Origin of the sequence: Candidatus Galacturonatibacter soehngenii, assembly GCF_008830185.1 — a bacterium.
Taxonomy (GTDB): Bacteria; Bacillota; Clostridia; order Lachnospirales; family Lachnospiraceae; genus Lachnotalea; species Lachnotalea soehngenii.
Genome location: NZ_WAGX01000005.1, coordinates 1,153,430 through 1,384,115 on the forward strand (window position 1 = coordinate 1,153,430; position 230,686 = coordinate 1,384,115).

The following is a 230,686-nucleotide window of genomic DNA, read 5'->3' on the forward strand; positions in this document are numbered from 1 at the left end:
TGTTTTACGCTTTATTGGATTTTAGGGATGTAATTGAATGAATTTGGATTTTAGAAACATCTGTTTTTAACTCCTCTGCAATTGCAACTGAAATTGCTGCAATTATTTTTTGTTTTTCTACTTTATCTACACCGATTACACTTGTTTGTTCTTGCTTTTTTGGTAAAACATCTTTTACCAGAATCTGCATAATCTTTCCCATAACTATAATCATTACAATCAGTATGATTAAACTAATAAAAACAGTTCCCATCCCCATAAATACTACTTGTAAACTTCCTATTTCCTGCACTCTTTATGTTCTCCTCTCGTTTTCTAATAACCTTGGAGTAGATTAATAAAATTGTTGATTTTATGTATTGCAATTCATAATACAAAACGTGTGCATCAACACTTACGACTGTTTATAATTTAAAAAGGTCTCTTTACAACTAGCTGCTGCAAAAAGACCTATTTTATATTACAACTTAATCTTGATATTTGCTCATATCAACTTTAGCCAATTCGCTGCGTTTGATTCCTAAAGCAATCCAATCTTTTTCTTCTTGTCCTAATGGAAGAACTGGTTTACGCATTAATCCAGATGAGAAGATTCCTCGTTGTACTAATGTTTCTTTCAAGCGAGCATGAGCCTCGCCAGAAGGCTGTCCTCCACCATAAATAGCTTGTGATATATGATATATGCGATCTGACCATTCTTGTGCTTCTTTTAATGTATGTTTGTCTGGGTTAGCAAACACTTCACGCGCTGGGCAAATTATTTCAGGAACACATCCAGCAAAACCAATTAACGCTCCGTCCATACCTGGGAACCAGCTTACACATAGTGTTTCATCATGGCAGGTGATAAGTGAGATATCTGGGCATTCCTGACGAAGTAGACGTACGTCATGTTCGTAAATAGAAGTAACACGTGTTCCCATCTTAATACATTTTACATGATCAATTTCTTTACACATCTTAATCAATGTTTCTACTGGATAAAAGGCTTTGCTAGTTGCAGGATATAAGTGAATAATGATATCAATATCCGCACCTTCTGCTACTTCTTTTACATATTGATAAGGAGCATCTTCGTGCATTCCAAAACGTAACCACATGTGTGGAGGCATAAGAAGAATTCCATCTGCTCCTGCTTCTTTGGCTTCTTTTGCCATTTCAATACTTTCGATTGTATTTTCACAGTTGATCCCTGAAATAATTGTCATTACATCGCCGCATTCTTCTGCACAGATTTCAATCACTCTCTTACGTTCTGCTCTACTTAATCCAGTAATCTCACCTGTATGTCCGTTGCAAACCAATCCATCCATACCTTTACCGTAGAAGCTTTTAATCCAACGTAAATATGCGCGAAACTCTTTTTCGTTAATGGAATAATCATCATTAAATGGAACTGAAACTGCTGGAAATATCGTTTTAAAATTTTTAACTTTAGCCATAATATGTTCTCCTTTTTTGTATGCGAAATATGTTTTATTGTTTTAGTTATCTGTGAGGCTTTGCGCATCGCTCTCACTATTTCCAAATACAAACGTTTGTATATTTTGTATTTTTGTTATATCATACAAAAAAAATCGAGTCAACCATCTGAAACCCTTCTGCAATATTTTGCATATATTACTATTTTTCTGCATTTTTGCTTCTTTATTTAGTAATATTGTATATTTTAGTAGCAGATTGACGTACACACTATACTATATGAAAACCTTTTTTTATGTCGTTTCTCGTTCTACCAAAGACGCCTCTAGTACTACATGCTGCAAGGCTGGCCCATTGGGTGAATTTGACTCAATCTCATCAATAATCATTTTTGCCGCCTTTTCTCCCATTTCTTTTGAAGGAACTTCCATTGAGGTCATTGTTGTCTCCAACATGCCTCCAATCGAATGCCCTGTAAGACTGATTACTTTTACTTTATTTGGAACGGGAATGTTTTTATCCTTCAAAGCTCTAATCACACCTATTCCTTGCACATCCACTGCGGTCATGATACTGTCAATGTTTGGATTATGCTCAAGTAACTGCAAGACTCCATCATATCCATCTTTATAAAAATTCTCTTTTGAAATTCTAGATTCTGTCACTAATTCCTGACATCCACATTCTCTGATTGCTTTTCGATACCCCTTATATCTATCCTGATATGGGATAATATCCAATGCTCCATTTACGAAGCCAATATTACGACACCCTTTTTGATAGAGGAATTTAACAGCTTCATATGCACATGAATAGTAATCACTCACTACACTACTAAATAATTTATCTTGTTTTCTTACTATTTGAACAACAGAAATACCACTTGTCTTAATGTCTCTAAGAAGTCTTGCATTTTGTCCAGTGGATGCAATTAATATTCCGTCTACAAGTCCATTTCGAAGTCTGTTTAGACACTCTTGCTCGACAATTGGATTATCCTTTGTATTGCAAATCATAATACTATATCCTTGTTTTCGTGCCTGAATTTCAATTCCTTGTACAACTTCTCCAAATATCGACAAGTTAATACTTGGCATAACTACCCCTATGCTATGCCTTTTTCCCTGACGCAAACCTTTTGCCAGTAAATTGGGTTTATAACTTAGCTGCTCCACTGCCTTATAAATCTTTTTCTTTGTTTCTGGATGTACGTAAGATGTATTATTTAACGCTCTTGATACGGTACTCACATCCACATTTGCGAGTTTTGCAACGTCTTTTAAAGTAGCCACCTTTTCTCCTCCTATATGCAATCGTTTGTCTATTTTATTTATATCATATTCCTTGTTTAAATACAAAACGTTTCATTTAGATTTTTTACGCTATATTTTATATATTTTAGACAAAACATGCAATTTATTGCAGTTATTATTGTATATATTGACACGTTGTTTGTTGAAATGCTATAACCATATTAGTATTTCATACCAAAAGTTTACGTACGTGCACAGTTATGTAAAACCATTAAATCTTAAGGAGGATTATGCATACATGTCTAATTTAGAAAATGCTAAAGCAATTGCCCAGGAAACTTTTGATGAGGAATCATTTGACGAAAGTAAAGTAAAGAAGCTCCCTATAGGACAGCTTCTAAAGCGTGTAGGACCTGGATTAATTCTCACTGGTGTAGTAATTGGCCCAGGTGCCGTTACGACTGCAGCTATGTTGGGGGCTAAATATGGATATCAATTAATCTGGCTTTATCTGCCAATTATGTTTATGGGAATCGTTTATATGATGACTACCTACCGAATTACCTTGTTAACTGGTATGCCAACCATACATGCAATCGAACATTACTATGGCAAATTTGCAGCGCGGTTTGTAAGCTTAGCAACATTTATATCCTGCTTTTTCTTTACCCTTGGTAATATATCGGGTAGCGGTGCTGGAGCAAGTTTAATTTTTAATGTGGATTGGAAAATCGGAGCATTGATTATGATTGCAATCCTGACCTATTGTTATTTTTCAAAAGGTGTATATAACAAGGTCGAAAAGGGAATTACGTTATGTATCCTAGGAATGATTATTGCCTTCTACTTTACTTTATTTGGTACTGGTGGACCAAATGTAGCTGAACTTGGAAAGGGATTTGTTCACTGGACATTTCCAGCAGGAAGTGTCGTTTCCGCATTGGGATTTATGAGTACGCATGCATCTGTAACAACGGGAGTATATGGTACTTATCTTGGAAAAGAAAAACAATGGAAAAAAGAAGATATGCTTAATGGAGTTATGCTTACAGATGCCATTGTCCACATACTTGGCGTAATCTTAATCTCTATAGCAATTATGGTTGTTGGTGCAATTGTGCTAAATCCTACAGGAACCACTATCACAGCACCAGCACAATTGGCCGAAATGTTAGCTCCTACTCTTGGTGTAGCAGCCAGACCAATCATGGGAATTGCACTTTTAGCAGCTGGTTTTTCTTCGTTACTAGGAAACACACAAAGAGCGGTCGTACTCTTAAATGCAGGATTTAATCGTCCTACTTCACTGGAACATAAGAGTATCAAGTGGGGAGCATTGATTGTTATTCTCATTGCAGCACCAATCTGCTTTATATACGGTGGTTCTCCAACTCAATTAATTTTTATTGCAAACGTACTTACTGGTGTATCCACCCCAATTGCAGGATTTTTTATTTGTCGTATGATTTGCAGAAAAGATGTAAATCAAGGGCTAAAACAACCTCGTGTATTACAGGCCTGCATGATAATTTGCTACATATTCTGCGTTATTTTGACTTCTGTCTCTTTGTATAACACAATATCAAAGGTATTATAAAAGATAATACAATGAAATAGACCTATCATTTCTAGCTAAAAAAGGGGATGTTCACTTTCGTTTTCCCTTCAGAACCTACGTGAACATCCCCTTTTATTTAAATCTTAAATTTCTCAATTAAACTTCTTAATTCTTCTGCTATTGTAGCCAAACCTTCTCCTGATCTTGCAATTTCTTCAATCGTGGCTGCTTGTTCTTCCATAGCAGCGGAGGCTTCCTGGGTACCCGCCGCATTTTCTTCAGAAATTGCAGCTAAATTTTGAGTCAGTTCTATTACTTTACTTTTATTACTCGTCATTAGCTTTGAAGAATGATTTAGTGTATCTATTTTGCTTTTAATTATGTCTATAGCCTCTGCAATACCTTCAAATTTTTCTTCGGTTGCTTCTACGCTTTGTGTTTGTTCATTTACAATCTGCTTTGATTCTTGCATTATCGCAACAGCATTTTGCGAGTTTTCTTTTAATTCACTGATTACTTTTTTAATGTCTTTTGTAAATTCATTCGATTGGTCAGCTAACTTTCGTATTTCATCTGCAACTACTGCAAAGCCTTTACCAACATCACCTGCTCTTGCAGCTTCAATTGCAGCATTTAAGGATAAGAGATTTGTCTGATCTGCTATTCCTTGTATCATTGAGCTTGCATTATCAATTTTTTCTGCGCTCTCGTTATTGCTTAGAATAATTTGATAGACATTATTTGAAGCATCATTATTTTTCTTCGTATTATTGATCAAATCTTCAATAATAGAGAAACCTTCTTCTTTTTGTTTTTCAATCTGAACAGTAGCAGAATTCAATTCCTCTAGGTACTGAAAATCTTGTTCCAATAATTTGCCCATTTCCTCTACATTAATAGCAGTCATTTCGGTGTCTTTTGCCTGGTCTCCAGCTCCCTTTGCAATCTCTTCAATGGTTGTTGCTATTTCTTCTGATGCGGTTGATGCTTGTAAGGAGGTAGCTGTTAACTCTTCTGATGAAGCTGCTACTTGTTCTGCGGCTTGTGATGTATTAAAAATAAAATTAGCTACATTATCCCTCATGACCTTGAGCGCTCGCACCATATCACCAATTTCGTCTTTTCCATTGATATATTTTTCTACATCAGAATTAGCTTCTGCTGAAAAATCCAACTTTGCAAATTCTTGAACTTTCTTTGTCACTGCTATTATCGGTTTGGTTATGCTTCCTGCAACATAGCTTAAAATAAGAGAAGCAACGAATAATATAACAACTGTTGAAACTGCAACACTGCTTATTATCTTTCTTGCCCCAGACTCTAGTTCGTATTTTGACATAAACGAAGCTAAAATCCACTCCGTTCCTTCAACTTTATACGGATTTACAATATATTTAGCATTGTTAACCGTAACGGTAAAAGGGGTTAATTCTTCACCAAGAAGTTTATTCAATCCTTCGATTTCAATCTCATCGATTTTTTTAAAGTTATTGTTCGCATTACTGCCGTCTGCCATAATTAGACCGTTATTATGTATAATCATGGAATAACCTGTTTCACCAGTTTTCATACCACTAAGCATACTACTAATTTCAGCCTGTTGAACATCGATTCCAAGTGCACCTATGATATTACCGTTTTTATCTGTAATGGTACGTGCATTGCTTGTAAGCAACTGTGATTTGTACTCATACGGTTCTGTCCTTATGATGCTGCCTTTCTCCTCTAATGCCTGATTAAACCAAGGTCTTTTGGTTGGATCAAACCCTGCCATTGTAGTCTCTTCAGGCCATTGTATATATCCACCATCTTTCGTTCCTAAGTATACATAGCTAGTACCTTCGTGACTAGTTGCATATTGCTCAAAAACCTTATAGATTTCTTGTTCTATTCCTTCATTTTTAGAAGGATTCATTGATGTTTCCTGGGTAGTATTCTTGTATGTAGTGATACTACTGTCAGCCTGCATAATTACTGGATTTGTAGCCAACATATCAATATTCTTATCTATTTGCTCGTAAAAAATATTAATTGCTTGAGATACAATCTTCATTTGTTCCGTGGAATTGCTATAATAATCTTCATAGGATTTTGTATTAAAAATATAAATTACAATACTGCTCAAAGAAAACATAGTTATCAAAAGTACAATCATTGTAGAAATTAATATCTTTCCCTTTATTCCAGCAAGTCTTTTTCTCATAAAATTAATTCCTTTCTTTTCAGATAGTTTTTTGAATACTTCGCTTCCCCCTATATTTTATTGTAGTTATCCCTCTTTAAATTTTGTCTTTTCTTATCTAGTTATACATTTTTTCCCAAGCGACCTCCATTTTTTACACACTACTAATTTTTGACAGCTTGTATTCATAAGCACTATTAATTGGTAAATATTATTATATCTCATAAATTGACAAATTTCTATATGTCCATATATAGTATTTTCTACCAAATTTATTGATCGTTTTTTGGTCATAAAAGCAGATTGGTACTACAATGATTCTTATTTTCATTGCGTTACCAATCTGCTTTTATACACAGTATTCTATGCCAACTTACATCTTCGATAACCAAGCACAAAGATTAAAAGTGCAACTATCATATTAAGTAACAATATTCCAATGGTATCCACGTGAATTGAAATTGTTCCAATTCCCTTTAGCCAATCATTTAGCTGCTGCGAAAATGTAAACCTTGATACTTTAGCAACTCCTTCATTAAACATAGCAATCATTGGTAGAAAGGAAAAAATCAGCATAACAATTACAGTCACAGACGTTGCGGACATCTGATTCTTACTTAAGGTTCCAATTCCAGCGCCGATTAGAATCGAAATCAAAATTCCAAGTGCCATAATACTAAGAAATAAAACAAACTCAATCCCTCTATATTGTCCAACTACTGCAAAAATTACACTTCCTAGCATACAAATCAAAAAGATATAAGAGCCTACCCCAAGTAAATATTCACTTGCCTTTACATTTGACATAAGAAGCACTCGTAGTGTATTCTTTTCTTTTTCCTCTGCTAGAATGGAGGCCGTACTCGTTAAAGGTGACATTCCAATATACATCGTTGCAAAAAGGATAACAAAATAGTTTCTTGGCATATCCTCAATACGAATCGAGTTTTGCATAATTGTGGCTATCACGGGAAACATGATAAACTGTATCAAAACTTCTTTATTTTTTAAGGTATCTTTTAGCTGCTTCCTAAAAATAGCGGCTACTTTTTTCATGTTCATCTGTATCAAGCCCCCTTCCTGTAAGCTCCATAAAAACAGTTTCCAAATTGGGTTCTGTGGAATGAATGCTTTCAATCTCATTGTTACTTAAAAAGTCTGCTACTCGCATCGCCGAAGATGCCTGATTCATTAATTCGATTTGTTCACCTGACTTTGTTAAAATGATAAGTTTATTCTGGTGGTTGTATCGTCTGCATAGCTCGTATGGATTTCCAAGCTCTATAATTTCACCCTTATTAAGAAGTGCTACATTATCGCATAGCTTTGTTGCCTCCTCCATATTATGAGTGGTAAGAAATACGGTTGTGCCTTTATTCTTTTCCTCCATAACAAGAGAATGAAGGGATGAGGCTATGACAGGATCAAGCCCACTTGTTGGTTCATCCAGAAATAAAATTTTGGGCTTATGCATGAGGGCTCTTGCAAATACCAAACGTTGTTTCATTCCTTTAGAAAGTTTATTGACGCATTTTTTTGCCGCGTCGTCTAACCCTACTTTTTGAAGAACGATATTTATTTCGGATTTATCAATTCCATAAATTCGAGCAAATAAAAGCAAATTGTCATAGCAGGTAAGACGTTCGTACAATCCTGTATTATCAAGTACCATACCTATTTGACTCATACACTCTTGCTCAATACGTTCCTTTTCTTTACCAAATAGTGAAACAACTCCACTTGTTGGCTTTAACTGTCCCGTTAGTATTTTTATTAAGGTAGTTTTTCCTGCCCCAGAAGGACCCAAAAGTCCAAAAATCTCACCTTTTGCAATGCTTAGGTTGATGTTATCTAATACCTTGGTGTTTTGAAAATGCATGGTAATATCTTTTGTATGAATCTGTAAATTATGATTCATTTTGTTCTTCCTCCTTCCACTGCCTTTTTAGACGTTCCAGCCCTTCGGAAAGCTTTTGATTTTCCATTTTTGTTTTAATAATCGATAAATAGGTGCTCATGCCAAAACATATTAAAAAACACAAAATAAACATCGCCCACGGCTGCCACATACCAATTGGAAACCATTGGAACTTAATAATAAACAATATTACTGTAATAAAAACGAATAGCACCATGCAAATACTTTTTAATTTAACAGGTATAAATTTAATGATATTCTCATTTCCTATTGTTGCTTGTAGGACTTCTATAATGACTACTAAAAATAAAAGTTGTGCCATAACTTCACTCGTAACTCCCTTACTTCCAAGAGCCAAAAAAGAGGAGTATTCTTTTGCACTTTCTCCAAATAAAATTGCAAAGCACAACATGCATACCATGGTAAATCCATAAATAATTAATACATGCCCCATAAAGTCAAGGAGCGTTTTTCTTCTTTCCATTTACTTAACCCCCAGTCTTTCTTTGATATAGTCTGCGTACTGCCTTGATATCATTAACTGTTCTCCATTGCTCATAGTCGCCCGAAGCTTTCGATCGATTTCTGCCTTCAAGGATATAATTTGCTTAAAATTAATGATACAAGATTTGTTAGCTCGAAAAAAATCCACCTTAGAAAGCTGTTCCTCTAATTCATACAGGTGCAGATATGTCTCATATACACTATCTTTTGTATATATGAATACTTTTTTATCAACCGTATCAATATAAAGTACTTTTGATACATCAAGCAAATACGTTTCGCCTTCCTTGATTCCCGTTAATTGCATATCAAGCATACGTAGCATTGCTATCATTTTTTCTATTTCTGGCGTTAAATGTTTACAGGTAATCGATACTTCAGTATCTGTGGCCTCAGATGCTGTCTTTATCGTAATTTTCACATTCTCACCCTTTCTGTTTTCTATATCTAAACTATAGCAAAGGATTGCTTATGCCACAAGTAACATATCGCTTGTTGCCATATATCGTACCTAAGTTGCCAAATAGATTATATAAAAAAGGAAAGCCAGATCCCTTATAATTAGGTATCTGGCTTTCCTTTTTACTCCCATCCTTTGCATACATCAATCCAGGATGTATAGCCTGAGTAGTCCTCAAGCTCTTGTATCGTAAGTTCAATCGCACTGTTACTGCTTCCACAAGCTGGAAAGACCGTTTCAAATCGCTTTAATGATTCGTCAAGATATATGGTTACACCTTCATTTACACCAAAAGGACATACGCCACCTACTTTGTGACCGATTTTTTCTTCTACCTCATCTGCAGTTAGCATCTTTGCTTTTGCACTAAATTGTGCTTTATATTTTGCATTATCTACCTTTGCATCTCCTGCTGCTACAATCAATATTGCTTGTCCATCCACCTGAAAGGATAAGGTCTTAGCAATCCTTTCTGGGTTACATCCAAGTGCCTTTGCTGCTAGTTCTACCGTTGCACTAGAAACATCAAATTCTTGTATTCTATCCTCTATCTTGTATTTTTTTAAATATTCTCTTACTCTTTCAATTGCCATAATAACCAAATAACCTCCAATTTATTTCTTTGTATAAGTACCTGTTACTCTTAGTACTTTCAACATAACTTTCCAAACATTATAACATTCTCTGACAAAATTACAAGTTTTCAAAACTACTCTAACCTATATAAGCATAGGAGCTTCTTCTTTTAACAAGAAAGAAACTCCTATCTAAAATTCATCTTCATTAATTTCCTTTTATGTTATTTGTAAACATGATGTCTTCCTTTTGGCACAATAAAAGGAGATCCTGATACTGGATCTTCAATTACTTTACATGACAATCCAAAAACCTCGTGCATCAAACTTTCTGTAATAACCTCATAAGGCTCTCCTTGTGAAATTAAATTTCCCTTTTTTACTGCAAAAATATAATCTGCGTAGCGGGCAGATAAATTAATATCATGAAGAACCATGACAATGGTGGTTCCTCTTTTTCGATTCAAATCAGTTAGTAAATCAAGTATTTCAACTTGATATGTAATGTCAAGGTAAGTAGTTGGCTCATCTAATAGCAAGATATCCGTTTGTTGTGCTAATGCCATTGCAATCCAAACTCTTTGCCTTTGACCCCCTGATAGTTCATCTACACTACGATTCGCAAGCTCTGTGATTCCCATAATGGAAAGTGCTTCTTCCACTGCTTCATAATCTTTTTTATCCATTCCCTTTAAAAAGCTTTGATAAGGAAAGCGTCCTCTTGATACCAAATCAGAGACTGTAATGCCTTCTGGTACTACTGGTGATTGGGGTAAAAGCCCCAATTCTTTTGCAAGTTGTTTGGGTGCAATCTCTCTGATTTTCTTACCATCTAATATCACTTCACCAGAGACTGGCTTAATTAATCTTGCTAATGTCTTTAATAGTGTTGATTTCCCACATGCATTTGCACCAATTATTACACTGATTTTGTTTTGTGGAATGGAAACATCCATATTATTTACAATGATTTTATTATCATATCCTGCGACCAGATTACTGGCACCAAAATTAGATCTTTGATTCATGCTGCTCCTCCAGTTTTATTCATACGTATCAATAAGTAAAGAAGATAGGGTGCTCCAAGTATTCCTGTTATGATTCCTACAGGGAAATTCGTATCAAAGGCATATTGTCCTATGATATCTGCCAAAAGAACCAATACAGAACCAGTTAGACCCGCTGGAAGAATGGTAGCAATTCCTTTCCCCGCAAGCCAACCAGCAATTGGACCTGCTAAGAAAGCAACAAACGAAATCGGGCCAGTTACTGCAGTGGCTACCGCAATTAGAAATACCGCGCATAAAACCAGTAATATTCTTGTTCGATCCGTTCTTAATCCCAGTGTAATAGCAGAATGTTCTCCTAATTCAAGAATTTTTAACTTTCTTCCTAGTAGAACTAGCAAACCACCAAAGAACAAAACAGTAAAGCAAAGTGCTGGTATTGATTTCATCTGAATTCCATTTAGACTACCATTTAGCCATCTAAGTGCTGCTGGTACATCGTAATGATTTGCTCTTAGAAGCAAATAAGAAATCACTGCATTTAACATTGCCTGTAGTCCAATGCCTATCAGGATTAATCTTCCTCCTGAAAAGCTACCGCCTCTGCTTAGTATATAGATAAGAGAAGATACTAAAAGACCACTGATTACAGCTGCAATTGATACAGCACTACCGCTTACTTGAAATACCAGAATACAAAACACAGCTGCAACACTAGAACCAGATGTAATCCCAATAATATCAGGGCTTGCAAGTGGATTGCGAAGCATCGTCTGAAAGGTACATCCCGCCATACCAAAGGCCATACCAGCTAAAAGTCCTGCAAGCATTCTCGGTAGTCTTAAGGTCATAATTGCAAAGGTAGCACCCTTTATTTCTTCTCCAGCTAATACTCTAAGAATAATAGATAAAGGATATTTGGTATTTCCCAGATAAAGAATCATTCCAGCAAGAATTAATGCTATAAGCGCAAGACACATGGAAACGAATAAAAACCTATATTTTCTTTTTACAAATCCTAATTCTACATCATTTATTTTCTCTGTTATCATAGTGAACGTACCTTTACTCTCATTGCGATAAATACTAGTACTGGCGCTCCTAAAAAGGCCGTAACAATACCAGCTTCTAACTCTCCAGGTGCTCCAAGAAGTCTACCAAAAACATCCGATAAAGTTAATAGTACGGCTCCACCCACAGCAGACATTGGAATTATAAGTCTCATATCAGCTCCACAAATAAGTCTTACCGTATGTGGAATCATCAGCCCCACAAATCCAATGGGACCTGCTATTGCAGTAACTGCACCACAAAGCAAAACACCTGCAAAAGCTCCTACCAAGCGAATTAAGCCAGTTCTTACACCTAATCCAGTAGCCACATCATCTCCAAGTGCCATAGCATTTAGCGCAGATGACGTTAAAAGAGCGAGTAAAATACCAACGATAATGAATGGAATTACAAGTAAAATCCCCTTCCAAGTAGCACCGCTCACACTTCCAACCTGCCAAAAGCGAAAATCTTGCATTGCCTGTGATCGTGGGAGTACGATTGCACTTACAATAGACGTTAAAGCGGCACTTGTTGCTGTACCTGCTAATGCAAGTTTAATCGGAGTTGCTCCTCCTGATCCCATAGAACCAATGCGATATACAAAGAAAGCCGTAAGCGCTGCTCCCAACAAAGCAAACCAAATATATTCTTTTGCAGTACTAATGTTAAAAAAAGCAATTCCACTTACGACAAATAAAGAAGCCCCTGTATTGACCCCAAGTATACTGGGGTCGGCAACAGGGTTTCTTGTAATCGCCTGCATCAGTGCTCCTGAAACTCCTAGTGAAGCTCCTGCTATGATACTAAATACAGTTCGTGGAATACGTTCATAAACAACTTTTGCCTCAAAGGAAGTTCGATCACCACTAAATAGTGTATGTAGTACGCTATTGATTCCAATATTCCTTGATCCAAATGCTAAAGATGCAATCACACAAAGGAGTAATCCTAAAGCACTAATACCAAGTAATGTTACTATTTGCTTCTTTCTCATTGTACTTTATCTGCCGCCTCTTTATATATACTTAAGAATTCATCAATGGTTGCAGGGATTGAAAGTGCACTTGGTGTCGCTGCTGCTGCTAATGCTGAGTTATCTTCGATTAAAGCAACAGAACCTCTTTGTACTGCTGGAATACTTCCGATTAATTCATCTGCCTGCATCGCTTTTAATAACTCTTCGTTTCCGTAGGCAACTATAATATCTACATCTTTTAATACATCCGCATTTTCCGCACTTAGTTCTAGCGCAAAGCTTCCTGCACCTTCCATCATTGCTTTTACACTTTCTGGAACTACCATTCCAAGATCTTCTAGGTAAGCAGCTCGTGGGTCCGTTGGAAGATACACATAGAATTTTCCAAGATCCGTTGGACTAAAATAAAAGAATGCCGCACTTTTACCTGCAATCTGTGGGTAGGCTGTTACTTTTTCAGCAATTAACGCTTCAAGCTCTGCTACCAACTCTTCACCTTCTGTTTTCATACCCATACCAGTAGCATCAAGAATAATCTGATCACGCCAATAAGTCTGCCATGCTACCGTTGGATAAGCAACAACTGGAGCAATTTGACTTAATAAATCATATTCTTCCTGTGTAACACCAGAATAAGCTGCTAAAATAACATCTGGTTGTGCATCACTTATTGCCTCAAAGTCTAGTCCATCTGAATCTGCAAAAAGAACTGGATTTTGTTCTCCTAATTTATCAAAAGCCTCTTTTGTCCATGGTAATAGTTTCTCTCCTTCTGCTACTCCATAGTTTGCTTCTGAAACCCCTACAGGTACAACCCCAAGCGCTAATGCAACATCTTGGTTCCCCCAAGAAATCGTTACTATATTTTCTGGCTTTTCATTGATGATTGTCTCACCAAAAGCATGAGTGATAGTAATTGGATAAGATACTGCTGTAGCACTCTCATCACTAGACTCCTTCATCTCTTTCGATGCTTCTTCATCTGCTTCCTTTGTATCAGCTTTACTAGTTTCCTCTTGTTGTGTTGAGCTTGTTGTTGTATTATTACCGCATGCGGCTAGCATACTTGTTGCTACCAGTAATGTTAATAGGCCTGAACCAAATTTTCTTAATTTCATAATAATTCTCCTTCCGAACAGCAAGTGGGCACTTACAGTAGTTATATAAAAATAGCCCTAGTTAGAACTCTCTAACCATGGCTATTATACTTGTTACTTTTAAACTTGTCAACCAAAACTATACAATTTATTCAAATAGTGAATTTCACTTCACTCTCGCATACATCGGCTAATTCTCATTGAATTAAAAAGTCTGATACTAAAATAAATGAACAAATCTTTTCTTGCAAATTAGCTTATTCAGCTGGTGGCTTGTGGAGTCTTCTAAGTTACTGGTGTGCGAAGGGTTGCATTGAGACACCAACTGAATTAGCGAATACAATCTTGTCTTAATCCCTTACTCATGTAATTCTAAGGGAAGTCCATCTGGGTCAAAGAAAAAAGTCATTTTCTTATTTGTAACTTCGTCCAAACGGATTGGTTCTGTCTCAATTCCAAGTGCATTCAATTCCTTCACTGTTTCGTTTATATCTTCCACATAAAAGGCTAAATGGCGAAGTCCGTAAGCTTCTGGATAACTTGGTCTTTTGGGGTTGTTGTTACCAGAAAAGAGTTCTAGTTCACAGCCCTCTAGTTCTAAATCTAGCTTATAGTCATTTCTTTCTTTTCTATATGTTTCTCTGATTACGCGAAATCCAAGTAAGTCAACATAAAAATGTTTTGATTTCTCGTAGTCTGACACAATAATGGCAACGTGATGTATTTTTTTTAGATTCATAATAATGCCTCCTCTCCCTCTCATTATGATACTTTCTCAAAAAAACAGGAATCTTTTGAAGATTCCTCCCACTTTAAACCTACTTAAAAATGCAATGTTTAAAGATGAAGCAAACTCATTTAGACTCCTGTTTTATTGATTACAATCAATACAGATTATTTATTCCTTCTCATATAAGAACTGTTCTGGTAATGATACTTTAAAGTCCTTTGCTAAGTCTCTGAAATTCTGTGGCTGAATGGTTTGTAATTTATGTGGAGACATGGATAACATTTTCACTAAAATTTCTGCTGATTTTTCAACTGTGTGCATAAGACCAAAGGTAAGATCAAAGTCTGCGCCAGAGCAAAACATACCATGATGTGCCCAGATAGCAACATCATACTTCTCCATTAACTGGGCTGTTTTAATCGCAATTGCTCTGCCTCCTGGTACCATCCATCCAATAACACCTACGCCTCCTGGAAATACTACTGGGCATTCGGTCGCCATTTCCCAAAGCTCTCTTGTAAATACTTCATCATTTAGAGGTAATACAAATGTCAATGCAATGATATTTGTTGTATGTGCATGATAAATTACGCGATGTTCACCATTTGTCACTCTCTTTTTTACTTCATGGTTCATTAAGTGAGTCGGAAGTTCACTTGTTGGTGTACCTCCTTCTACCAATCCCCATCTAATTCTATAGTTAACACCCTTTTCATCTATTTCAATGATGGCAATACATGCCTCAGGATCAACAATAATATTTCTAAAATACTTTCCACTTCCAGTTACTAAAAAATATTCTCCAGCAAGTCCTGGAACCTCTGCACCAATCTCTAACCATTCACCTGGGCAGTTCAACCTAGGCTGTATGGATTGCACCTCATCTGGTTTTAAACGATAACTTAAGTTTCCTCCGTTTCGTTCATGCCATCCTAGTTGATATCCATCATCTGCCATCTTAATAAATCCTTTTACGAATTTTGATTCTAGAATTCTCATACGATCTGCCTCCTTTCTCTTTCTTTTATTTTATCACATAAAACAAGATAAAAGGAAGGTGTAAAAGTACTGATTTCTATAGCAAATTAGTACTTTTTAAAGATTAATTGCACAAAATTTTATTTTATACATTGTTTTATAGATTCCAATCCCACCCGACTTACAAATTGATGAAATAGTTCCTCTTCGTTTCGATTATCAAGGTAAAAAAGTATCAGTCTTTCAATCGCTAAATGAACTTCACTTGCTTTTATACGACAATCCAAGTTTTCTGCGAATTTTCCATCACCATATAGCGTACCACCAATCCACATAGTAAACGCATCTACAAGACCTTCGTCTGTCTTAATCTTTGCTCCTTGCAAGCTGATATCTGCTATTTGCTTTTGTCCACATGAATTTGGGCAACCTGTTATGTGAATTCTGATAGGAGTTTCTAACTTTATTTTATCATTTAAGTAGGTTATTATCTCTCGTGCTCGATTCTTTGTTTCCACAATCGCCAAATTACAAAATTCCTTACCAGTACAAGCAACCGTATGGCCAAGAAAGGAGTCTGGATGAGGTGACAAACGTTTAAAAACCTCGTGTTCTAGCACTTGTGAAAGATTTGAATCATCTATCCCAGTAAGGATAAGATTTTGGGTTAACGTGGTTCTTATGCTACCATCGCCATATTCTTCACTGATATTAGCAAGCGCAAACAGTTCATCTGCTGTTACTTCGCCAAATGGAACATTTAGCCCAATGTAATTTTTCTTACCTTGCTTTTGAGCATGCACCCCATGGTAATAAGATGCATTCCAATCAACCATTTCATCTTCACCACGTTCATTTATTACGTCAACATATTCTAATAATTTATTCTGAAATTTTTGAGCGCCCCAGTCTTTTATTAAGAATTTAAGCCTTGCATGGGTTCTTTTTTCTCGATATCCGTAATCTCTAAATATGGTACATGCTGCCCTCGCAACTGATAATACTTCTTCTGGTTTCACGAATAAGTCAAGCTTTTGTGCTAGCATTGGAGCTGCCGATAAGCCTCCGCCTACCCATACATGAAATCCAATTGTTCTTTTTCCATCTATTTCTTTTGTTGCTGGTGTAAATGCCAAATCATTGATTTGAGCATGCCCTGCATTGTGTATGCTAGAAGAAATTGATATTTTAAATTTCCTTGGTAGATTCGAAAAATCTTTATTCAGCACAAAAAATTCATTCACTTGGTGTACCAAAGAAGTGGTATCTAATAGTTCCTCTTTGTCTACTCCTGTGATAGGGTTTCCTACAATGGTTCTTGGGCAATCACCACATGCTTCAACGCTACTTAAGGAACAAGAAGCAAGTCTTTCAAATATACTTGGAATATTTTCAACTTGAATCCAGTGAAATTGAATTGCACCTCTGGTTGTAATATTGGCAACTCCACGTCCAAAATCCTTTGCAATTCCTGCTAAAACCTTAAGCTGCTGCTTTGTAATGATTCCAGAATTAATACGAACCCTCATCATAAAATATCCATCTCTAGGCTTTTGCTCATACACTCCTGCCCATTTAAAACGATTCATATCATCAGGTGTAATGGAAGAATACCCTTCTTTTGAATATTTATCGATAATGGTTTGAATGACATCCAAACCATCTTTTTCAAGCTTGATATATTCCACTTCATTTAACTTATCATTATCAGACCATATTGCTTTGTAAGACATGATATCTCCTCATTCCTTTTTTATTTTCTATTGTTACTCTATCAATATACAAGAATCCTACCATTCTTTTCCACCAGTATAACATATACCTTTTTCAAGGAACAAGTAATAATTTCTGATAACAAGAGCAATTCATTCTATGAGTATGAACTTATCAGCCTTATTTATTTAAATATCTAAAGTCACGACTTACACCATCGTTAAAATATAAAAGTGAATCAAACGCAGATATCTTTAGTCTTCCTTCTTCATTTAAATATTCATTTGCTATTAATCTACCTTTGATAACTGCCAAAATATTTGTGATACCTGTGTAGTTTTTACTTTCTAATACATCTGTAAGTGTACACTCAAGTGAAACAGGACACTCTTTTATTATAGGTGCATTTACTACTTCCGATGCAACAGTGGTTAGATTCAAATGTTCAAACTTCTTACAGGTTTCACCTGTGTTTTTGCCACAAAATTCAATTTCATTTAATAACGTTTGATCTGGTATGTTAATTACAAAATCCGACACCTCTTTTATCTGTTTAATTGCATACCCTTTACTACTAAACCCTAGTGCTACCATATCTTTTAATGTATAGGAGGAGGATAACGTAGTGACATTTGCATTTCCATTTTCATCATAATAACTGATTAGGATGACTGGGAATCCATAATACATTTTTTCATAATTTACTCTTATTTTTTCCATAACAATAAATACCCTTTCTTAATTGATTATCTGTTTTATCATTTCTTTTCAATTAAAGCAAAAAAAGAATAGCAGGAATGTTGCGTATGCAACATACCTAGTATTCTTTTCTTAGTTTAATGGCTTCAAAATTCGAAACATATCCTTATCATAATCAATCAGCCCTTCTTGTTTCATTTGTTTTAACTCTCTAGTTAATGCACTTCTGTCTGCACATAAAAATTCGGCCATCTTGATTCTTCCCATATCGATTGAAAAATATTGACTTTTCTTTTTCTCTCCTTGAATCACTAAAAAAGCTACTATTTTTTCTCTTAATGTCTTTTTTGATATCACTTCAATTTTCTGCATTAATTGTATGTTCTTCTTAGCTATTAACGATACCAGATTCTCAATCAGACGATAATGAACCTCACATTCCTCCTTACAAGAATGTAGCACTTTTTGATAAGGCAAATATAATACCTTGGTATCTGCTCCAGCCACGAATGATACCGTTGATTGAATCATTTGTCCACACGCAAATGTCTCTCCAAACAATTCTTTTGGTTTTACATTTACTAGTGTTGTTTTATTCCCAAAAAGATCCTCTTTAATCATTAAAACATTACCTTCTAAAACAACTCCTATGCAGTCTACATGTTCTTCAAATAGAATCATAAATTCATTTTTTTGATATTTTTTTATATAAGCGCGAAAGCACTCTAACATAGAAATAATTTGTTTTTTTTCGATCCCCTGAAATAACTCCACCTCTTTATACGTATTTAGGTAGTCCTTAATATTTTCTTGCATTTTCATCACCTGTTAAAAGTATAGCACAGGTGTAATAATCTTTACATTATTTATTTTTTACAAGGAATTGGCTTTTTAGGGCATCTTGGCTTTACTGCACCTGCTTTTACAATTGCGTGCTCGTCACATGCGTCAAGGCATACACCACACTGGCTACACTCTTCTTGTTCAATTACATGAATGAATTTTTTCTTTCCAAGAATTGCATCCTCTTCGCACTCATCTGCACATTCCATACAGCCCGTACATAAATCTGGTAATATATGAAATGTCACATACTTTGCACAAACTCCAGCCTTGCAACTTTTCTTTGTAATATGTTCCTCAATCTCATTTCGAAAATAAGAAATGGCTCTACTTACTACCTTTGCAATTGTTACACCTATTTCGCATAAAGACTGTTCTTTCATTCTATCACAAAGCTCAATTAGTAAATCAAGGTCTGCTTGTTTTCCTTTTTTCAACGTGATATCCGTTAGAATCATACAAATCTGTGTAATACCCTCATGTCCAAATACACATCTTCCACAGCTTTCACGACTAAAACGCTCTGCTGTTTTTAACAGAAAATGCAATACGCAATTGGTTTCGTCTAAAATCTCAATATAATCGGTTGTCAAAAGAATTTCCTCATCCAATTTACTCTCATCTATTAACAGTCCCATTGGATGACCAAAATACATCCCTTTAAACTTTTCTTTGCTCTTGCATGCATCTAGAATTTTTCTTGGAGTTATTTGTTTTGTAAACTCGAAAACTCCACTTATGTTTGCATTTCCTGTAATAAAGACTTTCTTCGTTTGTTCCCCAAGTAGTTCTTCAACAGATACAACTTGTTTTGCTTTCTCTAATTCATTTGCCTCATATGGTATGGCTTTTTCTCCCTCTACTACTTTTAAAAGTGCAGAATGATTGCCGTATGTAAACCCAAAGTCTTGCTTTGCTCTAATTAAAGTAACTTTAGATGATACTTTAATATCTGACAGACTATTAGGAACAATCAAGTAACACGTTTCTTTTTCATTTTCTTGTAGTAAGGATAAGATTTGTTCTTGCTTTTCTTTTAAAAGTAAGAGAGAAACGGGAGCTTCTTCATAAATTGGCACTGCGTTACAAACTAATATTTCCTTCATCTTTTCTCTCCTCCTAATATTCATTCCAAAGTTTTGGTCTTGACAGATTTAATCGTAAATCACATTGTAGACAACGACTAGCTTCACAGGAAGACTCCAAGCAGGTAAATGGTTTTTCTACTGTCGCAAAGCTTTTGACTCTTTCCTTTGCTTCCAATAATTCAGGATATAAGCGTTTTAACTCTCCAAATCCTTCCTGTCGTCCAATCAATGGGTTAGGCGTTTCCTTATCTAATAATTCCTCACTAATATCGCCGTTTCCTCCAAGGTAGAGATCCATCTCCTCTGCCGCTTGTCTTCCTGCTGCAATGGCTGCGATTACCGATTTGGTTCCAGTCACAACATCTCCAGCCGCAAAAACTCCTGTGACGTTTGTTTGAAGACAGTTATCGACCTTAATATAAGGTCCATGCGTTAATTCCACACCAAACTCTTTTGTTCCTTTTGGTCTTTGTCCAACGGCAAAGATAACCGTATCCACTGGTACAATTTCCTTCGTACCTTCTACCAATTCAATGACTGCTTTTTTATTTTCATCAAAATAGAATTTATCAACTTGTTGAAGCTCAACACCCTCTACCTTTTTTTCACCTGTAATACGAAGGAAGGAATGTGCAGAATGTAAAATGACTCCTTCTTCTTTTCCTTCTTCCATTTCATCTTGAGTCGCCGTCATCGTTTGTTCGTTTTCTAGGCAGGCAATGTGCACCTCTTTTGCTCCCAGACGTAGAGCTGTTCTTGCGCAATCATAGGCTACATTTCCACCACCAAGTACCATGACCTTTTCACCAAGATTTTGCTCCTGATTCATACGTGCATTTTTTAAGAAGGTCGCATTCACCATAACACCTTCTAGTTCACTGCCTTCTATCGTAAGTATGCTACCTTCATGTGTCCCAGTCGATAATAATACACTGTCATAGCCTTGTAAAAGTAAGTCCTTTGGTACTTTGACACTGGTATTGGTCAATAGTTTAATGCCGACTTCTAATATATCGTCAATCTCACGATCTAGTACTTCATCTGGTAAACGGTACGACGGGATTCCATACCGACATTGCCCTCCAGCTTTTTCATTTTCCTCTAGAATCGTTACTTCATGTCCTTTTTTTGCCAAATAATAGGCAGCTGTTAAACCAGCTGGTCCAGCTCCCACAATGGCAACTTTTTTCCCAGTTGGCGCTTCTATGTTTCTTTTTTCCTTCCAGTCTTGTGAGTGATTTGTAGCCGCCGCCCTTTTTAACTTACAAATAGATAGGGGCTTTCCAAGTTCATTTCTCTTACAAGCATCTTCACAAATGTGATTGCAGATACACCCAAGAGTCTCTGGAAAAGGTAGTTTTTCTCGAATGACTGCAGTTGCTTTTTCATAATTTTCATCCTTAATATATCTTAAGTATCTTGGTATATCTGTGTGAGCTGGACAGGCGGTTTTACAAGGAACCAAATTTTCTGCGTAGGACATTTCTTCTTTCATCATTCCTAGCGCGTCCATAATGGAGCCTGTTGGGCATACTTCAATGCAAGCACCGCAAAACTTACATCCTGCCTCCTTTAATGATACATTTCCATCTGTTCCAATCCGCACTCCATCTTTTGTCTTTTGAAAATCCAATACCTTAACGCCTCGTAACTCTCTACAGGCACGTACACAACGACCGCAGCGTATACATCTTGTAAATAAGTGCATAATTAATGGATTGCTCTCATCCGTTGCTACCGTTCTTGTTTTCTTTTTCCAACGCTGCGGACTCACTCCCATATATTGGTACAAAGACTGTAATTCGCACTTTCCATATTTGGGGCATCCCGTACAATCGGCTGGATGTGTGGCAAGAATTAACTCCATTGCAGTTTTTCTTGTTTGATTCGCTTTGTCTCCATTGATGGTAACAACCATTCCTTCTTTCGCCATTGTTTTACAGGAAGGAACTGCTTGTTCTATTCCCTCAATTTCCACACAGCAAAGACGACATCCTCCCACTGCTTCTAAGTCTGGATGCTTACACAGATGTGGAATATACATTCCCGCATTGAGTGCTGCATCAAGAACCGACATACCTTCTATTGCTTCCACTTCTTTTTGATCTATCGTAATCTTCATTCGTTCCTCCATATGGTTAGGGAAGGACTGTAATGAACCTTATTTTACTGTTCATTACAGCCCTATCTTTATTCCTAAATTAAAATTCTACTGCCTCTTCTGCCGCATTCTCACCAGCAATTCTTCCACTGTTTAGACAAAATCCCATTGTATTTCCAGATAGGATAAAAGGATAGCTATCTCCAAAAATGTTACAAGCGTCCGTTCCAACACAGTAAAGTCCAGGTATCACTTTTGCCTCATCATTAAGCACCTGCGTTTTGTGATTAATTAACACGCCTCCCAAAGAACCATACGCTCCTACATTTTGTCTACAGCAATAAAATGGACCTTTTTCAATTGGCTGCATGTACGCTCTGTCTTTTTCAAAAATTTCATCAAATCCAGCATCGCACATATCATTGTATTCTTCTATTTGCTTTACCAATCCCTCTACATCAATTCCTGCTTTTTCTGCCAATTCTTCAATGGTATCTGCCTGACAAATTGGTTCATACCCATCCTTTATATCCTTTTCCCATTGTTCATCAAAATGGTCAAAAAGGTCATGTGGATGCACATGTGATATAATATCAGAACCTTTTTTCTTATATTTTTTCAATAACTTACTATCAAAAATGGAATAAGCAACACAACCTGGTTGTGCGGTAATTGCATTTCCTGTAAATGTAGTATTTGCAATCTGATCTTCAGGCATGAAACGCTGTCCGTTTCGGTTTACCCAAAGACAAGGCTGGCGAAATGCACCATCTAATATAAAGTGATTCATATTATCTGGAAGCTGGTACATCAATTCCATGGTACACTCAGTACGCCCTGCTCCTGCTTCCCATGCCATATTAATTCCATCACCCTTCATTCCAGGGATTGCAAAATTAAAAATAGTTTTCCCAAACTCATATCCCGTTTGTTCTTGAATCATCTTTGGATTATCTCCAAAGCCACCCGTTGCAAGAATAACCACTTTTGCTCTGGCTTCAATTTCTTCTCCGTCTTTATCTTTAGCAAGCACACCCACTACTGCATTATTCTCAACAATTAACTTAGTTACTGGAGTTTCCATTAAAAATTCTACTCCAAGCTCTCTTGCTTTCTCCGTCATTTTCTTAGTCATAGCAGTTGCACATCGAGGTCCTGGTGCTCCACCACCTTCTGGCTTTACTACATGCCAAGTAAATTCACCATCTGAATACGCTCTAGTTGCCTCTGGTGCACTAAAAGCTCTTTGTACCCCCATAAATTCTACTCCCATGTCCATCAACCACTCAATGGTATCTCCTGATTTAAAGTAATAATCGCGAACCATGCGTGCATCTACTCTATAATGCGTATAGTACATGTGTTTTCGAAATGCCTCTCCTGGCGTCAACGAAACCATATGCTCTTTTTGAATTGGAGAACCAACTCCCAATGGCCCCATACCCATGTTTGCAGCTCCACCTGTTGTGTTTGACTTCTCAAAACAAATAACTTGAGCCCCATTTTCTGCTGCTGCTATACTTGCTGCAAGTCCAGAAAGACCAGCCGCTACCACAATAACATCTGTTGATAGATTTTTCATTTGAAATACCTCCATTTAATTCGTTAAATTATTAACGTCCTTCTATGTATGATTATACGATTCTATGCTCTACGCGTCCAATATCAAAAAGCTGTGTCAGTTATAACCAAAAGTTATTAATTATTTAAATTGACTTAAATTGAATATTTTTATATTTTACAAGCTTCTCATTTACTATCTCACGGTTTACTGGATTCTGAAAAAAGCCTCCTTGTGTATGTGCAATCTCTTCCAAATGCTTTGCTCTTCCTTCTACCGTCGTACGATCTCGGCATAATCCATCTTCTTGAATTACAAATTTCCATTTTTTATCTTGAGTTTGTTCCAAGTTTCCACCAGCTCCACAAACTTGACATTCCACTGGAAAGTAAAGCCCATCCCACTGAACTTCACCAAGAACTAACGCATTGGAATGACAATTTGGACACCACCCCATATCCTCATCACCCAGCCACTTTCTATCCTTAGGAGCCGTTTTTACTGCCGTCATGATATTTTTCCCAACTTTTCGTGCTCTTTCAAGCATCTCATCATGAAGCAAACATTGTGCTGGTGCTGGTACTCTTGTAGCCAAATACATATCAATTACTTGCATATCTGTTGTAAACATAGCAGCCTGCATAGATTCCAATGCCATTGACTGCCATGATCTAGTAGAGCCCCCAACCGCGATGAGTGCGCTTACTCTATCCTTGTGTTCAATTGCTTTGATTGTCTCTAAAAATGCTGTCTCATAGCTTAAACTTCTTTGTGCGAACTTAGCAAACGTGGAACATGACATCAAATCATATGTCGGAGAAGAAAATATGACCGCATCGCAATCTAACATAACTTCCATAATTTTTTTCTTATCATCTTTTTTATCCAGTACACACCCAACGTTCTTTCCCTGTGACATTCCAATCGTACAAGCGGTACAACCAGTACAATCTAAGATATTGTAATCTCTTAAATTAATCATGGTCACATCTGCTCCTGATTCCTGACAGACCAAAAGAGCCTCTTTTAATAAAATCTCACTATTACTGTTTGCACGCCCTGCGCTTATTCCCATTACTTTTACTGACATACCATTTTCTCCTTTTCTTTTTCCCTTAAATTTAGTACAATAGTCGAAAGAACAATTTATGAAAAATGCACAAATAATTCTTTCATAAAAACCCAAATATAGCTTTTTTTCTGTATTGTTAAAATAATAACATTCGTATTGTAGGAAAGCATCCGTTAATCATCGTATCTTTTGTGATATTTATCATGTTTTTTCCTACATTTGTAGCATCGATAATAAGGAGACCTTATGGCATATCTCGAACACATTATTCAAAGGCTTGAAACAACCTTTCATATACAGGTACACGGAAACAGCACGCGCCATCTTCGTATTGAAAATGTCCAGTTTCTTGTAGCAGAAGATGAAAATTCGATTCATTTTCAGCCTGAAACACTCTACATTGGAAATTATCAAGAATTTCATTCCACAAAACAAAATGGATGCATTTTACTTTTAAACAGTTGTATGGATAGCCAAGCTGAAAATGGGCTTTATATTTATCAAGATCTCAATCCTTTTGCTGTCTGTAATTGTATTCAAGAGGAATTGTTTCAAAGTCATAAAGCTAATTTAAAAAAAGATGAAATGCTTCATGTCCTACAAGCTGGTTATGGATTACAAAGCCTTTTGGATACCGCTAGAACCTTTCTTAACAATCCAATTACTCTTTGCACGACAAGTTTTTTCGTGCTTGCCTCTAGTCCTAAGCAATTTCAAGATGATAAATTTGACGTGTATAACAACAAATTTTATTTAGAAAACAACTTTATTCAAAATATGAAAGAGCAAAAAATATTGGATCACATTTTTGCTTCCTCCGCGCCAATCTATGCTACCTTTGAGGATTCAAAGAATATGGAATATTTATTTTGCAGTATCCATATTAAGCACGCAGCTGTTGGATATCTTTGTCTTAGCTGCGCCATCCGTCCTTTTCGAAAGGAGGATTCCACCTTTTTGACAGAATTATCAAAAATGATTTCCATTGAGATGCAAAAAGATGACTTTTACACTGAAAAATCAGGGCTAAAATACGAATATTTTTTGACTGATTTGATGGAACAAAATATTACAAACCTTGATTTTGCAACAAAGCGTCTGGCTCAACTTGGACATACCCTCTACCAATATTTTTGGGTGATTGGATTTTCATTTGACAGTCTTAGTGCCAGCTATATGAATCCTAATTACTACATTGATCAGCTACTTGGTATTTTTAGAAATAGTATGGTGTTTTTTTATAAAGGTAACCTTATATTATTACTGTCAAGTAAGTATAGGAATCCATACGAGAAAGTTAATACACAAAAGCTCTCTCATTTTCTACAACTAAATCAAATGAATATTGCCCTTAGTTTTCGTTATGAAAATCTTTTGGATACCCATGTTTATTACAAACAGGTATGCTTTTTACTAAAAAAGGATTGTTGTAACACAATATCTTTGTTTCGCAACTATGAAGATAATTATATGTTTCACCTATTTGAAGGTGTGCAAAACACAATGAATCTAAAGAGTATCGTTCACCCTGATATTTATTTTTTACAAAAATACGACCAAGAAAACCACACGGAATATATTACTACTTTACAAGCGTACTTTTTGAATAGCCGAAATGCTTTGAGTGCCTCCAATTATTTACATATACACAAAAGTACTTTTTTCTATCGAATAGGAAAAATCAAAGACTTAACAGGGTTTGATTTAGAAAATGAAACCATATTGTTTGCATATGAGTTTTCGTTTTACTTGCTTTCTTACCTTAAGAATACCAATGAATAATAACTCTCTTAGAAAGGAGATTATATGTATCGAATTACATTTCAACAAATACATTATTTTCTTGCAATTGCAAAAACATTGAATTTTACTGCCGCTTCCAAAACATTATACATATCACAGCCAGCTTTAAGTAAGCAAATTATTGTGTTAGAAAACGAGCTTGGGTTTCCTTTATTAAAGCGAAACAAAAGAAATGTCGAACTGACTTTAGAGGGCGAGTCGTTGTATCGAGATTGGTCTACGCTTGAAAATATGATGAGATCCTCTATCTATAATGCGAAGCTATTAAAACGAAAAACGGTAGGGAAATTATCCATTGGCTGTACCGATACGTTTTCACTCGACGAAACGTTATCACAGCTTATCTATAACTATCAAAATAACTATCCTAATATTGATATCGATTTAGGAAGCTACGGATTTCGTACATTAAGAGAACGTTTTAATAACAATGATTTGGATGTCGTGTTCGTGCCAGAATTTGAAATGGAACATTATAAAGATGTAAATCGACTCCCCTTTCAAAAGGTAGAACTTTGTATTGCAATATCCGTTTCGAATCCGCTAAGCAATAAAAAACATCTTGCAATCGAAGATTTAAAGGACCAACCCCTAATCACGATTTCTCCAAAGGAGTCTTTAACTGGAGTGAATAAGATAAAAGATTATTGTAGAAGCTATGGTTTTGAGGCAAACATTGTGAAGTATGTTTCGAATTTAAATTCTCTTCTTTTGGGAGTAAAAAACGGTATCGGTATCACTATTTGTGACAATAAAATAAAAGATGATAAAATAAAAACCTATAATTTAGAACACCAGCCAAATGATTCAAATATTTATGTATTATGGAAATCTTCTGTGGAACATGCAGAATTAGAGTTATTTTTAAATGAAATGAAAGATATGCTAGAAATAGTGGAGGATGGATTTTGTATTTAAGTATCATAGAGTGTGAGTCATACCCACACTCTATTTTTTTAACTTTTATAATGCTATTATTATGTATTCTTTATTCTTTGATAACGATGTTGTGCGGTGTCTTTTTTTACCATATTGCGATACAATACGCTAATTAGTAAACCTGCTATGGATAACGCTCCTGCTGCTAAAAAAGATTGTTTGTAACTTTGATTCATCACGTATAATTTGCCCATAGTCATTGGACCAAAGATTCCCGCCAATGCAAAGCCAATAAACATGTAGCCATAATTTACACTGTTATATTTTGCTCCAAATTGATCGGCTGTAAATCCTGGAAATATTCCCATAAAGGAACCAAAACAAATACCAATGATTGCGATTGCAACATAAAATAAAACAATGTTTCCTTCTCCCGCTAATAACAAGCAAATAAAACCAAAAAAGGATAAGACAAATGATAACGTAAGCGTATTAATGCGACCGATTTTATCCGAAAGATATCCAGCCCCTACACGACCTCCTGCATTAAATAACGCTAATATCGAAATGGCGGTGGTTGCGGCAGATGCTGACAAGCCAATCATGTTTTGTGCAATTGGGGAAACCTGAGAAATACACATCAATCCCCCAAATGCACCACATACCAGCATTAGAATCATGCAATAAAAAACTGGACTTTTTAACATCTCTTTCCAGTCCTTATCCATTTGTTTTTGTATTTCCTTCTTATCATTAATCTGCATATCATGAGGTATATAATTTTCTGGGCATTTCTCAATAAAAAATGAGCCTATACTGATAAGAACCAAAAATACAATTCCAAGAATAAAAAATGCATTCGTAACCCCCTGTGATTCAATTAACTGATTCGCTATTGGGGGTACCATCACCGAACTAAGTCCATAGGTAGCCGTTGTCAATCCACCTATTAGACCTCGCTTATCAGGAAAGAACTTGACTGAGTTTGTAATGGTACAGCCATACACCATTCCCATTCCAAGTCCGTCTAAAATTCCATAGCTAAATACCAAGTAAGTGACACTATTTGCAAAGGCTGATAATATCATTCCTCCTCCAAACAACAATCCACCGATTAGCACTACTACTTTTGTACCTAAACGCTCATTTAGCCAACCACCTGAAATCATGGTTATTGGCCCTACCGCGTTTGCTACTGTAAATACAATTGCCATACTTGCACTTGTTAAGGCTTGACCATTTGTTTGATTTAAGTATTCTGCCATTGGATTAGCAAATACACTCCATGCATATAAAGAGCCAATGCATAGATTAATCAAACAGCTAAAGCACAATACCAACCATCTTGTTATGTTTAGATTTTTTTCTCGTGGCATTTCATGTCCTCTTTCTCTTTTTATCGTTATCTATTTCTAAAAGTTGACTGGCTACCACTTTTTGAAATTTGTCAACTCCTGCTCCAACATACCACACCCCAACTATCATTGCTCCTGCTATTTCAAAGGGAAGACTACCAATCGTTTGTATTCCAATGGGAGCCATAATGGTTAGTCCGATTGCCCATCCACAAAGCCATGCTGGAAGAAAAATATACTTTGGTACAAGACTTGCAAGGATTACAGCCAATCCTCCAAGGATAAATAATGTAATAAATAATTCAACGTCTGGATTCAGATTGATACAATCCATCAAAAATAATGCGATAACAGCCCATAGATCACCTAATAAAAATCCAATGGAAATAGAAAGTCCATCTCTTACTTTATTGCCGTTTGCAACATACACACCTGCGCAAATTAAGGCAACTGCACCTGTGGTAATTCCCATATACGGTGATACTACCGCCCAAATTGGTGGAAGAAGCGCAATTCCAAATGCCAGTGATAGCACATTAATCCATTTTTCCTTATTTAGACTCATAATTTCCTCCTAAAAATCCTTGAAACACAGGAATTCCAGTATATTTCTTTGCCTTCTCCATTCCCTCCATGACTCGTATTGCACCACTTACCATTGCCTCCATCTCAAATTCACCAGGATATGCTGTAATAGCAGCAATAAATTCACAGCCTTTTGTAATCATCTCTACCAAGGCTTTATTATAAACCATGCCACCTCCAAGTAAGATACCATCTACTTTGCCTTGCAGTACGCATGCCATGGAACCAATTGTTTTTATAATCTGGTATATCATAGCTTCCCATATCAATTTTGCATAAGGCTCTCCTGCCTTGGCTCTTTTGCTAATCTCTAATGCATCCGAAGTACCTAAATGATCAACAAGTCCCCCATTTTTTGTGCATTTTGCAAGCATTTCTTTTTCCGAATATTTACCTGAATAGCATAGACGTATCAAAGGAGCCGCAGGAATAGCCCCTGCTCTGGTAGGCGCCATTGGTCCTTCTCCTTCCACGATGTCAATCCCATCAATCATTCTTCCCTTTTTGTGTGCTGCAACAGAAATACCGCCTCCAATATGACATATGATAAAGTTACATTCTTCATATGTCTTTCCTATGCTCTTAGCATGGCGAATTGCCGTCTCTTTTTGATTTAAAGAGTGAAGATGGCTCGCTCTGGTGATTTCTTTGATTCCTGTTACTCTTGCAATTTCTTCATACTCGTCAACGTCTGGTGGATTTACTACGAAGCATTTTCCACCGTATTCTTTCTTAAATTCATGTGCAAGCTGGCTACCCAACTGCGCTGGATGTGCAACATTATTTGCTCCTATCTTCGCATGCTCTAACAGTAATTCATCTACTTCATAGGTTCCGCCCTCTAAAGGCAGCAATCCGCCTCCTCTGCCGACAAAAGCATCCACACCCTCTAAGCGGATGCTATTTTCCTTTAATAGGTTTAAGATAGTGTCTTTTCGGTATGGCAGTTGCTCAGAAATCGTTTGAAACTGTGCCAGACGACTTGCATCATGAGAGACGTTGGCGGTATAAACTACATTTTCATTTTCAAATAATGAAATCTTGGTTGAAGTTGATCCAGGATTGATTGCAAAAACTTTATATACCTTCATTTGATTTACCTCCTTGTGCACGAACAGCAGATATTGCAATATTTCCCACTAATTCGGATACTGGTGCACTACGAGAGCAATCGCAAACCACTTTTTTAAATCCTTGCAAAACAGGCCCATAAGCATCGGCATGTGCAAACTGCTGTAATAGCTTTACTCCAATATTTCCCACATTCAAATCTGGCCAGATGATGATATTTGCCTTTCCTGCCACACCACTTTCTCTTGTTACCTTTTTAGCTGCTACCATAGGGCAAATCGCTGCATCTAGCTGGAATTCTCCATCAATCTTTAGGTCAGGTCTTAACTGATTGGCGATTTCTTTTGCATTTCTTACCTTGTCAATTAGTTCATGCTCTGCACTTCCAGTCGTTGAAAAAGATACCAAAGCACAACGAGGCTCCCATCCTAACAAAGTACTTGTCGTATCACAAGCAGATATGGCAATCCCTGCTAAGTCTTGTGCCGATGGATTGGCACAAACTGCACTATCACCAATGACTAACAGTTCTCCCTCACTGCCTTTATAACCTGGAATATTCGCAATACCAACACTCGATACCGTAGTTACGCCTTCTTGTAATCCAACCACCATTTGTCCCGCCATAATAACATCACCTGTTGTATGTGACAGCCCTGCAAACGTAGCGTCTACTTGATCAATTGCTTCTAACATAAGAGCAACATATAAAGAATCTTTTGCCTTTCTTTTCATAGACTTTTCACTGTAAATTGGATTTTTAAGTACATACTCTTTAATTAATTCCTCTACTTTATCCTCCTCTTCACAGTTCCATATCAAAAGCCCTGAAATATCAATATTGTATTTACTTGCACTTTCCAAAATAGTACTCTTAGCACCAACAAGCAACGGTTTACAAATTCCCTTTTCCATTGCTTCTTTAGCAGCTAGCAATATTTTTTCTTCTTCTATTTCAGAAAAAGCAACCGTTACTTGTCTACTTCTTGCTTTTTCATAAATGTAATCCATAATATTCATGATGCAACCTACTTTCCTTTTTTAAAAAGGGCCATTGCTTTTGCAACAGCCCTTCCACTTTTTGTCTGTGTTTAACGGTATATATAATCTCCAGCCTGATACTTTGGTGGAATTACTGGTATTTGGAGGAAGGATTCATATTCTCCTCCTGTGTGGATGATATGATTTCCTTTGTTGTCTGTCTCCCATGATAATGGTTCAAACCATCCCTCACGAATATATCTTCCCGCAATCTGTATTCTTATTTTTTGTCCTTTGTGCCAAATTTTACTGGAAGGTACAATTGCTATTTGTACTGGTACAATTTCACCCTTACTTAGTTTTTCTTCCTTTTTGTGTGATTGAACAGGCTCAAAATCTGTTGATAGCTTTTCATCTAACTCCCTGTGAGAAACTCTCATTTTTCCCCATGTACCAGGATGAGGTTCCCCTAATATGTATGTTGGCAACCAGTTTCCATTTTCATCTGTTTTTTGTATGTTTACAAATAAATCCATATCATCATGTCCATCTGCTTCTACATACAAACAAAGCTTCATATAACCTGTGATTTCTGTATCTTCATCAAATTGCATATCAAAAGTTACTTCCCCTTCGTTGGCATCATAGCTCACCTTTGAATGGTCTTTGACTGGTGTATATTGCATGGTCTTATTTTTTGCATCCAGATAAAGCTTTTTGTACTGTGTCCTAGCTAAAGGAAATTCTTTTTCAGGACGGTTTGTCTGGTAATCACAATCAAATGCATCCATTACTTCAATGCGATACCTTGGAGTCATTTCCCAGCCATTATTGATATTTCTAAGATAACGGTCAAAAAATCGTTTCAAATCCTCGATGTTATTTGGGTTATACATATCTGGCCATTCCTGTTCTCTATGCGCTCTCATCCATTTTCTAGTAGAACGAATTTTTCGAAATGCATTAAAAGAACCTCTTAAATGAAAGTGGCTATAAGAAGCACATGCATAGGTTGGCACTTTAATCTTTTTAAAGTCTGGTATTTTATCTTCCCAGTATGCATTCATCAAAGGGTATTTTCTCCCCATTGCAACCTGATCGTCAATTTTATTTGGTCCAGTCAAAGAAGCTACAATAAATTCATTGAAGGTTAAGGCTGGAATACCTCCTTCATATATTGATTCACGATAGATATCTGTCGTTGCTTCCCATGGTGCAATACAAGCTAAGTGAGGAGGCTGCTGTGCGGCAATACGAAATTGTGTCATTGCAACACAAGAATTACCTCCCATACCCACTCTTCCGTTGCACCAGTGCTGGGTTGCTACCCATTCAATGAAATCATATCCATCTTTTGCATCCTGTGTACCAAACATATTAATATCACCTTCGGAATGCCCTGTTCCTCTTGGGTCTACATTGGCAATTGCATATCCATGACGACACCAATAGCCTGGATCTGGCGATTCGAATTTAGACATGGTGGAAATGGTTCCTGGTGGTACTCCCATTACCTGCCACTCACTCATACCATCTCCTGGACGCTTTCCATAATAGCTCCAAGATACGATACAAGGAATATTTGTTTCTTTTTCTGGACGATAAATATCTACATAGATTTTTGTTCCATCTCTTAAGACAACAGGAACATCTTGTTCACATAAAATACCATCTTCATTGACATAAGTTCGCTGGTTAAACTTGGCACAAAATCCATGAGCGGTTGCTGCAATTCCTTCAAGCTTTGATAAATCAAGCCCTTCCTCTGGATCTACTGGAACTCTGGCTTGGCGATAAAGTGTTTCAATTTCTTCATTTTGAAACACTTCTTTTTTCGTAAATAACTCTGGTTGTTTCATTTGCCTTTCTCCTTCTTTTTTATTTAGCCCTCTACAAGCTCTACGATATAATCAGCCGCTGCTGCTATGGTCACTTTTCTTTTAAAATCCATAAACGGAATCTCCACATCAAATTCATCCTCTAGCGCAGTTGTAAGCTGAGAATAATTTACCGATTTCATTTTTAGTTCTTCAAATGTAGTTTCTTCTTTGTATTCTCCTGCTCCTAAAATCACAGTTAATCTTTCCTTAATCATTTCTATTGCTTCTTCTCTTAATTCCATGATTACTCCTATCCGCCTTTTGGCTTACTATTTTTTCTTGTACTTTGTATGATTAGTATATATAATATAGTTATTAAATTCATTGGGTTTACCCACAAAGTAGCCTTTGTTTAACACCCAATGTTTGTGCGAACGCACAATAACTTTATACTACTTAACGTTCAAAATTATAGAATGGAGTAAAAAAACCATGGAACTATTTGCAGTAAAAGAATATTTAAAGACAGGCAACATACAAACCTATGGAAATCAAGATGCAACCATTGATGTTCGTATGGTTAAGTTACTGACGAAAGAGCAAAATAGATTTCATAAACATATCATTTATTTAGGTTCCACCCAATTTCTACCTGCTCCAAACTCTGCCTTAGATTCCACGATACTTTGCTATGGGCAAGAGGTGGATTGGAGTTTATACCAAGGCTCAAAGCTTAGAATCCTCTATACAAAAAACGAATTTGACTGTGTCAAGATGTTTAATGACATTTCAGATAAATTACAAGACATACAAAAAATCAATGCAGCCCTTCACATTCTAATTAACGCATTCTTTACGGAACGAGGTCTTCAATATCTAGTAGACGTTGCGTATGAAGTATTTGGTAACCCTGTCTATGTAGTGGATACAAGGCATAAATATATTGCTATGTCTTCTGGTATCATTGCAGATACTTCTTTTGCCTCGGAAGAAAATAAGATTGGTTATATCAATAAAGAAGGGATTGAATACCTAAAGAAAAACAAAATTGATGAAAAGATTCGAGAACAAAATGCTCCCATTTACTTTATTAATCCTTTGCATAACAAAGGTATGCTTGTTGACGCCATCACAATTAATCAAATCGAAGTAGGACATGTGATGCTGTACGAACAAGACAGACCTTTTGGAGAATTTGACAGTATACTTTTGCATCGAACCAGTCGAATTATCTCTATGGAATTACAAAAGAATAGTTTTATTACAGATAATAAAGGATTTATGTACTCCTATTTTTTAGCAGATCTTTTAGACAACCCAATTAGTAATTACTCAACGGTCTGCAAACGTCTTGAAACGATTGGCTATGATTTGAAGCAAGATCAATATATTCTTGTAATTCCACCTCATAGTTATAGAGATACGACTACCAAATTGGATATCATCGTAGAACAGTTACGTTTCATCCTGCCAAATAGTATCTATGTTATCTATGAAAATTGTATTGTGTTTTTAATCAGTCGAAATCGAAAAGACGGGATTACAGACTACGAGTTTAAGCGGCTGTCTGAGTTCTTAGAGACCAATAAATTAATTGCTGGAATGAGTAATTTTTTTGAGGATTTAAGAGATGCCAAACGTTTTTATAAACAGGCTCTTAAATCCATTGAGCTTAGTAAAAAAATGAATCGTAACATTACGATACACTTTTATTCTGACTATTATTTATATCATATTTTTGAAATGTGCGAAAGAGAAGAAGAAATCCGATTCTTTCTTCATCCTGGAATGATGAAGCTTCTTCAATATGATAAGCTTCATAACACAGACTTCTTACATACGTTACACGAATATCTAGAATCCCCTGGACAGCCATCCCAAATTGCCAAGCGCCTTCATATACATAAAAACACATTGTTGTATCGCATGGACAAAATTAGGAATATTATGGACTGTAAAATAGATACTGGTGAAGAATTTATGTCCTTTAATCTTTCTTATCGAATTATGGAATATTTGAATTTGATTTAAAAACCACGCGGAATGAAAGTAACTACTTTCTTTCCGCGTGGTAAACGAACTAATTGCCGCTATCTTTTATTCAAAGTCCACACTTCTTCCCGTTTTAGCAGATTCTCTTACTGCTTCCATAAGCCTTAGGACTCTTCTTACTTCTTCAATTGTAACAATGAAATCCTCTTTACCATTCATTGCTTTTATAAAGTTATCAAAATACATACTGTGTTGCACATTCACATCTGGTAACTCTTCCACAATAATTCTTCCTTCTGGAGGTGGACCAAAGGATCTTGTTGGGCCTGCTGCAGTCATAGTTGTTTTACCAGGAACATTTTCTAGTAATTGTGAGGTTCTTACAATCTGTCCCACTGGCTCAAAACCATCCACATACATACTACCCTTGTTGCCACCAATAAACCAGTGTTTTTCAAACCACTTTTCTTTATTGGTAAGAAAATATGTTCCTAATTCGATTTCAGCAGTGATGTTATGCTCGAATTTTAATATGATTTTAAAATAATCATCTACATTCTCGTTAATTACATTGCGTAAATCAGCATAAACTGTCTTAATCTTTCCTTTAACCATCCAAAGCATCTGGTCTATTAGATGAACTCCCCAATCATAAAGCATACCTCCGCCAAACTCTGGATATATATGCCAATCATGCATATTACCATTAAATCCATATAGTTTTGACTGAATGGTAAATACATCTCCTACCATTTGTTTATCGTATACTTCTTTTGATATTCGAAAGTCCTTATCCCATCTTCTTTGTTGATGAACACTAAAGTTAACACCGCATTCTTTTACTACCTCTATCATTTCGTCAAATTCTTTTACTGACATAGCGGCTGGTTTTTCGCAAAGAATATGTTTACCTGCACGTGCTGCCTTGATGACTGCTTCTTTATGTACATGATTGGAGATGGATACCAATACCGTGTTTACATTTTCATCTGCAAATAAATCATCCATATCCGTGTACTTCACAATGTCTTTTGGTGCATCTGCAAGCTTAGTAGGGTCATTGTCACAAATTGCAACTACTTTTGCGCCTTCTAAACCTTTTATCATATCCGTATGAATATGCCCCATAAAACCATATCCTAAAACTCCAAATTGTATTTGCATTTTATTCCTCCTATTCTCTATGATATATGAACCTTTCTAACCTTTGTTCCACCAAACGGAACAGGAATGTATGCAACGCGAATCATAGTAGTAAGAGATACTTCATGCTCGCCTTTTGAAAGTCCACCCTCTTTTAGAACTCTGACATGCCCTTGCACACCGTATTCCCATTTATATGTGGTTACCGTTTCTAATTCCTCCAACGTAAAATACGTTTCACCATCTGGACTAAAACGAATAGCCTCTCTTTCAATTTCTTGGTTGTCTACTTTTACTTTAATATCATGAACCATAGAACAAGGAATGCCCCTGTAATAGGTAATAAGTGTTTCTAATTCAAACCCTACTATTTTGTCGCCTTCTTGCACATTTTTACAAGAACCTTCTGTAAATACATAATTATCAAACATGTTAGCTCCTCCTTCCTACAGTGCCTCAATATATTTTTTAAGCATATTTTGATGTGCAGTTACGTTTTCTTTATCACGAATGACTTCATTTGCAAGTGCAAATCGGTTCCCTTCATATTCCGTTGCAATATAACCTTCATAACCAACTTTATCTAGATATTTTATTAGTTCATCAAATGGTATGGAGTATTCAACACCTTCTTTTGTCATTTCATAGATTTTTCCATGAAAATGTTTAATATATGGTAGATATTCATCCAGTATTGAAAACTCACTCATTTCATAACCATCACAAAACAATGCATATTCAAACTCATCTTGTGTTTCAATCATAGCCTGTAAATCATCTGGGAAGTGTTTTCCTTGTTTTCTTGCTTCCATAAAGTAATGTTTTGGATCTACTCCAGAGGCAAAAATATTATCTACATAATCAATAATCTCTTGTTTTACTCCCAATTCTCTAAAAAACGCTGACGATACTCTAGGATGTCTTCTACAAAAAATACCTGTGTCTACTGTTAGACCTACATAAGGAGAATTTAACTTTTTCATTGCTTCAATAAATGCCTGTGTTAATGGCTGGTCAAAACTCATACCTGCATGAATCTCAAGTGTCATAACTACGTCATTTTCAATTGCATAGGGAAGTGCTGGTTCAATGATAGAAGCTCTTGTATTGGATACAAGACGAATCATCTTAAATCCTAATCTATGTGCCAGCTTAATTTCTTTGATTAACAAGTCAAGTGCTTCCTTGTCTGTTAATTCTCTGTTTTTATACAAGCAGGTGTTAATAAACACATCATTACATACCAAAACTGGTTTGTATTTTTCAACCAATAAATCCCACTCTTTTAAAGTTTCTTCTGATGGTTCTGGTGTACCCTTCATCATCTGATCACTAATAAATTCAAGTCCCGCTCCTAAATCATTTAGATATTTAAAAATATCTTCCAGACTCATTTTTCCTCTTGCATATTGATCTTGTAAGCTATACATACTTACTGCTCTTTTAATTTTACTCATATTACTAGCTCCTTTCACAAACATCTGATAGAGTCATTCTATCAATTTCCTGTTGTTTTCTCGCTTTTATTTTTAACCCATCTTAGAACTTTTTTTAATGAAATAGCTGTTTTACATTCTTGTATTTTAGTCAAAGCAAAAATCATACATTACTATTTATTCAAGTAATTTTGGTATGGTTCTTTTAATTCTTTTAAATTTGGTATTTGACCAGGGCCTACTGCTCTTGTTTTTATTTCAGTGGAGTGCTCTAGTTTTCCATCCCAATTTAATCTAGAACGTTTTTTTTCTTCTTCAGTAAAGGTTGCTTTTATTTTTCCATCTACTACATCTATTTCTCCAAGTATTCCACACACAGGGCATTCCACGTGGGTTCTATCTTTAGATACCGTTAGCATGTCACAATGACAGACAGGACACACTCCCTCTTCTTCTCCACGCCATTTGGTGCGCTCCTCATTTGTTTCTGCTGCTAGTGCAGCCGCAATGTTTTGTCCCATTAATTTGGCACGAAGCATTTCTTCTTCATTTCCAAGTACATGTTCATGTGCCATAGCACCATAATATTCATGCATATCAACTACATCGATTCCCATTGACATGGTAAATTCATACATGGTAGGTAGCATAAAGGATAGCCAATTCTTAGTCATGGCTCCTCCTACAGATAATAAAGCTCCAACACGTGGTTTAAAGCTTCTTTCATCTGGCAACTGCGTAATGGCTTTCCCTGCTTTTATCCCTTCTTCATAGGTTGCTTTTCGAAATGTAATATCATGAGAAGGTCCAATGCGATCACATACCGTTTTAAATCTACCTGTTGGGGAAAGTACATAGGTTGGTGAACCTACAATCACTGCATCACATTCCATTAATGCCTCATCAATGATATGAAAATCATCTTTTAAATGGCAATCACCCTTTCCTCTTCCCGTTGTCATGCCCACTACACAAGCAATACAACCCGTACATGCTTTAATATCCAAATCATCTGCGCGTATAAACTCAACTTCATTTCCAGCCTTTTCACATTCCATCAAGGCGGTCTTAATCATTACGTCTGTGTTACCCATTTTTCTTCCAAATGAAATACCTAATACTTTTTTACTCATTTCTTCTCCTTTTCTGAAAAAAAAGAAGCGAAAGATATCAATACCTTCGCCCCTCGATTTTATGATTTCATCATATTATCTTGACTGTTGTTTACTCTATTTACTTACATGTAACTATTATAATCTTTTTTCATATTTCATCATTTTTATTTTTAACTTATTAATAGCACATTTTTACACTATTACAATATTCCTTCTTCCTAATCTATCATTTAGGCAAAAATTAAGAGTTTTTTTTTGCTTTTCTCTACTCAAATCATGGCTAACTAATTATTTTACCTTTGTTGAAACAACCTTTTTTACCTTAGCTTGTTTTTGATACGTATCGTAACCAATTGCTAGTAGAAGGATAATTCCTTTTACAACGTACTGAACGTATATTCCAAGTCCAATTAACTGCATACCATTGGATAAGACACCTAAGATTAGCGTACCAATAATTACCCCTTTTACTTCTCCTTCTCCACCAATAAAGCTGATACCTCCAAGTACGCAGGCTGTGATTGCATTAAATTCTGTACCAGGTCCCATGGTTGAATTGGCTGATCCAGCTCGAGACACCATTACAATACTTGCAAGAGCACCTAATGCACCGCATATAATAAATACAATCAATTTAATATTTTTAACGCTTACACCTGCAAGTCTTGCTGCTTCTGGATTTCCACCTGATGCAAATATGTATCGACCAAAATAGGTTCTTTTTGCCACAAAATCTACGATAAGTGCTACCACTACTACAATAATTACTGGAACTGGTATTGGTCCTATATAGCCTTGTCCAATGAATTTAAAGCTACTATCCAAATCATAAATTGCTTTAGAACCCGATATTAAGAAAGAAATTCCCTGAAACATAGTCATGGTTGCTAACGTAACAATCATAGGGTGAATCTTTAACAAATTTGCGACAAATCCATTAAAAGCACCAAGTATCGCACCAATCAAAAGTGCAAGGATGATAACTAACGGCAGTGGCAAGTTCATCCACTTTAAAAATGCACCCGTGCAAACGGCTACCACAGACATCAATTGCCCAATGGATAAATCGGTTCCACCGCTAATCATAACCAACGAAACACCAATGGATGCTATGATTAGATAAGCATTTTGTTTTACGATATTTAATAGATTTGATACCGTTAAAAAGTTGGCTGATAAAACTGCAAACAACAAGCATAACCCGATTAAAATAAGTAATAATACATTTTTCTTAAATATTTTTTGAACCTTTGCTGTATTCATAATTTTCCTCCTAGTTAATTGAAGCTAATTCTAATATTTGATTTTGTGTAAACTCTTCTTTACTAAGTTCTCCTGAAATCTTACCTTCACATAAAACAATCACTCGGTCAGACATTCCAATTAGCTCTTCCATATCTGAGCTAATCATAATAATAGACTTTCCTTGTTCTACCAGTTCAGACATTAAGGTATAGATTTCGTGTCTTGCTCCAACATCAATACCCCTTGTTGGTTCATCAAAAATAATAATACCTGAATTGCCAGCTAACACTTTTGCCAAAACTACTTTTTGCTGGTTGCCGCCACTAAGATTTCCAACTTTTTGTAATATGGACGGTGTCTTAATGTTTAAACGTTTCGAATAATGTTTGGCCTGCTCTTCTACTTTTTTATCATTTACGATAAATTTTTTCGACAATGCCTTAATATTGGAAATTGCAATATTCCATTCAATGGTCATATTCAAAAAGCAGCCTTGCCATTTTCTATCTTCTGGAATCAATCCAATCCCCTTAGAAATTGCATCTTTTGGAGACTTAATATCTACTTTTTCACCATTTATGAAAACTTCTCCACCAAACTTTTTATCAGCTCCAAATATCGCTCTCATAAGCTCTGTTCTTCCAGCACCAACTAAGCCTGAAAAACCAAGAATTTCTCCTTTATGAAGTTGAAAGGATACATTCTCATTTTTAAATCCATAGATATTTTTTACATCAAGAACAACTTCTTCTTTTACACAGTCTCTCTTTGGATATGTTTCTGTTAGTTCTCTTCCTACCATTAGGGCAATCAAAGATTTACGATCGGTTTCTGATGTATTTACTGTCTTTACATAGGTTCCATCTCTCATAATGGTTACTCTATCTGTAATGGTAAATAATTCTTCCATACGATGCGATATAAATATAATTGTAACATTCTTTTTCTTTAATGTACGTATAATATCATATAAATGCTCCACTTCTGCCATCGTTAACTGGGCTGTTGGCTCATCCATAATAATTATTTTAGCTTCCTTTGAAATTGCCTTGGCAATCTCTACTAACTGTTGATGGGCTGGCGTTAAATCTCGAACCAAAGCTTTTGGATCAATATTAATATGATAGGGCATAAAAATATCATTTGTAATCCTTTCCATCTCCCTATAATTTACCAATCCTTTACTCTTTGCGCCAAGACAAATATTTTCTGCTACGGTTAAGGAATTGATTAAGTTGTATTCTTGATAAATAACCTCAATTCCATGTCCCCTTGATATCTTTGGATTCATTTTATGATAAGTTTCATTGTCTATCTGAATCGTTCCCTCATCATTTTCTATGGCTCCAGATATTACTTTAATTAAAGTTGATTTGCCTGCACCATTTTCGCCAAGTAGCGCATGTACTTCTCCTCTGGAAAAATCTATTGATACATCATCTAATGCAACAACACCAGGATAACGCTTTGTAATGTTTTTCAATGATAATACGATGTCTTCCATTTCCATCCTCCTATTAAAATGCAAAAACGTTTTCTTATGAATACGATTATATAGCGATGCAGATGCCATAACAATGTCGTTGCCTTTTAAATAAGTGTAAAATTTTTTGATTTTTCATTTTGTACACAAAAATGGTGGCATCATTCTTGATACCACCATTTACTTAGTATTTTAACTATACTTGACTATTCCAATATCTCCCCATTGGACTTAATTACCTGCTTATACCAATAAAAAGATTTCTTAGGCATTCTTTTTAAACTTCCTTTTCCTTCATTATCGACATCCACATGAATAAATCCATATCTCTTTTCCATACTTCCAGTTGACAAAGCAATTAAATCAATTGCACTCCATGGAAGGTATCCTATCACATTGACTCCATCCATTTTAGCCTCTTTTAATTCCTTAATATGCTGGCTTAGATAATCAATACGATAATCATCCTTAATGGAGCCATCTTCTTCTACCACATCTATGGCTCCTAATCCATTTTCTACAATCATAATTGGTTTTTGGTAACGATCAAATACCTTATTTAGTACCCAACGAAGCCCCAAAGGATCAATTTGCCAGCCCCATTCACTTGCTTGTAAATACGGATTTTTTAATCCTTGAATTAAATTGCCCTCTGTTTTTTCAACATCTGTTTGTGCTGCAATGCAATTGGTCATATAGTAGCTGCAAGAATAGAAATCTACTGTTCCATTTTTTATGATTTCTTCATCTTCTCTTTGCATCTCTACATCGATATTATTCTCTTTCATATAACGTATTGCAAATCCTGGATACTCGCCACGAACCATGACATCACCGCAAAACATATTTTTCATCTGGTCTTCATGTTTTGCAGTCCACACATCAATTGGCTTACACGTTAATGGGTAATTGGCCATATATGCAATCATACAACCTACCTGATAGCTTTTATCTATCTTATGTGCTAATTGTACTGCTTTTGCACTTGCCACAAATTGATGGTGCAATGCTTGAAAACGAATTTGTTCAGTATTTTTTTCGGAATGAATGGAACTATAAATTCCTCCAGCTGTCATAATTCCAAATGGAACGAGCAAGCAATTTATTTCATTAAACGTAATCCAATATTTTACTTTGCTTTTGTATCTAGTAAATAACACCTTACAGTAACGTAAGTAATGATCAATCATTTCACGATTGGACCAACCACCTTTTAAAGCAAATGAAAATGGAGGTTCATAATGAGAAATGGTTACTACTGGCTCTATATTATATTTGATTAATTCATCTATCACTGCATCATAAAATTCTAATCCCTTAACATTTGGCTTATCCTCATATCCATTTGGAAATATCCTCGTCCATGCAATGGACATACGATAAGCCTTAAGTCCCATCTGATGAAACATTTGAATGTCTTCTTTATAATGATGGTAAAAATCACTGGCAACATGAGATGGATAATAACGTTCAGGATATATTTGGGGCGTTTCCTCACGCATGGCTCCATTTACTCCCTTTGCTAATACATCTGCTACGCTGATACCTTTTCCATCTTCATTCCAAGCACCCTCTACCTGGTTTGCCGCAGTCGATGCTCCCCACAGGAAGTCACTTTCAAATACTTTTTTATTCCACATCTAAAATATCCTCATTCATTATCACTTCTTTTTTATGCAAAACCTCTATCTTAGTAAATTTATTTGTATTTGTAACAATAACAGGAGTTGTTACATCATATCCTAATTCGGTCAGTTTATCGATATCAAATTTAATCAAAGGATCACCCTTTTTAATAGCCTTACCATTTTCAACAAAGCTTTCAAAGTACTGCCCGTTAAGCTTTACTGTATCAAGTCCTACATGAATTAATAGTTCCACTCCATCTTCTCTTCTTAACCCAATTGCATGCTTTGTTTCAAATATGGTATCCACTTGGCCATCAAATGGAGCTAAGATTTCACCCTTTGTTGGAATAATTGCAAACCCTTTTCCTAGTGTCTCAGAAGCAAACGCTTGATCGTTTACTTGTGAAAGTGGAATCACGCTACCCTCTGCTGGTGAAGCAATAGACTTTTCTTTTGCACTTGTAACATCTTTAAATCCAAGAAGCCAAGCAATCGCAAACGTAATTGCAAAGGTTACTGGCACCATGATAATAGCTCCTATTAATGAATTTCCATCTCCACCTGCAAAAATTGGTAAGGATAACACACTTGGGCTTACAAAGGCGTATGCAGTAACACCAAGGATACCTGCTATACATCCAGAAACCAACGAACCTAACATCACTGCTACAAAAGGGCGCTTCATTCTTAGATTAACACCATATAAGGCTGGCTCTGTAATACCAAGCAAAGCAGATACCGTTGCAGATAACGCGGTACCTTTTAACTCTTTGTTTTTTGTTTTCCATGCTACAAAGCCAGCGGCACCACCCTCTGCAATATTTGCAACCAAACCACTTGTTATTAATATTGCATCAAAACCCTGCGTTGCAAACATTGTTATGATAAGTGGAATTAATGCATTGTGCATACCTGTTAAAACTAAGAGTGGGAAAACTGCTGCATTTAATCCTACTGCAATCCAACCCCATTGATTCATAACATCAACAAAATTAGCAAAATAAACACCTAAAAATGAGCCCATTGGTCCAATAACAGAAAGCATAATTGGCGCAGTTATTAACACATTTAACATCGGTCTTAAAAAGATTTTAAGGATATTAGGACTAAATTTGTTTGCAAATTTATCCACGTATTTCATCAACCATACTGTAATAATAACTGGTAATGCCTGTGCACTATAGTTAACGATTTGTATTGGTATATTTAAAAAGCTAGTCGTATTTACACCATCAATTGCAAGTGCGGCAAAATTAGGATGAAGCAAAATAGCCGCTAATACCATTGCTGAAAAAGGGTCTGTTTCAAGTTTTTTTGCTGCTGTATATGCAACAAAGATTGGTAGAAAATAAAATACAGTATCACCAAAAATAGTTAATAGCGCATATGTAGACGATGTAGCTTCTAGAATATGTGCATTGAGTAAAAGAGCACATAATACTTTAATCATACCACAGCCTGCAATTACAGGAATAATTGGTGTAAAACAACTGATAAAAACATCTAATACTTTACCAGGTATTTGTTTTGGTTTTATTGTCTTTTTTTCCTGTTTAAGGGAAGCTTGCGAATCTATTATACCTGCCTGCTTTACAACTTCTTCATAAACTTGTGAAACCTGATTACCAATTACTACCTGATATTGTCCAGATGCAAACATGGAGCTTAATACGCCACTTGTTTTTTCTACTTCTCCATTCTTTACTTTTTTGTCATCCATTAGTGAAAAACGTAGTCGGGTATAGCAATGAGAAACTTGTTTTATGTTTTCCTTACCACCAATGTGTTTTAGTATTTCACTTGCTAATTTAGAATAATTCATAATTTTACTCCTTATCTACAAAACAGTTTTTGCTTACCACCATATTATAAAAAATTCATATCTCGGATTCGCTTTATTAATTAATGAATCCATTGTGAATTATTAATGATTTTTTATTCTATTTTAAAAAGACGACATTCTAAATTAATTTTTAATCATTAATTTATAACATCGTCTTTCATCCTTCTTTAATATTGGTATATAATATGAATATGCTTTATTTCATTTGGTTCTAATTGATATTCCAATAAAAGAGTACCATCTGTCACCTGTGCATGGTGAACTCGAATACTAGGAGCTGCCATACTCTTTAAATATTCTACTTCACTTAATCCAATATTGATTTCTTCCGTATCCGTCATCTGAATCCATGTATCTTGTACACTTCCAGCGTTTTGATGAATGGATCTTTCTTTAATGTAATAGTTTCCATTATCAACATTATTTAACTGGAATTGGAGAATTAATTTATTATTATCTTCAAACAATTCATCGTAGCTCGTAGATAATATTTCTTTCTCTTGGCTTGTATAATATTTGTAGTTTAATTTTTTGCAATTATGACACACAATGGAATAATTCTTTGTATCCGTTGCAGTTACTAAAAAATGTTCCTCTTTTTTTAATAAATACTTTCCTAATCTGTTTAGAAAGTAATATGCATAAAATGCTGGCTTTTTTATTCCTTGCTTCGTAAGCATACCCGATAGGCCACTTACTACACTATGATTGTTTTTACTATCAATCATAATATCCAGTGGATTACTATAACACAATACATTTGCTTCATCAAAACAACTAAGTATATTTTTTACGACAACCGCTCCTTTATAACAAGAGTCATTCATCCTATCATTTTGCATTAATGACTCCTTCCATTCCGTAAAATAAATATTTTCAAAATCAACTCCTTGACTTTTCATAATACTTTTTGCTAAAGCATATTGATTATTTAGGTATTGATGATTGGATACGCGGTGTAGCATTATTTTTTCATCTACTTTTCCATATCGATATGGATATGCAGATAAGGTAAGTGTATCGTATGAAATTTTACTTTTCTTCATTCTCTCTAAGTAACGTTGTAAATTATCGCCTTCGTAGCTTAGGAAAATACCTGGCCCCATTAAATTTTTACGGATTTTATATTTGTTGATAATTGCGGATATCTTCTTATATTCCTCAAAATAAAGAATTGCCTTTTCCTCTTCAAAATCACTATCATAAAATAATTCAAATCTCCAATTTTGTACATTCGTAATGCTATAGCGATTGGCAAAATGGGAAAGTAGTTTATCTAAGTATGCATGAAAATCTTCATTAAAACGTATATTTCTGTAATTAATTACAATGTGAAGTTTGAAATTTTTTTCAAGCAGAAAGTCAAAGACTCTCTCAATTTTGAAGTAGTCAAATTTTATATTTTTATCAAAATCAATGGTATTATCAAGAACAATTTTTGCATATTCAAACCCTAATTCATTTTTAAGTATTGCAATTTGACTTTGTACGTCGCTTTTCGATAAGAAATCAGCATCTCCAACATCAATCATTTCTTTCCAAAAAGTTTTATATGCTTGTTTTTGCCATACATCAATTTCTATTAAAGTTATGTTACTTCCAAGCTCTTCTTCATTATTTCCTTCGTTTTCCCTTAATAAACTTTGTACCTCTTTATCTATCTTTTTTGAATCGCTATCCAAATATAGAGTGTCTTTTTTATATTGATTACGATAAACCATTGGTTTTATTTTATAATTTTCATAGAACACTCTAGAAAAGGATGCAACGTTTGGAAACCCATTGTCTAATGCTACTTTTAATATTGTCTGATTTGTATTTTTCAAATCTTTTATCGCAGCTTTTAATCGAATTTGATTCAAATATTTTAAGAAGGTAGTCCCAGTTTTTTCTCTAAAATACTTTGCCAAATATTGTGGGGTTAGATAAAACTCTTTTGCTAAATCATTTAATGTAATGTTTTGCTGATAATGAATTTCAATATATTCAAGGATATCTGTTACTCTCTTTTCGCTTGCATCTTTATCTAATAGCTGTAATTCATTTCGTTTTATCTGAAATTCGTTTAATAAAAAGATTACGATTTCATAATAAATTTTATTTAAGTATACCTCTTTATAATCTTGCTCTATGAAATGTTCATTTAAAAATTTAATAATAAGCTTTCTTAGATTTTCGTAGTTATTATTAATCTCAACTACAGAATTGCATAGAAAATAAAAATTTCTAGAATTTAGCAATCGGCATAAACTGCCATATCTAATGTATAGCTTAACATAAAGTGCGTGATTGGTTCTTCGAATTTGATGTTTGTTCATTGTATTAATCATAAGGACATCTTCCGCTTGAAGCTGATATGTTTTATCCACAACTTCAACCTCCATCTCACCCTTTAGAAGATAAATTAATTCAATGTCTTGGTGAATCTGAAAGCCTTGTGATTCTTCTCTTGCAAATTCATAATACAGTATGGATTGATTCAAATTTTGCATAAACTCCCTCCAACGCCTAAAGTAAGTAGTACCCATTGAATTTATTTATTATACCATAACTACAATAGGGTGGTATCCGTTGATACCACCACAATGATAAATGATACGATATTATATTTTTGTCTGATTGAATCCACTTACCTTAAACTCTCCATCTTGATAGATAAGTGTGGATATCCCAGAATTAAGAATTTCAATTGCAGGGCTAATGGTTGCGTCCATTTTTGTAAAGATATTCCTTATGACATTACCATGTGTAACAACTAAAATGTTAGAATTCTTTGCATTATCATTTGAACCAATGATATGCGCAAGCCCTCTATCTAGTCGCTCCCATAGTTCTTCATAATTTTCTGCCTCATGAAAAGGATCTGCTTGCTTAATAAGGTTCATGAATTCCTCTAAGCTAAGTCCTTCAAACATTTTGTCTATACTTTTATTAGCAGCTTTGGCAAACGTTTGATAGGCATCACTTTGTAGTGCTCCCTCAAAATATCCAAAAAAAGACTCTCTAAATTCCATTTTAGGTTGTATTTTGATATGTGATGCGTAATTATTTTCTTTTACTATAATTTTGGCTGTTTGAATGGTTCTTCCTAAATCACTTGAGTAAACAGCATCAAATCTTAAATCAGAAAGAATTTCTCCCGTTTTTTTGGCTACTACCTCACCTTCTTTTGTTAGAGGCGTATCTGCCCATCCTTGCATTCTTTTATATTTATTTAGATATGTTTCTCCATGACGTATAAAATATATTGTAATTCTTTTCTTATCCATACAGGCTCCCCTATTCTTCATACTTAATAATTACGTTACCAAACATGCCCGTTGGATTTTGTGGCTCAAACATCTTTGCTAAGAATAAATCCGAGAATTTACTTTGCTCTCTCTCTAGCGTTGTTGAAACCTCAATTACTAGTTTGTTTGTTTTGTTTTCTATTACATTTTTTAATGGTATCAGAAAAGGTGGCGTTAACTGATTGGCAATGCATTCATCATTTATAATAATTTTAACCGCCTCATGAGCATGTTCGATAAATAGATAACCTTTACTGAAACCTTTTATAGGTATTACTTTTTCATAACGAATGACACCTGAAAAATCTGGCTCTATTCTAGAAAATGGTACAAGTGCGTCCATCCTTGTTTTTTTCGTTAATTGCGGATATTCGATTGCTCTACCATAAGTTAGATTCCAATCTTGACTTATATCAAGTTCTTTACTTAGGCTTTCATACCTTTGCTGCTGTGGTAGATACGTTTCGATTGGCTCATCCTTTCTACCTGAAATAAGTAATAAGCTTCCATACACTGGTAAATCTAGCATAAACGTAGTAAAATCTCCATCCTGGAAAGAATCTAATAAATATGTCTTTTGATTCAATACATCACAAACAAAATAAGTCTTTTGCCCTCGAATCGAAACCTTTTTAGAAATAGTCTTATGTGATGATTCATTATGAAAAAAGAAAATATCCGTATCCCTCTTCTTATAATGATAGTATTTTAAGTCTAAACAATTACCATCCATTTTAATCTCATATGCATCCAAATCTCTTAATGTAATTGCTAAGTTAGATAAGGAGGATTTTACATAATTTTCATCAAACTCATGCGCGATAATCGTGTTATTTGATAAGACTTTTAAAGGATAATCCTCTACAAATATTACTTTTTCTCTACCTACTTTTTCAGCAAAATCGATTAATTTGTCGGTTACAAATTCGCAATAAGGCACGATTAAATAGCTAAATTCTAGTTGATTGATTATAAATCCATCTTCTCTGGCACTAGCGTCTTGTTCCAGCATATCCATACTAACAAATAAAAATTCGATTTGGTTTTGTGTTAATACTTTTGCTACTTTTTCAATGGACATATACTCGCCCATCCATTCACTTTCAGCATGATATAAAATTCCTACTTGTATGACTGGTTTTCCTTCACTAAGTAGTCCACACATTTGTCTTGCGTAATTCATTAGCTTACCAAAATACGGGAATAATGGATTGTTTCCTCTTCCATAAAAATGAGGTGGACAATCTACATCAGGATAATCGCTCATAGAAAAGGCATGCGGAACCAAAAAATTAATACCATTGATTAATAGAAAATCCAAAATCCATTTCATGTCTCTTATACCAAGTTCCCAACCATAAGCACCATATAGTTCACACATGGTTCTACCTTTTTTGATTGGGTCTAATGCCGCCGAAGATGCCCCCAACTTCGCTAGACAATAATGAAAGAATTCTCCATCTGACCTTGAAATATTACTTCTTTTATAATTAGCTCCACCCATAATGATTTGACAACCAATGGTATCAATACCTGCCATATGTTGCCCCGCCATGGCCCTAAAATAATGACCACATCCGCATCCCAAACGACTGTGCATTCCACTATCTTCAATTACATGTCCGATGTATTCTACATTTCTTTCCTCACACCATTTTCCAAGCTGTCTAGAAAAATTCTTTTCGTATAGTTTGGTAATTAACTCCATATATACTTTACGAAATAGAACCGTTTTTGTGTTTTGATAAGTAGAACTCCACAAGAACGGTAAGTACATCTTCCATTCCTTTTCATATTCCTCATCAAGTAATTTTTCTAGTTCACTACACCATGGTAAGGGCATGTCCTTATGCCCAATTCGTTCATCCTTTTCATATCCTGATGTATTACCATATCCAGGCTCATCAGAGAAAAATCCCATAAAGGTTGTACCAAACTCCTCCTTATAATGTTGATAGTGAGGTTCATATACTGCTTCTATCAAAGTCTTTACAGATTCAGCATCAATAATGTTAATATAATCGGGATTTCCTCCGTTTGCTTTATTCGCAATGCATTCATATGTTACAAACACACGCCAATCACCTTGTGGAAAACAGTAGGTTAGTGTATTTTCATTACATTGACTGGTTAAATCAATACCTTTTGTTTCATCGACTTTATCCTCTTCGATTAAAGGATAGGCAACTACTGAAACTAATCGGTTGTTTTTTTCTTGCAACGTGATATCTGAAGTAACCCTTTGGGACCACCCTCTAAGTGGTTTTAGCATATGACTTAAATTCAAAGTGACCTCAGCTGATTTTCCCCAAACATCCACCATATTATAATTTATGTATTTCTTTCTTCTTTCTGGATATTTCTGAGCAATCAGGCCATTTGCATAACCAGTCGGAAAATGAGCATCATCCAGAAGCCAAACTTTCATATTACACTTTTTAGCACTGTATATAATAAAATCCATGTCCCTCCACCAACCTTCACCCAAAAAGTCAGGATGAGGTCTTGATTCTACACATACGGCATTGATATTGCTTTCTTTGATTTTTTGGAGCTCTTCTTCTATTCTTTGATGACTCTCTCCCTTGATCCAAAGAAACGGTGCAATCGATTCATTTGTTTTACTAATATATTGATTCTGTAATGTTTCCCAATTCATAGGCTACTCCATTTCATTCTTTTCTTTTATTTCTATTTAGTCTCTTGCTATTTCACTATCTGTTTTACTAAGACATGTATTTTTTGTTCCAATGAATGCTGTCAGAACAAATGCTAATATAAGAGAAACCATACAAGATATTACAACACCCCAAAATGCAGTATCAAGTCCTGTCTGAGGATTGATCATACCTGGTAATACAAATATACCTGCGCCTCCTGGTACAAACTGTTTGGCCCCAAACGCTGCTGCAACAAAGCCACCAATTGCACTAGCTCCTAATGCAATAAAAAACGGTTTTTTTGCTGGCACATTGATACCATATATAGCTGGCTCTGATACTCCAAGAATACCTGCCACACCTGCTGCAATACCAATTGATTTATATTTTTTATTTTTTGATTTAAGTCCTGCTGCAACTGCTGCTCCTACTTGACCAAAAACAGTACATGCAAGTGTTGCCATAACTGGACAATAGCCAAGCGTTGTAACATTTTGAATAAAAAGCGGAACAAGTCCCCATTGTATGCCCGCAAGAATAGCTAATTGCCAAATTCCTCCCATAACAAAACCTGTCAGAACTGGTGAGGCACCATAAATCGTATTGACAATGAATGCTACACCATTACCTAATGCCGTAACCACAGGACCTACCACTAAAAATCCGAGTGATCCAGCTACTATAATTGTAAACATCGGTACAAAAATCACTTGCATAACATCTGGTAAAATCTTTTTAAATAATTTTTCTAATTTAACTGCCAAAAAAGATATAAAGATAATTGGAAGAACACTTTGTGTATAGTTCATTAATTTTAATGGTAACCCAAATAAAGTAAATGCAGTACCTTCTGAAACTGCTGTTAGTATGGTTGGGTAAATCAACGCACAACCAAGGCCAGCAGAAATAATAGGATTACCTCCAAACTTTTTGCCTGCATTATACCCAATAATAATTGGGAAAAAGTAAAAAACCGAATCTCCTAGTGCATATAATGTAATGTAAGTACCGCTTGTTGCCTGAAGTAACCCAAATTGAACAAATACTGCAAGAAATCCTTTTAAAGCACCTCCTCCTGCAATTAAGCCAATAGCTGGAATAAAAATTCCTGCAATGGTATCTAGCAGTCTTCCCCCTAGACTAGCCTTTTTCTTCTCTTTGGAATCTTGTTTTCTGGTTTCTTCATCAACGACCATGTCTTGCTCTTTTAAACCAGTTATTTTAATTACTTCATCATAAACTTTACCAACACTTTGACCAATAATAATTTGATATTCTTCTTCTTTTACAACAACACCTAAAACACCCTCTAATTTTTTAATTCCCTCTACCTTGATTAGTGCATCATCTTTTACTCTAATTCTAAGTCTGGTCATACAGTGCGAAGCAACCTTAATATTGTCAACTCCTCCTGCTTGAGTAATAATTTCCCCTGCCAAAACATCTTTTTTCATATTCACTTATCCTTTCTTGAAAAATACATTAATAGAATATCTCAGCGAATTCGCCTTTTGCTATGGTGCAAGAGTATTATATCGAAATTATGCGCTTATCACTTTTCACAACTTGTAATATCATATCTAAAAATTGCAAAAAAGCTTTGCAAGATAAAATAACGCAAAATCTATACTATTAAATATTGCATTGTAAATTCTATAACATGTTATTTTTCAAAAATTTGAATGAATCTCATTTCATGCGGTAATAACTCGACATCAAGCTGAAGCTTGTTCCCATTTACGGTCTTTTTATTAATACTCATATGTGGTACACATGTCTGCTTTAAATAAATGATATCTTCTGGTCCTAATTCCTGTTCACTTCCTAATTCAATCCATTTATCCAAGATGCTTCCATGCTTTTCATTTACCACTCGTTGTTTGATCAAATACTGCTTGTCATTGATAAGATTGTTTAATATAATTTTAATTTGAATGGATTTACTGTCTTTAAATAAAGTATTCAATTCTCTGGCTTCATAGGAATCCTCTTCTTTTAAAAAGTAATTTAATCCAAACTCCACATGATTGAAACATAGAATCTGAAAGCTTTGAAACTCATTTGTGGTTACAATATAGTTTGCTCCCTTTTCTATAACCTTCTTTCCTAATTTTTTTAAAAACCAAAATGCGAAAAAGGAAGGCTTGCATATTCCGTTTTTTGTTAATATTCCTGAACTTCCATTTAATATTTTTCTAGAGTCATAATAAACATTTAATAAATCAGAGCCATACCAAAACCCCATAGCATTTACTCTTTCATTTACGGCAAATATATTTTTCAAAATAAAGGTTGCTCTGGAACAGCTATCTTGAATATAATTTCGATTCGCAAGGCTATTGCTCCATTCTGTAATAAAAAACTTCGATTTAAAATTAAATTTATTTAGAATATCTGTTATTAATTGTGTTTGATCAATTAAAAAATTAGGGTTTGTCATCCTCTTTTTGTATACTTCATCTTCCTCTTTATATTCCACATAGGGAAACGATATGGACGTAAAAATATCTGGCTGATACTTTGAATGTAAAAAAGAGCCTATATATTGTTCCATTAATTTTAAATCAGTCATGGGCATCATTCCAGGTCCTGCAACTTTTGCGTTTGAAATATGCTTCTTAACAGACTCATAACCTGCTTCCCAAACACCAGTAGCGCTATACTTTTCCGTCTTATAATAGGGCCTTTTGGGCAAAAAGAAGGTGAATTCAAACACCCAATTTTCCACAATCTCAACCCCATATCTTTTTACAATATGTGATAGGAATTTATTTAACATCACATTCCACTCATCACTACTTTCAAAGGATACACATTCCACTGTTTTATACAAATTGGATTGTCTATTAACTACAGCTGTATCAATACGATTTCCCATATCTAAAAACAGCTTCATTTTATTTTGAACAAAGAAATCTAGAACAGCGTCCATACGATCAAAGTTTATTTCCTCATAAGGGGATTTTTCCATTAGCATAAAACGTTTTGAAAACAGATTCCAAACTCTGATATATTCAAAATCTAAATGCTCTTTTATATACAATATTTGTTCTTGTATCTGTGCTTCACAAACAATAGCGGCTGATCCAATGTTTATTATTTTATTTTCCCACGTATTAAAATCCGTAGAGATATTCATACTTACATTTATTTTTTGTGCCACTTCCGATTCATATTCTTTTGCATAGGAACTTTTTTCAGTCAATAAACTTTTGAGAACCTCTTTACTTTGTATTACGATTTCTTCTGCTTTTTTTCCTTTTCTCTTATTTTTATATTCAGTCGGAGTGATTCCAAAGGACTCTCGAAATATTTTATTTAATGCTGATGGATTCGAAAACCCATTATCAATGGCAATTCTTGTGATTGCCTTATCTGAATACAATAGATCCTCCACTGCATATTGTAAGCGTATTTTTTTCACATAATCAACAAAGGATTCGCCTGTTTTTTTCGTAAAAAAACGCGATAAGGAAGAACTTGATATGTATAGTTTTTCTGCAATTTCAGATAAACTAATAGAATGCATATAATTAATATCAACATAATTTAGAATAAATTCTAATCGATATTCATTTTCTTTATATGTCTGTGGAGATGTTGTATTCATTTCTATCGTAAAATGTCTAACAAGATAATCTAGCAGCTTTAGCTGTAAGCTATATTGTTTAATCACTTGTTCTTCTCCAAAATCCAAATAGTGAAATAACATTTCCCTTAAAATCTTACGCAAGCCTTCATAATCAGAATTATATTCGATGGTTGTATTACACCAAAAAAGAAAAAATTCCTTTTGAATTAATTCAGCTATAAAATGATAAGTAAAGTACACTCTATATATGATTGCATCCTGATTTGCATGAATAAAATGTTTTTTGTTCGTATTAATTAAAAACAAATCATCCTTTCTAAGTTTGTAAGCTTCCCCTGCCTGAAAAACGGTTACCTCTCCATCCAATATAAATAGTAGTTCCAAATCTCTATGAAAGTGTTCCTCTTCCTGCTGACCAGATACAACGGCTGCTTTTACTCCAATAAAGTTCTTTAATCTTTCTCTCATCGATACTCTTCTTTCTAACAAGCTTTTATTTGCGTTTTTGTTTTTCTTATCCAAAGAAGGGAGCTATCATCTTTATATGATAGTTCCCTTTATTATTACTATTTTATTTGATTCTTCTAATCTCTTTTAGGCATATTATCAGGCGTAATTAATTCTGTCTCACCTAAGTACTCTGGTTTCACCTGATCTACTTCTCCTCTAAGAATTAATTTACATGGTACCCAAAGGTCTGTCCACATGGCCTCATAATCTCCTAAAGATACAGCCCCTCTTACAATACTAGCATTTGTTTTTGAAGCACCAATATTAGCCAATACTTCGCCACTAATATCAGAACCAAAGGTTGCTTTATCTTCTACTGTTAAGCCACTAGACATAATATAGGCATTTACACCATTTGACATGCCTGAGTTGTAACAAAGGATAAGCTTAGTATCTGGATTTGTCTGAAACAGGTTTTCTGCTGCCTGTTGTGCGGCATCCAACGTATTACTTTCTGGTTCCATATATGTAACTTTACATTTTGCATTCTTTGCAATTTCTTCTTTGATTCCTTCGGATCTCTCTGCTGCTTCTGGTGTTCCAGAATAACCAAAAATTACGGTTTCAACTGTGCCGTCTTGTGCATCTGCAAATGTTTTGTCAATCCAATCAGATCCAAGTGTTGCGATTGCACTACCGATTTCTTTTTCACTAGCAGAACCTACATATGTTGTTTCTCCACCCTCAATTTTTGTTGTAAATGCAACTATTTCAGTCCCTGATTCGATTGCCTTTTTTCCAACATCTTGAAGTCCTGTCGGATCAACTGCCATTACAAGAACCATTTTTGCCCCCATTGTAACAAAGTTTTCAATTTGCTCAATTTGAGTAGTTGCATCTCCATCTGCAGAAGCAACCTGACATTCATACCCCTCTGACTCAAATTTCTCTTTTACCATATTGGCCAATCCCTGCATAAAGTCATTTCCAGTATAGGAAATTGCAAATCCAACTAATTCTTTTTCAACCCCTGAACTAATTTCATTGCTGGAAGCCTCTGTTTCTTTTTTTGAGTCCTTCGTACTACATCCTGCAACCATCATCACTACCATCGTTACACAAAGGAATACTCTTAACATTTTGTTTTTCATACCTTTTCTCCTTTTATATGAATTTGTATACATATTATAGGTTTTATCTTCTTTCATAACAATGAGAGTATCTTTTGAAAAAGTGCAAATTTTTTCACTTATTTATATTTAACTCGATAAATCTGTCTTCATTTGTAATTATGATTCTATCACAGATTGGCTTTAAATCTGTTAGATAGGGAGAAGTAATAATTACACTACATCCTTGCTTTGCTAATTTTTCTATCGCATTATATATAATATTTTGCATTAATATATCTGCATTTGAACATGGTTCAATAAAAACAATAATCTGAGGTTTGAAAAGAACCCAACGAGTGAATAAGATACTTTTTCGAATGTAAGTGTCAAAGACTTTTACCTTCTTATACTTATCTTTTTCTGGTACTCCAAGTTCCTCCATATATTCTTTGCATAAAAATTTCAAAACAGAATAGTCATTTAAAAAATGATACTTACTTGTTTTTTTCATTACAGGTAAAAACAAATTATCCATAAAGCTCATATTATCAACTAAATTAACATGTGTCATACTTCTTGGTACATAACCAATATTATGTTTGATTGCATAATCAATATCTCTTGGAATATACAATTCTTCATTATAGTACAAATGGCCACGTTTTATTTCACACTCACCAACTAATGAAAGAGCAATTTCTTTATTTGCTTTATTCTCCAAATCATAGAAGCCAATCACTTCGCCTTTATGAATCTTTAGATTAACATTCTTAGCATTATCCCCGCAATAAAAGTTCTTAAACTCAAGTCGACATTCCTCTTTTTTGTGAGTAGATCTTTGTACCACTTTTGGGATATCATTTCCAAGAAGAAGTTGTGTTGCCAGATCCGAACGGTAATCTTCTTGATAAAAGGTGCGTACATTCATTCCACGACGCATAATTACCACTTTGTCTGATATATTTATAATAAAGTTTTCATTATGACTTTCATAAAGAATTGATATGTTATTATTTTTTAATTTCATAAGTAATTTTATCATCAACATAATTTCGTGATGACCATAAAATTGAAATATATCATCAATAATAATTAATTTTGCTTCATTTTCTACAGCTCTTAGTAATGCAACAACATGTCTTTGAAATTGGCTTAGCTCGTCCACTAGCATATTAGGCTTAATATCAGGGGCGTATTCACTTAGTAAAAGTTTGGTTCTATAGATAATATTTCTATGTTGAATAAAAAAACCTCTTTTTTTCGTTCTTGATAATACAAAAATATTTTCAGCAACTGTCATTTTTTCAACGAGTGTGCTTTTATGCCCAATGCATGCTAATCTTGGATCTGGATGAAAGGCTTTTCCTGCTTCAAATACCTTCCTATCCCATATTGTTCTACCAGAATTTAATACTACACTACCGTTAAAGTAATTCAACAGCAACGTTTTCCCTGCTCCTGACAAACCAATTAAATTAACAATCTCTCCTTCATTTACACTAAGATGAAAGTTGTCTAAAAGAAATGGTGGAGAATCACCTGCATATATATTTTCCATTCTTAGAATTTCTTTTTTCATTCACTTATTCCACCCTAATTCGCTTCCATCAATACCTTTGGAATTGTAATCTCAACCTCAGTTCCAACCATCCAAGTACTTGATATATTGATTCCATATTCCTTACCAAATAAAAGTTTTAAGCGATTATTTACATTTTCTAAGGCAATTCCATTTTGTTTTTTCTTTTTACTATAATTAAGAACAATTGCATGTTTTTTCAGACTCTGATTTATCTGCGTCAATGTTTCTTCATTCATTCCTATTCCATCGTCAGCAACACTCACAATCAAACGTTCCTCTGTCGTAACAATATGCAAGTCAATCGTTCCTTGTCCGATTTTACCCTCAATGCCATGAAAAATAGCATTCTCTACAATTGGTTGTAACGTCATTTTTGGAATCATACAATTCTTATACTCTTTTGAATCATCGTGCACATAGATATGAAACGAAAATTTGTCCGCAAAACGATATTGTTGAATTTTAATATAGTTATATACGTTATCAATTTCTTCTGATAGTGGAACTTTATCATTATCCTTTCCAATATTATAGCGAAAATATTTGGCCAGTGCTTCCGTCATATCTGCAATTTTATAATTATCATCGATGAGCGCTTGGCCTCGCACTACTTCCAAAGTGTTATACAAAAAATGAGGATTAATCTGACTTTGTAATTGTGCATACTCTGATTCTTGACGCAATACAATTTCTGCATGTTCCCTTTCTATGCTGCTTTTATACTTATCCAAAATACGAGTTAGACTATCTGTTAAAGAATCCTTATCCAACTTGTAATCAAATGACTCATCATTTAACGTTTCAATTGTATCTTCAAGTACTCGAATCGGTTTTATGACATACTGCAAAAATAACAGCGAGAGAACACCTAAAAAAATACATCCAAGCACTAATAGTATGGTATATCCACTTTGTGTTAACTTTTCATTTACAAAACAAATAGATAACACTACATTACTTACACTTACCGCGATGAGTCCAGCAAATGAAATTTTACTAAACAAAATTACTCTTCTTTGAAATCCACTGTACTTTTTCTTCATTCGTACCTCTTTTTACATATATAACTTTCTGTATACAGACGGCTTTAGGCCAACTACTTTTACAAATATTTTACTAAAATATCTAGAATCCGAATACCCCGTTTGCTCTGCAATTTGTAGGATACTGTCATTGGTTGTTTTTAATAATTCCTTTGCCTTCTCCATTCTTAAAGATATGAGATAGTCTGTAAAGCTGATTCCTAATTCCTTTTTGAAAATAGTACTTAAATAAGATGGACTTAAATTGGTAGCTTCTGCTACCTCCTCAAGCATAAGCTGCTTTTGATAATTCTCTTGAATATATTGTTTGGCAAGTCGAACTGGTAGCTGGCTCTTGTTTTTTTTATCTTGTATTAATAACTCAATACATTCTGAAACTATTTTTCGGCACTCACGATTTAGCGCTTCTTCTTTCAGGCACATATCCATGGCAACTTCAAATTCTTCTTGAATTTTCTCTATTATCCTTTCATCTGCGTTTATTTTGATTAACGCTTCTATAATTTGTTTTTCTATCATTTCACATAAATCAAATACAGAGACTGGTGAGTAAAAAGGAGTTTGCCTCAAAAGAATTGTTTTTTCTTCAATATATGAATGCAACGCTGGAAAATCCATAATTTCTACTAAATTTATAATTTTATTACTTTCTTTAAAAAAATTCTTTAATTCAACTTTGTTATATGTCAAATCCTCATTATAAATGATTCTGTTTACTCCCTTTTTGATGCGGCATTTTACTGCTTCTGTCGCGCCTTTTACAGTCAGTTTAACGCTTGAAATATTGTATACGATTTCACCTACTCCAATGGTAATTGTAAATAGATGAAATTTATTCATTTCATACATTAATTGATCTAGAATACGGTTGTACATATCTTGTACTTTTTTCTTATCGGAAATATCAAAATTGATAACGGATACAATTCCACTTTTCATGGTGCTGTTGATATACTCATAACCACTCGTTTTTAAAATTCCATCTATTACATCTTCAACAATTGAAAGTAACCCCTTTAGTTCACCGATTCCTTGAATCGGAAAATCTACCTTTGCAAATATTGCCTGAAAACAACTATCATTAAAATTATAATGATATTCCTCCTTTAATTCACGCTCATTTAGAACTTGACCATCAAAATTCATAATACTTGTGAGAAAATGCTTCTTCATTGTTTTCCTGCTTGTATATATCTCATCTTTTAACTGTTTTTGAGCATCTGCTTTTTGCTTAAACAATTCTAACTTGTTAATAATTCTAACTAATGATTTTTCTAATTCAGTCTTGTTAATTGGTTTTAATAGGTAATGCTCTACTCCCATACTAAGTGCACGGTGTGCATATTCGAAATATTTATAGCCACTAATAATAATAAATTCTGGTTTTTTTGAGAGTTCAAGTGATTTTTGCACTAGCACAAGCCCGTCATATCCAGGCATTCTAATATCACTAATTACAATATCAGGTTGGTGCTTTTCTATACTCTCAAAAGCATCCACAGAGTTATGTACCACATTAATCACTTCTAGATCCAAGGATTCCCAGTCAATTAATTTCTTTATCAACATACATACATTCACTTCATCATCTGCTATTAGTACTCGATACAAGGTATTACTCCTTCCATTTCTATTTATTATAGTATAGCACATATATTAACCCATTTTTCCTAATTTATAAAAAGGAGAAGTAAAAACTTCCCCTTTTTATATAAGCTTATTTACAACACTTTATATTACAAATTGTTTTAGATATCTTTGACTTAAAAGCAAGGATTTTTGTACGCTCTCATCATTACCTTCAAATGCTTTGTCTTCGACTTCTATGCATGTATTACCTGTATACTTAATATCTGTTAATGCAGAAACATATTTTCCCCAATCTACATCACCAAGCCCTGGTAATTTTGGTGACATATACTGTAGAGGTGTTCCCATAATCCCAACATCCGCTAGCTTATCTTGATATACCTTGATGTCTTTATAATGTACATGAAAAATTTTGTCACGAAATTCATAAATTGGTTTGATATAATCTATCTGCTGCCATACAAAATGAGATGGATCATAGTTTATACCAAAGTATTCACTATCTAATATCTCAAAGACTTTTCTCCAGTTTGCAGGTGTTGTCATGATATTTTGACCACCTGGCCATTCATCCTCTGTAAATAACATTGGACAGTTCTCAATCGCGATTCTTACCTTTTGTTCTTTCGCATGATCTACTATGGAAGGCCAAATCTCTTTTACTAGCTCCAAATTTTCTGAAACGGTTTTCTTAGGATCACGTCCTACAAATGTTGTAACCATGTTAATGCCAAGTTTTGCTGAAGCATCAATTAGCTTATGCAAATGCTCGATATAAACCGCTCTTTTTTCTAAATCTGGATCCATTGTGTTTGGATAATACGCCAAGGAAGATATTTCTACGTTTTTGTCTTTACAATATTTTTTTATATACGCTACTTTTTCATCATCTAAATTCGAGACATCAATATGACTTACTCCCGCATATCTTCTTTCTGCCTTCCCTTTTGGCCAACATGCTACTTCTACACATTCAAAGCCATGTTTTGACGCAAAATCAATCATTTCTTCAAATGTATAACTATCTAATATTGCACTAACAAATCCTAGTTTCATTTAAACCTCCTAAAAAATAATCTCTTTACCACTTTGAGCAGACTTATAGATTGCATCTAAAATCTTTGTTACTATAAATGCTTGCTCTGGTTTTACAACTGGTTGTGTATCATTTATAATGGCTTCTAACCATTGTGTACATTCAACATCCTCTTCCTTATCTGATTTTCCTTCAAAAAATGCAATCGTTCCACCAGGTGAAAGGGTTTCTTCTGTCAATTTACCGTATGATGTTTTATTAAAGATTAGTTCATGACCCTCTTGGCTCATTCCGCCAGTCACTTCTGCACCTGCTTTTGTTCCGCATAAAGTAGTACAAGCTTCTCTTGATTCTTTCATATTAATTGCCCATGAAGATTCTAAGAAAATGGTTGCTCCATTTGACATTTTTATATATCCAAAAGCAGAATCTTCTACCTCATATGTCTTTGGATCCCAGGCTCCAAACATATTTCCTTTTGTTGCCTCTTCTAAATGTCCTAACTTTTCAAATACAGATCCAGTTACAGATACTGGTTCATAGTTATCCATCATCCATAATGTGATATCGAGTGCATGCGTTCCAATATCAATCAGTGGGCCTCCTCCTTGTTTTGACTTATCAGGGAATACACCCCAAGTAGGAACCGCTCTTCTTCTTATCGCATGTGCCTTTGCAAAATAAATCTCACCAAGTTCTCCAGCTTCACATGCTTCATGAAGTGTTAAGATTTCTGGACGGAATCTATTTTGATACCCAATCGTAAATTTTTTACCTGATTTTTTCCAAGCATCCATCATAGCCTGTGCTGCCTCGGTATTATGTGCCATAGGTTTTTCACACATAACATGTTTACCAGCTTCAAATGCCGCTACTGTAATTGGACTATGTGAAACATTTGGAGTCAATACATGTACCAAATCAATTGTTTTATCTTTTAATAATTCGTTATAATCTTCGTATACCTTTGCACCCTCAACACCATATTTTTCTGCTGCCTTTTTGGCTCTTTCGATATCAACATCACAAAAAGCCACCAACTCTACTTTATCTTCTTGTCTGGATAATGCTGGTAAATGTTTTTGATTTGCAATTCCACCACATCCAATAATTCCTACTTTTATTTTGCTCATCTTGTATACCTCCTACTTTTCCTATATCATCATGTATCTAAATTATATAATTAGAGGATACCTTCTAGCGTTCATTTTTTTATTCAGAACTTCTTTTTCTTTTTGCCTTATCTTTAGGTTTTTGCTTTTTTTAAAAAACAAGAGCAAAAAAGATGTGTTCTTTTTTGCTCTTTAATCATATAAGTATTTTATTTTTATATATTGAATTTCTTGTGCCATAAGCTTTGTTTCTAAATTTAGTTTTCCATCTGTCACTTTACATGTTTTCATAAAGATTCGTGGTGTACAGATACGATTGAAGTATTCAATCTCATTCTTAGTCAAGTTCTTGCTATACTCCATTTTTTTCCACTCATCTTGAACACTTCCAAATTCATTGTTCACAGAGTAAATGATAATCTGATAGTCTCCATTCTTAATTCCTGCAATCTGATAATCTAACTTTAAGTCTTTACAATCTTCAAAGTACTGGAATTGTTTGGATATCATAATTTCATCTTCATTTTTTAAATAATATTTATAATTCAAATGGCGATAATTATGACATGCAATCGCATAATTATTATGTCCTTTATCAGTGATTATACTGTTTTCATCTACTCCAAGCAAATAGTTTCCCATATGTTTCATGAAATCAAATGCATAAAAAGCTGGCTTTTTAATTCCATCTTTACTTAGAAGACCACACGCTCCATTTAACAAAATTTGACTATCATAAAATTCTGCAAAAATATCAGATCCAATCCAATATCCTAGAATATCAACTTGGTCTATATTGTCAATCATACTCTTCATGTTATAAGAGCCTTTAAAGCAACTATCATTGAGTGAATTTCTATTTGAAATGGTTGAGTTCCATTCTGAAACATGGATTTCAATATCTCTAAATTTTGTCTGACTTATTATTTCTTTTGCCATTTTCAGTTGATTCTTAACAAAATCTCGATCCGTTGAGATTTTGACGTAATTTTGTCCTTCTTCGCTACCAACAATATAGGGATAGCAGTATAACGACACAAAATCAGGCTTACACGATTTTTCTTCCCAAAATTTAAGCAGATTCGATAAATTCTTGCTTCCAAATTGGATGCCAATTCCTGGTCCGCCTACTTTTATATTGGGAGAAATCTTCTTTAAGGCTTTGTATGTAAATTCAAAAAGTTCAAAAAAACTGGCATCTTCATGCTCTATCGTCCATCTTTCATCGTTCCACTGTTCAAAGTACCACTGTTCCATCTCTTCTATACCATAGCGATTGGCTATGTGAGCTGCAAAGCTATTTAAAAATCGATTTAAACTATGATTATCATCAAACTTTAATTCTGTCTGTTTAATCACCATAGGTCGTTCTACATTACGATATAATTTTTGAGGTTTATGACCAAGTTCAATATATGGATATAACTCATTTTCGACAAGAAAGTCCAATATTTTATCAAGCTTTCCAAAATTATAATTTCCCTCGTCACTATTCTCATTTAAATAAAGCTCATCCCCATATATATTCCAAAAACGAACATAACGAAATCCTAATTTCTCCTTTAATATCAAGACGTGCTTTTGTATATCATAACGTAATAGATCACTTGCTTCTCCTATATTAATCATTTTATTCCATGGCTTGTTTAGCTTTCTATTTTGGTTGGCATTAACAATTAAGGTACGTTGTAGGAAATCTGATTTCGTACTTACACCAGAATAATTATTCTCCATAAAGGAATTTAATTTTTCTGCAATATATTCATTTTTTTTCTTTTCTATAATAATCTTTTCTTTTTTTCTCTGAGGCTTTTTTTGTAGACGATACTCAGAAGGTGATATTTCATATACTTTTTTAAAAGCAGCATTAAAGGATGCGGTGTTTGCAAATCCATTTTCCATCGCAATATACATAATCGTTTTATCTGTATAAAGTAAATCTTCCATAGCATGAAAGAGTCGTATTTCGTTCACGTAGTCAATAAAGTTTTGACCAAATTTCTTTTTAATATATTTGGAAAGATAGGGTACTGATAGATACATTTTCTGTGACAAATCATTTAAGCTAATTGGACGATTATAATTTTCATAAATATAATTATGAATTTGGGTAACGCGCTCCTCTTCTAAATCTTTTTCTTGTTGAAAACGTTGATCATCGCTTTTCACCATAAAATTACTTAGCAGAACATGAATCATTTGATAGTACAAACTCCACATATAGATCTTGGTTTGGTCACTTTCTTCAAAATACTGGCTAAATATCTGCTTAATAATATCCCTAAGCGTATCATATCCTTTATTTTTATCTATCTTAGAATTACACCAAAATAAAATCTGCGAATGATGAATCAAATCACTTAGTTGCTTATAATTAATATGAAAGCACCCAAGGAGTACTTCTTCTTTTCCCCAGAAAGAATGTTTTTTATTTGAGTTTATGATAATCAAATCATCTGCTTTTAATTCATACTCCTCTGTTTCAACCTGTAAAGTAATCTCTCCCTCAAGAACATAAATCAGTTCAATATCTTGATGAAAATGAATGGATTGCTGTTTTTCAAGTTGAAACTGATATTTTACAATGGAACCATCACTCTTTTTTTCCATGTATTCCTCCACAGATTAACTTTGTTTTTTAACATTCATAATCAATACAAGCACGACTTTCTCTTACACTGGTTATAAACTTACCAAATTCCACATGCTTTGGATGAACTTGATAGGCATTTAACCCTTCTATATCCTCAAAATCGCAAATAAGTGCCAAATCACAATTACTTTCTGGTGCACCTTCTGCATTTGTAACAACTTTAAATTTTTTAATACTTGGAATTTCGGCTTCAAAATTCTTTAGTTTTTCCTTTGCTGTCTCCAAATTCTGTTTTTTGTTTTCTTCTTTTAAGGTAAACATTACTATGTGTTTTATCATTGCTTTCATCCTTTCATTTACTCGTTTGTATTTTAAATTTAGCTTGATCTATAATTTCAATTCCCATACTTTCATCTGTTAGTTTAACATCTGATGATTTATCTTTTTGAAAGATGAGTACGCCATTTTCAACCAAAAATACATAAGAATATAGTCCATCCTCTGTTGTCATCGTTGCAATATTTTCTTTTAAATCATATGTTCCATTGGATAAATAACTACTCAAGATATCATATGAAAACGTGAAATGATTTCCTTCTATCATAATAGTGGGTACATTAATTTGATTCGAATCTGACTGTTCCAAAACATAAGTCCCTTCTTTTATTATACTTGTTTCTTTATTGGTAGAACAAGCTAATAACTGTAATGGTAATAAAAGTAGAATAAAAACAAGCAATATTTTTTTCATAATATTCCCCTTTTCGTCTTTTCATTTAAAAGCGAATAAGCATCTAGAGTTTTTCTGAAACTTTTAAAAAAATGACGAATCTTTCGCCATTTATTTACCAAATCATTATACTACAATACTGAAATGGAGACAAGATTAAGCTACCTTTGTAATTATATTCTACTTCTTAAGTATTCTTTTTAAATTTTTAACATCTAACAACAAATTCACAGTCTCAAAATTTCCTTTATAAAACACAGCCCAGTTATTGAAAACACAAGGTAATTCCTTGGCTTTTTGCAACGTGTTAACTTCAATTAGAGATAGGGGTATCTGATTTGATTCACAATGTTGTTTTATAATTTCAATATTTTGATAAATATAAGGGCACTGCATATCAAAATATATTGTAAGCTCTTTGCTTTCAATCTTTTGACTTTTCGCCCTTTGTAAAAATTTTGGCGTTGTTCCATCAAATGAAAGCGCAAGCAAATCATACCCATTATCAGTGGTATCAACCACTTTAAAACCAAACTTTTTTGCAAAGGATTGATCCGTAAGCCATGCCTTCTGTTTTTTTGCACCAAGCATACAAATGCCTGATTTGCCCTTTTCCTTAGCATCCGCAATACAATACTCCATCAGAGACTTCCCGTAGCCTTTTCCTTTATAACTACCCAAAACCCATAAACAATAAATGTAATAATAGTTTTCACCCGTAATAGGAACCCAAGCATATTCAAGAGGCGCATATTCAATAAAAACGGTCGCCTTTGCATTTAACTTTCGAAAGACATGTCCTTCTTTTAATCTCTCCAAAAGCCATTGTCTTTTTGCGTTAATGCCTTGATGAGGCTTTTTACTACGGATAATACAGCATAAATGTTCATCCCAAAGATTATCTGTTGTTATGTTTATAAAATCATCACTCATATTAATCTCCCCTTTGATTTATATCACATTATTTGTACTAAAATAGTTATTATGGACCTTTGATTACGAGCAAGAAAATCGTAGTGTAGAGGAGAAAGTAGAAAAAGCAATGGCAAAAATTTATTTGTGATTGATGATTCTTAAAAAACGTTCCACATATTGTTTATCCAAATCACACGCATCTTGATATGTGTCATCGCTTTCTTTTATTACTCCCAATCGCATTAAGGATGTGTCAAAGTCCTCTAATTCTAGATAGGAATCCTTATAACGTTTTATTTCTTGATTTATATTTGGTACAGCAAAAACAAGTTTTTTATTATCTACATATATACTGTAAGAAAAATTTCCTAGCTTTTGATGCTCTAAAGCAGTAAACCGCTTTGAGCCAAATTCTGCCTTTACCTTATCCACATCTTCATATGAATATGTAATTCCAAATGGACAGATGGGTGAATAGTGTATGATGGTATTTTCTGTAACAAAATTCACACTTGTAAAGCTACAATATAAGCAAATAACCCAAACAAGAGCTGTCCATTTCTTATACTTCATAACGAATGAATATCCAATTTGAAAATCGACTTTCGATGTCTCACTTATTCTTCGGATTTTTAAGGCAATCCACATAAATAACCACATAAATGGTAAAACAATACTAAAAATAAAAGGTAATGCCATGATTGGATCCATTTCACAAAATAGCCACTGTTTTGGTGCCAAAAGACGTTGTTGTAAAGTAGTTAATCCCACAAAAACAGCAAGTACTGCTATGATAGTTGCTATAAGTACTGGAATCATATGCAATTTTAAATAATTTTTCTTTTTCACTCTGTATTTTTGATGTTTTCTTTTTTCAACCTCTTTTAGCTGCATGTTCCTTCTCCTGCATATGTATCTAGTTTTTGCATTATTTCAGTTCTTGCGTTATTTTCATTTTTCCATTTTCACACTCCACGATAGCATATGCCCCATTTACCAATTGCATCTGAGGTGGAATGTGCCCAATATCACAACCAAATAAAATAGGAATATCCAAATCTTGAAATGCTAGACGAAGCGCATCTCCTATTGTAAAATCTTGCTGAGGCGCATATCCACGTGGTCTTCCAAGCAAAATACCATTGCAATGTTTAAACCAATTGTTTTCACGCATCTGCCATAAAGCACGATAAATCTGGGTCGCATTCATTTCACAGCTTTCCAGGGTCCAAATGAACCCATCTGCTTGATAGTTATTCTGAAATAAATTCAGATTCGCATATTTTGTCCCAATCAAGGGACATAGCACGTCCATACAACCGCCGATGATTCTTCCTGAAAATGTAATGGGTTCCTCACATCCCAAAGCAATAATTCTTGTCTTCTTGTCAAGGCAGTACACCTGAGATGTCTCATCACCGAAATTTACAAAATCCCCAAAATAATCGGAGCTTATTTGTACCGATTTTTCCTTAGATAAAATATCAAATAAAAACAAATCAGAGGAGTGAATCTCCTTAAATCCCATACTCATAAAGTTAGACCCATGTAGCGTAGCAATATTGCATTGTAAGGTAAGTGGAAATAACAACGTTGTTATATCCGAATACCCGCATACCCATTTTGGCTCTAATCTTTTTAGCAATTCAAAGTCAAGATGCACAAGCATATCCATTAAAAATTCGCCTCCATAAGGTGGAATAATTGCCCTAACTTCTTCCTTTGTATAAAGCTCCATGAACTCTTTTGCTCTTGTCTTTGCATCTGCACTTACCATCTTTTCATCATGTCTTACCGAATCCGTAACAATTACTTGATAGCCTAGCCCTGTAACATTTGCAATTGCATGATCTAAAACTTTATGTAGATAAGGTGCGACCCCTGATGATGGTGCACATACCCCAATGGTATCACCTTTCTTTAATAACTTTGGATAATTCATAGGTACTCCCTCCTTCACTCAAATACATCCCTCTTTTTAATCCTATCTCCCACAGCATTTTTTATATTTTTTCCCACTTCCACATGGACAAGGATCATTCGGATATATTTTTTTTGAATTGCAATCTATCGTACCACCTATCCCATTTGGCATACCAAATACTGGTATTGATGTTGTATTGGAATCCAAATCAACCTTGAATTTCCCTTTTCGTATACCAGAAAAAATATTATTATTCTCTGCCATCTCATTAGGAGTATATCCTCTATTGACAATCGTCCTAGTGTTGTTCCAAACATTACTTAAAATATCTACAAATTTTTGTGTCTCTTTCTCATTCTTAAAAGATATATCTACTTCACTTAAAATATCAAAAATATCACAAAGCTCACATCCCATACTAATCTCTTGTTGAATAAGCGTACTAAGAATTTCTGCATCCATTGGACTTACATTATGACAAATAAAAAAAGCAATCAATTCATCTATTATTTTCTTATCTTGTGAAAAATATCCATTTATAGCAACATCTGCAATTTCATCTTCTCCTGGTATATAATAAGGTTTGTCTTTTCCCTGCCACTCAAGGAATTTTGTAACTTCTTGTCCCAATAGTTTTTTGTAAACAAGTCTATTCTCAACTATTTCAAAGTCTCTATAATGCTCTGGAATCATATAGAAATATTTTATAAGAGATTCCTTATCAAAAGACATTTGTTTGTTTTGGTTTGCTACTTTAACTAAAACAGAAATCGGTACCACTCCATAATACAAAGCTGCAAAAGTAAAGCAATCATAAAGCCAGCTTGTATGCGCTCTGTCTGCTTGAAACATACTTGAATTTATTTTATGATAAACTTCTATAACATCACTTGGAATCTCAATACTTTCATCCTCTTGTATCCCAATATATCCTGTGTCATAAATACGATCCAACAAAATTATTTCCTCTAGCTCAGACAATTCTTTTCCTCTTAAAACTTTTTCAAACACTTCTATTTCGATATCTCGAAATAATATAAACGCCTCTTTCATTACTTGAGGCTGTAGCATTTTTTCTACAGTCGAATCAATCAATACAGACTTTTTCCAATCAGATGAAGTGTAAATATTGTGATAGGCCGCTATTTCCCTTATATCTTCTTTATCATAAAAAGCAAATATGTCTGCCAACTTATTATTATAAATAGATTTATTCTCTTTTATATATGTATTATATAAATTTGTCAATTTTTTTAATGTGTCGTCTGTTGTATGCCAGTTTGATTTTATTGGTTTTTTCTTATTTTTTCCTGACTTACTTCCTATCAATCCTGTATTACTTTCCGATATTTCCTCATAGATTTCAATTTGTCTTCGAGTATCGCCTTTCCCTAATGTTACAAAACAACTATTTCGCAAATCATCATTGATGCTCTCTAAATCATATTCCTCGTCATAAGCAATATATTTTATCCAATCTTCTCTATCGCTATGTTCAGGATGTGACTCATCCCTTAGAATTTCTAAAGTCTGATAATAACCATCGATTCCACCACAATCCTCCATTGGACAATTTCCTTTATACTTAATTACATATGGATAATTATATGCATAGTCCCTTATCACCTTCTCAATTGTGACACGATGTGACCAGTCATCTCCCAAATCATAGGTGTAGGTAAACCACTCTTGCCCCTCCAAATATTCATTAATATAGGTTTCAGAAGCCTCTAACAAATCAAAGTTTCCAAATGGTACGAAGTCCATCGACTTATCATCTTCTCTTATCTGTAGCTCTAAATGATAAAATTCAAATTCAAAGAGATGGTATCCACTCCACCCCATTACTTTGTTTAAAATAATACTCAACTGTGAAAATGTAATTCCCGATGGTACGATACATCTTCTCCAAATAGGTGGGTGTGAGTTTTTTATTGCAATTTTTATTTGATATGCCTTCATCTTTTTCTCCATAGTTTTGACATTTGTGTTACGGTTACTTTTTCTTTTACTATATACTATTTTAAAACTTAATCGAATGCATGTCTATCATAATATTAACTATATTATTAGTTCTTATCGACTCTTCCCTCAAAAAAATTGATACAACTTAGGGTGTTGGCACAGCCAACACCCCTTTTTTTATGTTCAATATTTCTCTAATTTATTCACATAATGCCTTTGCAATTTCAGCAGTTCTTTCAAAATCTTCTTTTCTTGGATTCCATTCACACTTTGCCTCTGCCTCAACCACAGAAAAACCTGCTCCTGTTAACTTTTCTCTAAGGACTTTGGTTGCCTCTCCACTCCATCCGTAGCAACCAAATACCGCAGCTTTTTTATTTTTAAATTTAAGCTCTTTTAAAAATTCTAGCCAGCCTCCAACAGAAGAAAGAATGCTTCCACCAACGGTTGGTGAACCTACTGCAATGGCTTTTGAATTAAATACTTCGGTCATAATATCATTTTTGTCTGCTTTTGAAATATTAAATATTTTTACTCTTGTATTTGGAGAGATTTCAGAAATCTGAGTACTTAATTTATGTGCTAGTTGCTTGGTTCCTTCCCACATCGTATCATACACAATTGTAATCTGATCCTCTTGGTAGTTTTGGGACCACTCGTAATATTTTTCTACAATCTGCATTGGATTCTCTCTCCAAATAGCACCATGACTGGTTGCTATGATATCAATTGGTATATTCAGTGCTTGAATTTCTTCAATCTTCTTTTTTACGAGTGCTGAAAATGGAGTCAAAATATTTGCATAGTACTTTAACGCCTCTTCCCAAAGCCTGCACTGGTCTGCTTTGTCGTTAAATAATTCCTCCACTGCAAAATGTTGTCCAAATGCATCATTGGAAAACAAGATATTATCTTCAGTCAGATAAGTTGCCATACTATCTGGCCAATGAAGCATTTTCATTTCAACGAAAATTAACTTTTTACCATTACCAATATCAACTGAGTCACCTGTTTTTACCACTTGATAATTCCACTCTGGATGATGATATTGTCCTACCAAGGACTTTACACCACTTGCCGTACAATAGATTGGTGTGTTTGGGATTTTTTCCATCAAAGCAGGTAAAGAACCACTATGGTCTATTTCACCATGGTTTGCAACAATAAAATCAATCTCTTTTAAATCAATTTCTTTTTCTAGATTATCAATAAATTCCGTAGAATGTGGCTTCCATACGGTATCAATTAACACAGTCTTTTCTTCTTGAATTAAATAAGCATTTTGGCTTGACCCATGATGAATGCTATAATCTGCTCCATGAAAGGATTCTAGTTCCCAGTCCATAATACCAACCCAGTTTACATTGTTTTTTACAAGTTTTTTCATTCTTTTATTCCTCCTTCATATTTTGGAAATAGTATTGAATTCTCAGTAAATATATGAATATAAATATCTTCTATCAATTCCTGCATCTTTTGAAATAGTAATTGATAAGAATTACATACATTAGCTGGAAGTGTAAAATGATTTGTACAAGCTTCAATCTCTTTTATAATATTCCCAGCCGCTTCATGTTCATTCTCTAATTCCTTTACATATTCATACTCATACTCTTGTGACAAATCATTTTTCATATATGAAAAAATTAATTTTTCTTCTTTTGCAAAATGCTCCAAAAGTTCCTTCCTTAAATCAGAAAAAAGAGCATGTAAGGAAACAAGTTGCTTTGTATGTCGTTCATAATGTGCAAGTAGAACTTTATTCATTAATTCATCCGTTTCTTGAATTAAGTTTCGCTCTTTTTTATGGTGCGTTACAATTATATAATCAATTAATTCGTTTACCTCCATGGCCATTAATTGTTCTACCTTTAATACTGGTTCATCCTGTCCTTGTTCCGCTTTTTCTTTCAGCTTTTTATTTAATAAATCGATAAAGCTCTTTGGATCAAGTCCTAGTTCTCTAACAGCATCTTCCAACTTATCATTACCACCACAGCAATAATCAACGTGGAAGTCTTTTAAAATTTCGATTGCATTTGGATACGCTTTTACAACATCTGCGATTGTCATATTTTTTGTAATCATTTTATCTTCCTCCTATATCATAGCTAGTTGCTTTTGTTTTTCTTTGTAAACTCATTATAGTAGCTATAAAAAGATAAAAATGTGATTCAAATCATTATTTTAAATTTTTTTTAATTTTTTTAGTTTATTTTCCGTTTTCAAATATATCTCGAAGTAATTCTTTTTGTAAAACTTCAATTTTTTTATTTCCTTGTAATAAAATGATACCATCTTTTTGAAGTTCCCCAAGCTTTCTGCTAATAGTCTCTCTTCTTACGTTGATGTGCGCCGCAATATCTTCTCTGGTCAATTCAATGATTTTACTTTTAATTTTATTGCTTTGAAATAAAATAAAACCAGCCACTCTTGCCTTTGCATCATTTATGGATAAGAGCTGGACAAGTTCATTTGCAAAAGACAGCTTCTCTCCTATTACATTTAATATCTTTATCCCAATTTCTGGTCTTTTTAAAATTAATTCTTTGATATCCTTTAAAGAAATCAAACATACACCTGTTTCCGTTAACGTAATGGCATTTGCCTCAAAGGTCTTGCCCGCAAAAATATTTTGCTCTCCGTATATATCATTATCCACTAAAATATCAAATACATATTCCTTCCCCTCCAAGGAATAGTGATTCATTTTCACTTTACCATAACGAATAATCATTATTCTATCTGCTTGATCTGATTCATGAAAAATTGTTTCACCTTTTTTATAGTCCAAATGCTTTGCCTTTTCAACCAAAGCAATCTGCTCTTCCCTAGAAAGAGGTTCAAAAAGGGTAATTCTAGATGTACACAATCGATTACAATTATTGCAACTATGTTCCATATCCTACTCCTTTCTACAAAAACACTTACTTGATTTCAATATATCTCCATTTACCTGTTCTATATTGTGCAAACGAAATTACATAATTCGTTAGCCAACCAATCGGAACCGCATACCATACCATGGAAATACCAAACCGCGGTGCCATAATAGAAGCAAAGCTGACACGAATAAAAAGATTTCCTAAGTTGGCAATCGTAAATACCTTCATATCTCCCGCTCCTCGAAGCAATCCATCTGTAATCATTTTAAGACCAATTAACACAAAAAACCATCCCATAAATTTCAGATAGGAAGCTCCTGTTTCTTGTGCTAACATTGTTCCATCGCTTCCTAGAAATAACGAAATGATTCTATTATGAAATACTTCCAAAACGATACAGTTTGTCAGCGCAAAAAAAGCAACGATGCCGTATGAGGTATAATATCCTTTTCTCGCTCGTTCATATTCTTTTGCCCCCATATTTTGGGCTGTAAATGCAGAGATTGCATTCCCCATGGCTGCCATTGGTACTATTGCAATACTTTCTACTCTCATTGCTGCTGAGAATCCAGCCAGCATTTGCGTCCCAAAGCTATTGACAACGCTTTGTACCAACATCATACCAATTGCAACCGTGGATTGCTGTAGAATGGATGGAAATGCAATACGTGACATGTTTTTTAATTCTTTTCCATCAAATATACTGGTTTGTTGTACCGTATGGGAAGAAATAATTTTTAAAAATAAAGCAAAAGAAATAATAGCAGATATTCCTTGGGCAAGAAAGGTAGCCCATGCGACTCCTGTAACCCCCATATTTAGAATATATACCATATATAAATCAAGTAAAATATTTAAAATTGAAGAAAAAATAAGTAGATACAGTGGAAACTTAGATTTTCCAATTGCATTAAACATAGCAGAAAGCACATTATACATAAACAAAAAAGGAAGACCTAAAAAATAAATGTTTAAATATTGTGTTGCCATATCCAAGATTGTCTTCGGTGTATTTAATAGTCGCATAATGTCTTTACTAACCAAAAGTCCGAATGCAGCTAAAAAAATACTAAGACAAAGAAATGCCACGAGTGCCGTATAGGACGACTGCTTCATCTTCTTATAATTTCTGGCACCAAAATAGCGCCCTGTTATAACGGAAGCACCCACACCACCGCCGATTGCAATACATATAAATACATTGGTAAGTGAATACGAGGCGCCTACTGCAGCTAATGCATCTTCACTTACAAAACGTCCCACCACCATGGAGTCTGCCATGGTATAAAACTGCTGAAATAGATTACCTATCATCATAGGCAATGCAAAAACAATCAAAGCCTTTAGAGGCTTTTCGTGTATTAGATACTCTTTATCCATAAATTGATTCCTTCCTTTGTGCTATTGCTATCTTTCCCTTCTCTTACAAAGATAATACAATCTATTAAAATCAAAAAGAAGATACCTTAATGGTATCCCCTTTTGTCATATTATGCAAGTTCTGGTAATGTACGTTTTAAAAATTCTTTTGTTCTTTCTTGTGTTGGGTTTTGGAAAATCTGTTCTGGACTTCCTTCTTCTACAATAACGCCTTGATCCATAAAGACTACACGGTCAGATACTTCCTTTGCAAAGCCCATTTCATGGGTAACCACGAGCATGGTCAAACCATTGTCTGCTAATTCTTTCATTACCTTTAATACCTCTCCAACCATTTCAGGATCAAGTGCAGAGGTTGGCTCATCAAAAAGCAATACGTCAGGCTCCATAGAAAGCGCCCTTGCAATGGCAACTCTTTGCTTTTGCCCTCCAGAAAGCTGCTTTGGTTTTGCCTTGATATATTGATCCATTCCAACAATTTTTAAAAACTTCATTGCAACTTCTTCTGCTTCTTTTTGTGTACGCTTTAATATTTTAACCTGTCCAACGACACAATTACTTAATACATTGTGATTGTTAAACAAGTTAAACTGCTGAAACACCATTCCAAGCTTCGTACGATATTGATAAATATCGTGCTTATCATCTAAAATGTTTTCACCTTTATATATAATCTTTCCACCTGTTGGCTGCTCTAACAAATTAATGCAACGAAGAAGGGTTGATTTTCCCGATCCAGAAGATCCAATAATACAAACTACTTCTCCAGACTTTACCGTAAAATCAATATCCTTTAGTACTTCATGTGTTCCAAAGGACTTACTTAAATGTTGTACTTCAATAATTTTTTCCATTTTTTTCTCCCTTTCTTTCTTGCTATACCTGCATCTGATTCATCGAATAATTCGCAGGACCATCCAGACGTTTTTCAAGATAACGAAGGATTCTGGTAACGGTAAATGTCATAACAAAATAAATTACACATGCAACAAAGAAGGATTCAAAATATCTAAAATTATTACCAGCCACTGATTTGGTCTGGAAATATAATTCTGTTACTGCAATTACATTTAATACTGAAGTATCTTTTATATTAATAACAAACTCATTACCTGTAGCAGGTAAAATATTACGAATCGCCTGTGGGAGAACTACATTGCACATAGTTTGAAAGTGATTCATACCAATCGCTTGTGCTGCCTCATACTGCCCTTTGTCAATAGAAAGAATACCACCACGGATAATCTCAGACATGTAGGCTCCTGTATTAATAGAAACAATAAAAATTGCCGCACCTACTGGATTCATATGTATACCAAAAGCCAATGCTGATCCATAATAAATTACCATGGCTTGTACAATCATCGGCGTGCCACGAAATACTTCTACATAAATCGCAAGCAATGCATGAACAATTCTTTGCAACACTCTTCTTGCCTTTTTAACAGGCACTGGAATGGTTTTGATTACTCCAACTATTAATCCAAGTAAAAATCCAAGAATTGTACCAACCATAGAGATTAGAAGTGTCATCCCTGCACCTCTAACAAACATAGGACCGTTTTCCTTTAAGATACTTACTACCCAAGAGATACTTGATTGCTCTGTGTCTGTACCTGGCTGATTCTTAATGGCTTCATCCATTAACTGCTGACGCTCTTCTTGGGAAACACCTGCTAAAATCTCATTGATTTTTCCGGTTAACTCACTGTTTTTTGCAACACCTACAGAAATAGCGGTATCTTCTTCATTTGTGACAAATCCTTCGCTAAACTCTATCATTGCAAAATTCTTATTCTTTGCAGAAGCACTGACTCCCTCTGGTCTTTCTGATACATATCCATCGATAATACCAGATTGAAGTGCAACTCGCATGGCTGTAAAATTATCCATTGCTGTCTGCTTTAAAACTCCGTTGATTTGATCAATTACGCTATAATGAAACGTATTTAACTGAGCCGTTACCTTAGCACCTGAAAAATCATGAATCGATGTAGCCTCTTCATAGGCTCCGCCCTTTAAGACTACCATTACCAAATCAGACTTATAATAAATATCTGAAAAGTCAATGGTCTCTTTTCTTTCTGCAGTAGGAGACATACCTGCTATGATTGCATCAATTTTACCTGATTGAAGTGCTGGAACCAAGCCATCCCACTCCGTTTTTACAATCACTAGTTCCTTGCCTAATTGCTCTGCAATGATTTTGGCTATCTCGACATCATAACCGCCTGCAAATTCTTCATTTCCAGCAATCCTTACTCCACCATTTGAATCGTCTTGTTGTGTCCAGTTAAAAGGTGGATACCCTGCTTCCATACCAACACGAAACACATTATCATTTTCTACAGTTGTTGCGTTATTTTGTGCTGCCTTTACGGTTTGAGCCACATTTACAAATCCCCCAAACAAAAAAGACATTAGGAATAATACAACTATAATTTGTATCTTTAATTTCTTTATCAAACTCTTATCTCCTTTAACAGTTTATTAAATCCTCATTCCCTTTTGGCATAGGCCAAATACCATGAAACATCCGTAATAAGTCTAAAAGAAAGCACAACACTTGTCAACTACTAGTTTTCGAATCTAAATGGACATTTCAGGTAATTGAAATCGTTTTTAATCCCTACATTTGTAGGCAACAATATTAACCTTACCTTTTCCTTTGTATTTCGTTATTTCATATTTCTCTGGGTAAGCTGCAAGAAGGTCTGGTAACTTAGCAAAACCATATGCACGAGAGTTAAAATCTGGCTTTACTCTTTTAATATAAGGACCAACTGCACTAACATTTGCAAAACCAGCTTCATTTTGATACTTTTCATAGGCTATTTTTAATAAGCTATGGATTTCTTGAATGTTGGCAACCAAATCAACTTTTTCTTTCTCGGTTGATACATTGATTTGATTCTCTTTACTGGCTTTTTCTTTGGAGATTGCTTCTGTTATATTTTTATCCTTTGTCTCTTTTTCAATCTCCTCTTCTATTTTCTTATCATCTTTGGCCTGAATTAACTCAATCAGTATAAAGTCATCACACGCATTTTTAAAAGACTCTGGCGTCTTGCTTTCTCCTGCTCCTATGATGTATTGACCTGACTCTCGTAAACGAATCGCCAAAGGTGTAAAATCACTGTCACTTGATACTAATACAAACGCATCGTACTTATCCATAAAAAGTAAATCCATAGCTCCAATTACCATTGCAATGTCTGTCACATTTTTACCTGTTACATAGTCAAATTGCTGTTCCGCTTTTATGGCTAATCGTTTTAATTCAGACTCCCAATTTTTTAACATGTCTTTTTTCCAGTTTCCATATGCTTTTTTAACAACAATTCTTCCATAGGTTGAAACTTCATGAAGAATCGCTTCAAGCTTAGATAATTGTGTATTGTCAGCATCAATTAGTACTGCCATTTTTTGAAAATTATCTTCCATTTTGGTCTCCTTATCATAATATTACTTGGTGTAATAAACACTTTCGTATGCTTTTTATTTATCCTTTGAGAGTAAATCACGAATTTCAGTAAGTAGTTCCACTTCTTTTGATAATTCTTGCACTTCCTCTTTTTTCTCTTCTGGTTTTTCTTCTGTTTTCTTTTTGTTAATGGAATTGATACCTTTAACAATAATAAATACGCAGGCTGCTGTTATTAAAAAGGTAATTACAGATTCTAGAAAACTACCTACATTAATATAAGGATTGTTTCCCCATGGTATTGTAAATCCTAGCTTTTTAAAATTGATGCCAACTAAGACCGTCCCAATGATTGGCATTAAAATATCACCTACCAGCGAATTAACGATAGAAGTAAAGGCACCTCCGACAATAACACCCACTGCCAAGTCCATAACATTGCCACGAGATATAAAGGTTTTAAATTCCTCGAAAATACCTCCAGCTTTTTTTATACTTTCCTGACTCTTTAAATCATTCACTTTTTTTGAAAAACTCATACTATGTGCTCCTTCCACTCGTTTTCTTTATTTTAGTTGACGAAAAGGAGGGTTGTCAAGCATGAAGCTTTCAGCAAGTGCTTGTATCATTTGTTTTTTAAATCAAAAGTTCTTTATATAAATGCAATACATTTTTATAGAAAATGGCTTCTATCTGCGAATGTTTAAAACCTTCTTTTTCTAAAGCCTCCAAAAGAAGTGGAAGCATCGAACAATTCTTCATCTCTAGTTTACCTTCAATCCCATCAAAATCCGATCCAAGTGCCAGGCATTCAATTCCTCCAATATTTGTAATATGTCTGGCATGGCTTGCCATAAGAGCAACACTACTATGACAGTCCTCCTCGGTTTCTCCTTCCTCTAAGAAGTTTGGGCTATAATTTAACCCTATCACTCCTCCCCGCTGTGCTAGTTTTCGTATCATATCATCCGTTAGATTTCTAGGATGCCTACACAAGGCTCTGGCATTGGAATGGCTGGCAACAAAAGGTTTTTTCGTATATTGTAAGACATCATAAAACCCTTCGTCTGAAAGATGTGATACATCAACAATGATTCCAAGGCGTTCCATTTCAATAAGAAATTCAATTCCTTTTTTCTTAAGTCCAAGCCCTTTTTCAAACTCATATTCATATTTGGATTGAGAACTTTTGGAGCGTAAATTAGGAAAACCTAATTCATTTTCAAAATTCCAAGTTAAGGTCATCATACGAACTCCAAGTTGATAAAGAATCCGAAGAAAACTAAGTTTTCCTTTGCAGACAGCTCCTTCTTCCACTGTCAACATTGCGCAAATCTTACCCTCTTGTATATTTGTTTCAATGTCTTCATATGTTTTAACTGCCCTAATCTTCTCTTTATTTTTTTCCATTTCTCTATAAAATATATCAATTTGGCTTAATGCAGATTCAAAAGGATCTAAGTTCCTTCCCAGATTGACAAATATTGCAAAATTCTGTAGCAGGTAGTCTCCTTTTCTTAATTTTTCCAAATCAACATGAAGCGAGTTTTTCTCTAATTCCATAGGTTTTTTGTTATCCCATTGGGAATACCAAAGTTCTGCCATCGTATCGCAATGCAAATCTACTACTTTCATTCTTTTCCCCCATTTTAGAATACATACAACTTAAAAGACACTTCCTACGGCAAGGATTCCCTTTGCTAAATCTTCCCTATAGTCTGAATCCTCTGGACATAAACTATTGATTACCACACCGTTACTTCCCATTTTTGCTGTGGCATGAATGTATCTTCGTTCATCGATTGCCATTGCAATATGACCTTTAAAATACAGTAAATCTCCTGGTTTTCTATCTTCAAACGCAATCTCGTGCACTGGAAAACCTTCTACCATTTTAGCGTCACGATGGATAAGGATTCCGTTGATTAGATATGCCATTGAAGTAAGCCCGGAACAGTCTATTCCAAGCGGTGATTTACCTCCCCACCGATACTGTGTGCCCAGATATTGCATTGCGATTTGTACTAGTTGTTGCCTCATTCTATCTTCTGAAACATTCCATGCATTACGAGGTTCTTCTAAAAATTCATCTATCATATACCCATAGCAACCATCTGCAAGCATCACCTTGGCCCATCCTGCTTGCTCTTGCATAACCAAGCCACAATATGCGATAATCGCACCCTTCGTAAGCTCCATTACAACTCTACCTTTCACTCTTGATTCTGATAGGACATCTGCATAGACTTTTGTGACTCTCTTTTTCGGGGCATGCTCCCATTTTGTATAGGACTGGTTACATTCTTCTAAAACCAAATCCTGTCTTTTTACATATCCCGTATATTGGTACTCTGTCATTATATAAACCCACTTATTTATGCTAGGAATACATGACTTTATCACTGTAACTGGCATGCCATATAATAGTTCATCGCTAAGTGAAGAATTGCAATCTGGTTTTTCATAGACTGGTACCAATGTTTTATTTGCTATTCCTTTCATATTCCTCCTAATCAGACTTATTTTGCTTGATTATAAGCCAATATAATAAGTACAATTATTAAATTGTATTTTCCATACATGTTTTTCAGAACCTTAAGAGTGATTGCCTTAATGGTAAGAGGTTACTAGATTCTGTAATTCAAAAAGAAGAGTCGAAAGTAGCAACCAGCTATCCCCAACTCTTCTTTAACCCAATTTCAATTGTAATAACTTATACCATAGTATCAAAATGACTTACATATATACTTTCATCCGTTACATTATATAGCCCATACTCCCCTAAGCCTATTTCCAAGTTCAAGTCCAAAATTTTCGAAACGTCCATCTTGGCTAATTTTCCTAATTGCTCTGCAAAATAGCCATAAGCTACGCCCTTAAATTCACTTGGAATGGCACTTGAGCTTTTTAAATATTCCTTATATAGTTCTAATGCATTCTCCCCCGCTGCATTTACAAATCCATCCTGTGTCACAAAAAAGTCTCTTAAGTCCAGTCCTGTCACATTTTGGAAATCTTTTAAAGCTCGATATTTTGCCAATACATCTTTTGAAATGCCCGATGCATTACTGTTTAATATGTGATAAAACAATTGCTTCGCATTGTTTGATGAATTGAGTGCTTGTTCTATCTGCTGTGAAATACTTGTATCCTCTAAGCCTATAACACTTAACTTATAATAAAACGGGTCAATTTTTAAAACAACTGATCGCTGACTTAATAATGACAGGTCAAAACCGCTATTGGTTAAAATATTACGCACTTGTAAGTTTACCATATTGTGATTGTAAACTTGTTTCTCAGAATCTGTTGGATCGCATACTTTTTGAGATAAATGTGGATCATCAACATTTCCCCCTCCACCAAGACAACCATATAATGTCATTTCTAATTCGTTAAAATACATTGCCTTTTTTTCTTCATAGCTGTATCTATTGAATGAGCTTGAATTGTATTTCTCGTTCAAATATGTATACAAATCATCCACATTACTATATTTTTCACGATTTCGCACCGACACAGAATAATAAATGTCTTCTAGTTTTGAGTACGCTTTGTAAGCATCCTCATCCTGACTGCGATTATTACTTCTTACTTCATCCGTTGTAACAGCATACTCTTTTTTCCAACTTGGTATCTGAGGAGTTTTTGGCGAATAACGCCCTTTTATATTATAATAATTATAATAAGCGGTACCTTCTACTGCCATTTCTTTTCACCTACTTTAAAAATATTTGATAATTTGTTTGATTCATGTCATATTGCCAATCTACCTTGATGCTAACATTCTTCATCGTGGATTTTGCTGTTGCTAAAGCATTATATTTAAAATACCATATTTGCTTGGCATCAAAATCATCCGTAAGCGATATCGAATATGAGCCACTTGAGGCATTGGACACTACCGACTTGTACCAAAGATTTGAACTAGCTGGCATAATCATATGACGTACATTACCTTGACTTGGACTTTGTGTTCCAGAAGTTCCTATTCTATAAACTTTTGCCTTGTTTGGAATACTCGTATTATTTGTCAGATTTAAACCTAGAACATTTGAGTCTACACCATTAAGGTTTAAACCTGAATTCCCAGGATTTGTAGCTGTTCCCGAGAAAGCAAAGGTTCCCGTTCCTGTTCTAATCCAATTTGCTGCTGAAAGATTGAAATACATGGATGATTCAAAGTTATTTCCTCTTGACACAACCAGATAAAATGTCTTACTAGACGACGTCGTATTATCAACATCAATGTACAATGCTGGTGTTACACCCGTACTGTCTATTATATTTTCTGGATTTTGCCTAGAGCCCCCAATATTAACTCCTGCTGAATCTTTAACCTGTACTTTCATTCCATCATAATCTTTGTGTGTAGATGTTCGTATGTAGATGTGCTCCCCACTCGCTACATTAAATTTAAACCATGATTCATTTGCCCCTTCGGCTAAAATCACCGTAGGCGATGCATTAATAGAATTCCACGAGCCAAAGGTATATGCCGTGTCCTTGGTGTAATTATCCGTTATTGTTGTTGCTGCTAAAACTTGAGTTTGCGGTAAAAGAGTAAATACAAGTGCGATTGTTATTATCATGCTAAAAACATTTTAACTTTTTTTCTCATCACTTTCAGCTTTCTTTCTTTTACATACCGTTTCACACATATCAACAATACATCTTGACTTTTCGTACTTACTTAGGTCGCTTCGGCTGATGATAGATTGCTCCACACCTCCAGACGTAAGAATCCTTTTCCACCTCAGCTTTTGTTACCTCCATGATTGCTTTTAGCACTGTCTTGTTTAGTTTCATAGCTTTTTTCATTTCTCATACCTCCTGTTTTAATATTTTGGCTACACACATCAAAGCTGCACATAATATGATTGCAAGAGACATATAGCTTATGTACGATTTTTGAATCTCCAATAGAATTGATGCAAATAGAATCATACTTTCCAATGCGATAAGCCATCGTGCCGCACTTTTTGATTCTTTTAATTCAAAAGCATCCATATCCATGTTTGGATGATTGATTGTCCCAATAATTGCAATTAAAATTACCGATATTACAACTAGGGAATAGGTAATTTTTATATTTGCTATCATTACAGGACTTAGAAACGTAACCATAATATACGTTATAATCGTGGCAAGGTAACACTGCCAAAACGTATTTGCATGATAGCCACCTGTTCGTTTTCTTAAGCAAAGAAAGAACCCAAGAAAAAACAACGTAGGAAGGAATTGTTTTAATAGAAAGCTAATTCCTATGATGCTTCCTACTGTAATCCATTTTTCTGTCATCATAATCAAAGCATATACATAGCGCTCTTTCATATTCTGACTTATCATCTTTTCATTGCCCATCTGCCCAACGATAGCTATTGCTATTTTCTCAACCATATCTGTGCACCTCCTATCATAACTATATCAATTTCTTATTATAAGACAAGTGTTATGGCAGAAAATGGATATTATATTGCAGAAAATGAATGTACTTTAATCTACTGGTATTAAAATGGAAAAATAAAATTCGCTATCATTGTTTTTTATTACATAAGAACCGTTATATTTTTCTATTATAGTAATAATATTTTTTATTCCAATTCCATGCTCCTCTGGCTCTAATAATTTACTTGTTTTTATCCTTCCATTCTCAAAGATAGGCGGCTCACTGCAGGTATTTTTTACAGATAAGATAATACCGTCCTCCTCTTTTATAAATTTTAGCTTAATCACTTTTTGATTGCTGCATTTTTCACATGCTTCAATCGCATTGTTTAATAGATTTGCCAATATCACCACGATATCCTCGTCTGTAACTTTTATTGTGGATAAGTCGTTTACACGAAATACAAAGACGATACCTTTGTTAATGGCCTCTTGATACTTTGTATTAATAATTGCATTTATGATTACATTATTGGTATTGATTGCATCTCGCTCTTGTCTTAGCTTAACGCTAATGGTTCGAATATATTTTTCTAATTCTTCATATTGCTTTTTTATCAATAAGGATTCAATGCATAGTATCTCATTTTTAAATTCATGAACTTTACTTCTTTGTTTGTCATAGTTTTCTGAAATGGTTTTATACATTTGCGTCTGGTTCTTTACCTCAACCTCAAACATTTCTTTTTTTCTAATTTGTAGTTCTCGTTTTACTATGTCGTTAATTAGATAAAAGACTACTATATTCATGGCTACCATACCTAATGCAATTATGAGTAAGATTCTAATTTGAATTTGATTTACTTCATACCCAATTATAGCAATCATACCTGTAACTGTTAGTATTGTAAAAATGGGAAAAAATAAAAATCGAATCCACTCTACATCAGTTAATATTTCAGTGGATTTGTGCCCCATTTTCTTTTTTATAATTAGTATACATATATATAAAATTACTTTACTAAAAATAATAACCAACATGCTTTCTATTTTGAAGAACTGTAAGGTCATATCATAATTAGAAAATAAGGAACCATTTATAGAAAAAGCAATGTAATCGGCCAGCAAAAGCAGCCCTTGGTATAGTATTGCAATTACAAATGTCTTTCGAAATCTCACCTTCATGGTCACAAACATCGTTAACGCAAACAATAAAATAATCATTCCTTGTTTTACTATAAAAATATTCCTTAAAATACTTGCAATCAAATAGCAAAAGCAAACCTGAAAAAAAGTAATTAGATAATTAAATCCTCTACGATGCTTTTTTCTTTCACAAAACGCTTCATAAAACATTTTACAACATATGACTTCAAAAAGTATCGTCAGTAAATTTAATGTTACTTCAAACATTAAAATTCTCCTTTGTATGATATAAAAATAGCATTTACACTTTTATATCTCACCTTTGGTATTGCTAGTGTTGTATGGTTACTTAGCACTACTTCATATCTTTTCATACTTTTGATATGTTTTATATTGACTAGAAAACTTTGATGTACTCTAATAAATCCTTCGTCTTTTAGTTCTTTTTCCATGTTGTTTAGGGTGTCGTATAACGTATATATGTTTAGCTTATCTTCCATGACTTGAAATTCAAGTTTATGTAAATTACTCTCAATGTATAGTATTTTGTTTAAGGATATCTTCTTAATACCTTCACTAAACTTAAATTCTTTTTTAACTTCCTTATAGTTCATTTTAAGTGTGATAGCATCCATACACTCATTGATACTATCATCAAAATTTACATTGTTTTTTAGAAGATAGCGCACCGCATCTACCTTATAACCTTCTAATGTGTAATTAACATATGCGGTAACAAATACAATAAATACGTCTTTGCTTAGCTCACGAATCTTTTGTGCTGTCTTTATTCCATCGAATTCGTTCATGTTAATATCAAGAAATATAATCTTATATTGAATCATTTCGATTCCTTGGTCCACAAACTCTTCGCCAGAAGAAAAGGTATCGATTTCATATGCAATACCTTTTTGTTTTAGATATCTCCCCACATATTCTTTCACCGTATTTCTAAAATGTTTTTCATCATCGCAAACGGCAATCTTAAACATATAGCTCCCCCTTCCCCAAATCATGCAAAACATTATCCTAGCGCGGACACATTTTTTTCTTTATTATTTATCTATACCTCTATTTTTATCGGCTTATTTTGACGAAGGCTTAATTCCTTTCTTCTATTTGTATTTATTTGTTTACGATTTCTTCATTTGCTATTTCTTTAAGCTTTCCTTGGTCTAGAAATACTACCGTTTCTATTTCATTTATTGTTTCTTGTTTATGTGTTACAAGAATAACGGTTTTGTCTTTGAGTCTGGTATGTATCAATTGATTGATTTGTTTATCTGTATATCGATCCATATTAGAGGTTGCTTCATCTAAGATAAAGATAGGCTTATCATAAATAAGTGCTCTTGCCATGGCAATTTTTTGTCTTTGCCCACCCGATAGTAAGGAACCATTTTCACCAACCATGTAATCCAAAGAAACTTCATTTATAAATTCCTCTAAGCCACTATCTGCAATTGCATTTTGTAATGTTATCTCATCTACTTTTTTATATAAGCAAATATTATTTCGAATGGTATCATGAAACAAATAGACTTGCTGACTTACAACTGCAAAAAGACTTCTGTAATGATTTATTTCAAAGTCTTGAATGTTTCTTCCATTTAACAATATCTCCCCTTCCTCTACCTCATAAAATCTTGTTAATAAGTTGATGAGCGTTGATTTACCAGAACCATTTTTGCCCACTAGAACAACTTTACCTTTATGAGGTATAACCCAGTTGATGTGATTTAAGACCTTATAACCTTTTTGATAGGAAAAAGAGACCTGTTTCAGTGTAATCTCTCCTGCTTTTAAAGCTTTGACAGAGCCACCTTCTTTTTCTTGCTCTAATTCCATGAATGCAAAGTAGCGTTTTGTTGAAGGTATAATACCTGATAGAAGATATCCAATATTTAAAATTGCAGAAATCGGAGCAGTTACATAGGTACTGTAAGTAATAAAAGCAAAAATACTTCCAAGTGAAAGTTGCAAGTCAAACAACATGTTTGCACCAACAATATAAAGAATGGTTTGTAGAAGTTGTATCATCATGCCATCTGATATAAGATTTAATTGCGAAAGTATATTCATTTGTTTCTTTCGGTTTATTACATCTTTTTGTCTGTTATAAAACTCCTCTTTTTTAGGGGAGTACAAATGAAATAATTTAATCTCTTGCATTCCCGTTATGGTTTCTCCAAACCATTTTGCATAGCTTTCAGAATCTTTCATATACGAATCCATATAGACTTTTCTTTTTTTTGCAAAATATTTGATTGCAAGATACTTAAACGGGATAAAAAGCATAACCAGTAATGTAAGTTTGTAATTAATCAGGAATAATCCGATGACACCGCCTACAATTCCAAATATCTGTGCAATTACAAAAAACATGCTTTCATCTGCAATAGAGGTAATATTGGCAATGTCCGTTGAAAGAGTATTTAAGATTTCAGCATCATTTTTTTGCTTAAAATAGTTTGGTTTCATCTGAAGCAGATGAACAAAGGACTGCTCTGACAAGGAGTACTCTAAGTCTGCTGCAATTTGAATTCTTATCGCTTCTTTGCAAATATCAATTAGCTTAATACATCCATACAAAATTGCGGATGCAAGAATTAATTGCATTAAAAGCGTTTTATCCTTTCCCAAAAAGCCTTTATCCATTATATTTTTACTCAGTATTGGAAGAAGCATATTTAATCCTGTAGACGCTAACAAACAAACGGCTATTATGGCTATTTTCTTTTTATATTTTTTTAAAAGCCCTAACAATATTTTAATTGCTTCCTGATTACTCACTTTTATCCTCCGCTAAAAAATGTTTGATGTTTTGAAACATTTCCATAATTACTTTTTGAGTCAAACTGGATTCGTTACTTTGAAATACCATCTCTTTTTCTATCCAAATTGCAACTTGAACTATGTTTTTTTCTTGTTTTACTTGAACTTCCATATCATAATCGGGATATAGTTGATATAAGTGTTTTTTGTCTTCATGTAATACACTCCATAACACTAAATCATTTTGTTTATAATGCGTTTGCCCTTCTAAAAAATTTCGAAGCATTTGTGGCTTAGTATACATATTGGGAATGTATTCTAAGCGATAAAGAACCCCTTCTGGCTTTGAAGCAATTACATAGGCATGGTAGCCCTCGTCAGCAAATAACTTTTTTAATGTTGTTAATATTAAATATTCATCCAGTTCATTCCAAACATCAAGAATTATAAGAGGAAGCTCAAGTGAAGTTGCTTTGTATGTATTATTAACTATTTGGTTCATACGATTTTGCCAACTCCAGACAAACCCATTTGTAATGCTTGGAGCTATATCTTCTTGTCCCAAATATACTATATTCTTTTTCTCTATACCAATATCCTTTAATTCTTCCATAGAATCAATGATTACCGTATCAATTTCTTTTTCTACATCAGCATATTCACCTGGAATTGTCTGAAAGTAATATGTTGCACTGCTTTTATTTTCTTTTCTTCGATAGGCTTTATAAATCCAGTCAGGTTCATAGAAAATATCGAGACCCTTTTTTTCACTTTGATTAAAATACTTTTTGAGAAAACAAAGATCTACTTCTTCCTTTTCTCTTAAAATTTGGGCTACTTTCGCTGTTACATAAGGAGCGGCATAACTATTACTAATCGGTGTTTCATATTCTTGATCATATAATCTGATAAGGTGGTTAGAGTTCGCCAATCTATCAACCCCTAAATGAATATAAGCTTTTAAAGCAGGTATCTGATTTAAAGAAGTTGCTACTCCGATTACGTTTGAAAAGCTTGCAGGATATGTTACATAGTTTTGATTCGAAGTAGCCGCAATTAGAATAAGGCCTTTATAGGTATAGTAATTGATAAGGTAATTAAGCCTATCATATTCTCTAAAATCTATAGAGCCAAGGCTTAGATTCACTATCTTTACACCATTTAAATAACACCAGTTTAATGCAGGCTCAATTTTTTCTATGCCACCCTTTCCGTTTTTTTCCAAGATACGAATACTGATTAAGGTACTATCGGTTTCATAGTTGGCAACGATTAGGGCGCAGATAGTACCATGTAAAAAATCGGTATCACAAAATTTTACTATATCCTTTTCCACTTTATTTTGTTCATTAATGCAAATGCATTCCTCAATCTTCCCATCTAGTAATTCTAGGTTTACTCCATTATCAATGATTGCTATTTTGCTTTTTTTCAATGACATCATCCCATTTTCTACATCACCTGATAATCTGCGTATTCTGCCAGTGTTTCTAAGACATATTGCGCTAACATATCATATGTTTGCCTGCTGTATACATTTGGTGGATAGGTTTTCATGGCTTCACTTACTGTCTGGTTATCAAACGTTAAATACTTTAAATTTCCTTCTGCTTCAATTGAAAAGCTATCATATGAATCATTCCCTATGACAAACGCATCAATTTCCGTTTGTAATCTATATTTTGTTAAATTCTTTAATTCCTCAAAGTATTGATCTTTATAGATGTTATGATGCATACAAAAAATCAACATGTCACTTTGGATTGCTTGCAACACCTCAAAGGCAAACACACCAAAATGCTCTGGATGAGTCTTTGAAACAGGCATTATGCTGCCTGGCACACCTACAAGTATTATTTCAGGCTGTTCTTCTTGTTCTAATTTCTTAAGGTAATGGTTAAAATGAATTATTTTGGCCGTTTCATCTAATTGATTGCCATACATAAAGTCTGGAAATCCATGGATTCCTGCAAATTCCGTATTTCTTCTAGATGACACAACACAGACACGATACCCAAGCTTTTCTAGATACACCTTTATAGAAACTTGTGTCTCGAACTTGTTACATCTTTGCCCCATACCTACGATGGTAACAATAGGAGTATCAATGGTTTGTAATTTTTCACTGTTTACAAAGTCGTATTGACTCGTTTTTCTTAAATCAATTAATTTTGCAGATGCCCCTTTGCATAAGTTCTTTATTTCTATCAGAAGTTCATCTGTTACACATCGGTTTAGAACAATAGCCATATTGTTTTTCACTGCTTTTAGAACCATTAACATGATATCTTCTTCACTTAACTCAAATCGATTGGAGTCGATTAACAACATTGCATCCATTTCTTCTAGATTGATCTGATTGATTTGTGTTTTAATCACATAGCCTTCTGGGTTCTTGACTCCCCAACCAACAGGAGATAGTAAGTCTTTGATTTCTAAATCTAACAAACCTTTATGCATTAGAAATATTTCAAAATCCTCATCATAAGGATAAACAAATACTCTCATAACCTTCCCCCCTAAGATTCAAAGTTATATCCATTTTCTCTAAGTACACAGTACTCTTTCATTAGCTCATCGGTCGTATATCGTATGGAGGCACAGCGCTCAAGTCTTTTATTTGCTATCAATTTATCTCCATCTCCCATATCAGCCATACAGCTATCACAGTATCCCATTGCCCAGCATAAACTGCATTGTTTCTTTGTGTACCTTCCAATGTTTAACAGTTCCTTTACTTTTTCCTTCTCAAAGCCTTTCTCGAGATTGCCAATATTAAATACTGTGTTCTTTTCACTGACACGTTCACATGGAAAAAACTCGCCATCGACCGTAACAAACAATCGGTTCATTCCTGGTACACAAGGCCCACTTGGATGCGTCTTTCCCTCAAATAAGAAAGGCTTTCTTAAATGCTCATGAACACTGTTTTTAAGACGATTCATATGTACAAACATTAACTTTGAGACATCCTCTTTTTCCAGTCTTTTAAGGCAATGCAAAAACATCTTGAATAATTCATATTTATAATGAATCGTGAACTCTTCTTGAATATCCCTAGCTTCTTTGCTGTCTCGATTACTTACTGTAGTGAAGGTAACAGTAGCTTTCTTGAAAAACTCAAAGGAAAAGAAATCACTACTGTCCTTAAAATTATTTCCTTCATCAAAAACAGCATTAAAACTTATGGTGTCAACATAGTCAGGATATCTATGTTGAAACTCTTCAAGGTTTTTTATTATCTTTTTAAAGGTACCTTTTTTATTGTCTGCAAAAACTCGTCCTTGATCATGTATTTTTTGTGGGCCATCCAAACTTATTGTTAAGTTAATTTTATTCTTCGCAAGAAAGTCCATAATTTCTGGTGTAAATAAAGTCGCATTTGTTGTCATGTTAAAGTTTAACTGCTTGCCATTAAATTTCTTTCTACAATAATTCACGGTATCTTTTATTAATTGAAATTCTAGTAATGGTTCTCCTCCATAGAAACTAATTGAGGCAATTTCTGTATTTTTACTATGTTCATAGTAAAAATCAACGGCTTTTTGTACGGTCTCAAAGCTCATTCTCTTATTGGTATGTACTCGATTGGTATAACTTCCAGAATAAATACAATATTTACATCTTAAATTACAATTCTGTGTTATTTGTAAGATTAATAGGCTCAGATTATTTTGTAAATAACTATCAATTTTGTCCGTCAATGGATGTAAAATCTCAACCGGTTTTTCTATTTCATCTAAGAATCCACGTTCCTTTAGCTTTTTAATGTTAGCATCTTCGTATCTATTCTCCCCTTTATCCAAACTTTCATAGATAGATTCATTTATTTTTACAATTGCATTTTTATTTACATCATAGAAATAGTAAGAATGTAGTGTCTTGAATAAATGTATAAAAATATCCGTATCCTTCAATCCAATCCCCTCCTGTGTAAATACATTAATTCAAATACAGCGATAGGAACTACTCCTATCGCCGCATTCTCTCCTGCTAACCAATACAACCTATTACATAGATGACCATGTAGACATCTGCATTCCACTTGATACTACTTTTGCTAGATTTTGTACATTAGTGGTTGAATAAGCAGTAGTGCCAGAGCAGGAACAGCCAATATTGCATACACTCATACAGTCGCATGCAAAAGCCATAACTGTACCGTCGTTAAAAGAGTTTTTCTTTCCTAATGTTTTCTTCATTCCTTTTTCCTCCTGTTCTTTTTATTTTATAAACAACTATTATCTTCATAATAATTGTTATAAGCTAAGATTTACTCTGGATTGGTTCAAAAATAGTTGCTTTTCATATTCTTGTTCCAATCGTTTTACCTGCTCCATCTTTTCTTTTATTCTTTCTTTCATCTCTTCTTCCATTGCTTCTTCCATTTTTTCCTGACGCTCTTGCCACCAAGATTTCATATTACCAGACCGCGCTTTCGCTCCTCCACTGCTTTCGATTGGAACCGAGTATCCATAACATTCTTCTGGTGATGCCCCTATCACTTGCATTCCGTAGCTTTTTTGTGGAAGACCATTTACACTATACATTTCTCTTAGCATATTTAATACTGTTTTTTCCCATTCTGGATCTTCTTTCATCCTCTCAAAGCATTCATTTGTTATCACCAAGGAACCAGTAAAGCTATTTTGATAATAAGAACTTACTGGAATCTTTGACATTTCATTTGTAAAATACTGTTTGTATTCATCTATGGTCATTTCCTTTTTTGATTTGGATGAAATGGTAGCGTCATATGTAGTGCTTGTGTAGATTGGCGGTTGTTTTATAATCATGTCATTTTTAGCGTTTGTCTCATTCGAACTTGTCCCATTTTTGCTAACCGTTTGAATCTTATCTCGAAACGATTCCTCTACTTTACTTACATCACTATTTTGTGATACCTTGTTGTAATTTGCGTAATTTGAACGAATACTATTTAATGTGTTAATCATTTGTTCCTCCTACTTTTTTTGTTATCATTGCAACTAGGGCATAGTAACTATCAAAAGGAAACTTCTTGATATCCTGTCTTGAAAACTTAATCTGAAATTCCTTTTCTAGTTCTAAGAATAACTCCAACAGATTTACTGCAGAAAATCCCACTTTATTCGATAGAAAACTATTTTCTTGCATCCATTTAATCTTTTCATCGTCACAGCCAAATCTGCTTTTTAAAAGCTTATTTAATCGTTCTCGAATCTCATAGCTTAACTCACTATCAAGTAATGTCTGATTCGCTTTTTCTGAAAATGATTTCATAATATATCTCCCCCCTATTTCTAATTATATAGTCATTTGCCTTTTTAAACAATACGTATTGCAGAAAATGGCTTTTTAAAACAGATAATTAAGTAGTCTTGTTATATTTTGTCTATTTTTCGCAGTAGAATTGTTATATAACTTATCGTCATTTTGCTCCTCATCGAAAATATTTGTTGATTTGTTGCTCAATTAAAGTATAAACTTTTCAATTATATACACAATATATGTTGCAGAAAATAGACTTATATAGCAGAAAATGGAAAATGTTTTTTGATTGGATTGGGGATTGTGGACTTAAAAGATAATTGTTGTATATTTCCAACAAATCATTTAGAAAACGTACATATGTTTACGAATCTAACGCATACTATCTTTGGAGACTAACTATATGAAGTCAAGTAAAAATTGATAACATTTTATAGTTTTTCTTATAGATAAAAAAGTGTATGACAAATAAGGCAACGTGAGTTGCCTTCAAAAAAAGGATATTTATTGGTTACATTTGTGGGACAAATGCTGTGTTATTTTTCAATAGTGAATAGATTACGCGGATTAATTTCTTGCCTACGTGACTTTGTGCGACATTAAAGTGTTTACCTTCAGATCGCTTCTTGGCCATGTAAGTGGCAAAAGTGGAATCTCGCATAGAAACCAAACGGGCAGCTTGCATTATTGCCCAACGCAAATATGTAGAGCCTCTCTTAACCATAGGTGTTTTGGATGCATTGTATTTTCCAGATTGGTAAGTAGAAGGTTCCATTCCTGCAAATGCTAAAAGTTTTGCAGGTGATGAGAAGTTGTTTATATCACCGATTTCAGCAAGAATGATGGCAGCAATGGTATATCCAATACCAGGAATGGTTATAAGCGGAGTATTTAACTCATCTACGACAAGTTTGATTTGTTTATCCAACGTGTCAATTTCAGATTGAACCGCTTGAATCAATCGAATTGTTTGTTGTAATTCAAATGTTAAAGATCTGTTGGATGATCCGATTGAATTAGCAGCAAGCTCTCGAAGTTGAAGTGCTTTTTCACGACCATATTTTCCACGTGAAGCTTTTGAAAGAACATTTATTAAATGTGTTAAATGACACGTGCTGATTACTTCTGGAGATGGCAATCCAAGTAATAACTGATAACAGGAAGCTTGGTGTATAGACCATACAAAATCAGGTAGTTCAGGGAAAATGATATCGATTAGTCGTGTGACAGATAGCTTGAGCTTGGAACGATAACCAATCATACGATAACGATGTCTTGTTAGTGACTTTAGCTCTTGGATTTGATATGATGAAGGTGAATAGGATTTTGATTCATCAGAAAAGAGCATAGTTGCAATGACTTTTGCGTCACACTTATCTGTTTTGGTTTTTCTAAGGGTTCCAGCCTTACGAAAAGCATTTGTCACTAAAGGGTTCAGTACGGTAATACTAAAGCCTTTGGAATACAGATAGTTTGTAATGTTTGTGCTGTAATGACCTGTCGATTCAAGTCCTATTTTTACGTTTGAAAAATCACTTGAATCAAGCGCAGATATGATTGAGGTATAAAGTGTATCGAAACCTTCTTTTGTATTTGAAATACGAAGGGAATCCGTAATGATAACACCATCAGAATCAATGATACAGCAGTCATGTTTAGATTTGGCTACATCAATGCCAACAAATAACATAAAGAATCACTCCTTTGTAATAAATTTACGCTGTGTTTCCGCAAACTCTATGCTGAATGTATCCTTGCTATATATAAAACGTCATGCGTTATCTAACTAATTAACAAATAAACATAGAGCTGTGGTTAGAGCCTCCAAAGGAAACAGTCAGCTTATAGGGAAGCTGCCGTAGGTGATTTTACTAATCCACAGCGTCTACAACTGATTATATAGAAAATAATCGAGAAAGGAAAATATGTAGTGAATTTCCCTATGAGTTCATTATACAAGGTGATAACATGGCATCTTATGTCTCCCCGGCGATTCAGGATAAATTTGAAACATTATCCGTTAACTTGAAAAACTGTATTTTAGAGCGTAATGTTCATTTGGAAAATATCCATGATTTAATACGGGTTCTAGAAGATATCTGTAAGGAAGAAGAGGAATAATTTCACTTGTTCCTCTCCTTACCTCTGATACAAAATTATTCATGTAACGGCTTCTTGGCTTGCAATCCATTCTTTAATAGTTTCATTGTCAATTCTAATACTTTTTGAATGTTTGATAATTCCATATTTTCTTGTTCCATTGCATCATTTATATTCTCAAATGTATAATACATAACCTTTTCAACAAACGCCAAGGGATAATCGTTGTCAATTAATTGTTTTTGATAAGACTTAACTAAACTAGTATCTGTTTCATCTACTTTGTGACAATCTACAATTTCTTTTATCACTCTATTATAAATATTACTTCCCTTTTCTTTTGCAAATCTTCGACTTAAATGGTAATATGCAGGATAATCTTTTGCAAATTGAATACCATTCATAATCTGATGTTGTAACTGTTCAAAAAAATCATCGGTTTCAACATATATAACATTTTCTAATTTTTTTTGATATGCTTCGCTTACCAGTGCCATGTAGAGTTCTTCTTTATTTTTAAAATAATGATAAAAATTACCTTTACTAGTCTTTGCCTCTTTGATGATTTTATTAATAGATGCCTGTTCATAATCATTTTGACTAAATTCATCTAATGCAGCCTTTATAATACTCTCTCTTTTGTTCATCTTTTTTTATTCCAATCTTCATATTGTTTTTCTATACATTGTATTGCAAATTCATTTGGCTTTTCTAGGTTAATTCTTCTTGCAATCTCCTTTGCCTTGTGAATAACAAAGGAATCTTTCATTGCATCAAATCGCTTTACAAACTCGCTCTCGTCGTCTTTTTCTTTTAATGGTTCTAACGAAAAGCCCAAATGATACAATCGTTTTGCCCAAAAGGGCTGATCTACATGAAACGGCATAATAACTTGTGGCTTACCGCTTCTAAGCGCCGATGCCATCGTTCCAACACCGCCGTGATGAACAATTCCCTTTGCATATTTGAACACAATATCATGTGGCATAGATTCTTTTACCAATATGTTTTCCTCTGAATTCATTACAATACCACTATTTCCCACTAAAATAATGCCACGATTATCACTGCTTTTTAATGCCCTAACTATTTTATCTATAAATTCTTGCGGTTGACTAAGTGGCATGGAGGAGAATGTAATTATAATTGGTGCCTTATCGTCCTTTAAGAATTCTTGTGTTTCAAGATCAAGTGTTTGGTCGGTTTCAAGTATTGGAAATCCAGTTAAAGTGACTTTATCTTTGAATTCTTCTATTTCGCTAAATAAACTTTGAGAAACTGGATAAAAAATTGGAAGAGGATACTGATCTCTCTTAATCATATAGGCACCTGCTTTTCTCTTTTTTAACTTTAAAACATTTACTCTGAAATCATTGATATCCTTTATATTATTGCTTTCAGCACCAAAATTAGCTAGTTGATACGTGAATCGGTTGAGGGTGCCACCAAGATTTTTCGTAGTAATGGCTAAATTGGGAAATGCTTTGATTGGATATATGATTGGAACTGGGGGCATTAAGATACATAGTATCCCAAGCTTTTGTGCAATGTCTACTGCGCCAAATGCCTTTGGGTGAAAAACGATTACATCTGCTTCCTTGCAAGCAACATAAAACTCTCTCATTGCTTTGCGATACATTGGATCAACCACCTTCTTGGCATATTTGATTGCCTTAAATGGATGCTTTAATCCTTCTTCAAATATCATTTTTCCTTCCTCTGTTCGTAATAACGCCATTAAATCAAGACTACATTTAAAAAAATCCAGACCATTTTCCTCCACAAATGTTTGAAATGATTGACCAGTACACACACAAACCGAATGACCTTTTAGCTTCGCAGTTTTACCCAATGCTACATAAGGCTGCACATCCCCTCTTGAACCAAGACATAAAAATACAATCTTCATGTATGACCTCCTTTAACCTAGTGCTGACAAGTAATTTATCAAAAGAAAAAACAGTAGAAGCTTTCTAAAAATCCTCTACTGTTTCAGTATAGACCGCATGGTCTGTCGTGTCAAGATGAACTGTATTTATCTGTTTCAAACTGGCAATTAATATGCTTTGATAATATAAATCCACCAAAAAATAATGCATTAATCAGCAATGCCATTGGTAGCATTCCCCAAGTTAACTGTTGGTCTTGTAATACATCGGGAGAATAGTTTCCTGATATAATAGGAATTAAATTGTTGTTTAGAAAATGTAGAATAACAGGCACCCAAATATTTCTTGTCTTTCCATATGCATAAGCAAAGAAAATCCCAAGCGTTATGCAGGTAATCTGCTGAGCGACTGCTGCCACCAGTCCTGCATCTGGACTATAATAGAAAAAGTCAACTGGTAAATGCCAAAGTCCCCAAATAACTCCTAGTAATATGACTCCGTTACGTACACCAAATCGCTTTTGAAACAATGGCTGTAAATAATATCTCCATCCGTACTCCTCACCAAAAAATGCAAGAAATACAAGGAAAAAATTAATCGGTAATGTCCCCAAAGAAATCCAAGTCATGGGATTTTTTACAAGCAAAACCATTTGCTCAAACTGTCCTGAAATCGTATAGGACAAAAGAGTGCGAAGCAGATATAACCCTAAAAAAAGTAAAATACAAAAAATGGAAGACTTTGCGTTTCTCCACTTTAATCCATATGCCTTTCGTTTCACAGATCCAGCTGCAATAAAAAAAACCAAGCTTACAAGACTTCCAATCACAACTAATATCTGTGTTAAGAAGCTCCATAAAGAAACTGGCGTTGCTGTTATCATAATCAATTCATCTGGCAAAAGAATGGAAAGAATTGATACTATCATTAGTACGGCAGTAAATAACAAGACGCAACGAAAGAAGCCTCTTGGCATATTCAAATCATTCTTTTTTGTCAATCCATACGCTAGTATCACTCCACAAGCTGGATACATCATCTGCGCATTGGGAAATGCACTTACGTCCATGTGATTGGCACTACCGTACCACATAAACAATCCCATGAAATAGGTAACACCAAATGCTACTAAGAAAAATATTTTAAGTTGTTTTTTACTCGTTTCGAATTCCATTTTGTCCTCCTATCTATTATTCTCTTCTTATTTGATTAAAAATTGCACCAGTTTCATGTCTTGATCAAAGGCAATGGTAAATTGTATTTTTCCGTCTTCATATTTTCCAATCATAACAACCCCACCATATTCATTTCCTGTTTTACTGTCTTTGTTTCCTACTACAACGGTTTTTGTTATTTCTTTAAACGTTCCACATTTATCAAGATATGGATCTGATGCCTTTGCAAGCTCTTCTACTGTTATACTTTCCTTTAGCTCTTTTGAGCCCATATCAATGAGACCTTGATAATCTTTTTCATTGAAATATCCAATCGCCCTCATGGCTTCTTCTTTTATCGTTTCCTCATCAAAGGTATCCGATAACTTACTTTGTCCGCACCCAATCATTAGCGCAGATAACCAAATTAGTCCTATCATAACTACTACAAATTGTTTTACTCGTTTCATTTTCTTTCCCCTCATTTCTATTTTAATTATATCTTGTTATTGCCCTGGAAATACTAAAGTGACCGAGAAAAGATTATCCTGACAATCTATCTTAAGTTCTCCATGGTATGTTTTTAGTGTCTGTCTGACGTTCTCAAGTCCTAGGCCTTCATGCCCTGACTTCATTGATCTACCTGGCTCATATTGCCCTAAGTAGGGATTTTGTATCTTGATTACTAAAAAATCGTGTATGCGGTCTCCTTTTAATCGAATAAAGAAATCCTCCATCCTTTCACAAGCTTCTAGTGCATTATCAAGTAAATTTGAAAAAATGGTTGTAATATCGATATCCGAGAGAAAATCTAAATCAATACCACCGATTGCACATTTCACCTGTTTTGGGCTTAATCCTTTTAACTTATGGTTTAATACAATATTTAGCATTCGATTATCGGTATAATAATGTAGCCCAAGTGCATTTAACATGGTGTGTACATCCTCAAAGTAACTTTGAGTCTGGTCTAGCTTTTGCGATTGCTCTAATACGTGGATATGATTTCGTATATCATGAATAATCTTTCTAGACTGGCTGTAATTTTCCTCTAAGTCTTCATAGTATTGATGTATGGATTCATTTTGCTGTTTCATAAGCTCTAATCTGTGCTTGAGGCGCTGATTAGAAGCAACATCATACCAAAAATAGATACAATACCCATTGATTACAAGAAACAATACACAATAAACAATCAACCACTCATATCCAAATCTTGCAAAGAAAACATCTCCCCCTATTACATACATAAAGATTAATACCACACTTAGAATGGGGATTAATACCATTCCTTTGATATTTAAATATTGTTGGTCAAAAACATATCGTTTTTTAACAATTCCCCTTAATATTAGGGTAACGGTTATCAAAAAGAATGCCTTAAATAACACCATCAAGTAAAATTGCAGTTTTCTTTCGAGTCCAAATATTTGATAAAGCTTGAATACTAAAAAGATACCAATTAACTGTGTTGCAAACATCGCCATCATGTATACCAACTGATAAAGTAAACCCATTTTACTCTCATGGTACAAAAACCACCCCAGTAACAAATAGCAAAAGACAAGTACTAACATGGTTAGCATATCATTTCTTCCGAAATTGGGAAGTAAGGTTGATAAGGCTGCGAATATGCACCATGCCAGTATCTTTAGCCAAAGTGGTCTTTGTCTTTTTATTGGCAGAAAATGAAGCATAAAGACTGCGCAGGAGGTAAATACAGTGAGATCTACGATAATAAAAAAAATATCAACGATTTGCATATGACCTCCCTTTTTGTGTTTCCAACCGCTTTGATAAATAAGTCGTAAGCTCTTGCTTCCAAGACTTTTGCTTTTTTTGCGCAATTGGAACAAGCATCCCGTTATCGAGATAAATCTGTTGGTTCTTAATGTTTTTAACATGGAGCATATTCACTACAAAGCTTTGATGTGGCATGGAGAAGCCAAACTCTTGCATACGCACTAAAACACTGCTGATTTTATCCACCATGAAATGCTCTTTCGCCTCCTCTACTATCTTTATCCTGCGATTTATATATTCAAAATAGTATATTTGATCGATTGCCAGACAGACCATTCCGTTTACCGTGTGAAAGTCCATTACAACTTTCTTTTCTGGTAATTGTATGTAACGAAACAATTCCTCTAATGTATCCCATAAAATCTTCTTCTTAATTGGCTTTAATAAATATTGAAATGCATGCACTTCAAATGCACCTGCAACATAATCTCGGTAAGCCGTCAGATAAATAATTTTAGTTTCCTTATCCATTTGACGAATCCGTCTTCCCGTCTCAATTCCATTTATCCCCTTCATATCAATATCAAGGAATATGGCATCATAGGGATGATACGCCTGAAGTAATTCTTCCCCTGAAGTAAAGCAAGTTACTTGCAACGTAGGATTCCATTCTAGTATGAGTTGTTGTAGTGTAGTGGTTATTATGTTCTCATCATCACAGATTGCAACTGTATACATATTGGTACGCCCTTTCTGATTTTAATATAGAGATTTTCATTTTATCTGTAAATAGTTCTTACCTAAACGACAAAAATGATGTCATAAACTACCATTTATAAATTCTATTTTACCACTTTTATTATTTATTTGGTATAACTGGGAAGGTGTGACCAGTTTACTCATTAAGGTTTGCTTATGATTCCCAATGTCTACTCCTGTTCCACATTGGTTATGTCTCCTTTGTTTGACCTTGATGAAGTATTTAACGGATTGGACCCATCTGGATGTTCTCTATGGTGCTGAAAGTGTTTGGACTTATTGGTACAAGCTTAAATCAATTCTAGTTGTTATAACAATTTAGTTATATTGTTATCTTGACAAACAAATATATTATGTGCTAAGCTAACTTTATGTTAGTCTTGTCTAACCATTAAAATTAAGAGAGGTACTTAGCCTATGTATAATATGGAAAACAGCCCAAAACGTTATTATGAAATTATACACAACTATCAAGAAGCACAGTTACTTTTTGCCGCAATACGCATGAATCTATTTTCTCATCTAGATACACCTCAAACGTCAGAGACACTTGCTGCCAAAATAAACTGTGATAAAAAGCAAGTAGATTTACTTCTTTTGTCCCTTGTTTCCTGTGGATTAGTTGACAGGCTAGGAGACTATTACCTAAACACACCTGAGACAAAAGACTTCCTATCCAGAAATAGCAATGTCTTCTTAGGTGACACCTTATTATTTCGCGAAAAGATGACCTCACTTGCACAGTTAGAGGAGAAAGTAAAGTCGAGCCATGTGGTCGGTGGTGCTACTTATGATTTTTCTGAACTAGCAAAAGTTGCAATTCCTGAAATGTATCTTGGACGAGTACAAGCTTTTTTAGAGGAAATAAGTAAGCTATTTCCCGATTGTAATGAACCTTTACAAGTACTTGATTTAGGTGGAGGAACTGGTATCTTAGACATTGAATTTGTAAAACAGTATCCAAACAGTAAAGCTACCATTATGGAGACTTTAGAGGTAGCCAAGGTCACAAAAAAAATCGTTTATGAGCATCAGGTAGAGCAAAAGATTGAAGTAATTTGTGGAGACTTTAATTTAGATCCATTTCTAGGTCCATATGATTTGATTATTGCCTCTGGTATCTTAAATTTTGTAACGGGTAATTTGTCTGACTTTTTTAAAAAAATATCTGCTTCTCTAAAAGAAGGAGGCTATTTACTTATTATTGGACCATCTGCAAATGACGTAAACAAAACCCCAGCCAATATGTTAAGCTGGCTATCTGGCTTCTTAGATGGGATTCCTCTCCCACCTAGCAACCAAGAAATTGAAGCAGCAGTACAAGCATCAAATCTAACTTTAACAAATCGAATCAAAGTTGCTATGTTTGAAGGATCTCTTTATTGCAAAAGTAAAATAAAACCCTTGGTGTCCACTAATGAGGTTATCCATTCCTTTATTGAATTGACTGAGAAGATTGCAAATAGCAAGACAAATGTCTTAGATTTTGGTAGTGAAGATATGGTATTTTACCGCGGAGAAATTCACATGATTAAGACAATCGGAGACTATCCTGGCATCCACAGTGCAAAGCTTGCAATGAAATATGGTATTACTAGGCCCGTGGTTCATAAGACGCTACAAAAATTATATGAACGTGGTCTGATTGCCAAAAAAGAGGACCCTGACGATAAAAAGCGTTTTTTACTCTATTTGACTGAGAAAGGGCAAACTGCTTATCATGCGCATGAAGTATATCACGCTACATTTGACAAAGCTCTTTTTGATTTTCTGGCCGATACTCCTAGTGATCAGTTGGCTTCCATCAAAGATTTTTTAGAACATGCCATTGATTTGATTCAAAATCATGCGTAAAAATGAGGGTTGTATATCACAAATGAATGACACTTATGAGTTTTCTATTTAATTAGGAAGATAAGGAGAAAATAGATGGATGCAAGAAATAAAATTATGATTATCGGTGGACACGGTAAAGTAGGACAGTATATTACAAGAGCCCTAAGAGACCAGAGCCTAATTTTAGTTGGCCGAAATGAAGGAAAAATAAGAAGTTTTTTAAACAAAGAAAACATGCAGGCCAAAATATATACAATGGATATTGACGCAATTGATTTTACAGCCGTGCAACATGTTTTTTGTGTTATTGTTTGCGTGGATCAAGATAACACAAAGCTTGTAACATACTGTGACAAACATGCAATTCATTATATGGATGTTACTGCGAACTCTGATTATATAGAAAAAATCCAACAGTTACAGTTAAGTGGAAACAGTAATATATTACTAGGGGTTGGATTGGCACCTGGGCTTACCAATCTTTTGGCCAAGAAATTCGTTCAAACACATCCATTTGCAAAAGATATCGAGATTCAACTCATTCTTGGCTTGGGAGAAAAGCATGGTGATGCTGCAATTAAATGGACTTTGGATAATTTTATAAAGGACTATAGCCATAAAACATTAGGAAAAATAAGACCATATATGAAGAAAAGTTCTGTCATGATTCATGGAAAGAAATTGCGGACATATAATTTTAACTTTGTTGATCAGCATATGTTAAATCGGGCGTATCAGGATAAAAGTTTCACAACCTACTTGGGATTTGACCAATCACGAATCACAGCTCTTATTTATGGCGTTAAAATGATTGGATTTTTACAGTTGTTACGTTATAAGACATTTTATGGTATTGTTGAAACATTTTTCAGAAATCCGAAATTTGGCTCAGATATTTTTATTGCGTCTATTCAATCACAAGGTCATGTGCTTTGTGCGATAGGACATGACGAAGGTAGATTTACAGGGTTGATTGCTGGCGAGGTAGCAAAACGTTTTGTTGGTATGGATTTAAAAGGAGGGTTGCTTGGAATTGCGGATGTGATTAGTCTGGATGAGGTGGTAGAAAATGAGATGTTTGGATTAGCGTCTGCGTCTGAGTAAGGTTTTGTATATCATGATTCCTTGATAATAAAGCCGTAAAATAAAAATGGAATTCAAAGCTCTCATATTCCTGTGCTTATTCGGTGCATTTGCTATTTGGAGGGCAATAAATCAAAAATTAAATAATTTTATAACGAATACGACACACAGGTGTCGTATTTGTCATGTTATTATTCTTATAACTTGATACGAAAACTTTGTTCTTTTGCCAACTAATATATAAAATTAATGAAGCATGGGACAAAGCTAACTTAAAAAGGGAGTAAGTGGTTTAAAGAATTGATCTTTAAAAAGAAGTAATTTATTAATAATAATAAAAATTAGTAAGGGAGAAAAATTACATGGATAAAAATGAACAACTGATTAAAAAGGCAGAAGAAATTATTCAAGGTCAATGCAATGAAAAAGGATACTGTGCATTAACTTTGATGGATACGGATGGTAGGCCAAATACAACCACTATCACTCCGTCCAAAGCAGATGGTATTCGTTGGATGACATTTTGTACCGGCTATGGTACTCGAACAGAACGTATCGAGTATCAATCAGATGCCTGTGTTTGTTTTAATGCCTCAAACTATCACATTTCACTAAAGGGAAAAATGGAGATTATTACTGATCCTGTTGTTAAGGAAGAGATGTGGTATGAGGGTTTATCGAATCATTTTGATGGTCCTGAGGATTCAAGATATGTAGTTCTTAAATTTATCGCAGATAGTTATACACTATTTATTGATTGGCAGACTTTGCGAGGGAGAATATAATATTTTGTTGGTAGGTCAGGTACTGTTGTGCTTTCTAACCGATAGGAATAAAGCCTTATAAAAGAAACCTCTAAACTGATTTATTTTAATTCGTTTAGAGGTTTTGCTATTTATTATAAATACACCTACGCGTAAAAGCTAATTACTTACTTTTAAATCCGAATGATAGTTTGAGAACTTGATAATGATTAGTGTCCTCTACAAGCGTTTGACGGATTGGCTATCTTAATGTACTCTACATTGGTTTCAAGAACCTTATTACAATAGGTGCACACTCTTTTCGAAGTTACCTTTCTACAACCACAGCCACTCATTTTCGTAGTTGTTGTTTTTATCATTGTTTTGCTCCAATGATCGTGAGCACCAGCTGCTAAAGCAGTAGAAGAATAACTTAAAGTAAGCATTAGAGTTAAAGTTAAAATAGAACCGTCTTTTTCATTGTTACATAGTTATAAAGTTCTGATACCTGAGCCTTGTCTGGATGCGCAATCACAACTCCTTCACCATCGATTACAAAAGCATATCTACTACCCTCACTATATTTGTCCACAACTTCTTGTAATGCTGTTAGCTTAATGTCGGCACCCATTACACCGATAAAATCTTTGCTTTCACTATAGATTGGCATAGCGATTGTGGTAACTGGTGTATTACTACTAATGGAGTAATAGGATTTACTGACAAAAGAACTTTTTTCATCAACCACCTTAAGAAACCACCAACGATTGGAGCGATCGCCAAGTTCTCCACTTGTACGCGCTGTCTGCATACCATCTGTTCCTTGGGTATATAATAGGTCAAAATAATCATTTTTCTCGATTACATCCATTATTACTTTTTTCTGTTTCTCGCCATCAAAGCTTTTCACATCACTATTATAGGATACCTGCTCAGTTATTGCGAAGCCTCTTTGAATAAATGCTGTCACTTGATCTGATAGTGACTGTGCTAAAATGATATTATTGTTTTTTAACTCTTGCTTATAATTAAGGTTCATATAATAGCTAGTTGCAATATTAGAAATAACAAAGGGTAAAACAACAAGTAATAGGGTATAGATGATTAATTTTTGACGTATTGTTTTCATAGGACACTCCTCTCAATATAAAAATATTAATGTGAAGTATTTGTGAAACTATTAAATGAACTTTTAATATTGAATTGTGTTAGCCACATTATACCATATTGCGACAAATGTATACAGCTAAATTATTATAGTGATCAGTTGGATTAATAACCATCTGTACGCTCAAATGGCTGTTTCTATGACTACTTTCTGTGCTTTTAAATCAATCTAAGTGTGGAAATATATTGAGATAACGAATAGAAAGATGACAAACTGAATTAATAAAGATAGTAGAAGAAGAATATTGGATTGGATTGGAAAATTAGCTAGCGATATGTGATGATAACAGTGACTTTGAACCCATATATAAGTGGAGAGAGAATCATAGAGAATCATGATATCTACCTGATACATAAATTACAAGCACTTTGCAAGTACAACGCACAAAAAAACTACACCCTTTGTTTTTACTGGGTTGTAGGCTTTTTTGCAATTATTTAGACTAAGCGCCTAGAATTATTTTTGAAGATCAACAGAAGAGTCAGCAACCGCTAATTTTCCAACAATCCCCCCCATCAGCTTCTATATTGAAATTTATCTACCTTTTCTATATTTTTGCTTACTACTATTTGGCTTATCTGGCACCGTCATTTCAATTAATCCAAGTTCCAAAGCTGGCAGCAAATAATTATCTCTAAAAGTCGGTCTATGCTTTAAACCTAATAATTCCATAAGTTCTTTCGTTGAATATTCTTTATCACCAATAGCCTCTGACAATCTTTCAACTTGTTCGGTAACTTGTTCCCTTACTTGTTCGGTATCTACAATTTCACATAATGCATCATAGATGGTTTTTAGTAGAAACTCTACAAATTTTCCTGAATCCGCACTATGATCACATTCACCAAGCACTTTGTAATATTCATCTTGCCGCTCTCTGATCAATGTTTCTATTGGAAGCCAACCAAACAGCGATTTCCATTTATACAGCAATAGTGTCTGCCACATCCGTCCCATTCGTCCATTACCATCTGCAAATGGATGAATAAATTCAAATTCATAATGAAATACACAACTTTTTATGAGTGGATGCACTTCTGCTTTTTTTGCCCAATCTACCAATTCTTTAATTAGATGTGGAACTTGATTTGCTGGTGGAGCCATATGAACTAATTGTTCTCCAGCAAATACTCCTACGCCACCACTTCGAAATGTTCCTGCCTCTTTCGTCAATTCATTCATCAACACTTTATGTGCCTGAAGCATATCCTTAATGGAATATGGATTCATTTCCAACAGCCTATTGTATGCTTCAAAAGCATTCTTTACCTCGCATATTTCATCTGGTGCACCAAGAATTCTTTTTCCATTGATAATATCAGTTACCTGATTCAAGGATAAGGAATTATTTTCAATTGCTAATGAGGCATGAATTGTACGAATACGATTATCCCGTCTAAGTCTTGGGTTATTACTCATATCATCATTTATCGTGATTTTGGTTATTATTTCAGTAATGGCAGAAATTAAATTTACTGTTTTATCTGTTATTGTATATGGTGGAACATAACCTTTTTCACTCATAGTTACCTCTCTCTGCTACTCAAATTTGCACTTACATAATTGGAACTTCATTGTTTTCTTACTTGTACAATATTATACCGTACAAGCCTTAATAATACTACTTATTTTCATTAATTGATAGTGTAAATTTACAGTAGGATTTTAATAGACAGACTTGCCCCTGATGTGTTTCCGATTTTTTGACTGTCCTTATTTTATTCTATTTTTCTCTTCTTTACAATCCCCAAATATGATTCTTTAATGCTGCGATTTTCTTTATCTGTGTATAAGGAATACTATAAACGGGTATATCTGCAAGGTTTCCCAGCCGTTTTCGATTTGCGCGTTCCATCTGAAACATTTGATTACTGTTGTACATTACCTCTTCACAACCCACTGCCTGCGCAAACTCTTGCTTTTGATATCTCACTAATTCCAGTATGTCTGCTTTATTGCTTTTATAAATCCTTAATCTTGACATTTTATCTGCACCAGTTTTGCTCCAGCCCAATGGCCTCGAACTCATCCTATCTGCTAATATATGACTGATATGACCTTCCGCGCTGCATTCTACTTGAGATGCTAAACTAAAGTTGTAACAGTAACACTGATATTTATGATAAAATAATTCATATGAAAGTGAGGCTATTACAATGGCAGGAATCAAAAAAACTTATACCCCAGAGTTTAAGAAAAAAGTAGTGAGATTAGTCCTTGAAGAAGGACGCCAAATAAAAAGCGTAAATCAGGAATACAATTTAGGAGAAGGTAGCTTGCGCAAGTGGATACGCGAGTACAGTGAAGAACGCGAATCAAATCCAGAGTTAAATAATGAGAAAGATTTAATGGCAGAAAATTTAAGACTTCGTAAGGAACTTGCTGAATCCAAAAAGGAAAATGATTTCTTAAAAAAAGCGGCCGCATTCTTCGCAAAGGAACTAGATTAGAACAATACCATTTCATTGATTTCTACCATGAAAATTATGGTGTACGTTGGCTCTTATCGAGATTTAATATAAAGCCAAATGCCTATTATAATTACAAAAAACATAGAAAAGCTGACTATTATAAGAAAAAGGAAGAAATCAAAGCAACCATTGAAGAGATTTATCATGAGTATGCGGGGCGACCAGGATATCGAATGATGCGTATCTTTCTTAATAGAAAATCTATAAGCTTAAGTAATCCAACCGTTCATAAATATATGAATGAGCTTGGACTTAGGTCAATTGTGGTACCCAAAAAACCAAAGTACAAAAAGGGCGATTGCTATAAAAAATTTGATAACCTATTGAATCAAAACTTTAAAGTAGATGAACCCAATAAGATTTGGTGTACGGATTTTACGTATATGTGGAGAGAGGATGGAGCGAAAAGATATAATTGTACTATTATTGATTTATATGATCGTTCACCAGTGGCAACTTTAAATAGTAATCGTATTAATGCAGAATTAGCGATTGAAACTCTGACCTATGCACTGAATCATAATACCGTTAAGAAGGGGCTTATCCTTCATAGTGATCAAGGGTCGCAGTTTACATCGAGAGCTTTTACAGAATTTTGTTCTTTGCAAAATATTACTCAAAGTATGAGTAAGGCAGGATGCCCTTATGATAATGCTCCCATGGAAAGCTTTTACGGAACATTTAAAGCAGATTTTGCAAATCACCATAGCTTTGAAACAGATGAGGCATTAAATGAAGCAACTTATGAGTATATTTTTGTATATTACAATCATGTGAGACCACATTCATCAAATGATTATTTAACACCATTTGAAAAGAGATTTAGTTACCGATAAAAATATCAGTATTGGTGTTACAATTTTGCTTGACTATCTCACATTTAGGGTCTTCTATGATAAAATAATTATATCATAGGAGGCCTTTTATTATGGCAAGAGAAAAGAAACCAGTACATAAGGTACAAATGACAGACGGAAAACGCAACATCATTCAGCAGCTCCTTCAGGAGTACGACATTCAGTCCGCAGAAGACATTCAGGATGCGCTCAAAGATCTGCTTGGCGGCACCATCAAAGAAATGATGGAAGCTGAGATGGATGACCATCTTGGATATGAAAAATCAGAACGTTCTGACAGCGATGACTACCGCAATGGTTACAAGTCCAAACGTATTAACAGTAGCTATGGAAGCATGGATATTCAGGTTCCACAGGATCGTAAGTCTACCTTCGAACCCCAGGTAGTCAAAAAGCGCCAGAAAGATATATCGGATATTGACCAGAAGATTATCTCCATGTATGCAAAAGGTATGACCACTAGGCAGATTTCTGATACCCTCGAGGATATTTACGGGTTTGAGGCTTCCGAAGGCTTTATTTCAGATGTTACGGATAAAATTATGCCACAAATTGAGGACTGGCAGAATCGTCCTCTTTCGGATGTATATCCAGTGTTGTACATCGATGCAATTCATTATTCTGTTCGTGATAACGGGATTATCCGTAAGCTTGCAGCATATGTTATTCTTGGTATTAATAATGACGGATACAAGGAAGTATTGACCATTGAGGTAGGGGAAAATGAAAGCTCTAAGTACTGGCTTTCCGTTCTGAATGGATTAAAGAATCGTGGTGTAAAAGATATATTAATTATCTGTGCGGATGGTTTGACTGGAATCAAGGAAGCCATATCTGCGTCATTTCCGAAAACAGAGTATCAGCGTTGTATCGTTCATCAGGTACGGAATACAATGAAATATGTGGCTGACAAGGACAGGAAACCGTTTTGTACAGATTTAAAGACCATTTATCAGGCGCCAAATGAGGAAAAAGCTCTTGATGCCTTAGAGAGGGTTACCGAAAAATGGAACGAAAAATATCCAAACTCCATGAAAAGCTGGAAACAGAATTGGGATGCCATTTCTCCGATATTTAAATTTTCAACAGAGGTGCGTAAAGTTATCTATACCACAAACGCGATTGAAAGCCTGAATGCAACTTACCGTAAGCTGAACCGCCAAAGAAGTGTATTTCCTAGTGATACAGCACTTTTAAAAGCTTTGTATTTATCTACTTTTGAGGCAACTAAGAAATGGAATCTGCCGCTTAGGAACTGGGGGCAGGTCTACGGTGAACTTAGTATCATGTATGAAGGACGACTACCTCAATAAATCATTCATTCATGGTTATTTTTAACAGGCGGAATATTCGCCTGCTATTGACATACATCGGTATGTGTTGTTATATATAAAACAAGGCCTGAAAGCTTTTCAATATGCCTTCAGACCATTTATTATCATAGAAGATCAGTATTTACAGACTTTTCTTCACACACTCAATTTTGGAAACTCTCCTGCAAAGCTACTTTCGCTAAAAATGACTCCCGAGTTAGACTGGAATAAAATTGGCAAAAGTGAAGTTAATCAATTCAATGTTACTAATTTAAAAAATATTTTTCTTGCTCCGAAACAACATGTTAGCTCAATTTTTGATTTTCGTTCATATCCAGACAAGCTTTTTCAAATCGAAATCAGCTATGAAACATGTGGAAAAATTATTACAGAAAATTATTCACTTGATATAGATTATACTAGCAAATTGTTATCACTGCATCCTGACATTAAAGATGAGAAACATGCATTAAAATGTATTAATGATTCTATAATTTCTTTGTCCGATAAATTTTTATAATTATTCATCCAATTTCTAAAAAAGTATTGTCATTTGATTGTCACGAGACATAAAGAGAGCCTACAAGCCCGCATAAATACTGGGTTTGTAGGCTCTTATTAATTATTCAAACTCAGCGCCTAGAATCATTTTGCAGATACATTTGTTTCTGTTTAGTGTTTTTAACTGACTGAATTCTCTGTAATATTTTATTTTTCAAATGGCTTGGACGAATTTTAGAATCAAAATAGAATCACATTTCCAGCATATACTGATTATTTGAGTGCATTTATTATTTGTTCTATTTCTTTTCTTCTGTCTTCTTTTGTTCTATTTTCATCCGCAATTACAAAACTTGTATCCATTCCCCACTTTCTAACCTTATCTATCCATGATAAAATTGATTCTCTTGAATAACCCTTGTCTTGCAACAAATAAAATATGTACGCTAGTTCATTACTTGTACTTGTATTAAAAACCACTGGATCATCGGAATTAATATTAAGAATTAGACCATTCTCTTTACTATTTCCATCGAGTCCCTTATCATTCAATCTTATCGCATGATGTTTAAACAATCGCTCGATATCTGATATTGCTAAATTTGAAGTAGGATTCACTTCAACTACAATACCTTTTTGGTTTAATCTCTTCTTCAGATAAGATTGAACACAACTTATGTATTCTACATCTGATTTTACAACATTAACCTGTATTACCTCATACATTCTTTCCAAATAACATTTGCAGTGAAATGCATGTAATAATTTTTCTGCATTCCAATACAGTCCTGCAGTTGTAGAAACTTTTGTGCATAATATCTTTTCAGCACATCTTTCAGCTTGAATATTGCAAATAGAATTCATAAGATCTTCATCCACTTGAAATTTGTTAAACTTCGCTTGATAGGCCTTCCATAATTCATAAACTGTTATTCCCTGAATATTTTCATATATACATTCAGCCAATTTCATAATTTCTTGTTCAACATAATTAAAATCTATGCCACATTCTTTGCTGATACCCCATAACCAAAGAAGATTCTCTAAATATTCAATTCTTGGTATTGCGATTATTTTATTATTTTCACACCAGCTACTTATATCAATGCCAAGCGCAATACCATGTCCTATTCTATCTCCCGCATGGTATCCAAAATGCTCTATTACTTCATCAATATGACGCAATCCAGATACGATATGCCTAAATTCTTCTCCTACATGAAAAGTAAAACCCAAGTTGTTAATTTTACTAAATTTATTGTCAAGCATTCCATTTTTGCTATCACGTGCAACTTGATATATAGGTGCAAATACCCATGGTTCTGTGTTATTTTCGACACTTGCAGCATCAATACCCACTAAATACTTTGACAAGTTTGGTATATTCTTTCTAATATCTAGTATTGTATTTATTTGATTAAAATAACGTCTTTGAATATTTCCATAAAAATAATTGCTATCTTTATCACTTTCAATACACCAACATTTTTCAAAAAAAGTTTGATCTTTTTCTTTAATAAAATGAATAACAATGCCTAAATTGGGAACAATATCTGATATATTTTTATCATCTATAAGTTCTAGATAAACTTCAAATATATCTTTTAATGATTTACATAACTGTTTTCTTAGAACATTTTTTTGTTTTGGATTATTGGGGGGGCTAATTCGTATCTCTAATTTTTTTAAATGATTATTATATATTTGATTTAGGAAAACATTTTTTAAATAATCGTGCCTTCCAACATTTAATTTACATGTAGCTTTACTAAAATATTTTTGAAAATAATCAAGGCCTGTACTGTAGTTATTTTGTGTAATTCCCTGGTAAAGAATATTTTTCAGAACAATATATTTCCAAAACAATCTGCTAAAGACATCATCCTTAGTAGTCTTTATGTATTTTAATGATTCAAACAAGAAAATATTTTCATCTGTGGTATGAATATATGACTTGCCGTTTCCCAATATCTCTCCGACACTACTTCCTCGTAATAATTTATCATATACATCTTTGAAATCAATTACATCAATCACTAATTTATTGCAATTCATCAGGTCAATTATTTTTTTACACTCTGTTAAAGAAGCATCTAATGTTTCAAGATAATCATAAAACAACTTACCGCTATGTATCCTTGATCTTAAATAGTAAGATGATATTATTCGAAAAATTGAAGCTTTAACAATATAATCTTTATACTGAATACTACCGTATTCCCTCAATACAGGTATATTATCTAGATCTACATTTGATAGATTCAACATTTCTTCCCATATAGTAGAAAAATATGTTCCCGCATTGACGTGCATATGATTTTCTGCAATACCGTTCTCTAAAATCCGATCTAACTGCAAATCCCCAATGTTTATCAACCAATAATAACCATTAAGATACTCTTTATCCTTCATATCATTTTCAAGCAAATAGTTTGCAACTAATATGTCCATACAAAATTGTCTCGAAAATGTGTTCCATAACTCAATCTTACTAAATCCTTGGAAAGCCTCGAACATTCCATCATAACAATCATTAGTCCAATATTTCAACGCAAAAATACCATTTCTATGACATATAAAGCACTTTGAAATTTGATTTAATTGATTTTGAAATATTGAATTACTATCATAATTCCTAAGTAGTCTTAGTGGATAATATTTTTCTATTAATAGCTGAATATAGTCTAAATTATCAATATGATGTGTTTGCCGAATATAACTATATGTTTTTTCAACAAATTCTCTATACTCTGTATAAGGATTTTGACTCAGATATATTTTATTAAATATATCTTCTTTTAAAAATCGCTCATCTGAAAACGGTAATATTGAAGCTTTAACTGTTGTATCAGTAATATGTTTTAACATATATTAATGCCTCCTCTAAATTACCTGCGATCATTTGGTGAATATAAGATATCTTTCATAATCAAAATTAGTGCCTCATATTCCGCTTGATAAATCTTTGTTTCTTCTGTTTTTATTATGTCACTAACTAATTGTGCAGTATATATTACTTCATCTTCTTTAAATAATTCATTTCTTATTACCTCTAATGAACTCAAGTAATACTCCATTCCTCTTTGATTTCTTAAGCTTTCAATATAGTATTTAAATTTATTATCAAATATTTCCCAATCTTTCTTTTTTATTTTCTGATTGGCCTCTAGCTCTTTTTTAATAACAATTATTTCTTGATAAAAATCTGAGTCATTAATAATTTTTATCAATGAGTTTAAAGAACTCATACTAATATTTATCACTGTATAGTGTTCCACATTATTAAGCAACTTGCTTTTTATACCGGCTATTTTCATTTGGACATTTTCTTTTATATTCATAATATTGTTATTAACATACCATGAGTAATAGGAGTTTCCTATGTCTAAGTAATCACAATTAAAATGGATGTCTTCTTGATTATGTAAATTAAAAAGTTCGTTTTGATTTAAAAAGAAATAATTTTGTAACAATTCATCACATCGTATTTGAATAAATGTCAAAGACAAAAGTTCAAATAACTTTAGATATAAATTTCTTCTTCTAGAGTACCATCCCGTTTTATCGTTACATTCTTCATCATAGTAGTATATTAAACCACTATTTTCAATTTCATGTCGATTTTCAAAAAATAAATGCGCTCTATTATTTGAATACACTTCAAATATATTTTCTTCATTACTTTTGGTAGGACTCGATTTTTTAATTATTTCAAGTAGTTCAGATAAATTATTACTTTTATGTTCAAGATTCTCTATAATACTTTCAATATAATTTCGGAGATTACTCTGAACACTAAATTTTATAGCATTATTACTAACTCTATTTTTAATATTAGTACATGTTGCTTTATCATAGTAATAGTATTTTCGAGATTTTTCCATAGCATATTTTTTAAGTGTAATCAACATTTTAATCATATCTTTTGATGATTTTCCCTGAAGATCATATCTGAAATTTGCCAAAAAAGTATACTCCGAAATACTTACATAATATTTCAAATCATCTAGGATTTCCCTTGAAAGTATACTAGTCATAACAAACTGTTGATTATCAACTTCTCCCCACATTTTCTTTTCATTAAAATCTTCAAACTGGTCAGTACTTACCATAAAGGATTCTTTACTGCTTTCCCAAACTCTTTTCGCAAGTAAAGCATTCCTAATTTCCTTTAATGCCTCTTCTATTTTATTATCATCTCTGTTTATAAATGTATTTCTGTTAGGTCCTTCATTGTAATTACTATTTAACTCTTGAATTGTTCTTTCAACATTTAATAATTGCTGGTCAAATTCTAATCCCGTTGTCAAATTAATAATTTGTTCAATACACTTTCCATATCCATTATTATAATTATTTTTAGTATTATTAAAATTTATATACCATTCATAGTCCCCGCGCAGATTAATTTTCCTTCTTTTTGTTAATCTATCTATCACTTGTTTATAAGATTCAAAATATGTACTATTATTAAATATTTCTTCTTGCTGTCTAATTTCCAATACGTTTACTAATTGACTATAGAATGCAATTACATTAGTAGCATTCATTGTATTAAAATAAACTCTCTTTTCCTGGCTTACTCCAATAATATTGTTCAGCATATCGCTGTAATAGTTACCGGATAAATTTTCTCTTCCTCCAACAATCTGCTCGCAAAAATAAAATAAATGTACAATTTCAATTAAAGCTTTTTGCAATCTCATTTTATCTTCTATTTCTTCGTTTACATTTTGCGAAAAATATACATTTAGTTTACTAGTGATGTAATTAATAAAAAGCTCATATTTAACTTCAAGCGCAACTTTTCCCAATACATTTCTAAATACTATACAATTTATAATTGTTTCTTCTTGTTCTTTCAGTAATTCATTCGTATTGATAATATTACTTACAAGAGCATTGTATATATGTACTTTTCTTTCACTCTGATTCGAAAAGCTTTTCTCTATAAAATCCCAAATACTTATAATTCCCCTCGGCTTATAATCAAAAATTCCAAATACAGAATCTATCATTTGAAGCGAGTACTCGTCTTCTCTCCCAGAGAAAAATGCTTTTTTTAAAATATCATCAAACGTATTTCCATCATCTTTTTTAGGATATTTCAATTTCCTTTTTTGTTCATTACTTAAATTTTCCAAATAAAATCTATTGGAGTACGGTAAAACTTTTTTTAATAGTTCATATACATACTCCTCCTTATTCTTCTCTAATGAATCAAATACTCTTTCAAAATTCGTTTTTGACATAGATTCATTTTTCAATTCAAAAAAAAGCATCTCTTTTTCAAGTTTTTTTATATCTCCAGAAATCAAAATCACTACACTTTGGTGTTTTAAATACCTCAAAATAGTATTAATCACTTCTGCACAACGTTCCTGATTAATATCTGCATCATCGATATAAATATATATCAAGCTTTTTTCATTTTCATTGCTAAATACTTCAGATAGTTTAGAAAAAAGCTTGTGAATTCCTTGGTTTAATTCAATTTCTGATAACAAACTTTTTTGTCTTTCATTTGCATATTCACTCATTGTAGAATAATTTTCTTTTGCTATCTCCGAAAATCCTTCTTTTCTCATTAAATATGTTGAAAATACTTTATCCCATAATTCATCGATTTCATTTTTGTCTGTAAAAATACAAGATTCGTATCCTCTTTGTCTAGATTTTTCTTCACTCTTTTTATAGAACAAATCAATTTCATCTTTTCTTTTCTTTAAAATATCATATATATTTAGTAATATGATGCCCAATAAATCCGTGCCTTCTTCAATCATTTCTGGAACAATAATTTTTAAGTGAAGATCTTTTTCATAGATAAACTTCTGTAATTCTACATCTTTTGTAAATTCTTCAACTCCATTACTACTGTTTCTTAATATTTCTCTTAGTGATGAAAAAACAGTTGTCTTTCCACTACCACGTTCACCTAATATGCTTATAACGTTACTGTAAGGAAAATGTTCATATGCCTCTTGTGAAATACTATTTTTTTTAGCTTCTTCCCTAATATTACCAATTGTAAAAAATAAGTTCTTGTAGTTTGGCAATATACATTCCAGACTCTCTTTTGATAAAAACTGCATTATTCTTCTCCTTTAACTTTTGTATTTTATTGTTTTAATTTCTTAGTAATAAACCTAAGTACACATATATACTTTTCATTTAACTCTTTATTTTCTTTTATATTCAAAAAATATCTACAATTTACGCCTAAACATGTTCCACTTTTTTATATTTCTGCTTACTACTATTAGGCTTATCAGGCACCGTCATCTCAATCAAGCCTAGTTCCAAAGCTGGCAACAAATAATTATCTCTAAACGTCGGTCTATGCTTTAACCCTAATAATTCCATAAGTTCTTTCGTTGAATATTCTTTATCATCAATAACCTCTAAAAGCCTTTCAACTTGTTCGGTCACTTGTTCTCCTACTTGTTCGGTATCTGTGATTTCACATAATGCATCATAAATGGTTTTTAGTAGAAACTCTATGAATTTACCAGAATCAGCACTATGATCACATTCGCCAAGCACTTTGTAATATTCATCTTGCCGCTCCCTTATCAATGTTTCTATTGGAAGCCAGCCAAACAGCGATTTCCATTTATACAGCAACAACGTCTGCCACATTCGTCCCATTCTACCATTACCATCAGCAAATGGATGAATGAATTCAAATTCATAATGAAATACACAACTTTTTATCAATGGATGAACTTCTGCTTTTTTTGCCCAATCTACCAATTCTTTCATCAGATGTGGAACTTGATTTGCTGGCGAAGCCATATGAACCAACTGTTCTCCTGCAAATACTCCTACGCCACCACTTCGAAAAGTTCCTGCTTCTTTCGTCAACTCATTCATCAACACTTTATGTGCTAGCAGCATGTCCTTAACAGAATATGGATTCATTTCCAACAGCTTATTGTATGCTTCAAAAGCATTCTTAACCTCGCATATTTCGTCCGGTGCCCCAAGAATTCTTTTCCCATTGATAATATCCGTTACCTGATCCAAGGATAAGGAATTATTTTCAATTGCTAACGACGCATGAATCGTACGAATACGATTATCACGTCTAAGTCTTGGGTTATTACTCATATTATCATTTATCGTGATTTTGGTTATTATTTCAGTAATAGCAGAAATTAAATTTACTGTCTTATCTGTTATTGTATATGGTGGAACATAACCTTTTTTGCTCATATTTACCTTTCTGGGTGCTAATATTTGCACTTGCATGATTAAACTTCATTGTTTTATCACTTGTACAATATTATACCGTACAAGTTTCTGTAATACTACTACTTTTCCAAATAATTTGCAAAAATATGTGATAGCATAAAATGCCATCAAAATCGACCTGTGATAGTATTTTGTGCACTCACAATCCAAAAGTGATAGTAAAAAGTGCACTCACAATCCAAAAGTGATAGTAAAAAGTGCACTCACTTCAACTATCTTATCCGGGCCATCATAATTCCTTCAAAAAAGTGATAGCATTTTATGCACTCATATTTTGTCTGTGATAGCATTTTGTGCACTCACAATTCAAAAGTGATAGTAAAAAATGCACTCACTTTAATATTTCAAGGGTTTTAGGGGATTTTCCCCTAACTAGATGCGTTAGAGACCTGAGACGTCTCTGATGCGTATCTAGCAATGGACTCCCTCGACTTTGCACAAGCATTTGCACTAGAAGTTGCACTTCCACTAACGAATAAAAGAGAAATTATTTCTCCACTTCAAAGCTCCTGCTTGAACAATTCCTTAACGCAATGAACCTAATATATTTCGGATGAGCACGGCAAGTTACGCAACAACGACGCCTCCGTCCTATTGCGACTTGTCAGGTGGTAAATACCCCTGAAACCCCTAATATATATGATGTGACTACACTTTTTATAGCCAAAAATAAAATCGGCTTTACTTTTTATAGCCACTCTCCAGAAATGGCTATAGTTTGTGTAGCCACATCAAATATTTCATAACCCTGATATTTTATGTTTTTACCTATTGGCAGCACTTTCTATAGCCATTATTCGTACTTGGCCGTACTTTCTGTAGCCAACGCAGAATTTTGGCTCCACAATGTGAAGCCACCGATTTTTTAAATTAGTGAAACTTCCTTACCACTTCCCTCAATACAATTTCTTCCGCCATCATCCTTGCCTGATTTCGTAAATGCAATTGTTCCATAAATGAATTTGGATCTTTTGGCTTATTCTTTTCTAACCAAACAGTTTCAATATTCTCTAGCAGCTCATATGCTTCTTCATTTATTTCAGAAGCCTTATCGTAAAGTTTTCCAAATCTCACAAGACTACGATACCTTTCAGCATAAGCTTCTTTTAAAAACCCAATCCACATTCTTCCGTATTTCCCCACATTTGCAAGCTGACATTCTTCTGAACTTACGGATAAAAGAGGATAATGAATTCCATCCTTTTCCTGATACTGTACTCCTAATTCTTCAAATAATGATTTTTCTTCCATAATGCTACTTCCTTCCCATTCTTAATCTTCATTTATAGTTGTATTTTCCAAATAATATTGGAAGGCGGCAAGATTTCCTCTTCTTATAAAGACAGCCATCTTGCCATCTTCCCCCTACAACATCCAGAACCACTGATTTCCAATTTTGACAGAATCAATATTCATGTCTCGTTTGGCATTGAACAGTGTCTTTTTCTTGATTCCCTTATCTTTAGCAAGTTCTTCAATTTCCTTACTGCTTTTTTGCCCATCTGATAAAATATCTGTTAAAAAAGCTTTTGCATCCTTGGTCTTTTGTCCTCTGCTATCACCAGATAATAATTCTTCCACGCTGATATCATAACGACCTTCCCAAGTAAATCCTGCGTCTGCATCCAATCGAAATGCTATTGATGTTCCTTCAGCTGCAAGGCTGCTTTTATCATGGGCTATGACACGAAGTGTGGGATCTTCTTTTATCCGTCCTACCACAAGTACACTTCTTGCTGTTGCCTGAAAATCAATGGAACCTAGTCCTCTATAAGTGGATTTACTCCCACTGGTTATATTCATATGACCGATAAGAATAATGGCACATTTATACTTCTCAGCTATACTTCCAAGTCGTTTTAAGACTGGACGTATCTCGTTTGCTCTGTGCATATCCACCTCTGCTCCTAAATATGCTTGAATTGGGTCAAGAATAACCAACTTTGCCCCAGTTTCTTCTATTGCCATGACCAGGCGTTCATCCGTCATGGATAACTCCTGCTGACTTTCATCAATGACCATAATTTTGCTACAATCTGCGCCTGCTTCTAATAATCTTGGTTTTATGGTATCCTCCAGACCATCTTCCGCTGTCTGATATATAATATTAATTGGTTCACGCTCCTTGTCATCACAAGGGAGCATTTCACCTCTCGATAAAAGTGCTGCTAGTTGCAATACAAAGGTTGTTTTTCCTTCTCCTGGATCACCTTGTACGATTGTTAGTTTCCCTAATGGAATATATGGATTCCAGAGCCATTCCACTTTTTTGGGAATCACATCTGCCATATTAATTAAATGATACGAAGATTTCGTTTGTTTGATTTCTTCCATGTTCGCCTCCTTGAAAAATTGTGATTGTTTCAAGCGAAAGCCTTTGCTATACTTGTATTTGCGAGATACATGAAACAAAGGCTTTGCTTTTGTTCCTAAATGTCCTTACTCTTTGGTAGGGGCATTTTCTTTATTGTCCTGCCATAAATATTTGGCGCCATCTAACATCCAAATCATTGCTTTTAAAAGATTCAGATACTCTATTCTCATATCTTCCAGTCCATCCTTGGATAAAAATACTTCTGACTGTTCAAACTGCTTTGTGACCTCTTGAAGCGTATCCATCATCATCCGAAGCTCCCGAACTAATTTGTAAATCAGCTCCTTTTTCCCCACCACACATATATGATTGTAAATACAGGAACGGACAAAATAATCTTTTTTGTTAAGACCGCTAACTACAATCTTAGCTTCGATTTCTTCCCGTTCTCGTTCAGAAATACGAAAGCTGAGCGTCGGATTCTTGTGTACTCCACTCATAGCTCTTCTTCCTCCTCTCTGTCAAATTCTCCATCCAATCGGTCAGCCAATTGTGCCTGCTTATTTGGATATAAATGCGAGTAAGTATTTAATGTTGTTTCAATCTTTTCATGTCCCAAACGTTCCGCCATTTCAAGCGGTGTCACGCCCATCTCAACAAGTAAACTTGCGTGCGAGTGCCTTAAATCATGAAGCCTTATTTTCTTCACGCCAGTCTTATTTACGCCACGTTTCATTTCACTCGTAAGATAACTGCTGGTACAATGGAAGATTCTTTCATTTGCCATGATTCCGTATAACTTACTGGTATAATCCTTTAAATCCTCTACCAAAAACTTAGGAATATTTACCTTTCGATTACTCTTTGGTGTTTTTGGAGTGGTTACTTTATCTTCTCCATTGATTCTGGTATAAGTCTTTGTAATACTGATTTTACGTTCTTCAAAATCAATATCGTTAAAAGTCAGTGCCAGCAGTTCTCCAATTCTCATCCCCGTCCAGTATAAAATCTGAAATGCCATGTAAGACATTTCCTTATCCTTTACGCCTTCAAGGAATTGCAGATACTCGTCCTTTGTCCAGTAAAGCATTTCATCTGCCTTGCTCTTTCCAATGGTACCTGCTTTCTTGCACGGATTATTTTTCAGGTCATAATATCGCTCTGCATAATTGAATATTGCTGCCAACTGATTATTTATGGTCTTTAGATAAGTCGGTGTATAACCTTCATGCAATAATTTATTCTGCCACTTTCGAATGTCAGCAGCCTTGATATCATTTATCCGTTTGTCTTTGAAATATGGCAAAATCTTGAGGTCGATAATATATTTTTTCGTCCTCATAGTAGTCTCTTTTAGACGATTCTCAATATCCTCATAATAAAGCTCCACAAACTTCTCAAATACCATATCGAGGTCACTTTGTTGCTGTTGCAAGAAATCCATTGCCCATTGGGAGGCTTCCGCTTTTGTACGGAAACCTCTTTTAAGCTTTTTCTTTTTCTTGCCTTGCCAGTCCGTATAGTAAAATTGAACCAGCCATGTTCCTAATTTCTTGTCCTTAGTTAAATTCATATAATTCTCTCCCTTCTACTGAATAACCTGAACTCCAAAAAACTTCTCTTCAAAATACTTGGTCGGAATCTTGCCTGGAATTGTAATACAATCCCTCTTCTCAAGCTCTTCGTTCATTTTTTTAATGACTGTGTAAGCATAAGACTTTGACATTCCAAGTATATTTGCCACTTCTTGTGCCGATAAATACATCTGGTTTGTGTTCTTCATTTCGTCTACCTCCTTTGTTATGTGTTATAGATACTTTTGTATCTCTTTATGTTTTTTTATTATACAGATACATATGTATCTTGTCAACTCTTTTTAGAATCACAAATAAAAATTTTTCTTTCTTATCTGTTTTATATGTGTTACAATACAAATGTATCTGTCAGATACAAAAGTATATGAAAGAGGTGCTGATATGACCGTTGGTGAAAAAATAAGAGCTTACCGAACTCTCCGAGGTATTTCACAGAAAACACTTGGCGAACTTGCTGACATGAATGAAGTGACCATAAGAAAATATGAAGCCGGTGACAGAAATCCAAAACCCGACCAGCTTCTTAAAATTGCCAATGCACTTGGCGTAAGTATTAATTTGTTTATGGATTTTGATATAGAAACAGTTTCAGATGTGCTCTCTCTCATCTTTAAAATGGACGAGCAGGTAGATTTAGAATTTCAGGGAAAGAAAAATTCTAAGGGTGTAATTGATCCAAAAACCTTGACCTTGCGTTTCAATCATCCACAGATAAATGAAAGATTAGCAAAATGGGCACAAGCGAAGGCTGCTTTGCAAAAAACTGTTGATTCTAGGCATGAATTTGGAAGTGATGAAGAATATAATGCTGAAATAGCTGAGTTGATGGAAATGTGTGAACGGATCAAGCAGAGCTTGGTGGACAGTAATTTGGTGGTGAAGAAAGGGCATAATAAAAATATATCAAATAAACTTATATAGTTTTTTAGATGAGGGGGTATAAGATGACAAATAAATGTTACAAACTAAATATTGAAATTGGTGATGCCATAGACTCTTTAGAAGAGTTTTCTTTTCATATCAAATATAAAAATAACACTACCTTTAAATTAGGAAAATGTTATTATACGCTTAAAAAAAATACTGATTATGACTTTCATATTTCTGACTTTCTAGAATTGACATATTTATACACAGATCAAGAGCAAAGTATCGATTCATTACATACAATAAGAAATTCCGTATATTTGTTAATTTATCTAACAAATATTCCTTTTAAAGTTCCCACCAAGTTACCTCCCTTATCTCATATACTTGAAATACCCGTCTGTAGTAATTATAAAAGTATCCGAAAAATAGCTAATATTGAACAAAGGCTATCTAATTTCACTCCGCTTTTTTCAAGCTCGCTTGCTCTTTATGGTAGTGCAACTAGACTAAACTATTTTGATGACTCAATTTGTGAAGCGTATTTTAATTTTTTCAAAATAATCGAATCACTAGCCAAAACAAAAGAAATTACTAATTATGATTCAAACTTTTCTGATACTAAAATGTATAAAGTTCTAAATGATATAATTATTTCAGAATATAAAGCTAGTACCATTCTTGTAAATAACAATAAATTAGTTTTCACAGCTGTTTCTTGTGTTTTACCACAATTTTTTTCAAGTGCCAATGCATCCATATCTCATCTTTGTAATTTGTATAAAGTTAATATTGATGCAGAACTTCTTGAAAAGGCAATCCGTTTAAGAAACAAATATGCTCATGGTTCTATTATAGATATACATTCAATTTCACCTGAATATATATTAATTTCATCATTATCAAGAACCATAATTTCACAATACTTTTTTAATACAAAAAACATATCAATTCCATCATCACAAAAAATACTGTAGGAGTAAAACTTATGATTTTTGAATATAGTACAGAATTAGATATAAATCCAGATATTCTCGATTATTCTAATAATTTGGTTTATAAGTTAGATTACAAAAGAAACGAATCCTTCAAAATTAATAACTGTATACTAAAACTCAACAGACTAAATATAGAAGATATGGCTACTTCAGATGCTTTTATTGTATATTACTATTCAGAAAAAATATTATCATTTGAAAAAGTATTCAATATATTTAGCAGAACAAATAAACTATTAACATTTTTAACCAAGATTCCATATGGTATTTCTAATAATATTAGTTATACAGAAATAAAAAAGGAAAAAGTTAAAGGTCATTCGATTCTATCCCCAATAGAAACTGATTATTTACATCAAGCAAAACATATTTCACTTTATATTCATTATTTTCATCTTGGTACGTTCTATTTTTCATTAAGCTTATATCAAGAGTCATTTTATTATTTTTTCAACCTCTTGATGTCACTTGCAAAAAATGACTATACATGCAATAGAAATAAACTTAGTAATGGTGAAACTATACTTGCGAAGAAAATAGATACTATTCTCAAGGTAGATTATAATCTAACGCTCCCAAATCAAAAGAAAAACGATCTTATAACCTCATTATGTAATAAACTACAAAATACAGTATTTGACAATCCATTTGCTTTACTTGTCCATTATTGTAATATGTATCAAATTTCAAGTTTGGATATCGAGTTAATTATTAATTTTCATCAAAAGCTTGAAAGCAATATTATACCTATAAATAATTCAAAATATTCAGAAATGATTGAAAAGATCCAAAACTTAGCTCATCAATTTATTTCAAAAAAATTTTTTAAAAATTCAAACCGAACATCTTTTAAGACTATAATAGAGCCTGACACTTATGAACCTGATCCTATTGATTTACTTTATTTTTAGAATCAAACTAGAATCACGCCTAAAAAAATAACGCTACAGCCCTTGATTTTACTGGGTTGTAGCGTTTCTTCATGTCACTCAAACTCAATCGTACTAGGCGGCTTCCCCGTACAATCATACAACACACGGTTAACCCCCTTCACCTCATTCACAATCCTACTCGTAACCTTACCAAGCACCTCCCAAGGAAGTTCAGCACTCTCCGCAGTCATGAAATCAGATGTAGTTACTGCTCTTAGCGCTATGGCATAATCATAGGTTCTTTCATCCCCCATAACACCAACGCTTCTCATATTTGTTAAAGCTGCAAAGTACTGCCCAAGACCCTTGTCTACGCCAGCTTTTGCAATCTCTTCGCGATAAATGGCATCTGCTTCTTGTACCATCTTAACCTTTTCAGGTGTAATCGCACCGATGATACGAATTCCAAGGCCTGGACCTGGGAATGGTTGTCTATATACGAGGTATTCTGGAATATCAAGCTCTAAGCCAGCCTTACGAACTTCATCCTTGAACAAATCTCTAAGAGGTTCAATGATTTCCTTAAAGTCAACATAGTCAGGAAGTCCTCCAACATTATGGTGGCTCTTAATGACAGCTGACTTTCCTAATCCACTTTCAATTACGTCAGGGTAAATGGTTCCTTGTACTAAGAAGTCCACGGTTCCAATCTTCTTTGCTTCTTCTTCAAAGACACGAATGAATTCTTCACCAATGATCTTTCTCTTTGTCTCAGGATCTTTTACGCCCTCTAACTTCTGATAGAAACGCTCTTGTGCGTTTACACGAATAAAGTTAAGGTCATATGGGCCTTCTGGTCCAAATACAGCCTCTACTTCATCCCCTTCATTCTTTCTTAAAAGACCATGATCTACGAATACGCAGGTAAGTTGTTTTCCAACTGCTTTCGCAAGCATAACTGCTGCAACAGAAGAATCCACACCACCAGATAACGCACATAATACTTTTCCGTCTCCAACTTTAGCACGAATGGCTTCAATTGCATTGTCAACGAAGGAATCCATCTTCCAATCGCCTGCACATTCACATACTTTAAAAAGGAAGTTGTGAAGCATTTTGATACCTTCTTTGGTGTGCATAACCTCTGGGTGAAACTGGGTTGCATAAAGCTTCTTTTCTGGAAGCTCCATTGCTGCTACAGGACACACTGGTGTAGTAGCGGTAACCGTAAATCCTTCTGGTTCTTTTTCAATATAATCGGTATGGCTCATCCAGCAAATTGTCTTTTCTGCCACGTCTCCAAATAAAAGGGAACTCTTATCGATACTTACTTCTGTTTTACCATATTCGCTCACTGGAGCCGTTTTTACGCTTCCACCAAGTGCGAATGCCATAAGCTGTGAACCATAGCAGATTCCAAGAATTGGGATACCAAGATCAAAGATTGCCTTTTCATATCTTGGTGAATCCTCACCATATACACTATTGGGTCCTCCAGTAAAGATAATTCCCTTTGGATTCATTTCTTTAATTTTGTCTAAACTAATATTGTAAGAATGAACTTCACAATATACGTTACATTCTCTTACACGTCTTGCTATGAGTTGATTATACTGACCACCAAAGTCTAGTACTAATACCATTTCTCTTTCCACAAGTGCTTCCTCCTACTTATTATTCGTAGCAATGAAGCTGATGAGGCTTCATTGCCGTCTTTACAGTATTTCTCATTTGGTTGTAAAACCAGTTCCTATCATTATATGATAAGCAAGTCTTATTGACAAGCCATAAAATGCATAATAATTAATAAATCTTAGGCATGATTATGCTGGAATTGCTGGTTCTGTATTCATCTGCTTCAAATGTTTTCCATTAATAAAACGCATCACAAAACAAGTGGCTCGAAATAGCCAATCCACTGTCATAGCAATCCAGATTCCCTTAACACCGAATCCAAAGTATTGCCCTAGTACATAACTAAATGCAATACGCCAAGTCCACATAGAAAAGATTGCGATTACCATGGTAAACTTCACATCATTTGCTGCCCTTAACGCATTTGGTAACGTAAAAGAGGCAGGCCAGATAATCATACAACAAATGCTATGATACGTAATCAACCAGCTCGTAACCTTTGCCGTTTCTGCTGATAATTGAAACCAAGACACAATGATTGGGCAGGCAGCTAGAATCAAGAGATTAAATCCCCCCATAATAAGATAAGAAGCTAGTAAAAGCTGTTTGGTGTATTTACGTGCTTGTTTTTTATCATTTGCTCCCACACATTGTCCCACTACAGTGATTAAAGCTAGTCCCATCGCAGAGCCTGGCAAAGATGCAAAGGCCGCAACATTATTAGACACTGCATTTGCTGCAATAGCAACTGCACCAAAGCTAGTCGTTAAGCTTAATACCAGAATCTTTCCCACCTGAAACATTCCATTTTCCAAGCTGTTTGGGATACCAATCGCAAGAATTCTTCGAATTAATTCACGATTAAAACGAAATACAAATCTTTTTGAAAAATGAACTGGATTTTTTTGATTGCGAAGCAATCGATACATAATGACTGCCGCAACAAAACGCGCCAAGGTAGCAGAACAAGCAACTCCCGCTGCCCCCATAGAAAATCCATAAATCAATATAGCATTACTAACTACGTTAACGACATTCATAACCAAGGATACATACATGGAAATCTTTGAATTTCCCATCGCTCGAAAAAGCGCTGCACTAGAATTATATATCGCTAAAAATGGATAGGATAATGCTGTAATCATAAAATAAGCTACAGCATTATCCATAATTGATTGATCTACATTACCAAATACCAAGCGTAAAATTACACGATTACCAAGTAATGCAAATGCCATAATAATAATTGAAATAATTCCTGCTGATAAAAGCAGCTGATCCGCCGCCTCGCAGGCCCTTTCTTTGTTCTTTTGTCCAATAAATTGTGCAACTACCACAGCTCCACCTGTAGCAAGCGATGCAAATACAGTAATCAACAAAACATTAATACTATCTACTAGTGATACACCAGAAACCGCACTTTCTCCTGCACCAGATACCATTATGGTACCAACCATACCTACCGTTACTGCTAAGAATTGCTCTATAATAAGTGGGACTATTAGCCTCACCAAGTCTTTTCTAGAAAACATCCTTGTTCCCTCTTTTGTCTTTTCGCTTGCTTAATGGAATTTCTTACTTTCTTCTTCCATCTTTTGTTTTAATTGTTCTTCATAAAGTTTGGCTTGTATCGGTAATGATACAGTTTCTTGCTTCCAAGAGGATAAATAAGCCGCATTCGCAAGAGCCAGTGCATTACTGCCCTCTACTCCTGGAGCTATTAAGCTTTCTCCTTTTAGGATTACATCCGCAAAGTTTTGAAGCATTTCCTCATACGGATCCACTTGCACCTCAAACTCTTCTTCTTTAATATCTATTTTTAATTCTTCCGTACTAAATGCCTTAGCTGTTTTTGCATATTCTTCTGAGTCTGTTTCGTATCTCCATATCTTTAGATGATTATCTATGAGTAAAAGCTTTCCCTTTGTTCCAATTATTTCTAATCGTTCTTCACTTGCCGCTTCGCCAGTTGTAATAAAGAATACGGCAGACATTTGATTCTCATATTGCATATAAATAGTTGCCTCATCATCTACTAAAAAATCATTATATTTCCCATAGCAGATTTTGGCGCACAAGGATTTTGGCATACCAAAGAGCCATTGCCAGATATCAAGCATATGCTGTCCCTGATTTATTAAGACACCTCCGCCTTCATGATTCCAGCTGCTCCTCCAGTTACTGGATTTGTGATAGTATGAAGTTCGGTAATATTTCGTATTCTCAAGCAAGACTCTTTTGATATCTCCTAACTCCTTACTTTCAATTAGTTCCTTAACCCTTTCATACTTTTTATAAAGTCTTTGATGAAACATCATCGCATATTTCATGTTAGAAACCTTGGCTGCATGGTTCATACGTTCTGCCTGATCAATTGAAATACTGGCAGGCTTATCGCAAAATACATGCTTTTTATGTTCAAATGCTCGAATTGCAAATTCAGGGTGTGTTTTATGTGGCGTTACAATTAATACCGCATCAAATTGATCTGATTCTTCAAATAACTGATTGGTATCTTGATATACTTTTGTCTGATTGTTTAAATTTTCTTTTGCCCAGACGGCATTTTCCTCGCTTCTACATGTAACTGCTGCAAGTGTCATTCCTCTTATTATGCCGCGATCAATAATCTTGGCATATTTTTTCCCCATTCCCCCAATACCAATAATGGCAATTCTAACCTGATTCATATTCTTTCCCTTTCGTACTTTGCTACTTTTATAAGTACCTACATATTTATCATACCACATAATTTAAAAAGTAGAATATTGATTTGGAATTTTATAAAATATTTACCTCTTTTGTGCTTTTACCAATTAATAGCTTTTGTGAAAACTTTGGTGTAAGTATTTTTCTTTAGTAGCCAATCCACCTCTAATATGGCGCTCTGACTTATTGACATCAAGAACCTTTCTTGCTTGTTTTGCCAAAGCAGGATTAATATTGACTAATCTTTCGGTAACATCTTTATGTACGGTAGATTTACTAATACTAAACTGCTTTGCGGTTTGTCTAACGGTTGCATTGTTGCTAATAATGTAATTCGCAATATCTACTGCTCTCTCTTCAATATATCCCTTCATTTAACTTCCCACACATGTATTATTTTTACAATGTATGCGAATGAAAATTTAATTATTCCTGTTCTTATTATGTAAAAAGAAGCCACGTTTGCATTTCTAATTATAAAAATCAGGTATACAATTTATCCAAATTGTATACCTGATCTTAATAATCCTTATCAAACAATCTCTTTCTTATAACTTAAGCTTCTTTTGCATTTTCACTTAAATAATCCATCATAACTTCCCAAAGAATACTATCCTTTAGCTCATCTTCTCCATATGTTTCAATCAATGCATCTGATGATTCATAACCATAAGTAGATGCTAACTCATCTGCTTTTGTCTTAAACACATCATCAGAGACTGTCAAACCAGCATCTTTAACAATCAACTTAAAGATCATTTCTTCTCCAGCAACCTGTTTTGCATAGTCTTCCAAACTCATGCCAAAATAAGTGGTCATGAATTCATCCATTTCCACGCCAGCTTGCTCAGCATAAGCAGAATACATGGTCGTAATCTGTTCACTGTATTTATCGATTAATTCCTTAGGGTATTCTTTAATCTCACAATTTTCTTTTACTGCTGTCCAAATATCACTTTGCTTAGTTGCTTCTGCTGCATCTTCTTTTGATTTAATCAAGTCTTCTTTTACCACTTGTCTGTATTCATCAACTGTCTTGGCATCTGAAATTCCTTGAACAAATTCATCTGTAAGCTCTGGAACAACTTCTTTGCTGATTGAATTAATGGTTACGTTAAATACAACGTCTTTCCCTGCTAATTCTTCTGTATATGCTTCAGGAAATGTTACATTAATACTAATCTTTTCCCCTACTTTTGCGCCAACTAATTGTTCTTCAAAACCAGGAATAAATTGGCCTGAACCAATGGTCAAATTATATCCTTGTCCAGTACCGCCATCAAAAGCGACACCATCCAAAAGACCTTCATAGTCGATGTTAGCTACATCACCTTCTGCAACTGTATCTCTATCTGTAATCTCTTCATTTACAGAACTATTCGTAAGTGTCGACTGAATTTGTGCTTCTATTTCTTCTTCTGTTACTTCTACAGATTGTTTTGTTACTTCGATTCCTTTATAAGTACCAAGTGTTACATACTTGCTATAATCTACATCTGAAGCTGTAGCTGTAGTACTTTCTTTTGTTGTGTCTTTCGTTGTATCTTTCGCTGATTCAGAATTCTTCGCACATCCTGCGGCTAATATTGCTGTTGTAATTAATACAGCTGCTAATTTAATATTTTTTTTCATGATTCTTTCCCTTCTGTGCATTTTATACGCCTATTTGTTTATACCACATTTTTTTAAAAAATGAAAGTAAAATAGACAAGTTCACAGGAAAATCACTTTTCTTTATAAAAATGATTCTTCTTCCATCGTATAATTTCTTTTCTGATTTATAATACTTTTGGAAATTTCAACTTCTGATTCGATTACCGTAAGTGATAACACTTCCATTAAGTTTATCACAAAAGGAGATATTCTGTTTCCATTTTCATCTGCAATCACTCTAACAATCGGTCTAAGTGGCGTGTATTTATTTTGATCTTTTACAAGCGCAATTTTCCCATCCGATAAACGCACCATAGAACCATTGGGGTATACCGCAATTCTTTGGATGAAGATACGTACCAAATCAGGATCGAATTTTATTCCGCTATTTTCAATCAAGAAATCAACCGCCTTATACGTAGGCCACTTCTTACGATAACATCGATCTGAGGTCAAGGCATCATAGACATCTGCAATGGCACTAATTCTTGCAAATTCATTTAGCTCGTCTCCCTTTAAGCCTCTTGGATAGCCACTTCCATCTAACTTTTCATGATGATTTAATGTGATTTCCTTTGCTATCGTAGGGATATTAGGCGCATCCTTTAGAAGTTCGTAGCCACATTCTACGTGCTTTTTTACATATTCAAACTCCTCGTTCGTTAGCGCATCTTCTTTGTGTACAATTGCTGGATCTAATACAATTTTACCAATATCATGAAGTAACGTTCCCATTGCCAATGCCGACATCATTTTTCTTGTATATTTTAATCCATATCCTATTAAAAGCGCATATACAGTAGTGCTTACAGAGTGAGAAAATGTATATTCATCCGTCGCACTCAAATCCGAGAGACTAAGCTGCAAATCACTATTACTCATAATATCACTGATAATATTTTCTACATTATCTGCTAATTTATTAAGCTTGAGAGATTGCCCCTTTTGCAAGTCCTCCAGTGTGTTCATCAAGATTTCCTTACAACGTACTCGATTCTCTTCTGTTATCGCATCTGGTATTGTAATATCTTTACTAAGTTCGTCCTCTACGTAAAGATAATGGATTCCCATATTTTTTAAGCTATTTGTATACTTTGGTATGTGACTTGTTCCTGCTTTTAATACTAGACATTTTCCTGCAAACACATTCCTTGCTAAAACCATTGACTCATCAATCATCTCAGTCGCAACTAGTCTCATACTTATCCCCCCATTTTCTTTTGTCTACTTCTTTACTATAACCTTACATTTCGCCTTAACCTTTCCAATGTAGGCAGTTATGGTCGCTGTGCCCTTTGACAGAGCTATTATCTCCCCATTTTCTGTAACCTTTACTACCTTTTGATTGGAGGACTTCCATTTAATGGTGCTTTCCTTAAGATTTGGCGAAACTTTTGTTTTTAGTCTTGATTGATTACCAACTTTTTTTAACGTAATAGATGTTTTATTTAATTTAATAAACGGTTTCTTTACTGTCACCTTACATTTTGTTGTTTTGTCTCCAACTACTGCACTTATCGTAACAGTACCAGGTTTTTTAGCTGTTATGATTCCACTTTTTGATACAGTAGCAATTTTTTTATTTGAACTTTTCCATACCGTTTTGGCAGTAACGGTCGCATCACTTGGTTTTAAGTTAAGTGAAAGTGTTTGATTCTCACCTGTATATAACGTAAGTTTTGACTTATTAAACTGAATCGATTTTAATGGAATTCCTTTTTGAAATTCATGAAACTGGTTTATGTCTTCCTTTCGGTTCGTATAAATATACTTATCTGGTACCTCTGCATCTAATTTACAGAACCGATAATAATATATGGTGTTTCCCTTCGCAATATTTTCGTCGACATTTGGGTCAAATACATAATATTTACCATCTATTTTTATATTAACCCACCAATGATTCCCATATCCACCCTTTGCCAGTGCTGTCTTTCCTTGCATCACATAAGACTCAAGGCCAATTGCTCTAGTAAGCACAACAAAAGCAGAAGAATACCCATAACAGGATTCTTTTTTATTCTTAAGGGCACAATAGGCATAATAGATTACTTTCTTATCCCAAGACGAGGAGTATGAGGCACTCATAATTTCTTGATACGCTTTAGCCTGAAAAATATTACTGCTATAAGAAACATTATGAATGAGATAATCATAACAAGCCTTTACTTTTTCATACGTATTCATATCGTCTTTCATATATTTTTTTAAAACTTTACGGACCAACTTATCAAGAGGAGCGTAATTAGTAGGAATGGGATTCAATGTAGCACCATTTAATACCTCTTTGGCATTGGTTGCAGCATTAACTGTAATGGCTTGAGTCATTGTACTTAATAAAGTAATAATTAGTACAATTGCTGTTAGTTTCTTTCGTAACATTTTCTTCCTCCATACGCTTTTACCCTTTTATAAAAGTGGTGATAAAAGCCTTGATACCTGTTCCTTAATACGTATCACAAACGGTCTGTTTGCATAGATATATGGAGTAATCTGTGTAGATTGATTCAAATCTTCCATAAATATATTCTCAAGTTTTGCAGCCGTCTCTTGATTATAGATTACCGCATTTACTTCAAAATTAAGTTTAAAGCTTCGAATATCCATATTTGCCGTACCATAACAAGCAACCTTTCGATCAATAACCATCCCTTTTGCATGTAGAAAGCCATCATCATAGGTGTAGCATTTAGCCCCTACGCTTAGCAAATCGCTCATATACGAATACGTTGCCCAATATACAAAGGGATGATCTGGCTTACATGGAATCATAACCCTTACATCAATACCAGATAATGCAGCAATTTTTAATGCATCCAGCACCACATCATCAGGAATAAAATAAGGGGATTGAATATAAATATTATTTTTTGCTTTATTAATCAATCTTACATAATTATTTCGAATGTTTTGATTATTGGAATCGGGGCCACTAGAAATTACTTGGATTGCATTACTTCCTTTTGCTTCCTGCTCCATATTCTCAAAATATTTATCGGTCTGAAATAAGTTTTCTTTAGCCGCATAGTTCCAATCGAGAATAAAACGAACGCCCAAGGCTGTCGCTGCACTTCCTGTTATTTTAAAATGCGTATCTCTCCAATTGCCAAATTTCTTGTCTTTTCCAATGTATTCTTTTCCAACATTAAAGCCTCCCACAAATGCACTCTTTCCATCAATAACTACAATTTTTCTGTGATTACGATAATTGATACGTAGATGAAGACGCCTTAAAAAAGCAGGGAAAAACTCTGCTGTCATAACGTTATTTTCGTTTAGTTTTTTTACATCACTTCTTTTTAAGTTACGACACCCCATACTATCGTATAAGATTCTTACTTCGACTCCTTCTTTTGCTTTTTTTATCAAAGCCTCCATAATACGGTCAAAAACTTCATCACTTTTGATGATGTAGTATTGCATGTGAATGTATTTCTCTGCTTTATAAATCGCATTGATCAAAGCCTTAAATTTCTCTTCACCATTTGTATAAATCTCAATATCATTATCATCCGTATATACGGCGTCTCCACTTTCCAGATTATAAAGGATAAGATCTGAAAACTCGCTAATTTCACTTTCTTGTGATTTAAATTCATTTTTATAAATTCTCTCTTCTTGTTTTCGAATGACAGTGTTTAGTTCGTCGGCTATTTCCTTCGTTCGAAACATTCTTCGTTTGTGCATATCTTGCCCGATTAACATATATAATATAAAGCCAACGATAGGAATAAAATACATGACTAATAACCATGCCCATACGGATTTGGGATCTTTACGTTGAAAAAAGACAATAATAATGGATAATACCAAATTGATATAAAAAATATTATTCATTACAAAATTTTTACCTGTGATAATGATATCAACTACCGATTCCATAATGTTCCCTCTCCCGATTTCTCAACCTATTATTCGCCTTATCTATCGTAACTATTCTATCGTAACTAAAAATGAAACAAGTTCACTCACTGTTTGTATTATATCATATTATAATCGAGACGGTCAAAATGCATGTGTTCAATAAACTTTTTCTTTAAAAAATTAAGGGGCTGTCGCACATATGCGGCGCAAGGAATAGTTATTCCAAAACGGATCATGATGCAACATTTATGCGAATGAAGGAAGATGCAATGGGAAATGGACAGTTAAAACCTGCACTTAATCTGCAGCACGGAGTTGACTCTGAGTATGTTACCTGGCTTACGATAGGTCCACAGCCAACCGATAACAACGCTCATTCCATTTTTAAAGGATGCAGAAAATTATCTAAAGTTCAAATATAGTAAGATTGTTGCCGATGCTGGTTATGAAAGTGAAGAAAATTACTTTTTTCTTGAAGGCAATGGCCAAACAGCATTTATCAAACCTTCAAATTATGAAATATCAAAAACCAGAAACTACCGAAATGATATCGGCAGGATAGAAAACATGGAGTATAACAAAGAAAAAGTCGCCTATGTCTGTCGAAACTGAAAGGAGCTGACAATGGAATATATCAGACATAGTAAATCAAAAACAGGGTATGCAGTTTCGGAGATACTTAAGCAAAGGCACAACAAATGTTCTTGCAGAAAGTACGCTTCTTGCCATGGCTCGTAATATAACAAACTACATAATAAGATTCAAAATGGTAAAACGGGCGGCATTTGTTTCCTAAAAAAGCTGCCGCTTCACAATTTTTCAATTGTTAAAGCGACAACCCCTTTGTTTTGATTTATTTAAACTAAATCATGTTTTACTATATTAACGTCTGCTTCTCCTTTGGTATGGAATGAGATGCATTTTGCATCCAAAGGTGTATAGATAAGGGCTGACATAGCTTGCTCCCCATCATTTACAAATATTTCTACTGAAAATTTATCTAAAAGAAGTCTTAACTTTATTTTATGTTCTTTATCTGCTACATACATGCTTCTTTTATGTATCATATCTTTTCTGATACCTGAATATTCTCTGTTTATAGTTACTTTGTTTTCCTCTGGCTCATACTCTATTATAGTCTGAAATTCATTGTTTTTTGCAAAAGCAATTGTAAATATCTTAAAATCTCCTCCGGTAATTTCTACTGTCAAATCAATACAACGCCCTGCAACTCCCCCCAAACTCATCTCACCACGGACTTTTAAATCACAAAAAGTTACTGTTTGTTTATAATACTTTGCAATTTCCTTAACTGGATTTTGAATTAATTTGCCATTTAAAATATTTAATTCTCTTGGAATACTCATCATTCCTGACCACAAAAAATCAGGAGGTAGCAAATGATTTTCCCATGATTGCATCCACCCAATCATTATCCTTCTTCCATCTTCTGTTTCCAATGTCTGAGGTGCATAAAAATCAAGGCCATAATCAATGGCACCAACATATTCCCTTGTAAATGAGTGTCTATCCTTTTCATATTTACCAATTAAGTATACCGTTCCATTCCCATTATGAAACTCTAGTCCCTTCGCAAGCATGTCTTGAGGCGAAATTAAAAGTACTTGTTTTTCATCTAGGGCAAAGAAATCTGGACACTCCCACATCTTTCCATACTCATTTTGACAGCTATCTAGGATGGTAATATAGTTCCAATCTTTCAAATCCTCAGATTGAAACAATACTATTTGTCCACTATCATCTGAACTTCTACTTCCTATTGCAGCATAAAAGCATTCTTTTTCCCTCCATATTTTAGGATCCCTAAAATCAGTTATACTACTTCCCTTTGGAAGCTGTTCATGTGTTATAACTGGATTATTTTTTAGTTTTTTATAATCTTTGCCATCACCAAATGCTATGCATTGCGTCTGAAAAACAACCATAGAACCATCTTCTCTCTTTTTTTCCTGCACTCCTGTATACATAAGCACATGCTTTCCTTCATGTTCCAAAGCACTACCAGAGAAACAGCCTTGAGCATCATATTCCATATCAGGAGCTAATGCAGTTTGTAATTGCTCCCATTTTATTAAATCCTTGGATTTACTGTGCCCCCAATGCATTAATCCATTTCTCGGCTCATAGGGATTATATTGATAAAACAAATGATACTCTCCCTTATAAACAGAAAACCCATTGGGATCATTTATCCATCCTACTGGAGCACTAAGATGAAAAGAGGGCCTTTGTTCCTGTGGAATTTCCCTTCCCTTTACCTGTTCATATTCCCTTGCCATTTCTAGCTTTCCTTTACTAACTTCCACTATCTCTTTCCTCCGTACTTTAAATCAAATTATATTTGTTTTTTTATTAGTATATTTATTTCTTTTTTATCTGGCATAGCACACAGCGCGCCCGGTCTTGTTGTTATAATAGCTCCACCTGCACCAGCATGGCATAATAATTCTTTAAGTTTTTTTTCGTTTAAATTATCTAATCCATATTCCAAAATATAATGAATTGCAATTCCATTAAAAGTGTCACCTGCTCCCGTGCAATCAATTGTGTTACTTTGAATAAAAGCTTTTTGGAATACAAACTGTTCCTTATAATATGCATAGCTTCCATCAATACCCATTGTAGCCAAAATCAGCTTAATATCTGGATATTTCTTATGGAGCATTTTAATTCCTTCTTTTGTGTCACTTGTATCAAGTAAGAACTCAATCTCATTATCCGATATTTTTAGAACATGACATTTTGATAGCCCATAGTGCATTGCCTCCTTTGCCTTAACTTTATCTGACCACAAATTCAGTCTTAAGTTTGGATCAAATGTAATGATGCACTCATTTTTAAGTGCTGCGTTTATGGCTTTTTGAGTAGCTTTTCTTACCCCTTCATCCGTCATGGATATCGTACCAAAATGAAATATCTTTGCCTTTGTAAAAATTTCTTCCTCAATCTCATTTTCCTTAAGCATCATATCAGCTCCAGGTTTTCGGTAAAAAGAAAACTCTCTTTCTCCATTCTCTTTATTTTGTATAAAAGCTAATGTAGTAGGGATCTCCTCATCAATCACAAGAACCTGTGTATCAATTCCTAAATTTGAGACCTTCTTTTTTAACATATGTCCAAAAATATCATTTCCTACTTTTCCAATAAATGCGGTTTTTCTTCCAAGTTTTGTGAGCATTGCCAGTACATTACAGGGTGCTCCTCCTGCATTTGCTTCAAAAAGGGAATTTCCTTGCATACTTTTTCCGTATATTGTAAAATCAATTAATAATTCCCCCAAGGCAATAACATCATAAGGTCTTTTATGTAATTCATTTTTATTCATATTGCTTTCAACCTTTCAGACGTGCTATTGACATCAACAACACCTTTTTATACTTACTTTACTAAATAATTATCTAAGTATGTTTGCTTTACTTTAAGATACTTTGATAAACCATAGCCCTCCAGCTTTTCTAGATACTCATCCCATTCCACATTAACACCGCCATTTAGAATCCATTCTGCTTTTTTCTGATTTGTATATTTATCTAAATCAGTTGTATATTGTGTAACTATATCTGTATCTTCCCGACTCATAAATACATTTGGATATACGTATTCGTGAATCATATCTTTAGTATAAATGTCTTTAATCCAGTCTAATCTATATTGTGCATCAGCAGGACAGGTTACATAGGTTCCATAATAACTATCAAGGATTGCCAACGGCCCTCCTACATTTTGTGCCTGTCTTACTTCAACCGGTGATTCGCTTCCGAGGTCCATATGCTTTAACATTCCACTCTCTGTCATTTCAAAGATATTAAATTTATCTTCTTCTCCGTAAGTACCCCAATTGTTTTGTATTGATTGTAATGGTGTATACATTTGATCAATCCATGCAGCTGCCAATGCTGGATTTTTACAGTTACTTGTCAATACACATCTTCCTCTGTCAAAACCACTTGTTGCACTGCCGCTTTGTCTTGGAACACTCACTGTACCAGTAGGCCCCTTTAATGCTGGCAGTGGAATATAATCATTCATATTAGCCACAATATTTGCGCTATCCCATGAAAAAAACAATCCATATCGTCCCGCTTTACCTTTTGCTACAAAGGTAGACCAATCTTGTGTAAATGCTTCCGGATCAATCACTCCCTTTGTTTGCAATTCATGCAGCCAGTTAATTGCTTCTTTATATCCATCTTGTGCCGCTGTATAAATTACTTTTTTATCATTTGATACTGCAATATGATCTACTACATCACCATATCCTTCTCCAAAAGCTCCCATTAAAAAACTTACATCTTCATTTCCTCCATTAATGATGAAGGACATAGGAATCGTATTTCCATTTCCTGCTGGATCGTTATCTTTAAATGCAATTAGTATTTCTTCTAATTCTTTTGTTGTTGTTGGCACTTTTAATCCAAGTTCTTCTAACCATGTCTTGTTAATAAAAGGCATATTTCCAATCGTCTGTATTGCTTCTTTACCAGAACCTAACTGCTCAATCCAAGGAAATGAATAGATATGTCCATCGGTTGCTGTTATCATAGAACGATACTCAGGATTCTCTTCAAGAATTTTTTTTAAGTTTGGCATATAGTTATCAATTAAATCTTCTACGGAAATAATTACATTTTGCTTTGCATATCGAAGTAAATCATAGTCACTCATACCTGCATTATATAATCCATCTGGAAGATTTTTTGCCTGTGCTAATGCTAGATTTTTCTTGTCACTAAACTGATCCTCTACGAAGCAAGTCCAGTTAATATGTACATTAGTTGCTTTTTCCATTCTTTGAAATATTGCTCTTTCATTAGGATTTTGTGTAGAGTTTGCAGATGCATTTGTTATAAAGGATAATGTGGCTGTTTCTTCCAGCGGAAATACAATTTCTACAACATTTCCATCCGCGTCCTTTCCTACTGCTGCTGTTGTTGCATCCTCCTGACTTGAACAAGCTCCTGTAGACAACATCATAAATGATACTAATAAGAGTAATACTACTTTTTTCATTCTCTTTTTCATGCTTTCTCTCCTTTTTATATATATTATTTTTTAACCTTTTACTGACCCAATCATAATTCCACTGTCAAAATACTTTTGGAAAAATGGATACATAATTAGCAAAGGCAAACTAGACACTACAATCGTTGAATATTTTAGCAATTCAGCTAATTTAGCCAGCTCCGCTGTACTTTGTATATCTGATATCATACCCGTTTCTGGAGTATTTTGAATCAGAATAGATCGAAGGACTAATTGCAATGGTTGCATTTTAGAATCATTTAGGTAAATCATAGCGTCAAAATAACTATTCCACATTCCCACAAACTGATATAGTGCTAAAACTGCTATAATTGGCTTACAGACCGGTAACAATACATTAACAAAATGGACTAACTCTGAGGCGCCGTCCATACTAGAAGCTTCTCGTAATTCTTCTGGAATGGACTGAAAATAGGTCCTCGCCAGAATCATATTCCAAACACTGAAAGCTCCCGGCAAGATCACTGCCCAAGGCGTATTAACTAATTGCAAATCGCTAATAAGTAAATACGTCGGAATTAAACCACCACCAAAAAACATTGTAATAATAAATATAATATTGAAGAATCCTTTTCCGACAAAGTCTTTTTTTGACATTGGATAAGCTGCCATAATGGTAACAAGTACTGAAATAAATGTATAAGACATTGAATAAATAATTGAATTACTAAAGCCAACCCAAATCATTTTGTTCGTCATTACTCTTTCATATGCTGTGAGTGTCCAAGTACTAAAGTCAAAACTTATGCCTTCATTCTGCAATACCGTAGGATCCATAAATGAGGCCACCACCACATATACCAGTGGAACAATAATAATGCCAACAAAAATCGCCAGTAAAATATAACCGATACCCAATAATGTCCTATCTGAGAAGGATAACTGATTAAATGTTCTTGTCTTCATAATTTTACCTCCTATAGACCTTGTCCATCATTTATTTTAGCTACCACTTTGTTTACAATAATTAATAAAACAATATTGATTATTGAATTAAACAATCCGACCGCTGTAGAAAAGCCGTAGTCTCCATTTAATAGCCCTAACTTATAGACATAGGTTGCTAGAATTTCTGATGCCTCAATATTCATATCCGTCTGCAATGCATATGCTTTTTCAAAACCAACACTCATAGCATTACCAGCCTGTAATATAAATTGAATCACAATAATTGATTTTATTGCAGGTAAATCTACATTTTTAATCTGTTGAAATACATTAGCACCGTCAATAACTGCTGCCTCTGTTAGCTCTTTACTTGCATTGGCCAAAGCTGCTGTATACATAATGGAAGCCCAACCTGCTCCCTGCCATATTCCGCTTGCAATATAAATTGACCGAAAAGCACTTGGCATTGTCATAAAATTGTACGATGTTCCTAGTAGATTATTGAGCGGCCCTACTGGCGACAGGAAGATACGTACCATACCGCAAAGAACTATGACCGAAATAAAATTAGGAGCATATACAATCAATTGTATCTTTTTTTTCATTCCAGTTCGTTTGATTCTATTAAGTAATAATGCCAAAATAATTGGTACTGGAAATCCCCATGCCAGACCATATAAACTCACTTTTAATGTGTTTAGTAAATAATTCATAAAATCCGGAGAAGATAAAAATCTTTGAAAGTATTTACCCCCCACCCATTCGCTTCCAATAATCCCCTTCATTGCACTGTAATCTTTAAAAGCAAGAAGAACACCTCCCATCGGAAGATATTTAAATATTACCGTTAGTAAAAATGCTGGAAGCATGAATATAATATAAAGTTGCCAATTTTTTTGAATATATTTCCCTTTCTTTTTCCATGAATTATTTTTAATCATTGCATCACTTGCATTACTTTTCAATTTTGACCCTCTCCTTATTTTACATTTGCACACATCGGTTTCTATTTTTATATCATGAGTTGTACATAAATACTATATTTTTATTAAAACTAGTAGATTTTATATGCATACTTTATCACTCAATTTGTAATATGTCAATATTTTATTGTTTCTTTTTTTCAAATGCACATTTTATTTATATCTAATGTTTACATTTGACACTTTAATTGCAGTTTATTTATAATAATATACAGTTCTTTATTTTCATGTTTACATTTGACACCTTTGTGTAAATATTGTATTATAAATGTAAACATAAAATATTCCTATAATACAAAACAGTTCCATGTAAACTTACTATAATAATTTATTAAAGGAGGCTTCTTATGAAATCCAGAGTTACTGCACAAGATATTGCAGATGAATTAGGATTATCCAGAAATACTGTATCAAAAGCTTTCAATGGAACAGGTTCTATTTCTACTGAAACAAAGGAGAGAATCTTAAAAAAAGCGATTGAACTCGGTTATAAGCAATATGCCTACATGGATTCTAAGCCACTTAATGATCAAATATCAAAAGCAAAAGAAATTGCACTTTTAACCTGCAGTATGCCCAACACTTCCCATTTTGGTTTTAATCTATTATCAACTTTTGAAGCCGTAATTAGTAAATCAGGTTATCGATTGGCCATGTACATGGTTCGGGAAGATGATATAAACGCTATGAACCTTCCAATTAATTTTAATCCCGATACAATAAGTGGTTTAGTCTGTATCGAAATGTTTTCTGAAAGTTATAACCAGCTTATATGCAATTTAGGACTGCCCACACTTTTTATTGATACCTGCGTCATAAATCCTAGTTCACCTCTAAAAGCTGATATTTTATTAATGGAAAGCTACAATAGTGTATATTCCATAACTAAAACATTAATTGATAACAACTATCTAAAAATAGGATTTTTAGGCGATAAGAATCATTGTCTTTCTTTTTATGAACGTTGGCTGGGATATAAAAATGCTTTGATAGATTATAATCTTTCCTACAGCGAAGATTTTTGTATTCTAGATAAGGATTCTGCCCCCTACAGCGAGAGTGATTGGCTTTGCAAACGAATAAAAGGCTTACAACAGCTTCCCCAAGCTTTTATTTGTTCTAATGACTATCAGGCAATCAATGCAATCAAAGCAATTAAGCGATTGGGTCTTTCAGTACCAGAGGATATCCTTATTATCGGATTTGACGATTCCCCTGAATCAAAAATTATTGAACCACATTTAACCACGGTCCATATTCCAAATAGCGAAATGGGAGCAATTGCGGCAAATCAATTATTATATAGAATTCAGGCTCCTGAATCTCCTTTTTCTACCATTCATGTACAAACTCAAATCAAAAAAAGAAGTTCTTCTGGAAGTGTTCTTTTTTCAGAAGAATAGAAAAAGGCTCATACCAAAATACAATCATGATTTATTTCGGTATGAGCTTCTATTCGTTCTACTTACAATTCCCCATCCGTTACAAGTAATGCCTCAATTCCTGGTGTTTCTCCAAACAAACCAATTGCATAAACGGTATAGTATTTTCCGCTTTCCGGATTTACATTTGGTACAGTAAGTACAATTGCATCTGACCCTGCTCCCCTTACTTCCAATGTATAATTCATTGGTAATAAATCCATATAGGAAGTAATTTCACGGAAGGAAACATCATCAAATATTACATTACCATTTGCTAAGGTGATATCAACTGCCGGAGCATTTGGAGATAAATGTGCGAACCGAATCATTGCTTTTCCAGGCTCTATTGGCATATCTACATCTATGATTCCTACCATCCCAAGATCATCTAGTGTTCCTGTTACGCCAATGGTAAGATAAGCTCCTTCATTATTTGTTACATTATTAGTTAGAATTGGATCATTCATGGTTCCTGCTACGTATACTTCGATTTTGTATCTTCCTTCTGGAAGTGTTAAGTAAGGGGTATACTCACCAAATGCTAAATCGTTAAATACAAGTGTTTCATTTGCATATACATCTACGTTAGGAGCATTTGGAACTGCATGTAATACTCGAATGTAACCCTGTGGTGGATTATTATTTTCTAAATATTGTTGAAAGTTATAAACGTTACTATCCATTTTTTCTTTTCCTCTTTTTTATCATAATATATACTATATGATGCATAGAGTCATTTTGTTATCGTTTCATTTTGTATTTGATTGATTCCATGGAATGGATGGTTTTTTTGTAATATACTTTTTAGAGTCCTCCCCTTGTATTTTTCTATTGCTTTTTGATTTCATCAAAATTTTTTATACAAAAAAGACCACTCTTTTTAAGAATGATCTTTCTATATTTATTAGTAAAAACAATGATTTCCAATCACATATCCATCAGTTCCGATTCTTGATACAGCGTTAAAATGTAAATAATCTATATTGGTAAGTCCTGCTAAGGCTTCTACCGCTGCCTTTTTACAGTCACCGCCAATCCCTGCTGAAAGAAATCCTGCTAAGGTTCCATTACCTGCGCCTGGAAATTGGCCACTTTGGTAAACAACGCCACTTACAGAGTTTGGATATCTTCCACTCTTTACGCGATTTACAACTACGCTGGCAACGGCTAATTTACCTTCATAAGATTCACCGCCTGCTTCCATACGAACCACTGCTGCAAGTAATGCTGCATCTTCGCTGGCTGCTATTTCAGCCATTCTGGCTTCAGCTTCTTTTCTTTTTTTCTCTTCTTGGATTGCTTTTTCTTCTTCTATGGTTATCGCTTTACCAAGAACGTAATCTACACTAACGAACTCACTTGCAACAAATGCATTTGAATCACTTGTATATTCAATCTCAACCCAATCTCCATTTTGATTTACAGCTGTTAGCTGTTCACCATTCTCTGCAAGATCAAGTACCTTACCTTCTTCGCTTGCTTCGCTTCTAATTCTTAAAGCATCTGTATTCACTGTAGCAATCAACTGACCATCTTGTTCTGCTAAAGCTTCTGCTTCTTCTCCGAATGCTAAGAATTCGTTCTTAATATAACCTTCTGTTACAGAACCTGAACTAATTTTTGTCCATTCATCGCCTTTTTCAAGGATATTTGCTTCTGCTCCTTTATAGAACTTTCCAACTATCTCAGCTTCTTCATTTGCTTCTGCACGAATATTTACAGATTCTTCAACATCTGCCATTACTTTATCGTCCCACTCAGATTTTTCCTTTTTCTCTTCTGCTTTTTTATCAGCCTCTTTAAATGATTCAACATCAGAAGGAATCTCTGTTTGTGTTTGTTCGGCATTTTCAATTGCTTTATTTATATCTTCTTTTGATTCATTGTCAGAAGATTCTTCTACCTTTGTAGGTTCTTCTATTTGCTCAGGTTGTTTTAACTTCGTAGAATCATCTACTTTCGTATCATCCACCTGCGCTATCGAATTCTCGATTTTTGTTTCACTCTCTGTTACAACCTCTTGTGTTGTAGCAACTTGTGTTGCAGCATTATGCTGGTCTGCTTCTTCAAAAACGCTATCGTTGTTAAGCATTGATTTGCTTAACTGAGTCTCGTTGCTATCCTCTTCAACAACTGTCTCTAAGGCGTCCAATGTTACGCTTTGAGTAAATACTTTGGCAATACCTGCCTGTAACTTCACTGGATTCTTACTTCCTACTGTTTTTGAATCTACCAAAATAGTATCAAGTGTTGTCGTTACTTTACCTGGCATAAACAGTGATGAATATTTTCCTATTCCACTACTTCCTGTAATTGTTAAGCTCTGATATTCTACTGATGGTGTCGCACTAAAAGGATTAGTATCAGATGTAGTATCTGGTGTTACATTTGTAAATGCTGTCAACGACGTAAACGCAATTGCTGTCAGACCGCCGATAACTACCTTTCTGTTTCCTAACTTCATGTATACCTCCCAAAGTTTCAATTGAACGTAATATAATTCATCTGAATTAATTCTGATTCAAATCGAAATATGTAGCATTGCTTTCATAATTAATGCGTTTTTATTACAATTATTACAGAATTATTAACTTTTATTACGGAGTTATTGTAACAGAATTACTTTTATTTGTCAAGCAAACTATTTTTAGGAAATTTTACAGGTTTCGACGCTGCCTTGCAGTCTCGTACATCAGGATAGATGCGGCGATTGCGGCATTTAAGGATTCAACCTCTCCTTCCATTGGAATCTTTAAATAAGAATTTGCTATTGATGATATTTCATCACTTAGCCCATTTCCCTCATTTCCAATCATAAATGCATGAGACTTTGTCAAATCAATTTTGTCATAATCCTGACTTTGCTTTAAATGCGCCGCATAAATCTCAATATTGTTTCGCTTTAATTCTTCTACCGTCTTCTTTAAATCCTCCACATAGACAAACGGTACGCGGTATATGGAACCCATGGTTGAGCGAATGGTTTTTGGATTATAGATATCTACACAGTTTTTGCTTAATATTACTCCAGTAATACCTGCACCTTCCCCTGCTCTTAGTATGGTACCTAAGTTTCCTGGATCTTGAAGGTCTTCCAATACAATGATATGTGCAGGATTTTTTCTAATAATATCAATTGTATTATAATGAAATTGCTCAATGATACAAAGTATTCCTTGTGGCGTTTTCGTATCAGACGCTGCTTGGAATACAAAATCTTGCATCACTTCATACTTACAATCTCCTAATATATCCTTATGATTGTCTTTTGCAAGAAAAGATTCTGAAACATAAATCTGTCTTATGGCCTCTTTAGGGGCCTCTTGAAACATCTTTATCCCTTCTACAACGAATTGGTTTGTTTCTTTTCTAATCTTTGATTTTTTAGTTAACTGAATGATATTTTTCACTTGCTTATTGCTTACACTGGTAATCATTGATACATTTTCTCCTCTGATAAGTATTGATCTATTTCTTACTTAATCGTTCTAGCATATTATTGTCACCTATTATAATAAGAGTCTCATCTTTTACAAAAGGCGTATCTGGATTCGGATTTACATTTACCTCATCTCCTGTTTTTACCGCAATTACATTCACACCTAGTTTATCCCTTGGATTTAATTCACGCAGTGTCATACCTTCCCAACTTGTTGGAACTTTCATTTCTACCATACTAAATTTAGAAGAGAGTTCAACCAAATCAACAAAATTTTCAGACATTAAGTTTTTTGCAGTTCTTGCTCCCATTTCTTTTTCTGGAAAAGCCACCGCATCTGCTCCCACCTTTTTTAGTACCGTAGCATGTACTTCTGTATAGGCCTTAGCTAATACATAAGGAACTCCAAGCTCCTTTGCAAATATAGTCGCCATAACACTTGATTCAAGACTTTCTGCAATTGCAACCACAACTGCATCCAGATTACGAATCCCTAATGATTTTAACACATTATAATCCGTTACATCCGCAGTCACCGCATATGTTACATAATCTGCAATTTCTTTTACCTTTTCACTGTCATTATCAACAACTAAAACTTCACATCCATTTTTCGCTAAATTAAGTGCAACACTTTTTCCAAATTCTCCTAGTCCAAATACTGCAAATTCCTTCATTACCATAATTTTTCTCCTTAACCAACTATAATTTTCTTTTCAGGGAAATCAATTCCTATCTTACTACTCGCTTTATTTGACAGGGCTACTACAAGAGTTATTGGACCTATTCTTCCTAAATACATTAATACAATGATAATAAGTTTACCAAAAGGTGATAAAAACGGCGTTAAATTTCTACTTAGCCCAACCGTTGCGAGCGCAGAAACTGCCTCATACGCAACATTAAGAAATGGTGTATTTTCGGTTACACATAATAATGTAATCGCAGTAAATAACACAATCGATCCAAGTGTTACAACAACTAAACCAAGGCGAACATTATCAGAGGCAATCTTTCGATTAAAGACCTCTGTTTCACTTCTACCTTTTGCAAAGGACATTGTGGTTAAAAGAATCATTGCAATGGTAGTCGTTTTCATTCCACCAGCTGTTCCTGCAGGAGAACCTCCAATAAACATAAGTATCATGCTAATCATAATCGAGGCATCCGTGAACTTGTCTTGTGATATCGTAAAAAATCCCGCTGTTCTTGTTGTGACAGCTTGAAACAATGAAGCCATTAATTTATTCATAAGTGGCAAGTCTTTCATGGTCATAGGATTGTTATACTCGAATAAAAAGATAGTGAAACATCCTCCAAATATTAATATTAATGTCATAACGATTGCAATTTTGGAATGAAGTGTTAAACGAACAAAAAAATGTCTTTTTCGAATCCTTTTATGTTTTATCTCCTTTAACGTATGAATAACATCCCACCATACGGGAAAGCCAATTCCCCCCAATATAATCAAAGCCATTGTATTAAAATTAATCCCTGCATTATTTTTGTATTTAGCAAGACTTGTCTCACCTAAAATATCCATACCCGCGTTACAAAAACTAGAAATTGCATTAAATACAGACTTCCACAGCCCTTGTAAAAATCCAAATTCAGGAATGAAATAAATACAATAAAAAAATGCTCCAATTGCTTCAATCAATAATGTTCCTTTTACTATTTTTTTAATTAGTTTCACCATTCCCTCCATGGTATCAAGTCCATAGGATTCACGAATGATGACTCTTTCGTTCAAAGTAATTCTGCGATTTGCCATTACTAGAAATAAGGTTACACAAGTAACAACCCCAAGACCTCCAAGTTGTATCAAAAATAGTATTACAATTTTGCCAAACAAACTCCAATGAGATGCAGTACTTAATGTAACTAATCCAGTTACACAAACGGAGGTGGTAGCAGTAAACAAGGCATCAATAAATGCCGTAGCCTCTCCATCCACTGAAGAAACAGGCAATGTCAATAGACCTGCTCCAATCATAATAACTCCAAAAAACCCCAATGCAACTATTTGAGTCGTACTAAATCGATACTCTTTATTGCCCGCTTTTTTTTCTAACACAATCTTCGCCCTTCTTTACATATGGTTATTTATTTACTTATACATGGGTAATTATAATTTATACCATATCATATTACTATAGTATTTTTGTATCGAAAAAGACGTATAAATTGTTAACCCAATTTACACGTCATTTTACTATTCATCTATCAATATTTATTCTAAGCAAATAATGTGAATCACTTACTACTGCTTTATGAAATTAAATTGCAAGTACTCTACTTACTGAGTATTCGTAATCATTAATACCTTTTTGCATTGCCAAAGCTTCATCGATATCGAAATCAACATAAGAACCATTGCGATATCCAACCACTCTGTTTGATTTTCCTTGTGCTAATAAATCTGCTGCATAAGCTCCCATTATGGATGCGGTCACTCGATCACGACAAGTAGGGCTTCCTCCACGTTGCATATGTCCAAGTATGGTTGCTCTTGTCTCAATCCCTGTTGCTGCTTCAATTCTTCTAGCCATTGCTTCTGAATGACCAATGCCTTCTGCATTAATTACAATATGATGCTTCTTTCCCTTTTTACGGTTGTTAATAATATTATTAATCAATACCTGTTCATCATGGTTGTATTTTTCTGGCAAAAGAATGTCTTCTGCACCATTTGCAATACCACACCAAAGTGCAATATAACCTGCATCTCTACCCATAACTTCAATAATACTACATCTTTCATGAGAAGTAGATGTATCACGTACTTTATCAATTGCTTCCATAGCAGTATTAACTGCTGTATCAAACCCAATTGTATATTCTGTACATGCTATATCAAGGTCAATGGTACCAGGAACACCAATTGTGCTAACTCCAAGTGCCGCTAACTTTTGCGCTCCTGCAAATGATCCATCTCCACCGATAACAACAAGACCATCGATTCCATGCTTTTTACAGATTTCTGCACCTTTTTGCTGTCCTTCTGGCGTTCTAAATTCTGCACATCTTGCTGTATATAAAACGGTACCACCTCTTTGAATGGTATCTGATACACTTCTAGCATCCATGTCCACAATTTCTTCATTTAAAAGACCATTATAGCCTTTCATAATTCCTTTTACTTTTATGCCATTTGCAAGTGACTTACGTACAACTGCTCGAATCGCCGCATTCATTCCCGGTGCATCGCCGCCACTCGTTAAAACACCTATTGTCTTGATTTCTTTTGCCATTTCAATACCTCCCATATATGGTAACTGTTCTATGTTAAAACTTTGCCAATTTATTAACATTATTCTTTATTCTAATTCATTTTGGTAAGGTTTTCAATATTCTTTTCTACAACTTTTACATTTTTTTCACCAAAATATTTAGCTAATTGACGAACCAAAAACGAATCAGCCTTAACATTTTTTGACGGCCCTAGCCTCTTCATCGCTTTGATATCTTCTATATAAATAACAATTCCATCATTTCCATCTGATTCCTTAATCACTTCGTATAGTTTTTCTTCCTGTTCTTGAAATAATTCCTTGTTTTCAAATTTTATCCAAAGTTCTTTATCAAGGGTATCAAATGGAATAATTCTTTCACAGATTACTTTTCCAGGCTTATCCTCCTCCGCATTTACTTTTCCTCTTACAAATACCTTGTTATCCACAACGATATTAGAGGCGTTTCTTTCATAGTCTCTTGGAAAGATAATGACTTCCACACTTCCAACCAAATCTTCTAATGTAATAAAAGCCATCATTTTGTCATTTTTCGTATGCTTTATGGTTTTACTTGTTATCATTCCTCCAATGGTAACTGTCTTTCCATCTTCGGCCTTGATTGCATTCGTCTCTTCATCAAGTGCAAAGTCGGTGGTAAATGCAGTTATATTTCTTTTCCACACTTCTTCATATTTTTCCATCGGATGTCCACTGATATAAATACCAGTCACTTCTTTTTCAAAGGCAAGCAGTGTTTCTTTATCATATTCTCCAACATCAGGAAGCTGAATATCAAACTGCTCTTTCTCCTCCTCACTAATCATGTCAAACAAGGTCATCTGTCCTGCAACCGAATGCTTTTTATCTTGGCTAATCTGTTCCAATACCTGCACATAGATCATCATCATCTGACGCCTCGTTCCACCTAGACTATCAAGGGCACCTGCTTTGATAAAGCTTTCAATGGTCCGTTTATTTACTTCCTTTCCAGAAAGCCTGGTAATAAAATCTTTTAAGTCTTTAAACTTACCTCGCTCTTGTCTTTCCGTAACTATTGCATCAATGACTGGACGTCCAATACTTTTAATTGCAGATAAACCATAGCGAATTGCCCCCTCGGATACGGAGAAATTTCCCTCTCCTTCATTGATGTCTGGAGGTAGAATGGAAATATTCATGTTCCTACATGCTAGAATATATTCCGATACCTTACTAGTATTATCAAGCACTGAGGTCATCAAAGCTGCCATAAATTCTACTGGATAGTAGTATTTTAAATAAGCAGTTTGATAGGATACGACTGCGTAGCAGGCAGCATGGGACTTATTAAAGGCGTACTTTGCAAAATCCATCATGTTATCAAAGATTTTATTGGCTACCTTTTCATCAATTCCGTTCGCAACACAACCCTTAACTCCTTCACTTTCATTGCCATATACAAAGTTTTGACGTTCTTTTTCCATCACAGAAGTCTTTTTCTTTGACATGGCTCTTCGTACCAAATCACTTCGCCCTAAGGTGTAACCAGCTAAGTCTCGTACAATCTGCATAACCTGTTCTTGGTACACAATACATCCATATGTTGGAGCCAATATTGGTTCTAGCTGTGGACAGTCATACGTAATGGTATTCTTGCTGTTTTTCCCTCTTATATACTGAGGAATAAAGTCCATTGGACCTGGGCGATAAAGAGAGATACCCGCTATAATATCTTCTAGATTCTGCGGCTTTAACTCCTTCATAAAGCTTTTCATACCGCTACTTTCCAGCTGAAAGATACCATCCGTTCTTCCTGTTCCGATGGAATCTAGTACTTTTTTATCATCATAATCAATATGATCCATATCAAGAGATATCCCACGTCCTTTTTCAATCAACCGACAAGCATTTTGAATAACTGTTAAGGTTCGAAGACCTAGAAAGTCCATCTTAAGGAGTCCAAGTTCTTCTAATGTCGTCATGGTAAACTGTGTGGTAATAGAACCATCCGAAGCTCTTGATAATGGTACATATTCATCGACTGACTTTTGGCTGATTACAACTCCTGCTGCATGCATGGATGTGTGTCTTGGAAGTCCTTCTAATCGCTTACTCATATCGATTAAATATTTTACCTGTTCATTGTCTTCGTATAATTTACGTAGCTCTGGATTCCCTTTAAGCGCCTTGTCTATTGTAATACCAAGTTCCATTGGTATCATCTTTGATATTGAATCTACAAAAGCATAAGGCAAATCCATTACGCGTCCTACGTCTCGAATCACGCCTCTTGCTGCCATGGTTCCAAAGGTAACAATCTGAACCACACGATCTTTCCCATATTGCGCAACCACATGATCAATTACTTCTTGTCTTCTCTCATAGCAAAAGTCAATATCAATATCAGGCATGGAAATACGTTCGGGATTTAAGAATCGTTCAAACAATAACTGATAACGAATGGGATCAATGTTTGTGATTCCAAGACAATAAGAAACCAAACTTCCTGCCGCAGAACCTCTTCCTGGACCTACCATAATATCATTGTCTCTTGAGTATTTGATAAAATCCCATACAATAAGAAAATAATCTACGTAGCCCATGGTATGAATTACATTAAGCTCATAGTTTAATCGTTCCTTTAATGCTTCGTCTATGTTTTGGTATCTTTCTTCTAATCCTTCAAAGCAAAGCTTGTTCAAATAGTCCCAAGCAGTATAACCTTCTGGAACATCATATTTTGGAAGTTTGGTTACACCAAATTCCAGCTCTACATTACATCTTTTTGCAATCTTTCCTGTATTTTCCAAAGCCTCTTTTGCATATGGAAATAATTGTTCCATTTGCTCTGGAGATTTGACATAATATTGTCCTCCTGCATAGCGCATACGGTTTTCGTCCGTTAGCTTCTTTGCTGTTTGAATGCATAGAAGAATATCATGTGCCTTTTCATCCTCATCATAAGTATAATGAATGTCATTGGTTGCAACGAGATCTATGGATATTTCCTTACTCATTCGTATGAGCTGTTGGTTTACCGTCTTTTGCTCTGGCATGCCATGATCTTGTAACTCTAAGAAAAAATTCCCTTTACCAAATACGTTCTCATACCGAAGCGCTACCTGTTTGGCTTCTTCATAAAGCCCTTTCATGATATATCTTTGCACTTCTCCTGCAAGGCATGCACTAAGGGCTATGATTCCTTCATGGTATTCTTCTAATACCTCCATATCAATACGAGGTCTATAATAAAACCCTTCGGTAAAACCTTTTGAGACTATTTTTACCAGATTATCATAGCCTTTATTATTTTCCGCTAATAGAACGAGATGGTAATATCGATCTTCTCCTCCTGTTAACTCCCTGTCAAATCTGGAATTTGGAGCCACATACACTTCACAACCAAGAATTGGCTTAATCCCAGCCTCCTTCGCTGCTTTATAAAAATCAATCACTCCAAACATAACACCATGATCGGTTATGGCGGCGCTATCCATTCCTAGCTCTTTGACTCTATGTACATATTCTCTTATCTTATTGGAACCGTCTAACAGACTATACTCTGTATGGACGTGTAAATGTGTAAAATTCATTGTAATTACTCCTTATTTTAAACATGAACCGTTTAATCACTTTTGAAACCTTTCATTCCAAAGGAATGCTTATTATTATTACTTATTTCTATTATAAGCATACAAATGGTGTTGTGCAATAGAATTATACTGTGTAACCATGCATCTTTTAGAATCTTATTGCACAGTAATCTCAATGTGTTTATAATAAATAGGGTGGGTCATACTAAGAATAAAGGAAAACACTTATGATAAATTCCTTCTTTTCATTACCCATTTACCACCTTTATTAATATTATATTATGAAATGCAAATAGGAAGGGGATTTTTCCTTTTTGTTTACCAAAAAGTACGAAAACGTACAACTGGAGGAAATTATGTATAACATTGATTTTACAAAACCGATTAAAGTACATTTTATCGGGATTGGCGGCATCAGTATGAGCGGCCTTGCTGAAATTTTATTAAAAGAAAATTTCAAAATTTCTGGTTCTGATTCAAAGGCTTCTAATTTAACCAAACATTTAGAGAGTCTTGGTGCAACCATTTACATTGGTCAAAGAGCTTCTAATATTACAGAAGATATCGACTTAGTCGTTTACACCGCTGCCATTAAAGAAGATAACTTAGAGTATCAGGCAGTCATAAATAAAAAACTTCCAACTCTTTCAAGAGCCCAGCTTCTTGGACAGATTATGAAAAACTACGACTATTCCATTGCTGTTTCTGGAACTCATGGAAAGACTACAACAACTTCCATGATTTCTCAAATCCTACTACAGGCAGAAACTGATCCTACCATATCAGTAGGTGGAATCCTTAAAGCAATTGACGGTAATATTCGAGTAGGTAATTCAGAGGTTTTTATTACAGAAGCGTGTGAATATACAAATAGCTTTTTGAATTTCTATCCAAAAATTAGCGTAATATTAAACATAGAAGAAGATCATATGGATTTCTTTAAAGACATTGAAGATATTCGCTCTTCTTTCAAACGATTTGCAAAGAATCTACCGGATAACGGAACATTGATTATTAATGGGGATATCGATAATTGGCAGGAAATTACAGAAGGTTTGACCTGTAACGTTGTGACTTATGGTTCCTCTACTGCAAATACCTATAGCGCCAAAAACATTGAATTTGATTCATTTGCTCACCCTTCCTTTGATTTAATTAAAGATCAAAAGGTAGTTGACCGTATCTCTTTGCATGTACCAGGTATTCACAATGTTTACAATGCACTTTCTTCGATTGCAGTGGCTCACACATTGGGATTATCAGACAGTGAAATCAAAAAGGGAATTATGGCCTATTCAGGAACGGATAGACGTTTTGAGTACAAGGGAGAAATTGGTGGTATTACAATCATTGATGACTATGCCCATCACCCAACAGAAATTATAGCCACATTAAATGCTGCTAAAAATTACCCGCATAAAAAGACATGGTGCGTCTTCCAGCCACATACTTATACAAGAACAAAGGCATTTTTACAAGATTTTGCAAAAGCTTTATCCATTGCAGACAAAGTAGTACTAGCAGATATTTATGCAGCAAGAGAGGTCAACACACTTGGTATCACCTCATTAACGCTGCTTGAAGAACTGAAAAAACAAGGTTGTGACGCTTATTATTTCCCTTCTTTTGACGAGATTGAAAATTTTTTATTAGAAAATTGTATGCACGGTGACCTGTTGATAACTATGGGAGCCGGAGATATATTAAAAGTAGGGGAAAGCCTCTTAGGAAAATAGTTATCCACATTATCCACATGTTTATCAACATTTTTTGTTGTTTTCACATGTGGATTTATTTGTTAACATAATGTCAATTTTATAATTCAACATTTTTTTCGTACAAATGCCTTTTTTCGCGACTTTGCAAATTTTTTGTAAAATTTTATCCTTTTTTTATCCACATTATCCACACTGTCCACAGTGTCGCTTTTCCTTGTAATCACAGGGGTTTGCGCTAAAATTTGGTGTTCTCATTTTCTAAAACCTATGCTATAATGAGTTCACTCATAATCAGATAAAGGTTTTAATCAGTCATTGGAGGATTGGAAATGAACAGCTTAACACTACGCATTCGAAATAAAACAGGGGCTACTATGGTGTCTAACACATTCATAGATGAGTATATGTCCGAAGCAAACGGAGAGTTTGTGAAGGTATACTTATATCTTTTACGTTGTGTTAGTCATAATAAGCAGGTTTCAATTTCTGTTATTGCTGATAAATTCAATCATACAGAAACTGATGTCATACGTGCTTTAAAATATTGGGAAAAAATGAAGCTAATTCATCTCACTTATACAAACGACATTCTGACTGAAGTGATATTTATTGATCATTCTGGACAAGACATCTTAGATGATAATGCAAGCAGTGAATCTGCTGCAATGAAGGAGCAAGCAGTTCTTCCTAGTGGTCAGTTAAAGCAGACACAAGGAACAGAACGTACCATTCCTACATACAGCGCAGAGCAAATTAAAGTCTTTCAGGAAAATGAAGACATACAGCAAATTCTATTTGTAACAGAAGCATACCTTGGAAAGACACTTAGCGTTACAGAAATTAATACCTTACTCTTCTTCTACGACGAGCTTCACTTTTCACTTGATTTGATTGAGTATTTGATTGAATACTGTGTATCAAAGGGAAGTAAGAGTATCCATTACATTAAAAAAACTGCTCTTGCTTGGGCAGAAGAAGAAATTACCACTGTCAGCCAAGCAAAAGCTTCTACGAATCTGTATCATAGGAACTGCTATACCATTTTTAACGCATTTGGAATTAAAAATAGAAAACCGGTTGAATTTGAAGTAAACTATATCAACAAATGGACAAATGATTATGCTTTCACACTTGAGATTATACATAATGCCTGCACGAGAACTTTAAAGCAAACACATCAGCCTAGTTTTGAATATGCTGATAAAATACTAACAGATTGGCATAATAAGGGTGTAAAACACATCGATGACATCAAATTACTCGATCAAGAGCATAAGAAGCAAAAAGCGCAAACTGCTGAAAAACCAAAAGATACCGGCGCAACTAAAAATAAATTCAACAACTTTAACCAAAGAAGCTATGATTACAATCAGCTAGAAAAAGAGTTGTTAAACATTAAGTAAGCCAGTTTATAGGAGGCCTAGGTATGGCACTAAAGAATTCTCAGTATGATGCAATTATGCGAGAGTACAACCAAACACAATTTAAAAATCAAAGAATATGGGATGAACGCATCAAGCAAGTTTATGCACAACATCCATCCTTTGACGAGATCGATCGAAAGATTGCTGCTCTTTCTGTAGAACAAGGTAAGAAGTTAATCAATGGTGAAATTGAAATTCTAGATCACTTAAAGGAACAGATTGAAGATTTATCAAGGCAACGCATTGCTTTATTAGAAAGTCTTGGGTATCCTAAGAACTATCTTGATCCAATTTATACTTGTTCTGATTGTAAAGATAGCGGCTATATTGGTAACAAAAAGTGCCATTGCTTCCAAAAGGCAGCCATTGATATGTTATACACATCATCAAATCTAAAGGAAGTTTTAAAAGTAGAAAACTTCAATCACTATACCTATCAGTACTATTCGGATGGGTTTAAAGACGCTTCTACTGGTTTAACAGCATTGTCTGCTGCCAAACGAGCGTTTACACAAGCAAAGAACTTTGTAGAGCAATTTGATACCGAATTTCATAATCTTTTGCTATATGGAGATACAGGAGTTGGTAAAACCTTTTTATCGAATTGTATCGCAAAGGAACTTATGGATTCATCTCATTCCGTAATTTATTTTTCTTCGTATCAGCTTTTTGATGCGTTAGCAAAAAGTACATTTTCTCCTGATTCGGAATATGATGATACTGTTGAGTACATTTTCGATTGCGATTTATTAATTATAGATGATTTAGGAACAGAGCTAACCAATTCTTTTGTTTCATCACAACTTTTTTTATGTGTTAACGAAAGACTACTTCGCAGACGTTCCACCATTATCAGTACGAATTTATCCATTGATAAGTTAGTGGATACATATTCAGAGCGTACATTTTCAAGAATATCAAGCAATTATACTATGCTAAAATTAATTGGAGATGATATTCGTCTAAAGAAAAAAAGAATGTAATGTTTGTCATAGAAATATCATATGTTTCACAATATTTTTTCATTCTTTTTACATTGTTTTTTTTTGTGTAATTTCTTGACTAACTATATGTGAAATGTTATAAATGTAGCTGATATACAAGATGAAACACAGAGGTTTCGCTTGTCATGAACAAAGTGAAGACAAATAAATCGTCTTCTAGGTACAACGGAGGTAATTATTTTATGTTGCAGCGCGACGCTAAGAATTTTGAAACTATTCCAGTGGGTACTTTGGGAATCATACCATTACAAGGATGTATGCCACTTGGTCAAAAGGTTAATGAGTATTTAATACAGTGGAGAAATGAAAGAAAAAATGACGATCATGCTACACTTGCATTTTCGGGCTATCAAAGAGATACTTATATCTTAGATGCAAAAGTTCCTCGCTTTGGTTCAGGTGAAGCAAAAGGTATTATAAATGAATCCGTTCGAGGCGATGATATTTATCTATTAGCTGATGTAACCAATCATAGTCTAACCTATTCTTTATGCGGACACACCAATCATATGTCACCAGATGATCACTTTCAGGATTTAAAACGTGTGATTGCAGCGATTGGCGGAAAAGCTCGAAGAATCAATGTCATTATGCCTTTCCTATATGAAAGTCGCCAGCATAAACGTACTTCAAGAGAATCTCTTGACTGTGCAATTGCACTTCAAGAACTTGTTAAAATGGGTGTAGACAACATTATTACCTTCGATGCACATGACCCAAGAGTACAAAACGCAATTCCATTGAATGGATTTGAAACAGTACCACCATCTTATCAATTTATAAAAGGTCTTCTTCGAAGTGAACCAGATTTACAAATCGACAGTGATCACCTAATGATTATCAGTCCAGATGAAGGTGGAATGAACCGCGCTATCTATTTAGCAAACGTTCTTGGTGTAGACATGGGTATGTTCTACAAACGTCGTGACTACTCCACTATTGTGAATGGACGTAATCCTATCGTTGCACATGAGTTCCTTGGTGCTTCCGTAGAAGGAAAAGATGTTATGATTATTGATGATATGATTTCTTCTGGCGATAGTATTTTAGATGTTGCCGCACAATTAAAAAAGAGAAAAGCAAGAAAGATATTTGCAGCATGTACCTTTGGTTTATTTACAAATGGATTGGATAAATTTGATAAGGCTTATGAAGATGGAATTATTGATCGCATCTTAACAACCAACTTAATTTATCAGACTCCTGAACTATTAGAAAAACCTTACTATGTAAGCTGTGATTTGAGTAAATACATTGCTTTAATCATTGATACATTAAATCATGACTCTTCAATTAGTGAATTGTTAAATCCAGTGGAACGCATTCATAATGTCGTGAATCTTTATAAAGAAGCACAAAAGAATAAATAAATGAAAATAAAGAAGTCAGTCACATCATTTTCCTTTCATCATTGGTGTAACTGACTCTTTTTATTTTCTTCTAACAGACGTCTAAGTGCAATTTCAAAATGTTCATCATCCTCTTTTGTGCGCTTCTTAGGTCCTTTTCCATGATAATGCGAAGAGCTTCTTCTTGCTTTTTTGGCAAGATGTCTTTCAAACATCATTTGATCAATATTCTCATTTGTATATTGTTTTCCACTTTGATGAAGAGCAAGCAAGCCTTTTCCTAATGCCATGGCAGCAACTCCATAATCCTGCGTAACTACTAAATCACCTTTTTTCCCTCTTTGAATAACCGCAAAATCAACCGCATCCATTCCCTTACTGACAGTCACGACTTCGCTATAATCACTTTCCATTCTATGGCTCGTATCTACAAATAATATAACTTTTATGCCATATTCCTTTGCCACCTTTTCAATTATTCTAACCACTGGACAAGCATCTGCATCCACTAAAAGATTCATCAAGACAAACTTCCCTTCTTTGACTTTTTATTCTCATACATTAAAATATCCACATGATGTATGAACTGTTCAATGGTATCAAAATTAGAATTTAATATATCAGATCCAAAACTACAGGAAAGTTCATATTTTTTATTTGATATTTTATTATAATTTTCAAATGCTTTATTTATTCTATCTAATGTCGATTCTAAGATGTCAACTGTTACACCTTCTAATACGATTATAAATTCATCTCCGCCCATCCTTACAATGATATCTGTTTTACGAATGGAGTTTTTAAATATTTTAGTTGCTGTCTTGATGGCTAAATCCCCTTCAAAATGTCCATAATCGTCATTAATCTCCTTTAATTTATCTATATCACAATAAATAATTCCAAGTTTATCCCCATCATAATCGGATAGTCTTTTTTTAATATAGAATTCAAAGGAACCTCTACTCCATACACCTGTTAAATAATCTAAATGAACCATTCTTTGCTGAAGAAAAGAAAACATCACAACCAAACCAAAGGCCGTACTACTCCACATATATAACGCACCATAAAATAAAGCCTGTACCAAGCCACCTATAATAGGAAGAAAGCAAAAAATCATCAATAAAGTAAATTCGTGTTTTCCCAACTTTGTTTTATTCTTTATTAACAACGCCACAATGCATATTAAATAAAAATAAATAACTATGCCAGATGCAAAATACAGATTTCCTCTCTGATAGACATTTTCGTTTGTTATATAAAAAACCAAGTGATATTTGGGTGATAGTAAGACAATAATCACATTTACTAGGAGTGGCAGTTGGAATAGGAATTGTTTTCTTTTACTCATTCTTTGATTTGACATGAATAATTTTCGAATCAAAATATATCCTCTCCACACAAGAGTGGCACTTAGAATAAACAAAAGTATGTGAATAAGGTAAGACAATATAACATAAAGCTCACCACCTTGCCTATTAACCAGACAGCTAACCGCTTCCACTATAAGCTGTATTAATATGACTGGAACTATTTTTAAATACGCTTGATTAAATGGATCACCGCTATCCAGTCTTTTCTTTGCCATAATAAAAATAAAACCTAATATCAAAAAAGCAATCAAATTTATATCTATTTTTAAGAATTCGCTCATTCCTGCACCTTCTTTAATCTAACAACCCAAGTCTCGTATGGGTTTAGTTTAAACGATAGTTATTAAAAAAACAATATATGTAATCATAAAATAGCACGAAATATGGGAATTATACATATTCTAAGCTATAATTGCAAAAATTATAGGAATAATTACCATCACTACAAGGAACAAAAGGTTCGCTTTTGAACTTACCGCGATACACATTTGCAAAAAAAATAAATTTATGTTACAATTATATGGTTTATGAATGGAGGTCATAAATTTCGAAAAGTTAAAAACTTTAGCGCCAAGCACCTGTAATGTGCGGAAAAAGAGGAAACTCTTATTACAGGTTAACGAGGTAAAGAGTGATCGATCTTTCGGCGGATGCTCTTTCGTAGAATCAGCTGCGTATATGAGAACAAAACTACAGGTAACTGTATCACAAATTTCTCATAACTGATACCAAAATAAATAATAAGAACATTGATAATTAAATAAAAGGAGATTATAACTATGTGTGGAATTATTGGCTATACAGGGGATAACTATGCCCAAAATATACTTTTAGAAGGATTGAGTCAGTTAGAGTATAGAGGCTATGACAGTGCAGGTATTGCATTATTAACGGATGACAACCAAATCATTATCAACAAAGAAATTGGAAAGGTTGCTTCCTTGGCCTCTTTATGTGGTCAGGAAAAAAACTCATCGACTTGCGGTATCGGTCATACCAGATGGGCAACCCATGGTGGAGTAACAAAAACCAATGCACATCCTCATTCCTGTGGCAAAGTATCTTTGATTCATAACGGTATTATTGAAAATTATTACAATTTAATACAAAAATATGATTTAAAAGAGAAACTTATTTCTGAAACGGATACAGAAGTAGTTGCCGCTTTACTTGATACCATTTATACCGGTGATCCTGAAAAAGCAATCAAGCAGGTAGTAGGAGAAATCAAAGGTTCGTTTGCTTTTTGTATCATGTTTGCTGATATACCAGGTGTTATCTACTGTATTCGTAATGTAAGTCCATTGGTCGCTACTTCATGTGAAAGTGGTTCTTATATTGCTTCAGACTTAACTGCCTTAATACCCTATTCAAAAGATTATTTTATCGTACCAGAATACCATGTTGTTATCTTAGAAAAAGAACACATCACTGTGAAAGATTTAGATGGCAATCATGTAAAACCAGAAATCTTAACGGTAAGCTGGGATATTGAATCAGCACAAAAAAACGGCTACCCTTATTTTATGTTAAAGGAAATTATGGAGCAGCCTACTGCGATTAAAAATACAATTGCTCCTCGTATTAAGGATTTGTTACCTGATTTTACAGATGATTTTATACCTGATTCTTTATTTGTGAATTTGAATAAAATCGCTATTATCGCTTGTGGAACTGCAATGCATGCTGGTATGGTAGCGAAAACGATGATTGAACCATTGCTTCGAATTCCTGTAACGGTATCCATTGCCTCAGAATTTCGTTATGAAGAGCCATTAGTAGATGAAAATACATTGGTTATTACCATTTCTCAATCAGGAGAAACCATTGATACGTTGGAAGCCCTACGCCTTGCAAAACGTTATAAAGGAAGAACCATTTCGATTGTTAACGTAAAGGGTTCCTCTATCGCAAGAGAAAGCGACTATGTTTTATACACCCATGCAGGCCCTGAAATTGCGGTGGCAAGTACCAAAGCATATACGGTACAACTTGCTGCTCTTTATTTGCTTGGATGTAAAGCTGCTTTGATTAACGATAAATATTCTAAAGAACAAGCAAAAGAATTTATTACGAATTTGACCAAGGTAATCGATGATATCACTTTATTACTAAAGGATACGACACATATTAAAGAAATTGCAGAAAAAATCACCAAAGCAAGTGATGCCTTTTTTATTGGAAGAGGACTTGATTATACACTCTCACTAGAAGGTGCTTTGAAGTTAAAGGAAATATCATATATCCATGCGGAAGCTTATGCTGCTGGCGAATTAAAGCACGGAACAATTGCTTTAATCAGCGACGATGTGCCTGTTATTGCTCTTGCAACGCAAGAAAAAGTATATGGTAAGGTAATTTCTAACATTCGTGAAGTAAAGGCAAGAAATGCATATGTCATCTTATTAAGCTGTGATGATGAGATATCAGATTCTTCCATCTGTGATGTGCATATTCCTTTATCAAAAGCAGATGATTTGTTCACTGTTTTTCAATCCGCAGTCATTTTACAATTGATTGCTTATTACACATCTGATGCAAAAGGATTAGACGTTGATAAACCGCGTAACCTTGCAAAATCAGTAACAGTAGAATAAAAAACACAATCCTTCGATAAGAACATTTACATTATGTAAATCAATTCTTATTGAAGGATTTTTCATTGAAAAGCTAATATTATACTCTATTTATTAACACATTTTGTTCTTAATAACTAAATTACTGTTGTGCATCAAAATATGAGTCTGGCGGAGCTGTTGGAATTTGAGTCTCGTGCTCTGCTTCATTGCCAGGTATCTGCGACGCATCAGAATCCTGTTGATTTGTCGTATCTTCAATCACGTCCGTATTAAAATCTTTTGCTGTTTTTATATTTTTACTGCTTGAATTATAATTGGCATATGGTGTAAAGTCTATTGATTCTAAGTCGCTATGTATTCCTGCCATAAACGTGCGCCATATTCTTCCTGGGTAACTAGAGCCAGTTAGACCTTCCACTTCTCTTGGCATATCACAGCCTACCCATACACTTGTTGTGTAATAGGTGCTGTATCCTACAAACCAGCCATCTTTATTATCATTAGTTGTCCCTGTTTTTCCAGCAGTTGTCATATTACTTATACTAAGTGTCCTTCCAGTTCCTTGAGTCATAACACTCGTCAATACATCCGTTGTCATTCTTGCTGCATTTTCTTTGTAAATTTGCTTTGTATTGGTATTTCCCTGATATATAACCTCTCCGTTTGACGCAACAATTTTAGTAATGCAGGTTGGATTGCGATAAACACCATCGTTTTCAAGGGTGGAAAAAGCTGCCGCCATTTCAAGACTGCTAACACCTGTTGTGAATCCACCAAGTGCGGTTGCATTTCTATAATCATCCTTTTCTATCTTTGCAAAGTTCATTTCCTTTAAATAGGATAACCCAACGGTTGGCGTTATTTCATCCAAAAGTTTCCATGCAACTGTATTAGTCGACTTCATAACTGCATGACGAAGACTTATACTTCCTGCATAACCACCACCATAGTTTTTCGGTCCGTTTTCAATTGGCTCATCCACTAACACAGAATCGGGAGTATATCCCTTTTCAAATGCTGGTGCATATACAATTAACGGCTTTATCGCACTTCCTGGTTGTCTAAAGCTTTGATAGGCTCGATTTAGTGTATATCCATTTGTTTCCTGACTTCTTCCACCAATGATTGCTACTACGTTTCCTGTTTTATTATCAATGCAAGTGGCGGAGGCTTGCATATTATAGATACCCTCATCATTCACACTAACAAATGCATAAAGCTCATCATCAATTGCTCGTTGAAGCTGTTCTTGAAAGTCCATATTCATGGATGTGTATACTCGATATCCTCTTGTATATAGGGCATTCTGACACTCTGCATACAGTGCATCATACTGCTCTTGGTAGGAACTTTGCTCCTCCCTTGAATTAAAGTAAGATTTAAACTGAAATCCTCTCGCTTCCATAAGAGCCCTTATAGCGCTATAATAAATATAGGTTTCTGCATAATTATGTTTAATACTCTTTTCTTGATTCATATTCAATACAATTTCTTCTTGTATCGCCTCGTCATAAGCTTCTTTCGTAATTTTACCATCTTCAAGCATCTGCGATAAAATACGGTTTCTTCTAGAGAGAGTATTTTCTATGTGATCTTTTGGATCATAAATCGTAGGGTTATTGGGAATCGCAGCTAAAAAAGCAATTTGTGATAAGGATAGATTTTGTACATCTGTGCTAAAATACCCCATACTAGCCGCTTGGATTCCATAATATCCATTTGCAAAATAGATATTATTAATATAAAACTCTAATATTGCTGATTTGGTATAAATCTTTTCAATTTCTAATGCAATAAAAATTTCTTCTACTTTACGCTCCCAACTCACGCGATTGGTTAAAAAAATATTTCGGCTTAACTGTTGTGTAATCGTACTGGCACCTTGCGTAATGGTTTGATGCTTCATAATTGAAATAGCAGCTCTTACAATAGCTTTATAATCAATGCCTTTATGCGAATAGAATTTTTTGTCTTCAATTGTAATAAATGCATTCTTTACATAGGTAGGAATACTTTTTGAATCTAAATAATAGATTCCCTTGTCCCCCTTTAAACTTGCTATCTGATCTCCATTCCCATCATATACTAATGTCGTTTGTGAGTCTTGAAATGTTTCAATTGAGGAGGATTTTACAAGTCTGACAGCCTCTTCCTTTAATTTTAAAACCGTTGGCCCTATTCCAGTCGCATAAAGTCCTGCTACTGTAACAATACCCATAATCAAGATAAACAAGCTTAATCCTAGAAATACTTTTAGTAATGCAGGCGTCTTCTTTTTCTTTCGTTTCTTAGCCATCATGCTCCTCCTCTCTTTAAAAATCATATCGCAAATTTGCTATTCCCCAGTTTTCCAATGTAGTCTATGAAGGTTCCCCGTAAGTTCCATATGATCAAAGTTATTTTGTCTTAATGCTTCGTAAAGTACAATTGCTACCGAATTTGACAGATTCAGTGAACGAATATCCCCTATCATCGGAATACGAATTGCAGTCTCTTCATGGTCAACTAAAATTTCTTCTGGGATTCCAGCACTTTCCTTTCCAAACATAATATAACAGTTTGGTTCATATGCTACCTGCGTATAAGTTTGCTTTGCCTTTGTTGTAGCCATGTATATTTTAGCGTCAGGATTACGATTTAGAAAATCTTCGTAGTTTACATAAGTTGTTACATCAAGATCCTTCCAATAATCCATTCCCGCACGTTTGATTGATTTTTCATTTAAGTGAAAGCCAAGTGGTTCAATCAAATGAAGTCTCGTACCTGTTGCTACACAGGTCCTTCCTATATTACCCGTATTGGCTGGTATTTCTGGTTCAAATAGTACAATATTTAACACTGCCATTATATTTTCCTCCATATATAGGAAAGGGATATTTCAGAAAGAAACGCTTGCTTTCTGATACATCCCCTATCCCATTCTTTCTACTATAGAATGACTACATTTATTTATTTCTTAATCGAAATACAAACTTCTCTAAACGATCCAAGGCAACCTTTAAGTCCTCTAATGAATATGCATAAGAAATTCTTAAAAAGCCCTCTCCACAATCACCAAATGCGGTACCTGGAACCACTGCTACTTTTTCTTCTTCTAGAAATTTTGTAGCAAATTCGTCTGAAGTAATACCAAATTCTTTAATGCAAGGAAACACATAAAAAGCACCATAGGGTTCAAAGCACTCTAATTTCATTTCGCGGAATCGATGCATGAGATATTTTCTTCTCTGGTTATAGGATTCTCGCATTTCTTCCACATCTTTATCACCATTTCTTAATGCCTCCACTGCCGCATATTGGCTATTCGTAGGAGCACACATAATCGCAAACTGATGTATCTTTGTCATTTGCTCAATAATTTTTTCTGGACCACACGCATAGCCAAGCCTCCAGCCAGTCATTGCATATGATTTAGAAAAACCATTGATAACGATAGTTCTCTCTCTCATTCCCGGAAGTGATGCAATAGAAACGTGAGCTTTGTCATAGGAAAGTTCTGAATATATTTCATCTGACATTACAAAAATATCTTTTTCAATGATTACCTGTGCAATCTCTTCCAGTTCTTCCTTCGTCATAATTGCACCCGTTGGATTATTTGGGAATGGTAGGATTAAAACCTTTGTTTTATCTGTTATACTATTTAAAAGCTCTTCTTTTGTTAACTTAAATTCATTCTCAGCCTTTAATTCTATAATAACTGGCTTTGCATCGGCTAAAATAGCACAAGGAAGATAAGATACATAGCTTGGCTGTGGAATTAAAACTTCATCACCAGGATTAATCATTGCACGAAGCCCTATATCAATTGCTTCGCTTCCTCCAACGGTAACGATTACCTCCGAATTATAATCATAAGATAAATTAACTCTTCGATTTAAATACTTGCATATTTCTATTTTTAATTCTTTTAGCCCTGCATTTGATGTATAGAAGGTTCTTCCTTTTTCTAATGTATAAATGCCTTCTTCTCTTATATGCCAAGGTGTCTGGAAATCTGGCTCACCCACACCAAGTGATATTGCATCCTTCATTTCGCTTACAATATCAAAAAACTTACGAATTCCAGAAGGTTGTATTTGCATTACTTTATCTGATAATGGATTTCTCAAGGTGTCACCAGCATCCTTTCATCTGAAGTATTTTTAGGAAGCATAACTGTTCCATGATCTTTGTATTTTTTAAGAACAAAATGAGTAGCGGTACTAAGTACGGCATCAAGAGTCGATAACTTCTCTGTGACAAACATAGATACATCTCTCAAATTCTTTTCTTCTAGGGTTACAAGAAGGTCGTACCCACCTGAAATCAAATAAACCGCACGTACTTCTGGATAATTATAGATTCTTTCCGCAATCTTATCAAAACCTTGCCCACGTTGAGGTGTTACTTTTACTTCAATCAAGGCAGTTACTTTTTCAGTTGAGGTTTTGTCCCAATTAATCAATGTATGGTAGCCACATATTACTCTCTCTTTTTCCATTTGTGCTACTTCATTGGCAATTACAGCTTCATCGACTCCTAATATAATCGATAATTCTTGTAGATCAATCTTACTGTTTTTCTCAATAAAAGTTAAAATTGTCTCTCTCATCTTTGATTCTCCAATCTTACTCACATTTTATATTATATAGTTCATCACCTTTTGGAGGCTCCAGAAATCGCTTTTCTTCTTCATTTAAAATGACTCTGTCTTTACTCTTTGTGGCTTTACCAACAACAGCGGCACTAATTCCTGCCTTTTCTAAATTTCGAACCAAATCATATCCATTGTCAATCGCCATTAGCATACTTCCACTTGAAATAAGACCATATGGATTGATATGAAAAAATTCGCAAACTTCGATTGTTTCCTGCCTAATCGGTATCTTTTTTAAATCAATTTCTAGTCCGACGCCAGATGCTTCTGCCATTTCCCAAAGAGCACCGTAAATTCCGCCCTCCGTCACGTCATGCATTGCACTAACGCCAGACTTAACGGCTTGGCCGGCCTCCTTTACTACTGATATATATTGATCGAAACCTTTTGCTGTTTCTACAAGAGTTCTTGGATACTTCTTAATAAGAGCAGTTTCATGCTCCTTTGCGAGAATCGATGTACCTTCCAAGCCTATCCATTTGGATACAACAATATCCTGACCAGGTTTTGCCCCGCCCGTTGATATCATTTTTCCATCCTTTACTTTTCCGACACCTGTTACACTGATAATTGGTTGATTCACTGCTTTTGTGATCTCTGTATGTCCACCCACTACCTGGATATGTAGTTTTTTGCAAGTTTCTTCCACCTGTTGCATCATTTCTTTTAAATCAGATTCAAACACATCCTCTGGTAACAAAACAGTTAACATAATCCCTACAGGTTCTGCACCCGCTGAAGCTAAATCATTTGCAGTAACATGCACAGATAAGGAACCAATATCCTTAACGGTACCGGTAATTGGATCTGTTGAGATAACAAAGGTTTCATCTGCTGCAAGCTTGATTGCAGCACAATCTTCTCCAACCCCCGCACCTAATACAACTTCTTCTCTTTTTGTCCTTATCTGTTTAAATATGGAACGTTTTAAAACACTTTCCGATACTTTCCCTATTTTCATGCTCTGCACTCCAAACTTTACGTCATTTGATGTATATAAATTGCTGTCTATTCTATCTTTACGTTTTTAAAAACTCCTATTATTCTACTGCTGCTTCTTGTGCCGCTAATGCTTCTGCCTGTGCTTGTAATGCTGCTGCCTGATTTACAACACCTGCTAAACTATCAATGGTAGCTGTAACAGTAGCCACATCGTTAGTAGCAACAGCTGCCGCTAAGGTAGCAACGCTTACTTCATCGCCCCATGCAGTTCCAACCGATACATATGCTGGCTCAGCTTTGTAAGAGCTGTAATTTACTTCTGTTACTTGTGTTTCTTTTCCATCCACATATACATGCTTATATAATTTAGCTGTATATCCTGTATGTGGAGATTGTGTCTGCTTTTGCTGTCCGAATAACAAGGAGTTATCAATTACATATTTAACACCAGTTGGTTCTGTTGTTGTTAAGGTGACACTCTTATACTCAACTTTACGATTGGCTGGTCTTGTTTCATGTCCATAGATACTAAAGGTAATTTTCTTACCACTTGTGATTCCTTCAATATAAATTGGCGCATCCGTTGTATTCACGAATTGAAAATCTTTTCCTGCTGATTCTGCAATGGCTGCATCAGCGGATGGATCAACATAACTTACAATCATAGAGTGATTATGTCTTTCTGTCACTTCTAATTCTGCTCTTAATACAGCATTGTATAACGTGGTAGAAACCTGACATATTCCTCCCCCAAGACTATCTACAACTTGGCCTTGAAGATAGGAGCCTGCTAAATAATACCCATTTTCAACCGAAAAAGGCGAAATGGCTTTATACGTAGAAAAAGTTTCACCAGGTAGTAATACCGTTCCATTTACAAGTCTTGCTCCATTATCAATATTAGCAGATCTTGCAAAGCCAGAGCTTGAGTAGCTCGTGGTAAAGGTTGCTAACACATCATTTACTTTATCAAAATCATCCTTGGTTGCTTTTGGCTGTACCAATTCAACTGCTAATTCGATACTGGTGTCTGCTTTATCCCATTCTTTTAAGCTGTCTTCGACTAATTTAACAGATGCTAAAACATCAACTCCGACTCCTGTTTGACCATCTGTCACAACAAATTTACCGTTTTCTCTTTTAATGGATGCATCAATTGGCTCTACGTTAAATACAAGACATTTTTCATTAATCACAGCTTCAATTTTATTTTGGTCAAAGCTGATTTCAATTGGATAATTTTTATTTTCGCGCTCTAAATCCTTTAACGCTTTATATCTTTGAATGATGTTTCCTGTTTTACCAAGATTAGCTGCATCCTCAACAACATCTTTATTCTTCCATTCCATTCCAAGATCAGAAGCACTTACAACCACTTCATTAGAATCAATTACAAATGTTATCGTTTTGTCTCCAAGGTCAGCTAGATACGATTCAATTACTTCGGTCGCTTCTTCTTGACTCATACCCGAAACATCTATCTCATCAATATAAATACCATTGCTAATTGTATTACTTTTTTCCTTTGAATCTGCCTGTACTTGTATCTTAAAACCAAGTACCACTGTTAATACGACAAGCATACAAACAAAAGATACTAAAATTTTCCTACATTTCATTTTTGATACCTCATTTACTAATCATTCATTTTATCACAATTTTTGCCATTTGCATATGGCATAGTAATAAAAAATTACAGTTTCCTATACTAAACTTCGTTGACATTTGCCTATCATTTCCTGTATATTATTAAACATAATACAAATTATTTTTACTATAGACATGCAGCAACATACTGGATACTAAATTGCAGGTAATATAACTGCTAATAACATGGAAATAACTAATATAATAATTATTATGCTTGAAATTGTTTTCTTTGTTTTTGAGCTATTGAAATTAATCATAATTTCCTCCTTCTACTGTTGCACTTTATTTGATACCTGAAAGGTGGTATACTCATATGCCTATGTTTCTAATTAGCATTATCCTATTAACAGCATGGTTTTCCTTTGCCAGAAAAAGAGCTTCCTCTTTACAGGCTGAAAAATCAGAGACGTTTTGGGAAAATGAATCTAAAGCCAATAATACCAGAAAAACTTCTCTAGAATGTTTAGATTATATTACAATTCCATTAAATTTAAGGTCTATTTCCAATGATTGTAAGGATTCTTTTGTTGTGGAATATTGCAATAAACTTAATATGTTATCTGAAAAGAAAATTGTTAATTTAACAGGTATTAGCAATACAGATTTAAAATCAAACTATGGAACGGCTAACTTGTCAATTCTTACGCAATACGACCAAAACTTTACCGATTTGGCACAAACCTTAAATAACTTAGGAAAGCGTCTTTATGAATTGGATGAAAGAAGTCTTTCCATTAACGTACTTGAATTTGCTGTTTCCTGTAAAAGTGATATTAGCCACACATACAAATTACTATCTAAATTATACATAGATACCAATCAACCTGAAAAAATAGAAGATTTAAAACAGACAGCAAGTTCACTCAACTCTCTTATGAAACAATCAATTCTTCGTTATTTGGAATCCGTTAAATAATTTTTCCGTACTGCAAAATGATACCATCTATCATTCGTGAAGCCTCATTTTTAGTAAGACTTTCAACTTGTACAGTTAAGCTTATTTTATGATATTTCGCTAAATCAATCAAGTAAATTTTTTGCCTTGGAGTGATAGGGCTTTCCCTCTTCACCTCATAATGGAGCTTAAAGGGCTTAAACAGCTCTTCATTTCCAACAAAAAAACGTTCACCTAAAACTTGATATAACTGACTAGCAGCAAGTGCATCATAATAAGCACGATGCTTTTCTTTTTGTATAATTTGGTAATATTCACACAAATACTCCAAGGAACGTTTCTCTAATTCAGGAAGAAACCTTCTTGCTAATTTTAATGTATCAATGGCTTCTTTTTCAAAAGTCATTTTTAGATTGGTAGCCGCTTTTTTTACAAAACTATAATCAAAGATGATATTATGACCAAGTAAAACCTCGTCTCCACAAAAATCAAGAAGTTCTACCATGACCTTTTCTATCTCTTCACCCTCCTCCATCATCTCTTGTGTAATTCCCGTAAGATTTACAATCTGACTTGATAGATAGGTTTTTGCATTGACTATTTTATCATAGGTGTCAATGATTTTACCCTCTTTGATTTTAACAGCTCCTACTTCTAATATTCTTGCATACTTAGGATTTAATCCTGTCGTTTCTAAGTCTAATGCAATATATGAATTTAACATCTCTTTATTCCTCTTTTTTGCGTAACTTCTTGCTTCCCATTTTTTTATATTCCGTACAATAACTTTGCAAAAAACATGCCTCGCACCTTGGACTTCTTGCAAAACATATTTCTCTTCCAAATGTAATAATCTGAATGTTGTATAAAATCCAATGATCTTTTGGTAACACCTTCATTAACTCAAACTCAATTTTTTCTGGATCGTCTTCCTTTGTAAAACCCAAACGTTTTGATATTCTTTTTACATGCGTGTCAACTACAATACTTGGCTCGTGATAGATATTTCCTCGAATCACATTAGCTGTTTTTCTACCAACTCCTGCAAGAGAAGTCAATTCTTCTATGCTTCTTGGTACTTCACCGTGAAACTCAAGCAATAACTTTTGGCAGCATAATATAATATTTTTTGCTTTATTGTGATAGAATCCAGTCGGTTTAATGTCTTGTTCTAACTCTTTTATATCGGCATCAGCAAATGCTTTTATGCTATCATACTTTTGAAATAAATCTTTCGTTACAATGTTTACTCTGGCATCTGTACACTGTGCACTTAATATTGTGGCAATCAAAAGCTGCCAAGGTTTTTCATGATTTAAGTAGCACTTGTACTCTGTTGTATATTTCTCATCTAAAAGGTCGAGAATTTCTCTTGTTCTTTTCTTCATTCTATTTCACCTACTATCTGTGTAAATGCTTCAAAGGTAAGCGGGTTTCTATTGTTATAATCAAATACTACCATAATTTTATGGTCCGTATCAGTACTTAATTTTATGGTTCTAGAGGAAAATACCTCCAGATGTGTCATTTTTCTTAGCTGTTTGGCATTAAAATTATCATAACCTACTAAGTATCGTCTTTCTTCCTCTTCTCTTCGATAGAAATCTTTGATTTCTTCTTTATAAATAGATAAATCCGTTGCCCATTCTGGTCTGGACTTTAGATTTTCTCTTAAATACAAATCAAACAGTAAAAGTTCTTTGTATAAGTCTTCATTTTTCTCATCGTATCTTTTTGCAAATGCAAGCAATATATGATATCTGGCGATTCTAGATGGACTTTGCACTATATAGCCCATTTCTTCATAAAAATCGCCAAGTGCATGATACAAATCAAATGCAGTTTCAAATACTTTTTCTAATACCGCAAGCGTCTTCGTAAACTGATTGCTGTTATAATAAAGCTCCACCATTTCCTCTACCCTTTTGATTCGTAAAAGTTCATCATGCGTAAGCCACTTGGTGTAAAGCACTTCATAAACAGGATTTGACCGATATACAATACCATACTCTTTTGCATAGGCATGCATTTTTGACCCTTTTAACACCTTTAAAAATCCAAGCTGGAGTTGTTCTGGTCTAAGCGCATATACATCATTAAAAGACTTTCGAAAACTTTCATACCCTTCATATGGCAAACCAGCAATTAAATCAAGATGCTGATGAATATTATGAAAGCTATTGATTTGTTCAACCACTTTCTTAAGATCAATAAAATCCATTGTTCGCTCAATCTCTTTTATTGTTTTCTCGTTCGTAGATTGAACTCCAATTTCTAGCTGAATGAGACCTGGTCGCATTCTCGACATAATTTCCATGTCTTCTTCGTTTAATAAATCAGCACTGATTTCAAAATGAAAGTTCGTGATTTTATTGTCTTGTTCGATTAAATACTCCCATATGGCTCTGGAATGCTTTGGATTACAATTAAACGTTCTGTCTACAAATTTTACCTGTGGGACATTATGATCAATAAAAAACTTAAGCTCCTTCTTTACCAATTCAATATCTCGAAATCTTACTTTCTTATCAATGGAAGAAAGGCAATAACTGCAAGAAAACGGACAGCCTCTGCTTGTCTCATAATATATAATTTTATTTTCAAACTGTTTTAGGTCAGAATAACAAAACGGTATTTCATCAAGACTCATTAAGTCTCTTGGGGAATTTGCTATAATTTCATTTGCATCATTTCGAAATACAAGCCCTCTAATCTTACCTAACTCAATACTTGAATCGATATAATGACAAGCAAGTTCTAAAAAGGTCTTCTCACCCTCTCCATACATAATACCTTTTAATTGCCCCATATCCTTTAAAAGCAAAGTGGTATCGTAGGATACTTCTGGCCCGCCAAGCCATATTGCAAGGCTTGGTAATAATTGAGATAAATCAGCCGTAATCTCTTTTACATACTGAAAATTCCATATATAACAAGAAAATGCCACGACATCTGGCTTCTTCTTATAGATTTCTTCTAAGATATAATCTTGCTGGTGATTAATAGTAAATTCTACTACTTCTATTTCTTTTCCATATTGTTTTGCGTAAGCTTGCAAGTCGTATACTGCAAGATTCGTGTGGATATATTTTGCATTGATTGCTACAAGTAATATTTTCATATTCATTCCATTTCTATTTCATTTTTCTATTCTTCTATCAAAACATACATTCTATCTTGATTATATTGGAATTCAGGGAAAATTACAATGTGTATTTGCTTATGCTCGCTTATGTAGGAATCAATTGACTTATTTTTCTGATAAAGATATAATAAACTAAACATTTCTATAAGGAAGAATTATTTCTTTTCCGAAAAGGTTCTTTGTTTTATTTTGTGGCAGGAAAGCATACAAATATGAATCATACTAATGACTTCACGAATGGAGGAATTTATGTTACACATCAAATCACTAGATGAGGGCTTAAATGTATTTAAGGCTCTAGGCTCCGATATCCGTATAGAGATTATAAAGCTATTACTGGAAAATAAAAATATGAATATGAATGAATTGGCATCTAAGTTAAATATAACGAATGGCGCTCTTACTAGTCACATAAAAAAACTGGAGGACTGCGGTATTGTAATCATATCGAGTGAATCGACTGGACACGGAAATCAAAAAATCTGTACCGTACATTTGGATAAAATTTTAATTGAATTAGACTCTAACGAGGAGTCAGAAAACATTTATGAGACAAACATAAGTGTAGGACATTATTCCGACTATGAAATATATCCAACTTGTGGCTTAGCCTCTTCTACTAATTTAATTGGTCAGGTTGATGATCCTCGTTATTTTGCTCATCCAAGTCGTTTTGATGCAAACATCTTATGGCTGACTCATGGTTACGTGGAATATGTGATACCAAATCTCATACCTGCTTCACAAAAAATTGATCAGATTACAATTTCGGTGGAATTAAGTTCGGAAGCACCTGGCAGTAATGATAATTGGCCAAGTGATATTTACTTCCATATCAATGATACTTGCATAGGTACTTGGACCAGCCCAGGTGACTTTGGTGATCGCAAGGGACTTTTTAACCCGGATTGGTGGTATCCAAGCTGGAATCAATACGGTTTATTAAAGCTTTTGGTTGTGAATAACGAAGGAACTTTTATTGATGGATTAAAAATCTCTGATGTGTCTATCAAAGATTTTCAACTTGATTATAAGAGTACCCTTCGACTTAAGTTTGAAGTTCCTAATACCTCTAAACATGTTGGAGGACTTACCATATTCGGCAAGAATTTTGGTAATTACAATCAAGACATTAATGTACGTATTCATTATAGTCCTATTGCATGATAGATATAAAAACTCTCCATTTTTCTTATTAAATGGGGAGTTTTTTTATATCGTAAGATTTTTTAGTCACTTTATTGTGATTCCTGCATATATTAGACTAAAGCTTACCAGCTTTGCGTCCGCATAGGTGGTAAGCTGTCCACGCTTGTAAAAATATAGAAAGGAAACCACAATGACTATCTTGTATATAAAAATACTATGCATTTTTATTATTTTCATTCTGGTAATTGGCGCATTCATCTATGTACGAGTCAGAAAGCAAAGAAATACTTTTTTGATGGTTGAACAGTCCCAGAAAGCGGCAAAATTATACGATGAATTTGCTTCTCGGGGCTTTTTTTATTCTTCAAAAGACGATGCATTTTATTCAACAGAGGATGCCCCACAAAGTAAATTCGGTAATTGTCAACTTTATGATGATACAATGCCACTTATTGGAACAATTGTGGATTGTGAGCCAATTCAATTTGACTTTGACAACAGACATTGGTTAATCGAATTCTGGAAGGGACAATATGGTATGGCTAGCGGATGTCAAATCGGAGTCTATTCTACCTCAAACGACACAATTAAGGGACCAGGCTTTCATGGTAGCTTTTATGAAAGTCCCGATAATAAAGAGTGCTGTTTTATTTCCTATACCCTTAAGAAAAAAAATAAAACCTTACTCTCTCATGCTTCAAAGGAATGCTTTAGTGCCGGATTAAAAGTAGGCGAGTTTTCCAATCCATCTTCTTTAGCATTAAAAGTGTGCCTCACATTTCCAAACAAAAAGATGGTACTACCTTTTGTTGGAGGACTAAAAGCAGCTGGGTACGCAGCCAATGAGTACCGCGTTTTGTTTCACAACGTTACTGTTCATTTTACTAAGCCCCACACCACGCAACCAGCTTCTAGAACCCGTGTACAAGAAGCAATTATCCAACAGGGTAATCGATTTGACTGTAACAAATATTCCAAGCTTACTAAAAACTGCTCCAACACACTCGAAAAATTAATCTTGTTAAAAAATATCAATACCGAACTTTATGAAAAGGTATTAAAATCCTTTTACTCAAAAGAACTCTATAGCAATTACGAAACAATTAGCCATTTGTGATGTTTATATGAATAAGAAGCTTAACAAACTCTATTACAATAGTCTTGTAATTCCAATTGACAATGATTCACGTTTTATAATATTTAGCGACTGCCATCGTGGACAGGGTAATTCTTCTGATAATTTTTCACCCAATCAAACCATATACAATGCAGCCCTTGACTATTATTATAAGAACAATTATACCTATATCGAAATAGGGGATGGCGATGAGTTATGGGAAAATAGAAGAATCGACGATATCATAGAAGCGCACTCAGATACCTTTTTATTACTGTCCAAATTTTATAAAGAAAACCGTCTTTACATGATCTATGGGAATCATGACATGGTAAAAAAAAGTAAATCTTTTTGTAAAAATAAATTTTGTAATAAAAAGCAAAGTAGTAGGCATTCTTTGTTTCCTGGTATCGTGATTCGAGAAAGTCTTTTATTAAGACACAAACAAAATAGGGGAGAGATTTTTCTTTTGCACGGACATCAAGGTGATCTCATCAATGACACACTTTGGCCTCTTGGAAGATGGATGGTCCGTTATTTATGGACTCCTTTGGAATCCATCGGCTTGCAAATTCCTTCAATCACTGCCATAACGCATAAAAAAAGTATGAAAATAAATTTATCACTTTCTAATTATGCAAAAGAGAGTAACTTCATTCTGATTGCTGGTCATACACACAAAGCGGTATTTTCAAAACCGAGTGATTCTTCTTATTTTAATGATGGTTGCTGTGTATCATCTGGTTTTATTACAGGAATCGAAATCTCTAAAGGAAGCATAAGCCTTATTCGTTGGTCAAGTAAACCCAACTCGCAAAATATTTTATTTATCGTAAAGGATATCTTAGAAGGGCCTTTGAATCTTAATTTGTATTTTAAATAAAATAAGGATATAATTTATTGATAGAGCGAAGCTCTAGAACTAATTACAAGATGATAGATAAATTTACTCGTGAACTGTAATCGATTGATAATAAAAGAGGTTTTGCTTATGAATTATAATGAATTAACAAAGGAAGAAGCATTAGACTTATTTTTAGAATGTCAAAACTTTTTTAAGACGCAGAAAACGTATCACATTTCTTTTCGCATTGCACAACTTAAGAAGTTAAAAAATGCTATTCGAAGATATGAAGGCTCTATTATGAGAGCATTGTTAAAAGACTTGGGGAAATCAAATTTTGAAGCGTATGCAACTGAAATTGGATTCACGCAAAAAAGTATCAGTGACGCCATTACAAACCTGTCAAAGTGGGCGAAAGACGTACCTGTAAAAACTCCTTTTTATCTTCTGCCAGCCAAAAGTAAAAAGGTATATGAACCTTACGGAACTGTGTTAATCATGGCTCCTTTTAATTATCCATTTCAACTTTTAATTGAACCGTTAATTGGAGCTATTTGTGCTGGAAACTGTGCTATTTTAAAGCCTTCTGAACTTACGCCGTGGACTTCTATGGTCGTGAACAAAATGATTCGTGAGATCTATCCTCCACACTATATTCGTTGCGTAGAGGGAAGTGTAAAAACGAATTTAGCTCTTCTTCAAGTGCCCTTTCACTATATTTTCTTTACAGGAAGTATTTCGGTTGGAAAGATTGTAATGGAGCATGCTGCTAAGAATTTAACACCTGTTACATTAGAGCTAGGTGGTAAAAGTCCAGTTATTATAGATGAAACAGCCAATATTAAATGGGCAGCTAATCGGGTGACATGGGGCAAGTTTTTAAATGTTGGGCAAACCTGTATTGCTCCTGATTATGTACTGGTGCATTCCTCCGTAAAAGATGCATTCATAGAAGAACTAAAAAAGTGTATTGTAAACTTCTATGGAAAAGATGCTAAATTAAGCTCTTCTTATGGGCGCATTGTTAATAAAAGGCATTTTGAGCGTTTGACTTGTATGTTAGAGGCTGAACATGAATCAATTATTTATGGTGGTAAAACAGATGCTGGCTCTAAGTACATTGAACCAACTCTTCTTAACCTTAAGGACCTAGATGCCGCCAGTATGAAGGAAGAGATTTTTGGACCAATTCTTCCAATTATTACTTTCGAAGAGCTCTCAGATGCCAAATCAATTATTGAAACTATGCCAACTCCATTAGCACTTTATTTATTTACCAGAAGTAAAATAATAAAAAAAGAAATTGTCACCTATATCTCCTGTGGTGGTGTGTGTATCAACGATACAATTGAACATATCGTTAATCCCGAACTTCCATTTGGTGGTGTTGGTTCTTCAGGAATGGGCTCATATCATGGAAAACAAAGCTTTCTTACCTTTTCTCATGAAAAAAGTGTACTTACGCGCATTGGAAGTTTTGATGTTAAATTTTTAAATCCACCTTACAAAAATGGTGGTTTAAAGATTTTAAGGAAAATTTTAAAATAAACAAGATACTTGAAAAGTTCTTTCCTGTTACAAATAAAAGTACTGTAACCATTTTACTACATGATTACAGTACTTTATTCTTTTTATTTATTCTTTGAATGAAGTTATTCTACATTTTTTTCTTATAATAACCATAAGAAATTAAGAAAATACTTGATTGTATTAATAACGCAACAAGGCAAATATAAGATTCTTTTATACTTCCCATCGCTGTAAATAAGAATACTAATCCTGCAAACATAATGCTAGCCGAGATACTAGCTATTGTATATGCAATTCTTGTAATCTGTATATTTCGCTCGTCTTTTTCCTCGATTTGTCTCCACTTTAATTTCTCTGGTGATGAAATTTTTAACTGAATCAAATGTATTGCACTAATACCTACAAAGGCACTTCCTAAGCCGAAAAACATACCCATTAATCTACTCATAACATGAGCTGTTTCTGGTAAAGTAAATTGTTTTAGTAATCCAAATGCAGCTAATACAATTCCAGCAATTAACATAATTACAGAAGACTTTGCACTTCTTTTTAGTTTACACAACATAACTATTCCTCCTCATAGATAAATATTTCTTCAATTGACATGTTGAAAAATTTTGCAATTTTAAATGCAAGCTGAATGGAAGGGTTATATCTTCCTTTTTCTAACGAACTGATTGTTTGTCTTGATACTTCTAACTCTCTGGCTAGATCTTCTTGACGAATCCCACGTTCTTTCCTGATTTCTTCCAGATTATTCTTCACTTAATACATCACATCCTTTTTTATAAATGGAAAGTTAACTTTACATATAATATATACCACTTTTTTGCAAATGTCAAGTACGCTTTACATATTATTTTTTGGAATTAAAACACTTGGTTTCGTGATACAATAATAAGATTTTGATAAATTGTCCATAAATAAATCATTTGCTCCAAAACCAAAACATATTATATATCATAATATAAATAAGTTTTGATTAACTTTTTTACAAATTCTATGAAATGAGCGGGAAAACATATGGGGTTAGATTATTTATATACACACTTTTTTACAAAGCAAAACGTAAAAAGGCAGTTAATTACAATTTTTATCTTTGCTATTATCATTCCTGTTTTTTTAGTTGGCAGTATTATGTTCTTTTTCTCAAATAGACAACTAAGACGCAGCTATCAGTATCTGGTTGAATCGGATGCCATACGAATCCGCTCTATTTTGTTGACAACTACCTTGCCTTTTTATGATATCTACGAATCTTTAGCACAAGACGAAGCACTAAAAGCACTCTTGACGAAGGAATATAATTGCGATGAAGACGTATTTTACGCCTTAAATCAATACAATCGACTTCAAGAGCTTTTATCTGCAAACGCTTCACTTTCAACTATTAAAATTTATACCCAGCCTGAAATGCTTCGCTCGCTATCCGATCACCAATTTTTCTTTCCTATTGACGAATCAATCCGCTCAAAAGACTGGTATCATAAAGCAATTTCTAATTCAGGTAACTTTTGGAAAAGCAGTGCTAGAATCGACCGCCTCGGTAATTCATATTGGGAATTATCCTATTACTGTCATATTCCTCTTCCAGAATCGGGTACTTATGCCATCTTGGTTATGACTGTATCAAATAATCACCTTCGAAGTCTAATTAAGAATAAAAATTCACAGGTCTATATTTGCGTAAACGAAGACCCCGTATTTTATAGCAGTATACGAAGCCACGAAGGTACTTCCTTTCCTGTTACAATTGATGACAGTGCCCCGTATTACAGTGTAACTGGCAATATGAAAATTAAAGGAGATAACGTACTTACCAGTGTTGTAAGCTTAACCCCTTATCGAACACAAGATAGGATATACATACTCTCTGCCGATACCAACGCACTACCTTACATCCAACAAACTAACCTTGCTTTTATCCTTGTTTTATTGTTTGCTATTTTTATACCCGCATTGATTTTTATCTTATTTGCCAAATATTTTAGTGCCCGAATACAATCACTTCGTCTTGCTATGCATAAGGTAAGCAATCACAACTACGAAATTGTGGACCTTGTTCAAGGAGATGATGAATTATCTGCCGCTTTTCATGATTTAAAAACAATGGTTGAAAAAATCAAAGCTGCGGAAGGTGAAATTTATATGGCACAGATTCGGGAGCAAAATTTTTCAAATCAGCAACAACAAATGGAATTAAAGCTACTGATTAACCAAATTAATCCTCATTTTTTGTATAATACACTAGAAACCATACGTATGAAGGCCTTTTCAGATGGAAATAAAGAAGTAGCAACTGCCATTAAACTACTTGGAAAATCCATGCGTTACGTCTTAAATAATACAAAAACTAGTTCTACCACACTATCAAAGGAAATTGATTATACGCTTACTTATTTATCCATACAGTTGCTTCGCTTTGAAGATAGACTTTGCTACTCATTGACACTTGATGATACCATTGCTCCCGATCACTATCAGATCCTTCCACTTCTTTTACAACCGATTGTAGAAAATGCCATTTCTCATGGCATTGAACCTACTGGAAAAAAGGGACATATTATCATAAAGATTCGTGCCATTGAAAAAAAATTATTTGTTGCCAATATCTATGATAATGGTATAGGTATGTCCAAAGAACAGTTAAAGACGGTTCTTACCAGCCTACTCCTTCCACCAAAGACGGAAGAACGTGGCATCGGTCTTTCTAATATAAACAATCGCATTAAGCTGTTTTATGGTCCTGAATATGGACTTACTATAAAAAGCAAAAAGAACTTTGGTACTTTGGTTACTCTTAAAATCCCTTTATATAATTTATTGGAGGAAGATTCATGAATGTATTAATTGCAGATGACGAAAGGATTGTATTAAATGGCTTAAAGTATATTATTGATTGGAATCATCTTGGATTCTCTATCTGTGATACGGCAATGAACGGCGAAGAGGCATTAGATAAAATCCTGACACTCAATCCTGATTTGGTATTACTAGACATTCGCATGCCAAAGATATCGGGTATTGATGTAGTTAAACAGGCGTCTTCTCGTGGTTTTACTGGCAAATTCATTCTATTAAGCGGAGTTTCTGATTTTAAGCTGGCACAAACAGCCATGCGCCACGGTGTTGATTTTTATCTAACAAAACCAATTGATGAGGAGGAACTTACACACGCAGTCCATTCACTTGCAACACTTATTTCTAATGAAGCCAAAAAGCAGTCCTCCTATTCCCAATACCGTGCGAAAGCAAAACAAGAAATCCTTAAGGATATTCTACAAGATAACTGTGACTATCAATCTCTTGATTTAGAGGACTTGCACCTAAATGCAAACGTCTATCAGGTTGTAGCTTATGAAAATTATAATCAGGAATATTTTCATCCCACTTGGAATTTTGCCGATTTAATTCGTGTAACGAACCAAGACAATAACTCCTTTGATATCATTGAACTAAATCAACAAAAAATTGTTTTATTAAAAGGAGATTATGCCATATCAAAATTCACCAATGTGTTAAAACACTATCAGATTACACCTCAAAAGGGGTCGTTCTTTGACTCCATTTTTTTAGCTTATGGTCAGAAAGTGGCGCGAATTCGCGATATTCATTTATCCTATCAAGATGTCATCTCATTGACTAATCGTCGCTTTTTTTGCCAGGAAGATCAGCATATTATAGGTTACGAAGAGTTAATTGCAAAAGAAAATCAATTAAAGGATATCACCCAAAACATGGCACAAGATTATGCGAAACGTTTTGCCAATTACATACAATCCAATAATCAAACACTCACTATGGCATTATTAAAGGAGCTTATGCTTGAGCTAACACATACAAAATCCAAAATACCTGCTATCAAGCATCTTTTAATCGATATCTATATTTTAGTAAAGCAAAAAATTATGCAAAATTATCGAAATGTAGATATTGCCTTTATGGCAAACGCCTCGGTCATTGATTTACTTGACCGCAAGTATTATCTGTACGAAATTATTGCATTTTTAGCTGAGCAGTTTGAATTATGGACGCATTGTGTTGGATATTCCTCAGGAGAAAATGTATTAAATGAGGTCCTTTATTATATCCAAAATAACTATCAGGAAACGATTAAACTAGAAGCCATTGCACCCTTATTTGGTTACAACAGCTCCTATTTAGGAAAAATATTTCATAAAAAACTTGGTGTTAACTTCAATTCTTATGTCGACCAAGTACGTATTCATGAAGCAAAGAAGTTGCTTGAGCAAGATGAATGTAAGGTCTATATGATTGCAGAAAAGGTAGGCTACAAAAATGTAGACTACTTTCACAGGAAATTTAAGAAATACGTGGGAATTAGCCCATTAGAATATCGGAAAACATTCCACGCTTCCTGCGAAGAGGAGTAGGAGAAAATTCATATTTTGAAGGAACTTTCTATTAACAAATCTGAACTTGAATGACAACAGGCAAATCACTTGCAACCGAATGTGTTTTAACATGCAACCCCATTTCGTCCTGTCTAAAGTTAGGTTCCTCCGAAAAGCCAAGAATACGAACCGACCGAATCATACCATGGAATTCAGGAGCATTTTGATCCTTGGAAACGGCAAGAGAACGTATGGTTACTTCCCCGTTAGTTGGGTATTTCATAACAAATGCGTAAATACTGTCTCCCGAGGTCGTAAAACGAATGTCTTCTTTTGTATAGGCAACCTCTTTTTGGTCGGTAAATTGTCCCTGTACCTCTTTGGTGTTTCCTTCTTCTGATTTTCTCCATGGTCTGCTTCCATAGATTGCTTTTGCATTCTGATGCATCCATGCACCGATTTCCTTTAATACTTTTTTATCTTGTTCTGGAATGGAGCCATCTCCTTTTGGACCTACATTCAAGAGCATATTACCGTTTTTGCTGATAATGTCAACAAAATTTTGAATTAACTGTCTACTCGTTTTATACTCCAGTGTATCGGTATAGCACCAAGAATTATTCGCTATTGCAGTATCTGTCTGCCATAAATAAGGTTTTGCATCTGCAAGCTTTCCACGCTCAACTTCAACAATTCCACATCCAAACATCATGGCATCATGCTTATAGCAAATAGCAACTTCTCGATTCCATTCTGCTGCCCTATTGTAATAATATGCCGCTATCTTTTTTAACGGCTCCTTAAATGCCTCATGCTGAACCCACCAGTCAAAATATAGCATAGACGGTTGATATCGATCAATAATCTCACAGGTTCGAAGGAGCCAATCGTCTAAATACTCTTCACTCGGATAAGGGTTACTTTGTAAATCCTGAAAATCAGGCTCTGGCATAGCTGGCCAGTAAAAATCGCCTCGCTTCATCGGTTCTTTGACATCGCTGTCAAATTCTTTGCCATGCCCCATAAAAAACCAATGTTCGGCGCGATGAGACGAAGTACAAAATACCATATTTTCTTTTTCAATTGCCTCTTTTAATTCTCCAAGTACATCTCGTTTTGGTCCGCAATCATAAGCATTATAACAAGATAGTTCACTCCGATACATCTGAAAACCGTCATGGTGCTCAGCTACTGGAAAGACATACCTTGCGCCAGCTTCATGAAATAATTTAGCCCACTCATTTGGCTCAAACTTTTCTGCCGTAAATAACGGAATAAAGTCTTTATACCCAAACTTTTTATGTTCTCCAAATGTTTTTCTATGATATTCCCATTCTTTCGTTCCTTGTATATACATATTTCTGGAATACCATTCATTCGAATACGCAGGTATGCTATACAGTCCCCAATGAATAAAAATTCCAAATTTGGCTTCAGAAAACCAGTGAGGTGGACGCCAATGACTAAATGAATTCCAATCTGGCTTGTATGGTCCTTTCTCTATGACCTTTTGTATCTGTTTTCGATATTCCATCTGTCTTTCTTCGTTCATTTTTCCTCCCTACCATTTGATACGCAGCATTATAAGGCGAATCTAGCCATTGTTTATTGCTTTGATGATGGATACGCTTTCGCAGCTGCTAGTCTGGCTTCATTTTGATTTTTTGCATTTTGCATATCTACTGCCAATACATCCTCGTAGCCAAGTCCTTTTGCTGTTGTCTGCATGGTCTTTAAATAAGTAGCAAATTCGCTATCATCCTTGGCAAAAATCATTTTCCATGAATTTTCTACAATCGTTGCCTTGCATTGCCCACGAATTGTAGTGATATTGGAATCGGCTTCTGGCGTAGCATAACTAGTGCCTGGTGCAACAATAATAAAATTATTATCTTTTAAATATTCCATTGTTGTGTTTGCTTTTGTCTGACTGCTCCAATCTTCACTTAATTTCGTAACACTGTTTTTAATGGTACTCTCCCATAACTGCCAATCATAAGGTTCTCCTATATTAGGATCAATATCACCCAGATTAATCGTTTTAAAGTTCAATGCTGAAACACCGTCTTTCCAGTTTCCACCGCCATATTCTTCTGGCACATCTACTTCATTGGATGGGAGTGCTTTTACTCCATATTCCGTCAAGACTGCTTTTCCATCACTTCCTTTTTCCCAAGTCAAACCTTCAATACCAGCTGCGCCATTCGCCTGACCATTTAACTCAACTCCTTCTTCAGAATACAACCAGTCTATAAAATCTGCAAGTCTTTGTGGATCTTTTGCATTGCTTCCAATTGCAATAACTCTTTGTGAGTTTCCTTCTGGACAATTTCCATAGGAAAAAATCTGCATATCATCAATCGTTGCCAACATATAACCTTTTCCAGCTGCCTTATTTTCTTGTGTGTTATATTTATTTTGCGCAAGCCACGGCCATGGACAATAAAGCACCGTACCTTGTGTATATTTACTTTCCAATGTATCATAGTTTTGTGTTGTAGAATCAGGATCTACTAATCCATGTTGGTTTGCTTCAAATAAGAATTTTAATACCTTAGTATAAATTGAATCCGTATCAATAAGACTTGAATAGTCCGAGCCATCTGCCTTTGCTAGTACAAAACCTAATTCATCATATCCGTAAATACATGCAAACTGTTTCGCATTGTTCATCAAATTGTCGTCCCAATCCTTGAATAAAGAAATGGCATAGATCTTATCGTTTCCTTCTTTGGCTCTTGCAAGTTTTTGCATATCTTCCAATACATTTAGAAAATCATCTAGATTTGCCATTTTAGGATAACCAAGCTGCGCATAATAGTCCCAGCGAATGTATGGTCCAAACGTTGGCTCTAACCCTTCACTTGGCTCTGTTGCGGCTTTGGAAGAAATAGAATTTGGAAATGCCCAGATTCCTTCTTTGCCTAAATCCTTGTTCAAAATTGTAATTGCATCACTATAGTTTTTTATGATGTCTTTCTCTTTCATTAAGTCCGTCATATCCATAACCAGACCTGATGTAACTAAATCCTTCAACTTACCTTCAGTATTACCCAGAATAATCAATTCTCCCAAATCCCCTGCTGCAGAACGTGTCTGATAAAGTGTTTCCCCTCCACCAGCAACATTTCTAGCAATAATATTTAATTCCATGTTGAATTTATCTTTTACAATTTTTGCAAACCAACCACTTTGAATTCCTTGATAGTTTGCTAATTCGTCAAATACATCTACCGTTATAAAATCTTTATATTTTACATTGGTAGATTCTGTTGCTGTCTGCGAATCTTTCGTTGACGTTTCTTTTGTTGAACTTGCATTTGTTCCGCCACACCCCGTTATAGCAGATATAACAAGTGTGGTACTTAAAAGTACACTTAATATCTTTTTCTTCATTTCCATCCTCCATTTTTTATTTTGTTAGAAGCAATGACCTTGCTTTTTAACCTTTCACAGATCCAATCATAATTCCTTTTATGAAAAATCTCTGAAACATTGGATAAATACATAAAATAGGTAATACAACAATTACTGATACCGTCATTCGTATAGAAGTTCCAGTCTGCTGTGTTGCAACCATAGAAGAACTAAGTGCTGCCCCAGAACTGTTTTTTACCATGGAAGCCAGTGAATTAGCTTGGTTAATGTAGGTATAAAGCAAGTACTGCAAGGAGTATAACTTTTGATTCGTAATATAGATTAGCGTATCTTGGTAACTATTCCACTGATTGACTGCGGAAAAGATGGCAACCGTTGCAAGAATCGGCGTACAAGTAGGTAATACAATTTTACAAAACACCTTTATAATTCCTGCGCCGTCAATCTCTGCGGCCTCTTGCAATGCTTTTGGTAATGATTCTACATAAGTTTTTACCAAGATAATATGAAAGGGCTGTACAATGGTTGGGATTACATATACCCAAAAATTATTGCTTAAATGTAGATTTTTCATTGTAATAAATAAAGGAATCAATCCTGCATTAAAGTACATGGTAATAACAACAAAACGATACCAAAACTTTCTCTTCCACATTCTTTCTTGCGTAAACATAAAACCTAAAAAAGCGGATGCAATTACAGTTAACCCAGTACCAATAACCATCTTAGCAACGGAAACCATCGTTGCAGTCCCAAGTCCTTTTATCTCAATCAAACTTTTATAGTTTTCAAAATGTATGGCTTTTGGTATGAGATTAATTGCTCCTCTTGCACTCAAATCATTTGCACTAATCGTATTAATAACCAAATAGTAAAATGGATAAATGCACACAATTGTAAAAAGTCCAAACAAAAGATAATTGACGATAGTAAAAGTGATATCACTACTATTTTGACCGTTTCGTTTTAATTGTTTCATTGTTCTCACCTTCCTAAATAATAGACTCTCCACGAACCTTTTTTGATACCACATTTACGCTGGCAAGCAATACGATACTCACTATACTTTTTAACATGCTAATTGCCGTTGCCAAAGAGTAACTGCTGCCTGTCATACCAATGTTATATACATACAAATCCAATACCTGTATATGTTCTTTGTTAAAAGAGTTCTGAAACACATAATACTGATCCAATCCATTATTTAAAAAGTTTGCAACGCTTAACATTAACATAATAAAAAAAGTAGGCATAAGTGCAGGCAACGTAATATGTCTCATTAACTGAAAACGATTTGCTCCGTCAATACTTGCCGCTTCATACTGCTCTTGATCAATACTTGCAATCGAAGCTAAATAGATAATTGCGCTCCAGCCAAGATTTTTCCAAACATTCCACATGAGCATCCATAAGTAGGTGTGAGAATCACTATCTAAAAACTTAATCGGTTCCGTAACAATCCCCCAATTTTTTAGTATGGTATTAACCATGCCACTAGAGGAAAATAAACTAAACGCCACGGAGTAAATTAATACCCAACTAATAAAGTTTGGAAGCGTCGTAAATGTTTGTACAAAGGTCTTAAATTTTTTTGCTTTAATCTCATTTAAAAAAATGGCAAAGAATACTGGAAAAAACGATGTTAGTATGCCAAGGAAACTCATTGCAAAGGTGTTTTTCAAAACCTGAAGAAGCTGCGACACTTGCGTTTTATTGGTAAACAGCATTTTAAACCACTGCAGCCCTACAAATTCGCATTGTGCTAAACTCCTCGGTGGTTTATAGTCAAAAAATGAATAAATCCACCCATGTAACGGAAAGTAAGAAAATAAAAATACCAGAATTAAAAATGGCAAAATCCATAAAAAATAACTGAAGCTTCGCCAATCATTTCTTTTCTTAGAAAACATTTGCTTAGAAGTTGTATTTGCACTTCTCATATTATGTAACCTCCTTTGTTGCCACCGTTTTTCTCTTGTATTTTATCCTATCACTTGCCCCTCTTAATAAATACCTGAAAAAAAAGACTTTTTTCCATACAAAATTAGATATTTATTCTCCCCTCTAAGAAAAACTCTATTTTTATATGTAAATCAGTGCTTATTTTTACGGTAGCCTTTTTTCTTTCTCCTAGCTAAGATATCGATATACTAGTGTCTAAGGAGGTTCTTACATGAAAACATTTAACAAATCAACTCTTATCAATTCTGGACTCGACTTTATTCATACGCTTTGCAATTTTATTGTATTAAATCTTGTTTTTTTCATTACTTCTCTTCCGATTATCACAATTGGTGCCTCTGTATCTGCACTTTACTATGTTATGATAAAGGAAGCCAAACAAGAATTCGGATATTTGGTTCGTCCTTATCTAAAAGAATTTAAAAATAATTTTAAAGCCACTACATTTTCCTTTCTTTTATTTTTCTTTACAGGCATCATTCTTTTATTTAATTTAGCCTTTTGGTACGCCATGGATAACCTAGTATCTATGCTGATTATAAGTGTTTTAATCTTTGCTAGTATCTGTTACCTTTTCACTTTCTTGTATGCATTTCCTCTCATGGCACGTTTTGAGAATGGTATCGTACAAACATTAAAGAATGCTTTCTATTTATCTTTACTACATAAAAAAATAACATTCGCTTTGTTGTTTGTTGATGCCTTTGTTATCAGTCTATGTGTATTTTTTTCACCTATGAAGCTTTTTATGACATTATTTGGCTTTGCCTTCATTGCTTATTGTAAGTCCTTTCTTTTTATCCAAGTATTTGATTACTATGAGACTTCACAGCTAACAAAGGACAAAGGAGTAGGATGCCAAAAAGTCCTTTGACATTCTACTCCTTTGATAATCATTATCTAAATTCAAACTATTTAATTATAACACCAAACAACTTGGCCAGTTCAGCCGCCTGATAAAGGTCCACTTTCGCCCCTCTTAATTCCATGCCCGTATCAGAAACAATGATACCTGTTATGAGACTATTTGTAAAATCTATTCCCTTTAATGGCGTTTTAAAGAAATTCGTTTGCACAAAGTCTACTTGATTGCAGAGTAAATTTTTTAACTTACACCCTGATAGACTGGCATTTTTAAAATTACTTGCTACTAATTCTACCACGCTTAAATTGGTCTCACTTAAATCTGTGAATTCAAAATTACTTTCTTTTATCAAAACATCTTTAAAAATAGAACGTCCAAATCTTGCTCCTAACGCTTTATCATTTATAAATTCGCATCGATTAAAATACCCTTCTTTGAAGTCACAATTTGATAAATCACAATTTACAAAAATCACATCAATAAAAGTAGATTTATAAAAATTACATTCACTAAACCTAACATTTTCAAAAATTACATTTTGGAGTCTATTTCCAGAAGCATCTACTTCCATCAAAAAACAGCCCTTTATGTGTAATCTTTCTATTTCTTTTTCTTCTCGTCTTGCTATTTGTAAAATTTCTATTATTTCCTCTGTATCACTGATTTGTGTTAGTTCCCTTATCATACTTGGCTTTTGTAGCTTCATTTTGCTCCCCCTTAATATAATGATATATCATATTATACCATGTATTGATTCATGTTTGTTCTAACACTATAATTAATGAAACCTAGAAATTCGATTTCTCCATTTCTCTAATTATATTAACCATTTCTATTGCCCCTAATGCACAGTCATATCCTTTATTACCAGCTTTTGAACCTGCACGCTCAATTGCCTGTTCTATATTTTCTGTGGTAAGAACTCCAAACATGACTGGTATCCCACTACTTATTGATACATGTGCGATTCCCTTTGCTACTTCACTACACACATAATCATAATGTGTCGTGCTTCCTCTTATCACTGCCCCAAGACAAATAATTGCATCATATTTTCCACTCATTGCCATTTTTAAAGCAATTAAGGGAATTTCATATGCTCCAGGAACCCATGCAAGCATGATATTATCTTCGTTTACCTCATGGCGTTTCAGCCCATCCATAGCCCCTCCAATGAGCTTTGATGTAATAAACTCATTAAATCTTGATGCCACAATTCCAACTTTAATTTCATTTGCCACTAATTTTCCTTCAAAGGTTTTCATATGTTTTCTCCTTGTATTATTTATAATTTAAAATATGTCCCATTTTTTCTTGTTTTGTCTTTAAATAAAATAAATCATGTGCACTAGCCTCCATTTGAATCGGAATTCGTTTGATAACTTCTATTCCATATTCAGATAATTGACATACTTTATCTGGGTTGTTTGTTAAAATTCTTATGGTCTTTACTCCTAAATCTTTTAATATATGCGCACCTATATAATATTCTCTTTGATCACCTTCAAAACCTAATTCTATATTTGCTTGCAAGGTATCCATTCCCATTTCTTGTAATTCATAAGCACGTAGCTTATTAACAAGACCAATTCCTCTTCCCTCCTGTCTCATGTATAGAAGGATTCCTCTTTCTTCTTTCTGTATTTTCAGCATCGCTGCCTTAAGTTGCTGGCCACAATCGCATCGAAGTGATCCAAATACATCACCTGTCAGACATTCGGAATGAACTCTGCATAAAATATCTTTGCCATCCCCTATTTCTCCTTTAACCAAAGCAATATGGTGCTCCTTGTTTAACTTATTAACATAAGCGTATGACTTGAAATCTCCATATTTTGTTGGCATATTCGTAATGGCACTACATTCTACAAATGATTCTTGTTTTTTTCTATAATCTTGTATTGCTTTTATTGTAATAAACTTTAAATTCCACTTTTTAGAAAGCTCCTCAAGCTTTGTCCTCCTCATCATAGTTCCATCGTCCTGCATAATTTCACAACAAATTCCACACTCTTTTAATCCTGCTAGACGCATAAGGTCAACCGTTGCTTCCGTATGACCTGCACGTTCCAATACTCCATTTTTCTTTGCCAATAGAGGAAACATATGACCCGGTCTTCTAAAATCTTTTGCATTTACATATTCCTCAACACACTTCACAGCCGTAATACTTCGTTCTTTGGCCGATATGCCTGTTGTAGTTTCAATATGATCTATGGATATGGTAAAGGCTGTTTCATGATTGTCTGTATTATTTTCAACCATCAAAGGAAGCTGTAATTTTTCTGCTATTTCTTGACTCATCGGCATACAAATCAGGCCTTTTCCATATGTAGCCATAAAATTAATATTTTCTTTTGTAGCATATTGACTCGCGCAAATGAAATCTCCTTCGTTTTCACGCTTATCATCATCCGTTACGATAATAATTTTCCCTTTTTTTAATTCCAGCAATGCCTCTTCTACTGTATTATATTGAAACATCTTAACCCTCCTAGTATCCGAATTTGTTTAAAAAATCTCTCGTTATATTACTATCTGTTCTTACTTTTGTATCATAGTACATAAGTTTTTCAACATATTTTCCTATCAGGTCATTTTCTAAATTGACACAATCACCGACTACCTTTGTAGATAATATTGTTTTTTGAGCTGTGTGAGGTATTACAGAAATGCTAAAATGGTCTTTTGCAACCTTAGCAACTGTAAGGCTAATTCCGTCAATTGCAATTGATCCCTTTTCTACTATGTATTTTTGAACTGCCTCTTCGGCTTTAATATGATACCAATGAGCTATATCATCTTTTTGTATTCTAATTATTTTGCCTAATCCATCTATATGTCCTGACACGATATGTCCGCCAAACCTTCCATTTACAGGCATGGCTCTTTCTAAATTAACAAGGCTTCCTGTTGTCAAATCAAAAAGTGAAGAGCGCTTTAACGTTTCATGCATGATATCCGCAGTAAATATGTCCCTACAAAAGCTAGTTACGGTTAGGCATACACCATTTAGTGCCACACTATCACCTAATTGTAGGTCGTTTAATATTTTACGTGCTTGCACCGATACCTTTATAGAGTGTAAACCTCGCTCTACTTTGTCAATCCTACCAATTTCTTCAACTATTCCTGTAAACATGAGTATTGCACCTCACTTTCAATCAAAAAATCATCTCCTAGTTGTAATACCTTGCTATTTTTTAAAAAAAATGCATGGTCAGGATTCTCAATTCCAATACCTGCTATTGGCGTTTTAGCTTGCTCTCCTCCAAATAATTTGGGTGCGATATAACAGCAGTGCTTATTCACAATTTGGCTTTGTAACGCCGACCAGTGAAGTGCTCCTCCTCCTTCTATCAAGACACTATCAATTTCTTGAGTTCCTAATTTCTTCATTAGCTTCTTTAAATCTAAATGTCCATTTCTTTTTGGTACCGTAATGACTTCACATCCCGCCTGCCAATAAGGCCTTTGCTCCAATACACTTGTACTAGCGGTTGCTATTATCGTTTTAATCGCTTTTGCTGTGGTAATTACCTTTGCATTCAAAGGGGTACGTAGATTCGTATCACAAATAATTCGTATGGGATTTTTTCCATTTTCTACTCGACAAGTTAACAATGGGTCGTCAACAAGTACCGTTTTCACTCCAACCATAATAGAAGAATATTTATGCCTCTGTCTATGAACATGTTCTCTTGCCAGTTCTCCTGTAATCCATTTAGACTTTCCACAATGTGTTGCGATTTTTCCATCCATTGTCATTGCATATTTCATGATGACGTAAGGAGTATTCGTAGTTATGTAGTGAAAGAATACTTCGTTTAACTTATTGCACTCCTCCTCTAGGACATGTTCAATTACCTTAATACCATGTTTTCGAAGTAGAGCAATGCCTTTTTCTTGCATGATTGGATTTGGATCACAAGAGCCTATCACCACTTTTTTTATTCCACTTTTTAAAATGGCATCGGTGCAAGGTGGTGTCTTTCCATAATGGCAACAAGGTTCTAAAGTTACATAAAGAGTTGCTTCTTTTGGTGAAGTAATGCAATTATTTAAAGCATCTCGCTCCGCATGAAGTTCACCATATTTTCTATGATAACCTTCACCGATAATTTCTCCATTTTTAACAATTACAGCTCCAACCATAGGATTGGGATTTACAAATCCACACCCCGCTTTAGCAAGCTTAATTGCTCTTTTCATGTAATCATGTTGAATCATATTTCCTCCTTTCACATAAAAAAAACCTTGAAATAATTTTCAAGGCATTCTAACTTTAAGACTCGCTTACAATTGAAATATAAATAATCCGTCGTAATAGGACATAATGTTCTATTACAAAAAAAGCTCTGAAATGATATGGCATTTCAGAGCACAAATGATTACATTTACAATCATGTAAACTAACTTTTTCTTCTTTCATCCAGACTATACTGTCGGCTTCGGAATCACACCGAATCAACCTTACGGCTCGTGGGCTTTACCACCGGTAGGGAATCTCACCCTGCCCTGAAGATTATATTCAATTGTTTTTGACTATATCACTTTCCATACTTTTTGTCAAACGTTTTAATCAATGTATAAATTCTACATGGGTAGCAATCAAGGGTATGTCTTTTGTGGTGGAATCCTCTTCGTTATTTATTATTTGAATTTCACCCGCAACCAGTTTTTTATAAATACTTTCATAATTTTCTTTTGAAAAGACTCGAAACCTTGATGTATCCATCGGTAATCCTATTCCATTGTTTTCTGCGGAAAATCTTTGTATCGTACCTCCTGGAAAAGCACCAGAGTAGTATTGTTCAATTCCTTGATAGACTGCCGTCATAATCATTTTCATGGCAGAAGTAATAATCACATTAGACTGGGAACCTTGATCTGCATCAACACCAATAACATACCCGTTTTCCATTTCTGCCGCTTCAATCACTGAATTTCCGATTGCTCCCCCGCATGCAAATATAATCTGAGTTCCATTTTGATACCAAGAAGCTGCCATATTCTTGGCATCGTCTGATTCCCCAAATGTACCTGCATAGGTATATACTATTTCAGTCTGAATCCCCATTTCCATTGCGGCTTTTTCACAACCTTGTACAAATCCATACCCATACTTTATAACAGCAGGTACTGCCATACCACCTATAAAGCCAAGTTTTGTATATCCTTCTTTGACCGCTGCATAGCCTGCCAAAAATCCAGCTTCTTCCTCCTGAAACATAATTGCAAGTACATTGTCTTCGATTCTTGACTCACTATATGCAACATTATGAGGCTCTCCATCAATTAGAATAAAGGTCACTTCAGGATATTTATCCTGAACAATAAAAATAGGTGTTTCAAAGTTATATCCTGGACAAACCACCAGCTTAGCGCCATTTTTAATTGCTAACTCAATGTTATCAACATAGGCATCTAAAGTTCCCTCTTCTGGCTGATAATTCTTGTATGACACACCATGTTCTAAAGCATATGTCATAATTCCTTCCCAGGATGCTTGGTTAAATGATTGATCTTTAATTGTGCCTAGATCAGATACCAATGCTATCTCATACGTTTCCTCTTCGGCAACTTCTAAAGACTGTGTTGAATCTGATTCATCTGTGTCTTTTTTTAAACTAGTACATCCTATAAAATGAATTGTTACTATAACCAAATAAAACACCGTAACAAACAACCTTTTTCCAAGCAACCTTTTTCCAAGCATCCTTTCACCTTACTTTCTTTGATACCGTACCAATTGATCTTTGCCCTTTTCCTTTGCTTCATATAACGCCTGATCTGCCGCCTTAAATAAAGTTTCAAAATCTTGAGCGTCTTTTGGATACCAAGCACAGCCAACACTAAAAGTAACAGATTCTGCTATTCCTCCAGAGTTTGCAAATCCACGAAATATCTCATATACCCTCTTAGTCTGCATTTCTTGTTCCTCTTTTGTCTTTATGTCTGTTATAAAAACAAAAAATTCATCTCCTCCAACTCTTCCCATAATATTATGGCCTTTTAAGGATTCTTTTAAATAGCTACCAAGCTTTTTTAATACCTCATCTCCTGCAGAGTGTCCTTTTGAGTCGTTAATTTCTTTGAAGTTATCGACATCAAGAATAAACAGTATGCCTCCTAGATTACTTTTATCTTCTATATACTCTTTGATTTTATCTTCCGTAGTTATTTTATTATAAAGCTTTGTTAATAAGTCTGTTTTAGCTGCGACTTGAAGTTTGCGATTATGTTTGTTGTAAACCAAATATATAATAGCCATAGTACCTAGCATAAAAAACAAAAAAATAAAAATCAGCACAAGAAGATATTGGATTAATTTTTTTATATCAATCCACTCATTCGTTAGCTTTTGTTCATACAAATCCTTTTCATATCCAACCGTAACATACCAGTCACTAATTCCTACTGGAATACCAATCACAAACTTTGAACCCTTGTCCATCGTAAGCGAAAAGGAAAATTCTTTTTTATTAAGAGCTGCTTCCCTAATCCTATCATAGTCAAAAGTATCATCTAATTGTTGAAACCATTTAATTAACATAGTATCAGAAGGAGGCTCGTTCTTTAAGCCTTCCGTCGTTATAATCAAACCATCATCAACACTATATAGCATAAAGGTGTCATCATAGGGAATCAACTTTGTAAAAAGTTTTCTAATATGACTAACGGAGTAATACATGAGTATATAACCGTCTATATTTTCGTTCTTCATAATTGGGATTACAGATACTACTGCTTCTGCCTGCATAATACTTTCTTTTTGTAAATAGGCATAATACTGCTTGTCTACGTCTTGTTGAAGCAATAGGTCATCTTTTTTTACGTTCACCTTGATACCATTATGTGTAAAACCAATCCCTTTTGTATCGCAATAAACCACCATATAGGCATTTGAATTATTACATAAAGCACCAATTACTTTTAATTGTTCTCTTTGATTCATGTATTGCATGTTTGCAAACATATCTCGAAATGCAATTCCCATCCTTGTCATGATATCAAGCTCTTCATGAATCTGAAGTGCAAAATTCTGCGTTTCAACAAGCAAGTCATCTTCTACTACCGACCGAGCTGCTTTTTCACTTGTTATACTGAAATTATAAAGAAGAATGAAAATCATAATTAGTAAAACGGTAACTGGTAAAAAAACAACCCATACTGCAATATAAGTTTTTCTTACTTTATTATTCATTGACTTTCCTCATATTCTTTTTCCATCAATGCAATCCATTTATACTCGACACTATACCAACTTTATTTCCTTCTCTCCCAAAATAGTAATACCGTTTTGAGCTAGTAGATTTGCCAGAACTCCATCCCCTTTGATTAGCTGTCCTGTAAATGTCCCATCATATATTTCCCCATAACCACAAGAGGGGCTTCGTTCTTTTAAAATCGCGTATTTGCAATCAAATAAATTAGCTAATTTTAAAACTTCATCCGCTCCTTTTTGATAATAATCCGTTACATCTTTCCCTGTCTTTGTCATAATCCGATTTCCCACTTTTTCGGCAGGTTCTCTGGGCGTTGGTAATCCACCAAATATTTCAGGGCATATCGGTATTAGATGATGTTTCTTTTTTAATTGTTCTAATTCAGGTATTTTTTTACCTGTTCCATCGTATCGACACTCAATGCCTAGCAGACAAGCACTTATTAATATATTCATGAAACCTCCTAAGTGGTGTTACAATTTCCTTGTATGAAAAAAATCCTGTAACCTCTAAACTGAAGGCACAAGATTCTATAATAAGAGCGACAGACGAGACTCGAACTCGCGACCTCCACCTTGGCAAGGTGGCGTACTACCAACTGTACTACTATCGCATACATATAATAACATAATTATCTAACCAAGCGGGTGATGGGAATCGAACCCACGTATCTAGCTTGGAAGGCTAGTGTTCTACCATTGAACTACACCCGCATATTGAATAACTAGCTTACAATGCCCAGAACCGGAATCGAACCAGTGACACGAGGATTTTCAGTCCTCTGCTCTACCGACTGAGCTATCTGGGCGAATCTATCATCTAACTTCGCTAGCAACATGATAAATTCTACCAGATTACATCGGTTATGTCAACCCTTTTCAAAACATTTTTTATACTATTTTAACATTTTTAATTGCAAAATAAAGCCTGTATTTTTATTATCGAATATAGGTAAGAGTACTAATAAAGCTAATACATCCAATGCTTATAAGTAAGTATTTAAATTTATCATCTACTATTTTCTTATCAATCATATCACAAAAGATATAGCAATCACATATTAGAAAAATCATAATAAGAGGAATAAAAGTTCGCTTGCCAGAGCGATAAATAGTAGGGGAAAAACCCATTGCCATTCTACTTAAAAATCCTCCAATGATAGCACTGATGATTAAAAAACCTTTGAAATTAGGGTATATAATAAATATGCAGACTAAGACACAAGCACAAATCATTCCTAGTAGTACCAAGGGAATATAGGCACTTCTTATATCAAAGTTTGATAAATCAATGACACCGTAAGTTCCCAAAGCGTTTGTGATTCTGTCAACTCCCGGAATAAACTCAATTACAATATTTCGAAAATATCCTAAAGCAAGGCAAAGAAGCAAAGGAAAAGCCGCTAGCATTCTATAGAATACGGATTTAGTTACACGGAAAATATAAATACATAGCAGTAAACAAAGTAAAACAAAGAATAAATTGTCAATTATGTAATATACTGTAGTTGCATACCCTAGTTGTAATTTATCCAAAAAGGATAGCATTTTAAAATCTACCAAAGCCTCCGCAATTTCAACCTGTGTTCGTACTTGATTTCCCGGACTAATAAATGAAAAAATCAATTCACTGAATGCAATTATACTTTGTATTGCTAGTAATCGTTTTGTTTGTTTATTAAAAAACTGATAGAAAAACAACACAACAAATAGTATGAGTAATATCAAGCTTATTTGCTCTTTATTACTTGCTATGATATTCGCACAGATAGCCATTAGTATCTCAAACCATCTTAACTTTTCTCCCTTTACTTGCTTTAAAGCATAGTAAATAGCTATCATAGCAAATATATTAACCCAAAAATAATACATTGTAGTAACTGCCCATCCACATTCAGAAAGCGCGTAAAATGGATAGAACATGAAAATACCCGTACAAATCATGGCATGGTTCATATTTACCGTCAGATTCAACATCTTAATCGTTAACAATGGAACGCATGCAATCATAATAATATTTAGTATCTTCCATAGCGTCATTGATATATGTAAAATAATAGCAGAATAGGAGTCTATAATTAGCCTTGAGCTGTGATAATAGTAATTATTAAGAAAAAACCTTTTAAGACTAATATCATTTAAGACTTGAGAATAGTAATAGTCATCACCTTCCCATCCTTGTATTAGCCAGTGCATAAGTACAACAAGCCCTGTAAACAATCCAAAAATAAAATAGGCTCTTACTTTATGATTCTTGCGAAGCTGTAATAACTGATTCATTTTTTACTCACCCCTTCTCTACATTCCCCATATAAACACCGCTATGCATAAGTTCGTTTTCGTTTTTGTGATTATAGTAATAACAAATTTCATAGCCAAGATTGTTAAAGTCTAATTTGGATTTTGAAACCCTTGCTATAAAACCACTATTGGAATAATCTGTTCCATCGTCTAGCGTTTCTGTTACATCAGGCCGACGAAGCAGTTGAGTCGGTAGCTTAAAATATTCTCCTGTATCAATGCAATATAGCAAAACATAGCCATTCACCGTTTTAATGCTTTCACCCTTTTTATATGCATATCCATTAATAATAAAAAAGTCTGAGTCTTGAATCGAATCAATATTTACCACAATATCTTTTACTATCTTACTGTTTGATGCATTGAAGGTTACAATCTTTGTATTTTGCTTAAAAATCAGGATACAAAATAAAATTAAACATGAAAAACATACGGTTAAAAAAATAAAAATTACTTTTTGTTGTAAAGTTTTATCTTTGTATATCATATTGTTCTCCCCTTTCCTATGATATCTTATCTTTTGTTCTTAAATTTAAACACAAAAAAAGTACGAACTTAAATTAAGCTCGTACCCCCACATAAGTTTAAATTTTACTGCCGGCAACCGGAATCGAACCGGTACGGGAGTATAAGTCCCGCAGGATTTTAAGTCCTGTGCGTCTGCCAGTTCCGCCACGCCGGCATGGATATTAGGAAATATCCTACTGGATGGAGAAGGATTCGAACCTTCGAAGTCGTCGACAACAGATTTACAGTCTGCCCCCTTTGGCCGCTCGGGAATCCATCCATTTTTATATATGAACAGGGCTACGGGTATTACCCAATCAGTCCTGACAATATATAGTTATAACATAATCAAAAAAAAAGTGCAAGCATTTTTTTATTAAATTATAAATTTTTGAGTACCATTGCACTTTTTGCTTCCATTGATAGCTTTAAGTAATTCCCATTCATTTTAAAGTGGAAATTTTGAAGCGTAAAATCGCCATTTGCAGTCTTAAATACACTTTTTAGTACAGAGTCATAAGATAATCCAATCTCCCATGCAGGCACCACGATTTCTCGTTGTTTCTCATCGTTATTTATAAGAATTATCATTTGTTCCTTTGCATCAAAACGTCCATAAGCAATCACATGCTTTTCTCCCACTAAAAATTTGATGGAACCACTTTTTAGGACTTCATACTTTTTATGAAGCGCGATGGCTTGCTTGTGAAATTCTATCAATTCTTTGTCTTCGTTCCCCCAAGGATAGCTTCTTCGATTATCAGGGTCTGTAAAACCGCAAACTCCTGCTTCATCTCCATAATAAATTGTGGGCGCTCCTGGCCAAGTCATCTGAATGATAACCGCTTCCATAAATACTCTCTTATCAACACCCTCATTTGCTGCGCTAGGAGGATACGTACTTACTCGTCCTACCAAACCATTCGTACGTGTCAGAAAACGGGAATGGTCATGATTGGATAGTTCATTCATTGCGATTTGTAAAGATGCTCCTTGAAAGCTTGCCATATGATGTCTCATTGCACCAAAAAAACTTGCTGCATTTCCTTTTAAATCATCTCGATATTCATCGCTATGCTTTTCCATACCTGTCAAAAACCATGTTACAGGCTCCATAAAGGCATCATAGTTCATAACGGTATCCCATTCATCCCCAAGAAGCCACTCTTTAGGATCTCCATAATGCTCGGCTAAGATAAGAGCGTCTGGATTACTTTCTTTTACTGCTCTTCTAAAGTCTTTCCAAAATTTATGATTAAATTCATTGCTATACCCAAGATCTGCTGCCACATCAAGACGCCACCCATCGACATTATAAGGTGGTGAAACCCATTTTTTTGCAATCTCTAACATATATTCATAGAGCTTTGGTGACTCTTCATAATTAAGTTTTGGTAATGTGCTATGTCCCCACCAACCATCATACTCTGGATTATAAGGCCAGGAATGATTCGAATAAAATTTAAAAAAGCTATTATAGGGACTATCCTTTGAAATGAACGCTCCCTTTTCATAATCTTCTTCTGTTTCATAGATTCGCTCTCTATCCATCCATTTATTAAAGGAGCCACAATGATTAAAAACACCATCTAATATAATTTTTATACCATTTTGATGAGCCAATTCCACTAATTTTGCAAATAGCTGATTACTTGCTTCTAAGTTTGTTTTATCGGTCACTCGTTTTCTGTATTTGGTTGCATGCTGGTTATTATTATCACCTGGTAAAAGACACTCTCCCCCATCATTTGGTATTTTACCAAAATGGGGATCAATGTAATCATAGTCTTGAATATCGTACTTATGATTGGAGGGGGATACAAATAATGGGTTAAAATATATCACATCAACCCCTAATTCTTTTAAATATGGAAGTTTATCTATTACCCCTTGTAGATCACCACCATAGAACTCTCTTACCCCCATTGGATCAGGATATTTATTCCAATCCGTTACCCTTTTTACTTGGTCATGTATATAGGAGTATTCTCTCTCTTCGACGTCATTGCTTGTATCACCATTGAAAAAGCGATCGGTAAATATTTGATAAATAACTGCTCCTTTTGCCCATTCTGGCACAGAAAAACCAGGTATGATCAAAAACGCATATTGATTCAACGCTTCTTTTACCACACCTAATTTATTATAGTAGCATTTTATTCTTCCAACAATAATTTCAAAGTGATAGCTTATCGTTTCTTCTTCCACTTCTAATTCTGTTTTATAAAAATCAAATACTCCATCTATTTGATACCGGATCATCTTATATTTAGCCTCTTTTGTAACGAGATAAACTGCATCTACATTATCTTTTTCTGTACGAAAGCGAATCGTTACCTTTTCATGCTGCAATGGCTGAACCGGTGTGCGATAATTTTTTGTTTCATCTGTAAATAATGCATTTCGATTTAGTGCTGGTCGCATTTGTGTTACATACGCTTGTCTTTGAAATACATTTTCCATATTATCCATAACAGGCTCCTTATTTACATATAGATATAAGTATATTCTATTATATCCCATTCTATTATACAAGGCATTCAAATTGTTAGATTTTACGAAAAGTTCTTTGTTTTTACTATTGCTCACTAAATTTTTACAAAATAAAAAGACAGCCATCCGAACTGCTGTCTTTTTAGGAGAAGGTATTTCTTTTTATGGGGGTGTAGCAAAAACTATATAATGTATTGGGGGGGGTTTTACAATAATTATTATAGCATTTCAGTTAACATAAGTGTGCACAAAGATTATGATTTTTGACATTTTTTTTTATATATAGTTTACTATGTAAAGAAAACGTTTGCAGTTTTCGATATAAATTTTGACCGAATCCTGTAAATTTTTGATTTTGTATTTGTCAGACGTAAAATAGTGTATGTACTTTGATATTGTGTATTAATATTTATTTCTTATTCTGCCAAAACAATAGCACCAAGTAAGAATTCTTGGTGCTTAAAGTGTAGGCAAACGCTTTATGAAATCAAAAAATTAGAAAACGATGCGTCCTTATTCTATTATTAATAAAAACATGCCATACCAAAACCAATTACTCCACAAACCAAACAGATTAGTTCAAGTATTTTTTCAACAATAGGGTGAATCAAATAGGCTAGTTTGTCATGCTTTTTAAAATGATACCATTTGTTTACTGCTATGATATCATATACAATCACACAAATCCCAACTCCTATTTGCTGAAATTTAATTGCATTTCTCATCATTTCGCTATACTCGGGATTCCCCGCTGTATTATTAAAAAATGCAAATGCTTCAAATATCAGATATAACACAGTAAACACGATTGCTGTAAATTTATAGTTTTCTACTTTACCACTTTTACCTTCTACAATCATAATTACCTCCTATGCGTTTGACATGGTTATTTATTTTTTATTTGCTGGTTCAATATTAATATTCTTACCCTTAATCTTAGAATTTTCCATTGCTTTTAGTACTTCCGATGCATATTCACGTGGTACTTCTACAAAGGTATATTTATCATACATATCAATGGAACCTACTAATTTACCAGGCATTCCGCTCTCACCTGCAATCGCTCCTAAAATATCTCCTGGGCGAATGTTTTGCTTCTTTCCGATATTAATGAACAAACGAACCATTCCATCTTCTGCACCAGTATTTTCAAAGTCAAATTGTTTTAATTCTTCTTCTTGCTTTTCTCCTAATGCCAAGGAAAGAAACGCTGCTGCAACATCCATTGAAGTATAATCTTCCTGATTTAAGTGTTTTTCAATGACATCAATCATTCCTGTTAAGTCTTCTGTTTCAATTACATTTTTTACTTTTTCTAAAACTTTATCAACTTTAGTATTCTTAACATCATTTAAAGATGGAATTGGCTGTGCTAATATTTTTGTTTTACAATATCTTTGAATATCCTTTAACTTATAAACATCTTTTCCAACAACAAAGGAAAACGCCTTTCCTTTTCGTCCTGCTCTACCCGTTCTTCCGATGCGGTGTACATAGTATTCATCATCTTGTGGTAAGTCATAATTAAATACTGCATCGACATCATCCACATCGATTCCTCTTGCCGCAACATCCGTTGCAACCAAAATCTCTGTTTTTCCATTACGAAAACTATTCATAACGCGGTCTCTTTGAGACTGCTTTAAATCACCATGAAGACCTTCTGCAAAATAACCTCGTACTTGTAATGCGCTTACTAATTCATCAACCATTCTTTTCGTATTGCAAAATACAACCGAAAGTTTTGGATCATAGATATCTAATAATCTTGATAAAACTTCTTCTTTGTTTTTTGACTTTACTTCAAAATAATACTGTTCAATGTTTGGTACTGTCAATTCTTTTTTTACTACTTTTACTGTCTTTGCATTTTTTTGATATGTTTTTGCAATATCTAATATCGCCTTTGGCATGGTAGCTGAGAAAAGTACCGTTTGTCTTTCTTTTGGAATTTCCTTAAGGATTGTCTCTATATCCTCTCGAAATCCCATGTTAAGCATTTCATCTGCTTCATCTAATACAATCGTATGAACATTCTCAAACTTAACTGTTTTACGTCTCATATGATCCATTACACGGCCTGGAGTTCCTATTACAATCTGTGTTCCAGCCTTTAATGAGCGAATCTGTTTCACAATATCTTGTCCACCATAAATAGGTACAATCTTTAATCCGTGCATAAATTTTGATAAATTTCTGATTTCTTCTGCTACCTGAATGGCCAACTCTCTTGTTGGACACAAGATAATTTCTTGTAGGCATTTATTCTTAACATCTACTTTTTCAAGTAGCGGAATTCCAAATGCTGCTGTTTTCCCTGTACCTGTCTGTGCCTGTCCAATCACATCTTTTCCACTCATTACAACTGGTATCGCCTGTGCTTGTATTGGCGTTGCTTCCTCAAATCCCATTTCGGTTATTGCTTTTAATATTTGTTCTGATATTTCTAATTCGTCAAATCTCATTGTCTCCATTTATTTCAAATTCCTTTCTTATTGCCAAACCCATCTTTCATCCAGTGTTTTTGGTACGAAATACCCACTAATTATCATCTATTTCTTTATCTATTTCTATTCCTGTTAGCGTAAAAAAAAAGCACTAATACACAACGTATTTGGGCTTAACTTAATTGTAACTTATATACATTTCTTAAGACAAAGCATTTCTTAATAAGTATACCTTATGCAAGCATTTTTGTCAAATCCTTCTTTCTATTTCTTTTGATATTTAAGACAAAAACTTGATTTGTCAAAAGCAAATATTACATATATGAAATTGTCGCTTTGTAACGTCTATTTTTCATTCCATAAGGTCAAAGAAGGAATGAGCGATAGACGTTTTTAAAATTTACTAGATAGAAGGAGGAAATTAGGTTTCTAGAAATGAGAAGAAAAAACAATTATTACTAGAAGAGGTTAGTATTCGTGTGTTAGAGAATAATACTTCAGAAAACGATACATTACCTTCCTCTTGCAGTACATACAAATCGCTTGAACCAAATCTCATTATCGTCTTAGGATAACGATAGGTTTGCTAGTGATATATCATTTGTCGGTTCACTTTATAATGAGAACCATGTCTTTTTGATCGATTAAAAGATAAACTAAGTGATAAGCTTGATACTTATACAATAGGTTATCTGGAAGGGTTAATGCAGTCTCAATTAAAAATTTATGGTTTTAACTTTTTAGAAAACTATATATCAAAAGGTAAGTGCCGGGCATAACTATCACGTAAGATTAAAGGAAATGCTACAAATTATCTATGAATAAGAAACACCGCATCCTACAAGTTGATTGAATGATGCGGTATTTTTATTCTTTAATCATATCTTTCTTCCATAAGGGAAAATATTTCATCATCAGTCAAATGATTTTCCATATTCAAAATAAGCATAACTTTACTATCTTCTGGTGCATACAAAAATTCTCTCTGCCATTGATAAAAATGTGGACCGTCCTCCATGTTTCTAAGATAACTCATTAACCCTGATAAAACCCATGCTGTTTGTTTTATATCGGTCAGACATTCATTTTGATAAAAATTCTTCCATTTTCCGTGTTCACGGGCTCTTAGTTCATGATTTGCCTGCAAATAATTTTTTTTTGCCTTTCCCACAAGATAAAATGATTGCTTATAGTTTTCTTTTTCTGCTTCTAGCAAGCCTTCACACAGCAAAGAAGCTCCTTTGAAACAATAATAATGGACTCTTGCTTGAAGCAATAACGAATCACGAAATAACTCTTCACTGTTATGGTCTAATGAATGAACGGTTAATTCACACATTTTTAGATACTTATCGTAGTTATCGGTAGCATTTATACACATATTTTTATAACTATTTATTTGATCGATTAAATTATTTGTGTTTCTAAACCATAGTAAACTTTCTGCATGTTTCGTCCTATCTTTCATAAATTGTGAAGCAAGTGTTCTCGCAACATGATTTGAAAATTGCTCCCCTGCATGTTCATCCTCCTTATTTCCATAAGAAAGCGCGTATTTTGAATATGCATCAAAACATTTAATTATCTCTTCTTGATATTTGCTTCCATAGTAGTTTGTAACATAGTTATTTTTAAATACTTCGCTATCCATAGAATCGCATTTCCATATTTTAGATATATAGTCAAGGAGGTATACATGTGGCTTTATGTTAGAACAGTTTATAATCCAGAAATCACTGGCATTGCATTTTATTACTTTATCCAATTCTTTTTTTATGAACGCAATGGAATTAGGCAACATAGTAATATGATTTGCGGCTTGCAAGTCATAGAAAGAGACATGATAATAAATTCCATGGCTTCCCTTTTCGCCCTTTGTTGGTAAGGAAGGTATTCTTGGATTATGATTATTTTGCCGTCTTGTAACCATTTTACCATAGCCATTATCAGCCCATATTTTAATAATATCCTTTGGAACTTTTAGAAATCCTTTTTGATAAAGCTCCATTGTTTCTCCATATAAGTTAGTACAACATATAGCATTCCCATCATTTTGTTTTACCATATCATATTGTTTTTGGATGATATCACTCATCAAAGCTCCTCTGGCTTCATCCGTTTGATACCTAGGATCATTGTCCCAAAATGGACAATCACCCTGTCCTCGAAACCCTAGATTCCAAATGACCTTCATTTTCTTTTGCTTTTGAATGCCATCCTGCCAAAGTTTTTCAAATTTCTCAGCATGTTCATCATAGGAGGGGCTGAGATTAGGGTATTGCCTAGCAAACATTTCTGCTCCCAAAGGCTCTGCATGATGATGTGAAACATAAAATCCCATCTCAGATGCCATATCACGATAAGTATTACTATTCTTATCGGTACCAGGAATTACCATATTTCCTCCTAAGCGAAGTAACGCTTCAAAAAGCATTTCCCAAGGCTTTGATTTTTTTCGCTCAACATACCAAGAATTCAACAGTACCTCATCATTCACGAACCAACCTCTATACTTTACTTTAAAAGGAGTCGATTGATAGAAATAATCCTCAGGCAATCTAAATTCATTTTGAGGAATTATTTTTTGATCGTTCCAAAACCAAAATTCATGTATACCCAAAATCCTACGACTTACTTCATATATGCCATATATAAAACCAAATTCATCCTTTGCCCTAATTTCCAATCTATTATTGAATGCAATCAGCTGATAGCACTCTTTTTCTTGCTCATATTCAACGAGACAAATTTCTGCACCCGGTAACTTCGTCTCCAAACACGATTTACACAAATCTCTTTTTAAATTTTCAACTGCTTTTCGTACTGATTTGATGCGAATCGTAGTAGTTATCGTGGTATTTCGATTAATACATAATTCCATTTATTTCTCCTCTCATTAACCCTTAATTCCATCCATTGCAATACCATCTACCAAATAACGTTGAAATATAATAAAAAATAAAATAATTGGTAATAAGGATATGACTGACATCGCAAATAGACCACCATAATTATTATAAGAATTAGGGTCAAGGTACATATTTAATGCTAACGGTATGGTAAATTTCTTTGTACTATTTACAAAAATTAGTGGTTGAAAAAAATCTTGCCAAATCCAGTAAAATGCAAAAATGGATGATGTGATAATAGCAGGCTTTACGATAGGAACCAATATTTTGAATAATGTCTGAATTCTCCCACATCCATCAATTTGTGCCGCTTCATCTAACTCTCTTGGTATCCCCTGGAAAAATTGTACCATTAAGAAGATAAAAAAAGCACCTCCAAAAAACCAAGGTAATATTAATGAAATTCTTGTGTCAATTAAGTTTAATTTTTTAAGAATAATGTATTGAGGTACGACCATTACTTGAGCTGGTATCATCATCGTCATCATTACACACCCAAATAAGATATTACCAAATCGAAACTTAATTCTTGAAAAGGCGTATGCAGCAAACAAAGATGATATCACACAGCCTAGCATACCAACCACTGTAACATATAATGAATTCATAAAAAAAGTTGAAAACCTAACTCCTCCTATTCCTGCAAACCCACTCTTATAGTTTGTTGCCACATCCCAAACTTTGGGAATCAAGGAATATGCATCTTGAAACATGGTTTGGTTACTTTTAAAGGAGCTGGCAAGTAACCAAAGCAATGGATAAATCATGATAAAACCTAACATACATGCTTCTATATGGAAAAGAACAGAGTGTATTTTTCTTTTATTCTTTCGTCCCATCTTTTATTCCCTCCCTGCTTCATAATGTACCCAACTATTTTGGGTCTTAAATAAAAACAATGTAAATATACCAATTATGGCAACTAATATCCAAGCAAGAGCACAACTATATCCCATATCAAAAAAAGTAAAGGCACGTCGATACAAATACAAAACATATGAGAGTGTGCTATCTAGTGGGCCGCCATCTGTGATTACATAGCTTTCTGTAAACACACGAAATCCATTAATTATTTGTAGAATCAAATTAAAGAATATCGTTGGCGTTAACATTGGTAATGTAATTTTGCTAAATACTTTCCAAGGCTTCGCACCATCCACCATTGCTGATTCATATAAAGAATAGGGAATTTGTTTTAACGCGGACAGAAAAATAAGCATAGATGACCCAAACTGCCATACTCCCATAAGAATAATTACACCAAGTGCAGTATTGGTATTGCCAAGAAGTGATACCTTTTGTTCCATTCCAAGCGCATTCAAAAGTGACATAATCACTCCTTGATTTCCAAACATTTGCTTCCATACAACTGAAACTGCAATACTTCCTCCAATAATAGATGGGACATAATATAAAGTTCGGTAAATACCTAATCCTTTGTGTTTTTTATTTAATAGCATGGCAATGAATAATGCAAAAGCCAATCTAAGAGGAACTAGTATTAATACGTATGTAAATGTAACTCCTAGTGCTTTATAGAATGTTTTATCTTCTGTGAAAGCTCTGATATAATTTTTTAGCCCAATAAATGTTGGCTCATTTAGCAGGTTAAAATCCGTGAAAGAATAGTAGATAGAAATTATCATAGGTAACAGCCACATTAATACAAACCCAAAAATCCAAGGGGATAGCATTAAATATGCCGCTATATTATCCTCACGTTTATAGTGCGTTTTTATGATAGTGTTTGATTGTTTCATAATTATTCCTCATTTCTTAAAAGAGAAGGAGACAATCACGTCTCCTCTCCTTAAACTACTATTGGTTATTTCTTGCTAAAATTGCATTTGCTTCTTCTCTAAAAGTTGCTGCTGCATCAGCTACACTTTTTTGCCCATAATACACACTATTGGCAGCATTTTTAAATGCTTCATTTACTTCGGACATTCCAACTGGGTCTGGAGCAGGTGTTTCACCAGCTAGCTCTATCGCACTGTCAATTGCATCAAACATCGCTGCTTGTTGATCTGTCATTTGTCCACCATCAATCATATGTTGTCTGATTACAGACGAAACAGGAGTTCCTCTTTCTGCCATTAATATGTCATTTGCCTCTTCTGAGTTAATAAACCAATTAATAAACTCTGCTGCTTCTTTTTTAACATTTGAAGTTTCTGCTACAGAGAAAAACATACCTGGCTTTAACCATAATCCCTTTGCATCAGAATCTTGTGATAGTGGCGGTGTAACCATTTTAATCTTATCATTTACTGTACTTACTTTTGATGCGTAATTATTCCACTCTATAATCATTGCTGCATCACCTGTCACAACTGGACCAGCTTCCTGACCTAATGTAGCAATCTGAGCAAACTCATCCGGATTTGGCACTGCATCTTTTTCCATTAGGTTACTCCACATTGTAATATAATCTTCTAGTATTTTATCATCCTCATAGCCTAAAGATTTGTTATCATCACTAAATAGTGAAAATCCATGCTGTCTCACCCAATAGTTAAATAAATTTGTATCTGCTGCACTATCTAGCGAAGCTCCATACTTTCCAGTTTTTTCATAAATTTGTTCATTCAATTTGATAAAATCACTCCAAGTCCACTCAGCAGATGGTTCTTCAATACCTGCCTCTACAAAAACAGATGGATTATATCCTACGCTTAGCATAGAACTTGATAATACTAATCCAGTCATTTTATCATCAATTTTTCCAGTATTTAAGAGATTTTCATCAATATTTGAAACATCAATCGTACCATCGTCAATGAATTCTTGTAAATTGGTTACCGAATTATTCTTTGCGTAAGTAGTTAGGTAAAGATAATCCATCTGTACAATATCAGGCATCGAGCCAGATGCCGTTTGCGTAGATAATTTATCAAAATATCCATCCCATCCTGATGGAGATGTTTCGAATTTGATATTTGGATGTGTCTGCGTATATAAATCTAATACTTTTTGAGTCAATTCGTGTCTTGTTTGGCTACCCCACCATGCAATTTTGATTGTAATCTCATCTTGACTCGTACTCGTATCTTCTTTTGCTTCTCCTTCACTTGTGTTTTCACCTGTTGTATTTGTTGTTTGATTACTTTCCGTTGATTTGCCTGTTGAACACGCTGCAAGTGATAATGACATAGTTCCTGCTAATAAAACTGCAAGAACTTTTTTTAAGTTCTTTTTCATAGCTACCTCTCCTTTTTATTTTGTTTTCTATCTGTGTTATTATTTTAAATAACTTTCCAACTTATTTGAATGGAATAATTTGTGTTATAATTTGAAAAAAACCGACTTTTTTTATTGAAAGTCGGTTTTTCCATTTCTCTTTAGCATATCCCTATATTCTGTCGGCGACATTTCCGTCACTTTCTTAAATGCTTTTGAAAAATACTGTCCATCTGGAGAATATCCCACTAATTCTGCTAAATCCGATATTTTAATATTCATATCAAACTGAAGGAGCCTTTTAGACAATTCTATTCTTATGTTTAAGAGGTATGTTGAAAATTTTATTTTTTGGTTTTTTGTAAATATTCTTCCAAAATAATCTTCGTTCATATAGAGTACCTCTTTTGCCAAATATTGTATGCTCATTTCGGGATTACTAAGATGTTTATAGGTTGCCAAGAGGATATCTTTGACTTTTTTAGCCTCTTTTGTTTCACATATCATATCTGGTTTTAATTCGGCAATCGAATCTAACATCTGCTTATATAATTCCCATCCGCAATTATTTTCCTCTTCATTGTAAACTGGATCAAATATGAATTCTATACCATACAGGCTTTTGAGTATCCAATTACACATTTCTTGTTTTTGCAATATTGTGTATCCTTTCAACTCCATTTTCATAAACGTAAGGTAAAGTTCAAACAAAAGCTCTGTATAACTCTTTAAATTTCTCATTTTTTGATATGATATTAGCATTGAAAGTTCACTTTGTACTTCTTTAAACATACCATAGTGTATCAGTTTATCTCCAAAGTCAGATGAACTCATCATGATTAATTCTTTTACTTGAATGTATAATTTATTCACTTCATTTAAAGTTCCCTCTTCACTAACTATAGCTATGATTGGAAGCGCTGTGATACGTTTTAATTCAACTTTAGCTCTATTTGATGCCGCTTCTATCTGTTTTACTTCTTTAATCGTAAGTAAAAACAGTACTTTATTTTCAATTGAAGTGGATAAAATAATATTTTTTGCTTCTAAAAGTTCTCCCATTATATTTTCTAATGCAAATTGTTCTAAGTAATCAATCTTATCTTCAAAGCACATAGCAAGAACTCGTACCATCTGGGAAGTTTCTTTTAGTTCTTCCAAAAACAAATCGAAATCACCTTTCATTTGTTCTCTGTTTAGTAGCATATTTCGAAATATTTGTTCTTTCGCCCTAGGAAGTAGCTTACGTACTGTATTATGGTAGTTACTATTAGCTTTCTTTTCTTGCAGCTTGTTTTGAATTACTATTTTGACTTTTTCAATGACCTCTATAATTTTTTCTTCATCACAGGGTTTTAAAATATAATGTCGTACCCCTTCTTCCATAGCCTGACTGGTAAATTCATATTCTCCATATCCTGAAAGGACGATAAACTCCGTCTCAATCATATTCTGTCTTGTTTTTTTAATCAATTCAATCCCATTCATAATTGGCATTTTTATATCACACAATATGATATCTGGATGATTATTTTGAATGATATCAAATGCTTCTACACCATTCCAAGCTGTACCGATTAACTGAATATCATATTCTTGCCATGGAATCAGTTTTGCCATGCCCTCCCGCTCGATTTCTTCATCATCTACTATTAAGAGCTTAAACATCTCGTCCTCCTGCTTCTTTTGGTATTTGTATTGTTACTTTTGTCCCTTCACCAAGTTTACTATCAATGATTATCTCACTTTTGGGGTATGCTATTTTTATTCGCTCACGAATATTCTCCAAACCAATTCCATGACCTTTAGGTTTTAACTTAAAATTTTTAACCATCTCTAATTCATCCTCCGTCATGCCTGGCCCCGTGTCTTCAACTTCTAGTATAATAAAATCCTTATCTTCAATTGCGCGAATAATAATATTACAACGAACGAATGAGTTTTCCACTCCGTGGTAAATAGAATTTTCAATTAATGGCTGTAAGATCATTCGTGGAACCTTGTATCCTGATAGTATCCCCATTACCTCAACACGAAAGTCCACCCTCTTTTGATATCGAAATTGCTGAATTGTAATATAGCTTTTTGCAGCTTCTATCTCGTCTTCTACTGTTACATATGGTTCTTTTTCAAAGGACGCTCTCAAAAGCTTTCCTAATTCCATAATCATTTTGCTTGCTTCTTGCTTTTGTTCAGCCTTTATCATCCAATTTAAGGCATTGAGTGTATTATATAAAAAGTGCGGGTTAATTTGTGCTTGTAGCATTTTATATTTGGTATCCTTTATTAATATTTGTTTCTTATAATTTTCATTTATCAGATTATCAATTCGTTCTAACATAACCAGAAACTCCTGGGACAATAACCCTACTTCATCCGTTCGTTTCTCCTTTGACAAAATTTCCTTGGCACTTTTGAAATCTTCTCCCTCTACATTTTGCATAGATCTGGATAAATTATGAATCGGACGTGTAATTACAGAGGAAACCTTTCTCATTGCTATCACCATGAGAAGAAATGTAACTACAAACGCTATCAACATAAGATAACGAACTAACATGGTTTGTCCAAATATTTGAGAATAGGGAAAATAATTAATATAAACCCATCCATTCACTGATGATTTCAAAAAACACTTAAAGTATCTCTCTCCCTTATACCTTATTATCTCGTACCCCTGTTCCTTTGTGCTCTTCGAATCATCTAGAAATTGGTCTCCTTCACTATAAATCAATCCCTTATCCGAATATACATACAATGTTGAATTAGTAAATTCCAATGATGCCTTCTTTTTCCCAATCATACCTGTTATATCACTCGTTAAAATAAAAGTACCAAGATAGTTGAGGCTAGCATTTTTTCTCTCCAAGATATCTCTACCAGATATAAGATATGGATATTCTTTTGAAGGAGCTACCAATACATACCCTCCTCTTTGTTCACCACTTACCCTTAGGAACTCTCGATATGTTTGCTCATCTAGTGGTCCGCGATCTATCCCAACCTGAATGCTTACGTCCATTCCATTTACGTACATGACATTTTGTACAATTGGGTGAATATTTATCTCATCTAGTAAAATACTACGAATTTGATAAAGTTGATAATAATATTCCTGTGAAAGATATTTTGTTTCGTTTGCATTGGCCAAATTCTCCTGTACCTGTGTATTCATGGCCAATGTATAACTTAAGTTTTCTATTTCATCTAATCCCTTATTAACTTCTTGTGTAAAAAAATCAAGCTCTTGCAATGATTTTTCATATAATTTTTTATCGTATATATTCAAGCTGAGTTGAAATGCGACAATCGAAATGATGCAAAAAGCTCCTCCAAATAAAAAGTATACTGTCATCATTTTATCCGATAATTTTAAATCACCAAACTTTTTTTTTAACTTTTTAACCATACTATCCTCCTGGTTAAATACAATTTTGTTATTAGGTATATTATTTCATCCTATCATCAAACTATATTTTTTTCAATGTAAGATAAAAATCCGCCTATCGTATCAGTTCTTAGTGACTGACACAATAAGCGGATTTTGTTGTTATTTTATAAAAGGCACTACCACGATTCAAATTATTTTTGTGCTCTGATATACGTTATGAACCTGCCACCTGCGGCCTCGAACTCATTTGTGCTGTCATTCATGCCCATTTTGTAAATTTTTCCTGTGTCTGGGTTCATGACACTAATATTAAGTTCATCGTAACCAACAATTAAAACTCTTGTACCACTGCTTAACTTTGCAATAACTGGTGCTCCATTACTTACGTAATAAAGCGCCGCACTTAACGAAGCATTGGATAGCTCAATGATTTTACCTTCAATGTGCTGTTCTAAAATAGACACTGCATTCTCACCGCGTTCCATGAGTGCTGCTGAATCTACATTGGTTCCTTCTAATTCTAGCATTGCATCTAGACAGGTAGCAAGACTATTGCCTGTTGTATCTTGATTTGCAGTAATCTGACTAATCATAGTACGTATAAGTCGATTGCCACGCTCCCATATATACTCTTGTTTATCATCTACTACGACACCATATAATTGATCTGCCTTTGTGACTGCTTCACTTATATTTCTATAAATTCCTTGCAACTGTCCCTTGCCATATACATAGTATTTATCTTGTTGATTTTTTGTGGCTTTCATCTTTAATACAATATCCTCTTTTACAAGTATTTGCTTTGGATGTATCAAAGTTGGTTCATTGGAGCTAAAATTTGTAGCAAAAATAAGTTGTTGCTGTTGTTGCTTTGTTTCTGACACAATTGAATTGGTCTTTGTTTTTCCTTCCTCCGATTCCAAGCTATTCATGATACTATCATCTGAAACATATGAATAGCCTGCTTCCTCCAAGGTAGCTCTTGTTAATTTAATTACATTGTTTTGAATTTGAGCATCTACTATATAAATCCCGTCTGGTTTATATTCATCAATTATTTCACCTATATTATTTTGAATTCTTATGCAGTACATAGGAAACAGTGTTGTTCCAGTTATATCACTAAAAATATCTTCTGTTTTTGCAACTCCATAGATAAAATCATCATCCATAAATCCAATTGGCAAGACTCTTTCATCCTCTTCCACTGAAACCATATTTCTTTGCCCACTCGAAAGATTGATAATCGTAATTTTGGTAGCACTCATCGTGTCCTCACCATTTTGCCAAGCTATCATTTTGTTGTCTTTGGATATCACATAGCTATCTGGATTTATATTACTTACCACTTCATCATACGTTCTTTCTATCAAATCTATACTATAAATGGTATTATCCATATCTACAAATAATTTGCGTTGACCATTTTGATAGACAAATCTATTTACTGATTCTTTCAGTATTTGATAAGGTCTCGTTGATGGAATGAAAACATTTTCCTCTAATGTATTCGTACTTCCATTGTAAGTTAATGCATCAATTCCCACTTGCCCCTCATAATTACCACGATTCATGTAGCCATATACAATAAAATCCACATTGCCTTCATCATCAACACTCAGGACCTTAATATCATATTGATTATAATTTTCTCTTGCATCTGAGATATTGTTCTTAAAGCTAAAAATCTTTGCTACTTTATTCTCTTTTAAATTAATCCAATAGAGTTCTCCTTCTTGAACAAAGGAAACAATCGTACCATTGTTACTTTCCTTAAATTCAATGTTTTGGTCTCGTATTCCAAGTGTCAATCGATTTTCTTTGCAAACCAAATTCTCCTCATCGAACATCTGACTCATCGTTCGTTCAAAATCCAACAAATAATTTCTATCTTGTGTATATCGAACTCTATAATATTCTGTAACATTACAATATTCTAAGTCACTGTCTTCATTTTGTACACTTACCATATAGTTAAGTGTGACGCTGGCTGTTTGCTTGTCTATTTCTTTTATCTCGGGTATCGGAAATGTCTCTTGTTTTATATTTAGACTTCCCCAGGTTACTTGTTCAAACTTTGAATTGATATTCACTCTATGAAAATTGCTATTATCTCCATAGGCATTTGACTCCAAATAGATTACAAGATCTTTTGCCGCCTCTTTATCAAAAGTTTTTTGATTAAACTCTTTTATAAAGTTGAGCTTCTCTTTTACCTTCAGATTTTCATTCTTAATAATTCTTGTATAATAATTTATGTTCTCAGCCGTTTTCGTACTTATATTGATTTTAAGTATATATTCCTTATCTTCTTCCAAAAGATTTTTTATGTCAAAAGTGGTGGTAACGGTATCCGTTTCTTCCTTAAAATCTGTTACGTCTGTCTGCTCCACCAAACGTGTTGTGTCAAGACTTCTTACTTCGTAAGAGATTTTTTTAATCTGCTCACCATAGGTTTTGATTGTAACTGGTAAGGTCAAATCACTGGAAAGAGGAGTAATGGTATCTCGCATATAATTCGCTTCCATCTCTGTCGTATAGCCATGAAGCTCATTCATATCCTCACTAAAGCTATTTAAATATAGAGTTGGAAGTGTTGGCGCTGACATATTGGTAATCTGATCAACCTCTCCCCTTCCTCTAAATATAGTTAAAAAATAGATACCTATTATGAAAACGACTGCTAATATAATGGCCTTAATTATGGTCTTTTTCATATGTTTTCTCCTGTCTTTGTTTTAAGAGTTTATCTAATGTAGGATTAACACCTAGAAATTCTTTACAGGTGTAATATTTATCTAAATCATTTATAATTTTTTCATCTTTTACAGCACGAATTAATATGTTCTTAGGTGTGTGTTCCATATCAATAAATTCCAGTATTTGTACTTTGTAGCCCTTGCTTTCTAATAGTTCAGCACGTAATGCATCCGTTACTAAAGCTGCAATACGCTCTTTTATTAGACCATGTTTTAAAACAGGGCCAAGAATGTCACTTTTTATCTGTTTGTTTAATTCGTGTTGACAGCAGGGAACAGAAAGAATTACATCGGCTCCCCAAGATACAGCCTTTTCCAATGCATAATCGGTTGCAGTATCGCAAGCATGTAATGTAACCACCATATCAACGCTATCTAGGCCTTCATACCCGGCAATATCACCTTTATAAAAACGTAATTTCTCAAATCCATATTTTTCACTTAACTTATTGCAATTATCAATTACATCTTCTTTTAGATCCAGTCCAACAATCCTAACATCAAATCCATTTAATACCTTTAAATAATAATACATGGCAAATGTTAAGTAAGATTTCCCACAACCAAAGTCAATAATTTTGACTTCTTTATCTTTTTTAAGTTTTGGTAATATGTCTTCAATAAATTCCAGAAAACGGTTGATTTGCTTGAACTTATCGTACTTAGCTTTCACAATGGTTCCTTCTTGCGTCATGACACCTAAATCGACCAAAAAGTCAACCCTAACTCCCTCTGGTAACACATAACGCTTTGTTCGATTGTGGGCTAGGTTTAAAGGCTTTTTAAGCTCGGTGATGGCATTTTGTTTCTTGTTTATCGTAAGTTTACCTTTCTTACTTACTAAAACAGTGGCACTAAGTAGATTATGATCTAGTTGAAGTTGTTTAAAATTCTTTGTTATATTATTAACAATTTCCTCCAATATATATTCTGCTTTATAATTTTTATGAAGTACCTTAGTTCCAACATAAATTGTTTCTTGAAACCATAACTCTTCTTTCAGCAAAATAGGCCTTACTATTATTTTAGCAGGACCTTCATTTTCTCTTGGATTACTAATAACGATTCGAATTAGCTCTGTATCTAAACATTCATTTAACAATGTAATTAATTCTTCCATGTCTTCCTCCATTCATGCGCGATAGATACGCACAAAGCAGTTCATGCAAAAGTTCTTTTTGCACTTTCGCCTTATTAAATATAGTCATAGCAAATAGCCATGACTATATTTTAATTCCTTTATTGTAAAACCACAACCTTATTTTCAATATTTCTTTTGAATACATGTATTACCAATATAATCTCCTACGACATCTGTTATGTCTACATCTTCTTTTATACATTTCATTAAACAATAATACATCAATCATATCCATAACAGGATCATTTGGACAAGGTCCAGGGCCTTTGCAACGACCACGGCGTGGTTGCACAGGCGGTCTGTAATGATATCCATAATTCATCATGTAAATATCTTCTTCTTCGTTTATCTCCTCTTCTACTGCCGGTTCTTCTTGCTCTGGATTTATTTGATTATAAATATCCATACCAATTTTACGAAGTCCTAGCTTATCTGGATATTCATCAAACATAATACTTCCATCATACTCTAATTTATCACACTCTTCTTCAACAAGTGCCTGTATTGTCTTTGCCTGAGCTGGATAAAGACTTTTCATGTATTCTTTATCTTTTTCTAATTGCTCTTCTTCACTATTATCAAGTGGGAATCTAAGTCCAGAATAATAAGGCATTTGTCCATAGCCAAATGGCATATAGTTTCTATAATCCATAGATACTCCTTTATTCTCATATTATATAATACTATATGCATTTCACAAATATTGGTCACTAGTAATCTTCATGAATTAAAGGTGTTGATAAATAAATATTGGTCGAATTTTCACTTTCATTATAGTTCATAGCAAGGCTAACGTTTATTTTTTCATTGCCTACTCTTTTGTATTCGCTGATAAATTTACTGTATCCATAAATCACATATAGTTCATCGCTTCTTTGCTCTGTCATTATCTTGGCTTCTAATTTATCAAGCAGATCTTTTGCAATTGCATTTCTTTCTTCTATATTGAGTTTTTTAGGATACTTTCCAACTAAGCTAAGTGTAACTTCTCCTGATACCTGATTGTTTTTTAATATTTCTTCAAGCATATTTCTATATGCCAACGCACAATCTGCGGTATCCAAAAGTTTGATTTCTGCTGTAACATATTGCTTTACATTAAGAGCATTATCGTTAGCTGCATTTTCCATTGTTATAAATTTTAATGTTGTTCTAGCTCTTTTTGCCTCTTTGGTTAGAATAATTTCACCTCGTTGCTCTTCTCTATTTTGGATAAGTTCATAATCTTCATTAATTCCAAGCTGTGTAGCAATCTGTGCTAATAATGCCTTGGCTCCTTCCGTCCCTAAATATTCCCCGTTATATTCACCATCCATACTAATTGTACTTTCCTCATTCGAAAACTCAGGTTGGCTAAATGCCTCTACAATTTTGCTGTCATCTACGATACGCTGTTCGCGAAGATAACTTATTCCTAAAAATGTCCAAATAGCAACAATTAAAAATACCATTATTTTCTTCATAAAAATACCTCCATTTCATTACCTGTTATTCCAAGTATTGACAATTCAAGGTATTTTATACATAAGGATGGTAATATCACTATGGGAATGGTAGAATAAAATTACCACAATTGATTTCACAAAAGGAGATTTACTTTTATGAATACATTTGAAAAAATATATGAGGTAGTAAAAAAAATACCAAAGGGAAAAGTAGCAACTTATGGACAAGTGGCTTCACTTGCAGGTAATAAAAGGTGGGCAAGAGTCGTTGGATATGCACTTCATTCCAATCCTGACCCACAAAATATTCCTTGCTATCGTGTCGTAACTAGAGACGGTAAACCCTCACAGGCTTTTGTATTTGGTGGGGTTAATGAGCAAATTAATTTATTGAAAGAAGATGGTATTGAAATTATTGATGGTGTTGTTGATATGAAGAAATATCAATGGGATACTCCTATGCACTATTCATTTTTTTCGTAGCTAGATATTACTTTCCCACACATCGGACAGGGTGTTTCTTTCTTAATTCGGAATCTAAAATCAAGACTATAACCGCAATATGGACATTTATAAAGAAATAGTAGAAATAGAAAAGATAAAATAGCTAAAGAAGCCCCTTCTGCATAATGTTTTGTCCATGTGACAATTGAGGCAGCAATAACAATTAATAGATAGAACATGACTTTTACTATAAATAACTGATTTTTTATCTTTATTTTTCTTTTCATATTTCTTTCCTTTCTATGTTCTTATTGTATATTTTACGTCTTGTTTCGCCTCATATGAATAATGAATTCTATCAAATAGAATGCTACTATAATAATCAAAACAAAAACACTATCAAATACCAAATATAAAAAGTAAGTAAATAATAAAAGAACTACAAGTCCAATAAAAATGCTAGATTCCATTATATAATGCATATCAGTAATTAATATTCCAATGACAGCACTGGTGAGTAAAGAAAAAAACATTATGTGTTTTATCTCGTATGTCATTAAAGTCTTGAAGTCTATTCTTTTATTGAATAATTGAAGCATAGTACAAATACTATAAGGAAATATAAATGCAATGATTAAATTATTTATACATTGTTTAACTTTTTTACTCATACATTCTCCACTTTTTCGATTTACTACTTCTTCTTTCATCATAGCACCGACGTCTACACCTGTAAACAAGGCTGATTAAATATTTCAACTTTTGTAAGTTTTATTACGAATTTATTACAAAAACAAAAATCTCATCCATTAATCTGTAATATATTAATGGATGAGATTTTTTATTTTCTACCTAGCTCAATACGTGTTAATGCTCTTCTTAATGCCATCTCTGCACGAAGTTCATCTATGCCAGACTCATTGCTGCTTAGCCTTCTTTCGGCACGAATTTTGGCTTCCTTTGCACGATTGATATCTATTTCTTCTGGCCACTCTGCTACTTCTGCAAGAATGGTTACTTTATCTTTTAGAATCTCAACAAAGCCAGAATATAAAGCTGCTTGCTTCATTCCTTCTGGTTCTGTTATTTTAACCACACCTGGTGCCAAAATGGTAGTTAGAGGAATATGATTTGCATAAACACCAATTTCTCCCTCACTTGTTTTTAACTCTACCATAGATGCGTCACCTTCGTAAAACACGCGGTCTGGTGTAATAATTTTTAAACGAAATAATCTTTCATCTGCCATATCATCACCCCTTACTTGTTGCAACGGGCTACTACATCATCAATATTACCTGCATTTAAGAAATAGCTTTCTGGCACATCATCATGTTTACCTTCTAGTATCTCCTTAAATCCCTGGATTGTTTCACTTAATGGCACATATTTTCCTTCTAATCCTGTAAACTGTCCAGCAACAAAGAATGGCTGTGACAAGAATCTTTGTATTTTTCTAGCTCTAGCTACAACAATTTTTTCTTCTTCTGAAAGTTCATCCATACCAAGAATTGCAATGATATCCTGTAATTCTTTATATCTTTGAAGGATTTCTTGTACACCACGGGCAACTTTGTAGTGTTCTTCTCCTACAATACGTGGATCAAGAATTCTAGAAGTTGACTCAAGTGGATCTACAGCAGGGTAAATACCAAGCTCTACGATGGAACGAGATAGCACCGTTGTTGCGTCCAAATGGGCAAATGTAGTCGCTGGAGCTGGATCTGTTAAGTCATCCGCTGGTACATAAACTGCCTGAACAGAGGTAATAGAGCCATTTTTAGTAGATGTAATGCGTTCCTGTAATGCTCCCATCTCTGTTTGTAGGGTAGGCTGGTAGCCTACCGCTGAAGGCATACGACCAAGTAACGCTGATACTTCAGAACCTGCTTGTGTGAAACGGAAAATATTATCGATAAATAATAATACATCCTTTCCACCCTTATCACGAAAATGTTCAGCCATGGTTAAACCAGTTAAACCTACTCTCATTCTCGCTCCTGGTGGCTCGTTCATCTGACCAAATACCATCGTTGTTTTACTAAGAACTCCAGATTCCTTCATTTCATAGTAAAGATCATTTCCTTCTCTGGTTCTTTCTCCTACACCTGTAAATACAGAATATCCGCCATGCTCGGTTGCTATGTTACGAATTAATTCCTGGATAAGTACTGTCTTTCCTACTCCAGCTCCACCAAATAGACCAATTTTTCCACCCTTTTGGTATGGGCATAGTAAATCAACTACCTTGATACCAGTTTCTAGTACTTCCGTTGAAGTTGACTGCTCCTCAAATTTAGGTGCTTTTCTATGAATTGGTAAATATTCTTCCACCTCTGGATTTGGTTTATTATCGATTGGATTTCCAAGTACATTAAACATACGTCCTAATGTATTTTCACCTACGGGTACAGATATCGGCGCACCGGTTGCTAACGCATCCATCCCTCTGACCAAACCGTCTGTAGGCCCCATGGCGATACATCTTACTGTATCATCTCCCAGATGTTGTGCTACTTCTATTACCAATGTTCCTGTTTTAGTCGGAACATCAATCGCTTCATTAATTTCAGGAAGTTTTCCTTCACTAAATTTAACGTCAAGAACCGCACCTATAATCTGAGTGATTTTACCAACATTTTTATCTGCCATTTTCTCTCACTCCTTTTACCGGCTTAGCTGATTGCATTTGCACCAGCTATAATTTCAGTTAATTCTTGTGTAATTGAGCCTTGACGCGCTCTATTATATTTTAACGATAAGTCACTTATCAAATCTTGCGCATTGCTTGTTGCAGAATCCATTGCTTGCATTCTCGCACCATTCTCACTTGCAACAGCTTCTACCAGTGCACCATAAATTAAACTAGTGATGTATTTAGGGATAATCAAATTCAAAGCCTCTTCTTCATGAGGCTCATAATTCATCAACGTAAGCTTATCTGCTGTAGTCGTATCCTTATCCTCTTTTATATCAACTGGTAACAGCTTTATCATAGTTGGAATATGAGTCACTGTATTTTTAAATGCTGTGTATGCTAAGTAGATTTCTCCGATTTCTCCTTTTGCAAACAAATCCAATACTTCTCTACTTATTTCAGCTGCATCTTTATAAATTGGCTCGTTGATAACCTCAGAGTAATCTGCCTTTATCTCATAACCTCTCCTTGCAAGAAAGTCTTTTCCTTTACGTCCAATCGCATAGATATAAGCATCTTCTTTTGCAATATCACTATTCGTTAAAAGCTTTGTGACATTTACATTGTATCCGCCTGCCAGACCTCTATTGGAAGTAATCACAATCACTGCTTTCTTTTTCGATTCACCTGCAACCAAATAAGGATGATTTATATTCCCTGATCTTGCAAGCATCGATGTAACTGTTGCATACATATAATCAAAATATGTTTTTGACTGTTCCGCACGAGTTTTTGCTTTTTGCAGCTTTACGGTTGAAACAAGCTTCATGGCTTTTGTAATTTGCTGAGTACTTTGTATACTGCCCTTACGTCTTTTTATATCTCTCATTGACGCCATGATTGTTCACACCTCTTTCTATTTAAAATTCAGTTTGAATTCTTGGATTGCTGCAGCAAGTGCCGTTTCATTTTCCTGTGATATTTGCTTTGTTGTTTTAATATCTTCTGGAATATTTGGGTATTTTGTTGATAAAAACTCAAATAATTCCGTTTCAAACCTTAAAATATCATTCACTGGAATATCAATTAAGAATTTCTTTGTAACAGCGTAGATAATAATTACCTGATACTCAACTGGCATTGGTTTATATTGTGGCTGTTTTAATACTTCTTTAATTCTTTCACCCTGTGATAACTTTTCCTTCGTATCTGCATCAAGCTCTGAACCAAACTGTGAGAAAGCTGCTAACTCACGATACTGTGCTAGCTCAACACGGATCGGAGCTGCTATTTTTTTCATTGCTTTGATTTGTGCTGCACCACCAACACGTGAAACAGATAGTCCTGCATTAACCGCTGGTCTATAACCTGCATTAAACATTTCTGTTTCTAGATAAATCTGTCCATCCGTAATTGAAATTACGTTGGTAGGGATATATGCAGACACGTCACCTGCCTGTGTCTCAATAATTGGAAGAGCAGTAAGTGATCCTCCACCAAATTCATCTGATAACCTTGCTGCACGCTCTAATAATCTGGAATGCAAATAGAATACATCTCCAGGATAAGCCTCACGACCTGGTGGTCTCTTTAAAAGCAAGGAAAGCGTACGATATGCCGCTGCATGTTTGGATAAATCATCATAGATTACCAAAACATCCTCACCATTTTCCATCCATTCTTCGCCTATTGCACAGCCTGCATATGGAGCGATATATTGTAATGGTGCAAGTTCACTTGCTGTAGCGGATACAACTGTTGTATAATCCATAGCACCATACTCTTCTAATGTTTTCACAATACTTGCTACAGTAGAGGATTTTTGTCCAATTGCAACATAAATACATTTTACTCCCTGGCCTTTTTGGTTAATAATCGTATCAATTGCAATTGCCGTCTTACCAGTTTGTCTGTCACCTATGATTAACTCACGTTGACCTCTTCCAATTGGAACCATAGAATCAATCGCTTTGATTCCCGTTTGCAATGGAGTATCAACTGATTTTCTACTAATAACACCTGAAGCAACCCTTTCAATCTGACGAGACTTCTCTGTCTGGATTGGTCCTTTTCCGTCAATTGGCTGACCTAGCGCATTTACAACACGTCCAATTAATGCATCACCAACTGGTACTTCTACAACTCGTCCAGTGGTTTTTACGGTATCTCCTTCATTTACGTTCTTTGTATCACCAAGTAATACAGCACCAACGTTGTCTTCTTCCAGATTTAATACCATACCGAAAACTTCACCCGGAAATTCTAAAAGTTCTCCCTGCATTGCATTTTCAAGGCCATGTATACGTGCAATACCATCCGCAACCTGAATAACAGTACCCACATCGGATACTTCAAGTTGAGTGGCATATTTTTTAATCTGTTCTTTGATAACTGAACTTATCTCTTCCGGTCTCAAATTCATGGAGCCAGTGCACCTTCTTTCCTTAATATTGTCATCTTTTGCTTAAGAGTAGATGCTGTTTCGCATTTCTCTTAATTTATTTGCAATTTGGATAAATTCTTAGACATTTCATGCAGCTTTGTTTTAATGCTGCTATCTATGACTCTATCACCAATTCGAATTATCATTCCACCAATCAAAGTTTGATCAACAGTATAAATAACATCAATCTGTTCAAATTTTGTTATTTGAAGAAGTTTACGAATCAATTCTGCCTTTTGTTCTTCCTTTAACTCTACGGCTGAAGAGACATAAGCCAAACCAATATTTTTAAACTCCCTTACCCTTTGAATAAAATATTCAAATATATTCGCAATTTCATTGTATCTGTCTTTTGTTACGATGATATGCAAAAATCCAGTTAGTTCATCACTGATTCTACCTTTGAATATTTCCTCTATTATTTCATTTTTCTCTTCTTTCGTAATCTTTGGGTGATTCATTAGCTTGTTTAGTTCCACATTCTCTTGTAGAAGCAAAAGTACTCCTTGCACCTCTTCTTCAAGCGCATAAACTGTTTGTTGTTCTACAGCCAATTCAAACAATGCATCACCATATGTTTTTGCAACTAGCTTAGCCATGTATTATCACCCATCTCTTTTATTGTTTCCTCAATCAAAGTGTCATGTACATTTGTGTCAATTGCGTTAGCTACAACCTTGCCTGCCATTAAAGATGCGATAGCAATCATTTCCTGCTTCATTTCATCCACAACACGTTTCTTTTCTAATTCTACTTCATTGTTCGCACGTTCAATGATTCTGCTTGCCTCTAATTTAGCCTCTTCTATAATCTTTGCTTCATTTTTTAAAGCTTGCTTACGCGCATTGCTTAAAATTGTTTCAGCTTCCTTGTTAATATCTTTTAACTTTGTTTCGTAAGATTCTTTCAAAGATATTGCATCTTCTTTTTCTTTTGTTGCAATATCTTGATCATTTCTAACCTTATTCTTACGGGCTTCCAATAGTTTTCTTGTTGGATTAAAAAGCATATAAGACAAGAAAATAAAAAGTATAAAAACATTAATTGCCAATAAGCCAGTATCTGCTAATAGCTGGGCATCCAGATTAAATAATCGTTCCAAGGTCTCGCCTCCTTTCTTCCATTATTCACATCGGTAATCGATTATATTTCTTACTCACACCCTTGTGTATAAGAATTAAAGCTTACCTAATAAAGGATTTGCGAATAATAGAATAAATGCAATCGCTAAACCATAAAGACCAGTTGTTTCTGCTACCGCCTGTCCTAAAAGCATTGTTGAAGTAATATCAGATTTTGCACCTGGATTTCTTCCAACTGCTGCTGCTGCTTGTCCTGCTGCATAACCTTGTCCAATACCAGGTCCTACACCAGCGATCATTGCAATACCTGCTCCAATTGCTGAGCATGCTAAGATTAAAGCTTCATTCGTAATTTGTGTCATAATAAGTTCCTCCTTAATTTTACATTCTTATTCTTCTGTTGCCATCTTATCTGTGACAAATACCATAGTTAACATACAAAATACATATGTTTGAATTGCTCCTGAAAATAAATCAAAATAAATATGAAGCGCTGCAGGTATACCTATTTTAACAAATATAGGTAATAATCCATATATCAATGCCATCATAACCGTTCCTGATAAAATGTTACCAAAGAGACGTAGGGACAAGGATATCGGTGTTGCAATCTCACCAATCAAATTAATCGGGAAAAAAAGTGGTATTGGCTGGAACAAAGACGTCAAAGCGCCAAGCTTATTTTCCTTAATATTGATGTATTGAATCATTACAAATGTAATGAGCGCTAAGGGGAGTGTCACACCATAATCTGCAGTAGGTGGTCTTAAACCTAATAAGCCAGATACGTTACTAAACAATATAAATGCAAATATTGTTCCAATATAATTAACATATTTTATCGCCTTTTTACCCATAATGGTGTTGACCATATTATCTAGCATTTCAACCGCTAGTTCAGCAATATTTTGCAAGGTTCCAGGTGTATCTTCTATATTTGCTTTTTTAATCTTTCGATTAACTAAAACGGCAAATATCATAAGGGAAATTGTAACCAACAAGACACTCACATGAGTTGTTGTTATCCACAGTTCTTGACCAAACAAATTATATTTAATCAACCCATGAACCATAAAGTCCACATCACCTTCAGCCAATAAAAAATTAGTTGAACCAGCAATCACATTCATCATATTATCACCTTCCTTTTCCTAGATATATTTTTGAACATATTTATGTGTAAACGGCTGTAAATATGCCGCTACCTTCAATCCCATAATCCCAATAAATAAGGATATTATACTACCTATTTTAAAATAATATATAATTCCAGCAACAAAAAATATAACTGTGCTTCGAAGAGCATATGTCTTACTTATGTGTTTTTGTGCTCCTGCTTCGCCTCTGTCAATAGCTTCCTCGATTGAAATATGCATATGAATACACATTCCAATTGCCAAAATAATTCCTGTCATTAGACCAATCGAGTAAAAAAGCCATTCTTTTACAACGATTAACACTATAATTTCTGTTAAAATCCCATAAACTATTACAAGAAATAAAAGCTCTCTCACAATTAATGGAAGTCTTTTTCTCATTTTACTACTCCTTATCGTCTTTCACTGCACTTTTTGCAAGCTTATAGGTATTTCTTCCGCCTGCCAAAATTCCAAGAATTAACAATGGGACAAACACAGAAATCGAGAATCTTTCTTCAAGATAAACCCCAAGAAATGTGCATAAAAAAATAGGAACTAACATGCTGATTCCTAGTTGCGTAATCAAAGCTATTGTTCTATATACGCTCTTCCTATATTTCATCCATGAAGTCCCCTTTCTATCATAATAACATGTTAATATTATACCATTAAATCACATAATGTCCACAAATTCCTATATTTTTGCAAAAAATTTAACAGAAATTTAATAAGTTCAGGCTATTTAAAAAAAGCTTAGTTTCTTTCTTTTTCTATCCTTCCAAATGTATAATTATTGGCTTATACGTAACTTTGTTCCATCACTTATTACTTTGATATCGCCACTCTTAGTTTCATAAACAGTCGAGCCTAAGTCTTTTAAAAGCTTCTTAACATCCTTATACATTTTTTTCTTGTCATTTGTGATAATGCTGTATTGCGGAGACACCAAACGAAATAACTTTTCTGAGTTTTCCTTCCATCTCCCATGATGTGGTACTTTTAGTAGGGTACTTTCTATATCTGGAATTTGCGTAACTATTTCATCCATTCTATTTTCCTGTGCATCCCCTGTAAACAGAAAGCTAGTTTCGCCATAAACCAGTTTGGTTACCAATGAAAAATCATTTTCTCCTTCATAATCCTCCACATGTATCGGTGGATAAATAAAAATCTTCGCCTTACCAAACGCTATCTCTTTTGTCTCTTTTAAAGTCAGGATCGTAACTCCTTGCTTGGCCGCTTCCATTTTGTATTCTTTGTAATCGTTACTGTCTACTTCACAATCAGTCTCTATGATTTCCAAAACATTTAATTGCTTTATAATATAATCTGCACCGCCTATATGATCCTTATCCGGGTGGGTAAGAATTAAATATTGAAGCGATTCAATCCCTCGTTTCTTTAACTTTTCTACAATCTCTTCTCCATTTTCCTCATACCCAGTATCTATTAAAATTGCACTTTCTGATGATTCAATCAGAATACAATCTCCTTTCCCTACATCAAAGAAAGTAACAGAAAGGTTTGACCCAGACTTTGTCACTGTGTTTATATCACTTTTATACTGGCCAATTCCCCATAAAACTAGCAACATGGCTAGCACGACAATTTCCAATATAACAATTTTTTTCGCTCTTTCTCTCATTTTTATCACTTTCTTTGTTTTATATATTTCTAAATTAATTTATATCATTGTCAACAGTTTGTAATATTGTTATAATATTAGAACAAATTAATTGATTTCTTTTTATTATACAACATTTATTGAAATATCATGTGATAAAGAAAGGATTTTTTATGAATACAAATCTAATTCCACCTGCACCTTTGTTTCGTGACCCTATATATGACGGGGCTACAGATCCAACCATTATCTACAATCATGAGGAGGACTGTTATTGGATGCTATATACCCAACGCCGTAGCAGCGCTGTTAATATAGGTGTATCACATATTCATGGCACTTTAATTGGAGTAGCTTCTTCCAAGGACCTTGTTCACTGGATTTATCGTGGTACTCTTCCTAATCTGGAATTCGAACCAGGAACGAATACATTTTGGGCTCCTGAAGTCATTTACGTGGATGGCACTTATCATATGTATGTGTCTTATGTACGTGGTATTCCAACGAATTGGAACCATGAGCGTTATATTCTTCATTATACCGCCACTCATTTGTGGGAATTTACATTTGAATCTATGTTAAATCTTTCCTCTGACCGCGTAATTGATGCCTGTGTATCTGAAATAGAGCCTGGCACATTCAAAATGTGGTACAAAGATGAAGTCCACAATAGTTATACTTACAGTGCTATCAGTAAAAACCTTTATGACTGGGATGTCATTGGTCCTGAGATAACGGATGTTTCTCATGAAGGACCAAATGTCTTTACCCTTTGTGACCGTCATTTTATGATTACTGATTTTTGGAACGGCCTTGGTGTATATGAATCAAATGATTTTACAAATTGGATTCGAAAGGCAGATATCTTGAATACACCAGGAATGCGAAAGGACGATGGACAAATTGCCCATCACGCTGACGTCGTTGTTAGCAGCAATCAAAAAGAGGCTTATATTTTCTACTTTGTTCATCCTGAATATAATCCCTTACAAATGCCAAAGGACTTTGAGATGACCTACAAAGAAGCGCGCACCGTAATACAGGTTGCACAAATAACATTGGGGGCTGATGGTTTAATCTGTAATCGAGATAAAATATTTTCGCTTACTCTATCCTAATTATTCATGACAAGTGAAACGATTTATCGTTTCATCTTGTCTTTCCATTTTTATTAGAAATAATCCTTCACTTTCTACGATACTCCTTAGTAAATTAACACAGCTATTTGGTATTCTTCTTAATTCATTTGCAAACTCGCTCTCGATACTGATTAAAAATCTTGGTTGAATGGATAATATTTGTATACTTGATACGTGCTCCTTTAATATATATTTTATTACTTTCGTCCATTTTTCTATAGGAAGACTCATCAAATCCGTCCCCACCAGTCTTGAATACTCTTTACTTAATGCTGACTTTAATTCAATTGGGAAATCAGTTAAATACATCTTTAAATTAAAATAAATCATTAATTTTAGTAAAATTCTTATCATTTTATCCTCATATACCTCTAAATAGTGAGAAGTTATATAATTCTTTACCACGTCATAATTTCTTTCATTGCCTTGTTTTGGAATAAAATCAATGAAATAGTTTGAAACATTATCCGTGGTACCCATATCTTGATTTTGCTGCAATTTGTTCATAATGTCTTCCACCTTTCTTTTACTAAAATCAATCCACTTTTTTCATGTAACTAACATTATAGACCATTTTTATTTTTTTTAACATATAAGCAAAGGCGCACACCAATTATGATATGCGCCTTTACATATATGTCATTTGCACATTTAAGCAGAAACCACCTATCTTCTCGATAAGTGGCTTCTAATCAATCATTTCTTTATAAATATTTCTTTATAAATATTTCTTTAATATATCCACTTTATCTAGTTTTTCCCAAGGTAAATCAAGGTCATTACGTCCAAAGTGTCCATAAGCTGCAGTTTGTTTATAAATTGGTCTTCTAAGATCAAGCATTTTAATAATTCCTGCAGGGCGCAAGTCAAAGTTTTCTCTTACTATTTCTACTAACTTCTCATTTGATATTTTTCCAGTTCCAAACGTATCAATCATGATTGACATTGGATGTGCTACCCCAATTGCATATGACAATTGAATTTCGCATTTGTCAGCAATACCTGCTGCAACGATATTCTTTGCTACATAACGCGCAGCATATGCAGCGGAACGATCAACCTTGGTACAATCTTTTCCAGAGAAAGCACCACCGCCGTGTCTTGCATAACCACCGTACGTATCAACAATGATTTTACGGCCTGTCAGACCGCTATCACCATTTGGTCCTCCAATTACAAAACGACCAGTTGGGTTAATGTAATAATTGGTATTCTCATCTATTAAATCCTTTGGTAACACAGGTTCAAATACATATTTTTTAATATCTTGATGGATTTGTTCTTGTGTAACATTAGGATCATGTTGTGTTGATAATACAACTGCATTTAAATGAATTGGTCTGCCTGCTTCATCATACTCAACCGATACCTGAGTCTTTCCATCTGGTCTAAGATAGGTTAAGGTACCATCTTTACGAACTTTGGTAAGCTGTAGAGAAAGTTTATGCGCAAGTGCG

The 230,686-nt window shown here is 34.3% G+C and carries 200 protein-coding genes, 5 tRNA genes, 1 pseudogene and 1 riboswitch (1 of these 207 only partly in view); of the genes and pseudogenes, 31 read left to right on the top strand and 175 right to left on the bottom strand.

The window, feature by feature from the left end; translation table 11 throughout:
• Positions 1–4 precede the first annotated feature (4 nt).
• The 3 genes from F7O84_RS12755 to F7O84_RS12765 form a co-directional block, all read right to left on the bottom strand.
• The gene (locus F7O84_RS12755; protein ID WP_151145792.1) at positions 5–292 is read right to left on the bottom strand and encodes an OadG family transporter subunit; all 288 of its coding nucleotides are present in this window, start codon (positions 290–292) and stop codon (positions 5–7) included.
• Between the two features lie 175 nt (positions 293–467).
• Positions 468–1,442, bottom strand: coding sequence for a dihydrodipicolinate synthase family protein (locus tag F7O84_RS12760; protein ID WP_151145793.1), 975 nt, complete (start codon positions 1,440–1,442; stop codon positions 468–470).
• Positions 1,443–1,715: 273 nt separating this feature from the next.
• Positions 1,716–2,714: a LacI family DNA-binding transcriptional regulator gene (locus F7O84_RS12765; protein ID WP_151145797.1), complete on the bottom strand. Its 999-nt coding sequence runs from the start codon at positions 2,712–2,714 to the stop codon at positions 1,716–1,718.
• 259 nt (positions 2,715–2,973) lie between these two features.
• Between F7O84_RS12765 and F7O84_RS12770 the strand changes: the two genes are divergently transcribed.
• Positions 2,974–4,272 carry an Nramp family divalent metal transporter gene (locus tag F7O84_RS12770; protein WP_151145800.1) on the top strand — a complete coding sequence of 433 codons (1,299 nt, stop codon included), beginning with the start codon at positions 2,974–2,976 and terminating at the stop codon, positions 4,270–4,272.
• 97 nt (positions 4,273–4,369) lie between these two features.
• On the opposite strand, the gene F7O84_RS12775 is transcribed toward F7O84_RS12770, so the two are convergent.
• The 19 genes from F7O84_RS12775 to F7O84_RS12865 form a co-directional block, all read right to left on the bottom strand.
• Positions 4,370–6,436 (bottom strand): methyl-accepting chemotaxis protein, encoded by a 2,067-nt coding sequence (locus F7O84_RS12775; RefSeq protein WP_151145803.1) that lies wholly within the window; start codon positions 6,434–6,436, stop codon positions 4,370–4,372.
• Between the two features lie 342 nt (positions 6,437–6,778).
• A complete protein-coding gene (locus tag F7O84_RS12780) occupies positions 6,779–7,477 on the bottom strand; it encodes an ABC transporter permease (RefSeq protein WP_151145805.1) in 699 nt (232 codons plus the stop codon).
• Positions 7,446–8,333 carry an ABC transporter ATP-binding protein gene (locus tag F7O84_RS12785; protein ID WP_151145808.1) on the bottom strand — a complete coding sequence of 296 codons (888 nt, stop codon included), beginning with the start codon at positions 8,331–8,333 and terminating at the stop codon, positions 7,446–7,448. The genes F7O84_RS12780 and F7O84_RS12785 overlap by 32 nt, the downstream gene beginning before the upstream one ends.
• Positions 8,323–8,817, bottom strand: a complete 495-nt coding sequence (locus F7O84_RS12790; RefSeq protein ID WP_151145810.1) for a hypothetical protein — start codon at positions 8,815–8,817, stop codon at positions 8,323–8,325. The genes F7O84_RS12785 and F7O84_RS12790 overlap by 11 nt, the downstream gene beginning before the upstream one ends.
• A complete protein-coding gene (locus F7O84_RS12795; RefSeq protein ID WP_151145812.1) occupies positions 8,818–9,258 on the bottom strand; it encodes a LytTR family DNA-binding domain-containing protein in 441 nt (146 codons plus the stop codon).
• Between the two features lie 161 nt (positions 9,259–9,419).
• On the bottom strand, positions 9,420–9,890 hold the full coding sequence (locus tag F7O84_RS12800; protein ID WP_151145815.1) for a YbaK/EbsC family protein: 471 nt from the start codon (positions 9,888–9,890) through the stop codon (positions 9,420–9,422).
• 206 nt (positions 9,891–10,096) lie between these two features.
• Positions 10,097–10,900 (bottom strand): ABC transporter ATP-binding protein, encoded by an 804-nt coding sequence (locus tag F7O84_RS12805; protein ID WP_151145818.1) that lies wholly within the window; start codon positions 10,898–10,900, stop codon positions 10,097–10,099.
• Positions 10,897–11,931: a FecCD family ABC transporter permease gene (locus F7O84_RS12810; protein ID WP_151145820.1), complete on the bottom strand. Its 1,035-nt coding sequence runs from the start codon at positions 11,929–11,931 to the stop codon at positions 10,897–10,899. The genes F7O84_RS12805 and F7O84_RS12810 overlap by 4 nt, the downstream gene beginning before the upstream one ends.
• The gene (locus tag F7O84_RS12815) at positions 11,928–12,926 is read right to left on the bottom strand and encodes a FecCD family ABC transporter permease (protein WP_151145822.1); all 999 of its coding nucleotides are present in this window, start codon (positions 12,924–12,926) and stop codon (positions 11,928–11,930) included. The genes F7O84_RS12810 and F7O84_RS12815 overlap by 4 nt, the downstream gene beginning before the upstream one ends.
• Positions 12,923–14,026, bottom strand: coding sequence for an iron-siderophore ABC transporter substrate-binding protein (locus F7O84_RS12820; RefSeq protein ID WP_151145825.1), 1,104 nt, complete (start codon positions 14,024–14,026; stop codon positions 12,923–12,925). Before F7O84_RS12820 ends, F7O84_RS12815 begins: the two co-directional genes overlap by 4 nt.
• 337 nt (positions 14,027–14,363) lie before the next feature.
• Positions 14,364–14,744 carry an SMU1112c/YaeR family gloxylase I-like metalloprotein gene (gene gloA2 / locus F7O84_RS12825; RefSeq protein ID WP_151145827.1) on the bottom strand — a complete coding sequence of 127 codons (381 nt, stop codon included), beginning with the start codon at positions 14,742–14,744 and terminating at the stop codon, positions 14,364–14,366.
• 159 nt (positions 14,745–14,903) lie between these two features.
• On the bottom strand, positions 14,904–15,734 hold the full coding sequence (gene rhaD / locus F7O84_RS12830) for a rhamnulose-1-phosphate aldolase (protein ID WP_151145829.1): 831 nt from the start codon (positions 15,732–15,734) through the stop codon (positions 14,904–14,906).
• Positions 15,735–15,853: 119 nt separating this feature from the next.
• Entirely contained in the window at positions 15,854–17,446 is a 1,593-nt protein-coding gene (locus F7O84_RS12835) for a nitrite/sulfite reductase (RefSeq protein ID WP_151145831.1), read from the bottom strand.
• Positions 17,447–17,606: 160 nt separating this feature from the next.
• Positions 17,607–18,146 carry a flavin reductase family protein gene (locus tag F7O84_RS12840; RefSeq protein WP_151145833.1) on the bottom strand — a complete coding sequence of 180 codons (540 nt, stop codon included), beginning with the start codon at positions 18,144–18,146 and terminating at the stop codon, positions 17,607–17,609.
• A gap of 111 nt (positions 18,147–18,257) precedes the next feature.
• Positions 18,258–18,941 (bottom strand): Crp/Fnr family transcriptional regulator, encoded by a 684-nt coding sequence (locus F7O84_RS12845; RefSeq protein WP_151145835.1) that lies wholly within the window; start codon positions 18,939–18,941, stop codon positions 18,258–18,260.
• A gap of 50 nt (positions 18,942–18,991) precedes the next feature.
• A complete protein-coding gene (locus tag F7O84_RS12850; protein ID WP_151145837.1) occupies positions 18,992–20,074 on the bottom strand; it encodes an NADH-ubiquinone oxidoreductase-F iron-sulfur binding region domain-containing protein in 1,083 nt (360 codons plus the stop codon).
• A gap of 13 nt (positions 20,075–20,087) precedes the next feature.
• The gene (locus F7O84_RS12855) at positions 20,088–22,178 is read right to left on the bottom strand and encodes an FAD-dependent oxidoreductase (protein ID WP_151145839.1); all 2,091 of its coding nucleotides are present in this window, start codon (positions 22,176–22,178) and stop codon (positions 20,088–20,090) included.
• Positions 22,179–22,257: 79 nt separating this feature from the next.
• Complete coding sequence (locus F7O84_RS12860) at positions 22,258–23,739, bottom strand: FAD-dependent oxidoreductase (RefSeq protein ID WP_151145841.1); 1,482 nt, start codon at positions 23,737–23,739, stop codon at positions 22,258–22,260.
• Between the two features lie 124 nt (positions 23,740–23,863).
• Positions 23,864–24,808, bottom strand: coding sequence for a flavodoxin family protein (locus tag F7O84_RS12865; RefSeq protein ID WP_151145845.1), 945 nt, complete (start codon positions 24,806–24,808; stop codon positions 23,864–23,866).
• A 228-nt stretch (positions 24,809–25,036) separates the two neighbouring features.
• Between F7O84_RS12865 and F7O84_RS12870 the strand changes: the two genes are divergently transcribed.
• The gene (locus F7O84_RS12870) at positions 25,037–26,572 is read left to right on the top strand and encodes a PucR family transcriptional regulator (RefSeq protein ID WP_151145847.1); all 1,536 of its coding nucleotides are present in this window, start codon (positions 25,037–25,039) and stop codon (positions 26,570–26,572) included.
• A 24-nt stretch (positions 26,573–26,596) separates the two neighbouring features.
• Positions 26,597–27,511 (top strand): LysR family transcriptional regulator, encoded by a 915-nt coding sequence (locus F7O84_RS12875; protein WP_151145850.1) that lies wholly within the window; start codon positions 26,597–26,599, stop codon positions 27,509–27,511.
• A 59-nt stretch (positions 27,512–27,570) separates the two neighbouring features.
• Here F7O84_RS12875 and F7O84_RS12880 read toward each other — a convergent pair whose 3' ends face one another.
• The 6 genes from F7O84_RS12880 to F7O84_RS12905 form a co-directional block, all read right to left on the bottom strand.
• Positions 27,571–28,848: an L-lactate MFS transporter gene (locus F7O84_RS12880; protein WP_151145852.1), complete on the bottom strand. Its 1,278-nt coding sequence runs from the start codon at positions 28,846–28,848 to the stop codon at positions 27,571–27,573.
• Between the two features lies 1 nt (position 28,849).
• Entirely contained in the window at positions 28,850–29,392 is a 543-nt protein-coding gene (locus tag F7O84_RS12885; protein ID WP_151145855.1) for a DUF1097 domain-containing protein, read from the bottom strand.
• Positions 29,379–30,503: a butyrate kinase gene (gene buk / locus F7O84_RS12890; protein ID WP_151145858.1), complete on the bottom strand. Its 1,125-nt coding sequence runs from the start codon at positions 30,501–30,503 to the stop codon at positions 29,379–29,381. Before buk ends, F7O84_RS12885 begins: the two co-directional genes overlap by 14 nt.
• A complete protein-coding gene (locus tag F7O84_RS12895) occupies positions 30,490–31,503 on the bottom strand; it encodes a phosphate acyltransferase (protein WP_151145861.1) in 1,014 nt (337 codons plus the stop codon). Before F7O84_RS12895 ends, buk begins: the two co-directional genes overlap by 14 nt.
• A gap of 71 nt (positions 31,504–31,574) precedes the next feature.
• A complete protein-coding gene (locus F7O84_RS12900; protein ID WP_151145864.1) occupies positions 31,575–33,323 on the bottom strand; it encodes a CocE/NonD family hydrolase in 1,749 nt (582 codons plus the stop codon).
• A 23-nt stretch (positions 33,324–33,346) separates the two neighbouring features.
• The gene (locus F7O84_RS12905; protein ID WP_151145867.1) at positions 33,347–33,586 is read right to left on the bottom strand and encodes an acyl carrier protein; all 240 of its coding nucleotides are present in this window, start codon (positions 33,584–33,586) and stop codon (positions 33,347–33,349) included.
• Positions 33,587–33,776: 190 nt separating this feature from the next.
• Between F7O84_RS12905 and F7O84_RS12910 the strand changes: the two genes are divergently transcribed.
• Positions 33,777–35,315: a PucR family transcriptional regulator gene (locus F7O84_RS12910; RefSeq protein ID WP_151145869.1), complete on the top strand. Its 1,539-nt coding sequence runs from the start codon at positions 33,777–33,779 to the stop codon at positions 35,313–35,315.
• A gap of 66 nt (positions 35,316–35,381) precedes the next feature.
• On the opposite strand, the gene F7O84_RS12915 is transcribed toward F7O84_RS12910, so the two are convergent.
• The 50 genes from F7O84_RS12915 to F7O84_RS13160 all read right to left on the bottom strand — a co-directional run bounded on the left by F7O84_RS12915 (position 35,382) and on the right by F7O84_RS13160 (position 94,701).
• Positions 35,382–36,440, bottom strand: a complete 1,059-nt coding sequence (locus F7O84_RS12915; protein WP_151145872.1) for a Gfo/Idh/MocA family protein — start codon at positions 36,438–36,440, stop codon at positions 35,382–35,384.
• 17 nt (positions 36,441–36,457) lie between these two features.
• On the bottom strand, positions 36,458–36,850 hold the full coding sequence (locus F7O84_RS12920) for a C-glycoside deglycosidase beta subunit domain-containing protein (protein WP_151145875.1): 393 nt from the start codon (positions 36,848–36,850) through the stop codon (positions 36,458–36,460).
• A 15-nt stretch (positions 36,851–36,865) separates the two neighbouring features.
• Positions 36,866–37,876, bottom strand: coding sequence for a sugar phosphate isomerase/epimerase family protein (locus F7O84_RS12925; RefSeq protein WP_151145878.1), 1,011 nt, complete (start codon positions 37,874–37,876; stop codon positions 36,866–36,868).
• 152 nt (positions 37,877–38,028) lie between these two features.
• Positions 38,029–38,988: a flavodoxin family protein gene (locus F7O84_RS12930; protein WP_151145880.1), complete on the bottom strand. Its 960-nt coding sequence runs from the start codon at positions 38,986–38,988 to the stop codon at positions 38,029–38,031.
• Positions 38,989–39,258: 270 nt separating this feature from the next.
• The gene (locus tag F7O84_RS12935; protein ID WP_151145883.1) at positions 39,259–40,233 is read right to left on the bottom strand and encodes an ABC transporter permease; all 975 of its coding nucleotides are present in this window, start codon (positions 40,231–40,233) and stop codon (positions 39,259–39,261) included.
• Between the two features lie 10 nt (positions 40,234–40,243).
• Positions 40,244–41,719 carry a sugar ABC transporter ATP-binding protein gene (locus F7O84_RS12940; RefSeq protein ID WP_151145886.1) on the bottom strand — a complete coding sequence of 492 codons (1,476 nt, stop codon included), beginning with the start codon at positions 41,717–41,719 and terminating at the stop codon, positions 40,244–40,246.
• Between the two features lie 185 nt (positions 41,720–41,904).
• Entirely contained in the window at positions 41,905–43,338 is a 1,434-nt protein-coding gene (locus F7O84_RS12945; protein ID WP_151145889.1) for a glycoside hydrolase family 1 protein, read from the bottom strand.
• Positions 43,328–45,148, bottom strand: coding sequence for a beta-glucoside-specific PTS transporter subunit IIABC (locus F7O84_RS12950; RefSeq protein ID WP_151145892.1), 1,821 nt, complete (start codon positions 45,146–45,148; stop codon positions 43,328–43,330). Before F7O84_RS12950 ends, F7O84_RS12945 begins: the two co-directional genes overlap by 11 nt.
• A gap of 188 nt (positions 45,149–45,336) precedes the next feature.
• Positions 45,337–47,661: an AraC family transcriptional regulator gene (locus tag F7O84_RS12955; RefSeq protein ID WP_192451747.1), complete on the bottom strand. Its 2,325-nt coding sequence runs from the start codon at positions 47,659–47,661 to the stop codon at positions 45,337–45,339.
• A gap of 111 nt (positions 47,662–47,772) precedes the next feature.
• Complete coding sequence (locus F7O84_RS12960) at positions 47,773–48,438, bottom strand: histidine phosphatase family protein (protein WP_192451748.1); 666 nt, start codon at positions 48,436–48,438, stop codon at positions 47,773–47,775.
• Positions 48,439–48,448: 10 nt separating this feature from the next.
• Positions 48,449–51,118: a glycoside hydrolase family 2 gene (locus F7O84_RS12965; RefSeq protein WP_151145901.1), complete on the bottom strand. Its 2,670-nt coding sequence runs from the start codon at positions 51,116–51,118 to the stop codon at positions 48,449–48,451.
• A gap of 36 nt (positions 51,119–51,154) precedes the next feature.
• Complete coding sequence (locus F7O84_RS12970) at positions 51,155–52,573, bottom strand: PTS transporter subunit EIIC (RefSeq protein WP_151145904.1); 1,419 nt, start codon at positions 52,571–52,573, stop codon at positions 51,155–51,157.
• A gap of 209 nt (positions 52,574–52,782) precedes the next feature.
• Positions 52,783–55,233: a GH39 family glycosyl hydrolase gene (locus F7O84_RS12975; RefSeq protein WP_151145906.1), complete on the bottom strand. Its 2,451-nt coding sequence runs from the start codon at positions 55,231–55,233 to the stop codon at positions 52,783–52,785.
• Positions 55,234–55,295: 62 nt separating this feature from the next.
• Positions 55,296–56,312, bottom strand: coding sequence for a sugar ABC transporter substrate-binding protein (locus F7O84_RS12980; RefSeq protein WP_192451749.1), 1,017 nt, complete (start codon positions 56,310–56,312; stop codon positions 55,296–55,298).
• Between the two features lie 94 nt (positions 56,313–56,406).
• Positions 56,407–57,852, bottom strand: coding sequence for an ATP-binding cassette domain-containing protein (locus F7O84_RS12985; RefSeq protein WP_151145912.1), 1,446 nt, complete (start codon positions 57,850–57,852; stop codon positions 56,407–56,409).
• Positions 57,853–57,866: 14 nt separating this feature from the next.
• On the bottom strand, positions 57,867–58,898 hold the full coding sequence (locus F7O84_RS12990) for a sensor histidine kinase (protein WP_151145915.1): 1,032 nt from the start codon (positions 58,896–58,898) through the stop codon (positions 57,867–57,869).
• Between the two features lie 12 nt (positions 58,899–58,910).
• The gene (locus F7O84_RS12995; protein WP_192451750.1) at positions 58,911–60,509 is read right to left on the bottom strand and encodes a response regulator transcription factor; all 1,599 of its coding nucleotides are present in this window, start codon (positions 60,507–60,509) and stop codon (positions 58,911–58,913) included.
• Positions 60,510–60,629: 120 nt separating this feature from the next.
• On the bottom strand, positions 60,630–61,544 hold the full coding sequence (locus tag F7O84_RS13000) for a sugar phosphate isomerase/epimerase family protein (protein ID WP_151145920.1): 915 nt from the start codon (positions 61,542–61,544) through the stop codon (positions 60,630–60,632).
• 9 nt (positions 61,545–61,553) lie between these two features.
• On the bottom strand, positions 61,554–62,657 hold the full coding sequence (locus F7O84_RS13005) for a Gfo/Idh/MocA family protein (protein WP_151145923.1): 1,104 nt from the start codon (positions 62,655–62,657) through the stop codon (positions 61,554–61,556).
• 171 nt (positions 62,658–62,828) lie between these two features.
• The gene (locus F7O84_RS13010; RefSeq protein ID WP_151145926.1) at positions 62,829–65,246 is read right to left on the bottom strand and encodes a GH39 family glycosyl hydrolase; all 2,418 of its coding nucleotides are present in this window, start codon (positions 65,244–65,246) and stop codon (positions 62,829–62,831) included.
• A 28-nt stretch (positions 65,247–65,274) separates the two neighbouring features.
• Positions 65,275–65,568, bottom strand: a complete 294-nt coding sequence (locus F7O84_RS13015; RefSeq protein ID WP_151145929.1) for a Dabb family protein — start codon at positions 65,566–65,568, stop codon at positions 65,275–65,277.
• A 13-nt stretch (positions 65,569–65,581) separates the two neighbouring features.
• Positions 65,582–65,980, bottom strand: a complete 399-nt coding sequence (locus F7O84_RS13020) for a hypothetical protein (protein WP_151145932.1) — start codon at positions 65,978–65,980, stop codon at positions 65,582–65,584.
• A gap of 159 nt (positions 65,981–66,139) precedes the next feature.
• A complete protein-coding gene (locus tag F7O84_RS13025; RefSeq protein WP_151145936.1) occupies positions 66,140–66,892 on the bottom strand; it encodes a GNAT family N-acetyltransferase in 753 nt (250 codons plus the stop codon).
• 120 nt (positions 66,893–67,012) lie between these two features.
• Positions 67,013–67,768, bottom strand: coding sequence for a hypothetical protein (locus tag F7O84_RS13030; RefSeq protein WP_151145938.1), 756 nt, complete (start codon positions 67,766–67,768; stop codon positions 67,013–67,015).
• A gap of 34 nt (positions 67,769–67,802) precedes the next feature.
• On the bottom strand, positions 67,803–68,816 hold the full coding sequence (locus tag F7O84_RS13035; RefSeq protein WP_151145941.1) for a S66 family peptidase: 1,014 nt from the start codon (positions 68,814–68,816) through the stop codon (positions 67,803–67,805).
• Positions 68,817–68,858: 42 nt separating this feature from the next.
• Positions 68,859–70,760, bottom strand: coding sequence for a plasmid pRiA4b ORF-3 family protein (locus F7O84_RS13040; RefSeq protein ID WP_192451751.1), 1,902 nt, complete (start codon positions 70,758–70,760; stop codon positions 68,859–68,861).
• Positions 70,761–70,962: 202 nt separating this feature from the next.
• Positions 70,963–72,150: an oxygen-binding di-iron domain-containing protein gene (locus F7O84_RS13045; protein WP_151145944.1), complete on the bottom strand. Its 1,188-nt coding sequence runs from the start codon at positions 72,148–72,150 to the stop codon at positions 70,963–70,965.
• Positions 72,147–72,851, bottom strand: a complete 705-nt coding sequence (locus tag F7O84_RS13050; RefSeq protein WP_151145947.1) for a DUF542 domain-containing protein — start codon at positions 72,849–72,851, stop codon at positions 72,147–72,149. The genes F7O84_RS13045 and F7O84_RS13050 overlap by 4 nt, the downstream gene beginning before the upstream one ends.
• A gap of 124 nt (positions 72,852–72,975) precedes the next feature.
• On the bottom strand, positions 72,976–73,665 hold the full coding sequence (locus F7O84_RS13055; RefSeq protein WP_151145950.1) for a Crp/Fnr family transcriptional regulator: 690 nt from the start codon (positions 73,663–73,665) through the stop codon (positions 72,976–72,978).
• A 25-nt stretch (positions 73,666–73,690) separates the two neighbouring features.
• Complete coding sequence (locus F7O84_RS13060; protein WP_151145953.1) at positions 73,691–75,028, bottom strand: MATE family efflux transporter; 1,338 nt, start codon at positions 75,026–75,028, stop codon at positions 73,691–73,693.
• A 110-nt stretch (positions 75,029–75,138) separates the two neighbouring features.
• The gene (locus F7O84_RS13065) at positions 75,139–75,882 is read right to left on the bottom strand and encodes an amino acid ABC transporter ATP-binding protein (RefSeq protein WP_151145956.1); all 744 of its coding nucleotides are present in this window, start codon (positions 75,880–75,882) and stop codon (positions 75,139–75,141) included.
• A 22-nt stretch (positions 75,883–75,904) separates the two neighbouring features.
• A complete protein-coding gene (locus F7O84_RS19485) occupies positions 75,905–77,494 on the bottom strand; it encodes an ABC transporter permease subunit (protein WP_330578782.1) in 1,590 nt (529 codons plus the stop codon).
• Between the two features lie 156 nt (positions 77,495–77,650).
• Positions 77,651–78,472: an NYN domain-containing protein gene (locus F7O84_RS13075; RefSeq protein WP_151145959.1), complete on the bottom strand. Its 822-nt coding sequence runs from the start codon at positions 78,470–78,472 to the stop codon at positions 77,651–77,653.
• 54 nt (positions 78,473–78,526) lie between these two features.
• A complete protein-coding gene (mscL, locus tag F7O84_RS13080; protein ID WP_279238000.1) occupies positions 78,527–78,991 on the bottom strand; it encodes a large conductance mechanosensitive channel protein MscL in 465 nt (154 codons plus the stop codon).
• Between the two features lie 97 nt (positions 78,992–79,088).
• On the bottom strand, positions 79,089–80,087 hold the full coding sequence (locus F7O84_RS13085; RefSeq protein ID WP_151145962.1) for a dipeptidase: 999 nt from the start codon (positions 80,085–80,087) through the stop codon (positions 79,089–79,091).
• A gap of 30 nt (positions 80,088–80,117) precedes the next feature.
• On the bottom strand, positions 80,118–80,954 hold the full coding sequence (locus F7O84_RS13090; RefSeq protein WP_151145965.1) for a C40 family peptidase: 837 nt from the start codon (positions 80,952–80,954) through the stop codon (positions 80,118–80,120).
• A 211-nt stretch (positions 80,955–81,165) separates the two neighbouring features.
• A complete protein-coding gene (locus F7O84_RS13095; RefSeq protein ID WP_151145968.1) occupies positions 81,166–82,161 on the bottom strand; it encodes a DUF4885 family protein in 996 nt (331 codons plus the stop codon).
• A gap of 10 nt (positions 82,162–82,171) precedes the next feature.
• Positions 82,172–83,044 (bottom strand): hypothetical protein, encoded by an 873-nt coding sequence (locus F7O84_RS13100; protein WP_151145970.1) that lies wholly within the window; start codon positions 83,042–83,044, stop codon positions 82,172–82,174.
• Between the two features lie 97 nt (positions 83,045–83,141).
• Positions 83,142–83,273, bottom strand: coding sequence for a cyclic lactone autoinducer peptide (locus F7O84_RS13105; RefSeq protein ID WP_151145973.1), 132 nt, complete (start codon positions 83,271–83,273; stop codon positions 83,142–83,144).
• A 3-nt stretch (positions 83,274–83,276) separates the two neighbouring features.
• Positions 83,277–83,852 (bottom strand): accessory gene regulator B family protein, encoded by a 576-nt coding sequence (locus F7O84_RS13110; protein WP_151145976.1) that lies wholly within the window; start codon positions 83,850–83,852, stop codon positions 83,277–83,279.
• Between the two features lie 96 nt (positions 83,853–83,948).
• Positions 83,949–85,253 carry a sensor histidine kinase gene (locus F7O84_RS13115; protein WP_243140888.1) on the bottom strand — a complete coding sequence of 435 codons (1,305 nt, stop codon included), beginning with the start codon at positions 85,251–85,253 and terminating at the stop codon, positions 83,949–83,951.
• Positions 85,253–85,978, bottom strand: coding sequence for a LytR/AlgR family response regulator transcription factor (locus F7O84_RS13120; RefSeq protein ID WP_151145979.1), 726 nt, complete (start codon positions 85,976–85,978; stop codon positions 85,253–85,255). The genes F7O84_RS13115 and F7O84_RS13120 overlap by 1 nt, the downstream gene beginning before the upstream one ends.
• 133 nt (positions 85,979–86,111) lie before the next feature.
• On the bottom strand, positions 86,112–87,779 hold the full coding sequence (locus F7O84_RS13125) for an ABC transporter ATP-binding protein (RefSeq protein ID WP_151145982.1): 1,668 nt from the start codon (positions 87,777–87,779) through the stop codon (positions 86,112–86,114).
• A complete protein-coding gene (locus F7O84_RS13130; protein WP_192451752.1) occupies positions 87,772–89,196 on the bottom strand; it encodes a S8 family serine peptidase in 1,425 nt (474 codons plus the stop codon). Before F7O84_RS13130 ends, F7O84_RS13125 begins: the two co-directional genes overlap by 8 nt.
• A gap of 17 nt (positions 89,197–89,213) precedes the next feature.
• Positions 89,214–90,269: a TIGR04066 family peptide maturation system protein gene (locus tag F7O84_RS13135; protein ID WP_151145988.1), complete on the bottom strand. Its 1,056-nt coding sequence runs from the start codon at positions 90,267–90,269 to the stop codon at positions 89,214–89,216.
• Positions 90,270–90,280: 11 nt separating this feature from the next.
• Positions 90,281–91,678, bottom strand: a complete 1,398-nt coding sequence (gene ccpM / locus F7O84_RS13140; RefSeq protein WP_192451753.1) for a Cys-rich peptide radical SAM maturase CcpM — start codon at positions 91,676–91,678, stop codon at positions 90,281–90,283.
• Between the two features lie 93 nt (positions 91,679–91,771).
• A complete protein-coding gene (locus F7O84_RS13145; protein ID WP_151145995.1) occupies positions 91,772–91,963 on the bottom strand; it encodes a CLI_3235 family bacteriocin precursor in 192 nt (63 codons plus the stop codon).
• A gap of 57 nt (positions 91,964–92,020) precedes the next feature.
• Positions 92,021–92,716, bottom strand: a complete 696-nt coding sequence (locus F7O84_RS19030) for a DUF6033 family protein (RefSeq protein ID WP_192451754.1) — start codon at positions 92,714–92,716, stop codon at positions 92,021–92,023.
• The gene (locus F7O84_RS13155; protein ID WP_151146001.1) at positions 92,709–93,023 is read right to left on the bottom strand and encodes a hypothetical protein; all 315 of its coding nucleotides are present in this window, start codon (positions 93,021–93,023) and stop codon (positions 92,709–92,711) included. Before F7O84_RS13155 ends, F7O84_RS19030 begins: the two co-directional genes overlap by 8 nt.
• Positions 93,024–93,522: 499 nt before the next feature.
• Entirely contained in the window at positions 93,523–94,701 is a 1,179-nt protein-coding gene (locus F7O84_RS13160) for an IS110 family RNA-guided transposase (RefSeq protein WP_151141338.1), read from the bottom strand.
• A 278-nt stretch (positions 94,702–94,979) separates the two neighbouring features.
• On the opposite strand from F7O84_RS13160, the gene F7O84_RS19035 reads away from it, so the two are divergent.
• Positions 94,980–95,132 (top strand): hypothetical protein, encoded by a 153-nt coding sequence (locus F7O84_RS19035; RefSeq protein WP_192451755.1) that lies wholly within the window; start codon positions 94,980–94,982, stop codon positions 95,130–95,132.
• 35 nt (positions 95,133–95,167) lie between these two features.
• Here the strand turns inward: F7O84_RS19035 and F7O84_RS13165 are convergent, their stop codons facing one another.
• The 6 genes from F7O84_RS13165 to F7O84_RS13190 form a co-directional block, all read right to left on the bottom strand.
• On the bottom strand, positions 95,168–95,758 hold the full coding sequence (locus tag F7O84_RS13165) for a TetR/AcrR family transcriptional regulator (RefSeq protein WP_151146004.1): 591 nt from the start codon (positions 95,756–95,758) through the stop codon (positions 95,168–95,170).
• Positions 95,755–97,020 (bottom strand): glycosyltransferase, encoded by a 1,266-nt coding sequence (locus F7O84_RS13170; protein ID WP_151146007.1) that lies wholly within the window; start codon positions 97,018–97,020, stop codon positions 95,755–95,757. Before F7O84_RS13170 ends, F7O84_RS13165 begins: the two co-directional genes overlap by 4 nt.
• 110 nt (positions 97,021–97,130) lie before the next feature.
• A complete protein-coding gene (locus F7O84_RS13175; protein ID WP_151146010.1) occupies positions 97,131–98,174 on the bottom strand; it encodes a CPBP family intramembrane glutamic endopeptidase in 1,044 nt (347 codons plus the stop codon).
• A 27-nt stretch (positions 98,175–98,201) separates the two neighbouring features.
• On the bottom strand, positions 98,202–98,624 hold the full coding sequence (locus F7O84_RS13180) for a DUF3887 domain-containing protein (RefSeq protein WP_192451756.1): 423 nt from the start codon (positions 98,622–98,624) through the stop codon (positions 98,202–98,204).
• 36 nt (positions 98,625–98,660) lie between these two features.
• Positions 98,661–99,917, bottom strand: a complete 1,257-nt coding sequence (locus tag F7O84_RS13185; RefSeq protein WP_151146014.1) for a sensor histidine kinase — start codon at positions 99,915–99,917, stop codon at positions 98,661–98,663.
• The gene (locus F7O84_RS13190; RefSeq protein ID WP_151146017.1) at positions 99,904–100,635 is read right to left on the bottom strand and encodes a LytR/AlgR family response regulator transcription factor; all 732 of its coding nucleotides are present in this window, start codon (positions 100,633–100,635) and stop codon (positions 99,904–99,906) included. Before F7O84_RS13190 ends, F7O84_RS13185 begins: the two co-directional genes overlap by 14 nt.
• A 447-nt stretch (positions 100,636–101,082) precedes the next feature.
• On the opposite strand from F7O84_RS13190, the gene F7O84_RS13195 reads away from it, so the two are divergent.
• From F7O84_RS13195 to F7O84_RS13205, 3 genes are all read left to right on the top strand, one after another.
• Positions 101,083–102,510, top strand: coding sequence for a methyltransferase domain-containing protein (locus tag F7O84_RS13195; RefSeq protein WP_192451757.1), 1,428 nt, complete (start codon positions 101,083–101,085; stop codon positions 102,508–102,510).
• A 75-nt stretch (positions 102,511–102,585) separates the two neighbouring features.
• On the top strand, positions 102,586–103,596 hold the full coding sequence (locus F7O84_RS13200) for a saccharopine dehydrogenase NADP-binding domain-containing protein (protein ID WP_151146022.1): 1,011 nt from the start codon (positions 102,586–102,588) through the stop codon (positions 103,594–103,596).
• A gap of 341 nt (positions 103,597–103,937) precedes the next feature.
• On the top strand, positions 103,938–104,360 hold the full coding sequence (locus F7O84_RS13205; RefSeq protein ID WP_151146025.1) for a pyridoxamine 5'-phosphate oxidase family protein: 423 nt from the start codon (positions 103,938–103,940) through the stop codon (positions 104,358–104,360).
• A 188-nt stretch (positions 104,361–104,548) separates the two neighbouring features.
• Here the strand turns inward: F7O84_RS13205 and F7O84_RS13210 are convergent, their stop codons facing one another.
• The 4 genes from F7O84_RS13210 to F7O84_RS19385 form a co-directional block, all read right to left on the bottom strand.
• Complete coding sequence (locus tag F7O84_RS13210; RefSeq protein WP_151146028.1) at positions 104,549–104,764, bottom strand: hypothetical protein; 216 nt, start codon at positions 104,762–104,764, stop codon at positions 104,549–104,551.
• An 11-nt stretch (positions 104,765–104,775) separates the two neighbouring features.
• A complete protein-coding gene (locus F7O84_RS13215; RefSeq protein WP_151146031.1) occupies positions 104,776–105,447 on the bottom strand; it encodes a cache domain-containing protein in 672 nt (223 codons plus the stop codon).
• A 573-nt stretch (positions 105,448–106,020) separates the two neighbouring features.
• The gene (locus F7O84_RS13220) at positions 106,021–107,010 is read right to left on the bottom strand and encodes a Fic family protein (RefSeq protein ID WP_151146034.1); all 990 of its coding nucleotides are present in this window, start codon (positions 107,008–107,010) and stop codon (positions 106,021–106,023) included.
• A gap of 214 nt (positions 107,011–107,224) precedes the next feature.
• Entirely contained in the window at positions 107,225–107,515 is a 291-nt protein-coding gene (locus F7O84_RS19385) for a hypothetical protein (protein WP_330578795.1), read from the bottom strand.
• 127 nt (positions 107,516–107,642) lie between these two features.
• Here F7O84_RS19385 and F7O84_RS13230 point away from each other — a divergent pair.
• The 3 genes from F7O84_RS13230 (at position 107,643) to F7O84_RS13240 (ending at position 110,647) form a co-directional block, all read left to right on the top strand.
• A protein-coding gene (locus tag F7O84_RS13230; RefSeq protein WP_151146037.1) for an IS3 family transposase occupies positions 107,643–108,793 on the top strand; the annotation gives its coding sequence in 2 pieces (ribosomal slippage) (positions 107,643–107,910 and positions 107,910–108,793; 1,152 coding nt in all).
• A gap of 92 nt (positions 108,794–108,885) precedes the next feature.
• Positions 108,886–110,127 carry an IS256 family transposase gene (locus F7O84_RS13235; protein ID WP_151146040.1) on the top strand — a complete coding sequence of 414 codons (1,242 nt, stop codon included), beginning with the start codon at positions 108,886–108,888 and terminating at the stop codon, positions 110,125–110,127.
• 67 nt (positions 110,128–110,194) lie between these two features.
• Positions 110,195–110,647 carry a hypothetical protein gene (locus F7O84_RS13240; protein WP_192451758.1) on the top strand — a complete coding sequence of 151 codons (453 nt, stop codon included), beginning with the start codon at positions 110,195–110,197 and terminating at the stop codon, positions 110,645–110,647.
• 254 nt (positions 110,648–110,901) lie between these two features.
• Here F7O84_RS13240 and F7O84_RS13245 read toward each other — a convergent pair whose 3' ends face one another.
• The 8 genes from F7O84_RS13245 to F7O84_RS13280 all read right to left on the bottom strand — a co-directional run bounded on the left by F7O84_RS13245 (position 110,902) and on the right by F7O84_RS13280 (position 121,982).
• On the bottom strand, positions 110,902–113,496 hold the full coding sequence (locus tag F7O84_RS13245; protein ID WP_151146046.1) for an amidohydrolase family protein: 2,595 nt from the start codon (positions 113,494–113,496) through the stop codon (positions 110,902–110,904).
• A 20-nt stretch (positions 113,497–113,516) separates the two neighbouring features.
• Entirely contained in the window at positions 113,517–116,723 is a 3,207-nt protein-coding gene (locus F7O84_RS13250) for a hypothetical protein (RefSeq protein WP_151146049.1), read from the bottom strand.
• A 127-nt stretch (positions 116,724–116,850) separates the two neighbouring features.
• Entirely contained in the window at positions 116,851–117,846 is a 996-nt protein-coding gene (locus tag F7O84_RS13255) for a Fic family protein (RefSeq protein WP_151146052.1), read from the bottom strand.
• Positions 117,847–118,755: 909 nt separating this feature from the next.
• On the bottom strand, positions 118,756–119,136 hold the full coding sequence (locus tag F7O84_RS13260) for a TnpV protein (RefSeq protein WP_151146055.1): 381 nt from the start codon (positions 119,134–119,136) through the stop codon (positions 118,756–118,758).
• Positions 119,137–119,250: 114 nt separating this feature from the next.
• Positions 119,251–120,219 carry an AAA family ATPase gene (locus tag F7O84_RS13265; protein WP_151146058.1) on the bottom strand — a complete coding sequence of 323 codons (969 nt, stop codon included), beginning with the start codon at positions 120,217–120,219 and terminating at the stop codon, positions 119,251–119,253.
• A 105-nt stretch (positions 120,220–120,324) separates the two neighbouring features.
• Entirely contained in the window at positions 120,325–120,699 is a 375-nt protein-coding gene (locus tag F7O84_RS13270; RefSeq protein ID WP_151146061.1) for a plasmid mobilization protein, read from the bottom strand.
• Entirely contained in the window at positions 120,696–121,772 is a 1,077-nt protein-coding gene (locus F7O84_RS13275) for a site-specific integrase (protein ID WP_151146064.1), read from the bottom strand. Before F7O84_RS13275 ends, F7O84_RS13270 begins: the two co-directional genes overlap by 4 nt.
• Before the next feature lie 15 nt (positions 121,773–121,787).
• The gene (locus F7O84_RS13280; RefSeq protein ID WP_151146067.1) at positions 121,788–121,982 is read right to left on the bottom strand and encodes a helix-turn-helix domain-containing protein; all 195 of its coding nucleotides are present in this window, start codon (positions 121,980–121,982) and stop codon (positions 121,788–121,790) included.
• A 193-nt stretch (positions 121,983–122,175) separates the two neighbouring features.
• Here F7O84_RS13280 and F7O84_RS13285 point away from each other — a divergent pair, with 193 nt between their 5' ends.
• Genes F7O84_RS13285 through F7O84_RS13295 form a run of 3 tightly spaced genes read left to right on the top strand, consistent with a single transcriptional unit; the run spans position 122,176 to position 124,570 of the window.
• Entirely contained in the window at positions 122,176–122,715 is a 540-nt protein-coding gene (locus F7O84_RS13285; RefSeq protein ID WP_151146070.1) for a helix-turn-helix domain-containing protein, read from the top strand.
• 23 nt (positions 122,716–122,738) lie between these two features.
• The gene (locus F7O84_RS13290; RefSeq protein ID WP_151146073.1) at positions 122,739–123,638 is read left to right on the top strand and encodes a hypothetical protein; all 900 of its coding nucleotides are present in this window, start codon (positions 122,739–122,741) and stop codon (positions 123,636–123,638) included.
• An 11-nt stretch (positions 123,639–123,649) separates the two neighbouring features.
• Complete coding sequence (locus F7O84_RS13295) at positions 123,650–124,570, top strand: hypothetical protein (RefSeq protein ID WP_151146076.1); 921 nt, start codon at positions 123,650–123,652, stop codon at positions 124,568–124,570.
• Positions 124,571–124,644: 74 nt separating this feature from the next.
• Here the strand turns inward: F7O84_RS13295 and guaA are convergent, their stop codons facing one another.
• The 8 genes from guaA to cls form a co-directional block, all read right to left on the bottom strand.
• Entirely contained in the window at positions 124,645–126,186 is a 1,542-nt protein-coding gene (gene guaA, locus F7O84_RS13300; protein WP_151146079.1) for a glutamine-hydrolyzing GMP synthase, read from the bottom strand.
• A gap of 168 nt (positions 126,187–126,354) precedes the next feature.
• Positions 126,355–127,698: an MATE family efflux transporter gene (locus tag F7O84_RS13305; RefSeq protein ID WP_151146082.1), complete on the bottom strand. Its 1,344-nt coding sequence runs from the start codon at positions 127,696–127,698 to the stop codon at positions 126,355–126,357.
• 30 nt (positions 127,699–127,728) lie between these two features.
• On the bottom strand, positions 127,729–128,856 hold the full coding sequence (locus tag F7O84_RS13310) for a Gfo/Idh/MocA family protein (protein WP_151146084.1): 1,128 nt from the start codon (positions 128,854–128,856) through the stop codon (positions 127,729–127,731).
• Between the two features lie 126 nt (positions 128,857–128,982).
• Complete coding sequence (gene spoIIID / locus F7O84_RS13315; RefSeq protein ID WP_151146086.1) at positions 128,983–129,249, bottom strand: sporulation transcriptional regulator SpoIIID; 267 nt, start codon at positions 129,247–129,249, stop codon at positions 128,983–128,985.
• 181 nt (positions 129,250–129,430) lie between these two features.
• On the bottom strand, positions 129,431–130,507 hold the full coding sequence (gene tig / locus F7O84_RS13320; RefSeq protein ID WP_192451759.1) for a trigger factor: 1,077 nt from the start codon (positions 130,505–130,507) through the stop codon (positions 129,431–129,433).
• 102 nt (positions 130,508–130,609) lie between these two features.
• A complete protein-coding gene (locus F7O84_RS13325; RefSeq protein WP_151146091.1) occupies positions 130,610–131,728 on the bottom strand; it encodes an HD-GYP domain-containing protein in 1,119 nt (372 codons plus the stop codon).
• 24 nt (positions 131,729–131,752) lie between these two features.
• Positions 131,753–132,910: an Ig-like domain-containing protein gene (locus tag F7O84_RS13330; RefSeq protein ID WP_151146093.1), complete on the bottom strand. Its 1,158-nt coding sequence runs from the start codon at positions 132,908–132,910 to the stop codon at positions 131,753–131,755.
• A gap of 27 nt (positions 132,911–132,937) precedes the next feature.
• Positions 132,938–134,413 carry a cardiolipin synthase gene (cls, locus tag F7O84_RS13335; protein ID WP_420886647.1) on the bottom strand — a complete coding sequence of 492 codons (1,476 nt, stop codon included), beginning with the start codon at positions 134,411–134,413 and terminating at the stop codon, positions 132,938–132,940.
• Positions 134,414–134,586: 173 nt separating this feature from the next.
• Here cls and F7O84_RS19630 point away from each other — a divergent pair.
• A pseudogene (locus F7O84_RS19630) lies at positions 134,587–135,222 on the top strand (transposase); the annotation flags it as partial.
• 27 nt (positions 135,223–135,249) lie between these two features.
• Here the strand turns inward: F7O84_RS19630 and F7O84_RS13345 are convergent.
• The 5 genes from F7O84_RS13345 to F7O84_RS13365 are packed head-to-tail and all read right to left on the bottom strand — an operon-like array spanning position 135,250 to position 141,285.
• Positions 135,250–136,719 (bottom strand): glycoside hydrolase family 32 protein, encoded by a 1,470-nt coding sequence (locus F7O84_RS13345; protein ID WP_320411224.1) that lies wholly within the window; start codon positions 136,717–136,719, stop codon positions 135,250–135,252.
• A 29-nt stretch (positions 136,720–136,748) separates the two neighbouring features.
• On the bottom strand, positions 136,749–137,738 hold the full coding sequence (locus F7O84_RS13350; protein WP_151146098.1) for a carbohydrate kinase family protein: 990 nt from the start codon (positions 137,736–137,738) through the stop codon (positions 136,749–136,751).
• 53 nt (positions 137,739–137,791) lie between these two features.
• On the bottom strand, positions 137,792–139,435 hold the full coding sequence (locus F7O84_RS13355) for a type 2 periplasmic-binding domain-containing protein (protein WP_151146101.1): 1,644 nt from the start codon (positions 139,433–139,435) through the stop codon (positions 137,792–137,794).
• Between the two features lie 30 nt (positions 139,436–139,465).
• Complete coding sequence (locus F7O84_RS13360; RefSeq protein ID WP_151146104.1) at positions 139,466–140,362, bottom strand: carbohydrate ABC transporter permease; 897 nt, start codon at positions 140,360–140,362, stop codon at positions 139,466–139,468.
• An 11-nt stretch (positions 140,363–140,373) separates the two neighbouring features.
• The gene (locus tag F7O84_RS13365; RefSeq protein WP_151146760.1) at positions 140,374–141,285 is read right to left on the bottom strand and encodes an ABC transporter permease; all 912 of its coding nucleotides are present in this window, start codon (positions 141,283–141,285) and stop codon (positions 140,374–140,376) included.
• A gap of 389 nt (positions 141,286–141,674) precedes the next feature.
• Here F7O84_RS13365 and F7O84_RS13370 point away from each other — a divergent pair, with 389 nt between their 5' ends.
• The gene (locus F7O84_RS13370) at positions 141,675–142,730 is read left to right on the top strand and encodes a LacI family DNA-binding transcriptional regulator (protein ID WP_151146106.1); all 1,056 of its coding nucleotides are present in this window, start codon (positions 141,675–141,677) and stop codon (positions 142,728–142,730) included.
• A 62-nt stretch (positions 142,731–142,792) separates the two neighbouring features.
• Here F7O84_RS13370 and F7O84_RS13375 read toward each other — a convergent pair whose 3' ends face one another.
• The 7 genes from F7O84_RS13375 to F7O84_RS13405 all read right to left on the bottom strand — a co-directional run bounded on the left by F7O84_RS13375 (position 142,793) and on the right by F7O84_RS13405 (position 153,001).
• Positions 142,793–143,434, bottom strand: coding sequence for a DUF4397 domain-containing protein (locus tag F7O84_RS13375; protein WP_151146109.1), 642 nt, complete (start codon positions 143,432–143,434; stop codon positions 142,793–142,795).
• A 221-nt stretch (positions 143,435–143,655) separates the two neighbouring features.
• Positions 143,656–145,215, bottom strand: a complete 1,560-nt coding sequence (locus F7O84_RS13380; protein WP_151146112.1) for a cell wall hydrolase — start codon at positions 145,213–145,215, stop codon at positions 143,656–143,658.
• A 193-nt stretch (positions 145,216–145,408) separates the two neighbouring features.
• The gene (locus tag F7O84_RS13385; protein WP_151146115.1) at positions 145,409–146,188 is read right to left on the bottom strand and encodes a TrmH family RNA methyltransferase; all 780 of its coding nucleotides are present in this window, start codon (positions 146,186–146,188) and stop codon (positions 145,409–145,411) included.
• Positions 146,189–146,219: 31 nt separating this feature from the next.
• Positions 146,220–146,873, bottom strand: a complete 654-nt coding sequence (locus F7O84_RS13390; RefSeq protein WP_151146117.1) for a potassium channel family protein — start codon at positions 146,871–146,873, stop codon at positions 146,220–146,222.
• A gap of 11 nt (positions 146,874–146,884) precedes the next feature.
• Positions 146,885–148,270 (bottom strand): TrkH family potassium uptake protein, encoded by a 1,386-nt coding sequence (locus F7O84_RS13395; RefSeq protein ID WP_243140889.1) that lies wholly within the window; start codon positions 148,268–148,270, stop codon positions 146,885–146,887.
• A gap of 202 nt (positions 148,271–148,472) precedes the next feature.
• Positions 148,473–149,447 carry a 6-phosphofructokinase gene (gene pfkA, locus F7O84_RS13400; protein ID WP_151146119.1) on the bottom strand — a complete coding sequence of 325 codons (975 nt, stop codon included), beginning with the start codon at positions 149,445–149,447 and terminating at the stop codon, positions 148,473–148,475.
• A 71-nt stretch (positions 149,448–149,518) separates the two neighbouring features.
• On the bottom strand, positions 149,519–153,001 hold the full coding sequence (locus F7O84_RS13405; RefSeq protein WP_151146122.1) for a DNA polymerase III subunit alpha: 3,483 nt from the start codon (positions 152,999–153,001) through the stop codon (positions 149,519–149,521).
• Between the two features lie 356 nt (positions 153,002–153,357).
• Between F7O84_RS13405 and murC the strand changes: the two genes are divergently transcribed.
• The 4 genes from murC (at position 153,358) to F7O84_RS13425 (ending at position 158,517) form a co-directional block, all read left to right on the top strand.
• Positions 153,358–154,737: a UDP-N-acetylmuramate--L-alanine ligase gene (murC, locus tag F7O84_RS13410; protein ID WP_151146125.1), complete on the top strand. Its 1,380-nt coding sequence runs from the start codon at positions 153,358–153,360 to the stop codon at positions 154,735–154,737.
• 311 nt (positions 154,738–155,048) lie between these two features.
• On the top strand, positions 155,049–156,122 hold the full coding sequence (locus F7O84_RS13415) for a DnaD domain protein (RefSeq protein ID WP_151146128.1): 1,074 nt from the start codon (positions 155,049–155,051) through the stop codon (positions 156,120–156,122).
• Between the two features lie 23 nt (positions 156,123–156,145).
• On the top strand, positions 156,146–157,126 hold the full coding sequence (locus F7O84_RS13420) for an ATP-binding protein (protein WP_151146131.1): 981 nt from the start codon (positions 156,146–156,148) through the stop codon (positions 157,124–157,126).
• 203 nt (positions 157,127–157,329) lie between these two features.
• Positions 157,330–158,517 carry a ribose-phosphate pyrophosphokinase gene (locus tag F7O84_RS13425; protein WP_151146133.1) on the top strand — a complete coding sequence of 396 codons (1,188 nt, stop codon included), beginning with the start codon at positions 157,330–157,332 and terminating at the stop codon, positions 158,515–158,517.
• 38 nt (positions 158,518–158,555) lie between these two features.
• Here the strand turns inward: F7O84_RS13425 and F7O84_RS13430 are convergent, their stop codons facing one another.
• Positions 158,556–159,017 carry a YaiI/YqxD family protein gene (locus tag F7O84_RS13430; protein WP_151146135.1) on the bottom strand — a complete coding sequence of 154 codons (462 nt, stop codon included), beginning with the start codon at positions 159,015–159,017 and terminating at the stop codon, positions 158,556–158,558.
• Complete coding sequence (locus tag F7O84_RS13435) at positions 159,017–160,150, bottom strand: GGDEF domain-containing protein (protein ID WP_151146138.1); 1,134 nt, start codon at positions 160,148–160,150, stop codon at positions 159,017–159,019. Before F7O84_RS13435 ends, F7O84_RS13430 begins: the two co-directional genes overlap by 1 nt.
• 498 nt (positions 160,151–160,648) lie before the next feature.
• Between F7O84_RS13435 and glmS the strand changes: the two genes are divergently transcribed.
• Positions 160,649–162,466 carry a glutamine--fructose-6-phosphate transaminase (isomerizing) gene (glmS, locus tag F7O84_RS13440; protein ID WP_151146140.1) on the top strand — a complete coding sequence of 606 codons (1,818 nt, stop codon included), beginning with the start codon at positions 160,649–160,651 and terminating at the stop codon, positions 162,464–162,466.
• A gap of 121 nt (positions 162,467–162,587) precedes the next feature.
• On the opposite strand, the gene F7O84_RS13445 is transcribed toward glmS, so the two are convergent.
• The 6 genes from F7O84_RS13445 to F7O84_RS13470 all read right to left on the bottom strand — a co-directional run bounded on the left by F7O84_RS13445 (position 162,588) and on the right by F7O84_RS13470 (position 169,648).
• Positions 162,588–164,744 carry a transglycosylase domain-containing protein gene (locus F7O84_RS13445; protein WP_151146142.1) on the bottom strand — a complete coding sequence of 719 codons (2,157 nt, stop codon included), beginning with the start codon at positions 164,742–164,744 and terminating at the stop codon, positions 162,588–162,590.
• Positions 164,745–164,783: 39 nt separating this feature from the next.
• Entirely contained in the window at positions 164,784–165,293 is a 510-nt protein-coding gene (locus F7O84_RS13450) for a tRNA (cytidine(34)-2'-O)-methyltransferase (protein ID WP_151146144.1), read from the bottom strand.
• 100 nt (positions 165,294–165,393) lie between these two features.
• Entirely contained in the window at positions 165,394–166,560 is a 1,167-nt protein-coding gene (locus F7O84_RS13455) for an aminotransferase class I/II-fold pyridoxal phosphate-dependent enzyme (protein WP_151146146.1), read from the bottom strand.
• Positions 166,557–167,042 carry an Lrp/AsnC family transcriptional regulator gene (locus F7O84_RS13460; protein WP_151146149.1) on the bottom strand — a complete coding sequence of 162 codons (486 nt, stop codon included), beginning with the start codon at positions 167,040–167,042 and terminating at the stop codon, positions 166,557–166,559. Before F7O84_RS13460 ends, F7O84_RS13455 begins: the two co-directional genes overlap by 4 nt.
• A gap of 16 nt (positions 167,043–167,058) precedes the next feature.
• Positions 167,059–168,048 carry an AIR synthase family protein gene (locus F7O84_RS13465; protein WP_151146151.1) on the bottom strand — a complete coding sequence of 330 codons (990 nt, stop codon included), beginning with the start codon at positions 168,046–168,048 and terminating at the stop codon, positions 167,059–167,061.
• A 79-nt stretch (positions 168,049–168,127) separates the two neighbouring features.
• Entirely contained in the window at positions 168,128–169,648 is a 1,521-nt protein-coding gene (locus F7O84_RS13470) for a VanW family protein (protein WP_151146153.1), read from the bottom strand.
• A 344-nt stretch (positions 169,649–169,992) separates the two neighbouring features.
• Here F7O84_RS13470 and F7O84_RS13475 point away from each other — a divergent pair, with 344 nt between their 5' ends.
• A complete protein-coding gene (locus tag F7O84_RS13475) occupies positions 169,993–170,595 on the top strand; it encodes a hypothetical protein (RefSeq protein WP_151146155.1) in 603 nt (200 codons plus the stop codon).
• On the opposite strand, the gene F7O84_RS13480 is transcribed toward F7O84_RS13475, so the two are convergent.
• From F7O84_RS13480 to F7O84_RS13490, 3 genes are read right to left on the bottom strand one after another with little or no spacing between them, the layout of a single operon-like run.
• Entirely contained in the window at positions 170,588–171,298 is a 711-nt protein-coding gene (locus F7O84_RS13480; protein WP_151146157.1) for a 3'-5' exonuclease, read from the bottom strand. The genes F7O84_RS13475 and F7O84_RS13480 overlap by 8 nt on opposite strands.
• Before the next feature lie 4 nt (positions 171,299–171,302).
• Positions 171,303–171,962, bottom strand: coding sequence for an endonuclease III (gene nth, locus F7O84_RS13485; RefSeq protein ID WP_151146159.1), 660 nt, complete (start codon positions 171,960–171,962; stop codon positions 171,303–171,305).
• Entirely contained in the window at positions 171,959–173,695 is a 1,737-nt protein-coding gene (locus F7O84_RS13490) for a B12-binding domain-containing radical SAM protein (RefSeq protein WP_151146161.1), read from the bottom strand. The genes nth and F7O84_RS13490 overlap by 4 nt, the downstream gene beginning before the upstream one ends.
• A 273-nt stretch (positions 173,696–173,968) precedes the next feature.
• Here F7O84_RS13490 and F7O84_RS13495 point away from each other — a divergent pair, with 273 nt between their 5' ends.
• From F7O84_RS13495 to F7O84_RS13510, 4 genes are all read left to right on the top strand, one after another.
• A complete protein-coding gene (locus F7O84_RS13495; protein WP_151146163.1) occupies positions 173,969–174,886 on the top strand; it encodes an ArsR/SmtB family transcription factor in 918 nt (305 codons plus the stop codon).
• Between the two features lie 172 nt (positions 174,887–175,058).
• Positions 175,059–175,985 carry a DUF4474 domain-containing protein gene (locus F7O84_RS13500; RefSeq protein ID WP_151146165.1) on the top strand — a complete coding sequence of 309 codons (927 nt, stop codon included), beginning with the start codon at positions 175,059–175,061 and terminating at the stop codon, positions 175,983–175,985.
• 7 nt (positions 175,986–175,992) lie between these two features.
• On the top strand, positions 175,993–176,868 hold the full coding sequence (locus F7O84_RS13505) for a metallophosphoesterase (protein ID WP_151146168.1): 876 nt from the start codon (positions 175,993–175,995) through the stop codon (positions 176,866–176,868).
• A gap of 108 nt (positions 176,869–176,976) precedes the next feature.
• On the top strand, positions 176,977–178,377 hold the full coding sequence (locus F7O84_RS13510; RefSeq protein WP_151146170.1) for an aldehyde dehydrogenase: 1,401 nt from the start codon (positions 176,977–176,979) through the stop codon (positions 178,375–178,377).
• A gap of 109 nt (positions 178,378–178,486) precedes the next feature.
• On the opposite strand, the gene F7O84_RS13515 is transcribed toward F7O84_RS13510, so the two are convergent.
• Both F7O84_RS13515 and F7O84_RS13520 read right to left on the bottom strand, forming a co-directional pair.
• Complete coding sequence (locus F7O84_RS13515) at positions 178,487–178,924, bottom strand: hypothetical protein (protein ID WP_151146172.1); 438 nt, start codon at positions 178,922–178,924, stop codon at positions 178,487–178,489.
• A gap of 2 nt (positions 178,925–178,926) precedes the next feature.
• Positions 178,927–179,124 (bottom strand): helix-turn-helix transcriptional regulator, encoded by a 198-nt coding sequence (locus F7O84_RS13520; protein ID WP_151146176.1) that lies wholly within the window; start codon positions 179,122–179,124, stop codon positions 178,927–178,929.
• 258 nt (positions 179,125–179,382) lie between these two features.
• Here F7O84_RS13520 and F7O84_RS13525 point away from each other — a divergent pair, with 258 nt between their 5' ends.
• Together F7O84_RS13525 and F7O84_RS13530 are read left to right on the top strand one after the other, a co-directional pair.
• Positions 179,383–181,200: a sensor histidine kinase gene (locus tag F7O84_RS13525; protein ID WP_151146178.1), complete on the top strand. Its 1,818-nt coding sequence runs from the start codon at positions 179,383–179,385 to the stop codon at positions 181,198–181,200.
• Positions 181,197–182,753: a response regulator gene (locus tag F7O84_RS13530; protein ID WP_151146180.1), complete on the top strand. Its 1,557-nt coding sequence runs from the start codon at positions 181,197–181,199 to the stop codon at positions 182,751–182,753. Before F7O84_RS13525 ends, F7O84_RS13530 begins: the two co-directional genes overlap by 4 nt.
• 31 nt (positions 182,754–182,784) lie before the next feature.
• Here F7O84_RS13530 and F7O84_RS13535 read toward each other — a convergent pair whose 3' ends face one another.
• Genes F7O84_RS13535 through F7O84_RS13550 form a run of 4 tightly spaced genes read right to left on the bottom strand, consistent with a single transcriptional unit; the run spans position 182,785 to position 188,032 of the window.
• On the bottom strand, positions 182,785–184,266 hold the full coding sequence (locus F7O84_RS13535) for an alpha-L-fucosidase (RefSeq protein WP_207708058.1): 1,482 nt from the start codon (positions 184,264–184,266) through the stop codon (positions 182,785–182,787).
• Positions 184,267–184,319: 53 nt separating this feature from the next.
• Positions 184,320–186,110, bottom strand: coding sequence for a type 2 periplasmic-binding domain-containing protein (locus tag F7O84_RS13540; protein WP_207708059.1), 1,791 nt, complete (start codon positions 186,108–186,110; stop codon positions 184,320–184,322).
• Positions 186,111–186,156: 46 nt separating this feature from the next.
• The gene (locus tag F7O84_RS13545; RefSeq protein ID WP_151146185.1) at positions 186,157–187,071 is read right to left on the bottom strand and encodes a carbohydrate ABC transporter permease; all 915 of its coding nucleotides are present in this window, start codon (positions 187,069–187,071) and stop codon (positions 186,157–186,159) included.
• Between the two features lie 13 nt (positions 187,072–187,084).
• Positions 187,085–188,032 (bottom strand): ABC transporter permease, encoded by a 948-nt coding sequence (locus F7O84_RS13550; protein WP_151146188.1) that lies wholly within the window; start codon positions 188,030–188,032, stop codon positions 187,085–187,087.
• 233 nt (positions 188,033–188,265) lie between these two features.
• On the opposite strand from F7O84_RS13550, the gene F7O84_RS13555 reads away from it, so the two are divergent.
• Positions 188,266–188,928, top strand: a complete 663-nt coding sequence (locus F7O84_RS13555) for a YesL family protein (RefSeq protein WP_151146191.1) — start codon at positions 188,266–188,268, stop codon at positions 188,926–188,928.
• Positions 188,929–188,965: 37 nt separating this feature from the next.
• Here F7O84_RS13555 and F7O84_RS13560 read toward each other — a convergent pair whose 3' ends face one another.
• The 28 genes from F7O84_RS13560 to F7O84_RS13695 form a co-directional block, all read right to left on the bottom strand.
• Positions 188,966–189,625: a pentapeptide repeat-containing protein gene (locus F7O84_RS13560; RefSeq protein WP_151146194.1), complete on the bottom strand. Its 660-nt coding sequence runs from the start codon at positions 189,623–189,625 to the stop codon at positions 188,966–188,968.
• An 82-nt stretch (positions 189,626–189,707) separates the two neighbouring features.
• A complete protein-coding gene (gene ribH, locus F7O84_RS13565) occupies positions 189,708–190,184 on the bottom strand; it encodes a 6,7-dimethyl-8-ribityllumazine synthase (RefSeq protein WP_151146196.1) in 477 nt (158 codons plus the stop codon).
• Between the two features lie 16 nt (positions 190,185–190,200).
• A complete protein-coding gene (locus F7O84_RS13570) occupies positions 190,201–191,403 on the bottom strand; it encodes a bifunctional 3,4-dihydroxy-2-butanone-4-phosphate synthase/GTP cyclohydrolase II (RefSeq protein WP_151146199.1) in 1,203 nt (400 codons plus the stop codon).
• A gap of 10 nt (positions 191,404–191,413) precedes the next feature.
• On the bottom strand, positions 191,414–192,061 hold the full coding sequence (locus F7O84_RS13575) for a riboflavin synthase (protein WP_151146202.1): 648 nt from the start codon (positions 192,059–192,061) through the stop codon (positions 191,414–191,416).
• Positions 192,046–193,149 (bottom strand): bifunctional diaminohydroxyphosphoribosylaminopyrimidine deaminase/5-amino-6-(5-phosphoribosylamino)uracil reductase RibD, encoded by a 1,104-nt coding sequence (gene ribD / locus F7O84_RS13580; RefSeq protein ID WP_151146204.1) that lies wholly within the window; start codon positions 193,147–193,149, stop codon positions 192,046–192,048. Before ribD ends, F7O84_RS13575 begins: the two co-directional genes overlap by 16 nt.
• 186 nt (positions 193,150–193,335) lie before the next feature.
• A riboswitch (FMN riboswitch) is annotated at positions 193,336–193,449 on the bottom strand.
• 52 nt (positions 193,450–193,501) lie between these two features.
• Positions 193,502–194,638, bottom strand: coding sequence for a BMP family lipoprotein (locus F7O84_RS13585; protein WP_151146207.1), 1,137 nt, complete (start codon positions 194,636–194,638; stop codon positions 193,502–193,504).
• Between the two features lie 9 nt (positions 194,639–194,647).
• Positions 194,648–196,126, bottom strand: coding sequence for a GGDEF domain-containing protein (locus F7O84_RS13590; protein ID WP_151146210.1), 1,479 nt, complete (start codon positions 196,124–196,126; stop codon positions 194,648–194,650).
• A 51-nt stretch (positions 196,127–196,177) separates the two neighbouring features.
• Positions 196,178–196,603, bottom strand: coding sequence for a 2-thiouracil desulfurase family protein (locus F7O84_RS13595; RefSeq protein ID WP_151146213.1), 426 nt, complete (start codon positions 196,601–196,603; stop codon positions 196,178–196,180).
• A gap of 85 nt (positions 196,604–196,688) precedes the next feature.
• Positions 196,689–196,761: transfer RNA gene (locus F7O84_RS13600), tRNA-Gly, on the bottom strand.
• A gap of 29 nt (positions 196,762–196,790) precedes the next feature.
• A tRNA-Gly gene (locus tag F7O84_RS13605) sits at positions 196,791–196,861 on the bottom strand.
• A 22-nt stretch (positions 196,862–196,883) separates the two neighbouring features.
• A tRNA-Phe gene (locus tag F7O84_RS13610) sits at positions 196,884–196,956 on the bottom strand.
• A gap of 130 nt (positions 196,957–197,086) precedes the next feature.
• The gene (locus tag F7O84_RS13615) at positions 197,087–198,427 is read right to left on the bottom strand and encodes a DUF6056 family protein (protein WP_151146216.1); all 1,341 of its coding nucleotides are present in this window, start codon (positions 198,425–198,427) and stop codon (positions 197,087–197,089) included.
• Positions 198,428–198,434: 7 nt separating this feature from the next.
• A complete protein-coding gene (locus F7O84_RS13620) occupies positions 198,435–198,935 on the bottom strand; it encodes a hypothetical protein (protein ID WP_151146220.1) in 501 nt (166 codons plus the stop codon).
• Positions 198,936–199,043: 108 nt separating this feature from the next.
• Positions 199,044–199,130 (bottom strand) — tRNA-Leu (locus tag F7O84_RS13625).
• Positions 199,131–199,153: 23 nt separating this feature from the next.
• A tRNA-Tyr gene (locus F7O84_RS13630) sits at positions 199,154–199,235 on the bottom strand.
• 101 nt (positions 199,236–199,336) lie between these two features.
• Positions 199,337–201,427 (bottom strand): glycoside hydrolase family 13 protein, encoded by a 2,091-nt coding sequence (locus F7O84_RS13635; protein ID WP_151146223.1) that lies wholly within the window; start codon positions 201,425–201,427, stop codon positions 199,337–199,339.
• Between the two features lie 545 nt (positions 201,428–201,972).
• Positions 201,973–202,308 carry a hypothetical protein gene (locus tag F7O84_RS13640; protein WP_151146226.1) on the bottom strand — a complete coding sequence of 112 codons (336 nt, stop codon included), beginning with the start codon at positions 202,306–202,308 and terminating at the stop codon, positions 201,973–201,975.
• 30 nt (positions 202,309–202,338) lie between these two features.
• Entirely contained in the window at positions 202,339–203,922 is a 1,584-nt protein-coding gene (locus F7O84_RS13645; protein ID WP_151146229.1) for a DEAD/DEAH box helicase, read from the bottom strand.
• Positions 203,923–204,769: 847 nt separating this feature from the next.
• Complete coding sequence (locus F7O84_RS13650) at positions 204,770–206,776, bottom strand: glycosyl hydrolase 115 family protein (RefSeq protein WP_151146232.1); 2,007 nt, start codon at positions 206,774–206,776, stop codon at positions 204,770–204,772.
• Between the two features lie 15 nt (positions 206,777–206,791).
• Positions 206,792–207,643 carry a carbohydrate ABC transporter permease gene (locus F7O84_RS13655; RefSeq protein ID WP_151146234.1) on the bottom strand — a complete coding sequence of 284 codons (852 nt, stop codon included), beginning with the start codon at positions 207,641–207,643 and terminating at the stop codon, positions 206,792–206,794.
• Between the two features lie 3 nt (positions 207,644–207,646).
• Positions 207,647–208,564, bottom strand: coding sequence for a carbohydrate ABC transporter permease (locus tag F7O84_RS13660; protein ID WP_151146237.1), 918 nt, complete (start codon positions 208,562–208,564; stop codon positions 207,647–207,649).
• Positions 208,565–208,622: 58 nt separating this feature from the next.
• Positions 208,623–210,005: an ABC transporter substrate-binding protein gene (locus tag F7O84_RS13665; protein WP_151146239.1), complete on the bottom strand. Its 1,383-nt coding sequence runs from the start codon at positions 210,003–210,005 to the stop codon at positions 208,623–208,625.
• A 111-nt stretch (positions 210,006–210,116) separates the two neighbouring features.
• Positions 210,117–211,652: a response regulator transcription factor gene (locus tag F7O84_RS13670; RefSeq protein WP_151146241.1), complete on the bottom strand. Its 1,536-nt coding sequence runs from the start codon at positions 211,650–211,652 to the stop codon at positions 210,117–210,119.
• Positions 211,645–213,393: a sensor histidine kinase gene (locus F7O84_RS13675; protein ID WP_151146244.1), complete on the bottom strand. Its 1,749-nt coding sequence runs from the start codon at positions 213,391–213,393 to the stop codon at positions 211,645–211,647. Before F7O84_RS13675 ends, F7O84_RS13670 begins: the two co-directional genes overlap by 8 nt.
• A gap of 173 nt (positions 213,394–213,566) precedes the next feature.
• Positions 213,567–216,092 carry a hypothetical protein gene (locus F7O84_RS13680; RefSeq protein ID WP_151146247.1) on the bottom strand — a complete coding sequence of 842 codons (2,526 nt, stop codon included), beginning with the start codon at positions 216,090–216,092 and terminating at the stop codon, positions 213,567–213,569.
• A complete protein-coding gene (locus tag F7O84_RS13685) occupies positions 216,073–217,254 on the bottom strand; it encodes a class I SAM-dependent methyltransferase (protein WP_151146249.1) in 1,182 nt (393 codons plus the stop codon). Before F7O84_RS13685 ends, F7O84_RS13680 begins: the two co-directional genes overlap by 20 nt.
• A 169-nt stretch (positions 217,255–217,423) precedes the next feature.
• Positions 217,424–217,927 carry a hypothetical protein gene (locus F7O84_RS13690; RefSeq protein WP_243140890.1) on the bottom strand — a complete coding sequence of 168 codons (504 nt, stop codon included), beginning with the start codon at positions 217,925–217,927 and terminating at the stop codon, positions 217,424–217,426.
• A gap of 58 nt (positions 217,928–217,985) precedes the next feature.
• Positions 217,986–218,738 (bottom strand): YwmB family TATA-box binding protein, encoded by a 753-nt coding sequence (locus tag F7O84_RS13695; RefSeq protein WP_151146252.1) that lies wholly within the window; start codon positions 218,736–218,738, stop codon positions 217,986–217,988.
• A gap of 138 nt (positions 218,739–218,876) precedes the next feature.
• Here F7O84_RS13695 and F7O84_RS13700 point away from each other — a divergent pair, with 138 nt between their 5' ends.
• Positions 218,877–219,203: an MGMT family protein gene (locus F7O84_RS13700; protein ID WP_151146255.1), complete on the top strand. Its 327-nt coding sequence runs from the start codon at positions 218,877–218,879 to the stop codon at positions 219,201–219,203.
• Positions 219,204–219,484: 281 nt separating this feature from the next.
• On the opposite strand, the gene F7O84_RS13705 is transcribed toward F7O84_RS13700, so the two are convergent.
• From F7O84_RS13705 to F7O84_RS13760, 12 genes are all read right to left on the bottom strand, one after another.
• Entirely contained in the window at positions 219,485–219,874 is a 390-nt protein-coding gene (locus tag F7O84_RS13705; RefSeq protein ID WP_151146257.1) for a hypothetical protein, read from the bottom strand.
• Positions 219,875–220,005: 131 nt separating this feature from the next.
• Positions 220,006–220,413 carry an ATP synthase F1 subunit epsilon gene (gene atpC / locus F7O84_RS13710; protein ID WP_151146260.1) on the bottom strand — a complete coding sequence of 136 codons (408 nt, stop codon included), beginning with the start codon at positions 220,411–220,413 and terminating at the stop codon, positions 220,006–220,008.
• 11 nt (positions 220,414–220,424) lie between these two features.
• Positions 220,425–221,816 carry a F0F1 ATP synthase subunit beta gene (atpD, locus tag F7O84_RS13715; protein WP_151146263.1) on the bottom strand — a complete coding sequence of 464 codons (1,392 nt, stop codon included), beginning with the start codon at positions 221,814–221,816 and terminating at the stop codon, positions 220,425–220,427.
• A 23-nt stretch (positions 221,817–221,839) separates the two neighbouring features.
• Positions 221,840–222,700: an ATP synthase F1 subunit gamma gene (gene atpG, locus F7O84_RS13720; protein ID WP_151146266.1), complete on the bottom strand. Its 861-nt coding sequence runs from the start codon at positions 222,698–222,700 to the stop codon at positions 221,840–221,842.
• Between the two features lie 18 nt (positions 222,701–222,718).
• On the bottom strand, positions 222,719–224,224 hold the full coding sequence (atpA, locus tag F7O84_RS13725) for a F0F1 ATP synthase subunit alpha (RefSeq protein WP_151146269.1): 1,506 nt from the start codon (positions 224,222–224,224) through the stop codon (positions 222,719–222,721).
• A 71-nt stretch (positions 224,225–224,295) separates the two neighbouring features.
• On the bottom strand, positions 224,296–224,844 hold the full coding sequence (gene atpH / locus F7O84_RS13730; RefSeq protein ID WP_151146272.1) for an ATP synthase F1 subunit delta: 549 nt from the start codon (positions 224,842–224,844) through the stop codon (positions 224,296–224,298).
• A complete protein-coding gene (atpF, locus tag F7O84_RS13735; protein ID WP_151146275.1) occupies positions 224,832–225,347 on the bottom strand; it encodes a F0F1 ATP synthase subunit B in 516 nt (171 codons plus the stop codon). The genes atpH and atpF overlap by 13 nt, the downstream gene beginning before the upstream one ends.
• Positions 225,348–225,422: 75 nt before the next feature.
• Entirely contained in the window at positions 225,423–225,689 is a 267-nt protein-coding gene (gene atpE / locus F7O84_RS13740) for an ATP synthase F0 subunit C (protein ID WP_151146278.1), read from the bottom strand.
• A 27-nt stretch (positions 225,690–225,716) separates the two neighbouring features.
• Complete coding sequence (gene atpB / locus F7O84_RS13745; protein ID WP_243140891.1) at positions 225,717–226,460, bottom strand: F0F1 ATP synthase subunit A; 744 nt, start codon at positions 226,458–226,460, stop codon at positions 225,717–225,719.
• Positions 226,461–226,478: 18 nt separating this feature from the next.
• On the bottom strand, positions 226,479–226,865 hold the full coding sequence (locus F7O84_RS13750; protein ID WP_151146281.1) for a hypothetical protein: 387 nt from the start codon (positions 226,863–226,865) through the stop codon (positions 226,479–226,481).
• 4 nt (positions 226,866–226,869) lie between these two features.
• Positions 226,870–227,088: an AtpZ/AtpI family protein gene (locus F7O84_RS13755; protein ID WP_151146284.1), complete on the bottom strand. Its 219-nt coding sequence runs from the start codon at positions 227,086–227,088 to the stop codon at positions 226,870–226,872.
• A 168-nt stretch (positions 227,089–227,256) separates the two neighbouring features.
• Positions 227,257–228,111 carry a ComEC/Rec2 family competence protein gene (locus F7O84_RS13760; RefSeq protein WP_151146287.1) on the bottom strand — a complete coding sequence of 285 codons (855 nt, stop codon included), beginning with the start codon at positions 228,109–228,111 and terminating at the stop codon, positions 227,257–227,259.
• 152 nt (positions 228,112–228,263) lie between these two features.
• Between F7O84_RS13760 and F7O84_RS13765 the strand changes: the two genes are divergently transcribed.
• Entirely contained in the window at positions 228,264–229,208 is a 945-nt protein-coding gene (locus F7O84_RS13765) for a family 43 glycosylhydrolase (protein WP_151146289.1), read from the top strand.
• Here the strand turns inward: F7O84_RS13765 and F7O84_RS13770 are convergent, their stop codons facing one another.
• Positions 229,209–229,736 carry a hypothetical protein gene (locus F7O84_RS13770; RefSeq protein ID WP_151146292.1) on the bottom strand — a complete coding sequence of 176 codons (528 nt, stop codon included), beginning with the start codon at positions 229,734–229,736 and terminating at the stop codon, positions 229,209–229,211. It abuts the gene before it with no gap.
• A gap of 211 nt (positions 229,737–229,947) precedes the next feature.
• Positions 229,948–230,686: the 3' portion of a methionine adenosyltransferase gene (metK, locus tag F7O84_RS13775; RefSeq protein ID WP_151146295.1), read on the bottom strand. 449 nt of this gene lie beyond the right edge of the window; the window shows 739 of its 1,188 coding nt (coding positions 450–1,188); the start codon falls outside the window, past its right edge; it ends in the stop codon at positions 229,948–229,950.

Coding starts and splice junctions, on each gene's coding strand:
- F7O84_RS12760 (WP_151145793.1), bottom strand. CDS start 1,442: ATGGCTAAAGTTAAAAATTTTAAAACGATATTTCCAGCAGTTTCAGTT.
- F7O84_RS12770 (WP_151145800.1), top strand. CDS start 2,974: ATGTCTAATTTAGAAAATGCTAAAGCAATTGCCCAGGAAACTTTTGAT.
- F7O84_RS12775 (WP_151145803.1), bottom strand. CDS start 6,436: ATGAGAAAAAGACTTGCTGGAATAAAGGGAAAGATATTAATTTCTACA.
- F7O84_RS12780 (WP_151145805.1), bottom strand. CDS start 7,477: ATGAACATGAAAAAAGTAGCCGCTATTTTTAGGAAGCAGCTAAAAGAT.
- F7O84_RS12785 (WP_151145808.1), bottom strand. CDS start 8,333: ATGAATCATAATTTACAGATTCATACAAAAGATATTACCATGCATTTT.
- F7O84_RS12790 (WP_151145810.1), bottom strand. CDS start 8,817: ATGGAAAGAAGAAAAACGCTCCTTGACTTTATGGGGCATGTATTAATT.
- F7O84_RS12800 (WP_151145815.1), bottom strand. CDS start 9,890: ATGGCAATTGAAAGAGTAAGAGAATATTTAAAAAAATACAAGATAGAG.
- F7O84_RS12805 (WP_151145818.1), bottom strand. CDS start 10,900: ATGAATCAAAGATCTAATTTTGGTGCCAGTAATCTGGTCGCAGGATAT.
- F7O84_RS12810 (WP_151145820.1), bottom strand. CDS start 11,931: ATGATAACAGAGAAAATAAATGATGTAGAATTAGGATTTGTAAAAAGA.
- F7O84_RS12815 (WP_151145822.1), bottom strand. CDS start 12,926: ATGAGAAAGAAGCAAATAGTAACATTACTTGGTATTAGTGCTTTAGGA.
- F7O84_RS12820 (WP_151145825.1), bottom strand. CDS start 14,026: ATGAAATTAAGAAAATTTGGTTCAGGCCTATTAACATTACTGGTAGCA.
- gloA2 (WP_151145827.1), bottom strand. CDS start 14,744: ATGAATCTAAAAAAAATACATCACGTTGCCATTATTGTGTCAGACTAC.
- rhaD (WP_151145829.1), bottom strand. CDS start 15,734: ATGAGAATTCTAGAATCAAAATTCGTAAAAGGATTTATTAAGATGGCA.
- F7O84_RS12835 (WP_151145831.1), bottom strand. CDS start 17,446: ATGTCTTACAAAGCAATATGGTCTGATAATGATAAGTTAAATGAAGTG.
- F7O84_RS12840 (WP_151145833.1), bottom strand. CDS start 18,146: ATGGAAAAAATAAGAGTAAATTATGAAAAAATGTATTATGGATTCCCA.
- F7O84_RS12845 (WP_151145835.1), bottom strand. CDS start 18,941: ATGCAAGAAAATATTAAGGACTACCTAAATACGTATAAAGAGGTGGAG.
- F7O84_RS12850 (WP_151145837.1), bottom strand. CDS start 20,074: ATGAAGGAAATATTAGTTTGTAACGCAGTGCCAATTTATGAAGAAGCT.
- F7O84_RS12855 (WP_151145839.1), bottom strand. CDS start 22,178: ATGAAGATTACGATAGATCAAAAAGAAGTGGAAGCAATAGAAGGTATG.
- F7O84_RS12860 (WP_151145841.1), bottom strand. CDS start 23,739: ATGAAAAATCTATCAACAGATGTTATTGTGGTAGCGGCTGGTCTTTCT.
- F7O84_RS12865 (WP_151145845.1), bottom strand. CDS start 24,808: ATGTCAGTAAAAGTAATGGGAATAAGCGCAGGGCGTGCAAACAGTAAT.
- F7O84_RS12870 (WP_151145847.1), top strand. CDS start 25,037: ATGGCATATCTCGAACACATTATTCAAAGGCTTGAAACAACCTTTCAT.
- F7O84_RS12875 (WP_151145850.1), top strand. CDS start 26,597: ATGTATCGAATTACATTTCAACAAATACATTATTTTCTTGCAATTGCA.
- F7O84_RS12880 (WP_151145852.1), bottom strand. CDS start 28,848: ATGCCACGAGAAAAAAATCTAAACATAACAAGATGGTTGGTATTGTGC.
- F7O84_RS12885 (WP_151145855.1), bottom strand. CDS start 29,392: ATGAGTCTAAATAAGGAAAAATGGATTAATGTGCTATCACTGGCATTT.
- buk (WP_151145858.1), bottom strand. CDS start 30,503: ATGAAGGTATATAAAGTTTTTGCAATCAATCCTGGATCAACTTCAACC.
- F7O84_RS12895 (WP_151145861.1), bottom strand. CDS start 31,503: ATGAATATTATGGATTACATTTATGAAAAAGCAAGAAGTAGACAAGTA.
- F7O84_RS12900 (WP_151145864.1), bottom strand. CDS start 33,323: ATGAAACAACCAGAGTTATTTACGAAAAAAGAAGTGTTTCAAAATGAA.
- F7O84_RS12905 (WP_151145867.1), bottom strand. CDS start 33,586: ATGGAATTAAGAGAAGAAGCAATAGAAATGATTAAGGAAAGATTAACT.
- F7O84_RS12910 (WP_151145869.1), top strand. CDS start 33,777: ATGGAACTATTTGCAGTAAAAGAATATTTAAAGACAGGCAACATACAA.
- F7O84_RS12915 (WP_151145872.1), bottom strand. CDS start 36,440: ATGCAAATACAATTTGGAGTTTTAGGATATGGTTTTATGGGGCATATT.
- F7O84_RS12920 (WP_151145875.1), bottom strand. CDS start 36,850: ATGTTTGATAATTATGTATTTACAGAAGGTTCTTGTAAAAATGTGCAA.
- F7O84_RS12925 (WP_151145878.1), bottom strand. CDS start 37,876: ATGAGTAAAATTAAAAGAGCAGTAAGTATGTATAGCTTACAAGATCAA.
- F7O84_RS12930 (WP_151145880.1), bottom strand. CDS start 38,988: ATGAGTAAAAAAGTATTAGGTATTTCATTTGGAAGAAAAATGGGTAAC.
- F7O84_RS12935 (WP_151145883.1), bottom strand. CDS start 40,233: ATGAATACAGCAAAGGTTCAAAAAATATTTAAGAAAAATGTATTATTA.
- F7O84_RS12940 (WP_151145886.1), bottom strand. CDS start 41,719: ATGGAAGACATCGTATTATCATTGAAAAACATTACAAAGCGTTATCCT.
- F7O84_RS12945 (WP_151145889.1), bottom strand. CDS start 43,338: ATGTGGAATAAAAAAGTATTTGAAAGTGACTTCCTGTGGGGAGCATCG.
- F7O84_RS12950 (WP_151145892.1), bottom strand. CDS start 45,148: ATGAATTATTCTAAATTAGCAAGTGAAATACTAAAACACATTGGTGGT.
- F7O84_RS12955 (WP_192451747.1), bottom strand. CDS start 47,661: ATGCAAAATTTGAATCAATCCATACTGTATTATGAATTTGCAAGAGAA.
- F7O84_RS12960 (WP_192451748.1), bottom strand. CDS start 48,438: ATGGATAAGAAAAGAATTACAATATATTTTATACGTCATGGAGAAACA.
- F7O84_RS12965 (WP_151145901.1), bottom strand. CDS start 51,118: ATGAATTGGGAAACATTACAGAATCAATATATTAGTAAAACAAATGAA.
- F7O84_RS12970 (WP_151145904.1), bottom strand. CDS start 52,573: ATGAAAAAAGATGTTTTGGCAGGGGAAATTATTACTCAAGCAGGAGGA.
- F7O84_RS12980 (WP_192451749.1), bottom strand. CDS start 56,312: ATGAAAAACAAAATGTTAAGAGTATTCCTTTGTGTAACGATGGTAGTG.
- F7O84_RS12985 (WP_151145912.1), bottom strand. CDS start 57,852: ATGAAAAAAGAAATTCTAAGAATGGAAAATATATATGCAGGTGATTCT.
- F7O84_RS12990 (WP_151145915.1), bottom strand. CDS start 58,898: ATGAAGAAAAAGTACAGTGGATTTCAAAGAAGAGTAATTTTGTTTAGT.
- F7O84_RS13000 (WP_151145920.1), bottom strand. CDS start 61,544: ATGAAACTAGGATTTGTTAGTGCAATATTAGATAGTTATACATTTGAA.
- F7O84_RS13005 (WP_151145923.1), bottom strand. CDS start 62,657: ATGAGCAAAATAAAAGTAGGAATTATTGGATGTGGTGGAATTGCAAAT.
- F7O84_RS13010 (WP_151145926.1), bottom strand. CDS start 65,246: ATGGAAAAAAAGAGTGATGGTTCCATTGTAAAATATCAGTTTCAACTT.
- F7O84_RS13015 (WP_151145929.1), bottom strand. CDS start 65,568: ATGATAAAACACATAGTAATGTTTACCTTAAAAGAAGAAAACAAAAAA.
- F7O84_RS13020 (WP_151145932.1), bottom strand. CDS start 65,980: ATGAAAAAAATATTGCTTGTTTTTATTCTACTTTTATTACCATTACAG.
- F7O84_RS13025 (WP_151145936.1), bottom strand. CDS start 66,892: ATGAGTGATGATTTTATAAACATAACAACAGATAATCTTTGGGATGAA.
- F7O84_RS13030 (WP_151145938.1), bottom strand. CDS start 67,768: ATGCAGCTAAAAGAGGTTGAAAAAAGAAAACATCAAAAATACAGAGTG.
- F7O84_RS13035 (WP_151145941.1), bottom strand. CDS start 68,816: ATGAATTATCCAAAGTTATTAAAGAAAGGTGATACCATTGGGGTATGT.
- F7O84_RS13040 (WP_192451751.1), bottom strand. CDS start 70,760: ATGAAGGCATATCAAATAAAAATTGCAATAAAAAACTCACACCCACCT.
- F7O84_RS13045 (WP_151145944.1), bottom strand. CDS start 72,150: ATGAAAAAACTTGTAAAAAACAATGTAAACTGGGTTGGTATTATGGAC.
- F7O84_RS13050 (WP_151145947.1), bottom strand. CDS start 72,851: ATGATTACAAAAAATATGACAATCGCAGATGTTGTAAAAGCGTATCCA.
- F7O84_RS13055 (WP_151145950.1), bottom strand. CDS start 73,665: ATGGAACATAGTTGCAATAATTGTAATCGATTGTGTACATCTAGAATT.
- F7O84_RS13060 (WP_151145953.1), bottom strand. CDS start 75,028: ATGGATAAAGAGTATCTAATACACGAAAAGCCTCTAAAGGCTTTGATT.
- F7O84_RS13065 (WP_151145956.1), bottom strand. CDS start 75,882: ATGGAAAAAATTATTGAAGTACAACATTTAAGTAAGTCCTTTGGAACA.
- F7O84_RS13075 (WP_151145959.1), bottom strand. CDS start 78,472: ATGGAAGATAATTTTCAAAAAATGGCAGTACTAATTGATGCTGACAAT.
- mscL (WP_279238000.1), bottom strand. CDS start 78,991: ATGAGTTTTTCAAAAAAAGTGAATGATTTAAAGAGTCAGGAAAGTATA.
- F7O84_RS13085 (WP_151145962.1), bottom strand. CDS start 80,087: ATGAAAGTAGTAGATTTGCATTGCGATACGATGGCAGAACTTTGGTAT.
- F7O84_RS13090 (WP_151145965.1), bottom strand. CDS start 80,954: ATGAAAGGAATAGCAAATAAAACATTGGTACCAGTCTATGAAAAACCA.
- F7O84_RS13095 (WP_151145968.1), bottom strand. CDS start 82,161: ATGGCAGTAGAAGGTACCGCTTATTATAATTATTATAATATAAAAGGG.
- F7O84_RS13100 (WP_151145970.1), bottom strand. CDS start 83,044: ATGATAATAACAATCGCACTTGTATTTACTCTTTTACCGCAAACTCAA.
- F7O84_RS13105 (WP_151145973.1), bottom strand. CDS start 83,273: ATGAAAAAAGCTATGAAACTAAACAAGACAGTGCTAAAAGCAATCATG.
- F7O84_RS13110 (WP_151145976.1), bottom strand. CDS start 83,852: ATGGTTGAGAAAATAGCAATAGCTATCGTTGGGCAGATGGGCAATGAA.
- F7O84_RS13115 (WP_243140888.1), bottom strand. CDS start 85,253: ATGTTTGAAGTAACATTAAATTTACTGACGATACTTTTTGAAGTCATA.
- F7O84_RS13120 (WP_151145979.1), bottom strand. CDS start 85,978: ATGTTTAAGATTGCCGTTTGCGATGATGAAAAACATTTTAGAAATACG.
- F7O84_RS13135 (WP_151145988.1), bottom strand. CDS start 90,269: ATGAGAGTATTTGTTTATCCTTATGATGAGGATTTTGAAATATTTCTA.
- F7O84_RS13145 (WP_151145995.1), bottom strand. CDS start 91,963: ATGAAGAAAACATTAGGAAAGAAAAACTCTTTTAACGACGGTACAGTT.
- F7O84_RS19030 (WP_192451754.1), bottom strand. CDS start 92,716: ATGATTAACACATTAAATAGTATTCGTTCAAATTACGCAAATTACAAC.
- F7O84_RS13155 (WP_151146001.1), bottom strand. CDS start 93,023: ATGAAATCATTTTCAGAAAAAGCGAATCAGACATTACTTGATAGTGAG.
- F7O84_RS13160 (WP_151141338.1), bottom strand. CDS start 94,701: ATGTTATTTGTTGGCATTGATGTAGCCAAATCTAAACATGACTGCTGT.
- F7O84_RS19035 (WP_192451755.1), top strand. CDS start 94,980: ATGGCATCTTATGTCTCCCCGGCGATTCAGGATAAATTTGAAACATTA.
- F7O84_RS13165 (WP_151146004.1), bottom strand. CDS start 95,758: ATGAACAAAAGAGAGAGTATTATAAAGGCTGCATTAGATGAATTTAGT.
- F7O84_RS13170 (WP_151146007.1), bottom strand. CDS start 97,020: ATGAAGATTGTATTTTTATGTCTTGGTTCAAGAGGGGATGTGCAGCCT.
- F7O84_RS13175 (WP_151146010.1), bottom strand. CDS start 98,174: ATGGAATTCGAAACGAGTAAAAAACAACTTAAAATATTTTTCTTAGTA.
- F7O84_RS13180 (WP_192451756.1), bottom strand. CDS start 98,624: ATGAAACGAGTAAAACAATTTGTAGTAGTTATGATAGGACTAATTTGG.
- F7O84_RS13185 (WP_151146014.1), bottom strand. CDS start 99,917: ATGCAAATCGTTGATATTTTTTTTATTATCGTAGATCTCACTGTATTT.
- F7O84_RS13190 (WP_151146017.1), bottom strand. CDS start 100,635: ATGTATACAGTTGCAATCTGTGATGATGAGAACATAATAACCACTACA.
- F7O84_RS13195 (WP_192451757.1), top strand. CDS start 101,083: ATGGAAAACAGCCCAAAACGTTATTATGAAATTATACACAACTATCAA.
- F7O84_RS13200 (WP_151146022.1), top strand. CDS start 102,586: ATGGATGCAAGAAATAAAATTATGATTATCGGTGGACACGGTAAAGTA.
- F7O84_RS13205 (WP_151146025.1), top strand. CDS start 103,938: ATGGATAAAAATGAACAACTGATTAAAAAGGCAGAAGAAATTATTCAA.
- F7O84_RS13210 (WP_151146028.1), bottom strand. CDS start 104,764: ATGCTTACTTTAAGTTATTCTTCTACTGCTTTAGCAGCTGGTGCTCAC.
- F7O84_RS13215 (WP_151146031.1), bottom strand. CDS start 105,447: ATGAAAACAATACGTCAAAAATTAATCATCTATACCCTATTACTTGTT.
- F7O84_RS13220 (WP_151146034.1), bottom strand. CDS start 107,010: ATGAGTGAAAAAGGTTATGTTCCACCATATACAATAACAGATAAAACA.
- F7O84_RS19385 (WP_330578795.1), bottom strand. CDS start 107,515: ATGAGTTCGAGGCCATTGGGCTGGAGCAAAACTGGTGCAGATAAAATG.
- F7O84_RS13235 (WP_151146040.1), top strand. CDS start 108,886: ATGGCAAGAGAAAAGAAACCAGTACATAAGGTACAAATGACAGACGGA.
- F7O84_RS13245 (WP_151146046.1), bottom strand. CDS start 113,496: ATGTTAAAACATATTACTGATACAACAGTTAAAGCTTCAATATTACCG.
- F7O84_RS13250 (WP_151146049.1), bottom strand. CDS start 116,723: ATGCAGTTTTTATCAAAAGAGAGTCTGGAATGTATATTGCCAAACTAC.
- F7O84_RS13255 (WP_151146052.1), bottom strand. CDS start 117,846: ATGAGCAAAAAAGGTTATGTTCCACCATATACAATAACAGATAAGACA.
- F7O84_RS13260 (WP_151146055.1), bottom strand. CDS start 119,136: ATGGAAGAAAAATCATTATTTGAAGAATTAGGAGTACAGTATCAGGAA.
- F7O84_RS13265 (WP_151146058.1), bottom strand. CDS start 120,219: ATGGAAGAAATCAAACAAACGAAATCTTCGTATCATTTAATTAATATG.
- F7O84_RS13270 (WP_151146061.1), bottom strand. CDS start 120,699: ATGAGTGGAGTACACAAGAATCCGACGCTCAGCTTTCGTATTTCTGAA.
- F7O84_RS13275 (WP_151146064.1), bottom strand. CDS start 121,772: ATGAATTTAACTAAGGACAAGAAATTAGGAACATGGCTGGTTCAATTT.
- F7O84_RS13280 (WP_151146067.1), bottom strand. CDS start 121,982: ATGAAGAACACAAACCAGATGTATTTATCGGCACAAGAAGTGGCAAAT.
- F7O84_RS13285 (WP_151146070.1), top strand. CDS start 122,176: ATGACCGTTGGTGAAAAAATAAGAGCTTACCGAACTCTCCGAGGTATT.
- F7O84_RS13290 (WP_151146073.1), top strand. CDS start 122,739: ATGACAAATAAATGTTACAAACTAAATATTGAAATTGGTGATGCCATA.
- F7O84_RS13295 (WP_151146076.1), top strand. CDS start 123,650: ATGATTTTTGAATATAGTACAGAATTAGATATAAATCCAGATATTCTC.
- F7O84_RS13305 (WP_151146082.1), bottom strand. CDS start 127,698: ATGTTTTCTAGAAAAGACTTGGTGAGGCTAATAGTCCCACTTATTATA.
- F7O84_RS13310 (WP_151146084.1), bottom strand. CDS start 128,856: ATGAATCAGGTTAGAATTGCCATTATTGGTATTGGGGGAATGGGGAAA.
- spoIIID (WP_151146086.1), bottom strand. CDS start 129,249: ATGAAGGGATATATTGAAGAGAGAGCAGTAGATATTGCGAATTACATT.
- tig (WP_192451759.1), bottom strand. CDS start 130,507: ATGAAAAAAAATATTAAATTAGCAGCTGTATTAATTACAACAGCAATA.
- F7O84_RS13325 (WP_151146091.1), bottom strand. CDS start 131,728: ATGAGACTAGTTGCGACTGAGATGATTGATGAGTCAATGGTTTTAGCA.
- F7O84_RS13330 (WP_151146093.1), bottom strand. CDS start 132,910: ATGTTACGAAAGAAACTAACAGCAATTGTACTAATTATTACTTTATTA.
- F7O84_RS13350 (WP_151146098.1), bottom strand. CDS start 137,738: ATGAATAAAAATGAATTACATAAAAGACCTTATGATGTTATTGCCTTG.
- F7O84_RS13355 (WP_151146101.1), bottom strand. CDS start 139,435: ATGAAAAAGAGAATGAAAAAAGTAGTATTACTCTTATTAGTATCATTT.
- F7O84_RS13360 (WP_151146104.1), bottom strand. CDS start 140,362: ATGAAGACAAGAACATTTAATCAGTTATCCTTCTCAGATAGGACATTA.
- F7O84_RS13365 (WP_151146760.1), bottom strand. CDS start 141,285: ATGATTAAAAATAATTCATGGAAAAAGAAAGGGAAATATATTCAAAAA.
- F7O84_RS13370 (WP_151146106.1), top strand. CDS start 141,675: ATGAAATCCAGAGTTACTGCACAAGATATTGCAGATGAATTAGGATTA.
- F7O84_RS13375 (WP_151146109.1), bottom strand. CDS start 143,434: ATGGATAGTAACGTTTATAACTTTCAACAATATTTAGAAAATAATAAT.
- F7O84_RS13380 (WP_151146112.1), bottom strand. CDS start 145,215: ATGAAGTTAGGAAACAGAAAGGTAGTTATCGGCGGTCTGACAGCAATT.
- F7O84_RS13385 (WP_151146115.1), bottom strand. CDS start 146,188: ATGATTACCAGTGTAAGCAATAAGCAAGTGAAAAATATCATTCAGTTA.
- F7O84_RS13390 (WP_151146117.1), bottom strand. CDS start 146,873: ATGGTAATGAAGGAATTTGCAGTATTTGGACTAGGAGAATTTGGAAAA.
- pfkA (WP_151146119.1), bottom strand. CDS start 149,447: ATGGCAAAAGAAATCAAGACAATAGGTGTTTTAACGAGTGGCGGCGAT.
- F7O84_RS13405 (WP_151146122.1), bottom strand. CDS start 153,001: ATGAATTTTACACATTTACACGTCCATACAGAGTATAGTCTGTTAGAC.
- murC (WP_151146125.1), top strand. CDS start 153,358: ATGTATAACATTGATTTTACAAAACCGATTAAAGTACATTTTATCGGG.
- F7O84_RS13415 (WP_151146128.1), top strand. CDS start 155,049: ATGAACAGCTTAACACTACGCATTCGAAATAAAACAGGGGCTACTATG.
- F7O84_RS13420 (WP_151146131.1), top strand. CDS start 156,146: ATGGCACTAAAGAATTCTCAGTATGATGCAATTATGCGAGAGTACAAC.
- F7O84_RS13425 (WP_151146133.1), top strand. CDS start 157,330: ATGTTGCAGCGCGACGCTAAGAATTTTGAAACTATTCCAGTGGGTACT.
- F7O84_RS13430 (WP_151146135.1), bottom strand. CDS start 159,017: ATGAATCTTTTAGTGGATGCAGATGCTTGTCCAGTGGTTAGAATAATT.
- F7O84_RS13435 (WP_151146138.1), bottom strand. CDS start 160,150: ATGAGCGAATTCTTAAAAATAGATATAAATTTGATTGCTTTTTTGATA.
- glmS (WP_151146140.1), top strand. CDS start 160,649: ATGTGTGGAATTATTGGCTATACAGGGGATAACTATGCCCAAAATATA.
- F7O84_RS13445 (WP_151146142.1), bottom strand. CDS start 164,744: ATGGCTAAGAAACGAAAGAAAAAGAAGACGCCTGCATTACTAAAAGTA.
- F7O84_RS13450 (WP_151146144.1), bottom strand. CDS start 165,293: ATGGCAGTGTTAAATATTGTACTATTTGAACCAGAAATACCAGCCAAT.
- F7O84_RS13460 (WP_151146149.1), bottom strand. CDS start 167,042: ATGAGAGAGACAATTTTAACTTTTATTGAGAAAAACAGTAAGATTGAT.
- F7O84_RS13465 (WP_151146151.1), bottom strand. CDS start 168,048: ATGAAAATAGGGAAAGTATCGGAAAGTGTTTTAAAACGTTCCATATTT.
- F7O84_RS13470 (WP_151146153.1), bottom strand. CDS start 169,648: ATGAAATGTAGGAAAATTTTAGTATCTTTTGTTTGTATGCTTGTCGTA.
- F7O84_RS13475 (WP_151146155.1), top strand. CDS start 169,993: ATGCCTATGTTTCTAATTAGCATTATCCTATTAACAGCATGGTTTTCC.
- F7O84_RS13480 (WP_151146157.1), bottom strand. CDS start 171,298: ATGTTAAATTCATATATTGCATTAGACTTAGAAACGACAGGATTAAAT.
- nth (WP_151146159.1), bottom strand. CDS start 171,962: ATGAAGAAAAGAACAAGAGAAATTCTCGACCTTTTAGATGAGAAATAT.
- F7O84_RS13490 (WP_151146161.1), bottom strand. CDS start 173,695: ATGAAAATATTACTTGTAGCAATCAATGCAAAATATATCCACACGAAT.
- F7O84_RS13495 (WP_151146163.1), top strand. CDS start 173,969: ATGTTACACATCAAATCACTAGATGAGGGCTTAAATGTATTTAAGGCT.
- F7O84_RS13500 (WP_151146165.1), top strand. CDS start 175,059: ATGACTATCTTGTATATAAAAATACTATGCATTTTTATTATTTTCATT.
- F7O84_RS13505 (WP_151146168.1), top strand. CDS start 175,993: ATGAATAAGAAGCTTAACAAACTCTATTACAATAGTCTTGTAATTCCA.
- F7O84_RS13510 (WP_151146170.1), top strand. CDS start 176,977: ATGAATTATAATGAATTAACAAAGGAAGAAGCATTAGACTTATTTTTA.
- F7O84_RS13515 (WP_151146172.1), bottom strand. CDS start 178,924: ATGTTGTGTAAACTAAAAAGAAGTGCAAAGTCTTCTGTAATTATGTTA.
- F7O84_RS13525 (WP_151146178.1), top strand. CDS start 179,383: ATGGGGTTAGATTATTTATATACACACTTTTTTACAAAGCAAAACGTA.
- F7O84_RS13530 (WP_151146180.1), top strand. CDS start 181,197: ATGAATGTATTAATTGCAGATGACGAAAGGATTGTATTAAATGGCTTA.
- F7O84_RS13535 (WP_207708058.1), bottom strand. CDS start 184,266: ATGAACGAAGAAAGACAGATGGAATATCGAAAACAGATACAAAAGGTC.
- F7O84_RS13540 (WP_207708059.1), bottom strand. CDS start 186,110: ATGAAGAAAAAGATATTAAGTGTACTTTTAAGTACCACACTTGTTATA.
- F7O84_RS13545 (WP_151146185.1), bottom strand. CDS start 187,071: ATGAAACAATTAAAACGAAACGGTCAAAATAGTAGTGATATCACTTTT.
- F7O84_RS13550 (WP_151146188.1), bottom strand. CDS start 188,032: ATGAGAAGTGCAAATACAACTTCTAAGCAAATGTTTTCTAAGAAAAGA.
- F7O84_RS13555 (WP_151146191.1), top strand. CDS start 188,266: ATGAAAACATTTAACAAATCAACTCTTATCAATTCTGGACTCGACTTT.
- F7O84_RS13560 (WP_151146194.1), bottom strand. CDS start 189,625: ATGAAGCTACAAAAGCCAAGTATGATAAGGGAACTAACACAAATCAGT.
- ribH (WP_151146196.1), bottom strand. CDS start 190,184: ATGAAAACCTTTGAAGGAAAATTAGTGGCAAATGAAATTAAAGTTGGA.
- F7O84_RS13570 (WP_151146199.1), bottom strand. CDS start 191,403: ATGTTTCAATATAATACAGTAGAAGAGGCATTGCTGGAATTAAAAAAA.
- F7O84_RS13575 (WP_151146202.1), bottom strand. CDS start 192,061: ATGTTTACAGGAATAGTTGAAGAAATTGGTAGGATTGACAAAGTAGAG.
- ribD (WP_151146204.1), bottom strand. CDS start 193,149: ATGATTCAACATGATTACATGAAAAGAGCAATTAAGCTTGCTAAAGCG.
- F7O84_RS13585 (WP_151146207.1), bottom strand. CDS start 194,638: ATGCTTGGAAAAAGGTTGCTTGGAAAAAGGTTGTTTGTTACGGTGTTT.
- F7O84_RS13590 (WP_151146210.1), bottom strand. CDS start 196,126: ATGAATAATAAAGTAAGAAAAACTTATATTGCAGTATGGGTTGTTTTT.
- F7O84_RS13595 (WP_151146213.1), bottom strand. CDS start 196,603: ATGAATATATTAATAAGTGCTTGTCTGCTAGGCATTGAGTGTCGATAC.
- F7O84_RS13615 (WP_151146216.1), bottom strand. CDS start 198,427: ATGAATCAGTTATTACAGCTTCGCAAGAATCATAAAGTAAGAGCCTAT.
- F7O84_RS13620 (WP_151146220.1), bottom strand. CDS start 198,935: ATGATATACAAAGATAAAACTTTACAACAAAAAGTAATTTTTATTTTT.
- F7O84_RS13635 (WP_151146223.1), bottom strand. CDS start 201,427: ATGGATAATATGGAAAATGTATTTCAAAGACAAGCGTATGTAACACAA.
- F7O84_RS13640 (WP_151146226.1), bottom strand. CDS start 202,308: ATGATTGTAGAAGGTAAAAGTGGTAAAGTAGAAAACTATAAATTTACA.
- F7O84_RS13645 (WP_151146229.1), bottom strand. CDS start 203,922: ATGGAGACAATGAGATTTGACGAATTAGAAATATCAGAACAAATATTA.
- F7O84_RS13650 (WP_151146232.1), bottom strand. CDS start 206,776: ATGGAATTATGTATTAATCGAAATACCACGATAACTACTACGATTCGC.
- F7O84_RS13655 (WP_151146234.1), bottom strand. CDS start 207,643: ATGGGACGAAAGAATAAAAGAAAAATACACTCTGTTCTTTTCCATATA.
- F7O84_RS13660 (WP_151146237.1), bottom strand. CDS start 208,564: ATGAAACAATCAAACACTATCATAAAAACGCACTATAAACGTGAGGAT.
- F7O84_RS13665 (WP_151146239.1), bottom strand. CDS start 210,005: ATGAAAAAGAACTTAAAAAAAGTTCTTGCAGTTTTATTAGCAGGAACT.
- F7O84_RS13670 (WP_151146241.1), bottom strand. CDS start 211,652: ATGTTTAAGCTCTTAATAGTAGATGATGAAGAAATCGAGCGGGAGGGC.
- F7O84_RS13675 (WP_151146244.1), bottom strand. CDS start 213,393: ATGGTTAAAAAGTTAAAAAAAAAGTTTGGTGATTTAAAATTATCGGAT.
- F7O84_RS13680 (WP_151146247.1), bottom strand. CDS start 216,092: ATGAAAAAGACCATAATTAAGGCCATTATATTAGCAGTCGTTTTCATA.
- F7O84_RS13685 (WP_151146249.1), bottom strand. CDS start 217,254: ATGGAAGAATTAATTACATTGTTAAATGAATGTTTAGATACAGAGCTA.
- F7O84_RS13690 (WP_243140890.1), bottom strand. CDS start 217,927: ATGGATTATAGAAACTATATGCCATTTGGCTATGGACAAATGCCTTAT.
- F7O84_RS13695 (WP_151146252.1), bottom strand. CDS start 218,738: ATGAAGAAAATAATGGTATTTTTAATTGTTGCTATTTGGACATTTTTA.
- F7O84_RS13700 (WP_151146255.1), top strand. CDS start 218,877: ATGAATACATTTGAAAAAATATATGAGGTAGTAAAAAAAATACCAAAG.
- F7O84_RS13705 (WP_151146257.1), bottom strand. CDS start 219,874: ATGAAAGAAGAAGTAGTAAATCGAAAAAGTGGAGAATGTATGAGTAAA.
- atpC (WP_151146260.1), bottom strand. CDS start 220,413: ATGGCAGATGAAAGATTATTTCGTTTAAAAATTATTACACCAGACCGC.
- atpD (WP_151146263.1), bottom strand. CDS start 221,816: ATGGCAGATAAAAATGTTGGTAAAATCACTCAGATTATAGGTGCGGTT.
- atpG (WP_151146266.1), bottom strand. CDS start 222,700: ATGGCGTCAATGAGAGATATAAAAAGACGTAAGGGCAGTATACAAAGT.
- atpA (WP_151146269.1), bottom strand. CDS start 224,224: ATGAATTTGAGACCGGAAGAGATAAGTTCAGTTATCAAAGAACAGATT.
- atpH (WP_151146272.1), bottom strand. CDS start 224,844: ATGGCTAAGCTAGTTGCAAAAACATATGGTGATGCATTGTTTGAATTG.
- atpE (WP_151146278.1), bottom strand. CDS start 225,689: ATGACACAAATTACGAATGAAGCTTTAATCTTAGCATGCTCAGCAATT.
- atpB (WP_243140891.1), bottom strand. CDS start 226,460: ATGATGAATGTGATTGCTGGTTCAACTAATTTTTTATTGGCTGAAGGT.
- F7O84_RS13750 (WP_151146281.1), bottom strand. CDS start 226,865: ATGAGAAAAAGACTTCCATTAATTGTGAGAGAGCTTTTATTTCTTGTA.
- F7O84_RS13755 (WP_151146284.1), bottom strand. CDS start 227,088: ATGAAATATAGGAAGAGCGTATATAGAACAATAGCTTTGATTACGCAA.
- F7O84_RS13760 (WP_151146287.1), bottom strand. CDS start 228,111: ATGAGAGAAAGAGCGAAAAAAATTGTTATATTGGAAATTGTCGTGCTA.
- F7O84_RS13765 (WP_151146289.1), top strand. CDS start 228,264: ATGAATACAAATCTAATTCCACCTGCACCTTTGTTTCGTGACCCTATA.
- F7O84_RS13770 (WP_151146292.1), bottom strand. CDS start 229,736: ATGAACAAATTGCAGCAAAATCAAGATATGGGTACCACGGATAATGTT.